The 175,951-nt window shown below is 62.1% G+C and carries 154 protein-coding genes and 3 pseudogenes (1 of these 157 cut by a window edge); 93 read left to right on the top strand and 64 right to left on the bottom strand.

Features of this window, described 5'->3' with window-relative positions:
• The 3 genes from FJ423_RS09900 to FJ423_RS09910 all read left to right on the top strand — a co-directional run.
• Positions 1 to 914 carry the 3' portion of a DNA alkylation response protein gene (locus FJ423_RS09900; protein WP_140545768.1) on the top strand. 715 nt of this gene lie to the left of the window's left edge, so only the last 914 of its 1,629 coding nucleotides appear in the window; its start codon lies off the left edge, out of view; its stop codon occupies positions 912 to 914.
• Between the two features lie 329 nt (positions 915 to 1,243).
• Entirely contained in the window at positions 1,244 to 1,801 is a 558-nt protein-coding gene (locus FJ423_RS09905; protein WP_140628217.1) for a hypothetical protein, read from the top strand.
• Positions 1,801 to 2,142 (top strand): DUF6105 family protein, encoded by a 342-nt coding sequence (locus FJ423_RS09910; protein WP_140841241.1) that lies wholly within the window; start codon positions 1,801 to 1,803, stop codon positions 2,140 to 2,142. Before FJ423_RS09905 ends, FJ423_RS09910 begins: the two co-directional genes overlap by 1 nt.
• On the opposite strand, the gene ruvX is transcribed toward FJ423_RS09910, so the two are convergent.
• A complete protein-coding gene (ruvX, locus tag FJ423_RS09915; protein WP_140841243.1) occupies positions 2,084 to 2,566 on the bottom strand; it encodes a Holliday junction resolvase RuvX in 483 nt (160 codons plus the stop codon). The two genes, FJ423_RS09910 and ruvX, sit on opposite strands and share 59 nt — an antisense overlap.
• A 116-nt stretch (positions 2,567 to 2,682) precedes the next feature.
• On the opposite strand from ruvX, the gene FJ423_RS09920 reads away from it, so the two are divergent.
• From FJ423_RS09920 to FJ423_RS09940, 5 genes are all read left to right on the top strand, one after another.
• Positions 2,683 to 3,390: a metal-dependent hydrolase gene (locus tag FJ423_RS09920; RefSeq protein WP_140841245.1), complete on the top strand. Its 708-nt coding sequence runs from the start codon at positions 2,683 to 2,685 to the stop codon at positions 3,388 to 3,390.
• A gap of 216 nt (positions 3,391 to 3,606) precedes the next feature.
• Positions 3,607 to 3,894: an Asp-tRNA(Asn)/Glu-tRNA(Gln) amidotransferase subunit GatC gene (gene gatC, locus FJ423_RS09925; RefSeq protein ID WP_140841247.1), complete on the top strand. Its 288-nt coding sequence runs from the start codon at positions 3,607 to 3,609 to the stop codon at positions 3,892 to 3,894.
• A gap of 3 nt (positions 3,895 to 3,897) precedes the next feature.
• Complete coding sequence (locus FJ423_RS09930; RefSeq protein ID WP_140841249.1) at positions 3,898 to 4,356, top strand: GNAT family N-acetyltransferase; 459 nt, start codon at positions 3,898 to 3,900, stop codon at positions 4,354 to 4,356.
• On the top strand, positions 4,356 to 5,921 hold the full coding sequence (locus FJ423_RS09935; protein ID WP_140841251.1) for an amidase family protein: 1,566 nt from the start codon (positions 4,356 to 4,358) through the stop codon (positions 5,919 to 5,921). Before FJ423_RS09930 ends, FJ423_RS09935 begins: the two co-directional genes overlap by 1 nt.
• A gap of 30 nt (positions 5,922 to 5,951) precedes the next feature.
• The gene (locus tag FJ423_RS09940; RefSeq protein WP_140841253.1) at positions 5,952 to 6,749 is read left to right on the top strand and encodes a YdcF family protein; all 798 of its coding nucleotides are present in this window, start codon (positions 5,952 to 5,954) and stop codon (positions 6,747 to 6,749) included.
• On the opposite strand, the gene FJ423_RS09945 is transcribed toward FJ423_RS09940, so the two are convergent.
• The gene (locus FJ423_RS09945; protein WP_140841255.1) at positions 6,722 to 7,441 is read right to left on the bottom strand and encodes a DUF599 domain-containing protein; all 720 of its coding nucleotides are present in this window, start codon (positions 7,439 to 7,441) and stop codon (positions 6,722 to 6,724) included. The two genes, FJ423_RS09940 and FJ423_RS09945, sit on opposite strands and share 28 nt — an antisense overlap.
• 168 nt (positions 7,442 to 7,609) lie before the next feature.
• Here FJ423_RS09945 and FJ423_RS09950 point away from each other — a divergent pair, with 168 nt between their 5' ends.
• From FJ423_RS09950 to FJ423_RS09960, 3 genes are all read left to right on the top strand, one after another.
• Positions 7,610 to 9,013, top strand: coding sequence for an L-serine ammonia-lyase (locus tag FJ423_RS09950; protein ID WP_140841257.1), 1,404 nt, complete (start codon positions 7,610 to 7,612; stop codon positions 9,011 to 9,013).
• Positions 9,014 to 9,097: 84 nt separating this feature from the next.
• Positions 9,098 to 9,535, top strand: a complete 438-nt coding sequence (locus FJ423_RS09955) for a DUF1489 family protein (protein ID WP_095765343.1) — start codon at positions 9,098 to 9,100, stop codon at positions 9,533 to 9,535.
• Between the two features lie 123 nt (positions 9,536 to 9,658).
• A complete protein-coding gene (locus tag FJ423_RS09960; RefSeq protein WP_140841259.1) occupies positions 9,659 to 10,357 on the top strand; it encodes a molecular chaperone DnaJ in 699 nt (232 codons plus the stop codon).
• 43 nt (positions 10,358 to 10,400) lie between these two features.
• Here FJ423_RS09960 and FJ423_RS09965 read toward each other — a convergent pair whose 3' ends face one another.
• Complete coding sequence (locus tag FJ423_RS09965) at positions 10,401 to 11,825, bottom strand: D-alanyl-D-alanine carboxypeptidase (protein WP_095765345.1); 1,425 nt, start codon at positions 11,823 to 11,825, stop codon at positions 10,401 to 10,403.
• 288 nt (positions 11,826 to 12,113) lie between these two features.
• Here FJ423_RS09965 and FJ423_RS09970 point away from each other — a divergent pair, with 288 nt between their 5' ends.
• The 5 genes from FJ423_RS09970 to FJ423_RS09990 all read left to right on the top strand — a co-directional run bounded on the left by FJ423_RS09970 (position 12,114) and on the right by FJ423_RS09990 (position 16,810).
• Positions 12,114 to 12,443, top strand: a complete 330-nt coding sequence (locus FJ423_RS09970) for a phasin family protein (RefSeq protein WP_140841261.1) — start codon at positions 12,114 to 12,116, stop codon at positions 12,441 to 12,443.
• Between the two features lie 277 nt (positions 12,444 to 12,720).
• Complete coding sequence (clpS, locus tag FJ423_RS09975) at positions 12,721 to 13,047, top strand: ATP-dependent Clp protease adapter ClpS (RefSeq protein WP_036258315.1); 327 nt, start codon at positions 12,721 to 12,723, stop codon at positions 13,045 to 13,047.
• A 6-nt stretch (positions 13,048 to 13,053) separates the two neighbouring features.
• Entirely contained in the window at positions 13,054 to 15,519 is a 2,466-nt protein-coding gene (gene clpA, locus FJ423_RS09980; protein WP_140841263.1) for an ATP-dependent Clp protease ATP-binding subunit ClpA, read from the top strand.
• A gap of 206 nt (positions 15,520 to 15,725) precedes the next feature.
• Complete coding sequence (locus FJ423_RS09985) at positions 15,726 to 16,463, top strand: AzlC family ABC transporter permease (RefSeq protein ID WP_140841265.1); 738 nt, start codon at positions 15,726 to 15,728, stop codon at positions 16,461 to 16,463.
• Positions 16,460 to 16,810, top strand: coding sequence for an AzlD domain-containing protein (locus FJ423_RS09990; protein WP_140841267.1), 351 nt, complete (start codon positions 16,460 to 16,462; stop codon positions 16,808 to 16,810). The genes FJ423_RS09985 and FJ423_RS09990 overlap by 4 nt, the downstream gene beginning before the upstream one ends.
• Before the next feature lie 12 nt (positions 16,811 to 16,822).
• On the opposite strand, the gene FJ423_RS09995 is transcribed toward FJ423_RS09990, so the two are convergent.
• The 4 genes from FJ423_RS09995 to FJ423_RS10010 form a co-directional block, all read right to left on the bottom strand.
• Positions 16,823 to 17,251: an HIT family protein gene (locus tag FJ423_RS09995; protein WP_140841269.1), complete on the bottom strand. Its 429-nt coding sequence runs from the start codon at positions 17,249 to 17,251 to the stop codon at positions 16,823 to 16,825.
• Between the two features lie 106 nt (positions 17,252 to 17,357).
• A complete protein-coding gene (locus FJ423_RS10000; protein ID WP_140841271.1) occupies positions 17,358 to 18,572 on the bottom strand; it encodes a GNAT family N-acetyltransferase in 1,215 nt (404 codons plus the stop codon).
• A gap of 55 nt (positions 18,573 to 18,627) precedes the next feature.
• Entirely contained in the window at positions 18,628 to 19,356 is a 729-nt protein-coding gene (locus FJ423_RS10005; protein WP_140841273.1) for a glycerophosphodiester phosphodiesterase, read from the bottom strand.
• Positions 19,357 to 19,364: 8 nt separating this feature from the next.
• A complete protein-coding gene (locus FJ423_RS10010; protein ID WP_140841275.1) occupies positions 19,365 to 19,829 on the bottom strand; it encodes a RidA family protein in 465 nt (154 codons plus the stop codon).
• 139 nt (positions 19,830 to 19,968) lie between these two features.
• Here FJ423_RS10010 and FJ423_RS10015 point away from each other — a divergent pair, with 139 nt between their 5' ends.
• The 5 genes from FJ423_RS10015 to tsf all read left to right on the top strand — a co-directional run bounded on the left by FJ423_RS10015 (position 19,969) and on the right by tsf (position 23,765).
• Positions 19,969 to 20,799, top strand: coding sequence for a cell envelope integrity EipB family protein (locus FJ423_RS10015; protein ID WP_095765616.1), 831 nt, complete (start codon positions 19,969 to 19,971; stop codon positions 20,797 to 20,799).
• Between the two features lie 82 nt (positions 20,800 to 20,881).
• Complete coding sequence (locus FJ423_RS10020; protein ID WP_140841277.1) at positions 20,882 to 21,160, top strand: DUF4031 domain-containing protein; 279 nt, start codon at positions 20,882 to 20,884, stop codon at positions 21,158 to 21,160.
• Positions 21,157 to 21,768 carry a LysE family translocator gene (locus FJ423_RS10025; protein WP_140841279.1) on the top strand — a complete coding sequence of 204 codons (612 nt, stop codon included), beginning with the start codon at positions 21,157 to 21,159 and terminating at the stop codon, positions 21,766 to 21,768. Before FJ423_RS10020 ends, FJ423_RS10025 begins: the two co-directional genes overlap by 4 nt.
• A gap of 175 nt (positions 21,769 to 21,943) precedes the next feature.
• On the top strand, positions 21,944 to 22,723 hold the full coding sequence (gene rpsB, locus FJ423_RS10030; RefSeq protein WP_095765354.1) for a 30S ribosomal protein S2: 780 nt from the start codon (positions 21,944 to 21,946) through the stop codon (positions 22,721 to 22,723).
• Between the two features lie 121 nt (positions 22,724 to 22,844).
• Complete coding sequence (gene tsf / locus FJ423_RS10035) at positions 22,845 to 23,765, top strand: translation elongation factor Ts (RefSeq protein ID WP_140841281.1); 921 nt, start codon at positions 22,845 to 22,847, stop codon at positions 23,763 to 23,765.
• Between the two features lie 53 nt (positions 23,766 to 23,818).
• Here tsf and FJ423_RS10040 read toward each other — a convergent pair whose 3' ends face one another.
• Positions 23,819 to 24,745 carry a LysR family transcriptional regulator gene (locus FJ423_RS10040; RefSeq protein ID WP_140841283.1) on the bottom strand — a complete coding sequence of 309 codons (927 nt, stop codon included), beginning with the start codon at positions 24,743 to 24,745 and terminating at the stop codon, positions 23,819 to 23,821.
• 114 nt (positions 24,746 to 24,859) lie between these two features.
• On the opposite strand from FJ423_RS10040, the gene FJ423_RS10045 reads away from it, so the two are divergent.
• The 13 genes from FJ423_RS10045 to lpxB all read left to right on the top strand — a co-directional run bounded on the left by FJ423_RS10045 (position 24,860) and on the right by lpxB (position 37,984).
• Positions 24,860 to 25,387, top strand: coding sequence for a nuclear transport factor 2 family protein (locus FJ423_RS10045; RefSeq protein ID WP_140627843.1), 528 nt, complete (start codon positions 24,860 to 24,862; stop codon positions 25,385 to 25,387).
• A 38-nt stretch (positions 25,388 to 25,425) separates the two neighbouring features.
• Positions 25,426 to 26,535 (top strand): aldo/keto reductase, encoded by a 1,110-nt coding sequence (locus tag FJ423_RS10050; RefSeq protein WP_140841285.1) that lies wholly within the window; start codon positions 25,426 to 25,428, stop codon positions 26,533 to 26,535.
• 168 nt (positions 26,536 to 26,703) lie between these two features.
• Positions 26,704 to 27,426, top strand: coding sequence for a UMP kinase (pyrH, locus tag FJ423_RS10055; protein ID WP_095765617.1), 723 nt, complete (start codon positions 26,704 to 26,706; stop codon positions 27,424 to 27,426).
• Positions 27,427 to 27,510: 84 nt separating this feature from the next.
• A complete protein-coding gene (gene frr, locus FJ423_RS10060; RefSeq protein WP_095765618.1) occupies positions 27,511 to 28,065 on the top strand; it encodes a ribosome recycling factor in 555 nt (184 codons plus the stop codon).
• 31 nt (positions 28,066 to 28,096) lie between these two features.
• A complete protein-coding gene (locus FJ423_RS10065) occupies positions 28,097 to 28,816 on the top strand; it encodes an isoprenyl transferase (RefSeq protein ID WP_140841287.1) in 720 nt (239 codons plus the stop codon).
• Between the two features lie 11 nt (positions 28,817 to 28,827).
• Positions 28,828 to 29,643: a phosphatidate cytidylyltransferase gene (locus FJ423_RS10070; protein ID WP_140841289.1), complete on the top strand. Its 816-nt coding sequence runs from the start codon at positions 28,828 to 28,830 to the stop codon at positions 29,641 to 29,643.
• Between the two features lie 104 nt (positions 29,644 to 29,747).
• Positions 29,748 to 30,890: an RIP metalloprotease RseP gene (rseP, locus tag FJ423_RS10075; protein ID WP_140841291.1), complete on the top strand. Its 1,143-nt coding sequence runs from the start codon at positions 29,748 to 29,750 to the stop codon at positions 30,888 to 30,890.
• 218 nt (positions 30,891 to 31,108) lie between these two features.
• A complete protein-coding gene (gene bamA / locus FJ423_RS10080) occupies positions 31,109 to 33,472 on the top strand; it encodes an outer membrane protein assembly factor BamA (RefSeq protein WP_140841293.1) in 2,364 nt (787 codons plus the stop codon).
• Positions 33,473 to 33,550: 78 nt separating this feature from the next.
• The gene (gene lpxD, locus FJ423_RS10085) at positions 33,551 to 34,606 is read left to right on the top strand and encodes a UDP-3-O-(3-hydroxymyristoyl)glucosamine N-acyltransferase (protein ID WP_140545926.1); all 1,056 of its coding nucleotides are present in this window, start codon (positions 33,551 to 33,553) and stop codon (positions 34,604 to 34,606) included.
• Entirely contained in the window at positions 34,599 to 35,060 is a 462-nt protein-coding gene (fabZ, locus tag FJ423_RS10090; RefSeq protein ID WP_095765364.1) for a 3-hydroxyacyl-ACP dehydratase FabZ, read from the top strand. The genes lpxD and fabZ overlap by 8 nt, the downstream gene beginning before the upstream one ends.
• A 15-nt stretch (positions 35,061 to 35,075) precedes the next feature.
• Complete coding sequence (gene lpxA, locus FJ423_RS10095; RefSeq protein ID WP_140841295.1) at positions 35,076 to 35,912, top strand: acyl-ACP--UDP-N-acetylglucosamine O-acyltransferase; 837 nt, start codon at positions 35,076 to 35,078, stop codon at positions 35,910 to 35,912.
• Positions 35,899 to 36,816: a UDP-2,3-diacylglucosamine diphosphatase LpxI gene (lpxI, locus tag FJ423_RS10100; RefSeq protein ID WP_140841297.1), complete on the top strand. Its 918-nt coding sequence runs from the start codon at positions 35,899 to 35,901 to the stop codon at positions 36,814 to 36,816. Before lpxA ends, lpxI begins: the two co-directional genes overlap by 14 nt.
• Positions 36,806 to 37,984 carry a lipid-A-disaccharide synthase gene (gene lpxB / locus FJ423_RS10105; RefSeq protein WP_140841299.1) on the top strand — a complete coding sequence of 393 codons (1,179 nt, stop codon included), beginning with the start codon at positions 36,806 to 36,808 and terminating at the stop codon, positions 37,982 to 37,984. The genes lpxI and lpxB overlap by 11 nt, the downstream gene beginning before the upstream one ends.
• 74 nt (positions 37,985 to 38,058) lie before the next feature.
• Here the strand turns inward: lpxB and gltA are convergent, their stop codons facing one another.
• Together gltA and gltX are read right to left on the bottom strand one after the other, a co-directional pair.
• Positions 38,059 to 39,387 (bottom strand): citrate synthase, encoded by a 1,329-nt coding sequence (gltA, locus tag FJ423_RS10110; protein ID WP_095765367.1) that lies wholly within the window; start codon positions 39,385 to 39,387, stop codon positions 38,059 to 38,061.
• Between the two features lie 178 nt (positions 39,388 to 39,565).
• Complete coding sequence (gene gltX, locus FJ423_RS10115; RefSeq protein ID WP_140841301.1) at positions 39,566 to 40,990, bottom strand: glutamate--tRNA ligase; 1,425 nt, start codon at positions 40,988 to 40,990, stop codon at positions 39,566 to 39,568.
• Between the two features lie 102 nt (positions 40,991 to 41,092).
• Here gltX and FJ423_RS10120 point away from each other — a divergent pair, with 102 nt between their 5' ends.
• On the top strand, positions 41,093 to 43,558 hold the full coding sequence (locus FJ423_RS10120; RefSeq protein ID WP_140841303.1) for a ComEC/Rec2 family competence protein: 2,466 nt from the start codon (positions 41,093 to 41,095) through the stop codon (positions 43,556 to 43,558).
• Positions 43,559 to 43,595: 37 nt separating this feature from the next.
• Here the strand turns inward: FJ423_RS10120 and lexA are convergent, their stop codons facing one another.
• Positions 43,596 to 44,330 (bottom strand): transcriptional repressor LexA, encoded by a 735-nt coding sequence (lexA, locus tag FJ423_RS10125; protein WP_095765370.1) that lies wholly within the window; start codon positions 44,328 to 44,330, stop codon positions 43,596 to 43,598.
• Positions 44,331 to 44,762: 432 nt separating this feature from the next.
• Here lexA and kynU point away from each other — a divergent pair, with 432 nt between their 5' ends.
• Positions 44,763 to 46,010: a kynureninase gene (kynU, locus tag FJ423_RS10130; protein WP_140841305.1), complete on the top strand. Its 1,248-nt coding sequence runs from the start codon at positions 44,763 to 44,765 to the stop codon at positions 46,008 to 46,010.
• Positions 46,011 to 46,057: 47 nt separating this feature from the next.
• Positions 46,058 to 46,888, top strand: a complete 831-nt coding sequence (locus FJ423_RS10135; RefSeq protein WP_140841307.1) for an alpha/beta hydrolase — start codon at positions 46,058 to 46,060, stop codon at positions 46,886 to 46,888.
• 47 nt (positions 46,889 to 46,935) lie between these two features.
• On the opposite strand, the gene glp is transcribed toward FJ423_RS10135, so the two are convergent.
• The 5 genes from glp to FJ423_RS10160 are packed head-to-tail and all read right to left on the bottom strand — an operon-like array spanning position 46,936 to position 52,343.
• A complete protein-coding gene (glp, locus tag FJ423_RS10140) occupies positions 46,936 to 48,141 on the bottom strand; it encodes a gephyrin-like molybdotransferase Glp (RefSeq protein WP_140841309.1) in 1,206 nt (401 codons plus the stop codon).
• Complete coding sequence (moaC, locus tag FJ423_RS10145) at positions 48,141 to 48,620, bottom strand: cyclic pyranopterin monophosphate synthase MoaC (RefSeq protein WP_095765374.1); 480 nt, start codon at positions 48,618 to 48,620, stop codon at positions 48,141 to 48,143. The genes glp and moaC overlap by 1 nt, the downstream gene beginning before the upstream one ends.
• A 2-nt stretch (positions 48,621 to 48,622) precedes the next feature.
• Positions 48,623 to 49,435: an indole-3-glycerol phosphate synthase TrpC gene (trpC, locus tag FJ423_RS10150; protein WP_140841311.1), complete on the bottom strand. Its 813-nt coding sequence runs from the start codon at positions 49,433 to 49,435 to the stop codon at positions 48,623 to 48,625.
• 5 nt (positions 49,436 to 49,440) lie between these two features.
• Positions 49,441 to 50,451 carry an anthranilate phosphoribosyltransferase gene (gene trpD / locus FJ423_RS10155; protein WP_140841313.1) on the bottom strand — a complete coding sequence of 337 codons (1,011 nt, stop codon included), beginning with the start codon at positions 50,449 to 50,451 and terminating at the stop codon, positions 49,441 to 49,443.
• On the bottom strand, positions 50,448 to 52,343 hold the full coding sequence (locus tag FJ423_RS10160) for a peptidylprolyl isomerase (protein WP_140841315.1): 1,896 nt from the start codon (positions 52,341 to 52,343) through the stop codon (positions 50,448 to 50,450). The genes trpD and FJ423_RS10160 overlap by 4 nt, the downstream gene beginning before the upstream one ends.
• Positions 52,344 to 52,486: 143 nt before the next feature.
• Here FJ423_RS10160 and tpiA point away from each other — a divergent pair, with 143 nt between their 5' ends.
• The 5 genes from tpiA to FJ423_RS10185 all read left to right on the top strand — a co-directional run bounded on the left by tpiA (position 52,487) and on the right by FJ423_RS10185 (position 57,752).
• A complete protein-coding gene (gene tpiA / locus FJ423_RS10165) occupies positions 52,487 to 53,254 on the top strand; it encodes a triose-phosphate isomerase (protein WP_095765378.1) in 768 nt (255 codons plus the stop codon).
• A gap of 300 nt (positions 53,255 to 53,554) precedes the next feature.
• Positions 53,555 to 54,067: a preprotein translocase subunit SecG gene (gene secG, locus FJ423_RS10170; protein ID WP_140841317.1), complete on the top strand. Its 513-nt coding sequence runs from the start codon at positions 53,555 to 53,557 to the stop codon at positions 54,065 to 54,067.
• A 210-nt stretch (positions 54,068 to 54,277) separates the two neighbouring features.
• Positions 54,278 to 55,405, top strand: coding sequence for a L,D-transpeptidase (locus FJ423_RS10175; protein ID WP_140841319.1), 1,128 nt, complete (start codon positions 54,278 to 54,280; stop codon positions 55,403 to 55,405).
• Positions 55,406 to 55,553: 148 nt separating this feature from the next.
• Positions 55,554 to 57,191: a CTP synthase gene (locus tag FJ423_RS10180; protein WP_140542386.1), complete on the top strand. Its 1,638-nt coding sequence runs from the start codon at positions 55,554 to 55,556 to the stop codon at positions 57,189 to 57,191.
• Positions 57,192 to 57,206: 15 nt separating this feature from the next.
• On the top strand, positions 57,207 to 57,752 hold the full coding sequence (locus FJ423_RS10185) for a DUF1697 domain-containing protein (protein ID WP_140841321.1): 546 nt from the start codon (positions 57,207 to 57,209) through the stop codon (positions 57,750 to 57,752).
• A 52-nt stretch (positions 57,753 to 57,804) separates the two neighbouring features.
• On the opposite strand, the gene FJ423_RS10190 is transcribed toward FJ423_RS10185, so the two are convergent.
• Complete coding sequence (locus tag FJ423_RS10190; protein ID WP_140841323.1) at positions 57,805 to 59,262, bottom strand: NCS1 family nucleobase:cation symporter-1; 1,458 nt, start codon at positions 59,260 to 59,262, stop codon at positions 57,805 to 57,807.
• 304 nt (positions 59,263 to 59,566) lie between these two features.
• Between FJ423_RS10190 and FJ423_RS10195 the strand changes: the two genes are divergently transcribed.
• Positions 59,567 to 59,869, top strand: coding sequence for a DUF982 domain-containing protein (locus FJ423_RS10195; protein ID WP_095765383.1), 303 nt, complete (start codon positions 59,567 to 59,569; stop codon positions 59,867 to 59,869).
• 83 nt (positions 59,870 to 59,952) lie between these two features.
• On the opposite strand, the gene FJ423_RS10200 is transcribed toward FJ423_RS10195, so the two are convergent.
• The 6 genes from FJ423_RS10200 to xth form a co-directional block, all read right to left on the bottom strand.
• Entirely contained in the window at positions 59,953 to 61,434 is a 1,482-nt protein-coding gene (locus FJ423_RS10200) for an HlyD family type I secretion periplasmic adaptor subunit (protein WP_140841325.1), read from the bottom strand.
• Positions 61,435 to 61,475: 41 nt separating this feature from the next.
• Positions 61,476 to 63,221 (bottom strand): type I secretion system permease/ATPase, encoded by a 1,746-nt coding sequence (locus tag FJ423_RS10205; RefSeq protein ID WP_246680134.1) that lies wholly within the window; start codon positions 63,219 to 63,221, stop codon positions 61,476 to 61,478.
• Positions 63,222 to 63,335: 114 nt separating this feature from the next.
• Entirely contained in the window at positions 63,336 to 66,890 is a 3,555-nt protein-coding gene (locus tag FJ423_RS10210) for a DUF5801 repeats-in-toxin domain-containing protein (RefSeq protein ID WP_140841327.1), read from the bottom strand.
• Between the two features lie 954 nt (positions 66,891 to 67,844).
• Complete coding sequence (locus tag FJ423_RS10215) at positions 67,845 to 68,168, bottom strand: calcium-binding protein (protein ID WP_246680122.1); 324 nt, start codon at positions 68,166 to 68,168, stop codon at positions 67,845 to 67,847.
• Positions 68,169 to 68,269: 101 nt separating this feature from the next.
• A complete protein-coding gene (locus tag FJ423_RS33495) occupies positions 68,270 to 68,500 on the bottom strand; it encodes a hypothetical protein (RefSeq protein WP_181174770.1) in 231 nt (76 codons plus the stop codon).
• 775 nt (positions 68,501 to 69,275) lie between these two features.
• Positions 69,276 to 70,049 carry an exodeoxyribonuclease III gene (gene xth / locus FJ423_RS10220; RefSeq protein WP_140841331.1) on the bottom strand — a complete coding sequence of 258 codons (774 nt, stop codon included), beginning with the start codon at positions 70,047 to 70,049 and terminating at the stop codon, positions 69,276 to 69,278.
• A 130-nt stretch (positions 70,050 to 70,179) separates the two neighbouring features.
• Between xth and FJ423_RS10225 the strand changes: the two genes are divergently transcribed.
• Positions 70,180 to 70,812, top strand: a complete 633-nt coding sequence (locus FJ423_RS10225) for a hypothetical protein (protein ID WP_140841482.1) — start codon at positions 70,180 to 70,182, stop codon at positions 70,810 to 70,812.
• A 403-nt stretch (positions 70,813 to 71,215) separates the two neighbouring features.
• Here the strand turns inward: FJ423_RS10225 and FJ423_RS10230 are convergent, their stop codons facing one another.
• Positions 71,216 to 71,635 carry a hypothetical protein gene (locus FJ423_RS10230; RefSeq protein WP_246680123.1) on the bottom strand — a complete coding sequence of 140 codons (420 nt, stop codon included), beginning with the start codon at positions 71,633 to 71,635 and terminating at the stop codon, positions 71,216 to 71,218.
• Between the two features lie 20 nt (positions 71,636 to 71,655).
• Between FJ423_RS10230 and FJ423_RS34780 the strand changes: the two are divergent.
• A pseudogene (locus FJ423_RS34780) lies at positions 71,656 to 71,874 on the top strand (hypothetical protein); the annotation flags it as partial.
• 675 nt (positions 71,875 to 72,549) lie between these two features.
• Here FJ423_RS34780 and FJ423_RS10235 read toward each other — a convergent pair.
• The 3 genes from FJ423_RS10235 to FJ423_RS10245 form a co-directional block, all read right to left on the bottom strand.
• Positions 72,550 to 73,269, bottom strand: coding sequence for a Crp/Fnr family transcriptional regulator (locus FJ423_RS10235; RefSeq protein ID WP_140841333.1), 720 nt, complete (start codon positions 73,267 to 73,269; stop codon positions 72,550 to 72,552).
• Positions 73,270 to 74,003: 734 nt separating this feature from the next.
• On the bottom strand, positions 74,004 to 76,304 hold the full coding sequence (locus FJ423_RS10240; protein ID WP_140841335.1) for a mannose-1-phosphate guanylyltransferase/mannose-6-phosphate isomerase: 2,301 nt from the start codon (positions 76,302 to 76,304) through the stop codon (positions 74,004 to 74,006).
• A 13-nt stretch (positions 76,305 to 76,317) separates the two neighbouring features.
• The gene (locus FJ423_RS10245) at positions 76,318 to 77,838 is read right to left on the bottom strand and encodes a phosphomannomutase/phosphoglucomutase (RefSeq protein WP_140841337.1); all 1,521 of its coding nucleotides are present in this window, start codon (positions 77,836 to 77,838) and stop codon (positions 76,318 to 76,320) included.
• Between the two features lie 210 nt (positions 77,839 to 78,048).
• On the opposite strand from FJ423_RS10245, the gene FJ423_RS10250 reads away from it, so the two are divergent.
• From FJ423_RS10250 to FJ423_RS10260, 3 genes are all read left to right on the top strand, one after another.
• A complete protein-coding gene (locus tag FJ423_RS10250) occupies positions 78,049 to 78,384 on the top strand; it encodes a hypothetical protein (protein ID WP_140841339.1) in 336 nt (111 codons plus the stop codon).
• 174 nt (positions 78,385 to 78,558) lie between these two features.
• Positions 78,559 to 80,439, top strand: a complete 1,881-nt coding sequence (locus FJ423_RS10255) for a GNVR domain-containing protein (protein ID WP_140841341.1) — start codon at positions 78,559 to 78,561, stop codon at positions 80,437 to 80,439.
• Positions 80,440 to 80,568: 129 nt separating this feature from the next.
• Positions 80,569 to 81,366, top strand: coding sequence for a sugar transferase (locus FJ423_RS10260; protein WP_348642887.1), 798 nt, complete (start codon positions 80,569 to 80,571; stop codon positions 81,364 to 81,366).
• A gap of 12 nt (positions 81,367 to 81,378) precedes the next feature.
• Here FJ423_RS10260 and FJ423_RS10265 read toward each other — a convergent pair whose 3' ends face one another.
• The 3 genes from FJ423_RS10265 to FJ423_RS10275 all read right to left on the bottom strand — a co-directional run bounded on the left by FJ423_RS10265 (position 81,379) and on the right by FJ423_RS10275 (position 84,111).
• Positions 81,379 to 81,789: a hypothetical protein gene (locus FJ423_RS10265; protein ID WP_140841343.1), complete on the bottom strand. Its 411-nt coding sequence runs from the start codon at positions 81,787 to 81,789 to the stop codon at positions 81,379 to 81,381.
• A gap of 121 nt (positions 81,790 to 81,910) precedes the next feature.
• A complete protein-coding gene (locus FJ423_RS10270) occupies positions 81,911 to 83,224 on the bottom strand; it encodes a polysaccharide biosynthesis/export family protein (RefSeq protein ID WP_140841345.1) in 1,314 nt (437 codons plus the stop codon).
• A 14-nt stretch (positions 83,225 to 83,238) separates the two neighbouring features.
• The gene (locus FJ423_RS10275) at positions 83,239 to 84,111 is read right to left on the bottom strand and encodes a glycosyltransferase (protein ID WP_140841347.1); all 873 of its coding nucleotides are present in this window, start codon (positions 84,109 to 84,111) and stop codon (positions 83,239 to 83,241) included.
• 294 nt (positions 84,112 to 84,405) lie between these two features.
• On the opposite strand from FJ423_RS10275, the gene FJ423_RS10280 reads away from it, so the two are divergent.
• Positions 84,406 to 85,590, top strand: a complete 1,185-nt coding sequence (locus tag FJ423_RS10280; protein ID WP_246680136.1) for a glycosyltransferase — start codon at positions 84,406 to 84,408, stop codon at positions 85,588 to 85,590.
• Here FJ423_RS10280 and FJ423_RS10285 read toward each other — a convergent pair.
• Positions 85,583 to 86,713: a glycosyltransferase family 1 protein gene (locus tag FJ423_RS10285; RefSeq protein WP_140841351.1), complete on the bottom strand. Its 1,131-nt coding sequence runs from the start codon at positions 86,711 to 86,713 to the stop codon at positions 85,583 to 85,585. The genes FJ423_RS10280 and FJ423_RS10285 overlap by 8 nt on opposite strands.
• A gap of 189 nt (positions 86,714 to 86,902) precedes the next feature.
• On the opposite strand from FJ423_RS10285, the gene FJ423_RS10290 reads away from it, so the two are divergent.
• From FJ423_RS10290 to FJ423_RS10305, 4 genes are all read left to right on the top strand, one after another.
• The gene (locus tag FJ423_RS10290) at positions 86,903 to 88,165 is read left to right on the top strand and encodes a glycosyltransferase family 1 protein (protein ID WP_246680124.1); all 1,263 of its coding nucleotides are present in this window, start codon (positions 86,903 to 86,905) and stop codon (positions 88,163 to 88,165) included.
• A gap of 257 nt (positions 88,166 to 88,422) precedes the next feature.
• The gene (locus tag FJ423_RS10295) at positions 88,423 to 89,853 is read left to right on the top strand and encodes a DUF4214 domain-containing protein (RefSeq protein WP_140841488.1); all 1,431 of its coding nucleotides are present in this window, start codon (positions 88,423 to 88,425) and stop codon (positions 89,851 to 89,853) included.
• A 233-nt stretch (positions 89,854 to 90,086) separates the two neighbouring features.
• Positions 90,087 to 91,148, top strand: coding sequence for an SDR family oxidoreductase (locus tag FJ423_RS10300; protein ID WP_140841353.1), 1,062 nt, complete (start codon positions 90,087 to 90,089; stop codon positions 91,146 to 91,148).
• 4 nt (positions 91,149 to 91,152) lie between these two features.
• Entirely contained in the window at positions 91,153 to 92,472 is a 1,320-nt protein-coding gene (locus FJ423_RS10305; RefSeq protein ID WP_140841355.1) for a DUF4910 domain-containing protein, read from the top strand.
• Here FJ423_RS10305 and rfbC read toward each other — a convergent pair.
• Positions 92,467 to 93,015, bottom strand: coding sequence for a dTDP-4-dehydrorhamnose 3,5-epimerase (rfbC, locus tag FJ423_RS10310; protein WP_140841357.1), 549 nt, complete (start codon positions 93,013 to 93,015; stop codon positions 92,467 to 92,469). The two genes, FJ423_RS10305 and rfbC, sit on opposite strands and share 6 nt — an antisense overlap.
• Positions 93,016 to 93,345: 330 nt before the next feature.
• On the opposite strand from rfbC, the gene FJ423_RS10315 reads away from it, so the two are divergent.
• From FJ423_RS10315 to FJ423_RS10325, 3 genes are read left to right on the top strand one after another with little or no spacing between them, the layout of a single operon-like run.
• Entirely contained in the window at positions 93,346 to 94,641 is a 1,296-nt protein-coding gene (locus FJ423_RS10315) for a class I SAM-dependent methyltransferase (RefSeq protein ID WP_140841359.1), read from the top strand.
• Complete coding sequence (locus FJ423_RS10320; protein ID WP_140841361.1) at positions 94,638 to 95,453, top strand: sugar phosphate nucleotidyltransferase; 816 nt, start codon at positions 94,638 to 94,640, stop codon at positions 95,451 to 95,453. Before FJ423_RS10315 ends, FJ423_RS10320 begins: the two co-directional genes overlap by 4 nt.
• Positions 95,450 to 96,103, top strand: coding sequence for a PIG-L deacetylase family protein (locus FJ423_RS10325; RefSeq protein WP_140841363.1), 654 nt, complete (start codon positions 95,450 to 95,452; stop codon positions 96,101 to 96,103). Before FJ423_RS10320 ends, FJ423_RS10325 begins: the two co-directional genes overlap by 4 nt.
• 172 nt (positions 96,104 to 96,275) lie before the next feature.
• Here the strand turns inward: FJ423_RS10325 and FJ423_RS10330 are convergent, their stop codons facing one another.
• The 3 genes from FJ423_RS10330 to FJ423_RS10340 all read right to left on the bottom strand — a co-directional run bounded on the left by FJ423_RS10330 (position 96,276) and on the right by FJ423_RS10340 (position 99,457).
• Complete coding sequence (locus FJ423_RS10330; protein ID WP_140841365.1) at positions 96,276 to 97,634, bottom strand: glutamate-1-semialdehyde 2,1-aminomutase; 1,359 nt, start codon at positions 97,632 to 97,634, stop codon at positions 96,276 to 96,278.
• Positions 97,635 to 97,862: 228 nt separating this feature from the next.
• Positions 97,863 to 98,621, bottom strand: coding sequence for a response regulator transcription factor (locus FJ423_RS10335; protein ID WP_140841367.1), 759 nt, complete (start codon positions 98,619 to 98,621; stop codon positions 97,863 to 97,865).
• 617 nt (positions 98,622 to 99,238) lie between these two features.
• A complete protein-coding gene (locus FJ423_RS10340) occupies positions 99,239 to 99,457 on the bottom strand; it encodes a hypothetical protein (protein ID WP_140841369.1) in 219 nt (72 codons plus the stop codon).
• Positions 99,458 to 99,958: 501 nt separating this feature from the next.
• On the opposite strand from FJ423_RS10340, the gene FJ423_RS10345 reads away from it, so the two are divergent.
• The 5 genes from FJ423_RS10345 (at position 99,959) to FJ423_RS10365 (ending at position 106,181) form a co-directional block, all read left to right on the top strand.
• Complete coding sequence (locus FJ423_RS10345) at positions 99,959 to 101,401, top strand: hypothetical protein (protein WP_140841371.1); 1,443 nt, start codon at positions 99,959 to 99,961, stop codon at positions 101,399 to 101,401.
• A gap of 191 nt (positions 101,402 to 101,592) precedes the next feature.
• Positions 101,593 to 102,621, top strand: a complete 1,029-nt coding sequence (locus FJ423_RS10350) for a GNAT family N-acetyltransferase (protein ID WP_140841373.1) — start codon at positions 101,593 to 101,595, stop codon at positions 102,619 to 102,621.
• A 132-nt stretch (positions 102,622 to 102,753) separates the two neighbouring features.
• Positions 102,754 to 104,268: an oligosaccharide flippase family protein gene (locus FJ423_RS10355; protein ID WP_140841375.1), complete on the top strand. Its 1,515-nt coding sequence runs from the start codon at positions 102,754 to 102,756 to the stop codon at positions 104,266 to 104,268.
• Between the two features lie 83 nt (positions 104,269 to 104,351).
• Positions 104,352 to 105,038: a class I SAM-dependent methyltransferase gene (locus tag FJ423_RS10360; protein ID WP_246680125.1), complete on the top strand. Its 687-nt coding sequence runs from the start codon at positions 104,352 to 104,354 to the stop codon at positions 105,036 to 105,038.
• Between the two features lie 6 nt (positions 105,039 to 105,044).
• The gene (locus FJ423_RS10365; RefSeq protein WP_140841379.1) at positions 105,045 to 106,181 is read left to right on the top strand and encodes a glycosyltransferase family 2 protein; all 1,137 of its coding nucleotides are present in this window, start codon (positions 105,045 to 105,047) and stop codon (positions 106,179 to 106,181) included.
• A gap of 49 nt (positions 106,182 to 106,230) precedes the next feature.
• Here the strand turns inward: FJ423_RS10365 and FJ423_RS10370 are convergent, their stop codons facing one another.
• The 3 genes from FJ423_RS10370 to FJ423_RS10380 form a co-directional block, all read right to left on the bottom strand.
• Positions 106,231 to 107,214 (bottom strand): glycosyltransferase family A protein, encoded by a 984-nt coding sequence (locus FJ423_RS10370; RefSeq protein WP_140841381.1) that lies wholly within the window; start codon positions 107,212 to 107,214, stop codon positions 106,231 to 106,233.
• Positions 107,215 to 107,257: 43 nt separating this feature from the next.
• Positions 107,258 to 108,568 carry a polysaccharide pyruvyl transferase family protein gene (locus tag FJ423_RS10375; RefSeq protein WP_140841383.1) on the bottom strand — a complete coding sequence of 437 codons (1,311 nt, stop codon included), beginning with the start codon at positions 108,566 to 108,568 and terminating at the stop codon, positions 107,258 to 107,260.
• A 357-nt stretch (positions 108,569 to 108,925) separates the two neighbouring features.
• Complete coding sequence (locus FJ423_RS10380) at positions 108,926 to 110,083, bottom strand: glycosyltransferase (RefSeq protein ID WP_246680126.1); 1,158 nt, start codon at positions 110,081 to 110,083, stop codon at positions 108,926 to 108,928.
• A gap of 817 nt (positions 110,084 to 110,900) precedes the next feature.
• On the opposite strand from FJ423_RS10380, the gene FJ423_RS10385 reads away from it, so the two are divergent.
• The 3 genes and pseudogenes from FJ423_RS10385 to FJ423_RS10400 all read left to right on the top strand — a co-directional run bounded on the left by FJ423_RS10385 (position 110,901) and on the right by FJ423_RS10400 (position 114,001).
• On the top strand, positions 110,901 to 111,443 hold the full coding sequence (locus tag FJ423_RS10385) for a tetratricopeptide repeat protein (RefSeq protein ID WP_246680127.1): 543 nt from the start codon (positions 110,901 to 110,903) through the stop codon (positions 111,441 to 111,443).
• A 691-nt stretch (positions 111,444 to 112,134) separates the two neighbouring features.
• Positions 112,135 to 112,335, top strand: a complete 201-nt coding sequence (locus FJ423_RS34100; protein WP_246680128.1) for a hypothetical protein — start codon at positions 112,135 to 112,137, stop codon at positions 112,333 to 112,335.
• 223 nt (positions 112,336 to 112,558) lie between these two features.
• Positions 112,559 to 114,001 (top strand): annotated as a pseudogene (locus FJ423_RS10400) (winged helix-turn-helix domain-containing protein).
• A gap of 123 nt (positions 114,002 to 114,124) precedes the next feature.
• Here the strand turns inward: FJ423_RS10400 and FJ423_RS10405 are convergent.
• Positions 114,125 to 115,090, bottom strand: coding sequence for an AraC family transcriptional regulator (locus FJ423_RS10405; RefSeq protein WP_348642888.1), 966 nt, complete (start codon positions 115,088 to 115,090; stop codon positions 114,125 to 114,127).
• A 24-nt stretch (positions 115,091 to 115,114) separates the two neighbouring features.
• Here FJ423_RS10405 and FJ423_RS10410 point away from each other — a divergent pair, with 24 nt between their 5' ends.
• Positions 115,115 to 115,864: an SDR family oxidoreductase gene (locus FJ423_RS10410; protein WP_140841387.1), complete on the top strand. Its 750-nt coding sequence runs from the start codon at positions 115,115 to 115,117 to the stop codon at positions 115,862 to 115,864.
• A 606-nt stretch (positions 115,865 to 116,470) separates the two neighbouring features.
• Here the strand turns inward: FJ423_RS10410 and FJ423_RS10415 are convergent.
• Positions 116,471 to 116,950, bottom strand: coding sequence for a hypothetical protein (locus tag FJ423_RS10415; protein WP_140841389.1), 480 nt, complete (start codon positions 116,948 to 116,950; stop codon positions 116,471 to 116,473).
• Between the two features lie 866 nt (positions 116,951 to 117,816).
• A complete protein-coding gene (locus tag FJ423_RS10420) occupies positions 117,817 to 118,935 on the bottom strand; it encodes an FAD-binding oxidoreductase (protein WP_140841391.1) in 1,119 nt (372 codons plus the stop codon).
• A gap of 118 nt (positions 118,936 to 119,053) precedes the next feature.
• Between FJ423_RS10420 and FJ423_RS10425 the strand changes: the two genes are divergently transcribed.
• From FJ423_RS10425 to FJ423_RS10445, 5 genes are all read left to right on the top strand, one after another.
• On the top strand, positions 119,054 to 119,959 hold the full coding sequence (locus FJ423_RS10425; protein WP_140841393.1) for a LysR family transcriptional regulator: 906 nt from the start codon (positions 119,054 to 119,056) through the stop codon (positions 119,957 to 119,959).
• Between the two features lie 89 nt (positions 119,960 to 120,048).
• On the top strand, positions 120,049 to 122,127 hold the full coding sequence (locus FJ423_RS10430; protein WP_140841395.1) for a hydantoinase/oxoprolinase family protein: 2,079 nt from the start codon (positions 120,049 to 120,051) through the stop codon (positions 122,125 to 122,127).
• A 4-nt stretch (positions 122,128 to 122,131) separates the two neighbouring features.
• The gene (locus tag FJ423_RS10435; RefSeq protein WP_140841397.1) at positions 122,132 to 124,117 is read left to right on the top strand and encodes a hydantoinase B/oxoprolinase family protein; all 1,986 of its coding nucleotides are present in this window, start codon (positions 122,132 to 122,134) and stop codon (positions 124,115 to 124,117) included.
• On the top strand, positions 124,114 to 124,416 hold the full coding sequence (locus FJ423_RS10440; protein ID WP_140841399.1) for a (2Fe-2S)-binding protein: 303 nt from the start codon (positions 124,114 to 124,116) through the stop codon (positions 124,414 to 124,416). Before FJ423_RS10435 ends, FJ423_RS10440 begins: the two co-directional genes overlap by 4 nt.
• Positions 124,413 to 125,780 (top strand): FAD/NAD(P)-binding oxidoreductase, encoded by a 1,368-nt coding sequence (locus FJ423_RS10445; RefSeq protein WP_140841401.1) that lies wholly within the window; start codon positions 124,413 to 124,415, stop codon positions 125,778 to 125,780. The genes FJ423_RS10440 and FJ423_RS10445 overlap by 4 nt, the downstream gene beginning before the upstream one ends.
• A gap of 26 nt (positions 125,781 to 125,806) precedes the next feature.
• Here the strand turns inward: FJ423_RS10445 and FJ423_RS10450 are convergent, their stop codons facing one another.
• The gene (locus FJ423_RS10450; RefSeq protein WP_140841403.1) at positions 125,807 to 127,132 is read right to left on the bottom strand and encodes an FAD-binding oxidoreductase; all 1,326 of its coding nucleotides are present in this window, start codon (positions 127,130 to 127,132) and stop codon (positions 125,807 to 125,809) included.
• Positions 127,133 to 127,356: 224 nt separating this feature from the next.
• Between FJ423_RS10450 and FJ423_RS10455 the strand changes: the two genes are divergently transcribed.
• On the top strand, positions 127,357 to 127,833 hold the full coding sequence (locus FJ423_RS10455) for an Lrp/AsnC family transcriptional regulator (RefSeq protein WP_140841405.1): 477 nt from the start codon (positions 127,357 to 127,359) through the stop codon (positions 127,831 to 127,833).
• Positions 127,834 to 127,936: 103 nt separating this feature from the next.
• On the opposite strand, the gene FJ423_RS10460 is transcribed toward FJ423_RS10455, so the two are convergent.
• Positions 127,937 to 128,797 (bottom strand): LysR substrate-binding domain-containing protein, encoded by an 861-nt coding sequence (locus FJ423_RS10460; RefSeq protein WP_246680129.1) that lies wholly within the window; start codon positions 128,795 to 128,797, stop codon positions 127,937 to 127,939.
• A 92-nt stretch (positions 128,798 to 128,889) separates the two neighbouring features.
• On the opposite strand from FJ423_RS10460, the gene FJ423_RS10465 reads away from it, so the two are divergent.
• Positions 128,890 to 130,944 carry an NADH:flavin oxidoreductase gene (locus tag FJ423_RS10465; protein WP_140841407.1) on the top strand — a complete coding sequence of 685 codons (2,055 nt, stop codon included), beginning with the start codon at positions 128,890 to 128,892 and terminating at the stop codon, positions 130,942 to 130,944.
• 146 nt (positions 130,945 to 131,090) lie between these two features.
• Here FJ423_RS10465 and FJ423_RS10470 read toward each other — a convergent pair whose 3' ends face one another.
• From FJ423_RS10470 to FJ423_RS33500, 8 genes are all read right to left on the bottom strand, one after another.
• Positions 131,091 to 132,746, bottom strand: a complete 1,656-nt coding sequence (locus FJ423_RS10470; RefSeq protein WP_140841409.1) for an ABC transporter ATP-binding protein — start codon at positions 132,744 to 132,746, stop codon at positions 131,091 to 131,093.
• Positions 132,743 to 133,594 (bottom strand): ABC transporter permease, encoded by an 852-nt coding sequence (locus FJ423_RS10475; protein WP_140841411.1) that lies wholly within the window; start codon positions 133,592 to 133,594, stop codon positions 132,743 to 132,745. The genes FJ423_RS10470 and FJ423_RS10475 overlap by 4 nt, the downstream gene beginning before the upstream one ends.
• Entirely contained in the window at positions 133,591 to 134,541 is a 951-nt protein-coding gene (locus FJ423_RS10480; RefSeq protein WP_140841413.1) for an ABC transporter permease, read from the bottom strand. Before FJ423_RS10480 ends, FJ423_RS10475 begins: the two co-directional genes overlap by 4 nt.
• A gap of 85 nt (positions 134,542 to 134,626) precedes the next feature.
• Positions 134,627 to 136,237, bottom strand: a complete 1,611-nt coding sequence (locus FJ423_RS10485; RefSeq protein ID WP_140841415.1) for an ABC transporter substrate-binding protein — start codon at positions 136,235 to 136,237, stop codon at positions 134,627 to 134,629.
• A 64-nt stretch (positions 136,238 to 136,301) separates the two neighbouring features.
• Positions 136,302 to 137,024 (bottom strand): HAD-IA family hydrolase, encoded by a 723-nt coding sequence (locus FJ423_RS10490; protein ID WP_181174771.1) that lies wholly within the window; start codon positions 137,022 to 137,024, stop codon positions 136,302 to 136,304.
• A gap of 237 nt (positions 137,025 to 137,261) precedes the next feature.
• Positions 137,262 to 138,635 (bottom strand): aspartate aminotransferase family protein, encoded by a 1,374-nt coding sequence (locus FJ423_RS10495; protein ID WP_140841419.1) that lies wholly within the window; start codon positions 138,633 to 138,635, stop codon positions 137,262 to 137,264.
• A 14-nt stretch (positions 138,636 to 138,649) separates the two neighbouring features.
• Positions 138,650 to 139,489 carry a GNAT family N-acetyltransferase gene (locus FJ423_RS10500; RefSeq protein ID WP_140841421.1) on the bottom strand — a complete coding sequence of 280 codons (840 nt, stop codon included), beginning with the start codon at positions 139,487 to 139,489 and terminating at the stop codon, positions 138,650 to 138,652.
• 180 nt (positions 139,490 to 139,669) lie between these two features.
• Positions 139,670 to 139,810 carry a hypothetical protein gene (locus FJ423_RS33500; protein ID WP_181174773.1) on the bottom strand — a complete coding sequence of 47 codons (141 nt, stop codon included), beginning with the start codon at positions 139,808 to 139,810 and terminating at the stop codon, positions 139,670 to 139,672.
• On the opposite strand from FJ423_RS33500, the gene FJ423_RS10505 reads away from it, so the two are divergent.
• A complete protein-coding gene (locus FJ423_RS10505; RefSeq protein ID WP_140841423.1) occupies positions 139,809 to 140,477 on the top strand; it encodes a haloacid dehalogenase type II in 669 nt (222 codons plus the stop codon). The two genes, FJ423_RS33500 and FJ423_RS10505, sit on opposite strands and share 2 nt — an antisense overlap.
• A gap of 16 nt (positions 140,478 to 140,493) precedes the next feature.
• A complete protein-coding gene (locus tag FJ423_RS10510; protein WP_140841425.1) occupies positions 140,494 to 141,768 on the top strand; it encodes an FAD-binding oxidoreductase in 1,275 nt (424 codons plus the stop codon).
• 12 nt (positions 141,769 to 141,780) lie between these two features.
• On the opposite strand, the gene FJ423_RS10515 is transcribed toward FJ423_RS10510, so the two are convergent.
• The 6 genes from FJ423_RS10515 to argE all read right to left on the bottom strand — a co-directional run bounded on the left by FJ423_RS10515 (position 141,781) and on the right by argE (position 148,363).
• Positions 141,781 to 143,238 (bottom strand): NAD-dependent succinate-semialdehyde dehydrogenase, encoded by a 1,458-nt coding sequence (locus FJ423_RS10515; protein ID WP_140841427.1) that lies wholly within the window; start codon positions 143,236 to 143,238, stop codon positions 141,781 to 141,783.
• A gap of 17 nt (positions 143,239 to 143,255) precedes the next feature.
• On the bottom strand, positions 143,256 to 144,299 hold the full coding sequence (locus FJ423_RS10520; RefSeq protein ID WP_140841429.1) for a tartrate dehydrogenase: 1,044 nt from the start codon (positions 144,297 to 144,299) through the stop codon (positions 143,256 to 143,258).
• Between the two features lie 10 nt (positions 144,300 to 144,309).
• Positions 144,310 to 145,773, bottom strand: coding sequence for an aldehyde dehydrogenase family protein (locus FJ423_RS10525; protein WP_140841431.1), 1,464 nt, complete (start codon positions 145,771 to 145,773; stop codon positions 144,310 to 144,312).
• Between the two features lie 150 nt (positions 145,774 to 145,923).
• Complete coding sequence (locus tag FJ423_RS10530; protein ID WP_140841433.1) at positions 145,924 to 146,277, bottom strand: cupin domain-containing protein; 354 nt, start codon at positions 146,275 to 146,277, stop codon at positions 145,924 to 145,926.
• 24 nt (positions 146,278 to 146,301) lie between these two features.
• Positions 146,302 to 147,225, bottom strand: coding sequence for a glyoxylate/hydroxypyruvate reductase A (locus FJ423_RS10535; protein WP_140841435.1), 924 nt, complete (start codon positions 147,223 to 147,225; stop codon positions 146,302 to 146,304).
• A gap of 13 nt (positions 147,226 to 147,238) precedes the next feature.
• Positions 147,239 to 148,363 (bottom strand): acetylornithine deacetylase, encoded by a 1,125-nt coding sequence (argE, locus tag FJ423_RS10540; RefSeq protein WP_140841437.1) that lies wholly within the window; start codon positions 148,361 to 148,363, stop codon positions 147,239 to 147,241.
• A gap of 196 nt (positions 148,364 to 148,559) precedes the next feature.
• Between argE and FJ423_RS10545 the strand changes: the two genes are divergently transcribed.
• Positions 148,560 to 149,492: a GNAT family N-acetyltransferase gene (locus FJ423_RS10545; RefSeq protein WP_140841494.1), complete on the top strand. Its 933-nt coding sequence runs from the start codon at positions 148,560 to 148,562 to the stop codon at positions 149,490 to 149,492.
• 275 nt (positions 149,493 to 149,767) lie between these two features.
• Here FJ423_RS10545 and FJ423_RS34105 read toward each other — a convergent pair whose 3' ends face one another.
• Positions 149,768 to 150,025 (bottom strand): DUF6074 family protein, encoded by a 258-nt coding sequence (locus FJ423_RS34105; RefSeq protein WP_348642889.1) that lies wholly within the window; start codon positions 150,023 to 150,025, stop codon positions 149,768 to 149,770.
• A 426-nt stretch (positions 150,026 to 150,451) separates the two neighbouring features.
• Between FJ423_RS34105 and FJ423_RS10555 the strand changes: the two genes are divergently transcribed.
• The 3 genes from FJ423_RS10555 to FJ423_RS10565 all read left to right on the top strand — a co-directional run bounded on the left by FJ423_RS10555 (position 150,452) and on the right by FJ423_RS10565 (position 154,432).
• Complete coding sequence (locus FJ423_RS10555; RefSeq protein ID WP_140841439.1) at positions 150,452 to 151,558, top strand: glycosyltransferase family 4 protein; 1,107 nt, start codon at positions 150,452 to 150,454, stop codon at positions 151,556 to 151,558.
• A gap of 209 nt (positions 151,559 to 151,767) precedes the next feature.
• Positions 151,768 to 153,936: an amylo-alpha-1,6-glucosidase gene (locus FJ423_RS10560; protein WP_140841441.1), complete on the top strand. Its 2,169-nt coding sequence runs from the start codon at positions 151,768 to 151,770 to the stop codon at positions 153,934 to 153,936.
• 199 nt (positions 153,937 to 154,135) lie between these two features.
• Complete coding sequence (locus FJ423_RS10565) at positions 154,136 to 154,432, top strand: DUF982 domain-containing protein (RefSeq protein WP_140841443.1); 297 nt, start codon at positions 154,136 to 154,138, stop codon at positions 154,430 to 154,432.
• A 185-nt stretch (positions 154,433 to 154,617) separates the two neighbouring features.
• Here the strand turns inward: FJ423_RS10565 and FJ423_RS10570 are convergent, their stop codons facing one another.
• Positions 154,618 to 154,809: a DUF6494 family protein gene (locus FJ423_RS10570; protein ID WP_140541140.1), complete on the bottom strand. Its 192-nt coding sequence runs from the start codon at positions 154,807 to 154,809 to the stop codon at positions 154,618 to 154,620.
• A 1,112-nt stretch (positions 154,810 to 155,921) separates the two neighbouring features.
• Here FJ423_RS10570 and FJ423_RS10575 point away from each other — a divergent pair.
• The 8 genes from FJ423_RS10575 to FJ423_RS10610 all read left to right on the top strand — a co-directional run bounded on the left by FJ423_RS10575 (position 155,922) and on the right by FJ423_RS10610 (position 168,275).
• On the top strand, positions 155,922 to 156,968 hold the full coding sequence (locus FJ423_RS10575; protein ID WP_140841445.1) for a DUF3991 and toprim domain-containing protein: 1,047 nt from the start codon (positions 155,922 to 155,924) through the stop codon (positions 156,966 to 156,968).
• Positions 156,969 to 157,012: 44 nt separating this feature from the next.
• Positions 157,013 to 157,612: a DUF1419 domain-containing protein gene (locus FJ423_RS10580; protein WP_140841447.1), complete on the top strand. Its 600-nt coding sequence runs from the start codon at positions 157,013 to 157,015 to the stop codon at positions 157,610 to 157,612.
• 11 nt (positions 157,613 to 157,623) lie between these two features.
• The gene (locus tag FJ423_RS10585) at positions 157,624 to 158,022 is read left to right on the top strand and encodes a DUF3085 domain-containing protein (protein WP_140841449.1); all 399 of its coding nucleotides are present in this window, start codon (positions 157,624 to 157,626) and stop codon (positions 158,020 to 158,022) included.
• Positions 158,023 to 158,105: 83 nt separating this feature from the next.
• A complete protein-coding gene (locus FJ423_RS10590) occupies positions 158,106 to 163,214 on the top strand; it encodes an N-6 DNA methylase (RefSeq protein WP_140841451.1) in 5,109 nt (1,702 codons plus the stop codon).
• 316 nt (positions 163,215 to 163,530) lie between these two features.
• The gene (locus FJ423_RS10595) at positions 163,531 to 165,201 is read left to right on the top strand and encodes a ParB N-terminal domain-containing protein (RefSeq protein ID WP_140841453.1); all 1,671 of its coding nucleotides are present in this window, start codon (positions 163,531 to 163,533) and stop codon (positions 165,199 to 165,201) included.
• A gap of 509 nt (positions 165,202 to 165,710) precedes the next feature.
• On the top strand, positions 165,711 to 166,298 hold the full coding sequence (locus FJ423_RS10600; RefSeq protein ID WP_140841455.1) for a hypothetical protein: 588 nt from the start codon (positions 165,711 to 165,713) through the stop codon (positions 166,296 to 166,298).
• Positions 166,299 to 166,889: 591 nt separating this feature from the next.
• Positions 166,890 to 167,075, top strand: a complete 186-nt coding sequence (locus tag FJ423_RS10605; protein ID WP_140841457.1) for a hypothetical protein — start codon at positions 166,890 to 166,892, stop codon at positions 167,073 to 167,075.
• A 270-nt stretch (positions 167,076 to 167,345) separates the two neighbouring features.
• Entirely contained in the window at positions 167,346 to 168,275 is a 930-nt protein-coding gene (locus FJ423_RS10610) for a zincin-like metallopeptidase domain-containing protein (RefSeq protein WP_140841459.1), read from the top strand.
• Between the two features lie 232 nt (positions 168,276 to 168,507).
• Here the strand turns inward: FJ423_RS10610 and FJ423_RS34110 are convergent, their stop codons facing one another.
• Entirely contained in the window at positions 168,508 to 168,711 is a 204-nt protein-coding gene (locus FJ423_RS34110; protein WP_246680138.1) for a hypothetical protein, read from the bottom strand.
• On the opposite strand from FJ423_RS34110, the pseudogene FJ423_RS10615 reads away from it, so the two are divergent.
• Positions 168,647 to 168,980, top strand: a pseudogene (locus tag FJ423_RS10615) (DUF736 family protein). The gene FJ423_RS34110 and the pseudogene FJ423_RS10615 overlap by 65 nt on opposite strands.
• Before the next feature lie 60 nt (positions 168,981 to 169,040).
• Here FJ423_RS10615 and FJ423_RS10620 read toward each other — a convergent pair.
• Positions 169,041 to 169,301, bottom strand: a complete 261-nt coding sequence (locus tag FJ423_RS10620) for a helix-turn-helix transcriptional regulator (RefSeq protein ID WP_246680130.1) — start codon at positions 169,299 to 169,301, stop codon at positions 169,041 to 169,043.
• Positions 169,302 to 169,396: 95 nt separating this feature from the next.
• Here FJ423_RS10620 and FJ423_RS10625 point away from each other — a divergent pair, with 95 nt between their 5' ends.
• The 3 genes from FJ423_RS10625 (at position 169,397) to FJ423_RS10635 (ending at position 170,938) form a co-directional block, all read left to right on the top strand.
• Positions 169,397 to 170,059, top strand: coding sequence for a hypothetical protein (locus FJ423_RS10625; RefSeq protein WP_246680131.1), 663 nt, complete (start codon positions 169,397 to 169,399; stop codon positions 170,057 to 170,059).
• A gap of 128 nt (positions 170,060 to 170,187) precedes the next feature.
• Positions 170,188 to 170,382: a DUF6499 domain-containing protein gene (locus FJ423_RS10630; protein ID WP_140841461.1), complete on the top strand. Its 195-nt coding sequence runs from the start codon at positions 170,188 to 170,190 to the stop codon at positions 170,380 to 170,382.
• Positions 170,383 to 170,557: 175 nt separating this feature from the next.
• Positions 170,558 to 170,938: a DUF2285 domain-containing protein gene (locus FJ423_RS10635; RefSeq protein ID WP_246680132.1), complete on the top strand. Its 381-nt coding sequence runs from the start codon at positions 170,558 to 170,560 to the stop codon at positions 170,936 to 170,938.
• A 200-nt stretch (positions 170,939 to 171,138) separates the two neighbouring features.
• Here FJ423_RS10635 and FJ423_RS10640 read toward each other — a convergent pair whose 3' ends face one another.
• Both FJ423_RS10640 and FJ423_RS33505 read right to left on the bottom strand, forming a co-directional pair.
• Complete coding sequence (locus tag FJ423_RS10640) at positions 171,139 to 172,050, bottom strand: methyltransferase domain-containing protein (RefSeq protein WP_140841463.1); 912 nt, start codon at positions 172,048 to 172,050, stop codon at positions 171,139 to 171,141.
• Positions 172,051 to 172,096: 46 nt separating this feature from the next.
• Positions 172,097 to 172,546: a cupin domain-containing protein gene (locus FJ423_RS33505; RefSeq protein ID WP_181174772.1), complete on the bottom strand. Its 450-nt coding sequence runs from the start codon at positions 172,544 to 172,546 to the stop codon at positions 172,097 to 172,099.
• Positions 172,547 to 172,720: 174 nt separating this feature from the next.
• Here FJ423_RS33505 and FJ423_RS10650 point away from each other — a divergent pair, with 174 nt between their 5' ends.
• From FJ423_RS10650 to FJ423_RS34115, 3 genes are all read left to right on the top strand, one after another.
• Positions 172,721 to 173,824: a LuxR C-terminal-related transcriptional regulator gene (locus tag FJ423_RS10650; RefSeq protein WP_140841466.1), complete on the top strand. Its 1,104-nt coding sequence runs from the start codon at positions 172,721 to 172,723 to the stop codon at positions 173,822 to 173,824.
• Between the two features lie 505 nt (positions 173,825 to 174,329).
• Positions 174,330 to 174,656 (top strand): DUF736 domain-containing protein, encoded by a 327-nt coding sequence (locus FJ423_RS10655; RefSeq protein ID WP_140841468.1) that lies wholly within the window; start codon positions 174,330 to 174,332, stop codon positions 174,654 to 174,656.
• A 213-nt stretch (positions 174,657 to 174,869) separates the two neighbouring features.
• The gene (locus FJ423_RS34115) at positions 174,870 to 175,016 is read left to right on the top strand and encodes a DUF2285 domain-containing protein (RefSeq protein WP_246680137.1); all 147 of its coding nucleotides are present in this window, start codon (positions 174,870 to 174,872) and stop codon (positions 175,014 to 175,016) included.
• A gap of 305 nt (positions 175,017 to 175,321) precedes the next feature.
• On the opposite strand, the gene FJ423_RS10665 is transcribed toward FJ423_RS34115, so the two are convergent.
• Positions 175,322 to 175,627: a hypothetical protein gene (locus FJ423_RS10665; protein WP_140841470.1), complete on the bottom strand. Its 306-nt coding sequence runs from the start codon at positions 175,625 to 175,627 to the stop codon at positions 175,322 to 175,324.
• Positions 175,628 to 175,951 lie beyond the last annotated feature (324 nt).

The raw sequence follows: 175,951 nt of genomic DNA on the forward strand, positions 1-175,951 counted from the left end.
GCATCCTGGGCGACGGTTCCGGCAACGGTTTCCGCTTCCAGCGGCTGAAGGACAAGCTCGGCAACCGCTCGAACGCCTCGTCGGAGGTGGAGTTTGTCAACGCGATCGGCGAGATGGTCGGCGACCCGGGCGCAGGCGTGAAGACGATCATGGACATGGTGACGCTGACCAGGCTCGACTGCGCGGTCGCTTCGTCGGCGCTGATGCGGGCGGGCCTGGCTGAGGCTGTTCATCACACGCGCCATCGCCAGGTGTTCGGCTCCAACCTGATTGACCAGCCGCTGATGCAGCGGGTTCTGGCCGACATGGCGCTCGACGTCGCCGCGGCCACGGCGCTGTCGTTCCGCCTGGCGCGCTCTTTCGACGAGGCGGCAAGCGATCGCGGCGAGGCGGCCTTTGCCCGAGCCATGACGCCGGTCGTCAAATACTGGGTCTGCAAGATCGCGCCGCAGCTGCTTTACGAGGCGATGGAATGCCTTGGTGGCAACGGCTATGTCGAGGAAGCGCCGCTTGCCCGCTATTACCGGGAGGCGCCGGTCAATGCGATCTGGGAGGGCTCTGGCAATGTCATGGCGCTCGACGTGCTGCGCGTGCTCGGCCGCGCGCCCGGCCTGTTCGAGGAGGTGCTGACCGGCATCGACCGCGATCTCGGCACCGGCGGGCGCGGCACCATCGGCGTGCTGAAGGCCGCCATGCAGGTCGCCGCGACCGACCAGGGCTCGGCGCGGCTGCTCACCGAACAGCTGGCGCTTTCGGCCGCCGCGGCGGAGCTGCGCAGGCTGGGGGCAGGGCGGATCGCCGACGCTTTCGTCGAAACGCGGCTCGGCGGCCAGTGGCGCACCACCTACGGCATGCTCGACTCGCGCCACGACGCGCGCATGATCATCGACACGCTCTATCCGCCGGTGACCTGATCCGCCTCTAAATCTCTAAATTAAGAGATTGAGCATCACGTCATCCGAAAACCGCTTCACGCCTTTTCGGCATCATGCCGTAGAGCGCATCGCGCCGAAACGGATTCGGGCGACGCGCTGTAAGTCGTTGTTGTGATGATGTCGTTGTCCCAGAACCGCTGCGCACTTCTTGGGCGACATGCATTAACGGCACATTGCCGGTCTGTGGACAGCTGTTAACCTTAACAAATGGTTTCCGTTGCGGCGAACCGTTGCAAAGCCCACTCTCAACTTTGCTGGAGTAGGGAAAGGTTAACCATGACCTCCCGAACTCCGCCAGCGGGAAACGTATGCGGCACGTGTTGAGCTCAGTTCTGGCCTTACATTGGGCGGTGGTTTTCGCCCTGCTAGCCTATGTCTGCATGGACGGCAGCCGCGGCATAGCGACGGCTCTCGGCGTGCTTGGCCTCTCCGTCCGGGGCAACCGGTTTCCGCAGTTTGAAAATGCGGCCGTGGTCGCGCCGCTTTCGATCGCGTTGTTGATCGTCGCGGTGTTGTTCTGCTGGGCCTTCGTCGAAACGCTGCTGAACGCGGCGGCAAGGCCGGACGCGGGCGAGAGCGTGGCGCGGATCGCCTTCATCTCGGCATCTTTCCTGCTTTCGCTGATCCTCATCGGCGGCGTGGCGCAAGGCATAGACGGCCTGTTCATGATCGTCGCCATCCAGATGACGGCGCTGCTTGCCTCCTATATCGCCGTGCTGGCTGAACGCCGCTCCACCTTTGCAGCAATGCACTTGCCCGAGGGTGATATCCGCGCCGCCTCGCGCATGGCGATGGGAGCCGCGCACAGTTCGCTTCTTTCCCGCATATCCGGCCGCCCGGAAAACAAGCCTGGAGGCAGGCGCTGATGCGCACGATATTCACGCTCTGGGCTGCTCCGATGGCCATTTTTTGGGGATGGTTCTTCCTGTCGGCCAACGACATGAATTTCGGCTATGCGATGCTGAGCCGACAGGTGCACGATTTCGCTTTCCAGCTCTACGGCCAGATGCTCGGCGTCGATCCGGCGATCATTCCGGGCATGGTGGCGCGGACCTGCATTTTCGACTTTTTTCTGCTCATGGGACTTTGGGCCTTCCGCCGCCGGCGCAACATCGCCGAATGGATCAGGCAGCGCCGGCACGGCGATATCAGCCCCGATCGGCTCGGCCAAGCGACTGAAGCCGGTCCAACGCTCCCTGCAGAATAAAGGCGGCGGCCGCCGAATCGATCTTGCCGGCGCGCTTCTTGCGCGAGAAATCCATCTCGATCAGTGTCCGTTCCGCAGCGACGGTCGACAGCCTCTCGTCCCAAAGCACGAAGGGCAGGTCGGAAAGCGGCGCCATGTTGCGGACGAAGGCGCGGGATTTTTGCGCACGAGGCCCTTCCGTGCCGTCCATGTTGACCGGGAGGCCGAGCACGACGGCGCCGACATTGTCCTTGTCGAGCTGAGCGAGCAGTTGGGCGGCATCCAGCGAAAATTTCTTGCGCAGGATCACCGGGCGCGGATGGGCGAAGGACAGCCCGCGATCGGAGACCGCCATGCCGATCGTCTTGTCACCGAGATCGAGCCCAGCGAGCGTCTTGCCGCCGGCAAGCCGCGCCGGCAGTTCCTCGATTGAAATAATGCCCAACGGCTTCCTCTGATATCCAGGCGTCACATCCTTTTGACGTGTAGGAGGAGGGCGCCACTTTCAATTTGCGACTAGCGTTCTATCTTCCGGCAACGGAGAAATCGAGGAAAGCGTTCATGAAACTGACCTGGTACGGACATTCGGCATTCCGCGTCGAGACCAAGGCCGCCACCATTCTCATCGACCCCTATCTGGTCGGCAATCCGTCCTGGACGGGCGGCTGGGAAGGGCCGGCGGAAGGCGTGACCCATGTTCTCCTGACTCATGGCCACAACGACCATGTCAGCGGCGCGGTCGAAGTGCTGAAGAAAACCGGCGCCATGCTGGTCGCCAATTTCGAGATCTGCATGTACCTCGTCGGCCAGGGCGTCAGCGGCGACAAGATCAATCCGGGCAATATCGGCGGCACCGTCGATTGCGGCCCTTTCACCACGACCTTCGTCCAGGCGCTGCACTCGTCCTCCTTCGGCGGCGAAGCCGGCACGAACACCTATCTCGGCAATCCGGGCGGGCTTGTCCTGCACTTCCCTGAGGACAAGACGCTCTACCACATGGGCGACACCGACATCTTCTCCGACATGGGGCTGATCAACGAATTGCACGAACCGAAGATCGGCATCGTGCCGATCGGCGACCGCTTCACCATGGGCGGCGCTGTGGCGGCCCTTGCCTGCCGCCGCTTCTTCGGCTTCGATACGGTCGTTCCCTGCCATTTCGGCACCTTCTCGATGATCGACCAGACCGCCGACAAGTTCGTCGCCGGCATGGAAGGCTCGGGCGTAAACGTGACGCTGCCGGACATCGGCAAGGCGATCACGATCTAGGTTTCTCTGCGTCGGAAGAGATCTGCTCGCAAGCCAGAAAAAGATACGCTGCAGACAGGCCGGCAAACCGTGGCAGCCACTATCACTGCGAGGGCGTGGCATTGCCGCGTAAGCGCCCGGGGAGCGACCGCGTGGCGATCGAACCGGCATGATCCGTGTTGCACGCTGAGCGCCGCGCCGCTATAGCCCGAACTGGTTTTCCCGAGGCGATAGAACATGTCCGTTGATCTTCAGACCGTGAAGCGCGTCGCGCACCTTGCCCGTATAGCGGTGAGCGAGGAGGACGCCGAGCGCATGACCGGCGAATTGAACGCCATCCTCGGCTTCGTCGAGCAATTGAACGAGGTCGATGTTTCGGGCGTCGAGCCGATGACCTCGGTCACGCCGATGGAGATGAAGAAGCGCCTGGATGCCGTCACCGACGGCAACAAGGCCGCCGACATCGTCGCCAACGCGCCGGCGACGGACGAGAATTTCTTCCTCGTTCCGAAGGTGGTGGAGTAGAGCGTGGCTGTCGAGATCGCCGTCGAGACGCCTTTGCAGGACGACGTGCGCGCGTTGGTCGCCGAACTCAACGCCGCGCTGCTCGAACTGACGCCGCCCGAGCACTGCTATCATCTCACCGTCGAGCAGATGGCCGACGAGGATACGACGGTGTTCATCGCTCGCGACAACGGCCTTGCTGTCGGCTGCGGCGCGCTCAAGCGCCATGACGATACGGTCGGCGAGGTCAAGCGTATGTACACGCGGCCTTCGCATCGCGGCCGCAAGATCGGCGCCGAGATTGTCGCACGTGTCGAGGCGCTTGCCCGGCAGGAAGGGCTGAAGCGCCTGGTCCTTGAAACCGGCGATCGGCACCCCGCCGCCTGGACCGTCTATGAGCGCGCCGGATTCTCGCGTTGCGGACCGGTGCTGGATTATCCCGATTCCGAGTGGTCGGTGTTTTACGAAAAGAGCCTTGCCTGATGAGCGATCTCACACATCTCACCATTTCCGAGGCCCGCGCCAAGCTGCGCGGCAAGGAGATCACCGCGGCCGAGATCACCGAGGCCTATCTCGCGGCGATCGATCGCGCCAATCCGGTGCTCAATGCCTATGTGACTGTGACCGCCGACAAGGCGCGCGACATGGCCAAGGCTTCCGATGCCAGGTTGGCCATGGGCGAGGGCGGCGCGCTGGAAGGCATTCCGCTCGGCATCAAGGACCTGTTCGCCACCGAAGGCATCCACACCCAGGCCTGCAGCCACGTGCTGGACGGCTTCAAGCCGCGCTACGAGTCGACCGTGACCAGCAATCTGTGGGCCGACGGCGCCGTCATGCTCGGCAAGCTCAACATGGACGAGTTCGCCATGGGCTCGTCCAACGAGACCTCCTATTACGGCCCGGTGATCAATCCGTGGCGTCGCTCGCGTATCGATACGGTCGTCATGCCGACGACCCATCAGGGCGATGGCGGCTTTGTGTCCGCCGGCGGCACGAAGACGGCGCGGACCTTGGACAACGCCCAGCTGGTGCCGGGCGGCTCGTCGGGCGGGTCGGCTTCGTCGGTGGCCGCCTTCCTTTGCGCCGGCGCCACCGCAACCGATACCGGCGGCTCGATCCGCCAGCCAGCCGCCTTGACCGGCACGGTCGGCATCAAGCCGACTTACGGGCGCTGCTCGCGCTGGGGCATCGTCGCCTTCGCTTCCTCGCTCGACCAGGCCGGGCCGATCGCGCGCGATGTGCGCGACGCCGCGATCCTGCTGAAGTCGATGGCCTCCGTCGACCCGAAGGACACGACCTCGGTCGACCGTCCGGTGCCGGACTATGAGGCGGCGATCGGCAAGCCGATCAAGGGCATGAAGGTCGGCATTCCGAAGGAGTATCGTGTCGACGGCATGCCGGAAGACATCGAGGCGCTCTGGCAGAAAGGCATCGCATGGCTGAAGGACGCCGGCGCGGAAATCGTCGACATCTCGCTACCGCACACCAAATACGCCTTGCCGGCCTACTATATCGTGGCTCCTGCCGAAGCTTCGTCAAACCTCGCCCGCTATGACGGCGTGCGCTACGGCCTGCGCGTGCCCGGCAAGGACATCGTCGACATGTATGAGAAGACCCGCGCCGCCGGTTTCGGCCGCGAGGTCAAGCGCCGCATCATGATCGGCACCTATGTGCTGTCGGCGGGCTATTACGACGCCTACTATCTGCAGGCGCAGAAGGTGCGCACGCTGATCAAGCGCGACTTCGAGAACGTCTTTGCCGCCGGCGTCGATGTGATCCTGACGCCAGCGACGCCGTCGGCCGCCTTCGGCATCGCCGACGAGGACATGGCCTCCGATCCGGTCAAGATGTATCTCAATGACATCTTCACCGTGACGGTGAACATGGCCGGCCTTCCCGGCATTTCGGTGCCGGCCGGCCTCGACGGCAAGGGCCTGCCGCTCGGCCTGCAGCTGATCGGCCGCCCGTTCGACGAGGAAACGCTGTTCCAGACGGCCAACATCATCGAGCAGGCCGCGGGCAGGTTCCAGCCGGGGAAGTGGTGGTAGCGTTGCCCCTCATCTGACAAGGGGCGATGCATGTTCTACTATCTTTCCAAGATTCTCTGGTTCTTCATCCAACCGATCAACCTGGCGATCTTCCTGCTGTTCGCCGGCCTTTTGGCCGCGCTGTTTGGGCGCCGGCGGCTGGCGGCGACGGGCAGCGTGCTCGGCATCGCGATCCTGGTCCTTTCGGCCTGGACGTCGGTCGGCGCGATGATGCTCACTCCGCTCGAAGAGCGCTTTCCCAAGCCGCCATTGCCCGAGAAGGTCGACGGCATCGTCGTGCTAGGCGGCGGCTTCGAGGGCGCCATCAATCTGGCGCGCGGCGGTTACGAGCTGAACAGCAGCGGCGACCGCATGGTGGAGACAGCGATCCTTGCGAGGCGCTTTCCGCAAGCGAAGGTCGTCGTATCGGGCGGCAACGGCTCGCTTTTTCTCGACGGCGAGGGCGACGCCGATACGGCGCCGCGGCTGCTCGGCGCCTTAGGCGTTTCCGCCGATCGCCTGATCCTAGAGGATAAATCCCGCAACACTTACGAGAATGCGGTGTTCTCGCGAAAACTGGTCGAGCCGAAGCCGGGCGAGACCTGGCTGCTGGTAACCTCGGCTTTCCACATGCCGCGCGCCAAGGCGCTGTTCGACAAGGCGGGTTTTACGACCGTTCCGTGGCCGGTCGACTATCGCACCTCGGGCAGGGAAGGCGTCGGCCTCTACCGCGACAATCCGGTCGATTCGATGCAGGCAACCACCATCGCAGTGCGCGAGTGGATCGGGCTTTTCGCCTACCGGCTGTCCGGCAAGATCGATCAGTTCTTTCCCGGGCCGGGCGGCTGACCGAGCACGGCTTGCCGCGCCGCCGAGAAGAACTGGCGGCGCACCAGCACGGCCAGAAGCACCAGCGTCGATATCACGAAGACCACCGGGTCGACGAACCAGCCGAGATAGCCGATCGAGAAGAAGACGGCGCGCAGTCCGGAGTTGAAGTGCTTGCCGGCAAGCACATTCATGCGCGTCGCCCGCCACACCGCCGTTTCGCTGACCGGGTTGCGCGAAGCCGGGCCATGCGGAGTCGGCACCGCGCCGATCAGGATCGAGCAATAGTTGAACAGGCGGTAAGCCCAGCCGAATTTGAAGAAGGCGAAGGCCAGGACAAGCACCAGGCCGAACACCTTGGTCTGGAAGGCTTCGCGTGACGAGGCCGCGCCGAAGGGCAGGTCGGCCAGAACCTCAAGCACCCGGTCAGAGGCGCCGAGCAGGGCAAAGCAGCCGCCGAGCGCGATCAGAGAAGAAGAAGCGAAGAAGGCGGTGCCTTGCTGCAGGCCGCCCATGATGGCGGTGTCAACGATGCGGATTTCACGCTCGGCCATATTGCGCATCCAGGCCTCGCGCTGGGCATTCATCGCCGTGGTCAGCGACATGCGACGGACCAGCTTGCCGTCCGAGGCGAGCGTGTGCGCAACCCAGACGACCAGGAAGAAAGCCAGCGCCGCCAGATCGGCCGCCGAAAGATGAAGTGAATCGCCCATCCAGTGCTTTTAACACAAGGGGTGCCGGCACTTCGACAGGCGGCAAGCGATGTCGCTGGCGGAGCAAACAAGGTCGGCAGCCGCCGCGCCGCGCCATGCAAAACAGCGGAAACATCCTGGGAATTCCTATATGTAAGCTTTGAGCGGTCCTCAGGAGACGACGCCCCAGTGTTCCTTTCGGTTTTCGACCTGTTCAAGATCGGCATTGGCCCATCGAGCTCGCACACGATGGGGCCGATGACGGCCGCGCGTCGCTTTCTCGACGAGATCCTGGCCGGCGACTGGCCCCGGCCCGCCGGCGTCAAGGTTGACCGCATCGGCGCCAGCCTGCACGGCTCGCTTGCCTATACCGGCATCGGCCACGGCTCCGACCGCGCCGTCATCCTCGGCCTGGCCGGCCAGACACCGCAGACGGTCGATCCCGACGAAGCCGACGGCATCGTCGCCCGCATAAGCGCGGAGAAGCGGATTTCGCCGCCTGGGCATCCGACATACCACTTCGATCCCGCCAAGGACCTCGTGCTCGACCGCAAGACGCCGCTGGCCGGCCATGCCAACGGCATGGCCTTCTATGCCTATGATGCGTCCGACCGGCTGCTGCTCAAGCGCATCTATTATTCGATCGGCGGCGGCTTCGTCGTCTCCGAGGAAGAGCTGCAGCGCATGAAGACCAAGGGCTCGGTGACGACCGAAGGCAAGAAAGTACCGTACCCCTTCAAGAACGCCGCCGAAATGCTGGCGATGGCGGCCAAGAGCGGGCTTTCGATCGCCGAGATGAAGCGCGCCAACGAGGAAAAGCATATGCCGCGCGAGGAGCTCGACGAAGGCCTCGACGCGATCTGGGGCGCGATGAAGGGCTGCATCGATCGCGGCTTGTCGCAAGACGGCATAATGCCGGGTGGGTTGAAGGTGCGCCGCCGCGCGCGGCAGCTGCACGACAAATTGCAGGAACAGTGGCAGCAGAACCGGCCAAATCCGTTGCTCGCCAATGATTGGCTGTCGATCTACGCCATGGCTGTCAACGAGGAGAACGCCGCCGGCGGTCGCGTGGTGACCGCCCCGACCAATGGCGCTGCCGGCACGCTGCCTGCGGTGCTGCGCTACTGGCTGCATTTCCATCCCGAAGCCGACCAGCCGAGCATCCGCGATTTCCTGCTGACGGCCGCCGCCGTCGGCGGCATCATCAAGTCCAATGCCTCGATCTCGGGCGCCGAAGTCGGTTGCCAGGGCGAGGTGGGTTCCGCTTCGGCGATGGCCGCCGCCGGGCTGTGCGCCGTCATGGGCGGCACGCCCGAGCAGGTGGAGAACGCCGCCGAGATCGCGCTCGAGCATCATCTCGGCATGACATGCGATCCTGTCGGAGGCCTGGTGCAGGTGCCCTGCATCGAGCGCAATGCGCTGGGGGCGGTGAAGGCAGTGACGGCGGCCTCCTTGGCCATCAAGGGCGACGGCACGCATTTCGTGCCGCTCGATGCCGCGATCGAGACCATGCGCCAGACCGGCCTCGACATGAACGAGAAATACAAGGAAACCAGCCTCGGCGGCCTCGCGGTCAATGTGGTGGAGTGCTGAGGTCTTATCGAGACCCCAGGCTGGCCCTGTGGAGAAGTCGCTCAAGGCGTTGACGCGTCAATCCTTGCGGCTAAATCTTGGGGCATGTCACTCAATCTCATCAAACTGTGCGTCGGTTGCGACAGCGTCGAGGACCTCGAAGAGTGGATCGCCTTCCGCCTCGACGAGCGGCGCCGTGCGGGCGAGCCGGCCGAGCACTGGCACACCACCCGCATGGTGCCGACGCGCGGCGATGAGATCACCGACGGCGGCTCGCTCTATTGGGTGATCAAGGGCAGCGTGCAGTGCCGGCAACTGATCACCGAGATCCGGCCCTTCGTCGACGGCGAGGGCATCGGCCGTTGTCATCTGGTGCTCGACCCTGAGGTGGTGCGCACCGACTGGCAGCCGCGCCGCGCCTTCCAGGGCTGGCGTTATCTGAAGCCCGCCGATGCGCCGGCCGATCTCGGCAAGGGCAGGGCGGCACTCGCCGAAATGCCGCCGAAGCTCAGGCTCGAACTCGCCGAGCTCGGCCTGCTGTAGCGCCGCGCCGGCCGGCAAACCCGCCGCTGGCCCTTCGGCTCGTCCGATGTGGGACTTGCAAGCGCCGGACCTTGGTCCCATCCTATTTGTTATGCTCGGTCATCCGTATGGCGGTGCTAATCGATGGGTGTGATCCTCGCTTTGGCAGCGGTGCTTGTGGTGCTTTTCGGCGCCGCCATGCTCTTTGTGCGCGCTGATCCCGCAAGGATGGCCGATAGTCTGAGATCGCTTGGACCGGCTTTTCTGGGACTGGTCGGGGCGCCCATGCTGGTCTTCGGCCGCAGCCTTATCGGCGGACTGCTTTTGCTCGCGGCGCTGGCCTGGATCGGCTGGATACGCACGAGGCGGCCTCCGGCGCGCGCCGCCGCTTCCAAACATTCGACGGTGCGCACTGCCGCGCTCGAAATGGACCTCGACCACGACAGCGGAAAGCTCGAAGGGCTTGTCCTGGCCGGGCGTTATGAAGGCAAGATGCTGGGCGCAATGGGGCTGACGGACCTGCGCCAGCTTCACGGCGAGCTCAGCCCGGACATGGAGAGCCGCCAGCTCCTAGAGACGTATCTTGACGGCCGTTTTCCCGTCTGGCGCAAGGACGCGCAGCCGCACGGTGGCGAAGGGCTGGGTGTTGCGCCAGGTGCGGGCTCCATGACTAAGGAGGAGGCCTACAAGGTCCTTGGTCTTGAAGCGGGGGCTGCCGCGGCGGATATCCGCAAGGCGCACCGCCGCCTGATGCAGCGCCTGAACGCCGATGTCGGCGGCACGTCTGTCCTGGCGGCGCGGATCAATGAAGCCAAGGACGTCCTGCTCTCCAATCACGATTAGTCTCCTTCGACGCGGGTACTTTCCCGGAGATTTCAACAGCCGCCTATTGCTCGACGGCGTAGCACGAGATTTTCTTGCGCTTCAGGGCGTCGCAGGCCTTCCAGGCGGCGTCCTTCGAGCCGAAGCCGCCGAAACGGGCGCGGTAGTAGGTGGTGCCGTCCTTGTCGAAAGCGACCGTGAAGCCCGATGCGTCCGCCAGGACCCTCGGCGCCTGCTTGCTCGTCTTTTCGAGCAGCGCCTGGGCTCCGGTTTTCGTCGGCGACGATGCAACCTGAACGACCCAGCCGGAGGGCACTGACGACGTCTTGACCGGATCGATCGCCGGTGCTGCGGGCGATGGGTCGGCATAAGCGGTGACGACCTGGGCCGAGGCTTCCTCGGTTTTGGCGGGCGGCGCCATCGCGGCCACGGCAACCGTCTTCACCTTCTTGATCTGGATCACCGGTTTCGTCTCTTCGGCGACCTGCTGGCTGTCGTCCTGGACGTCATCGTCGGCTGAGGCGACGACAGCGTCATCCGTAGCCGGCTTGGCGTCCGGAGTCGGCGCGTCATGCTTGGGCAAAAAGACCTTGGCCAAGGTCTTGATCGGATTGTCGTTGCCCTTGGCGATGAGATCGCCGCCGCCGCGCGTCGAGGCGCGCGGCAGATAGGTGTTGATCAGCGCGGCCATCTGGTTGTCGCGGCTGCGGCCGGAAGCGCCGCCCATCACCACGGCGACGAGGCGACGGTCGCCATCGGCAACGGAGGAGACGAGGTTGTAGCCTGACGCGCGGGTGTAGCCGGTCTTGATGCCGTCGACGCCCTTGATGCGGCCGAGCAGACGGTTATGGCCGTTGATGCGCTGACGGCCATATAGAAACGAGCGCTGCGAGAAATAACCGTAATATTGCGGATAATGCTCGCGGAGCGCGATGCCCAGCATCGCCATGTCGCGAGCCGTGGTGAACTGGCCGGGGTCGGGTAGGCCGTTGGCGTTGCGGAAGACGGTGCCGTTCATGCCTAGCTGGCGCGCCTTGGCCGTCATCATGCGGGCGAAATTGTCTTCGCTGCCGCCAAGCATCTCGCCAAGCGCGGTCGCCGAGTCGTTGGCTGATTTCGTCACGATCGACAGGATCGCGGTCTCGACCGGAACCGAGCCGCCGGCGCGCACTCCGAGCTTGGTCGGCGCCTCGGCGGCGGCATGAGCGGAAAACGGAACCGGGGTGTTCTTGCTGATCCTGCCCTTCGCCAGCGCTTCGAAGGTGAGGTAGAGCGTCATCATCTTGGTAAGCGAGGCGGGATAGCGCCGGCCATTGGCGTCAGCGGAGTAGAGCACCTTGCCGGTCTTGGCGTCCACGACGATGGCCGAGGCTCTTGCTGCCATTGCTGACGCTACGTCGGCGACGACAACCGTCATCGCGAGCGCGGCGATCATAATTGCCCTGAGGGAGAAAGATTTGGAGACTAGCCCCGACAACGCCTGACGCACCGTTACTTACCCTGAATTTTCGTTGCCCCGGAGGCGGCAAAGGGAGTGCCGGCCTCACTTCCAGTCAAGCTATCGCGCCCAGCGTTACCAATCCGTTTATGGTAACCGCCGCGTTCACCATTTTTCGGCAAATCGAGCTTCTCTTTAATCGAATTTTACCGGCTGCCGGCGCTGGACCCCCTGCATATCAAGGGATTCTTGACTTTTGTGCATCGCACAATATATTGAGGTGCATTGCACAAGGGCGCCCGGGGCAAAAAGGGCGTTTCAACCAAAGGGAAGTATGAAATGACCCAGACCTATGAGGACTTCACGAAATACGGCAAGGAATTTGCCGACACCGGGCTGAAGAGCTTCGCCTCGCTCACCAAGGGCGCGCAGGCGATCGCCACTGAAGCCGGCGAATACACCAAGAAGAGCTTCGAAGCCGGCACCGCCGCCTTCGAGAAGCTGTTCGCGGCCAAGTCGATCGAGAAGGCCGTCGAGATCCAGGCCGATTACGCCAAGCAGAGCTATGAGAGCTTCGTGGCCGAGGCCAGCAAGATCGGCAATCTCTATGCCGAGCTCGCCAAGGAAGCGTACAAGCCCTTCGAATCGGTGGTCGCCAAGGCGAAGTAATTTCGCCCGATCACGCCGGACACGGCCAGCGGGCCAATCAAAAGGACCCGGTCGCGGAAACGCGGCCGGGTTTTTTCATGCGTGATCGCAACCTGACGCACCTTGCCGCATTCACGATTGAGAAATTCGCTGCAGTTTGCCCACCTAGCCATATTGTCAGCTAAACAGAAGGGCTTAAAATCGTCCATCGAGAACCTACATGTTGAACTCGCATGAGGATTCGAAAAGGCTGGACTACGTGACGATCGGTTTGACTGCCACGGCAGGCGTGGTGCGAATGCAAAGTGACGGAGACCGCAACGATCCCGGTCGCGGCACCGCTGTCATCACGCGCACCAAAACCAAGACCAAGAAGCCCAGTCTCTACCGGGTCCTCATTCTGAACGACGACTACACCCCGATGGAGTTCGTCGTTCACGTCCTGGAACGATTTTTCCAAAAGGACCGCGAAGCCGCCACACGCATCATGCTTCATGTTCACAATCATGGAGTGGGCGAGTGCGGCATCTACACATTCGAGGTGGCCGAGACCAAAGTGTCCCAGGTCATGGATTTCGCCCGACAGAATCAGCATCCGCTGCAATGCGTGATGGAGAAGAAGTGAGGTAACATGCCGGCTTTCTCCCAAGGCCTGGAAAAGGCGCTACATCAGGCGCTGACATTCGCCAACGAGCGGCATCATGAGTATGCGACGCTCGAACATTTGCTGCTCGCGTTGATCGACGATACCGAGGCCGCCGCCGTCATGCGCGCCTGCAACGTCGATCTCGACGAGCTCAAGCACACCGTTCTCACCTATATCGACACCGAGCTCGACAACCTCGTCACCGGTTATGACGAGGATTCGAAGCCGACGGCAGGTTTCCAGCGCGTCATTCAGCGCGCCGTGATCCATGTGCAATCGTCCGGCCGCGAGGAAGTGTCCGGCGCCAACGTGCTCGTCGCCATCTTCGCCGAGCGCGAGAGCCATGCCGCCTATTTCCTGCAGGAACAGCAGATGACCCGCTACGACGCGGTCAATTACATCTCGCATGGCATTGCCAAGCGCCCGGGCGCTTCGGAATCGCGCACGCCGCGCGGCGCCGAGGACGAGCAGGGCGGCCAGAACGGTGCCGAGCCGCAGGAAGAGGGTGGCAAGAAGAAGCAGCAGGACGCGCTGACGGCCTACTGCGTCAATCTCAACAACAAGGCGCGCGCCGGCAAGATCGATCCGCTGATCGGTCGCGACAGCGAGATCAACCGCACCATCCAGGTGCTGTGCCGCCGTTCCAAGAACAACCCGCTCTATGTCGGCGATCCGGGGGTCGGCAAGACGGCGATCGCCGAAGGTCTCGCCAAGCGCATCGTCGAAGGCGATGTGCCGGAAGTGCTGCAGGACGCCACCATCTTCGCGCTCGACATGGGCACGCTGTTGGCCGGCACCCGCTATCGCGGCGACTTCGAGGAGCGACTGAAGCAAGTCGTCAAGGAGCTCGAGGACTATCCGGGCGCGGTGCTGTTCATCGACGAGATCCACACGGTGATCGGGGCCGGCGCCACCTCGGGCGGCGCCATGGATGCATCGAACCTTCTGAAACCGGCGCTGTCGTCCGGCGCCATCCGCTGCATCGGCTCGACCACCTACAAGGAGTTCCGCCAGTTCTTCGAGAAGGACCGCGCGCTGGTGCGGCGCTTCCAGAAGATCGATGTCAACGAGCCGACCATCGAGGACGCCATCGAGATCATGAAGGGCCTGAAGCCCTATTTCGAGGAGTTCCACAAGGTCCGCTACACGAGCGAAGCGATCAAGGCCTCGGTCGAGCTGTCGGCGCGCTACATCAACGACCGCAAGCTGCCGGACAAGGCGATTGACGTGATCGACGAAACCGGCGCCTCGCAGATGCTGGTGCCGGAAGCCAAGCGCAAGAAGACGATCGGCATCAAGGAGATCGAGGCGACGATCGCCACTATGGCGCGCATCCCGCCGAAGACGGTATCGGCGGATGATGAGAAGGTGCTGCAGGGGCTCGATATCGAGCTGAAGCGCGTCGTATACGGCCAGGATACGGCCATCACGGCGCTGACCTCGGCGATCAAGCTGGCGCGCGCCGGCCTGCGCGAACCGGAGAAGCCGATCGGCTCCTACCTGTTCTCAGGCCCGACCGGCGTCGGCAAGACGGAAGTCGCCAAGCAACTTGCCGCCTCGCTCGGCGTCGAGCTGATCCGGTTCGACATGTCGGAATACATGGAACGCCACACCGTCTCGCGGCTGATCGGCGCGCCTCCCGGCTATGTCGGCTTCGACCAGGGCGGCCTGCTCACCGACGGCGTCGACCAGCATCCGCATTGCGTGCTGTTGCTCGATGAGGTCGAAAAGGCGCATCCGGACCTGTTCAACATCCTGTTGCAGGTGATGGACCACGGCAAACTGACGGATCACAACGGCAAGCAGATCGACTTCCGCAACGTGATCTTGATCATGACCACCAATGCGGGCGCCTCGGACGCGCAGCGTGCGGCGATCGGCTTCGGCTCGACCAAGCGCGAGGGCGACGACGTCGAGGCGATCAACCGGCTCTTCACGCCGGAGTTCCGCAACCGCCTGGACGCGATCATCCCGTTCGGTTCGCTGCCGGTGCCGGTTATCCATCAGGTGGTGCAGAAGTTCGTCATGCAGCTCGAGGCGCAGCTCTCCGAGCGGGGCGTCACCTTCGACCTGTCGCCGGATGCGATCGCCTGGCTGGCCGACAAGGGCTATGACGAGCGCATGGGCGCGCGTCCGCTCGGCCGAGTCATCCAGGAGCACATCAAGAAGCCCCTGGCCGACGAGGTGCTGTTCGGCAAGCTCAAGAAGGGCGGCACGGTGCGCGTGACCGTCGAGAAGAAGGAAACCGGCGAGTCCGGCCTGAAACTCGAATCGCTCGCCGACGAGTCGCCCGTGCAGCCGAAGAAGGAAGAGCCGGAAGACGCGCCGAAGCCGAAAAAGGCGGTGGCCAAGAAGCCGGCGCCCAAGAAGGCCGTAGCGCAGAAGCCGGAGCCGAAAGGCAAGGACGGCAACAAGCGCAGCCTTGTGCCGCAACTGCCGCGCAAGGGCTGATAGGCCCTCATCCTCAATTGCAGAAAAGCCCCGGCGACGGGGCTTTTTTGTTGCGAGGAAAAACGGGGAAATCGACCGGATTGCCCTCAACGGTGTGCGTGGCCGATATTCGCCAACCGCCAACAGATTTTCCTGGATCAATGAAAAGGCGATGCACCGCTTTCGGTGCGGTCGCATCCTATGGCCGCGCATGCTATGGCCGGCACATGTCGACTTGGACCTCGGACGCCACAGCGCCTCGTTCCACCTGGTTTCTGCGTGGTGTCCGCGCGGCCTTTTCTCTGCCTGGCCTGATCCTCGTCAGCTCGTTCATTGGCTTTGCCGCCTTGGCTAAAGACGCCGGGGTCACGGCGGTACAGGCCGCTTTCATGACCGGCACGGTGTGGGCGCTGCCATCCATGGTCGTGCTGGTGGGCGCGATTGCGTCGGGAGCGGCGCTGCCGGCGGCGATGTTCGCCGTCACGTTGTCCGCCATACGTCTGATGCCGATGGTGATGGCGCTAGCACCCGAGATGCGCACCGGGAAAACCCGGCAATGGGTGCTCTATCTCCTGGCGCATTTCGTGGCCGTGACCTCCTGGGTGCTGGCCATGGAGCGCCTCAAGCGCGTCCCGCCTCATATGCGTACGACTTACTATGCCGGCCTCGGCGGCACGCTGGTGACGACGAATATCACCGTCGTGACCGTCGTCTATGCAGTGGCGGATGCGCTGCCGTCCGCCATTTCGGCGGCGTTGCTGATGTTGACGCCGATGTATTTCCTGACCTCTTTGTGGGGGTCCGCACGCGAACGGGCAGGGCATGTGGCAATGGTCCTGGGCCTCGTCCTCGGACCGGTCTTCCACATGGTGTTGCCGCAGATCGATTTGCTGGTTGCGGGACTGATCGGCGGCACGGCCGCCTATGGCTTGCGATTGTGGCGGCTCAAGGCGCGCGCGGCGTGAGTTACTTTTCCAGCGGCGCCTGGTGGTGGCCATACATGTTCATTCTCGTCGCCGGTTTCGCCGCGACGGATATCTGGCGCTTCCTCGGTGTCTATCTTGGCGGCAAGCTTTCCGATGATTCAGACCTGTTGGTACTGGTTCGCACCATGGCGACGGCGCTCGTTGCCGCCGTCATCGGCAACCTGATTGTCTTTCCAGGCGGCGCGCTTGCGCACACTTCGTTTGGCTTGAGGATAGCGGCGGCGGCCCTGGGTTTCGTCGCCTATCTGGCGTCGGGAAAGCGCATGGTCGTCGGCATCGCCACAGCCGAGTTTCTGCTGCTGGCGGGACTTTATCTGAACTTTTGATTTCGTCCCATCTCAGCCCCCCAGCGCCGCCCGGATCTTGTCGGCGTTCTCGGCCAGCACCTCCGGCTTCTCCATCTGCCCGGAATGCGGCTTCAGCGGCACGCCTTCGAAACGCGGCACGACGTGGACATGGAGATGATAGACGGTCTGCCCGGAAGCCGGCTCGTTGAACTGCATGATGGTGACGCCGTCGGCGTTGAAGGCTTTCTTCACCGCGACCGCAACTTGCTGCACGACGCCGAACAATGGCCCGAACGTCGCCGGATCGGCGTCGAGGATGTTGCGCGACGGCGCCTTGGGCACCACCAGCGTGTGGCCCGTGCCTTGCGGCATCACATCCATGAAGGCGACGACAGCATCGTCCTCGTAGACGCGATGCGAGGGAATTTCACCGCGCAGGATTTTGGCGAAGATGTTGCCGGGATCATAGGCTTCGGCCATGGGGGACACTCCCGATTGCATTCGCGTCCGGTGTAGCGAAGCCGCCGACGGGCGGCAAGGCGCTCAGGCGAGATCGACCGCCAAGCCGCCTTTTCGCTGCCCAGGATTATTCGCCGAGGTCCTTGCGGAAGGGCGTGTGCTCTTCGAGATATTCGCCCATGCGCTCGACCTCGCGCCGCTCGCGCCTGAGATAGTCGGCGACGGCGTTGCGCAAGCCGGGATGCGAAATGTAGTGCGCGGAATGCATGGTTACCGGTCGATAGCCGCGTGCCAGCTTGTGCTCGCCCTGCGCGCCGGCCTCCACCACCTTGAGCTTGCGCTCGATGGCGAAATCGATCGCCTGATGGTAGCAGACCTCGAAATGCAGGAAGGGATGGTCCTCGATGCAGCCCCAGTTGCGGCCATAGAGCGCGTCGGACCCGATGAAGTTGATGGCGCCGGCAACGTAGCGGCCGTTGCGCTTGGCCATCACCAGAAGAATGTCGTCGGCCATGCGCTCGCCGATCAGCGAGAAGAACTGCCGGTTGAGGTAGGGCCGGCCCCATTTGCGGCCGCCGGTATCCATGTAGAAGGCGAAGAAATCGTCCCAGGCGCTTTCGGTGATGTCCTTGCCGGTCAGCCAGTCGATCGAGATGCCGTCGACCAGCGCCTCGCGGCGCTCCTTCTTCATCGCCTTGCGTTTGCGCGAGGCAAGCGTGGCGAGGAAGTCGTCATAGGTCGAAAAGCCGTCGTTGAAGAAATGGAACTGCTGGTCGGTGCGATGCAGGAAGCCCGCAGCTTCCAGCGTCGCGACGTCGGTCTCGGTGGCGAAGGTAACATGCGCGGAAGAGACGCCGAGCTTGTCGGTGACGAGCTTCAGGCCTTCCGCCAATCCGGCCTTCACGGCGCCCGCGTTCTCGCCTTTGCCGACCAGCAGGCGAGGGCCGGTGACCGGCGTGAACGGCACCGAGCATTGCAGCTTGGGATAATAGCGGCCGCCGGCGCGCTCGAAGGCGTCGGACCAGCCATGGTCGAAGATATATTCACCCTGGCTGTGCGACTTGAGATAACAAGGGACGGCGCCGAGAAGCCTGCCTTGCGCGGTTTCCAGCCGCAGGTGATGGCCCTGCCAGCCGGTGCGCCGGACAGCGCAGCCCGAGTCTTCCAAAGCGCTTAGAAAAGCGAATGAAACCAGCGGGTTGTAGCCGTTTTCTTGATCGCCGCGCGTGGTTCCGGCAAAGCCGTTCCATTCCTCGCAGGTGAAGGCGCCGATACCCGCCGCGATGCGGATCGCATAATCCGCGTTCGCTGCCCGTCCATCGTCTTCGTCGCCCTGATCCATGGGGCTTATTTAAGCTTCGCAGGGGCAGCTACAAGTCACGTTTGAGGCACTCGGCTCAGCCAACTCTCACCAGGCCGGGCTCGAAACCCTCGAAGGTCATCTGGTCGGCATATTTGAAGGTGAGGTCGACCGCCGGCTGGTCATGCACGGTCCAGGTAATGACCGGCATCTTCAGCTTTTCGCGCACGAAGCTGACGAAGGGGTTGGGCAGGTCGCCCGCAGCGTAGGAGGTGAAGGCGAGGTCGTGCGCGAGCATGGCGAAATGCGCCTCGATCAGCTGGTTGTCCCTGCCATAGGCGGTCAGCCCGCCGGGGATGCCGGGGGCGTCCTTGGCGAAGTCGCGGATCAGCCAGTGATCGAACGACATGATCGCCACCTTGCCGTTGTAGCGCTTGAGCAGCCGGCCGACGCTTGCCACCAGCCCGGCATCATGGCCGGGAACGCCTTTCAACTCGACCACCAGCGGCACACGGCCGTCGATCAGGTCGAGCGCCTCCTCGAGCGTCGGCACGTGGTCCTTGGTGCCGCCGACCTTGAGCGCCGCCAGTTCGGCCGCGGTGCGTTGCCACACGAAGCCATCCTGGCCGGTGAGGCGTTTCAGATCGCCGTCATGGATGATGACCGGGACGCCGTCGGACGAGAGATGCACGTCGCATTCGATGGCATAGCCGCGCTCGGCCGCCGCGGCGAAAGCCGACAGCGTGTTTTCCCAGCGCGTCTTGTTCATATCGTGGAAGCCGCGATGCGCGACGGGCTGCGCGATCAGCCAGGACAGATCCGTCATGTTGAGCCTCACTCGACTTCGAAGATCGCTTCGATCTCGACCGCGGCGTTGAGCGGCAGCGAGGCGGTGCCGACGGCGGAGCGGGCATGCTTGCCGCGCTCGCCGAGTGCGGCGACCAGGAAGTCGGAGGCGCCGTTGGCGACAAGATGCTGCTCGACGAAATCCGGCGCGGAGGCGACGAAGACGGTGATCTTGACCAGGCGCCGGACCTTTTCGAGATCGCCCAGCGCGGCCTTGGCCTGCGCCAGGAGGTTGATGGCGCAGAATTTCGCGCCTTCCTTGCCTGTAGCGGTGTCGATGTCGCGGCCGAGCAACCCGCTTGCCTGCAGCTTGCCGTCCTTCAGCGGCAACTGGCCGGCGGTGAACAGCGTGTTGCCGGTGCGGCAATAGGGCACGTAGTTGGCGGCGGGAGCGGCGGCGGCCGGGAGGATGACGCCAAGATCGCTTAGCCGCTTTTCGATTGTTTCGCTCATTGGTTTTCCCTATTGCTGGAAGACGCCGCGTTGGCCGGGCCGAAATTGCTATTTTTGCCTCGCTTCCGCCACGACTTTTTTTAAGCTGGACCATCTTTCCCTGCGGTCTGCCTCGCAGCCGCGACGATCGGAGCAACGCATGCGCGCAACGCGCCTTTTTCTCGCCGCCGCCTGTTTCTCGGCGATGCTCCCGATGGCGCCGGCCCTTGCGGTGCCCGCGCTGCAGGCGCATCGCGCCGTCTACGATCTCACGCTCAACAAGGCCTCCGATCGCTCAGGCATTACCGGCATCACCGGCCGCATGGTCTATGAGTTCAATGGTTCCGCCTGCGAAGGCTATACGGTGAAATTTCGCTTCGTCACCCAGATTGCCACCGCCGACGGCACGAAGCTGACGGACCAGCAGACGACCACGTTCGAGGATGCCGAAGGCAAAACTTTTTCGTTCGTGACGAAATCCTTCACCGACCAGAACCTCGACAAGGAAGTGAAAGGCACCGCGACCCGGGAGCAGAAGGGCCTGAAAGTCGAGATCGACAAGCCTGAGAAGAACAGCCTCGAGCTTGCAGCGACGCAGTTCCCGACCCAGCATCTGGTCGAGCTGATCGGCAAGGCCGAAAAGGGCGAGAATTTCTACCAGACCAATCTGTTCGACGGCTCTGAGGACGCCAACAAGGTGATGACCACCACCGTCATCGTCGGCAAGAAGACCGATGTCCAGAAATCCGACCCGGAGGCGCCGGCGCTGGCCAAGCTCGCGACCGACAAATACTGGCCGGTCGACATCGCCTATTTCGACGATACCGACAACAAAGGCGAAGAGGTGCCCGAATACCGGATCAGCTTCAAGCTGCACGAGAACGGCATCACCCGCGACCTCGTCATGGACTATGGCGAATTCTCGATGACCGGCAAGCTGGTGAACCTGTCGCTGTTCGATCAGACCAAGCCTTGCCCGGCGTCGAAATAGCAATTGCTGACGGCAGCCGGCCCGGCTTGCAGGCTTGGCCTCCGAATACCATGCGTGAGGCTCACCGAATGCGGTGGGCTTGATGGCAGTCTATGTCGATGCGGCGATCTGGAAATGGGCCGGCCACCGCTGGTGCCATCTGCTCGCCGACAATACCGACGAACTCCATCGCTTTGCAGCCGAGCTGGGCCTTAAGCGTTCGTCCTATCAGGGGCCGCCCAAGACATCGGCGCCGCATTACGATATCACTGGCTTCGAGCGTGATCGCGCGGTCAGGCTTGGGGCGATCGAATGCAGCCGCGAGGACATCGTGGCGATCTTCCGCCGCGTGCGGGTTCCGAACGGGAAGGTAAGACGATGACGGTGACGGCGTTCCTGGCTTATTGCGTCGCGATCTCGTTGGCCGCCGCCACGCCTGGACCGGCGATGTTCGCGGTCATCACCAATGGTCTGTCGCGTGGGTTCTTGCGGGCTTTCATAGCCGGTATGGGGGTCGCCGCGGGCGACGCCGTCCTGGTCACCCTGGCGTTGCTCGGGTTGGTGGCGTTGGCCCAGACCTTCGAGTGGATTTTTCTTTTGCTGAAATACGCCGGCGCCGCTTACCTGGTCTTTCTCGGTATCAGGATGTGGCGGGCGGCCGCCCAGAAGCCGGACGACTCTCGTCAGACACAGGCGCGGCTGTCGCGGTCCTTCTTTCTCGGCGCGTCCATTGCGCTCGGCAATCCGAAGGCCATTCTGTTCCACGCCTCCATCATGCCGCTGATCCTCAACCTTGACACCATGACCTTCGCCGATGGCCTGCTCGTGGTCCTTGTCGTGGTCAGCGTCAATATCATCACCATGGGCCTCTATGCCGCGATGGCGGGGCGGGCAGCCGGATGGTTCAAGACCCCGAAGCGCATGCGCCTCATGAACAGGCTCGCTGGCGGGGCGATGATCGGTACCGGTGCGCTGATTGCCGCACGTTGATGCGCGAAGTGACGCCCGGCTTGCGTTTGTGACGCTTCCCCTCTATATGCGCGCTCATTCCACACACGGACTTTGGTGTCTGCCCGGGAGAAATCCGGCTGAGACCTCCGGTGGCATCAGGACATAAGTCCGAAATGCCTGTGTCCGTGGAGGCCAACCGGAAAGGAACTCAAGAATGGCTCTGCCAGATTTCAGCATGCGCCAGCTTTTGGAAGCTGGTGTTCACTTCGGCCACCAGACCCACCGCTGGAACCCGAAGATGGCGCCCTACATCTACGGCGCCCGCAACAACATCCACATCATCGACCTGTCGCAGACGGTGCCGCTGCTGCACCAGGCCCTGAAGCAGGTGTCCGACACCGTCGCCAAGGGCGGCCGCGTGCTATTCGTCGGCACCAAGCGCCAGGCGTCCGACATCGTCGCCGACGCGGCGCAGCGTTCGGCCCAGTATTATGTCAACTCGCGTTGGCTGGGCGGCATGCTCACCAACTGGAAGACGATTTCGAACTCGATCCAGCGTCTGCGCAAGCTCGACGAGACGCTCTCCGGCGAGGCCCAGGGCCTCACCAAGAAGGAGCGCCTGAACCTCGACCGCGAGCGCGAGAAGCTCAACAAGGCTCTCGGCGGCATCAAGGACATGGGCTCGACGCCGGACCTGATGTTCGTCATCGACACTAACAAGGAAGCGATCGCCATCCTCGAGGCCAAGCGCCTCGGCATCCCGGTCGTGGCCATCATCGATTCGAACTGCGACCCGGACAAGATCGACTTCCCGATCCCCGGCAATGACGACGCGGCCCGCGCCATCCAGCTCTATTGCGATCTGATCGCCAAGGCCGCCATCGACGGCATCGCCCGTCAGCAGGGCGCGCTCGGCGTCGACATCGGCGCTTCGGCCGAGGCTCCGGTCGAGCCGGCGCTCGACGCTCCGGCCGCAGAAGCTCCGGAAGCTTGATAAGGAAGGCCGGATCCCGGCCTTCATCTTTCCAATAAGTTGGCGCGCTAAAGCGCTTTTGCCGAGCGCATCACCCGAGTCCCGGTTGGTGCGTCGGCGCATTTGAGACAAAGAGGCGACAATGAGCATTTCGGCTGCACAGGTCAAAGAACTCCGCGACTTGACCGGCGCGGGCATGATGGACTGCAAGGCGGCGTTGAACGAGACCAACGGCGACATGGAAGCGGCCGTCGACTGGCTGCGCAAGAAGGGTATCTCCAAGGCCGACAAGAAGGCCGGGCGCACTGCCGCCGAGGGCCTGATCGGCGTCGACGCCGGCGTGCGTGAAGCCGCCATCGTCGAGGTCAATTCCGAGACCGACTTCGTCGCCCGCAACGAGCAGTTCCAGCAACTGGTCCGCAATGTCGCGAAGGTCGCGCTCGCCTATGGCGCAACCGAAGCGGTTGCCGCCGCCAAGTATCCAGGCTCCGACAAGACGGTCACCGAGACCGTCAAGGACGCGGTCGGCACCATCGGCGAGAACATCAATTTCCGCCGTTCGGCCAAGCTCACCGTGCCGCATGGCGTGGTGGCGACCTATGTCCACAACGCGGTTGCCGATGGGCTGGGCAAGCTCGGCGTGCTGGTCGCGATCGAGACCACCGGCAACGAGCATGCCGCGAACGCCTTTGCCCGCCAGGTTGCCATGCACGTCGCCGCCACCAACCCGGTGGCGCTGACAGCCGAAGAGGTCGACCCGGCGCTGATCGAGCGCGAGAAGGCGATCTTCTCCGACCAGGCGCGCCAGTCGGGCAAGCCGGAAGCCATCATCGAGAAGATGGTCGAGGGCCGCCTGCGCAAGTTCTACGAAGAGGTGGTGCTTCTGAAGCAGGCCTTCGTGCTCAATCCCGACATCACCGTCGAGAAGGCGCTGAAGGATGCCGAGAAGGAGATCGGCGCTCCGGCGAAGATCACCTCCTATCTGCGCTTCGCGCTGGGCGAAGGCATCGAGAAGGAAACGACCGATTTCGCGGCGGAAGTCGCGGCCGCGGTCAAGAAATAGCTCCGATCCGAGGGGAGCGCGCGGCGTTTCCTTAAGGTGACGAGCTCACGAGCTCAGGCGACTCGGCCGGGTGTCCGCATGGACGCCCGGCCGATTTCTTGTGCGGTATCGATAAAGGCCCTGAGCTTCGGCGCCATCGACGCGCGGCGCGGGAAATAAAGGAAGAGCCCGGGCTCTTCGATCGCTGTCTTCGGCAGGATCTGGACGAGGCGCCCGGCGGCAAGGTCGGCGCGCACCAGCGGCTCGAAGACGTAGGCGAGCCCGACGCCGGCCAGCGCCAGATCGACGGCGCCAAGCGAATCTGTGACGACGGTCGTGCCGCGCGTCTCGACAACGACATCCTTGCCGTTGTCGTTCAGGTCCCAGCGGTAAAGCGCGCCTGACCGAACCATCCGGTAGCCGATGCAGTTGTGATTGGCGAGATCGGCCACGTCGCGCGGACGCCCGCGCTTTGCGACATAGGCGGGAGAAGCAACGATCACGGCTTTGAACGGTGGCGTCATCCTGACGGTGACCATGTCCTGCGCGATCATTTCACCCAGCCGGATGCCGGCGTCAAACCCTTCCCCGACGATATCGATGAGTCCCTGATCGGCAACGATCTCGACCGTCACGTCGGGAAAGCGTTCCGCCATCGCCGCGACCATCGGCGTCACCGCCACGGGGATCGCTATGTTGGAGGCGTTGATCCTGAGCAGGCCGGCGGGCCTTCCCTTCACGCCTCGAATGCGGTCCATCCGCTCGGCGATGTCCTGCAGGGCAGGGCCCGCAGTCTCCACCAGCGCTTTGCCTGCCTCGGTCAGCGAGACGCTGCGCGTCGTGCGCGCAAAGAGCGGCTGGCCGATGCGCTCCTCCACCAGCCGCACCGCATGGCTGACGGCAGACGGGCTCATGCCGAGTTCAGCCGCGGCAAGCGCGAAGCCGCCGCGCCGGGCCACGGCGACAATGACCGGAAGGTGTGTGAGCAGATCGCGATCCATTCATGAGTGATATCGCACAGTCTTTGCGAACAATGCAATCTTATCGATGCCCCTGAGCCGGCTCATATTGGCGTCAACACATCGGCGGCGGGCTGATGGCCAAGGAGAGACGAAATGAACGCGTTGAGACATGTAACTTTTGCCGCAGGAATAGTGCTGGCGCCGGTCGATGCCGGCGGTGCCGAACCGGCCGGCTGGCAGGCCCTTGCCGACGAGCGCGCCGTCATCCGCATCGCCGACGCCATCGACCGCGCGGTGGATGCACAGGACTGGAAGCTGGCGCGCAGCTATTTCGCCGAGCGTGTCACCGCCGATTTCAGCAGCCTGTCCGGCCAGCCCGCAGCCAACATCGCGTCCGACGACCTGATCGGCGCCTGGGCGGGCAACCTCAAGGGCAGCAAGACCAGCCTGCATCTGCGCACCAACCATCAGGTCGTGCTCGAAGCCGATGCCGCGACTGTCCGCTCCAATGGCTATGCCTGGAACCGGATGGAAGGCAATGGCGATCCGCTCTGGGAAGTCTGGGGCACCTATGAGCACCACCTGACACGCTCGGCCTCCGGCTGGAAGGTCGACGGCTTCACCTTCCGCATGACGCATGAGCGCGGCAATCCCTGGGTCAAGGCGACCCCCGGCCAGTGACCGGCAGGAATTCAGTTCAGAATCGGGAGACCACCACCATGACCATGACCTATTACACGCTTGGCAACAGCGGCCTGCGCGTCAGCCGGCTGGCGCTCGGCACCATGACCTTCGGCACCGAATGGGGCTGGGGCGCGGACAGGGACACAGCCCGCGCGATCTTCGACGCCTATGTCGAAGCGGGCGGCAACTTCTTAGACACGGCCGACCTCTATACCGGCGGTACCGCCGAGACCTGGCTTGGCGAGTTCGTCGCCGAGCGCGGCCTGCGCGACAAGGCTGTGATCGCCACAAAATTCACCATGAATTCCGAGGCCGGCAATCCGAATGCCGGCGGCAACGGCCGCAAGAACATCATGCGGGCCCTGGACGCCTCGCTGAAACGGCTCGGCACCGACTACATCGACCTTTATCTTCTGCATGTCTGGGACAGGATTACCCCGGCCGAGGAGGTGCTGCGCACGCTGGACGACCTCGTTCGCGCCGGCAAGGTGCGCCATATCGGCCTCTCCGACGTGCCGGCCTGGTATGCCGGCCGCGCCCAGGCGATCGCCGAACTGCGCGGCTACGAGCCGGTCTCGGCGCTGCAGCTCGAATATTCGCTCGCCGAGCGCGCCATCGAACATGAATATGTGCCTTTCGGCACCCGTCATGGCGCCGGCATCATGGTGTGGAGCCCGCTGGCCAGCGGGCTGCTCAGCGGCAAATACAAGCCGACGCAAGCCGGAAGGGCCGGGCGGCTCGACGGTTTCCGCAACACCACGCATCCCGGCTTCCAGAAGTTCAGCGACCGCAACTGGGCGATCGTGGCGGAACTCGAGAAGGTGGCGGCCGAGCTCGGCCGCAGCATGGCCCAGGTTGCGCTCAACTGGGTGGCGACGCAGCCAGGCATCGCTTCCGTCATCCTTGGAGCGACGAAGCTCACTCAGCTGCAGGACAATCTCGGCGCGCTCGATTTTTCGATTCCCGCCGAGCTTCGGGCGCGGCTGGAAAAGGTCAGCGCCATGCCGGCGCCGTTCCCGCATTCCTATTTCGGCTCCGAGATCCAGGTCCGGGTGACCGGCGGCGCCGTGACCGGCGACAAGCCGGCCGGTTATTCGCCCGCGGTCATGATCGAAGGCGAGGCGGTCAGCGTCTCCAGCCGTTGATCAAAGAGGCGGCAACTGACCGAAAAAGCCTGGAATTTTGCACGAGGGCGCGGCGTGACATCGCCGCGCCCTTCGTGTATCGGGTCAACCCGTCATGACAGCATCGCCGGATGAAGCGGGGGCGGTTTTGCCTCCAAAATTGTCGCGCCGAGATATTCGAGGAATGAGATGACGGTGAAGCCCCTCTATCGACGTGTCGTGCTGAAGGCTTCCGGCGAAGCGTTGATGGGCGAGCAGCATTTCGGCATCGATGTCTCCGTTGTCGACCGCATCGCCGCCGACATTGCCGAGGCGCGCGCGCTGGGCGTCGAAGTGGGTGTCGTCATCGGCGGCGGCAACATTTTTCGGGGCGTGGCTGTGGCCTCGAAAGGCGGCGACCGGGTCACCGGCGATCACATGGGCATGCTCGCCACCGTCATCAACTCGCTGGCGCTGCGCACCTCGCTCAACAAGATCGGCGTCGATGCCGTTGTGCTTTCGGCGATCGCAATGCCGGAACTTTGCGAGAGCTTTTCCCAACGCCAGGCGACAGCCTATATGAACCAGGGCAAGGTGGTCATTTTCGCCGGCGGCACCGGCAATCCGTTCTTCACCACCGATTCGGCCGCGGCCCTGCGCGCCGCCGAGATCGGCGCCGATGCGCTGTTCAAAGGCACGCAAGTCGACGGGGTCTATTCGGCCGACCCCAAGAAGGACCCGAACGCGGTCCGTTTCGACCGCATCAGCCACGCCGAAGTCATCAAACGCGGGCTTGCGATCATGGACACAGCCGCGATTGCACTTGCGCGTGAAAACAACATTCCGATAATCGTCTATTCGATCCACGAAAAAGGTGGTTTCGGCGATATTCTAAGGGGCGGCGGCCATTGCACGGTCGTCGCGGACAAATAAGCGAGGCCGGCATCCGTTGAACGGTACCGCGGACGGCACGACGGCATAAGCAGTGAACCCGGCGAACGGGTCGAGGAGATGATCATGAGTGGCGAGTTCGAAGACCTGAAGCGACGCATGGACGGGGCGATCGCCGCCTTCAAGCACGACCTGGCGTCGCTGCGCACCGGCCGAGCCTCCAGCAACCTGCTCGACGCCGTCCAGGTCCAGGCCTACGGCACGACGATGCCGATCAACCAGGTGGCCAACGTGACGGTGCCGGAGCCGCGCATGATTTCGGTCTCGGTCTGGGACAAGTCGATGGTCAGCGCGGTCGACCGCGCTATCCGCGAAGCCAATCTGGGCTTCAATCCGATCGTCGACGGCACCAATCTCAGGATCCCGCTGCCGGAACTCAACGAGCAGCGCCGCAAGGAACTGGTCAAGATCTCGCATGGCTATGCCGAGAACGCACGCGTCGCGGTGCGCCATGTCCGCCGCGACGGCATGGATTTCCTCAAGAAGGCTGAGAAGGACGGCACCATCAGCGAGGACGATCAGCGCAAGCGGTCCGACCAGGTCCAGAAGCTGACCGACGAGATGATCAGCACCATCGATCACCTGCTTTCCGATAAGGAAGCTGAAATCATGCAGGTTTAGGGTCGGGACTTTCCGGCTCGAAAGCGAGACTATGGCAACGCCCGCGCATGTCGCGATCATCATGGATGGAAACGGACGCTGGGCCAAGGCGCGCGGCTTGCCGCGCCTTGCGGGACACCGCGCCGGCGTTGAGGCCCTGCGCAAGACGGTCCGCGCCGCACCCGAGCTCGGCATCTCCTATCTAACGGTCTACGCATTTTCATCGGAGAACTGGTCGCGGCCGAAATCCGAGGTCAGCGACCTCATGGGACTTTTGAAGCTGTTCATCCGCCGCGATCTCGCCGAACTGCATCAGAACGGCGTGCGGGTGAGGGTGATCGGCGACAAAGAGGGGTTGCAGCCCGATATCAGGGGGCTGCTGCACGAGGCCGAATCGCTGACCGCCGGCAATGAGGCGCTGACACTGGTCATCGCCTTCAATTACGGCGGCCGCGACGAGATCGTGCGCACAGCGCGCAAGCTGGCGGAGGCCGTCGCGCGCGGCGACATGGCGAGCGAGGCGATCACGGCCGAAAGTTTTGCCGCATCGCTCGACACACAGGGCATTCCCGATCCCGAGCTGGTGATCAGGACCAGCGGCGAGCTCAGGCTGTCGAACTTCCTTCTCTGGCAGGCTGCCTATAGCGAGCTCGTCTTCCTGCCTTGCTATTGGCCGGACTTCAGCCGCGAGCACCTGGCCGACGCCTTGCGCGACTTTGCCGGCCGTGAAAGACGCTTTGGCGGGCTGGCCGCCCGCGATGTCGCGCTTTAGGCGCCGCACCCATGAGCAACCTCCAGCAGCGCGTCATCTCGGCAATCGTGATGGCGGCTCTGACGCTTGCGCTCACCTGGCTCGGCGGATTGCCGTTCCGGCTGTTCTGCGCCGCAATAGCGGCGCTGATCTTCTATGAATGGACGCGCATGGCGCGCGCCGGGAACGGCGCGGCGCTCGGCTTCCTGCCCGAAGCACTGATTCTGATCTTCGTCGGCGCCCTGATCGCCGGCCTGCCGGCCTTGTGGCTGCTGCTCCTCGTCGCGATCCTGGTGGCGGTCGCGGCCATTGTCGCTCGGACCAAGGGGGCCGCGCCGTGGGAAGCCTCGGGGGTGGCCTACGCAGCACTATCCGGCTTTTCGCTCGCCTATCTCCGTGACGACAATCATTCCGGGCTGATTGCGATTCTCTTCCTGTTCGCCGTGGTCTGGGCAACCGACATAGCTGCCTATTTCGTCGGCCGCGCGGTCGGCGGCCCGAAGCTCGCGCCGTCAATCTCGCCCGGCAAGACGCAGAGCGGCGCGCTGGGCGGCGCCGTCGGCGGCGTTATCGCCGGAGTTTTGCTCGCAATCGCGGCCGGCGCCGGCAATCTCGTTCAGCTTGGCCTGGTGGCGCTTGCTCTGTCGATCGTTTCGCAAGCCGGCGACCTGTTCGAATCATGGGTCAAGCGCCGGCACGGCGCCAAGGATTCGAGCAATCTCATTCCCGGCCATGGCGGCGTCATGGACAGGGTGGACGGGCTTGTCGCGGCCGCGTTCGCACTGTACGTCATGGGCTGGGTCGCGGCGGGCGCCGAGCATCCGGCATTGGGGCTTTTTCCAAACTGAACGACACAGCAGTAAGGCGAAAAATGGCGCGCGCCACCGATTCGCCCGGATTGATGCCACAGTCGCGGTGGAATGTCGCTCGCGGGCGAATTTGAGGGCATGACTTGAACGACATCTTTCACGCGGTTTTCAGTACACAAGGCTTCGTCCTTGGCACGCTCGTGCCGTTTTTGTTCGTGCTGACCGTCGTCGTGTTCGTCCACGAGATGGGCCACTATCTGATCGGCCGCTGGTGCGGCATCGGCGTGAAGGCTTTTTCCATCGGCTTCGGCCCCGAGCTCTTCGGTTTTTACGACCGCCGCGGCACGCGCTGGAAGCTTTGCGCCATTCCGCTTGGCGGCTACGTCAAATTCGTCGGCGACATGAATGCGACGTCGAGCCAGCCGAGCACGGAGGAGATCGAATCGCTGACGGATGCCGAGCGCGAGGTCGCCTTCCACACGCAACCGATCTGGAAGCGCGCCGCTACCGTCGTTGCGGGGCCGCTGTTCAATTTCCTGCTGACGATCGCCGTATTCGCGGTGCTGTTTTCCCTCTATGGCCGTCCGGTCCTGGAGCCGATGGTGGCCGAGGTGACCGCCGGCAGCCCGGCGGAAAAAGCCGGAATCCGGCCGGGCGACCGATTCGTCAAAGTCGATGGCAGCAAGGTAGAGACCTTCGCCGACGTGCAGCGGCTGGTTTCAGGCCGGGCTGGCGACGCCATCACCTTCACCATGCTGCGCGACGGCAAGGAAATCGACGTTACGGCCGCGCCAGAGCCCATGGAGCAGCAGGATGCGCTGGGCAACAAGGTCAAGGTCGCGGTCATCGGCGTCGTCAACAACGCCGAGCTCGGCCAGCCGCGGCTGATCTCCTACACACCGGCCGGCGCCGTGGTGGCGGCGGTCGAGGAAACCGGGCACGTGATCGAGCGCACCGGCCAGTTCCTGCAGCGCTTTGCGCTTGGACGCGAGGACAAATGCCAGTTGGGCGGTCCGATCAAGATCGCGAAGATGTCGGGCCAGGCAGCCAAGCTCGGCTTCGAGTGGCTGGTGCAGCTTGTTGCATTTCTGTCAGTCGGAATAGGATTTCTCAATCTGCTGCCGATTCCCCCCCTCGACGGCGGCCACCTGTTGTTCTACGGCGTGGAGGCCGTCATCAGGCGGCCCGTTTCGGAGCGAACGATGGAGATGGCCTACCGGACCGGGTTGTTCCTGGTGCTCGGATTCATGGGCTTCGTATTTTGGAACGATCTGTTTGGATGCTGAAATCATGAAGAAATTTGGCTTCAGCCTCGGTCATATTGAGATGCCGTTTACCATGCGTGGGGATATGCGTGACGCGAAAGCCACGCGGTACGGTTAAGTAAATACAAATTAACCGGGAGCCTTGCGTGTAGGGAAAATCCGGTTAATACGGTAAGGGAAAATACCGCACGTCCGGTTTTCTCGCCGTGGGGACTACGAGAAAAAGGTACAAAAGCCCGATGAAGGCAGCATCCAAGTTTCTGAGCGCCGCTTCCGCGGCGGCTTTGTCCGCCGCTCTGGTCGTGCCAGGCGCGCTCGCAGTGCAGTTCGCCGCCACGTCGGTGGCCGAGGCCGCGGTCATCTCGCGTGTCGAGGTCAGCGGCAACCAGCGCGTCGATGCGGAAACCATCCGCAATTACATTTCGATCAAGCCGGGCAAGCCTTTCTCCAGCTCCGATATCGACGACGCCGTCAAGGCGCTGTTCGGCACGGGGCTGTTCTCGGACGTTCAGATCAACCAGGTCGGTTCGAGCCTGGTCGTCAAGGTTTCCGAATACAAGGTCGTCAACCAGGTCCTGTTCCAGGGCAACAAGAAGATCAAGGACAACGCGCTTCAGTTGGGTATCCAGCTGAAGCCGCGTGCAACCTTCTCGCAGCAGGCGCTGGACGCCGATGTCGAGGCGATCAAGACGGCTTACAAGCGCATTGGCCGCGACGACGCCGCGGTGACCACGCAGGTCATGGATCTCGGCGACAATCGCGTGAACGTTGTCTTCAACATCAACGAAGGCGGCCGCACCCAGATCGCGGCGATCAACTTCGTCGGCAACCACGCTTATTCCAGCCGCCGCCTGTCGGACGTCATCAACACCAAGCGCTCATCCTGGCTGTCCTTCGTGCTGCGCGACGACGTCTATGACGAGGACAAGCTGCGCGCCGACCAGGAGCTGCTGCGCCGCTTCTACTACAATCACGGCTATGCCGACTTCCAGGTCGTCTCGGCCGTCGGCGAGCTTGACGACGCCACCAACAAATACACGGTCACCATCACCGTGCAGGAAGGCGATCGCTATACGTTCGGCGACGTCAGCGTGGAAAGCACCATCCCGGAAGTCGATTCGAAGTCGCTGGAATCGGCGGTCGAAACCCACAAGGGCGACGTCTACAATGCCAAGGACGTCGAGGATTCGATCGTCGCGTTGACCGAGAAGGTCGCGGGTTCGGGCTACGCCTTCGCCCAGGTGACGCCGCGCGGCGACCGCAATTTCGAGAACCACACCATTTCGGTCGTCTACACCATCGACCAGGGCACCAAGGCCTATGTCGAGCGCATCGAAATCCGCGGCAACGACCGCACGCGCGACTATGTCATCCGTCGCGAATTCGATGTCAGCGAAGGCGATGCCTTCAACCAGGTTCTCATCCAGCGCGCGAAGAAGCGGCTGGAAGCCCTTGATTATTTCCAGTCTGTCGACATTTCGACCGTCCCCGGCTCGGCGCCGGACCAGGTCGTGCTGGTGGTCACCGTGGTCGAGAAGTCGACCGGCGAATTCTCGATCGGCGCTGGTTATTCGACTGGCGGCGACACGCCCGGCCCGTCGATCGAAGGCTCGATCACCGAGCGTAACTTCCTCGGGCGCGGCCAGTACATCAAGCTGTCGGCCGGCGGCGGCAGGCATTCGCGCGACTATGCCATTTCGTTCACCGAGCCTTACTTCCTCGGCCGGCGTATTGCGGCGGGCTTCGATATTTACAAGTCCACCCGCGAATACGATCACTACGACACAGACACAACCGGCGCGACGATCCGCTTCGGCCTGCCGATCACCGACAACGTTTCGACGCAGCTGGCGTACAATATCTCGCAAGAGAAGTATTCGATTGCTGATAACTGTCTGACAGGCGGCGTGTATGTTCCTGGCAGCCCATGCACGATCTCTCCGGCCATTATTGAGGGTGTCGGCGAGAGCCCTTGGCTAAAGTCATCGGTCAGTTTGGGCTTGGTCTACAACACCATCGATGACATGAAGAACCCGCATGAGGGTCTCTACGTTACTGGTGTAACCGAAGTTGCTGGTCTCGGCGGCGATGCTAAGTGGGTCAAAGTGACCGGGCGTGCAAGCGTGTATCAGACGTTGTCGGAGCAGCTCGACCTTGTCGGCCTCGTTTCTGGCGGCGCAGGCTACATTGCGGGCTATGGCGACAACGGTCTGCGTATCTTCGACCAGTTCCAAAGCAACGATCGCATGATCCGCGGCTTTGAGTATGGCGGCATCGGCCCTGTGGATCCGCTCACGGGCGATCATCTCGGCGGCACGACCTATTTCAATGCGTCGGCCGAAGCGCAGTTCCCGCTGCCTGTCATTCCAGAAAGCTTCGGCTTGCGTGGTGCCGTGTTTGCCGATGCGGCAACGCTTTACGGAACCAAGATTACTTCGGTTGCGCAGGAATCGACGGACATGAAGCTACGCGCCTCGGTCGGTGTCGGCCTGATGTGGGCTTCGCCGTTCGGCCCGATCCGCATCGACTATGCGATCCCGGTCAAGAAAGAGTCGACCGACGACGTGCAGGAATTCAACTTCGGTATCGCGACCCGCTTCTAACTTTGTGGTTGCGATGGTTCCGGGCCGGATGACGGCCCGGAGTGGACCGATCCAACCCAGCTGGATATTACTTCTGGAATGACCGATCCGGTGTTCTTCGCGCCTTCACGCCGGTACACGGCTGGCGAGGTCGCGAATCTGACCGGCGCCAGCCTGTTCGATTCCGATCAGGCCGAAATTGCCATCGAGGCGCTGGCTCCCGCCAACGAGGGTGGCAACGGCGCGCTCGTCTTTGTCGACGGCAAGCGCAATTTCGCCTTGATGCCGTCGCTCAGGGCGGCCGCGGTGCTATGCCCCGCCGATTTCGCCAGCAAGGCGCCGCCGGGCATCGCGGTGCTCATGCATCCGCGCCCGCAACAAGCTTTCGCGATGGTCGGGCGCCTGTTGTTTCCGCAGGCTGCGACTCCGGGGCCATTGACCGGAGAAACCGGCATATCGCCCCACGCGTTTATCGATCCATCCGCGCATATCGAGGACGGGGCGATCGTAGAGGCGGGCGCCGTGATCGGTCCCGGCGTATCCATCGGCAGCGGCACGGTCGTTGCGCCCCACGCCGTTGTCGGCCGTTCCTGCCAGATCGGCCGCGACGGCTTCATCGGCCCCGGCGTCAGCATTCAATATGCGCTTATCGGCAACCGCGTCATCATCCATGGCGGCGCCAGGATCGGCCAGGATGGTTTCGGCTTCGTCGGCGGCGCCAAAGGGCCTGAACGCGTGCCGCAGATCGGCCGCGTCATCATCCAGGACGATGTCGAGGTGGGCTCCAATTCGACCGTCGACCGCGGCGCGATGTCCGACACCGTCATCGGCCAGGGCACCAAGATCGACAATCTGGTGCAGATCGCCCACAATGTTCGCATCGGCCGCAATTGCATTATAGCCGGGCTTTCGGGTATTTCCGGTTCCGTCGTCGTCGGCGACAATGTCACCATGGGCGGCGGTGTCGGCCTCGCCGATCATCTGACCATCGGGCCAGGGGCCAAGCTTGCTGCGAGAAGTGGATTCATGAACAACGTGCCGGCAGGCGAGGTCTGGGGAGGTTACCCGGCGCAACCCATGGCGGAAGCCATGCGCGAGATAGCGATGCTGCGCAGGATGGCCAGGACGCGCAAGCAAGGCGACGGAAATGGCTGATACGGTGGCAACTTCACTCGACGCGGTCGACATCATGGGGCTTATGAAGCTCCTGCCGCACCGCTATCCGTTCCTGCTGATCGATCGCATCGTCGACATAGACGGAGACGAGTCCGCAGTCGGCATCAAGAACGTGACCATCAACGAGCCGCATTTCCAGGGCCACTTTCCCCAGCAGCCAGTCATGCCCGGCGTGCTCATCATCGAGGCGATGGCCCAGACCGCAGGCGCGATCTGCATTCGCAGCCTCAACACCGAGAAGCCGTCGCTGGTTTATTTCATGACCATCGACAACGCGAAATTCCGCAAGCCGGTCGTTCCAGGCGATCAGCTCAGGATCCACGTCAAGAAGATCAAAAAACGCGGCAACCTGCTGAAATTCGCCTGCGAGGCGATGGTTGACGGCGCGAAAGCCGCCGAAGCCGAGGTTTCGGCCATGATGGTTACCGGCTGACGGTTCGAAATGCTCATGAAAGTCGCGACATCCATCCATCCTTCCTCGGTCGTCGAAGAAGGAGCCAAGCTCGGCGAAGGCGTCCGTATCGGACCCTTCTGCCATGTCAGCGCCGATTCGATCCTCGGCGACCGCGTCGAACTGGTCAGCCATGTGTCGGTGATGGGCGCCACGTCCATCGGGGCGGGGACAAAGGTCTATCCGATGGCGACGCTCGGCGCGCCGCCGCAAAACACCAAGCACAAGGGCGGTCGCACTACTCTGGTCATCGGAGCGAACTGCACCATTCGTGAAGGCGTCACAATGCATGTCGGCACCGACACCAGCCGTGGCGAGACGACTGTCGGCGACAACGGCAACTTCCTCGCCTATGCCCACATCGCCCATGATTGCGTCGTCGGCAAGAACGCCACCTTCGCCAATGGCGCGACGCTGGGCGGACATTGCGAGATCGGCGACAACGTCTATATCGGCGGCCTGACCGCCGTTCATCAATTCGTGCGCCTCGGCGACAATGTGTTCATCGGCGGCTGCGCGGCGGTCGTTGGCGACGTCATTCCTTATGCCATCGCCGCCGGCAACCGCGCCAAGCTGCGTGGGCTGAACATCATAGGTCTCAAGCGCTCCGGCCTGCCGCGTTCCGAAATCTACCTGCTGCGCAAAGCTTATAGGACGATCTTCGATCGTTCCCGCACCGTCGGCGAGAATGTGGAACTCGCCAAGGCCGAGTTCGCCGGGTCGCCAACGGCCATGAAGATCATCGATTTCATCACAAGTCGCGGCAAACGGCACTTTGCCGTCCCATCGCTCAAGGGCGACGGCGACGACGACAGCGGCGATGACGAGGGCTGAGCCGGCCAAGGCAGGGCTCGTACTCGCGCCGGGCTCCAGGGTCGGCATCATCGCCGGTGGGGGCAGCCTGCCCGTCGAGGTTGCCGATGGTCTGCTCAAGCAAGGTTTTATGCCCTTCGTGATCATCGCCGAGGGTGAGGTCGACCGCGAGGCGGACTTTTCCGCCTACGAGCGGCAGACGCTGGCACTGGAAGATATCGGCCTGCTGCTTCCCTTGTTGAAGCGCAATGGGATCACGCATCTCGTTCTTGCCGGCGAAATCAAGCGCAGGCCGCGTTTGAGCAAGATTCGACCGACACTTGGCTTGCTGGCCATAATACGTTCCGTGATCAGAGCGCTGAGACGCGGCGACGACGGCTTGCTGAAAGTGTTGACCCGAAGCCTTGAAGATCGGGGCATTGCGGTGGTCGGCGCGCATGAGGTCGTTCCCGAACTGACGGCTGGCGAAGGCACGTTGACGGCGGCTCATCCAAACCAATCGGACTGGCGCGACATCAAAGCCGGACGCGCCGCCGCCAAAGCCATTGGCGCGCTCGATATCGGCCAGGCGGCGATTGCGATCGGAGGTCGAGCCATCGCGCTGGAAGGCATTGAGGGCACTGCCGGCCTGCTCGACAGAACGCGGGAATTGCGCGGCCACGGCAGGCTGGCCGGCAAGGCGCGCGGCGTGCTGGTCAAATGCGCCAAGCCTGGGCAGGAGCTGCGCGCCGACTTGCCCTCCATCGGCCCGCATACGATCGACGCCGCACATGCCGCCGGGCTGGCCGGCATTGCGCTGGAAGCCGGCCACTCCCTAATTCTCGAAGGTCCGGAAACGCTGGCGCGCGCCAATGCTCTCGGCCTGTTCATCGTCGGCCTGCCCGCCATGGAGGCGGCCAATAAGGAGCCGGCTAATGGTCGCTGACAAGCCGCTCAAGCTCGCGATCGTCGCCGGCGAGGAATCCGGCGATCTGCTTGGCGCCGACATCGTGCGGGCGCTCGAACGCACGACCGGCCGCAAGGTGCAGCTCGTCGGCATTGGCGGCCGCCACCTGCAGCAACTGGGGCTGACCCCACTCTTCGACGGCGGCGAGATCGCGCTGATGGGCTTCAGCGCGGTGCTACGCGACCTGCCGCGGCTGATGCGTCGCATCAGCCAGACGGCGGCGATGATCGCAGCCGAGCGGCCCGACTGCCTGGTTACCATCGATAGTCCGGATTTTTCTCTGCGTGTCGCAAAGAAGGTCCGCGCAGCGGCGCCGGCCATTCCGATCGTCCATTATGTCTGCCCGAGCGTATGGGCCTGGCGGCCGGGCAGGGCTGTGGCGATGAAGCCCTATGTCGATCACATCCTCTGCATCCTGCCGTTCGAGGTGAAGGCGCTCGCTCGTCTTGGCGGACCGCCGGGCACTTACGTCGGCCACCGGTTGACGCAGGATCCGGGCGTGCTTGGCGCCGCCAAGGCGCAGAGCCAGCCGCGCGATCTCGCCGACGACCGCGTCAAGACGGTGCTGGTGCTGCCCGGCTCGCGCCGCGGCGAGGTGCGGCTGATCGAGCCCTTCGGCAAGGCGATGTCGGCGCTGCGCCAGCGCGGCCACCGCCTGCGCTTGCTGTTGCCGACGGTGCCGCATGTCGCCGAGCTGGTGAAGGCCTCGGTCGCGAGCTGGGACGACAAGCCGGAAATCATCACCGAGCCGGAGCGCAAATGGCAGGCCTTCGGCAAGGCCGACGCGGCGTTGATCGCGTCTGGGACGGTTTCGCTGGAACTGGCGCTCGCGGGCGTTCCGATGGTTTCCTGCTACAAGCTCGACCCGATCGCGCGCCAGCTTCTGCAGCATTTGGTGACGACGTGGTCGGCGCTGCTGCCCAATTTGATATCCGACCGCGCGCTGGTGCCGGAATTCTACGATCAGTATGTCCGGCCGGAGAACCTGGCGCGGCAGCTGGAAGCCCTGTTTGCCGACACCGGCATGCGCGCCTGGCAAAAGGCGGGCTTTGCCGAGATTGCCCGGCGCATGGCGACCGATCGGCCCTCGGGCGAGATCGCCGCCGAGGTGGTGATGGGGTGCATAAAGAGAGTGAATAGGGAGTAGCGAATAGCGAATAGGGCTGTGTCGGCTTCGCCCGTTTCCCCTATTCGCTACTCGCTATTTCGATATTCGCTCAATTACCTTTTCGCAATCGGCACGTAATCGCGTTCCGTGGCGCCGGTGTAGAGCTGGCGCGGGCGGCCGATCTTCTGGTGCGGATCCTCGATCATTTCCTTCCACTGCGCGATCCAGCCGACGGTGCGGGCGACCGCGAACAGCACGGTGAACATGGTGGTGGGGAAGCCCAGCGCCTTCAGCGTGATGCCGGAATAGAAGTCGACATTCGGATAAAGCTTCTTTTCGATGAAGTACTCGTCGGTCAGCGCGATCTTTTCCAGCTCCATCGCGATGTCAAGCAGAGGATCGTCCTTGATGCCGAGCTCGCCCAGCACCTCATGCGCGGTCTTCTGCATGATCTTGGCGCGCGGATCATAGTTCTTGTAGACGCGGTGGCCGAAGCCCATCAGCCGGAACGGGTCGTTCTTGTCCTTGGCGCGGGCGATGAACTCGGGGATGTGATCGACATGGCCGATCTCGCCCAGCATGTTGAGGGCCGCTTCGTTGGCGCCGCCGTGCGCCGGACCCCACAGGCAGGCGATGCCGGCGGCGATGCAGGCGAACGGGTTGGCGCCCGAAGAGCCGGCCAGGCGCACGGTCGAGGTCGAAGCGTTCTGCTCGTGGTCGGCGTGCAGGATGAAAATGCGGTCCATCGCGCGCGCCAGCACCGGATTGATCTTGTATTCCTCGCATGGCACGGCAAAGCACATGTGCAGGAAGTTGGCCGCGAAGCCGAGATCGTTCTTCGGGTAAATGAAGGGTTGGCCAATATGGTACTTATAGGCCATCGCCGCGATCGTCGGCATCTTGGCGATCAGGCGCATCGAGGCGACCATGCGCTGATACGGGTCCGAGATGTCGGTCGAGTCGTGATAGAAGGCCGACAGCGCGCCGACCACGCCGCACATCACCGCCATCGGATGCGCGTCGCGGCGGAAGCCGGTGAAGAAGCGCGACATCTGCTCATGCACCATCGTGTGGCGCGTCACGCGATAATCGAAGTCGTCCTTCTGCGCCTTGGTCGGCAACTCGCCGTAGAGCAGCAGATAGCAGACCTCGAGGAAGTCGCCGTGCTCGGCGAGCTGATCGATCGGGAAGCCGCGATGCAGCAGGATGCCGGCATCGCCGTCGATGAAGGTGATCCCCGATTCGCAGCTCGCGGTGGAGGTGAAGCCGGGATCGTAAGTGAAGGCGCCGGTGGTGCTGTAGAGCGAACCGATGTCGATGACGTCCGGCCCGACCGTCCCGCTTCGCACCTTTAATTCGTGCGTCTTGCCGGCGAGCTCGAGCCTGGCGGCCGACTCGCGCTTTTTGCTGCCCGGTTCCGGTTTTGTCGCAGCTTCGCTCATTCTCAACTCCTTTTGTTCCTCATGCCGGCAAGGCAATTCCTGCAAACGACACGTCGAAGTCACCGGAATGCGCGAACTCGCCACCGCATTTTAGGAGGTGCGTGCCAGATTGGGCCAAGCCCAATGTTGCACTGCGAAACACACCTTTCAATGCCAATCTTCTTGGGCCAGCTCGCTCCTAATCGATTTGATCTCCAATGCGCGCAAGGCTTTCCTCGCGGCCCAGCACGGCAAGCACATCGAACACGCCTGGCGAGGTGGTGCGGCCGGTCAGCGCGGCTCTCAGGGGCTGCGCCACGGCGCCCAGCTTGTGCCCGCCGGCCTGCGCGAAGTCGCGGATCGAAGCCTCGGCCGAGGCGGCGTTCCAGTCGCCCTGAACAGAAGACAATGCGCCATGCGCGCCGCGCAGAATCGCGCGCGCATCCGCGTTGAGCAAGCCCGCCGCCTTCTCGTCCAGCGGCAACGGCCGCTCGACGAACAGGAACGCCGCGCCGTCGACCAGTTCCACAAGCGTCTTTGCCCGCTCCTTGAGGCCGGGCATGGCGGCAAGCAGTTGCGCCTTGCGCCGGTCATCGAGCTTTGCCGCGAGCGCCGGGCCGCCTTCGAGATAAGGCAAGGTGGCGACGAAGATGTCGAACAGCGCCCGGTCGTCCATCTTGCGCATATGGACGCCGTTCAGCGCCTCGAGCTTGGCGAAGTCGAAGCGGGCCGCGCCCTTGTTGACGTCGCCGATGTCGAACCAGGCGATCATGTCCTTAATCGACATCACCTCGTCGTCGCCATGGCTCCAGCCGAGCCTGGCCAGATAGTTGAGCAGAGCCTCGGGCAGGTAGCCCATGGCGCGATATGCCTCGACGCCGAGCGCGCCGTGCCGCTTCGACAGCTTGGCGCCGTCGGCGCCGTGGATCAGCGGGATGTGCGACATCGACGGCACGTCCCAGCCCATGGCGTTGTAGATCACCGTCTGGCGCGCGGCATTGGTCAGGTGATCGTCGCCGCGGATGATGTGGGTGACGCCCATGTCGTGATCGTCGACGACGACGGCATGCATGTAGGTCGGGACGCCATCGGAACGCAGGATGATGAAGTCGTCGAGATCCTTGTTGGGGAAGCGCACCTCGCCCTGCACGCGGTCGTTGACGATCGTCACGCCCTCGGTCGGCGCCTTGATGCGGATCGCGCCCTTGACGCCTGCCGGCGCCTCGGAGGGGCCGCGGTCGCGCCAATGGCCGTTGTAACGCGGCGGCAGGCCCTTGGCACGTGCGGCCTCGCGCATCGCCTCCAGCTCCGCCGGCGTCTCGTAGCTGTAATAGGCCTTGCCCATGCGCACGAGCTCCTCCGCCACCTCGCGGTGACGCGGCGCACGCTCGAACTGCGAGACGGCTTCGCCATCCCACGAGAGGCCAAGCCAGGTCAGCCCGTCGAGAATGGCAGCCGTGGCGGCTTCGGTGGAGCGCTCGCGATCGGTATCCTCGATGCGCAGCAGCATCGTGCCGCCGGTGTGCTTAGCATAGAGCCAGTTGAACAGCGCCGTGCGCGCTCCGCCGATATGCAGGTAGCCTGTAGGCGAGGGGGCAAAACGGGTGACGACCTTGTCGGACATGGAACTCTCGAGGAAGCGCTGAAAAATGCATGTTTCGCGCAGACTTCCACGCGACCGGCGTTCATGTAGCATAGGCGGTCTGGGGCGCAAGGGGCAGACCCGATGGCTGGACGTGGCCGGGGCGCGGAGGAGAGCGGGGAAACGACAGCAGGCGTCAGCGAACGCCTGATGTTCGCTCATGCCGTGCCCGAAGAGGGAACGCCGCTTTCGCTTCAGGCGCCGCGTCCGCCAGCCGGGCTTCTGCCAACTGGCGGCGGCACGTTACCGCCAGCATCGCCGACAGCCAATGTCGGCCGGATCCGCAGACAGCTTGGCCGCGTTTCGCTTCCTGCTCTGCGCCGAAGCGTTGCGGTCGCCGCCACCACCGAGCTCGACCGCGGCGTCGGCTTTCTGCTGGTGCCGGTGTTCCTGGCAGCCGGCGTGATCTGTTACTTCTCGCTGAGCGCCGAGCCGGACCTCTACAGGCCGCTCGCGGCGGTCGCCCTGATGGCGGTCTGCGCGGCGGTCTCGCGTTCCCGGCACAGAACGCACCTTGTCTTCATGGCGGCGTTTTTCTGCGCCTTGGGCTTTCTCGCGGCCAAGGTGGAGACCTGGCGGATGGCGACCCCGATGCTGGGTTCCGAAATCCAGACACGGCTGACGGGCCGCCTCGTCACCGCCGAGGCGATGGCCAACGGCCGTGTCCGGCTCACCATAGATCTGATATCCACGGAGCGTCCGAAGCTGCGCTACGCGCCGGACCGCATCAGGCTGTCGGCGCGCAGGATCCCGTCCGGCATGTCGGCCGGGTCGATGCTGACCGGCTATGCCAAGCTGCTGCCGCCGACAGGTCCTGTTCGGCCGGACAGCTACGACTTTTCCTTCGACAGCTATTTTGCCGGCATAGGCGCCAGCGGCTTTTTCCTGGGCGATCCGAAACTTGTCGCGCCGACCCCGAGTGCGCCAACGGAGGTGCCGTTTGGCGCGCGCGTGGCATCGGCCATAGAAAATGCTCGCGAGGGGATTGCCGACCACATCAGGAGCAGCATCGGCGGTTCCGAGGGCGAGATCGCGGCGGCGCTGATCGTCGGCGTTCGTGCTGGCATTCCGGAAGCCATCAATGAGTCGATGCGGCGGACCGGCATCTACCACATCATTTCGATCTCCGGCCTGCATATGGCGCTGGTCGCCGGCACGATCATGGTGCTTTTGCGCGGCGCCTTCGCGCTGTTTCCGGACTTCTCGTCGCGCCGGCCGGTGAAGAAATATGCCGCTGGCATCGCGCTGGCGTCGATCGCCGCCTATCTCGTGATCTCCGGCATCGTGGTGGCGGCCGAGCGAAGCTTCATCATGCTTGGCGTGATGCTGGTCGCCGTGCTTTTCGACCGCGCGGCGCTGACCATGCGCAACCTGGCGATCTCTGCCATCGCCGTCATCCTGGTCTCGCCGCATGAAGTGGTCGGCCCGAGCTTCCAGATGTCCTTCGCCGCCACCGCCGCCCTGGTCGGCGCCTATGCCGGCTTTGCCGACTATCGCGCCGGCAAAACGACCGCGCCGCCGGCAAAGCGTTCGTTTCTCGGGTTCTTATCGCGAAAACTGGCGATTGGAGCGGGTGGCGCCGCCGTGACGTCGCTCATCGCGGGCAGCGCAACATTGTTGTTTGCCATCTGGCACTTCCAGCGGGTGTCGCCGCTCAGCCTGCTGGCCAATCTGGCGGTCATGCCGATCGTCTCATTGGTCGTCATGCCGTTCGCCGTGCTGAGCGCGCTGGCCATGCCCTTCGGCTTAGACGGTCCCTTCCTCTTTGTCATGGGCAAAGGCCTGACGGCGATGATCGCCATTTCGGCATGGATTTCCGAGCGCTCACCGGTCGACGCCGTGGGGCTGATCTCGATCCAGTCGGTGCTGCTGGCGACGGTCGCGCTGGTCATCGCGACCATGGCTACCACTTGGCTGAGGCTTGCCGCCGTACCTTTCGCGCTCGCTGCGCTGCTGGCCATTCCGCACGTCCGCACACCGGACGTACTTATCTCGGAGGATGCGCATCTGGTGGCGATGCCGATCGGCGGCGGCGAGCTTGCCGTCAACCGCGAACGCTCCAACGAGTTCACCACCGACAACTGGAAACGGGCGCTGAAAGCCGAGGAGATCGTGCCGCCAGAAAGGTTCGCCAAAGATACGCTGGACATTGCCGATCCCGTCGAGCTGCCGCCCGGCTCGCCCTTCTATTGCAGCGGCGATCTCTGCATCGGTCGGCATCCTTCCGGCGCGATCGTCGCGCTCGCCGAGACCCGCGACACCGCCCGGCCGGCCTGCGGCTTCGCCGACCTCATCGTCATCAACGACGCCACGGCCTATAACCCGTGCCGCGATCCGCGTGTGCTCGTCGTCACCAAGCGGCAGCTGGCGCGCGACGGCAGCGCCGCCGTTTTCTTCGATCCGCAATCGGCAACCGCGCGGCCAACCGTCCGCTACGCGGTCGTAGAACCATACCGACCCTGGCACGAGCAGCGGAAATACACGCGCGAGGCGAGGGGACTGGCGCCCTATAAGCAGCCGGAGAAACCAGCCGCCGCACCGGGCCAATAGATTGTCGTTCGGGCGAAGAAGGCCGGGGCAGTTCTGCTCAGTAGCGGCGGATAAGTCCCACGAGCTTGCCCTGAACCTTGACCCGGTCCGGTCCAAAGATCCGGGTCTCATAGGCCGGGTTGGCGGCCTCGAGCGCGATCGAGGCACCCTTGCGGCGGAAACGCTTAAGCGTCGCCTCCTCATCGTCGACCAGCGCCACCACGATCTCGCCCGGGCTTGCGGTGTTGGCATTGCGGATGATGACGGTGTCGCCGTCGAAGATGCCGGCCTCGATCATCGAGTCGCCCTTGACCTCCAACGCGTAATGCTCGCCGCCCATGATCATGTCCGGCGGCACCGAGATCGAATGCGTCTGGTGCTGGATGGCGTCAATCGGCACGCCGGCGGCGATGCGGCCCATCACCGGAATGGATACGGCCGCCGCGGCCTCGTCGTCATTGCTTGGCGTCGGGGTGCGCGATGGCGTCGTCGGCTTGACCTGGCGACTGAGATTGCCTTGGCCGCCCTGGATGATGCTCGGCGAAAACTTCTTCGCGGCATTCAGGCCAGGCGCGATCGAGTCGGGTAGGCGCAGCACTTCCAGCGCGCGCGCCCGGTTCGGCAGCCGGCGAATGAAGCCACGTTCCTCCAGCGCAGTGATCAGCCGGTGGATGCCGGACTTGGAGGCAAGGTCGAGCGCCTCCTTCATCTCATCGAATGATGGAGGAATCCCGCTCTCCTTCAGGCGTTCATGGATGAACATCAGGAGTTCATGTTGTTTGCGCGTCAGCATCGGCGGCCCCCACGGGTTCTGAAACCAGAATCAGAAAAACAAACCCAGAACAAACACTATCTGTTCCAGTTGTGTTCCGCAACCGTTTAAAGTTTAGTGAATTTGTTAAGGCTGCCGAAACAATGTCGCATCCGGTGACGGCCGGCTGCCCCTCCTGGGGCAGCGGCATTGATTTCGCTCGATTTTGGAGTTCCCCTTACGCTGAAATACAACCCGCCACGATCACGAAGCCGTGGTTGGGATCACGTCGGCTCTACCGTAAGCGCGTGGCACCGTGAACGAAACGAACCCAAAATGCCAACCTTGGCGAAGTTCCGATCCGCAGTCTTCGCCGTCTATGGACCAGCTAACGTAGGACCAAAGGTTCTTGCCCTGTCGCCGACGGTGGTGAGACAACCCCCTTGGCCAGATCGAAATGGAGGCGGCAGCACAATGAGGGGAATTCCTGATCTCGCCGAAGTCGAGGCGATGGATGCCGCGGATCCGCTGCGCGCCATGCGCGATCGCTTCGTCTTGCCGGAAGACGTCATATACCTCGACGGCAATTCGCTGGGCGCTGCTTCGGTAGACGCCTTCAGCGAGATCGAGACTGCCGCGAGGCAGGAATGGGCGCGGGATCTCATCCGCGCCTGGAACACCGCCGGCTGGTTCGATATGCCCATCGAGCTGGGTGACCAGCTAGGACGGCTGATCGGCGCGAAACCCGGCCAGACGGTCGTTTGCGACACGACTTCGATCAACATCTACAAGGTCCTGCATGCGGCACTTGCAATGCGGCCCGAGCGTTCGGTGATCGTTGCCGAGGGCGACAGCTTTCCGACCGACCTCTACATGGCGGAAAGCGTCGCATCGACGCGGCTCGGCACGGTGCTGCGGCTCGAAGGCACCGATGCCCCGACGATTGAGGAACTGGTTGACGATCGCGTCGCGGTCATCTTGGTCAACCACGTCAACTACAAATCCGGCCGGCTGCGCGACATGGCGGCGCTCACCCGTAAGGCTCATGAAGCCGGCGCGCTGATCGCGTGGGACCTCTGCCACACGGCGGGTGCGCTGCCGGTGGATCTCGACGGCTCTAATGCCGATTTCGCCATTGGCTGCACCTACAAGTATCTCAATGGCGGGCCGGGCTCGCCAGCCTTCATCTACGCCGCGAGCCGCCATCACCGCGACATTCGCCAGCCGCTCAGCGGCTGGTGGGGCCATGCCCGGCCTTTCGCGTTCGAGCAGGGCTACGCCGCGGGCACGGGCATCCGGCGGTTCCTGTGCGGAACGCAACCGGTGCTGTCGATGCGCGCGCTGAAAGGGGCGCTGGATATGTGGAACGATGTCGACATCAGGGCCGTGCGGAGAAAAAGCGTCGCGCTGACGGACCTGTTCATCCGGCTTGTCGAAGCCAAATGCGGCGGCTTCGGTCTTGAGCTGGAGAGTCCACGCAACGGCGCCGAGCGCGGCAGCCAGGTGTCGTTCGCCCATCCGCATGGCTACCAGGTGATGCGTGCGTTGATCGAGCGCGGCGTGATCGGCGATTTCCGCGCGCCATCCACCATTCGTTTCGGCTTCACGCCGCTCTATGTCGGCTACCGCGATGTCTGGAATGCGGTCGAGGTGCTGCAGGAAATCCTGCGCACTGGCATCTGGCAAGACGCGCGCTTTGCCATCAAAACAACCGTTACCTGACTTTGAATCGGCGATGCCGAACAAATGACCTGATCGAGGAGACACCGTTGCTGGGACATCGTATTGCCGACTGGGATGACGCCTATGCAAATGGCGCCAATATCGCGGGCGGCGACCGCTGGCCGGCTGCGTGGGATCGGCCGGCGCGGGCGTTTCGCGAAAGGCTGCTGTCAGAGGGCAGGGCGCGGCTCGATGTTGTCTACGGCGAAGCGCCGCGCAATCGCTTCGACCTGTTTCTCCCGTCTGCGGCGCCAAGGGGGCTCGTCGTGTTCATCCACGGCGGCTACTGGATGGAGTCGGACAAGAGCTCCTGGTCGCATCTGGCTGGAGGCGCGCTCGGCCGCGGCTTTGCCGTCGCCATGCCCTCCTACACGCTGTGCCCGCAGACCAGGATCGGCGGCATAGTCGGCGAGGTCGCTGCAGCGATCGAGAAGACGGCGGCCATGGTCGATGGTCCGCTGATGCTGACCGGGCACTCGGCCGGCGGGCATCTCGCCAGCCGGATGGTGACCACGGCCTCACCGCTATCATCCGATGTGGCGCGGCGCATACGCCAAGTGGTTTCGATTTCAGGCCTGCACGACCTTCGGCCGCTGATGTTCACAGCGCTGAACGAGACCCTGAACATCGACGAGCCGGAAGCGCGGAGCGAAAGCCCGGCATTGTTGCGGCCTCGACAGGGAGCCTGCATCACCTGCTGGGCCGGCGGCGGCGAGCGTTCGGAATTCCTGCGTCAGAGCGCGTTGCTCGCCAACATCTGGACCGGGCTCGGCGCCTCCACCCGTTCAGTGGTCGAGCCGGACCGGCATCATTTCAACGTTGTCGATGGCCTCGCCGACCGGGATCATCCCCTGACCCGTACGTTGGTGGACGAATAAGGTTACGATCGACTTCGTCGACGTATCAGGATCGACTTCGTCGAAGCCTAGCGCAGCATGAGCACGCTGCATTCGGCGCCGGCTTCCGCCGCCGGCGCAAAGGGCTCGCGCACGATCAGGCCGTTGGCGTCGGCGAGCATCCGCAGCATCGAGGAGTCCTGGATTCCGAAAGGCGTCGCGACGAAGGTGCCGGCGTCCTCGCGCACGACCGCGCGCACGTAATCCTGCCTGAGATCGTTGGCCCGGATCGCAGTGCCAAGCCGAGCCGTTCGCACGTCCTGCCGATGATCGCGGCCGCCGAGCCGCGCAAGCAGCGGCTTCAGGAAGAGTTGCGAGCAGACAATGCTTGCCACCGGATTGCCGGGCAGGCCGATGCAGCGGATATTGCCAAGCCGGCCAAACATCAGCGGTTTGCCGGGGCGCATGGCGATTTTCCAGAAATCGAGCTGCATGCCTTCGCCGGTCAGCACGTTATGGACGAGGTCGTGGTCGCCGACCGAGGCGCCGCCGAGCGTGACGACGACATCGGCGTCCGCCTCGACCGCTTTCCGGACCAGCGCGGCAATCGCCTCCTGGCGGTCGGCGGCGATGCCGAGATCGAGCGCGAGCGCGCCGACCGACTGGGCGGCGGCGGCAACGCCGTAGGCATTCGACGAAATGATCTGGTCAGGGCCGAGCGCGCTGCCAGGCGGCAGCAATTCGTCGCCGGTGGCGATGATCGCGACCAGCGGCCGGCGCACGACGTTCAGGGCTGGGTGGTTGGCCGAGGCCGCCAGCGAAAGGGCCGCTGCATCGAGCACGCGGCCCTTTTCGAGCAGCACGTCGCCCTGGCCGAAGTCGAGCCCGCGGCGGCGCACATTACGTCCTTCCGCGGTCGGCTCGGTCAGCTCGATCCTGCCATTGCCGAGGTCGCGGACGTTTTCCTGGATGACGACCGTGTCGGCGCCCTCCGGCAACGGCGCCCCGGTGAAGATGCGCACGGCCTGGCCTTCCCCGACGGTTCCGGAGAAACCGCGCCCGGCAGGCGCCATGCCGATGACCTCGAGTAGCGCCGGCGCCGAGGCGACATCGCAGAAGCGCGCGGCATAGCCGTCCATCGCGGAGGCATCGAAAGGTGGCTGCGTGCGCAGCGCGACCACCGGCTCGGCCAGCACGCGGCCCGCCGCGTCAGCCAGCGGAACGCGCTCGCCCGGCAGAGCCGTCACGCCGTCCAGCAGGCGTTCGAGCGCCTCGGTGACCGGAAGCAAGGCCATTATGAACCTGCCTTGTAGTCGCCTGATTTGCCGCCGGTCTTCTCGACCAGCCGGACGCCGGAAATCACCATCCCGCGGTCCGCTGCCTTGGCCATGTCGTAGATGGTGAGGCAGGCGACTGAAGCGGCGGTCAGCGCCTCCATCTCCACGCCCGTCTTGCCGGTGACGCGGGCGAGCGCGGTGACCTTGAGACCTGGCAAGGAATGGTCCGGCTCGATCTCGACGCCAACTTTGGTCAGAAGCAGCGGATGGCAGAGCGGGATCAGTTCGTGCGTCTTCTTTGCGGCCATGATGCCGGCGATACGGGCAGTCCCCAATACGTCGCCTTTCTTGGCGTCGCCGGCCAGGATCATCTCCAGCGTTTCCGGCTGCATGGAGACGAACCCTTCAGCGACTGCCGTGCGCGTCGTCTCGGCCTTGTCGCCGACATCGACCATGTTGGCTTCGCCCTTGGCGCCAAGATGAGTAAGGGAGGCCATCCTCAAACGGCCTCGGCACGCGCCTTGCCGGTGAGCAGCAGTTGCGTGGCGGCGGCCACGTCGGCCTGCCGCATCAGGCTCTCGCCGACCAGGAAGGTGCCGATCTTGCTCTTCTCCAGCCGGCGGCAGTCCTGATGTGTGAAGATGCCGCTTTCGCTGACCAGCAGCCGATCCGCCGGCACCATGGCCGCCAGCCGCTCCGAAACGTCGAGGCTGGTTTCAAAGGTTCTGAGATCGCGGTTGTTGATGCCGATCAGCCTCGACGAAAGGCGAAGCGCGCGTTGCATTTCCTTTTCGTCATGCACCTCGACCAGAGCGTCCATGCCGAGCTCGAAGGCAGTCGCTTCAAGATCCCTGGCAAGCGCGTCGTCGACGCTCGCCATGATGATCAGGATCGCGTCGGCGCCCCAGGCGCGTGCTTCGTAGACCTGGTAGGGATCGAACAGGAAATCCTTGCGCAGAGCCGGCAGGCGCACCGCTGCCCGAGCGGCTGTCAGGAATTCGGGAGCGCCCTGGAAAGACGGGGCGTCGGTAAGCACCGAAAGGCAGGCGGCGCCACCTTTCTGGTAGGCCTGTGCCAATGACGGCGGATCGAAATCGGCCCGGATCAGGCCCCTGGAAGGGCTGGCCTTCTTGATCTCGGCGATCAAAGCGAAGCCGCCGTCTCGGCGCTTGGCTTCCAGCGCGGCAAGGAAGCCGCGCGGCGGCTCGGCGTCCCCGGCCTTCGTCTTGATCTCGGCGAACGACACGGCGAGCTTCGCCGCGGCGATCTCTTCACGCTTGTAGGCTTCGATCTTGCGCAGGATATCGGACAAGGGGTCTATCCGTTCGAAATCTCGATGAGCTTGTCGAGCACCGCAAGCGCGCGGCCGCTGTCGATCGCTTGCGCCGCCGCCGCGATGCCGTCGGCCAGCGTCGTCACCTTGCCGGCCACAACCAGCCCGGCGCCGGCATTCATCAGCACCGTATCGCGATAGGCGCCGGCGGCTCCGCCAAGCATATCCCGCAATTCCTTGGCGTTGTAGGCCGCGTCGCCGCCGCGCAGCTCTTCCTTTGTGTGCCGCTTCAAGCCAACGGCTTCCGGCGTCAAGGTGAAGCTGCGAATCTCGCCGCCGGCGAGCTCCGCCACCTGGGTCTCGCCGGTGGTGGTGATCTCGTCATAGCCGTCGCCATGGACGACCCAGGCGTGATCGGCGCCCAGCGCCTTGAGCGTCTCGGCCACGGGCATGATCCACTCCGGCAGGAAGACGCCGACCATCTGGCGGCTGACGCCGGCAGGGTTCGACAGCGGTCCGAGCAGGTTGAAGATGGTGCGCGTGCCGAGCTCGACGCGGGTCGGTCCGACATGCTTCATCGCCGGATGATGCGCCGGCGCGAACATGAAGCCGACGCCGACCTCATGGATGCAGCGTCCGATCGTCTCCGGCGGGATGTCTATTCTGACGCCCAGCGCCGTCAGCACATCGGCGGAGCCGGTCAGCGAGGACAGGCCGCGATTGCCATGCTTGGCGACCGGCACGCCGGCCGCGGCAATGACGAAGGCCGAAGCGGTCGAGATGTTGACCGAATGCGAATTGTCGCCGCCGGTGCCGACGATGTCGATGGCGCCTTGCGGCGCCTCGACGCGCAGCATCTTGGCGCGCATCGTGGCGACCGCGCCGGAAATCTCGCCCACCGTCTCGCCGCGCACGCGCAGCGCCATCAGGAAGCCGCCGATCTGGCCGGGCGTCGCGTCGCCCGACATGATGATGTCGAACGCCTCGCGCGCTTCCTCGAAGGAAAGCGCGGTGCCCGTGGCGACCTTGGCTATGTGTGTCTTGAGAGCGCTCATCGTGTCTGTGCTTGCGAAACCGCGTTCGGATCGATGCGAACGTCATATTGCGACTGCAACTGCGCCACGAGCTGGTCGAGCAGATCGTCGGACATGCCGGCACCGAAGGATTTCTGCGCGTCGTCCGGCACCGCGCTGCCATCGGCGCCCGCCGGCTCGAAGACCTCGGCGACCTTGAACAGGATCTGGCCGTCGCCGGTGGGCGAGGGGATCAAACCGGTACCGCCTTCGCCGACGCCGAACATGGCCGCGGCGCCTTCCTTGCCGAAATCGGCATCGTCGGCTTCGCGCTTCAGGCCGCGCTTGGTCTGCTTGTCGAGCTTGAGCTCGCCGGCGATGACGTCGAGCGCGGTGCCTGCCTTGAGGCGCTTCTCCAGCTCCTGAGCCTTGGCGTCGAGCCGCTTGTCGGTCTCGGCCTCCGTCCAGTCGGCGACGACCTTCTTGCGGACTTCATCCAGCGTGCGGTCGCGCGCCGGCGTGACCGACTGCACTTCGTAGAAGACGAAACCGTTGCCGGCAGTCGTCAGGCCTTCGTTCTCGGTATTGGGCTCCGCCGCGAACACCGACTTGATCAGCTCGGCCGATTCCGGCAGGTCGTTGACGATCGTGCCGTCCGGCCGCTGGCCGGTACGGTCGATGGCGTCGATGGTGACGACCTTGAGCTTCAACTTCTCGGCGGCCTGGGCCAACGAGGCGCCCGAGGCGCGGGTGTCCTCGTAGCTGTCATGCACATCGAGCAGGATGCGGCTTGCCTCGCCGAGCGCCAGGTCCTTGCGGATTTGGCCGGACACTTCCGACAGCGGCTTCACCACCTGCGGCTTGATCTCGGTGACGCGCAAGAGCACGGGACCGAAGGCGCCCTGGACGACCTGGCTCACCTCGTTGGCATTGAGCGAGAAGGCGGCATCGGCCACCGCCTTGTCGGCGATCTTGTCCTTGGCCAGCGTGCCGAGCAGCGTGTCGGCCTGCGTCTTGCCTTCGGCGGTGACGAGCTTGTCGAAGGTCGCGCCGGCCTTCAGCGAATCCAAAGCGGCCTTGGCCGCATCCGGCGTCTTGAACACCAGCTGCTCGATGGTGCGCATCTCGGGCGTCGTGTAGCGCGCGATGTTCTTGTTGTAGTCCTCGCTGATCTGCTGGTCTGTCACCGCGGACGGATCCATGATGTCCTGCGGCTCCAGCCGGACATAGGAGAACTTGCGGTATTCCGGCGCGGCATAGTTCTTCTTGTTGGCGTCGAAATAGGTTGTGAGGGCACTGTCGGACGGCGCCTCGATCGGCTGCACCAGCGTCTTCGGCAGCACGACATAGTCGATCGTGCGATCCTCGCCGCGATAGAGAGAGACCGCCTTCAGGAAGGTCTGCGGCACCTTGAGGCCGTCGGAGATCGCCTCGACGATCTGCTGGCGCACGGCCACCTGCGAGCGGTTTCTGAGATAGTCCTCGGGCCGCATGCCGAGCTGGCGCAGCAGATACTCGAAGGTGCGGCGATCGAACTGGCCGCCGGGGCCTTTGAAGGCCGGATCCTCGCGCGTCAGTTCGGCCAGCCGATCCTTGGAGAGGCCGAGCCCGAGCTTGCGCGCCTGTTCGTCGAGCACTGCGCCCGAAACGAGCTGCGCCAGCACCTGATTGTCGACACCGAGCAGCTTGGCCTGTTCATGGGTGACGCGCTGGCCATATTGCTGCGACAGAAGGCTGAGCTGGCGGTCGTAAGCGAGGCGGTACTCGTTGATCGAGACCTCCGTGCCGCCGGCCGTGATCACCGCGTGATGGCCGCCCAGCACGCCACCCACCATGCGCGTGGTCGCGCCCCAGGCGAGGAAACTCACCACCAGCAAGGACAGCAACGCCTTCGCGACCCAGGTGCCTGCCGCGCTTCTCAATATACCAAGCATGCATACTTCCGATTTTTGCGCATTTTCGCGTGCGCCGAGTCTGAAACAAGCGCAATAGCGCCCTTCCGGTCCACTGTCGATTGCTTTGTGACCTGATTTTGGTAGTGAGGGCGCTGCTTAATGTCGCTCGGAGAACGCGCCCCATGACCCCCGGAATCCGCCCACTTGTCGCCGGCAACTGGAAAATGAACGGCACCAGCGCCTCGCTCAACGAGCTGCGGTCGATAGGCAACGGGTTCATGAGCGGGCTCGACGCGGAGACCGAAGCGGTCGTGTGCGTGCCGGCGACCTTGCTGCAGCGCGCCGCCGAGATCCTGTCGCGCACGCCGGTGCGTGCCGGTGGAGAGGATTGCCATCCCAAGGAGAGCGGCGCCTTCACGGGCGAGATTTCGGCCGAGATGCTCAAGGATGCCGGCGCAAGCCACGTCATCGTCGGTCATTCCGAGCGCCGCGAGCTGTTCGGCGACGACGATGCAATAGTTCATGCCAAGGCGTCGGCGGCCTGGCGGGCAGGGCTGGTGGCCATCATCTGCATCGGCGAGACGCGCGCCGAGCGGGAGGCGGGCGCCACGCTTGATGTCCTGTCGCGCCAGCTTGACGGTTCCGTGCCGGCGAGCGCCACCGCCGCCAATACTATCATCGCCTACGAGCCGGTCTGGGCGATCGGCACCGGCCTGACGCCGACCGCCGCCGATGTCGCCGAGGCGCATGCGCATATCCGGGGTAAGCTGACCGCGCTGCTCGGCGATGCCGCGGCCAGGACGCGCATTCTTTACGGCGGCTCGGTCAAGCCTTCCAACGCGGTGGAACTGCTCGGCGTCGACAATGTCGACGGCGCGCTGGTCGGCGGCGCCAGCTTGAAGGCGGCCGACTTCCTGGCCATAGCGGAAGCTTATATGAACATGGCTTAGCCTGCGTTGATTTTCAGGTGATGCCGGCCTGCGAACGATGGTTTCCTGCGCTTCCGGTGCTCACGTACTTTAGTACGCTCCGCTCCGGTTCTCGGAAACCACCGTTCTCGGCTCGGCCTGACCTGAATCTCAACACACCCTAGCCGTCTCCCAGGCTCACGCGGCTAAATCGTTGTAATGGCCGCATTGGTTCCCATATTCCCGGCCACGGGCTTGGAAATGCCGCCAAAGCATTGTAAGGAGCCGCCTCCAAATCATCGGTCGTATGCGCGCTCGCGCAAGGCCTCGCCAGGATAAATTATGGAAACCGTACTGATCGTCGTTCACCTCATGGTCGTGCTCGCCCTCGTCGGCGTGGTGCTGCTGCAGCGCTCCGAAGGCGGCGGCCTGGGCATCGGCGGCGGTTCCGGTTTCATGACCGCTCGTGGCGCCGCCAACGCGTTGACGCGCGCCACCGCGATCCTGGCGGCAGCTTTCTTCGTGACGTCGCTGGCGCTGTCGATCCTTGCCCGCTATGGCGAAAAGCCGATCGACATCCTCGACCGCCCGGCAACGTCCAGCCAGGGCAACGGCGTGCTCAACCAACTGCCGGGATCGAACGGACCGGTGGGCAGCTCGCAGCCAGCAGCCCCGGCCGGCGGCTCTGCTCCCGCGGCTCCGGCTGGCGGTGCGACGAGCACCACGCCGCTTGCCAACGGCGCCACAGCGCCGGCTCCGGCCACAAGGCCTGCTCCGGCGCCCGCGAATCCGAGCACCGCGCCGGCGACCAACGGCGTCACCTTGCCGGTCACCCCTCAGGTTCCGAACCAGTAGCCGGACAAGCACTGCCGCGATCTGTTGTTCTTTGAACACAGTCGCGGCAAATGCGGGCCCGATCACGAAGATTCAACCGGGCGTGGCGCCTGCCTCAGCTTGAGGCGATGACAGCTAATCGATTATAGATTGCGCGCGGCACTTTTGGCGTCCTTGGGGGACGCCGGGCGACGCCGTGGGCAACACGCATTGAACGATCGGATCTTCGCCATGCAGCTTCGCAGCTTCATCATTTTGGGAGTCTGTGCCGTCCTCGGCATGGGTTCCGCGGCCCTTGCCGGACCGGCAAACATGGTCTCCTCCCCGTCGGTAGAGAGAACCGACGCCATTCCCGTTGCCGCCGCCAAGAGCGACGCATCGCAGCTGAGGCTTCTCAAGAAGAAGAAAAATCCGACCTCGGACGATATCGCGCAGATCGGCAAGCTCGAGGCCAAGATCGCTGCCGACAAGCAGGCGGCAAAAGATAAGGCGCTCGAGGCTCGCAAGATGGCGATGCGCGAGGCCGCCAAGGCCAAGGCTGACGCGGCGCGCCAGGAATGGCTCGCCAAGAAGGGCACTGCCGCGCCGGCTGAGGTCGCCGACGCCAAGCCGGCCAAGAAGACCACCAAGATCATCGCGCCGCTGGACCCGGTGGCGCAGATCATGCCGGTCAAAGCCGAGGAGCCTATCCCGGCTGAGGTCATGAACATCACCGCTACCGGCAACAATGGCGAGTTGCGCAGTGAGCAGCCCGGCCAGAAGCAGACGAGCAGCGGCGGGCTGTTTGCCGGCCTCTTCGGCGGCTCGTCGGTGAGCTCGATCAGTTACCTGCCCGAGACCCGTGCGCTTGATTCGGCGCTGGCCAAGAAGGCCGCCAAGCGGCCGTTCAAGGTGAAGCCGGAATTCGTGCCGCAGGACGTCACGTTCACCGGTTATGAGCCGGGCACCATCGTCATCGACACCAGCGCGCGCCGCCTCTACCTCGTCGAATCGTTTTCCACGGCACGCCGCTATGCCATCGCGGTCGGCCGCGAAGGCCTGCAGTTCAAGGGCACGGTAGCCGTCGGCGACAAGCAGGAATGGCCGCGCTGGATACCGACGCTCGACATGCAGAAGCGCGAGCCGAAGCATTACGGCCAGTACAAGGACGGCATGCCCGGCGGCGGCGAGAACCCGCTCGGCGCGCGCGCCATCTACCTCTATGACGGCAAGAAGGACACGCATCTGCGCATCCACGGCACAATCGCGCCGCAGTCGATCGGAACCAGCGCCTCCAATGGCTGCTTCCGCATGATCAACGAGCACGTCATGGACCTCTACAGCCGCGTCAAGATCGGCACGAAGGTTGTGATTATCTAAGGCTTTCCGTCAAACTGCCGAAAGGGCCGGCATCGCCGGCCCTTTTGTTTTGACTGAATCCAAGCCCGTGCGGGCCTAGGTGCCATTTTGGGAAAAAGCCTTCGCGGCGGTTTTTTCTCTGGCGGAATCAATCAGGCCGCGTTAAGCGATGACTCCCATGGCGCGATATGTATTCATCACAGGCGGCGTGGTTTCCTCACTCGGAAAAGGCATCGCCGCAGCAGCTCTTGGGGCTCTTCTGCAAGCGCGAGGCTATCGCGCGCGGATCAAAAAGCTCGATCCTTATCTCAATGTCGATCCCGGGACGATGTCGCCGTATCAGCACGGCGAAGTGTTCGTGACCGATGACGGCGCCGAGACCGACCTCGATCTCGGCCACTACGAGCGATTCACCGGGCGCTCGGCGAACCAGCAGGACAACATCACCACCGGCCGCATCTATAAGAACATCATCGAGCGCGAGCGGCGCGGCGACTATCTCGGCGCGACCGTGCAGGTGATCCCGCACGTCACCGACGAGATCAAGCATTTCGTGCTGGACGGCAATGACGACTACGATTTCGTGCTGTGCGAAATCGGCGGCACGGTCGGCGACATCGAGGCGATGCCGTTCCTGGAAGCGATCCGACAGCTCGGCAACGACCTGCCGCGCAACAACGCCGTCTATGTGCATCTGACCCTGATGCCCTACATCCCGACGGCCGGCGAACTGAAGACCAAGCCGACGCAGCATTCGGTCAAGGAACTGCGCGGCATCGGCATCGCGCCCGACATCCTTTTGGTGCGCGCCGACCGGCCGATCCCGAAGGAGGAGCGCCGGAAACTTTCGCTGTTCTGCAACGTGCGCGAAAGCGCCGTCATCCAGGCGCTGGACGTGCCGCACATCTATGACGTGCCTTTGGCCTATCACCAGGAGGGCCTCGATTCGGAAGTGCTGGCGGCCTTCGGTATCGACCCGGCGCCGAAGCCCCGCATGGAGCCGTGGCAGAAGCTTTCCAACCACATCCACAATCCGGAAGGCGAGGTGACGATCGCCATCGTCGGCAAATACACCGGCCTCAAGGATGCCTATAAATCGCTGATTGAGGCGCTGTCGCATGGCGGCCTCGCCAATCGCGTCAAGGTCAAGCTCGACTGGATCGAAAGCGAGATCTTCGAGAAGGAAGACCCGGCGCCGTGGCTGGAGAAGGTGCATGGCATACTCGTTCCCGGCGGCTTCGGCGAGCGCGGTTCGGAAGGCAAGATCCTGGCGGCAAAGTTCGCCCGCGAGCGCAAGGTGCCTTACTTCGGCATCTGCTTCGGCATGCAGATGGCCTGCATCGAGGCGGCCCGCTCGCTGGCGGGTGTGGACCATGCGTCGTCGACCGAGTTCGGCCCCACCGACGAGCCCGTCGTCGGTCTGATGACCGAGTGGCTGAAGGGCAATATGCTTGAGAAGCGCAGGGCCGCAGGCGATCTCGGCGGCACGATGCGGCTTGGCGCCTATCAGGCCGAGCTCGCCAAGGGCTCGAAGATAGCGGATATCTACGGCGACACGCAGATTTCCGAGCGCCACCGACATCGCTACGAAGTCAACATCGACTACAAGCAGCGGCTCGAGGATTGCGGCCTGGTGTTTGCCGGCATGTCGCCCGACGGCGTGCTGCCGGAGACGGTCGAATATCCTGACCACCCATGGTTCATCGGCGTGCAGTATCACCCCGAGCTGAAGAGCCGGCCGCTCGACCCGCATCCCCTGTTCGCGAGCTTTATCTCGGCGGCGGTGGATCAGTCGCGGCTCGTCTGAACCGACGAACAGGCCGTGCAGACCTACGTTGCTTTACTCTACAGCATCATCCTGGGCGAGGGGCGGCGGGTGGTCATGTCCGACCTGAAGGCCATGGCGGAAAGCCTCGGGCTGAAAAACGTCCGCACGCTGGTGGCGACGGGCAATCTGGTGTTCGAGGCGCGCACAGTCGAGCTTTCAAAGCTCGAGGACCGGCTGGAAAGGGCGTTCGAGAAAAGCTTCGGCCGGCATGTCGACATCATCGTGCGCGGTGCCGAGGATTGGCTGAAGCTTGCCGCCGCCAATCCGTTTCCGGGCGAATCAGCGGACGCGGCCGATCAGGTTGCGGTGCGCGTGATGCGCGAGCCGCTGCCGGCGGACACCGTAGAGGCACTCCAGGCCTATGCCGCCGCCGATGAAAAAGTATTCCTGGTAGACGGCGATATCTGGCTTGTCTTCTCGCGTGAGCGGCCGAGCTCGCGGCTGCTTGCCGCCGCCAATCACAAACGCCTCGGCATCGGCACATCGCGCAACTGGAACACGGTGCGCCGTCTGGCAGAGGCAGTAGGCAGTAGGCAGTAGGCAGTAGGGTGGCATTCTCTATTGCCTAAGCCCTACTGCCTACTGCCTTGTTTCAGGCCTTCGCCACCCTCGCGCCTGCACCAAGCGCCATGGTGCGCAGCACGTAGTAGACGACGCCGGCGATCGCCACGCCGAAGAACCAGCCATAGACGCCCCACCAGGACGGCAGCCAGTTGGTGAAGTTAGGCAGGATCGAGGAGAAGATGGCGCCGATGCCGGCAGCGATGAAGGCGTTGACATGCCACCCGCTCTGGAAACGGAACTCGCCGTCTTCGCGATAGAGTGCTTCGACGTCGACGTCGCTTTTGCGGATCAGGTAGTAGTCGACCATCATCACGCCGAAGATCGGTCCCATCGTCGCGCCGATGACGTTGACGAAGGAAGCCGCACTGCCTTCCCATGGCGCGAAGGGATAGAGCACCAGGGCGATCAGCGCCGCGATGTAGCCGCCCTTCTTGAAGTCGATCTGGCGCGGGAATACGTTGGAGAAATCGAAAGCCGGCGAGACGAAATTCGCCACGACGTTGATGCCCAGCGTCGCCACCGCGAAGGTCAGCGCGGCGAGAGCGGCCAGGAACCAGCTGTCGAACTTGGCCGAGATCTGGTCGGGATGCAGCAGCACCTCATGGTAGACGTCATAGGCGGCGATCGTGGTGACGCCGGCGACCAGCGAGAACAGGATGAGGTTGACCGGCAGGCCCCAGATGTTGCCCTTGCGCAGGGCCGCATTGTCCGGCGCATAACGGGCGAAATCGCAGAAGTTGAGGTAGAGAGCCGAGAAATAGGTCACCCAGATCGCCGCCACCGCGAACAGCGCGGTCCAGGATCCCGGCTCGCCCGGAACGCCGGCGTCCTTGGTCTTGTCCAGCAGCACATCCATCGGGATGTCGCTGGTGAAGGCGAAAGTGCCGGACTTCACGCAAAGATAGATGGCCAGGATCAGCATCATGATCCACACGGCCGGGCCGGCCCAATCCTGGAAGCGACGGACGGTTTCCATGCCCTTCTGGATGATCAGCAACTGCAGCGCCCAGATGATGACGAAGCAGATCACCTCCAGGGTCGAGTGTCCCAGAAGGTGCGAGCTCTTGTTGAACTCGTCGAACCATTGCAGGCGCGTCAGCAGCGCCACGATCGCGCCCGACGCCGCGGCCGTCTGGGCGCCGTACCAGAAGCAGGCGACGATCGCCCTCACCAGCGCCGGGACGTTGGCGCCCCAGATGCCGAAGGAGGCGCGGGCAAGCACGGGGTAGGGCACGCCGGTCTTCACGCCGGCATAGCCGACCATATTCATCAGCGCATAGATGATCAGCGAGCCGATGCCGATGGCGATGATGAAGTTGACGAAGCCGCCGCAGAACAGAAACAGGCTTGCCGCCAGGTAGTAGCCCCAGAGGCTATGGACGTCGGAGGTCCAGACGTTGAAGATCGAAAACGGTCCCCAGTTCCTGACCGTTGCGGGAGCCAGATCCTCATTGTAGAGGTCAGGCGATGCGCCTTGAATGGTCATTGCAAGTGTTCCCCTTTTTGCAAAACGCGCCCTCACGCGGTGACTGCGGAGGTTAAGCCTGACGCAGGGTAACCGGCAAGCAACCCATTTGCCGGCTTTCGCCTTAAAGATATTCAATGAGAATCGCCGTTATCCGACGGCTCCAGGCCTGCATTGGCTGAGTCGCCAATTGATTTTCGCGCATGTCAGGCGCGGGCCCGCGTTTCGAACTTTTTCCATCGGCAACCAAATTTGTTTGGAACCGATTCGCGGGACGTGCGTTTATTGCGGTTCGACTGCGCTGCGGTCGACCGGGAGGATAATTATGGATCGCTTGCATTTCTTTACCCCAGTGCGAATTGCGCGTGGGCAGGGATACCCTGTGGAGGAAGTCGATAGCGTCTCCGAGGCGATGGTGTTCCTGCGGAAATGGCCAACGGGACGGCGCGGACCGGTTTATCAGTGCGCCCTGAATTGCTGCGCGGCGGCACTGTCGGGCAAGATGTCGGCAGAGGAAGCGCGAAAAGCCTTTGTCGGCTTTGCCCGCATCACCCGGCTGCTCGACGATGACATGGCGCTGCCGCTGGGTGGCGCGTCGATGGACAATGTCCACGCCTTGAGGCGCTAGCGCCGTCACGCCCCCGCGGCTGCGCTGACAGATGCGACGATGAGGCGTCGGCTTATGGTCGACGTCGCTGTGCTGTCGTCGGCTCAGTTTTCCTTGAAAGAGCGTGTGAGCGAAGCCTGCACCGGGGCCAGCATATAGTCGAGCAAAGTGTGCTCTCCCGTCAGGATCATGACCTCCGCCGGCATGCCGGGCGACAAGTGCACGTCATGCAGCTCTGCGAGATCGGCGGTGTCGACTTTGACCTTGGCGAGGAAATAAGGCTCGCCGGTCTTTTCGTCCGTCAGCCGGTCGGCCGACACCGATGTGAGCAGGCCATGGATTTGCGGCAGATGCCGGCTCGGATAGGCCGACAACACCACGCGAGCCGGCATGTCAGGATGTACCACGTCGATATCCGCCGGTTTGATGCGTGAATCGATGACCAGATTGGGCTCGTTGGGAACGATATCAAGCAGCGCCTGGCCGCTTGCGATCACGCCCGATTCGGTCGTTATGCGCAGGTTCATCACCGTTCCGGCGATTGGTGCGACAATGTCGGTCCTGGCCAGCACATCCTGGCGCGAAGGTAATTGGCTGCGCAGTTCAGCCAGGTCCCCTCGCACTTTTGCGAGATCCTCATTGGCGCTCTCGCTGTCCTGTTGGCGCAGGTTGAGGAGCTGGAACTCGGTCTCGCCGATCTGCTGGTCGTTATGTGCCACTTGCGCGCGGTTCGACGCCTGATTGGCGCGGATCTCGGCCTGGGACCGCTGCAGCGCCAGTATCCGCGGCAGCCGCTCCAGTCCCTGTTTGTACATTTCCTGCGCTGAGGCGATCTCCTGGTCGATCAGCCTGAGCTGCTCGGCCTCGGCGGCAATCACCTCCCTCGATCCTGTACTTTGCTCCTGGATTTGCGCGATGCGCTTGTTGAGGATTTGCGTGCGCCCCGCACGGGTCGCCAGGCGGCTGTCGAGCAGCGTCTGTTCCTCGGCGACCACCTTTCGCGCCGTCTCGCTGTCGATCGATGTCAGCTCCTTGGGCAAGGTGATCCGGTCCTGCCCGGCAAGCTCCGCGACCAGGCGCGCTTCGGTCGCCAGCAGTCGGATATAGTGGCCTTGCAACTCGTCATAGCGACCTTGGGCGTCGGTCGTCTTCAGGCTGATCAGCACCTGGCCGGCGCTCACCTTGTCGCCGTCCTTTACGTGGATCGCGCCGATGATGCCGCCCTCCAGATGCTGGACGGTCTTGCGATAGCCCTCGGGGCTGACAACGCCGTTGGCGACGACGGCGCTTGCCAGAAGGGCGACGCTTGACCACGCGGCGGTGCCGCCCACGAAGACGATCACCGACACATAGCCCAGCATGCGCGCTGGCCGCGTCCGTTGGTTCAGGTCGCGGCCGCTGGCGCGGAGGGCAGGTGACCGCCGCCGGACCAAGCCTGAAACCAGCAGCAGGACGAGCACGCCGGCGGCCGCAATCATCGTGACGCGCGTCGGCTGGTTCAGGCCGCTGAACGAAATCGATGCCGCGGCGACCAGATCGCCTGCGGAAATGGACAGTCTGTCCGCCAACGCGCCCAAGCTATCCATCAGCCTGTCCAGAAGTCGCCAAATCGATCACCGCCCATGGCTCACTCCCCTGCCTTCCGGTTTGCTGGCGCATTGGCGGCGATCTTGTCCCGTATGGCCGCCGGCACCGGGATGTGCCTGGGCTGGCCTGCCAGCGCGCCGAGCACCTCGTCGCGCGTGCCGAACATCGAAAGGGATCCGTCGCGGATGAGGGCGATATGATCGGCAGTGCGCAGAAGATTGGTCTGATGGCTGATGATGACTACCGTGCGGCCCCGCTCCTTGAGCTGCTGGAGCACGTTGAACAGCGCCACTTCGCCTTCGCCGTCGAGGCCGGTGTTCGGCTCGTCGAGGACAATCAGCGGCGGGTCACCGAATAGCGCCCGGGCCAGCGCGATGCGCTGGCGCTGGCCGCGCGATATCCGGGCCCCATGCGGTCCGACTTCGGTGCGATAGCCGCTCGGCAGTCGCAGGATCATCTCGTGGATGCCGGCGAGTTGAGCCGCGGCTATGACCGCTTCGCTGTCGACGTCACGCAGGCGGGCGATGTTCTCGGCGATCGTTCCAGGGAACAGCTCGACCTGCTGCGGCAGATAGCCGATATGCTGACCGAGTTCCTCCGCAGGCCAGTTCCAGACCTCCGCGCCATCCAGCCGGACGTGGCCGAGCGAGGGCCGCAGCGTGCCGACAATGAGACGGCAGAGCGTGGTCTTGCCCGAGCCGGACGGGCCAATCACGCCGCAGGTCTGGCCGGGTTCGACGCCGAAGCCTATCGCGTTCAGCAGCGCCTGCGACGTCCCTGGCGCACAATAATGCAGGTTTTCGAGCTTCAGCCGGCCTTGCGGGCGGGGCAGGCTGACGCCGGCTGTTTGCATCGATCTGGTCTCGGCGAAAAGCTTCATCAGGTTGCGGCGCGCGGTCCGCGCGCTGACCAGACTGCGCCAGGCGCCTATCGAGCGCTCTATCGGCGCCAGCGCGCGGCTGAGCAGGATGGAAGCCGCGATCATCGAGCCGGGTGTCAGCTCGCGACGCAGGACGAGATAGGCGCCGAGCCCCAGCACGGCCACCTGAAGGGCGAGACGCAGCGAACGCGACAGGCTGCCGATGATGGTGGTGCGCTGTAAAATCCGGGTCTGGATGTCGATCAGCGATTGCTGGTTTTGCTCCCACCGCCGCAGCGCCGGCCCGGACATGCCGAGCGAGCGCAATGTCTCGGCGCCATCGATGAATTGACCGACGGCGGCCTGGCTGCGGCGAAGCCCCGCTGCCGCATCCTGGCCTTTGCGGCGGGTGAGGAAATCGTTGGCGAGCGCGGCGCAGAACAGAAGCACGGCGCCGGCAAGGCCGACTACACCCAATGCCGGATGCAGAAACCACATGAACGCCAGGAAGACCGGCGTCCAGGGCGCGTCGAGGAAAGTCAGTATGCCATCGCCGGCAATGAAGCCGCGCAGATCGCCCACGTCCTTCAGGCCGGTTTCGAGGTTGCTGCCGGCCAGGCGCGCCTCCATGGCGCGTTCGATCACCGGAACGCTGAGCTGGTCGTCCAGCCACTGGCTGATATGCCCGAGCATCATCCGGCGGGCGTGTTCCAGCAGGCCATAGACGGCGATGGCGCCGATGACGGCAAGGGTAAGCCATAGCAGCGTGTCGATCGACCCGCTCGACAGCACCCTGTCGTAGATCTGCAGCATGTAGACGGTGCTGGCGAGCAGGAGGAGATTGGTAAGCAGGCTGAAGAGAAGGAGGGCGGGCACCTGATGGCGGGCCAGATGCATCACTTCCCGGAATTGCGGCCTTGGCTGCATCACGGATACCCCCCGCTTCGATGCCGTTTGTCAGTGCCCGGCCCCGGCGTTGAATTGGCGCCTGGGCCGGTGTCGTTACGGGGGCAGCATCGGCTGCCCCCGTAAGGTCAGGCGTCAGGCGATGTCGACCAGAATGTGCTGCACCGCTGTCGTATCGCCGTCCGCGTCCGCTATCTGGACGCCGAAGTCGAGGTGCGCGTCCGGTGTCGTGGTCTGCGTCGAGGTGAAGCCGAGGTCCACGATCTTCAGCACGTCGTTGTCGGTCGCGTCCCAGTTCACCAGTGCGGTCTGAGAGCTACCGCCTGCTGAGCCCGTCGCCCGGTTCAGGTCGATCGCCGTCGGCGTCTCCTGAAAGCCGGCCAGGTTCGGGTTATCGGGACCGATGATCCCGTTACCGGACTGCATGATCTGTGCACCCTGGATCACCCAGTTCTCGCCGACACCATTGTAGTCGTTCCTCTCGATGATGATGAGGCCGTCGTTGTTATCGAGTGGGAAGTCGGCTGCGTATGCGGTAGGCACCTGCCCCATTTTGTAGATGTCGGCGTTCTCGATGTAGATCGCCTTGGTGGTATGCACGCTGCTGTCCGTGCTGCTGACGAGTTGAAGGATGACCATCAGGTCCTCACTGGTGCCGATCCCGTCGAACTTGATGGCCATGTCGGCGGCCGTCTGGCTCGGGGTGATGCTCTCGGTGCCGATGCCAGGGCTGGTGTCGAAGAACCGCAGCGTCAGCAATTCGCCTTTCTGGATGGTGTCGCCAGCGACCCCGTTCGTGCTCTGGGTAGCAGACACCCAGTCCTCGTGGTTGTTGGTGACCAGATCGCCAGGGTTCCACGCGGTGTCGGGGGGTGTCGCGTTGTCGCTGTCACCGGTAGAGTTAAGACCGAACTTGATGGTGTTGGTGACCGAGTTCGCCGTGAACTGCACGAAGAAGTCCCGGTCGGTCGTTTCGGGAGTGCTGTCCGCCTCGAAGAGCTTCTCCACCACAATGTTCGGGTGGCCGACATTGCTCGTGGGCTCCTTGGATAGAAGCTCATTGGTGTGCAGGATGTCTTTGGTGAAGCCCTCCACCGCGTCGTTCAAGGTGATGGTGTAGGTGTCAGCATCCTTGTTGAAGACTAGGGTACCGCCCGCCGTGGCCGTTTGGTCGCCAGCCGTATTCGGGTCGCTGTCGTACGAGATTTGCCAGTTGAACGTTGCCTGGGTGGCGTCTTCCGACTGGAGCGTCGCGGACGAGCTAATGAACGGCGTCTGCGTGTTGGGGACAAGACCTGTGAGGTTGCCACCAAGGCTGAGCTGGATGCCGGTAGCCACGACGTCCTGGTCGACAAAGTCCGAGTGCGTGGTGTCGTAGAACGCGGCTGGGTGGGCATCCGCCCCAACATCGTAGCCGAAGGCCCCGGTGGCCGACGCGTTGAGCGTGTTGGCCAGCGTCTCGTGCTGGATACCTGGGGTAACGGGGTCCCCGTCGAACGGCACCGTGATCGTCGGCCCGTCGTCCTTGAAGACGAGGTTCTGGCCGATGTTGAGTGTGGCCGCCTGTTGATCGCCGTCCTTGTCGATGATGGTCGCGGTGAGTTGAATCAGGTTGTCCGCGTCCAGCGTCTTGCTCTCGTCCGGGTCGCTGGTCGGATGGACCACTGCCCGGAGCTGATCCAGGGTGACGCTACCGGTACCGCTAACGGAGACTGTGAACACAAGGTCGTTGCTTGTGGCGGTGCGACCTTCGATGATGGCACCATTGAGCGAGAGGACGACCGCCTGACCGGTTAAGGTGTCGGTAAGTCCGGTCGAGCCCGCTGTAAAGCCGAGCGCATAGGTCACCGTGCCGGCTCCGTCTGCCCCGAAGGCCGAGCTGAAGTTCGCTGCAAAGCTCTTGGTGTCGTTGGTCGTAAGGACCGTGTCATCGACAGTCAGCGTCGGCTTGGTGCCGTCTGCCGTGATGCTCGGCCCGTCGTCCTTGAAGTTGAGGTTCTGGCCGATGTCGAGGGTGGCCGGTGCGTGGTCACCGTCCTTGTCGGTGACGGTCGCGGTGAGTTGGATCAAATTGTCGGCTGCCAGAGTCTTGCTCTCGTCCGGGTCGCTGGTGGGATGGACCACCGCGCGGATCTGATCGAGGGTGACGTTGCCCGAGGCGTCGACAGAGACCGTGAACACGAGGTCGTTGCTCGTGGCTGTGCGACCTTGGATGGCGCCGCCACTCAGCGAGAGAACGACAGGCTGCCCAGTCGCGGTGTCGACAAGTCCGGTCGAACCTGCCGTAAAGCTAAGCGCGTAGGTCACCGTGCCCGCCCCGTCTGCCCCGTAGAGAGGGCTGAAGTTGGCGGCAAAGCTCTTCGTGTCGTTGGTGCCAAGAATCGTCTCGTCAACGGTCAGCGTCGGCTCGGTGCCGGTCGTCGAAATGCTTGGTCCATCGTCGTTGAAGTTGATGAAAGAGCCGACTTGTTCGTTGTAGGCGTTGGCCACGTTCCCAGCAAAGTGCACTTCCTTGACGTCGAAATAGTCCTTCTCCATGTCGATATTCTTGATGGTGAATCGGTCGAACGTTCCGCCCGAGCCGCCCGCGGTCGTGAAATCGACGGTCACGCCCTCGCGGACGTTGTGCAGGACCATTCCGGTGCCGCTGAGATCAACTGTTATGCCCAGGGCGGCGGCCGTCGTCGCGACGCCGTTCAGCTTGAACGTCACTCCGGTGATATTGATCTCGGTATCGTTGTCGTCACCCGGCAACACGGAGCCTTTCGCGTTGTCGTTATTGTTGTAGGCGTGGACCTCAATATCGGCCACGGTGTTGGTGGGTGTGGACTGCGAGATCGAGAAACCTGCGCCGGAGACGTTCTCGATGTGGTCGGTGTAGTTGGGCGCGAGCGGCGTGTCGGTAAAGTTCTTGCCAGCGCTCTGGGTGCCGCCATTTATCAGATCGATCTGAAGCTCACGGCCGAAGCGTACATCCTGGGATGAGACGCCCAGGCCTTGCGTGCTGACGTTGACTTCAGCCTGCACCCCATTGTCGTGAGCGGTGACAAGGATCTTCTGTGAGCTCGCGACGTCGGCGTCGAGGATGTACCAATTGTTGTGTCCGGGAGGGGCGTCGCCGAGCTGGCTGAAATTGAGCACGGTCGTTCCCGTGACCGATGCGAACACCTTGTTGAGCAGATCGATCTGGTCGTTCGGGTTAGTTGCATCCGGATGGAACAACGGCACATACTGAACCAGGTACAGGTCTGCATTGGTGGCGCTGGTGCTGGCCAGCCCAAACGAGAAGGCGAGTGGGCCGGTCGGGGCGGGCATGGTGGCCGCGTTTGAGGTCCCAATGACGCCGATCACAACGTTTGGGTGAGTTTGATCTTGGAACAGCCAGACATAATTGCCATCGACCGTCCGGATGCCGCTGTTCACGCCGACGGTGGTTGAAAACGGAGTTCCGGAGGCATTCTGCGTGAGAATAACCGAGGTGATGGTTTCGCCCGCATTTGCCGTGGCGATCACGAAGTCGCTCTGGAAGGCGACCTCGGGTGAGGCCAGCCCTCCCGGACCGTCGAGGCCCAAGAGATAGGTAAGCGTGTCGTTGGTGCTGTGCGGCGGAAGGGCCGGGTTGATGTCGTCATCCTGCGGGCCGGTGGTCTCGTCGATGATGATGTCTTGAGCTGTGATATCGAGTGCCATTGGAAATTCTCCCTGGTTTCAATGCGGCAGCGCGATTTCAGCCCCAACGCTGGCAACCGGCCGCACGGACGCACATCCGCTGGCCAGGCCAGCGCTACGCGCCATCGTTAAAGAAAACTGGAGTGGTGAATTGACTCTCGGGAGGGGTAGAGGGGTTCGGAGGAGCCGCCGCTGATCCTCCGCTCCTTGCCCCGTCAGACATTGCTGGGGGGATGCGTCCTGTGCGCATCGGCAATCCGCCCACGGCGGGCGCCGAAGATAAATGATGAGGGCATACTAACCGCCCCTCCCCAACAGGCATGACTGCCTGCACGCCTCCACTGCTCATATTATGAGCAGCTAATGTTTACTCTTATTTGTGGAAAATTAAAACTGGACTATTGATTTTTTAATAACTATGTGACTTGGGAAAATGGTCCCTCTCGAAATGGGACTTATGTCCCTGTCGTCGAAGTATCTGAAAATAAAAGAGAATGCGGTATATTGCGCTGACAGATTTGATTATGACAGGGGCAAACAGCATTGAATAGGCTTATGCAGACGACGCTCGCCATAGCACCAATGATGGATTGGACGGATAGATAAGTAATATCAAAATAGTTGCGGTAGGTCATGTGCAAAAATCGCACACGAAAGTTCTACTTCCTTTCTTTTTTCGTTCGCACGACAGAGCTGCCAACAGCGCGATTTAGACGCTCGTTTGCCCACGATATTGACCACTGCATCGCGGACGTTCGATATCGTATCGTTTGCCATTTGTCCGGCGCCGTCCAATTTGCATGGCGAACGCACCACCGATCAGCCCGGCACCAATAAGGAGGCTCATCCACCAAGGCGCGCGTGGCCACCGGCGCCCTCGATTGTCCGGCGATGCGCGATAGCGGAGATGATTGTACCTCTTGTGGGCGACATCGATGTAGCGTCCGCCACGACGCGATCTATGCGGCCGCTGCGTCATTGCCGGTCGCAGGCGATGCCGCTGTGATTGCCATTGAGGCCATGCGTATCTGGACCCGTCAGCGGCGTGTTTGGAGGCACCACGGGGTTGTCGCCTTCGCCACCGGCGCAATCCAGATCGACGCTGCTATTCGGAAGGGCGCCGGCTGAGCGTGGCAATGGCACACGACGATATCTCTGGACGACACCGGTCATTCGCTGGCCCTCGCCCTCAATCTTGGTGTTGTTGCTCTGAGGATTGAAAGGGTCGACCGTTTGCAGAAGTTGGTTGGTGCGATTGGCGTCGCCCGCAGCCGAGGTCGTCGTGTCGTAGTTGTTCATGTGGTCAGCGGCGCAGCCGCTAAGGCCCAACGCCATGCTAAAAAATACCCAAGGGCGGTTCATGGGAGTCTAGACGGGCGAGGGGTTGACGCCCGCGGCCCTCAACTGGGCCCAAGTTTCGACCGGGTGGTGTACGCTGCTTTGTCGCCCGCCACGCACTTCTTGTTTGCATCGGACCAGTCCAGCAGAGCGGTGTTGATCCAACTCCCTGGCGCCCGTGCAATGCCATACGGCGTTGGCGATTTGCCGGCGGCTTCCGCAGCCGCAGCTGCGCGGGTTCCCTGACCTCGCGGCGCCCATTTCCATCCATTCAGGATGAGGTAGTTTTTCATGTATTGATCTTCAAGAGCCAGGTTGCCGAGCGCGTTTCCAATGCCTGCTCCTGCAACAAACCCTGGAGACCCTATAGCAATATAGCCTTAGTCAACCGATCCCTTTTGCATTTCGCACTGAGCATGGGCGACGTCGAATCTCAGCCCCTAACCTATCTGGACAAAATCGGCTTGATTGCTTGTTTGACAGCCGCAAAGTAACGACACTGGCACAGAGTGCCATCAAAGCTTGAACTCTCATACCCCAGTCCTCCCACGGCTTAAGGATAAGCGTCTATTAAAGTGAATTTTGTGCAAGCCGAGTTGCATCGCGAAGGTAAACAGCCGCCTTGGGCGATGGCCTTCAGGCGGCATTTCGCCCCGAGATGTGCTATGTTCGCCTCATGGGAAGAAGGCAAAACAGAAGGCCAAGCGCGTAGTTGAAGAGCCGATTGGAGAGGCGCTTGCCGCGGAGGCTGCCTACTATGCCCGCAAGTGCGGTATCACCATAGTGGCAGGTTTCAGTGAGCGGCGGCATTGAGCGGCACCTGGAATCTCGAGCTGATAGCCGCCGGGAGCTATATCCTCCAACTCATGGAGAGCGCAAAGATGGTAAGATAACTGGCCCGGTACTTTCCGCAGCGGCTCTCCAGAATTTCAAACGGTCTTGGACTTTTCAACGCACGTTGATCCATCCATGCGCCGGCGACGGCGCCCCAGACCGAAGCCAAATAAAGTGTCCCGCTAGGCGGCGATTGCTCTTAGGACTGCCCAGCACAGGTGACGGGGGCGCGGATTATCCTCTTACATCGATCCAAGCGGGTGCGTGATCGCTCGGCTTTTCCCACCCACGGGTCTCGACATCGACACCGGCGGCCACAATGCCCTCGGCAAGGGACGGACTCACAAGCAGATGATCCATGCGCAGGCCGGAGGTTCGATCGTAGCCGCCGCGATAGGAGAAGTTCCAGTAGGTGTAGATGCCCTTGCCAGGGTGGATCAGTCGCATGGCATCGACCCACCCTAGGCTCAGCATGCGGGCATAGGCCTCCCTGCTTTCCGGAAAGAAGACGGCATCGCCTAACCACCGCCGAGGCACTACGGCGTCGATTTCGGTAGGGACGACGTTGAAGTCGCCACAAAGCACCGTGCGCTCGCCCAGGAGCGATTTGCTGTAGTCGACGAGACGCTCGAACCAGCGCAGCTTGTAATCGAATTTGGGGCCCGGCGCCGGATTGCCGTTCGGGAGGTAGATGCAACCGACGACCAGGCCGTCGATTTCAGCCTCCAGGTATCGGCTGTGCGTGTCGTCGGGATCGCCAGGCAAGCAACGGCGACGTTCGACCGGATCCCTCCCTCGCGCCAACACCGCCACCCCATTGTAGGATTTCTGGCCGTGCCAGATCGCGCCGAAACCGGCGTTCCGAATTGCTTCGACGGGAAATTTCTCGTCGGATGTTTTCAGTTCCTGAAGACAGACCACGTCATAGTCGGTCTCGCCAAGCCACTTCAGGAGCACCGGCAGGCGACCGTTGACCCCGTTGACGTTGAAGGTCGAGATCAGGGTCACGATTTTCTCCTTGGCTTGCCTGAGCTTGCAACGCAATGGTAGCCCGTGGGTTCAACTGTCGTGGCAACCAAGCGGGATTGGTCGACGTTTTCACCTCGAAACGAACGCGACCGGAGTTCCATTCAAAGGCATGCCCGCCGGCCAAAAGAAGGACCCAGTAGGGAAGAAGCTGGCTGAGTGGCCGCTAACGCCGGCGGCGACGCTGGGATCATCCATGCGGGCGAGGGGCATTTTCCTCGAGATCCGCGCGCGCCTTCCCACGTCCCTGAGAAAGCTGCTTCACATCGAATCCCGCGTGCTCACCTTGCGCCTGCCGGAGGGCGTCGATGCCGATGTGCAAGCTGCAGCGGCGATCGTGTCCAAAGCCATGCGCGATATCGAGGACCTTCCGGTCATCCCCCGCGAAGTCGAGGATATCCTGACGATCTCGTCCGGCGAGCGGCACCGCTGGCTGAAGGGCGGCCGGCTGCAGAGCGCGGGAACCAGAACAGTCAAGCTTCGCGGTCGCGCCCGGAAAATCACGTTCCATGTTTTTGACCCGCGCCATATAGAGGATGTGCTTGACCGCGACCTAGTCAGCGTTTGGCGCGAGGAAGACGCCGCCACCCGCGCCGAGAACCGGCGACGAGCCGCCGGCAAGGCGGCCCTGAAGCGAGCCCAAAGGAAAGGCCGCGATGCCGAAGATCATCCTGACGAAAGCAGCTGCGAGGCATCCCGCCCTAGAGGCTGGGAAGATTTCGATATGGACGGGCTCCTGCGCTGACGGGGAGCTCGATTTTTAGGGCCAGGCTGGAACGGCTTCTGCGTTTTGCTGCCACCTCGTGCTGTCGCTGGAGCTGAAATCTATCGGAATGAAAACCTTGCAATTCCTGCTGGTGTAAGGCACCGCGTTTCTTGATGGAGATAAGGCCACGTTGGCAAGAGACATCGATCTTGGAAAAATCAGCAGAAACAACGGCTTTTGGATTATAGGGATGCCAGCCAGAGACGAGGACGCGTTGCTACCGTGTCTAAACTGCCGGTCGGGCGCCATCCTCGAAAGGCTTGGCTCAGCCCGGCGGTCCGTTGGGTCGCGAGCTCCCAGTCAGATGCCTGTGCCGCTGTGGCGGGCGAGGCGCACCAGCTCGGCATAGTCTTTGAGCTCGCGCTCGACCCCTGGCCGAAGATCAGCAGGTCGAGGCTTTGCGTGCCTTTGACATAATCTTCCAGCACCTCGACCAGGCGCGTCGCAGCGCCACGACCGCCGGCGCGGCGCAGGACCAGCTCGCGCCGTAACGCAGGAAGCGATAACAGAGCGTGGGCGCCGAGATGATGGTGAAGCAGACCAGGAAGAAGACGATGAACTGGCGCTCGTTGAGGCCGGCGACCGGCTGGAAGAAGAAGCGGAAGGCAAGCGAGGCCAGATAGAGCACCACCGTCAGGCTGCCGGAGCCCTTGAGGATGTTGAAGAAGTCGGGTGTGGAGGCAAAGCGCCAGACGGTGTTATAGAGGCCGCTGGATCGGAACAGCAGATGGGCGATGAGCACGACGAGCGCCCAGCAGGCCGCGTTGATCGGCGACTCGACTGGCGGTCGATCGCTCGGCAAGGCGTAGCGCTACAGTTCAACTCTTCTCGCAAGACAATACCCGCAAGCAGTAGCGGCGGATGGTTTGCAGGTCCGAAACCGCAAAGCGCTGCCGACGTTCCTCGACAGGAGCACAGCGCTGCAGCCTGCGAACGACTATGGCCGGAAACGCACTGGAGGCTCTCGATCAGAAAGTTGGATGGCACCGGCTGTTGTGGATCAAGCCTGAATTCCAATCAATGATCCAGGACAATGATGCGCGCTTAGTCTGGAGCCACACGCCACCGTATCCAGCCGGATTAGGACAATCGAGTGGAGCAAGTGATGCGCAATATGCCAGTATTGGCAGTGATTTTTGCAACCGGATGCCAGCATCAGGCCCAAAGAGCGGGGGAAAGCCGCTCTGGTGGGTTTTAATTGGGAGTAGCCAATATTAAGATTGGCTCCTAGCCGGCAATTCCACCTATGTTGCCGGCTAGGCCCGACGGTCAGACAAGTTGTACCCCAACGGGGCTGTCGGGCCGCCCGAACTCAATGATCGGTCGTCTGATCGCGAGGCCCGGCGCCGGTGGGGTAGGGTTAACGGCGCCGGGCCTGACCGGCAGAATCGAATTCTTCGCACCGGCGATGTAATATATATACCATTGAATATATAAGAAGAATTCAGCCAAACGAATGACTAGGGAGTAGAGGAAGGGCGCGATTTGCGTCTAGCTTAACCGATTGAATCAGCCGGCCGTACTGCAAGCGACAAAAAGGTCGACATCGCTTTGGGCCGTCCGCGGGATAACCAAAAAGCTAATGTAAGCTGAGCTGCAGGTTGCGCTGCAATGGTCGCAAAACGCGTCCTGCGACCCCCTCTCTAAGAAGCGAAATTGACAATTCCTGGGCTCCAATTCAGAACCTTAAGGACGCACTGGCGCTCGACGCGCCATTCAACTCTTGATGTATTCGCCGTCGAATCCAGCGAACTTCGTCAGGCCAGCAGAATCGAGCAGGCGGACATGGCCCTGGCGAAATTCAAGAAACTTGCGCTCGCGCAATTCACGCAGCATTCGGTTGAGGTGGATCGGGGTAAGGCCAAGCGCGTCAGCAAGATCGTATTGGGTGAGCGGGCATTCAAAACCGTTGCGATCAACGGCGCCAACTCGTTGCAGACGTGCGGTTAGTTCGAGCAACAAATGCGCCGTCCGCTCCAAGGCGCTTCGTCGCCCGACATTGGCGAGATGCTGGGCCATTACGGCACTGTTGCGTGCGAGGGCCTCAACAATGAACGAGAAAAGATGAGACGACTTCATGGCAGCGAGCGTAAATGTCTTGTTGGATGCGACCAGCAGTGAAAGCTCGGTTTGAGCTGCGAACGTCTCCACAGCGCCGCCTGGATATGAATGAGGCAGAACGACATCGCCAGTCAGGGCAAAATCGAGAACCTGTCGCTGCCCTCCCGGAAGCTCATGCGAAATGCAGCCCCAACCCGAGTCGACGATGTATATACGATCATTGTAGTCGCCCTGGCTGAAGATCACAGCGCCGGCCGGATATCTCTTCGCGGCGAATCCGAGAGTTTTGACGAGTGCGGCGTCCTCATCGCTAAGTCCAGCATATGACGGACGAGTCTCATCCCCTTTCGAAAAAGAACGTGAAGCATACGGCATCCGTACCCCCCGATCCCTACTCTACACACCTCTATTTATACCGTCCTTAAACCCACCGCGTACAAAAAATTTAACGTGTCGTCGACCCTTTTGGAAATGGACACAGAAAGGTGTCGCGACATCAATTTGTGAATGCCCATGGCTTAAAGTGGTCCAAGTGTGGTTCATACGGTCTACAGGACGGCTTCGACTATGACTTGCTTCTCTTAAAATTCTCCCTCATTGAATCAACTATCTCGCTAGCGACGAGGCAACTCCGGTTGTCCGCCTGGTCGGCAGCATTGCGCAATGTCAATGACGCATCCTTGAGCAATCCCCTGATCTCTGCTGGTGACAATAACTCCGAAGCCTCGAGTTCCAAGAGCACCGATTCACTCACGTGCAGCGCTGCAAGCGCTACCGCTCGGGGCCTTGTCGCCAGCAGCTTCAGGAGATCACCACTGCGCCTGTCCCGCGATCTGTTTTTTGCCATAGCCGTCTCAGCTGTCCAGACAAGGGTTTTCTAAGTTTCAACGTCTGACAAGTTTTGCTCGGTCCAAAACTGAAAAAGCCGGCGCCCTCATCAAGGCGCAGCTTACAGATGAGGCTATCTCAGTTTGCTGCGACGACACAGAGGCTAAGGGATACCGAATTAGCGGTAGCAGGCGTTGTGCGGATCGCGGTAGGGGAGGTGCAAGACGTCCACCTCGCAGAAGGATCTGCTGCCGTTTCGAAATAAGCGGCTGACACTTCCTTCAGCGGTAACTCTGCTTCGGAACGGGGCTGTCGTTTTTCTGAGATGGCAGCGGAAACTGTTCAACCTGTCCTTCGGTCTTGTCGAGATACTGCATCAACGCCGTCACCAGATGGTAGAAGATGCTCGCAGGAACGTCGGCCGCCAGCGACCGTCCGCGCTCGTCAATCCGGTCCACCCACAGGCCAAGCGGCGCGGGATCGATATGCCATCTGAAGAGGCGTGCCACGCGCGCCTCGATTTCGGGTTTCAAATCGGGCCCACCAATGTCGTCCAACGCGATCGCAGCCTTGATAGCCTCGCATTGCGGCCAGCTGCGCGACAGCGTGTCCAGGGGTATCCCTTGTCGCGACACCGCCGCGTACGCCAGCCCTGTCGCCCGATTCAATCCGCTTGCGACCGCCGATGAATAGAGTTTCCTGGCGTAAGCACCCAGGTCTTTTTGCCTGCTGGCACGCGCGAAGTCGACGAGTAGGGAGGCCCATTCGAAATGATGCCCCGGCTCGGTCCACTGTCCCTTGTCTCCCGGCAACGGCAGCCAGTCGGCATCGAAATATTCGCCGAGCGTCCAGCTTTCCTGGTCGAAGAAATGGCTGCGGAACAGATCGATCACGCGGGCCGCCCGGCGAAGATATGTGCGATCGCCGGTTGCGGCATGCCAGGCAAGGAAAGATTCAAGCATATGCATGTGCGGATTCGAGGATCGGATTCCGTTCCAGCCGGGCGCTTCGAGGAAGCCATTTAGGCTGCCATCCTCGAGGTGGGAATCGATGAAATGAAATGTCTCCTCGGCGAGCTGCAGCGCAGCCTGGTTACCGCATCGATATGCGTGCGCAAGTGCGAGGAGCACGCAGGAATGATCGTAGGCATCCTCCACCGGATCGACAACGCTGCCATTGGGGTTGAGCGTGCGCACCCAGCCGCCTTGGTCGGTGCGGCCGTATTTTGCGATGAAGTCGATACCGTGGTCGATCAACTTGTCGGCCGCGCCGGTCCAGCCGCGTTCCTTTGCCACCGCGAAAGCATAGATCTGGCGAGCCATCGTCCGCATCCGCTTGGGTTTGCCCAATGGCCTCGCATCGAAGCCGAGCGCCTCGTGGAAGCCGCCATGTACATGGTCGACCCCTTCGTTTGACCAAAGCGGAAGGGTCTCGTTGAAGAGCCAGTGCTCGACGCGCTTGCGCCATGACCCGCTGACAATGACCCGGTCTTCCGAGGCCGTGAACTTCGTCTCGAGACGCCCGCTTTTCTCCAGCTGTTCGACAACTTTCTTCACATTCTGACTGTGGCTGACCGGGGCCACGAATATTGCGTCCGGCGTTGCTACCACCGCCACATCCTTCATTCCGATCACGGTAAGCAGCCTGCCTTGGCTTCGGAGGTAGGAACTGTCGCAATCCATGGCCACGACATCGCCCATCATGACGTTGCCGTTGCCGTCCGCGGGGCTGGCCTCCAGCAATGATTGCCACGACCCAAGGTCGTTCCAGCGAAAGGATGCCGTCACCATCGCGATGCTATGCGCATGCTCCATGACGGCATAGTCGATCGACGTGGAGGGGACAGCCGAATAGAAGCCCTGGGGCAGGTAAAGACCGGAGACATCAGCCCTGGCAGTCCTGAAGGAGCGTTCCGCGGTGTCCCAGATCTCCGGCTGAAACTCGATCAAAGCTCTCTGCATGGTGTCGGCACGAAACAGGAAGATGCCTGCATTCCAGTAGAACCTTCCCGACGACAGGTATTTTTGCGCTGTCTCGATGTTCGGCTTTTCGACAAAGCGTGAGACCGCTGCCGCGCCGTCACCATTGGCGGCAACCTCAATGTATCCATATCCGGTCTCTGGATGAGTAGGCTTGATCCCAAACACGACAATGCTTCCTGAGTCTGCGGCCGGCACGCCCGCCTCGACGGTTTCCCAGAACTGCGTCTCGGTCGAAATGGCGTGGTCGGATGGGACCACGAGCACGAGCGCGTCTTCGCCGTGTTCAGAAATCGTCTGCAGTGTAGCGATGGCGACGGCTGCGGCGGTATTGCGGCCCAGCGGCTCGAAAATCGGCTTTCCGCCATTCAGGCCTAGTGGACTTATGTCCGAGATGACGCGTTCGGCATGGCGTTCGGACGCTATCAGATAGATGGGAGTTTCATTGTTCGGCCACGCCTTCAGGCGCCGAACCGTCTTCGCCAGCATGGAACCATCCCCGGAAAGATCGTGAAATTGCTTGGGATTGTCTTCGCGCGAAAGCGGCCATAGCCGGGATCCGACACCCCCGCTCATGACAAAACTTACGATCCGGTGTGCCATGCTTCCGTTCCTCTCAGAATGTCTGGTTGTAGGCTCCGACCTCTGGATTGCGGCGCAGGACGGCGTCGATTGCCTCAAACATCTGTCGGCGTCTCTCGGACGAGACGGGGCTTTCGACCACGACGACGATTTCAGGTTTGTTCGACGAAGCTCTGACCAGACCCCAGGTGCCGTCTTCGGCCACGACACGCACTCCATTGACCGTAACCAGAGCTGCCAGCGGCTGACCTGCAAACTCGGTTCCGTCCCCCTTCATCTTCTTAAAATCGCCGACAACCTTGTCGACGACATAGTATTTGACGTCGTCTGGACAGTGAGGCGACATTGTCGGTGTGCCAAACGTTATGGGCAGAGCGCGGTAGAGTTCGGCCAGCGTTTGTTCGGGATTCCTGTCGAGCATCTCGCAGACGGCGATCGCGGTGACGAGGCCGTCATCGTAGCCACGGCCGATCGGCGGGTTAAAGAAGAAATGTCCCGACTTCTCGAAGCCGGCTATCGCGTTGAGCTCGGCAACTCGTCGCTTGATGTAGGAATGCCCCGTTTTCCAATAGTCCGTGCGTGCGCCGTTTTGCGCGAGAACGGGATCCGTCATGAAAAGTCCGGTTGATTTCACGTCCACGACAAATGTGGATCGTGGGTGCCGGCTGGAGATTTCTCGCGCCAGCATGACGCCGACCTTGTCCGCGAAGATCTCGGTACCCTCATTGTCGACCACGCCGCAGCGGTCGCCGTCGCCGTCGAAGCCAAGCCCTAGGTCAGCACCGGTCTCCAGAACCTTGTCCCGAATGGCGTGTAGCATCTGCATGTCTTCAGGATTCGGATTGTAGTTCGGAAACGTGTGGTCGAGTTCTACGTCCAGGGGGATCACGCCACAGCCGATGCTTTCCAGCACCTGCGGCGCAAAAGCGCCGGCTGTTCCGTTGCCGCAAGCAACGACCACGCGCAGCTTTCGGCGAACGCTCTTCCCGGCAATCAAGTCTTCGATGTATTGTTCACCAAGCGCGGACACGAATTCATAGCTGCCGCCACCTACAAGGTCGAAGTCGCCGTTCAAGACGAGCGCCTTGAGCGCTGTCATTTCGTCAGGCCCGAAAGTGAGAGGCCTTTGGGCACCCATCTTCACTCCGGTCCAGCCGTTCTCATTGTGAGAGGCCGTTACCATGGCAACAGAAGGAGCGTTGAGTGCGAACTGGGCGAAATAGGCGGTGGGGGAAAGCGCCAGGCCGATGTCCTTGACACGTGCGCCTGCTGCCATCAGCCCCGAAACCAGCGCCATTTTTATGGCCATGGAATAGCTTCGAAAGTCGTGGCCGGTAATGATCTCCGGGCCTATGCCCATTCGACGGATCAGAGTGCCGAGACCCATGCCCAGCGCTTGCGCACCCATCAAGTTGAGCTCGGGCTCTTTCTCCGACTTCCCATCGCCGAGCCACCAGCGCGCATCATACTCCCGGAAGCCAGTGGCTTTGATGAGAGCGTTGTTCTCGAACGCGAACGTGTTCGGTTTGGCTTGGCCGACTATCTTTAACCTCACGGCTACCACTCCGAATTTCTGACAATATTCGTAGCATGCCTGAGAGCCTCCGCCTCTTCATGAATTCGGGTAGCCCTACGCCCCGGTTCTCACCTCCTCATCCAATAGGCGATACCGGTCGATGACCGAAAGGATGTCTCGCCCGGGGATCGCAATTCAGTATCGTGCAAAAGGGTCCGCACGGACGCCGATCTCAATTGTGGCTGCGTGATGCCGCTGACATCATTCGCGTTTCCATTTCGGAAGAACGTCGATCACAGGCGTTTCAGGAGCTTGGCACGTGCATTTGATGGCATTCAGCCTCAGATCGAAAAGGAATCTGAGCAACTTCGCCGGGCCCGGAAGCGTATGACCGACTGTGCTGCGTTTTCCCTCGAGGCGATAGAAAACGGGGAGAAGAGCGAATGCATGGCGGCGACGCTCGAGAGTCTGGAGCAGGCCCTTGCCGCCAACCGGGAACGACAGTTGGTGCTGGAACAACAGATGTCATTTCTGACCAGAACAAGGGCCGATTTGCCAAGCGTTCTTCGCTTCGACACGGAGTAGGTCTACGCCAATTGGTGACGTTTACCTTCCTCTGCACCGGCGTAGACTTTCTTGCAGGAAGCTTGGGATCGCGAGGGCTGGGCCCACATGAGAACATCGGTCGTGCGCCATGAAGCTCCCGTATCAGGGCGGCGGGCACGAAGGATTCCCCTTCATCCCCGTCGGAGGCGCTGAATGAACCGCTTTTTCGCCAGCCAATGGCCTTTGACAACCAATCAGCAGGCCAATGCCGGGCAGGAGTTCATCGGCCTCTCTGACATAACCGGATTTCTGAGACATTATGCCGGAACAATCTCAGCCTGCCTCGCGGCAGCGCTCCTAGTGGCATGGTTTTACAATTCGACCACCGATCCGGTTTTTACCGCCAGCGCGCAGATACTAATAGAGCCGAAATTGCCGCAACATTTGCAGGAAGGTGGGGAAGTAAACCTATCGTTGGATACAGCGCAAGTAGAAAGCCAGATTGCGGTAATGCAATCTGAAAAGATCGCGTCGATGGTCATCGATCAGTTGAAATTGATTGAAGACTCGAATTTCAACCGTCCTCAGGCCCCGATATTGCAGGAGAGGTTCAGGAAAATAAAAGACATAATGGTTCAGGCCTTGGGCGTTCAGAAAAGCCCTTGGCTGAACACATTATGGGGGCATTTGGGCCTAGGCGCTCCAGAGTCGTCCGCGAAGCTGACCGACTACCAGAGGTCTCGTCTCAGCATGCTGATTTTCCGCAATGGCCTCGATGTTCGAAGGGTTGGTGTGTCCTACGCCATAGACATTTCCTTTACCTCCGCCGATCCCGAGGGCGCCGCCAAGATTGCGAATGCAACCGCCGACGCCTTCGTGCACGAACAGATCGATACCAAGGCCGATGCAGCGAAGGAAGGTGGGGCGTGGCTGGAAAAACGCCTTCAGCAACTGCGCACCCAGATGAACGAGGCGACGGCGAGATCACAAGAATTCCGCTCTCGACACGATTACAGCGTGGGCAGCGGTGACAGCGGCGGTGACAGTGTAAATCCTGAGCCCACCCTTGAAGAACTCGAGGTGACCGCAGACACCTATCGGAAAATGTATGAGAGCTTCCTGCAGGCCTATACCAATTCGGTAAGCCAGCAATCTTACCCGGTTGCCGATGCACGAGTGATCACGGCCGCGACGGCCCCGCTTTCTCCGAGTGCTCCGAAGCCGAAATTGGTGCTGGCTTTCGCCGCCGTCGCAGGGCTCATTCTTGGAATCGGCGTTTCTTTCGCAAGACATTCGTTCGATTGGACGATCCGGTCGCCACGTCATATTCGCGAGAATCTAGGCATTGAATGCGTCGGAGAATTGCCGCCTACGAGCAAGCGGAGGGAATTCGGAAACGTCGACGAGGTGACCAGACGTCCGTGGTCGCGATACAGCCAGAGCCTGAGGAAAGCGCGAACCGAAATCAGCCTTGCGGAAACGACTCATCCGGTGAGGTTCCTTGGACTAACCGCGGTTTCGAACAACAGCCAGAAGAGTTCCGTGGTGAGCAATCTCGCTACGCTCTACTCAATGTCCGGTCTAAAGACGTTGGTGATCGATGCCGATGTTCGGAGATCGACGATCACTACACGGCTGCTTGGTCGCTCTGACATCCTGGGCAAAGATTGTCAGGATCCTGTCCGATACAACATCATCCGCGCTTTGGGGCGGCGGTTCGACGTGCTTTCAAGCTCCGTGGTGGATGCAAAAAACCTGCTCGTGCCAGGGAACATGCAGGCTTTCCTCTCCGACCTTAGGGTAGACAATCCGGCGGCCTGTGAACTTGGTGCTTACGACGTAGTCATCGTTGACCTGCCAACACTTGAATCTGGGCCAGATGACCTCATCGTTGGATCCGTCCTCGACGGCGTCGTGGTCGTTGCAGAGTGGGGAAAAACGCACGTCGACACGCTGCGAGAGCTCGTCAGAGCGCTGCAAGCCTCCAGGACACAGGTACTTGGCGTGCTTCTCACGAAAGCGCGGGCGATGACGTCCAAGCACCGTAGAGTAGTGGCAAGGCACGGCTCCTTTGGAGGTCGACAAAGCGTATGACGCGGTCATACCTGAGGGCTAGGGGGGTAGCTTCGGGAGTATCACGCTACTTCCTTTGCATTTCTTGCCGGCAGGTGCCGTCCTTGGAAGAGTGTCCAAGCGGACCAACCAAGAAATAGCGACCGTGTCATGACAAACGCTTTCGAAAAGCAGTCGCATCAGGGAGTACCGGTCTGGGGTCGGCCAACCGTGCCGGCGGTTGTCGACAGCGGAGCTGTGATCCTGCATGTTGTCTCCGCGCCAGACTTTGCGGGTGCTAGAACGGTGATGAACGGTCTGTCGGATGTTCTCGAAGCGGGAACGACAGACCCTCCCGTTGGAGGTCTGCTGAAACGGATCATGGATCTCATCATAGCGGCCACGGCGCTCGTTTTGGCCGCGCCCATCATGATTGTAGTTGGTTTGTTGATCAGGATTACGGCTGGAGGTCCGGCAATATTCTCGCACGACCGCGTCGGTTTCGGCGGAAAGCCGTTCAAGTGCTACAAGTTCCGCTCGATGGTCGCCAACTCAGAGGAAGTTCTGAAAGCATATCTCCATGCCAATCCTCGTGCCCGCAAAGAGTGGGAGGAGTCCCGCAAGATCAGGAATGACCCCCGCGTTACGTTCTTCGGGCGACTGCTGCGTAAGTCCAGCCTCGATGAGCTTCCCCAGCTCATCAACATTCTGCGCGGCGATATGAGCTGCGTGGGCCCGAGGCCGATCGTCCAGGACGAACTCAAGCGCTACGGAGACCACCAAGCAGAGTATCTCGGAACGAGGCCGGGACTCACGGGGCTTTGGCAGGTGAGTGGAAGAAGCAGTATGGACTACGACAACCGCGTCGCACTGGACAGCCAGTATGTGCGGAACTGGTCGATCTGGCTCGACGTGGTCATCTTGCTCAGGACCATTGTCGCGGTCATGCGGGTCGACCGGGCTTCCTGAAACGCCGACTGGTCAGCCTTCGTTTCGATTCCGGTAGGCCGATAGAGACAGGCCCACGAGATAGGCGCATGCCAGGACAAAGACGAGGATAAAGAATTCGCCCACGCTCACATGGCCTGGCAATTCCAGACGATTCCAGGCAAATCTCCCAACGGAAAGCAGGGCAGTCGCCGCTAGCAGCGCGGGTGCCTTGAACCGCAATCCAAGTAGAACCCCTGCCACCGATACGGCCAATATGCTCGTGAGCACCGATATCTCCAGTGGCACCCGCAGAACCAATTGGCTTACCGCGGCAGGGAGTTCCTTAGGGGTCAAGAACCCAGCGTGCGCCCACTGATATGCGGCCCAGGAATGCAAGGCAAGTGCCAGCGGCAGTGCATGGCGAGGTTGTCCAAAATATTGAATTGGCTCGTGACGTGCCATTTCCTGATGATTGCCAGCGGCATCAAAATGCGGTGATCGCTGCAGATACCGGCGGCGACTCCACTGCTCCTCGATCTAAAGCGAATACGGCGCCTCCCGGCTGGCGCCAATGCCGATCCGGTCAGTTGGTGCTGCGGACAGCGGTTGTTTCCGCCTGAATGCCTGCATCCGCCGCGGGCAAGCCATCCAAGCCCGACTGCGGCAGCGGGATTTCAACCTTCACGGTGTCGCCCGGCTCGACAAGGGTTGTCTCCTGGGCGGCAAGCTCTTCCGTGCCACCTTCCTTCGGCCGCACGATCGTTAAGATCGGCTTGGCCAGTCCGGCGCGTTGCCGGAGGGCCAGCAGGGCCGGAGCTGTAACCTGGGTTTCGTGCAGCAGCTGGAGGGCGGTGTCGGATTTGTTGCTAACCTCGTTCAGTTGCAGCTGTGTCTCGCGCAAGCTCTCGGCGACTTCGCTGGAATGCTGGTTGCTGAGGTTGAGGATTTCGATGTCGGTCTTGCTCATCTCCTGCCTGACACGCAACATCGAGGTTTCGGCCGCCAATCTGTCGCTCTGCATCTGGGCCACCGTTCCTTCCAGAGCGAGTTCCCGCGGAGCAACCGCGAGGCCTTTCTGCACAAGATTCGAGACACCCGCCAGTTCCTTTTGAATGAGCTCGATCTGCTTGTCATGAAAGGTCAGCTGTTGCTCGAGCGAGGCAAGCTCCTGTTGCAGGAACTCCTTGAGTTCGCGCAATGAACGAAGTTGGGTTGACAGCGCATCCTTGCGGATAGCGAAAATCTTGCGCTCCTGGTCCATCGCGAGCGCAACGGTCTCGTTCGAAGCCCTGTCCTTCAGTTCGGAGGGGAAAGCGATCTCGTCACTGCCGGCCACCTCCGACTGCAACCGCGCCTTGCGCGCGAGCAGGCTGACATTGTTCAGAGCCAGCAGCCCAACATCGCCTTGGCCCGAGATAACCTCTCGTTCAAGGCGAGACATATCATCTTGGCGTATCGGCAACCCTCCGGCGATTCCGAGCGCCTGCAGCACAGTCAGTCCCGGACGGTAAGGAAATTCGCCGGGCTGCTTGACGTTGCCGACGATATAGAATGGCCTGTACTGGGCGATCTCCACCGACACGTCCGGCTGGCGGCCGAGACCCATGCGCTGCATCAGCCGATCGCCTATGCCGCGAGCGAGGTCCCCCGGGGCGGTGCCCTCGGCGCGGATCTGCCCGACAAATGGCAGGAAAAGCGTGCCGTCGGCACCGACGACGAAACTGTCGTTGAGAGCTGTCCACTCGAAGATCACATCACGAGATGCACGCCATTCGTAGACTTTAAGCCTGACCTTGTCCTGCGGCCCAAGCAAGTACTCTGCCGCCGATGCCGGCAAGGCGTTGGCAGCAATTGTCGTCAATGAAATCCCTGCCACTGTCGAAAGCCATTTCCGCATTGTCTTTCCTGCCGTTAGATCTTCAGGATATATTCGGGTTCAATCCGACCCATGGCGATGTGCAGGATCGCAAGCGCGTTGCCGCTGAGGCGGCCCCTTCGGTCGACATACGGTTCGGGCCAGAGGCTCTTTGCGAGATTGGCTGCTATATTCCTGAACATTAGGGGAAGCGCAAAAGAGGCCGGAACCGTCCCCTTCCTTACCAGGTAGATCGCATTGACGACCTGGGAGTAACCGAACCGTTTTCCGCTGACGCGTCCCGCCTTGATCCCGAGATGAACGCCCGTGATTGACGTCACGCATACGACGCGACCTCTGGATCTCATTTGACAGGTGAAGTCGATGTCTTCCTGCCAGCCATAGAGGACGAGACGCTCGTCGAAACGCAAATCGCCAACCAGCGAAGAGCGGAACGACATGTTGCATCCGTATGCGCCGATATGATCGACCACTGACGGTCGAAACGGCTTTTGGCCTTCTGCATCCCTTAGCGCGGCGTTCGCATCGTCCCAGGTAAGACCGGCATTGGTGGCCCCGTCCCTGACGACCCTGCCCATCACGACCGCCCATCGGTCATTTTCCATAAAAGCCTGTTCGACCTTCTCCAGATATCGGGCGGACGGAACGAAATCGTCATCGAAGAAAGTTATGATGTCGAAGCGCTCTAGAGAGGGCGCAAGAGCGCTGTTGCGTTGTGCCGCGAGCCCTTTGGGCCCGAATACAGTCGATACTGGAAAGGGACAGCTTTGCGGAAGTTCCACATGCGTGACGTCGGGCGCCGACAATATGACCTCGTCAGGAACTCTTGTCTGGTCACCCAAATGCCTCAGCAGGCGGGCAACCTGCTCGCTGCGGCCGAGGGTCGGGATGATCACTGCAAGTCTCATTTCTGATCCAGGTGTCGCTTCCTCTGACCCTATGCCGACGCGAGCGCTCAAACAGCCTGCATAAAAGTGGGCCCGCCGAACTCGGTCTACACCCGGCCTCCTGCTTTTTAAGTATTTCCGCAAGCGCCTCACAACCATAAGCGGTAGGCAGACGTTCGCCCGAACCGCCCCGTGACCGATCGGACAACTTGCGGCAGTCGTTGGACGAAACGGAAACTGGGTCCCTCAAGGAGGAAGGGGAGAACCATGCTCCACGAACGCTCTTCCGACCTGGCCATCGCTGCTAAGGTCGAAATGCCCATAGAGGAGTTTCCGGTTGCCCCGGCGAGCGATGTCGACAGATATGCCAGGATAGCGGTCGTTCATGACTGGTGCCCGAACTTCCGGGGCGGCGAGCGGGTTCTGGCGCAAATCTGCAAGCAGTTTCCTAATGCTGAAGTGTTCACACTTTTCGATTTCCTCCCGCTCGAGGTGAAGGAGCAGTACTTCCGCGATGTGGAATTCCATACCTCCGCAGCCAACCGCATACCGATGGTACATAAATTCTACCGGTCCCTCTTTTTCTTTTGTCCCTTCCTGATCGAGCAGTTCGACGTGACCGGCTATGATGCGGTAATCTCGTCTTCGGCCGCCTTTTCGCGGGGCGTGATCACAAGACCTGATCAACCGCATCTCTGCTATGTGCACAGTCCAGTCCGCTATGCTTGGGACGAGCAGTTCTCCTATCTTCAGCAGGGCAAGCTCGGCTTCGGCCCGAAGGGAATGCTCTACCGTTACATGCTGCACCGTCTAAGGACGTGGGATACGAGAACCGCTCATGGTCCAGATTTGATGCTGGCGAATTCGAACTATGTCCGTTCCCGAATCAAGCACATCTATGGCCGTGACGCGCGGGTTGTTTTCCCGCCAGTTTCGTTAGGGGAACTGTCCTGTGTCGAGGATAAGGACGATTACTATGTCTCGGCCTCCTTTCTCGCTCCCTACAAGCGCACCGACCTGGTGATAAAGGCGTTCAACGAAATGCCGTCGCGACGACTGGTCATAGTCGGCGAAGGACAGCAATCCGCCAGCCTGCGATCGCTGGCAGGTCCGAACGTCACATTTTCGGGGTTCCTTCCTCGCAAGGAATACGTGGCCACGCTTGCGCGGGCAAAGGCGATGGTCTTTGCGGGTTGCGAGGACTTCGGTATAGCGCTGGCCGAGGCGCAAGCCTGCGGGACACCGCTGATCGCGTTCGGTCGCGGCGGCGCGGTCGATATCGCGCAACGCCTGGGGGCAGCCTCCGAACCGACGGGGGTGCTGTTCAGGGCACAGACCGTCGAGCACCTCAAAGAGGCGGTCAAACGGTTCGAAGAAAACAGCCACGTCATCACGTCACAAGCCTGCGCCAGGAATGCGCAACGTTTCTCGGAAGAGAATTTTGACAGGGCCATGCTGGAATCGATAGGAGCCGTCCAGGCACTTCACCGGGTCATGTGAGTTCGCGTATCCTGACGACGTTGGTTTCTGTATCGATGCCGTCAGCGACGGCCATCGCCTGCAGGTAGCGCAAGGCGCTTGCTTTCCAGCTATAAGCCGAGGCTCTGGTTTTTCCCTTCCGTGTCAACTGCAACCGCAGGGCCTCGGAATTGCGCAGCGCGATGAACCGGTCGAACCATGCATCGCGGTTGTCGGCGGCAGCATAAAGAGCTGCGTTGCCGCAAACCTCCGGCAGGCTGGCGCGTTCGGAAACCACAACCGGACAGCCAAGTGCCATCGCCTCGACAACCGGGAGACCAAAGCCTTCCGTCAGCGACGGGAAGGCCAGGCAAAGCGAGTCCATCAGCAACGCAGCCAGCTCGCTGTCGCAAATGCGTCCAAGCCAATGGATGTTCCGAGCCTCGGCCCTGACCGATCGCGATTTGAAAACATGCGAGTCCGACATGCCGACCACCGCGATCTTCAGTCCAGCTTTGCCAAGACGGTCTGCCATGCCGAGAATGAGATCCATGTTCTTGTGAGGCGCGGCGCTGCCGATCATAACAATAGTATCCCGCGAGGCCGCCATCCGAGTTGGTGCCGAGTGTTCGGGCTTCCACAGCAAGACATGTTCATGGCCGTTCACAGCAACGAAGGCCTTTCGCCCCGGGACGATGCCTCGGCGGACCAGTTCGCCCAGCGAGAAATTGGAGACGGTGGAAATACTGCATGCCGTCTTGCCGAGGCATGGTAACAGGGCTTTGTAAGCCGTCCTGAAGGCAAGTGAATAGCTCTGCGGGGCGTTCCAGACGTTCGCATCATGAATGCAGACGATGTGTTTGCGGTATAGAAGCGGTCCGGTGTTGCAAAGGCTGAGCAGCCCGCTGCCGTGGAGGGAAGTGGCAAGTTCGGTCTGCTCCCAAAGATGCCCACCCGTGCTGCCGATCTCGTGACGGTCAATGGAATTGAGCGGGATTTCCGAGCTGCCGGGCTGGCAGTGAAGACTGAGTTCCAGCCCGCGGGTGAGGGGCGCTCGTTCCGCTATCAAAGTATCCAGTGAACGGACGATCTCGCGCGCGTAGCGCTGAACACCTGTCGTCGGTTGGGAAAGGAAACGCCCATTGATCGTCCAGCGCCGTGCCATGTGACCCTCTTGCGGTATGCAGTTTGAAGCCGCGGTCGCGTGAGGTCACTACGGCCGTTGGGTCATCCGGTCGCGCCGAGGATCATCCAGCCAGGCGAGGGCAGGCGCTGGAACTACCTCAAACGTTTGAGGGCCGTTGCGCTTACGACAGTGTTAGTCTCGCTGCGGTGCGGTTAAGCGGGGAAGGTGATGGGCAAATCTGAGTTCGACGCGATGCCGGCGGCCCGGTCCAGGCAGTTGAATGGACGCAGCGTTGCCGCAGTGACGGTACAATCGTTTGCCGAAGGCTCACTACCTGGTCGACCCGATCGGACATTGTCGGATTTCGAGCCGCCAAGACGTCGCTGGACGATAAACGGGGACTTCACCACGCTTCGGCGCAATGGAATAGCGCGTTACGCTTTTGAGGTGACGTCAGCCCTCGACGCCCTCATTTCAGAAGGGCATCCCCTCGGTCGGGACCTGGAAATCGATCTCGTTGTGCCCCGCCCGCTTGCCGAGCCTCTTCATCTGAAATGTATCTCTGTCCGCGTCGTTCCCGAGTTCAACAGGCCCCGACTTCCGCAATTTTGGGTGCAGGCGCAGTTGCCCTGGCATGTGCCTGGAGGACTGCTGAGCTTTTGCAACCTCGCACCAGTCGTACTGAGACGTCACATTGCATGTATCCACGACATGCACACAAGGCTGATGCCGTCGAGTTATGCGCGCGGGTTCCGTTGGGCGCACCGCCTGATCCTGCCGCTGCTTGGCAGGCGGGCTGCACGGATCACCACCGTTTCGCAACTCTCACGCGGTCATCTGGTCGAGTTCGGCATCGCACGGGAGGAAAACATTGTTGTTACCTACAACGGTAGTGATCATGCGAGGAAGTGGGACGCCACACGATCGTCCCTGGTCGTCAATCGGGGGAGGCCGTATGTCGTTTGCCTCGGCCGGGGGGACCAGGAATACAAGAACATGGGGCTCCTTGCTAAGCTTGCTCCGTTTCTGGATGCGATGGGTCTCGACCTCTGGATGCCAGGCGATGTCGACGAGACCACGATCTTGCGGCATGTCCAGGACATGCCCGCGAACATCGTCCTTCTTGGGCGCATAAGCGATCACGACTTCAAAAAGGCGCTGGAAGGCGCCCTTTGCTTCCTGTTTCCGTCACGGATCGAAGGTTTTGGGCTGCCCGCCGTCGAGGCGATGGCGTCGGGTTGCCCAGTCGTAGCCTCGACTTCCCCCTGCCTGCCTGAAATCTGCGGAGATTCGGCACTCTATGCGGATCCGGACGACATTTGGTCATGGGTTGAAAACGTTCGCCAACTGGCCGTTGACGCGGATTTGCGCAAACGAATGGTCGGCAAGGGACTTACCCGGGCGAGCAGCTATTCCTGGCGCTGGATCGCATGGAAATATCTCGAACTAATGATCCAGGTCGATGCGGACTTCGGGGAATTGTGCGGGTAACCAACCGCGAGTCGCAGGTACCCAGTCGGCACGTACAAAGTACATCAGTTCGATTCCTCCCTGGCAGTCACCCACCAGTCATCCGGGTGCTAAATTATCGCAGCGGTCATCAAATAGTCATGCCGCCTGATGGCTAGGTTACGGCCTCCAAAAGACGTAAGGCGAAGCTTGCCATACCCGTATAGGCAAATTGCTTCCGCCTCTCGCAGTTTCGACTATCCCAATATTGAAAGTCGTGCAGGGAGGCATGATTGGCCATGTCGTTTCGTCTCGCAGCCGCCGCGGCATTTTTGCTGACAACAGCGGCGCCCGCATCCGCAGATTTGCTCTGGGGTGTGAACGGCCATCCTGTAGTTTCCTACCCGGGTATTCCGATCGGGAAACAACTCGAATTCATCAAGGACCTCGGACTCAAATCATATCGGGTCAACGTCACCGCCGAAGACGAAGCGGATACTCTTGCTGAAGTCGTAAAGGCTGGGAAGGCAAGAGGGATTGAAATCCTCCCCGTGATCACACCCGGGCTAGACTTGGATAAGAGTAAACCGGAAGAACTCTATAGTGATGCCCGGAAACTGGCACTCACCCTTGGCACCAGGTTCAAGAACGATATCCGTGTTTGGGAGCTCGGCAACGAGATGGAGATCTATGCCATCATAAAGCCGTGCGAGAAACGTGATGACGGATCGCAATATCCATGCGGGTGGGGGCCTGCGGGCGGAACCGGAGTGCTCGACTACTACGGTCCGCGCTGGATGAAGGTGAGCGCGGTCCTCAAAGGCCTGTCCGATGGCATGACGGCAGTCGACCCGAGCATCAGAAAGGCGATGGGGACAGCTGGATGGGGCCATACTGGCGCCTTCGCGCGGATGAAGCAGGATGGGATCGCCTGGGATATCTCGGTCTGGCACATGTACGGGGAGGATCCGGAATGGGCTTTCCGCGAGATTTCTTCCTACGGCAAGCCGATCTGGGTCACCGAATTTAACAATCCTTACGGAAGTCAGCGCAGCGAGCGGCAGCAGGCTGATGGCGTCAGGCAAACAATGACGCGGCTCCGCGAACTTCAGGACAAATACAAAGTCGAAGCAGCGCACATCTACGAGCTGCTGGATGAGGCCTATTGGGCTCCGAGTTTCGAAGCCAATATGGGGTTGGTTAGACTTACCGCAAGCAACAACGGCAAATGGATAACGGGTGAACCGAAACCTGCCTACAAGGCGGTTCGTGACATAACCCGGGGGCCGCAGCCGGTGCCCAGGCCGAATCGGGAGTGCGATCCCGACGCCAAGTTTGCCGATGGATTCAGCTATGTCCGTCAGGCAAGTTTTGCCTATTGCCTCGTCCTTGGCCATGACGGCGATACCGCTGGCTTGGGTCGTTGGTCGACAGCGCTCGAGAACGGAGACGCCAGGCTGATCGATGTGGTCATGGAAATGATCCGCTCCGAAGAATTCGAGGCCAAGTATGCCACAATCGGCCTGACGGACCGTGCCTATATCGCGTTCCTTTACATGCTGTTGTTGGATCGGCCTGCGGACAGTTACGGGATGGAGACCTATGCCCGCCAGTTGCGTGGAGGGTCAATGACGCGCGACACCATCGCCTTGGGTATCGTCAGTTCGAGCGAGTTCAAATCCCGGCATGGAGCCATGCGCGACGCCTCGGGTGAGCCGGCGCCCGGCTGAGCAAGGCATAGCGCCGGTTGTGTCAGGTAGCATTGTCACAGGTCTAACTTGGGAAGCCCGTGACCGTCGCCAGCAGGTCGTGTCCGAAAGGCCTAGCCTGGACCTCCACGAAAGGGGTAGCCGACGATTACGCCTCGCCCAAGAGGGCATTGAGACCGTCTATTGGCGTTCTCGCCCAGCCCTTTCCGCCCAAGTAGCGTTGGGGCAATTCAATCCGCTTTGAGAGGTGCACGATGAAAGTCATGGTAACCGGCCATCAAGGCTATATCGGTTCGGTGATGGTGCCGATGCTGCTTCGCGCTGGCCATTCGGTGACCGGCTACGACAGCGATCTCTACCGGCGCTGCACCTTTGTCGCGGGAGGGCAGCGGGCGTCCGTTCCGTCGATCCAAAAGGACGTGAGGGACGTGCAGCCGCGCGACCTCGAGGGCTTCGACGCCGTCATCCATCTGGCTGCTCTGTCGAATGATCCACTTTCCAATCTCGATCCGGACATCACTTACGAAATCAACCACAAGGGCAGCGTTCGTTTCGCCAAGGCGGCCAAGGAGGCCGGCGTGTCACGCTTTCTCTTCGCCTCGTCATGCAGCAACTACGGACAGGCGGGCGATGACATGGTGGATGAGACGGGAGAACTCAACCCGGTCACACCATATGGCTGGTCAAAGGTACTTTCGGAACGGGATATTTCCGAACTGGCTGACAACACCTTCTCACCGGTCTATTTCCGGCCTGCCACGGCCTACGGCCTGTCACCCCGGCTTCGCTTTGACATCGTGTTGAACAATCTCGTCGCCTGGGCGGTGACCAAAGGCGTGATCCTGCTCAAGTCCGATGGGACGCCATGGCGGCCGATCGTTCATATCGAGGATATTTCCCGGGCGTTTATCGCCGGCCTCGGAGCCCCGCGGGATGCAGTCCACAACGAGGCCTTCAACGTCGGGCAGACGGATCACAATTATAAGATCCGCGACATAGCCGAGATCGTCGCCGACGTGGTGCCTGGCTGCCGCCTGGAGTTCGCGTCGGATGCCGGGCCTGACAAACGTTCCTATCGCGTAAGCTTCGAGAAAATCGCGCGCGTCCTTCCGAGCTTCAAGCCGGAATGGGACGCCCGCAAAGGCGCCGAACAGCTCCACCGGGCGTATCAGCAATCGAATGTTACACTGGAGGAGTTCGAAGGTCCGCGCTTCCAGCGTATCGGCCACATCAAGTATCTGTTGGCGAACGGGCTTCTGGACCAGCGTATGCGCGTTGCGGAAGCCGCAAGGACACTGGAGTTTACGGCCGGCTAGTGCAATGGAACATGTGGATGCTGCCGGGACAGACTCAACGCCCCTGGACGCCAGCATCGGCCAGGAAGTCTATGACCTGGCCGAACGTCTTTTTCCGATTTGCAGAAGCATCACGGGGGATGGTGTTCGACAGACTTTAGATGTCCTGTCCGGGCACGTTAATTTGCAACGACACGAGGTCCCGACCGGCACACAGGTATTCGACTGGACTGTTCCGAAGGAGTGGAACATCCAGTCAGCCAGGATCACTGCCGCCGACGGGCGGACGGTCGTGGACTTCGCCGACTCCAACCTGCACGTTGTCAACTACAGCGTACCCTTCAAAGGTATCCTGCCGCTCAGCGAGTTGAGGCCGCATATCCATACCTTGCCGGACCAGCCGAAAGCGATTCCCTACCGCACCAGCTACTACGCCCCGGCATGGGGATTCTGCATGGCGCACGATCGTCTGATGGAGATGCCCGACGGCCTTTACCAGGTGGAGATCGACGCTGAGCTCAAGGACGGCAGCTTGACCTACGGCGAATACCTGCACCGCGGAAAGACGGAGCGGGAGTTTCTTCTTTCGGCCCACATATGCCATCCGTCACTTGCCAACGATAACTGTTCGGGCCTCGCTCTGCTCGCGACGCTCGCGAAGGCCCTCATGACCAGGACGACAAAATACAGCTACCGCTTCCTTTTTGCCCCGGGCACGATCGGTGCGCTGACATGGCTGTCTCGCAACGAGGATCGCGTACACCTTATCGACCATGGTCTGGTGCTGTCATGCGTGGGCGACGCCGGATGCCCGGCATACAAGCGCAGTCGCCGAGGCGATGCCTTTATCGACCGGGCCATGGCAAATGTGCTCGGCCACGAGGACGGTGCGAAATTGATCGATTTCTCCCCCTACGGCTATGATGAGAGACAATATTGCTCGCCGGGCTTCAACCTTCCCGTCGGCATGTTCCAGCGGAGCGTTCACGGAACTTTCCCTGAGTACCATACGTCCGCAGACAACCTTGATTTCATAAAACCGGATTGCTTGGAGAGTTCGTTTCGTATCCTCAATGACGTGATCGACGTCGTCGAGGAGGACTGGACGCCGTTGAATCTTTGCCCCAAGGGCGAACCACAGCTCGGCCGGCGCGGCCTTTACGCCGCCCTGGGAGGGTACAAGTCGTTCGGCATAACCTCGATGTCCCTGCTCTGGGTGCTCAACCTCGCCGACGGGCAGCACTCGCTCTTGTCGATGGCCGAGCGCTCAGGCCTGCCTTTCAAGGAGTTGGCAGCCGCCGCGAGATTGCTGTCGGAGCATGGGCTCTTGGCCGGGAGCCTATAAGACCTCGCCGGCGGTGCGCTTGATCAGCGGCCACGTCATGTCCCTTTCCGACATCGCTGTCGGCATCAAGGGCCAGTTTACTGAAAAAGCTGGATCGTTGTAGCGAACGCCCGTCGATGCATGCGGCGTGTAGAACTGCGATATCAGATACGAGACCTCGGTATCATCGGTAAGCGTCTGGAGCCCATGCGCGAATCCGGCGGGAATATACACCTGCCTCATGTTTGCGGGCGTCAGCTCGAAGCCCAACCACTGGTGACGAGTCGGCGAGTTCGCGCGCATGTCCACCACGACATCGAAAATTGCGCCGCGGACACAGGAGACGAGTTTTACCTCGGCATAGGGGTCTTCCTGAAAATGTAACCCCCGCAGCGTTCCTCTTTTGACCGAATGCGCCCGACTGTGTTGGACAAAGCGGGTCGCCAATCCGCAATCGGCCATCTCCTTTTCGCAAAACAGGCGAGTAAACGATCCACGGTCGTCGACTACGGGTGTCGGCTCGATCAACCAGACACCTTTCAATACCGTCTCGGTAAACTGCATGTCGCACCACCCCCTTTTGGTGGGCAAGAACTGACGTGAATTCTTGGCATCCCAAGCAATGGCTGAAAGAGCTACCTAAGCCTTAGGTGGCCTCGTCGATAGCGGTATACCGGATACGCGATCCTACCCGTTCGGCTTGCGTGATGGCGCCATTGCATCACCCGCTTGCCCTTTAAGGATTAAGGCAGCCGACACATTGGCAAATCGAACTCGAAAGCGCACCGCCTTAGCCTTTCGGTACATTCTCGGTGAGGCGCGGCGGGGCAGCAGGTTCATAGTCAGACCCACCGCGTCTCCGTTTTTTCCGGACAGGCGGACAAGGAGCAGGTAATGAACATTCAGGCCGTCGAAGTCGTCCGCGATCACAACGCCGTGCGCCGAAATGTCGGCTGCAGGTTTTGCGCATCGCGCTTGCGGCACACGCTGGTCGATCTCGGCATGTCGCCGCCCTGCGAGAGCTTCCTGCGGGCTGACCAGCTGGACCAGATGGAACCGTACTATCCCTTGAACGTCCTGGTTTGCGACACCTGCTATCTGGCGCAGCTCAAGGAGTACATGAGCCCTGAGACCATCTTCAGCGAATATGCATATTTTTCGTCATTCTCAACAAGCTGGGTGGCCCATGCGAAAGCCTATTGCGAGGCGATCACAAAACGCCTTGGCCTTGGCTCCGACAGCCTGGCGGTAGAGCTCGCCAGCAACGACGGCTATCTGCTCCAGCATTTCCTGCCGATCGGCGTCCCTGTTCTTGGTGTCGAGCCGGCCGCCAATGTTGCACGCGCCGCGCTTGAAAAGGGTGTGCCAACCAGGGTTGATTTCTTCGGGGCTCGCTTGGCCCGCCAGATGGTGGCCGAAGGCCTGCGCGCCGACCTCATCATCGGCAACAACGTTCTGGCCCAGGTACCGGACCTCAATGACTTTGTCGCCGGAATGAAGATCCTTCTCAAGCCGGAAGGTGTTGTCACCCTCGAGTTCCCGCACATTGAGCGATTGATGGCCGAAAACCAATTCGACACCATCTATCATGAGCATTTTTCATACTTCTCATTGCTGACCATCGATCTGATGGCTACCCGACACGGACTGCGACTGATCGACGTCGAGGAACTGCCTACACATGGCGGCTCGCTTCGGGTCTATCTCGCCAACCAGGACAGCGCTTGGACCGTCGATGACCGCGTTGGCCAAATCCTCGATCGCGAAAAGCGGCATGGGCTGACCGAAATGGCGACCTACGGATCTTTCGGCGAAAAGGCACAGCGCGCGAAACGGGACCTCCTGGCCTTCCTCATCTCGGCCAAGAACGAAGGCAAGAAGATTTGCGGTTACGGCGCGCCTGGCAAAGGCAACACACTACTCAACTACTGCGCAATCGGCCCCGATTTCCTTGACTTCACGGTCGACAGGAATCCCTACAAGCACGGTCGCTTCACGCCAGGCATGCACATCCCGATCAAACCCATCGAGGCGATCGATCATGCAAAGCCGGACTACATCTTGATCCTTCCATGGAACTTGAAGGATGAGATCATCAAGCAAATGCATCACGTTGCCGGCTGGGGCGCGAAATTCGTAGTGCCAATTCCTTTCGTGACAGTTATCGATCCATCGGAGTTGCCGAGATGAAAGTCGTGCTCTTCTGTGGTGGCCGCGGCACGCGCATACGTGACTATTCCGACAGCATACCGAAACCGATGATACCACTTGGCCATCAGCCGATCCTGCGCCACGTGATGCAGTGGTACAGCGAATACGGACATGACGAATTCGTCCTTTGTCTCGGCTACAAGGCCAACGTCATCAAGGATTTCTTCCTGAACACCAGACCGCAGACCTTTTCTGATTGCGTGGTCACGCATGGCGGCCAGGACGTCAAGCTGCTTGGCGGCACTCCAAAGGACTGGAGCATCACTCTGCTCGACACTGGCATCTGGCGCAACATTGGAGAGCGCCTCTGGGCCGCCAAGGAACATGTCCACAATGAGAACATGTTCCTGGCCAACTACTCTGACGGCCTGACCAATGTCGACCTCGACGATATGATCGCGAAATTCGAGGCAAGCGGCAAAATCGGCTGCTTCCTCGCCGTGCGGGCACCGTTGACATATCATCTGGCCGATATTGCCGAGGATGGCCGTGTGCGCGAGTTCCGCACGACTGAGACGTCTGAGATATGGATCAATGGTGGGTACTTCGTGTTCCGGCCGGAGATCTTCGACTACATGCGCGACGGTGAGGAACTCGTGCTGGAGCCGTTTAAGCGATTGATCGACGACAACATGCTGATGGCTTACAAGCACGAAGGGTTCTGGCGCTCGATGGATACTTTGCGCGATTGGCAATCGCTCGAAGACATGGTCGAAAAAGGCGATATGCCCTGGAATCGCAAGATCGCTTCCGAGAGGATCAAACGCAGCACGGTGATGGCTGCATCATGAAGGGGCTTGGCCTCGCGCGGAGAGGGGAGGAGCTCTCAATCCTTTGCCTGGGAGCCCATTCGGACGACATCGAGATAGGCGCCGGCGGCACGATACTCACCCTGATCGCTACAGGCGTGAAATTACACGTCCATTGGTGCGTGCTGAGTGGAGGCCGTCAGCGATCGGACGAAGCCAGGGCATCGGCCGAGGCTTTTCTTGATGGATCGAGCTCGTACAAGGTCGACGTAGCGGATTTTGAAGACAGCTACTTCCCAGCTCACAGCCGTTCGATAAAACATTGGTTGATCGATGTGAGGTCAAGGATCGATCCAGACGTCGTGCTCACGCATGCCAGGTTCGATGCCCACCAGGACCATCGGGAAATCAATCAACTGACCTGGAATGTCTTTCGCGACCATCTCGTGCTCGAATACGAGATCCCGAAGTGGGATGGCGACCTTGGCCAGCCGAATGCATACGTTCCCCTTGCGGCAGACGTGCTTGAACGCAAAATAGAGCTTCTCCATCAGCACTTCGGGACCCAGCGCTCGAAGGACTGGTTCGACCGCGACACCTTTGTTGGGCTTGCCAGATTGCGCGGAATGGAATGCCGCGCTCCCGAGCATTTCGCCGAGGCATTCACGGTCAGAAAAGCCAAAATTCTTTAGCCGTCACGGCTCCTATCAGTGAGGTGGGTAGCGGCCCAGGCCAGCTGCCGCGAAGGCGAGGCTGTACATTACGGCGTAACGGGGTCCGGTCGAAACGGAATCAGGCGCGTTTGAAGCCCTTTGTTTATGCTGCGTGTCGTTCGCCCAAATCGTGGCGCACTCGTGGCACTCGTTAGCTCGCCGCTGCAGAAATCCGCACGTCGTTCCCTTCGTTAAATCGACGGAAGACCACCTGGGACGGGCGCCCGACCAAAAACCGGTCTGTCCCCGATTCCAGGGCTTGCGCATACACCGCCAATGCGCCGTCAACCGCCTCGACGGTCTTCATGATCGCCGCGTTGTCGTGAGTATAGCTGACGACCAGTGACGGCATCAGTACCCCACGTTTGATCATCTCCTGAAGGAACAGCGAGCGATATGCCTGCGATGGCTTGCCCTGGGGGTCGAGCGTGGCAAATGCCAGGCAGCAGGGGCGGCCGACGACCTTGAAGTGACCATCCACGCCATGGCGTCTGGCAACCTCCGTGATCCCGTCTTTAAGCTTTGAGCCTTGAAGATGCAGATGCTCTATGACGGGCTCGGTCTGGTAAGTTCGCATTGTCGCGATGGCGGCCGCAAGCGCATGGGTCTCCGCACCGTGCGTGGTTGACAATAGGAATACCCTCGGCCGGTCCGTATGCTCCAAACCACCAAGCCGCATGTATTCGCGCTTGCCTGCCAGAGCAGAAACCGAAAAGCCATTGCCAAGCGCTTTGCCGAACGTGGTCAAGTCGGGTTCGATGCCATAGAGTTTCTGAGCTCCGGCTGCGTGCCACCGGAATCCAGTAATCATCTCGTCGAGAATAAGCAGCGCGCCATTCTCCCGGCAAAGGCGCTGGACTTTATGCAGGAACCCGTCTGCGGGATCATCTCCGCGGGATGGCTCGAGGATCAAGGCTGCCAATTTCCCCGGGTATCTATCGAACAGATCCTTTACACTGGTGATATCATTGTAGCGGAAGGTGACGGTGAGGTTTCGAACCGCTTCCGGAATGCCTGCATTCATCGGTGTTGTTCCGATGAACCAATCATCGGTCGAAAAGAATGGATGGTCGGCGCAGCAGGCGACCAGGTCTCGCTCCGTATAGGCGCGAGCAAGGCGCACGGCGCCAGAGGTCGCATCCGAGCCATCCTTGCAGAACTTTACCATCTGCGTCCCGGTCAGCTCCAGAAACGTCTCGGCGCAGTCGACTTCGATCCTTGCCGGCCGCGTGAAATTGGAGCCGCCGCACAGCGCTGTCTCAACTGCTCTCAGAACGGTCGGGAAGGCATGTCCCAACCCCACAGAACGGTTGCCCATGCCATATTCGATGTATTCATTGCCGTCGACGTCCCAGACGTGGCACCCAAGACCTCGCTCGATGAACCCTGGCGCGAGAATGGGATACTGGTCGTCGCCCTTCGCATAGGTATGGCAGCCGCCCGGGATCAGTTGGCGCGCGCGATCCTGCAAACGAACCGATTTGCGAAAACGAAGGCCCTGCTCAGACATCTATGACACTCCAGCCACGCGGAAAGCCTACATGTCTGGGTCAGAATTTCGCGATCACCAAAAGGCTGCCCATTTAGCACTTATGGTGGATGCCGGAGGGGCATGCCGGCTTTTTATGAATGGACAAGAACTCATTTCCAGCGGCGACGGAACAGCCAATTGCAGGCGAGGGCCAACAAAAACGGCCCGCCCGGGATGAATTCCGGGCGGGCCGTTCGATAACCGTTATCATACTTCCGCGGAAGCGGCTTCCCCGAAAAGATCATTAACCTTGTAAGCAACCTCAGTTCTGTTGGTCGCCTTCAGTTTCTTCATGATGTTTCGGATGTGGACCTTAACAGTGCTTTCGCGCAAGTTCAGTTCGTAGGCTATGATCTTATTCGCCTTGCCACGCCGAAGCGCCTGAGCCACTTCAGCTTGCCGGTGCGTGAACATAGTCGTCAACGGACGCGTATCGCGGCTGCCTGAATCGATCAGATGTCGCATAGACAGCACGCTGCTGGCCGGAACGAAGATGCCGCCGGCCGCTGCAAGGTTGACCGCTTCGACGCAAACATCAATACCAACCGAGGTCGGAATGTATCCGCGCGCACCGCATTCAAGAGCGGTCAGTATCTGCGCCAGGTCTTCCGTATCCGCAAGAAGTATCACTGGTATTGAATTGAACTCTGACGAGATAAGTCGGACTTCCTCCGCTATGCTGTGATCCGTGACTTTCCGTCCGCCAAGATTGAATAGAATTGCTGATAAGGGCGGGTATGCAGCCTTCTTCATCCGCCATTCTTCGATCGTGCCCATGGCAGCGACGGCCATGCCAAGATCATGGTCTTCAAGAGCCGATGCGAGACATTCTCGATCCAGAGCCCTTCCGTCCAGAATGAGGAGGCATTCTCTGTCTGCTTGTTCGTTGCCTCGCCCCGTGCTGCTCGACGGACCTTCCGGTTGACTTGTCGAAACGAAATTATGCAGTCCGATTGTGGAAACCATACTAATACCCCAACCCTTTCCCGCGTAAGACCGCTCACGGCGGCCGACATAACCCCCTCAAATTCGAAGATTTTGTTGAAAGTTTTCTGCCCACTCATCCCCAAAACCCGGGCAGGATTACTCCCGCTCCGAGCACTTCATCATTTTCTCCCCAACGCCACCAATGATTGAGTATGCTTTACAAGCTCGCGCTAATCCAAGTTAACTTTTTGGTATTTTTTTTATAGAGCGTTAAACAAGGTTTCGCTGGCAACCCGCGATTGCGAAGCCTGCAGGGGCTGTTCAATTGGCAGGGTCGCGCGTCCGGTTCTTAGCTTCTTCAGAGCCGTCATGCTCAACCAATAGGCGGAAGCTCGACCGGCAACCCTCGCGCGCATCCTTCTCCCAAAGGCTTCGTTGACGAGATAGATGGCCGAAGACGAAGATCGATTTGCCGGCGTCTGCCCGGGCTTACGCGGCCTGTCTGCGGATAAAGCGAGACAGGGTAGGGGAGTCACCCGCCCGCCCTGGTGGCTCCCCTATCGCTTCGCGGTGAGGCGCGCCACCAGTATACACAGAAAACCTTCTGCAGCATGGCCGTCAGACGGATAGACACCGATGGAAATGACGTTCGGACGTTAGGCGTTTCCCTGGGGATCGGTTTCGCTCAGCCACCGCCCGCCCGTTTCATCGCTGCGGGTGCCGGTTTCGAAAGCATCGATCAACTTCTTGGCGGCTCTGTTGGCAACATGGGACTCCGGGTACTGGGCGGTGACAGCCCGCGCCCGCTCGTAAATTTCCTTGAGTTGCCTCACCTGCTTAGGGCCAAATGCGTCATGCGCAACGCGGGTGGTCATACCAGCTATCCTCCTCACGCCAGAACTCAAGAGAACCCACCCGTTGCCCAGAGTTCCACTGGTTTTTAATTAACATGACATTTCACGATTGAAAGCAGAAACGTGCCCGCAGGCTGTGTATAACCATGACATTTGTCGCCGTCGAGGCGTTCTTTCGTGTGCGCTCGCCAAACGAAGGCTTAGCCGTTTGCAGGAAGAGGTAGGTCGGAATTCGAAAGCAACACCTCAAAGCAGCTGGATGGCTGGGCCATGCTAATTCGCGTGCCACTCTTGGCGCAGTCAGATGCTTTGAGCATTCCAGCTTGCCCATCTCCCCGTCACGTGGAGTGCTGCGTGGTTGAATCTGCCGTCGCTCAGTAAGCACCTGCAACTTCATGCGGAACGTAGCACTACGCCGTTTGGCTCTCTTGTCGCAGATATGAGCATATCGAAAAATGCATCAGCGAGTGGCGCCTTTCGTCAATATCAGCGCGACCAACCGAGCGAGAGGCTCGATCAGCGATGCAGGTGTCTTTGCCGGGTCTCCTGGTGTGCGTGGCTATCCTGGCCATTGCTTACTATTCCCGGGGGATGCTGATAGTCGGACTGGTCGCTTCCCAGGCGTTCGGAGCGACAGCCGTTGTGACCCTCACCTTTTTGGGCGGGTCATCTCCGCTGATCTACACAATATTCGAGGTTCTGCTGGTCGCGGCCGTGGCCGCGAGGCGGCGCATCTGGTTCGATCTTGGAAGCGTGTTCGGGAGCATCCGCCCAGTCTGGATTCTCGCAAGCCTCATGGTTTACGCGATCATTGGAGCATGGCTGTTTCCAAGATTTTTCGCGGGGCAGACCGCCGTCTTCGTTCAATCGAAAATCCGCGGCACAGTGGTCGAAGCTTCGCTAGCCCCGGTTTCGGCCAATATTTCCCAGACTGGCTACTTCATTCTTGGTGGGCTAACCACAATCGCGCTTTGCACTCTGCTTTTGCATGCCTCCAGAATCGACCAGATTCGGCGGGGATTTTTCTTGTGGTGCGGCTTGCACGCCGGGATGGGAGTGGTCGATTTTGTCGGCAAGAATGCAGGCGTAGGCGATGTGCTCGCCCCTATCAGAACCGCCAACTATGCGATCATTAGTGACGCCTATGAGGCGGGTTTCGCGCGCATTACGGGACCTTTTTCCGAGGCCTCTTCGTTCGCCGGTGCCTCTCTGGCCTGCCTTGCATTCTCCTATACCTATTGGAGATGGACCAGGTCACGCCTAGCCCAATGCCTGTCGGCTATTCTGCTTTTTCTGACCTTTCTATCGACGTCTTCGACCGCCTATGTTGGCCTCACGTTGCTGTGCATTCCGGTCGCCCTCTCGATGTCGGCTTCGGTCCTTAGGGGAAAGGTCGAGCGAGAGGAGATATTGATTGCGGTCCTCATGGTGGTGGGCGTTGTCGCCGTTATGGGCATTAGTCTATATCGCGCCGACGCCCTGGACCCTTTCGTCAGGCTTTTCAGCAGTACCATCATCAACAAAGCCGATTCCGCCTCGGGACACGAGCGCGCCTATTGGAACTTCAAGAGCCTGCAGTCCTTCATCGACACCACCGGACTTGGGGTTGGCTTCGGCAGCTCGAGGGCATCGAGCTGGCCGATTGCGGTTCTGTCCCAGCTTGGCTTCTTCGGGTCGCTGATGATGGCGATGCTGCTCGTTACCCTAGCCAGGGGGTTGAGCGGGGTGCGGCAGTGGGTGGCGCCTGAAACAGATGCCGTCGTTGCGAGCATCAGGAATGCCTCTTTCGCGGGCATCATTGCCAACTCGGTGTCAGGTGGCAGCGCTGACCCTGGCATACTCTTCTTTATCGCACTCGCCGTTGTTTCCGCGACGAGGGTCGGTGCCTTGCGCACCGCGGCGGGCTTCGACCCGGGCAGTCGTTACCAGGCGGCACAGCCTGTGCCTGCTGTCGACGCCGCCTAGGCGGCCCGCACGCGCTGGACGACGTCTAGCCGCCGATGCTCGATGGCTGTCGTTGCGCCAACGATCAGGAAAATTGAACTACCGCTTTCGTAGGCGATCTGCAGGCAATCGCAGCCTTTTAGGGAGGTTTGCACACAATCTGCGCACTCATACTGTGAGCGTGGGATTGAATGCGAATGCGGAGCAATTGGATGTGGCAGGCGCAATCCGAGGCAAAGGGGATCAGTTTGACGGCCCAGCCGATCAGCCCGGAACGTCATGCATCGAATGCAGTTCGGCAAAAGCCGCGAGTAACCTGGTTCCGGCAATGGAACACGGACCTGGACGATGCGCTGTCACGCCTGCCTGAGTCGGATGCCTGCCCGCACAAACTGTTCCAGTTGCTGGCCACTGGCTCCACTGGCAACAGGAAGTTGATCGCGCTTGTCCACGACAAAGGCGCGCCTGTCGCTATAGCGGCGCTGCGTCGGACGCAAGACGCACGTTGGGTGCCGGTAACTCACTATGTCGTTCCTGGATTTGTCCTGCCTTCACAGCCCGGCCGGCTTCTGGACGCTGTCGCGAGCTTGGGCGTTACTGTCGACCTTGGATTTTGGCGGTCAGAAAGAGAGCCACCAAGCCATGAGGCAATTCGTCTGCTTTGGTCCGAGCCAAGCTTTGGAATGGAAACGTCGGACGATTTCGAAGCCTATTGGCGCAAGACCGGCAAGTTATACGCGATCCGGGGCGCTCGAAAAAAATGCAGCGGATTTTCACTCGCGATGAACCAGCCGGGCGCAGCCAGAACCATCATCATGGAATGGGGCAAGGCGTGGGGGGTCGACAAGGGTGAGCTTGCCGATCGCATTACGGCGGCCGAATACCTGGAACGCGAGGGTCGCCATATCTCCCTCATGTTGAGGGATGGCGACCGTCAAGTTGGTGGGGCAAATTGCTTTATACATAACAATGCACTTGTTGCCGGGGTGTACTTTCGAAGCCGCGAGTATGAAAAGCAAGATATTGGCACATATATACTCTACCTGACCTTCGAAGTGGCGCAAAAGCTGAACCTGGAAAGCGTCGATTTGGGTGGTGGCCACGCCTATAAACAGCGCTTTGCTCCGGCTAGGGGAGTGAAGTACGAGACACGGGTCTGCGGCAACGTGGTGAGATACCAATTCGATCGGGCACTGGGAAAGTTGCGCAGGACCGCACTAGCCCGTCGCACAGCCGAGTAGCCAGGCAGGCCAACCAGTCGCGGTACAGCAGATGAGCACGACCTATGACTACCGTCGCAGCACATCAAACGGTCGCCTCATTCTCTGGGCCCGCCTCGCCGCGGCCTTCGTCAGTCATGTGAAATTGGTCAAATGAACTCGGTCAGAAAAGCTCTCGTGTATACCGCGGCCGACCGATACTTCGGTCTAGCCGTCAACTTTGGCCTGATGATCGCCGTCTCGAGGCTTCTGACGCCGCGCGAGATCGGCATCTCGGTAACGGGATCCGCCGTTGTCGGGCTTGTGCTATCCTTGCGGGAATTCTCAAGCACCTCTTTTATCGTTCAGCGGCCCAACCTATCAAAGGATGATCTCCGCGCTGTATTTACGGTGATGCTGGCGCTGACATTGCAGATCTCAATTTTTCTATTCGTTTCCGCCCCGTTGATTGCTCGCATGTACGGAGAGAGCGGCCTCGTCCCGTACCTGCGTCTGATATCGGCGGCAATACTTGTCGAGGTCGTTGCAGCTCCGATAACGGCGCTCATGCGACGCGAGATGGCATTTGGACAAGCCGCTCTTGTAAACATGGCAATGGCGGGTTCCGGCGCGCTCACCGCGATCACGCTCGCAGCGTTCGGTTTCAGCTATATGAGCTTCTCCGTCGCGTGGTTCGTCTCGGCTGTCGTTGGCGGCGTTCTTGCACTCTCGCTTCGTAGGCAGTTCTGGATTCTTAGACCCTTGTTCAGAAACTGGAAGGGGGTGCTTGTTTTCGGCTCGTATAACGGCCTGATAGCGATGCTTGCGCGAATGTATGATCAGGTTCCGTATCTGGTTCTTGGCCGCGTGCTTTCGTTCAGTGCCGCAGGCCTGTTCAATCGGGCCCTGACGGTCGCCCAATTGCCCGACAAAATCTTCCTCGCCAGCTCGATTGCCGTCGTCTTTTCCAAATTTTCGTCCGAGGCCAGAGACGGGGGTAACCTCAAGGCCAGCTACCTGGCGGCGTTGAGCTATACCACGGTCGTACACTGGCCTGCCCTTTGTGTGCTGGCGATCCTTGCCCATCCCATCGTCGTGTTTCTCTACGGGGAACAGTGGCTCGAGATCGTGCCGCTGATACAGATTGCTGCCGTGGCCGGCCTGTTCTCCTTCAGTTTCGGATTGAACTATTGTGTTCTCATGGCAGTCGGCGCCATCCGCGAAGCCTTCCTGCGCTCGCTTATTGTGTGGCCGATTTCCGCCCTTATGCTGTTGGCAGCAGCTCCGTTCGGCATGCACCGCATGGCGCTCAGCCTGCTTGTGGCCGTTCCGTTCCAGGCCTTCGTGTCACTGGTTATCCTTCGACGCCACATACGAATGACCTGGTTGGAGTTCACACTATCTCTCTGGAAGAGTGCAGCGGTGACGGTGGGCAGTGCCGTCGGACCGGCAGTGGTCGCCCTCACTTGCTACCCCTTGCAGATCAACATGGTCGCCGCGACGATAGCCGCCGCCCTCTCAGGCATTGGCTGGGTGCTGTCGGTCTGGCTTTTCAAGCACTCGGCGATCGCCGAGCTCAATCACGCCGTCAAATTCGTTGCGCTCACGATAGCCAGGCGCCGTCAAACCAGTTCGAGTCTTCTGGCGGTCATCGAAGGCAATCAGCCCGCCGCGGGTCAAGCGAAATGAAATCGAACCAGTATATCGATGGCACCTATTCACAGAAGGCTACGGGGTGGCACGCGAGTGAGTCCCCGTGGAAGGCTGCGAACGTGCTGAAGTTGATCAGCAGAAATTCTCTTGTTTTTGAAACGGCATGCGACGTCGGGTGTGGAGTAGGAGAGGTGCTTGCAGAATTACAAAACGCCCTCGACCCCGATATTGAATTTAGCGGCTTCGATATCTCGCCGCAAGCAATCGCGGTTGCAAAGGCAAAAGAGAATGAACGACTTAAGTTTTATGAGGACGACTTCGTGAAGTCGAGTTCGAAAGAATTTGACTTGATTCTTTTGTTGGATGTGTTCGAACATGTCAGTGACTACATAGGATTTCTGGAATCAGTTCGCGATAGAGCCAGCTGGTTTATTTTTCATATCCCCCTCGATATCACGGCAAAAGGAGTGTTGTTTAAGTCAAACTGGATGCTGTATATGCGAGAACGGTACGGGCATTTGCATTATTTTTCCGCCGAAACGGCAATGGCTACTCTTTCTGACGCAGGATACGAGGTGGTCGATTTCTCCTACACAGATGATTTCGACGTTACCAAGAAGATGATCCCCAAGCATTTTCGATCACGGCTCGTCTATGAGGCAAGGCGGTATCTGTCCCGCACCAGGCCGCGACTAGCCGCCTCGATTTTCGAGCAATTCAATCTTCTTGCATTGGCGCGCGGGGGGCGCCCAGTTGCCGGCCAGCGGGATCATTCCCGACAATCTGCCGGCGATACTCTGGGATGAGGTCAGATGGCTTCGCCGCTTCCAGAAGTGTCGATCATCCTGCCCACATACAATCGCGCTGACACGCTCACTCGTGCCGTTGACAGCATAACAGGCCAGACGTTCCAAGATTGGGAACTGGTGATTGTCGATGACGGCTCGACGGATTCAACCGCGCAACTTGACTTCGGTAAAGACCCGCGCATCCAGGTGATCCGCCAGCACAATCTGGGCGTGGCCGCCGCACGCAACACGGGTATCGCCGCAAGTAGGGGGCGCCTGATAGCGTTCCTGGACTCGGATGACGAATGGCTACCCTATTTTCTCGACCTGTCCGTCGGGTTCCTGAGAGCGTTTCCGGAAGATCACTACGTCACCCTGGAATTCTTCGAAGAAGACACGAGCAGACGAGTGCTGAAGGATCGCATTGTCAACGCGTATCTTCCAGAAGCTCGTGCGATTGGCTCGCATGCCTTGGATCTTGGACCTGGCGAGACGGACGATTACCTGCGCGTTTTTCAGTCGAGACAGCAAATCGGACGATGGGGAACAAAACATTTGCAGGCCTGCGAAGCCCAAGGTGCCTTTCTGTACCAAGGACATATCTTTCATCACACGCGTTGGGGTTATTTCGCATGGCTTCCGACGACTGTTGTGACGCGTCACGCTCTACAAGTCGTCGGAAGCTTTGACACGTCCCGGCGCAGCGCGGAAGACTATCCTTTCCAGGCGTTGCTTGCTCACCATTTTCGGACAAATTTCATATCGGTCCCGTCTGCGCGGAAGCATGAGCGCAGCCTGAATGCGGGCCCTATGAAAGAGGATCATCTCGCCGGCGGCTCGAATGCCTATTCCTTTCGCATGAACCGTCTGCACTATTTCGATCAGCTGCATTGGAGCCAGAACCGCAACGATCCTGAACTGTCACTGGTGCGCAGGCACTATGTCTATGAAACCGCATGCATCGCACTAAATTCGGGCTTTAGAAGTAAGGCGGTTGCCCTCTTCAAAGAGGCTGCCTGTTTCCACAACCGCCTCTGGCAAGCCTACTTGCTGATAGCTTTGATTGTTTGCTGTCCCTCCGACAAAGCAGCCTCGACTGCATATGGGGGGGTGCGCCTTGTCTCGCGGATTCTACGGCATTTGCCCTTCGAAACGACGTGATCGGCGAGGCCTCGGCCGCTGCTGCCTGAAAGCTGTGTGGAAACCAAGTTTATCGCAACGTGTGGGCAATGACGGCTGCCACACGCTTGAATGCGCCCGGCTTGCGAAACAGGTAGCTCACGGGGGGGAAGACAATCGCCGACCTGTCCAAACCACGACAATAGTTGAACAGGTCCCTTGCCTGTGCCCGTTTGCCTTTGAACAAATGCGACGCTGCTGACCAGTACGCCACCTCGGCCAGCTTTCGACGAACAATCCTGTGGAGACGCTTGGCGTCAGGAACTTCAGATCCTTCATTGCTGAAGAAGGATCCGAAGGTGGCCTCGCTCTCCTTCAAAAGGCCCAACTTTTGATCCCAAAGCGATTCCGAGAGGCTGTTGGAAGAATGTATCCGACGAAAGGCCAGCGGGCTGTCCATTTCGACAACCGCTCCCGTCGTCGCCAGTCGAAGCACCATCTCCAGGTCGTCCATATAGGGCAATGAAACGCGGTAGTGCCCTATCTTCTTCTGTGTCAGCGTTCGAACCAATATTGCGTGGGCGGGCACCGGCTCGAAACCAGCGCAGCATCTCTCAATAAAGCTGTCCCCATTGGACAGACAGTAGCCGGAAGGCTGTGGCTGAGCTTCCGGTGGTGTCTTGTCTGAAAAAAACTCGACGTAGGTTCCCAGTACGAACGAGGCGTTTGGAAAGCGCTCCAGCAGTTGAATGCCTGATGAAATGGCGTGTGCCGCGGCAAGATCATCTGCGCAAAGAATCATAAAGTAGTCCGCTTGCGCGAGATCGATCGCTTCATTGAAGGAGGCGTGAGGGCCTAGGTTCTTCTCGTGGCAGATGAGCTGGATTCTCGGATTGCTTTCGGCGAGCGTTCTCGCGACCTCGACACTGTTGTCGCTCGAGGCATTGTCGATGATGACAATCCTGAGTTTGTCCAGGCTACGAGTTAGAATATCGTGCGCGAGTATGCTGGCAACGCATTGCGGTAGAAGAGCCGCATAATTGTAACACGGGATGATGACGTCCAGGCTAGGCATAGTGACCTCTACCGGCGAGCTCCGTTAGCCAAGGGACGTTGCATCAGCGGCGCCGCGGAAGCATTTCGGATAGCAGGCGTTCTTGTTGCAGGTCCAACAGTTTACCAAACGCGAGATTGCGCGCGCGAATGACCCCCCTTATTTCCGGGCCGGCGCCGGCCGCGCGCTCAAAGTGAGCAATCAGCGTGTCAACGTCAAAACAGTCTGCCTGTTGGCAATATTCGCCCAAGCCCATTTCCGCCAATAGCGCATCGTTCTTTGCCGAATAGCCAAGTGAAATGACCGGCTTTTCCATCTTGAGCGCGCATACAACGTTGTGAAAGCGCGTGGCAACGACGATGTCGGTTTCGGAAATCTGTTCCATCAGGCTATGGAGCGTGTCTGACAATCCGGTGGTAACGCGTTCCTGCAAGCGGCTTGCGGCACACAAGCGCAGCCTTGCAAGGAGCGCATCTACTGCCTCCATGTCAGTGGCTTCTCCCGTGAGCAGCTTGATCCGATGCCCTCTTTCCAGGAGATAGATGACAAACCGCGCCAATTTATCGAGATAGCTATCGAATATGGCTTGGCCGCCCTTGGCGAAGCCGTACCAACCCTTGTACCGCATTACCCCGACGCCAACGGTGAGGGCCGTGGCATCGGAGACGGTGCGAGCAGACACCACCGGAGTGGCGAGTTTGAAGACGATGTCGGGATACACGGCGTCATTCACCGTGTTCACGCCGGCGTTTTCCATAAACACCCTCGACTGGATATCGCGGTACGAACGATAGTGCGCCAGCTTGGCGGCAGAGACCATCAGCCAACGGCTGACCGGATGGTCGATCGGACCGGCTCCCACGCTCGCGAAAGCCACCTTTGTTCCCGACAATCGGGCGGCCAGACACCAAATTAGGACATCCAGCGGCATGCCCTGAGGTGGATCGCCGAAGTCGTCAAGAATTCCGGTGCCGGGAACGATCATCACGTCAGCTTGGCGTATCTCGCGAAATGCCCTTGCAAGGTCTCTAAGCTTTCCGATCAACCGGACAGGAACCCTGACAGCTTTGTTCGAAATTTCCGAGTAGTGGCTGGCGCGCCGGATTGAGATGGCCGGTATTCCAAGCGTGCGCTGCACCACGGAGGGATGGGCGCATACACAGAAAAGTCGCGCCTCAGGCCGCGCGCGGCGGAGGAAGTCCACCATTGTCAGAAGCGACCCTTCGTTGCCGGTGTTGTTGCTTCCAAAATTGCCAAAAAGGGCAACCGTCGGCGCCTTCGCTGACGAAGTTATGTGCCGGGTCTTGGCGCTTTCAGATGGAGTGAAGGGCGACGCGGTCACGTCGTTGCTGCGGATGTCGAAGCTCGTTTTCATCTATCGTTCCGCTGGTAAGAAAGGCGTTGAAGGCTTCGGTTCTTCGTAGCTCCGACCATTCGCAAGCCAAGGATCGAGAATGCTGGGATCGACCGCCAAATTCATGCTGTAGACGACCGCGCAATCCGCTCTTGAAGAGCCAGCCTGACAATTTACCAGGTGCAGAATAGCGCGCTTGCCCGATGGAAAATATGTGCTCCCTGACTATGTGGCTCTTGCCGAAAGCCGACTCATAATGGAAGCTTCGCCAGCTAGCGGGCAATTTGCCCATTCTGATATCGCGCGGCCTACCTCTTTTGGCCGCTGCTCTCCAGCCGACGTATGCCAGTGCGGCAACCAAGGGTCGCTACGTCACGTCTATTCTCCGAGCAACAGGCCTCTCCAGCCCTGCAGAAAGCGTTGCTTCGAGGCGCGCAGAGCAACTTCGCGCAGCTCGCGGCTGGTGCGCGCCTTTTCGGCTGAACTCCGCGAGAGAGCGAGCCGCATCGCTTGTCCGATTGCAGAAGGGTCCTTTGGCGCTACCTGCGCGCAGACACCCTCGACGGCTTCCACCAACGCGCTTTCTTCGGACACGATTGGTAGCAGGCCCATGTAGGCGGCTTCCAAGGCGGGCATCCCGAACCCCTCCAGAAGGCTCGGCAGAACGAATGCCTCCGCATGTGCGTAAAGCCAGCGCAACTGGCTGTCCGGCACATATCCCGGCATCAACACCCCGGCTACCGATTTCGCGAAATCAATGATCTTGTCGCGCCCCTGGCCTTTCGGACCGCAGAGCACGTATTTTATACCCTGTTCACAGAACCCGCCGTCCCGATATGCCTTGAGCGCGGCGATCTGGTTCTTGCGCGTTTCGAAGGCACCGACCGTCAGGAAAAACCTCCCGCCGATACCGGGAAGGATTTCCTGGGGGCCGTCGAACAGGCCCGTTCGCACATATAGTGGAATCGTTGTCAGGAAGCGGAAGTCCAGCCCATAGATGGAAATGAAGTTATCCTTCGACCAATCGCTGACGAAAACAATGCCAGGCCTATGCCGGCGGATCTTTTCATACGCAATACGATAATTCGCAACGGTCACAGCATCATAGAGGAAGCTATGACTCAGAGGACCGACATCGTGGCAAAGGACAATATCCTTCTCAGCCAACTCCGATCTCAGCACAAAGAGCGGATCAAGAAAGACCCGCGAGTTACTGCCCGCGGCTTTGCCGCCGATCAGCAAGTGTCGGCTATCCTTGAGCCAGCTGATTTCCAGCATCATCAGCCGGGCCGCGATCTTGCGGGCCAGGCCTTCGGGAGCGATCGAGCCGAGTCGCCAATACCGAACCTGTGCGTGCTCTGGCACGAACTCCTGGCAAAGATCCTTGGCGATGTGCCACGCACCAGTCCTGTTCAATATCGATAAGGAATTTTCAAACAGTGGACGATCGACGACTGCGGCCGCGAGCGGCTCTGTACGAGTCGATCCTCCACTTGCCGACCCCCCGGGGGCTTGCCGCTTCTCGATATGCAGCAAAACCCGTCCCTCCAATCCTAGTTGTCCAAACCGTCGACGGCTCCTATCCAGGATGCGCGCAGGACCGAAAAATCACCGTTGCAAACGTATCGCCAAGGTGCCTCTTGTCAACAGAACCCGTGGGGGTAGAGGGATCGCCAAAAAGAGAAGGATGGTTGTAAGCTTATCGGATGGCTTGTACCGGAGCTACCAGAGACGAAGTCCGAATCTAGCCATCGTTGTTTGCAACCCCGCGCTGCAGCGAAACGGCCGCTTCGGTCCGATTTCATGCCCCGGTTCGCGCATAATGGCCGCAGCGTGGAGTTTCGTCGTCGCCTCTGCAACCGTTCACCGTCCTGTCCGCACAAATTGCTACTATTGAGCATCATATGCCCACGACGGGACAATTCCCCCGGGTGCCGACTGGGAAGCATTCAATCGATCGTCGTGCCAACTACAGGATATTGTCTTTCAGTTCGGCGTCCTTGGCACAGATGACACCTGCGGCGGCGCAGTGACCGCTGTATCCCTTGCGCGATTGATTTCAAAACGGCAAGACGGGGAGGGGCTGTGTCAGGTTATCGATAGCTCCACCGAAGAGATAGCGATCCTTGGTGGCACATTGCTGCTCTCGAGCCTTGATTGCGAGGAGGCCACGGGCGCCGTTGACATGTTGGAAAAATTGCCAAGATTGGCACCGGCCCTTCGCCAACCTTGTCCTCGAAGGTGCCGGAAATCTCGACGACAGTAACGATCTTGCCGGCTGGTTTGAGGCGGCGGCCTGGTCCGGTGATTTGATAGCGGCCTTCAGCCTCGGCCTCTGCTTCAACGAAGGGAGGTGGGCAAGGACCAGGAACGGGCGGCGCAATGGATGAGGCGAGCGGCCGAAGGCGTCACCCAGGCGCAGTATATGTACGCACGCATGCTTCAGGACGGGCGGGGTGTGCCCAGCGATCTCGCCCATGCCCGCTTGTGGTTCAAGCGAGTGGGCGACCTCGGCATGGCGGACGCACAGGCGGCTCCGGCGGAAATGCTGCTGAACGGGCGCGGCGGCGAAAGTTCTCCGTTAGCCGCGGCGCATCTCTTCAAGCAGGCCGCGGCCGCCAGTCACGTCTCTGCCATGTTCGCATGCGATGCATTGTTCGAGGCCAGCCATGACCTGTCGCTCGATCACAAGGCCGCGCAGAAATGGTTCGCCGCCGAGCGGGGACACGCGCCGGCCCAACTCATGCTCGGCCGATATCTCGTCAAGGGTGTCGCCGGGGAGCACGAGCCAGTCGCCGGCCGTGCTTGGCTTGAGCTAGCGGCAGCGCAAGATATCAATAGGTACCGACGAACTCGCCGATTTCGTGCTGAGTTAAGCCCGCCAACGCGACCATAAGCTACCTCGCATTGGGTTCGTCATTCCCAATCAGTCGACTCGCGGCGAGAATTCTGACCAGAATAAACTCGACATCATAGTCCAGCAATTGCTAAATTAAGATTTCCTTAACTCTCTGCTCCCGGTATTCAACCCGATGTATTTTCCGCAGTTTCTGATTGGGATGCTCACGACGTCGGGCATCGTTGCGTTCTGGAGCTATGAGGCCACAGGGTCGATCTGGCAGGCTTTGGGCTGGACCATCGTAACCGCGGTTTTGTTCCAGGTCACATACTTCGCGTTGGCAACATGGATTGTTTCCAAACGGAAGACAGGTGCAGACAAGGATACGGCCCGAGTTTCCCCCGGTCCGACTCGGCCGACACGTGACAGGGATGGTCTCTTGCACTAGGCGCCATACTCTGGAATTGAAATGCGATCCCCTACCTAATTCCGCGAGATTACGCCGTGCTATGACTAGCAAATTGGACCAGTGCTCTTTCCTGTATAGCGGAGTGGCCCAACCCGCGAACACGCCTTGTCATCGGACGTCGGTCTTGGATGAAAGATCGGCGACTGCAGGTCATGGCCTATGCAGCCCGACCAAGCGTCAGCAGAATTGGGCAACGGCTCGCCTTCTGGCGAAAAGGAGATAAGCAGCACGGGGTCGAGCTCGCCGCTCATCGCGATGCTTGCATCATGACGTTGCGCCGTGCTTGTGGTCGAGGACGAATCAGTCATCCTTCTCGATATTGAACACTCTCTTGAAGAAGCGGGGTTTGAGGTGGTCACCTCCTATAGGGGGGAGGATGCGATTTCAGTCTTTGATGACGATCCCGAGCGTGTCCTCGCGCTCATAACCGATATCAGGCTTGGCGACGGCACTGACGGGTGGCAGTGGCCAGGCACCTGAGAAACGTGAATCCAACGGTTCCGGTGATCTACATGAGCGCCAATGGGGCCGTAGACTGGCCCTCTTTGGGCGTCCCGAATAGCCTCATGATCGAGAAGCCGTTCGTCATGCAGCAGAAGAGCCACGCAGCCGCGAGGGGAGGCGCGAGCTCTCATCGGGGGCTGCCAGACCCGACGCGACGCTTACAACATCGGGCGAAGGAGGCGTCGCGTTATCCAAACATATGCCTGCTCTTCCCGGCCATCAACCCGTATCGAAGGACGCGCTGATCGACGCCGGCTGGGGTGGATCGGCGGTTGCCGACAACAATCTGACGGTTCAGATCGCAGCCTTGCGCCGGACTCTGGCCGACGCGGCGAATGTCGCGAGTTGGATCGAGACGCTGCCGCGCCGCGGCTATCGCTATGTCGGACCGGCTGTCGCCACCAATCTTCCCGACACCTCGGCCACCACCCGCGCCGCGTCGGCACCGAGCTTGCCTGAGAAGCCCTCGATCGCGGTCCTGCCGTTCTCGAATTTGAGCGGCGACCCGCAGCAGGAGTATTTTGCCGATGGGATGGTGGACGACATCATCACAGGCCTGGCGCGCATCAAATGGCTGTTCGTCATCGCGCGAAACTCGACCTTCAGCTACAAGGGTCGCGCCATCGACGTGAAGCAGGTCGGCCGCGAGCTTGGCGTTCGCTATGTCCTCGAAGGCAGCGTGCGCAAGGCCGGCGGCAGCGTTCGTGTTACCGCGCAGATGATCGATGCGTCGACCGGCGCTCATGTCTGGGCCGAGCGCTACGATCGCAGCTCCGAAGACATCTTTGCGCTCCAAGACGAGATCGCACTGGCAGCAGTAGGAGCGATTGCGCCAAGCGTGCGGAAAGCCGAAATCGAACGAGTCAAGCGCAAGCGCCCCGACAGTCTCGATGCCTATGATCTCGTGCTGCAGGCCCAGCCTGACGTGGATTCAGGCATGCCGGATCAGGTGACCAGGGCGCTGGTGCTGCTCGAGCGTGCGCTCGCGCTCGAACCGGCCTATGCGCTGGCGCATGGCAATGCCGCGATGTGCCATCATTGCCTGTTCCTTCGCGCCGGCCTGCAGGAGATCAACCGTGCGTCTTCGATCCGCCACGCGCGTTCGGCCATCGTCCACGGGCAGGATGATGCGCTTGCCCTCACATGGGCGGGCTTTTCCATCGGAATGGATGCGCATGATCGCGCCGGTGCTTTCGCGGCATTGGAAGCTGCGCTTGCCATCAGCCCGTCATCGGCGCTGACCTACATCCTCGGCAGCGTCATGCTCGAATGGAGCGGTGAAGCAGAGCGCGCGATAGAGTGGAGCGAGCAGGGCATGCGGCTGAGCCCGTTCGATTCATGGGCCTGGGCCGCATTTGACGCGCAGGCGATGAGCCACTTGCTGCGCGGCCGTTACGAAGAGGCTTGCCGTGCTGCCTACAAGTCCGTCCAAGCCAATCCGGCGCACAGCATCACCTATGTGCAATTGGCCGCCGCGCTGGCCAAGCTTGGCTGATTGGACGAAGCGAGGGCGGCCGCCGCCCGCGTGATCGAGCTTCAGCCTGGCTTTCGCTACAGCCGCCAGTTTGCAGGCGTGAATTGCGCGCCCGCGCTCGCGCAGGCTCTTGGCAGCGCATTACGGGCAGCCGGATTACCTGAATAGACTCATAAACTGCATGAGTTCGCTGGGCGGTCCGCAGGCGATGCCTTAGCGCCAACTGCCGAAAGCAGACCGTCAGATTACGGCCGCCCACTGGCACAGCTATAAATAACTGATTTCGCCGCTTCACGCACCGCGGCCGTATTGCGCTGGCGGCGCCCCCACGCACCGCGAGAAGGCTGAGCTGAAGGCACTCGTCGAGCCATATCCGGTCTTCGCCGCAATCTGCGCGATGCTGTGCTGCCGCGCTCTAAGCATGTGCTTGGCCAGCGTCATCCTCCAGCTTTGCAGGTATTCCATCGGCGCCATGCCCACCACTCGGTTGAATCGCGTGAAGAAGGCCGAGCGGGACAGCCCCGCCTCACGTGCCATCTCGGCGACGCTCCATGCGCGATCTGGCGCCGCGTGGATGGCGCGCAGCGGGCCGGCCAACCGGTCGTCCGCCAGCCCGCGCAGCAGGCCTGGCGTGGCACTCGTCTCGGTCGCAGAACGCAGAGCTTCGATCAGTAGCACCTGCAGCAGATGTTCCAGAACCACGTCGCGTGCCGGGCGATCCGCTCTTGCCTCGTCCCGCACCAGTCGCGCCAGGTCGCCAAGACGCTGCTCCCCCCGCACCATGGCCATATCGGGAAGCAGCGACACCAGCAGTTCCGCATCCGGGGCGCCGAAGCTGCAATACCCGATGAGCTGCTGCACCTCGACAGCGGCATTCTCTGGCCCGATCCGCACTGTTCCGTCCGGACGGATCAAAGGGCGGCTTTCCAGCCCAGGCGGCGGTTCGGGATCGGCGCTCGACATGGAAAAGCTCTGCACCGCCGGCACCAGCACGAAATCGCCTTGGCAAAGGTTCATCGGCGGCTTGCCGTCCACCTCGATACGCGCCTGACCGGCAAGGAGCAGACAATAGTAGACCTGTCCAACCTCGGTCCGCCGTACGCGCCAGGGGCCGGAAGCGTCCACCAGCTTCGAAAAGGGCGCGCGCGGACGCAAAAGGGCGATCACTTCGGAAAGCGGATCTGACATTTCGGACTTTCGATAAACAATAACGGATATGCGATTATAGAAAGTTTGCTCCGCAAGGTCGATATCCAAAGCATCCAATAAAGGAGACACCCCATGAATACCGTGATGATCACCGGATGCTCCTCTGGCTTCGGGCTGCAGACCGCGCGCCACTTCATCGACAAGGGCTGGTCGGTCGTCGCCACGATGCGCAGCCCGCGCGAGGATGTCTTGCCCGCCTCCGATCGACTGCGCATCCTGCAACTCGATGTGACCGAGCGCGATGCGATCGGCCGCGCGATCGAGGCAGCAGGTCCGATCGATGCGCTCGTAAACAATGCGGGCATCGGCTGGATGGGACCGCTGGAGGGCACGCCGGAAGAGATAATTCGCGAAATTTTTGAGACCAACACTTTCGGCACGATCGAGATGGTCCGCGCCGTGTTGCCGCAGTTCCGGCAACGCGGAGCGGGGACGATCGTCAATGTTTCCTCCAGCACAACGCTGAAGGCGCTGCCGCTGCTACCGATCTACACGGCCAGCAAGGCTGCGGTGAATGCCTTTACCGAATGCCTCGCGCTGGAGCTCGAGCCCTTCGGCATCCGCACGCGGCTGGTCCTGCCCGGCCAAGCTCCAGGGACCCGTTTCGGGGCCAACGCACGCGGCAAGATGGCAGAAGCGGGGGGCATTCCCGAAGCTTATGGCCCCATTGCCAAGCAGGTCTTTGCCGCTCACGCGGCGGCGGCGAACGCGAAAATCACCGAGCCGGCGGACGTGATTGCGGCCATTTGGCGGGCAGTGACCAAGCCGGACTGTCCGTTGCGCCAGGCCGCAGGCGCCGATGCCATGGCTCTTGCCGCATGACGGCAGGAATGCTGGGGCTCCGGCACTTCGGGTCAGACGGAGGAACACTTTGCCGGTTTCGCGAATTTTCCGCTTCGCCGGCAGAACCTGTCTGAATGGTGGGGTCTGCCCACATGCGGCAAAGGGCTGGATCGAGCCGTTTATCGTGTCCGATTCCAATGACAGCAAGGCGTCGTGAGCTGAATGGCTGATTTACCAATTGGACGCCAGAAAGCTGCCGATCTGCTCACGGCCCCAAAGCAGTCGAAAGAACGCGCTAAAATCGCTAGTGACTAAGATTCGCGTGGGGTTCCTGGAAGCTTTTCGAACTTTCTGGTCGCGGCTCAACCCGAATTGCGCGTGCTCATGGACAAGGTAGGACACCAGATTCGGTTTTCAGATAATTCGGGAGGCACCGACCCTTTTGCGCGTGTGCATTCCTGATAGCGCGCGTCAGCATGCCTCCAAGTGTGCACAGCACCCTTGCGCCTCCAACCGGACGCTCAGGCAAATTTAAGCACGCATGCCGAATCTTTCGGATGCGCTTGGCGCCTAGGGCTAGAACCTGACCCATCATGCAGCCCAGCAATCGCGGCCTGCCGACCGCGGCTGGGTGCTTCAGCGATTCTAGAGGGATTCTCCGGATTCCTTTTGGAATGTTGCGTTGATATTGCTGAGCTTGCCATCTGGACCGAGCACGGTCATGAGCATCAAGAGCCTATTATTGACTATCCCGAGATTGAGATAAAATTCCTTCCCTCCATAGGAGCCTCCCGAATTCGGCTCCCAACTCCCTTTCCCGGCCGCGTAGGGCTTTCCTTGAAAACTTGGACGTACAACAGCCGCCCAGCCATTACTGGCCTTAACTGAAAAATTTTCACCGGCCATTCTAACTATGATGCGGCAATTGGCACATCTGCCGGCATTGGAAGCGATTTGGTGCCACTCACCCGACAAGGATTGCAACGCGTCGGGTTCAGCCCACGTCGGAAAAATCCAGGTTAATGCGACAACGGAAAGGAAAAAAGAAACTAGGCAACGCACAGGAGCACCCCATCGATTCAGCATGCCTGCCGAGTAGGCCAAAGAGAAGACTTTCGCATTCACCTGATTCTACGAAAGCTTCCGACTATGAACGGTTAAGCCTATCCGTAGCCTTGTCACTAATGGGTCGATTTCTGCCATTTGCCTGCCACAAGCATCCCGAGACCTGCGGTTTTGTCCCCTGGATTAATTCCGGTTGCAGCAAGGTGTCGAAGATGCAGTGACGGCCTCAGAAGAGGGCGGGTGCCGAACGACAGCTGTTGTTTCATAAGCAAATCGAACCTGACAGTTGAGACTCGATCCGAACGACCGAGCAGCGCCCTTTTGCGCCTCGGTTTCCGTTGGATGGACCAACCAAGTGTGCGGCGTAAGAGCGCGAATTATCCCGCCTTTAAGGGTAAGTGCTTGTTTTTGTTGCAGGCCGTTATCGGTCGTTTGCATTCATGAGTGGTGGCCAAGGCAGGCGTGCGGTCTCTCGCATCGCCATTCAATGGCGGTGCCGAACTCTGCGAGGTCGCAGCTTCAAAGCCGGTCCTTGCTTTCAGCTGGAGCTTCGATCTAACTCGACATCGACTATTTACGCCGTGGTAGCGTCGGGCCCGGAGGCAGCACTCGCAAATTTTCTAGGTCTGGGTTGCTTCAATGCGTTTGCGCGCTGGCATCAACGGGCTTCTCATAAACGCTCACAGCAAGAAAGGCGGATGTCCGCGAACCGTTCAGCAACGTCGCGGCGTCGGTCGTCATTGCGCTTGAACTGGACCACGCCGAGATCCTGGCGCTCGCAGGCGAGATGGTTGCTAAGAACCTGCCAGCTACGCGCCCCTCGCAAGCAACGGTGGATCGGACCTGGGTAGGCACTACCGTTCGTTTCCTTTTTCGGAGAGGGCGCGTGAGTGCGTCGCTCGTTTGCTGCGACCTCAGTGGCTTGGTTAGGTTGCGCCGGCGAAGCGATCGATCCTGAAATCGTCGAGTGGCGTTTCGCAGCGGCCGGTCGTGATCAGTTCGGCCATGGCCTCGCCGACGCCCGGGCCGAGCTGAAAACCGTGCCCGCAGAAACCGAAGGCATGGAACAAGCCCGGCGCCGTTGCCGACTGCCCCATGACCGGCAGCATGTCGCTCGTATAGCCCTCGCATCCGGACCATGTGCGGATGACCGCGACCTTTGCGATCGCCGGAAGCAGCCGCGCGACGGCGCGCAACTGTAACGGCAGGCGCCTGGGGTCGGCTCTTGCGTGGCCGGGTTCGAGATCCACCGGCACCCTTTCGGCCGCGCCGCCGAAGACGATGTTGCCCCGCTCGACCTGACGCAGGTAGGCCCCATAATCCTTGTCGCGTGTCCATATGCCGACCACCGGCAGGATCCGGTGCGGCAGCGGCTCGGTCACGCCCATCTGCGGGCCGCGGGCGTCGAGCGGGACCTCTTCGCCGAACCGCGCTGCGATGCCTGCGCCCCAAGCGCCCGCGGCGTTGAGTAGGCATTCGGCGGCAAATGAACCTTTGGAGGTAGCGACAAGAAAACCGGACACGGTCCGCTCGACCTTTTCGACCAGGGCTCCCTCGATAATTTCCGCGCCCAGCTTACGGGCGGCTTCGGCGAAGGCCGGCGCGATCAGCCGCGGATTGCCGCTGCCATCCTGCGGTGAGAACGAGGCCGCGATCGCGTCGGGACCGAGGCCGGGAAAACGCGCGCGAATCTCGCGCGAGCCAAGTTCTTCCAGCTCGAGCCCCCAAGGCCGCGCTGCCTCGGCATAGGCCTGCATGTCGGCGAGACCGCCTTCATCGAAGATCAGCCGGATATGGCCGGTGGCGCGGAATTCCACGTCTTGGCCAAGCATCTTTTCGGCCTCACCCCATAGGCTGAGCGAGCGATGGGCCAGCGGAAGCTGAGTGAGATGACGCCCCGTACGCCGGATGTTGCCGAAAGAGGCGACCGTCGCCCCGGTGCCGACCTGGTTGCGCTCGATCAGCGTCACGCGCGCGCCGCGCCTGGCGAGAAAATAGGCCGAAGCCGTCCCCATCAGCCCGCCGCCCAGCACGATCACATCCATAGTCATTCCTTAGCGAAGAGCAGCTGATCCTTGGATGCATCCATCTTGTCGGCGCCGCGACATTGCGTCAAAGATGGGTTTGGACGGAAGTCATAAGCTCGACCTATGGAGTTGGGATTTGCGGGCCCGGCAGCTCGAAGTGTTCATCGCCGTCATGCGCGCAAGCACCGTGACCGCCGCGGCGCGGATGCTGAACATCTCGCAGCCCGCGCTCAGCCAGATACTGCTTCACACCGAGGACGAGCTTGGCTTCACCCTGTTCGAACGGGTCAAAGGCCGGCTGCGGCCGACGCCTGAGGCGATCGAGATCTTCGCCGATGCCGAGCGGCTGTCGGCGGGACTGGAAGGTTTGCGCCGCAAGACTACCGACCTGCGTCTCGGGCGGACCGGGCTGGTGCGGGTCGCGGCTTCGCCGCCGCCGGCCATGGCGATATTGCCGCGCGCCTTCACCGCATTCCGGACGCAGCATCCGGACATTTTGCTGCGTTCCAACAGCGCGCCGATCGCCGCGATCGTCGACATGCTGCGCGCCGGCGATGCCAGCCTCGGCGTAGCCATGGACGACCGGCTGCCTCCCGATATCGAGACGGAGGTGATCGGCAGCGTCGGCTTCGCCTGCCTGCTGCCTGCCGGGCATTCACTGCAGAAGAAAACAGAGCTGACGCTCGCCGACCTGGCCGGGGAGGAGCTGATATCATATCGCGGCAATACCCGCCCCGCTGACGAACTGGCCCACGCTGCCCGCTCGCAAGGCGTGGCGCTTTCACCATCGCTAGAGATCGACGTCTCTATTTCCGCGATCGGTTTCGTCCAGGCCGGCCTGGGTATCGGCCTGGTCGACGCGCTGCTGCCCTGGCACCAATTCGCCGGCCTTGCTGTCAGGCCATTGGCGGCCGGACCGGAATTTCCGATCGCGCTGCTCACGTCGCGCGCCCGAGCGCTTTCGCGGGCCGACGAGATGATGCGCGACGAAATCCGTACGGCCTGTTCCGCCGTTCTCGGTGAGCATCGCGCCAAGGCATAAGCAGGACTTATATCCTTCCCCCTCATCCATCTTGGACGTTGATCGTCCGCTCGTGCGAGTTTTGGTCGGCAGACAGGAAGGGACGCATCATGGACGGTGCCATCGCGGCGGACGCGGCGCAGAACGAAGCCGACTGGAAGGTCGGCGTCGATATCGGCGGAACGTTCATTGACTTCTGCGCGCTGGAGACCCGTTCCGGCCGGGTCGCCTCGCTGAAGGTGCTGACGACGCCGGACGATCCGGGCGCCGAGCTGATGGCGGGCCTCGCTCTCCTGGCGGAACGTGAAGGCTTCGATCCCACCCATATGACGCGCTTCGTGCACGGCACGACCGTCGGCATCAATACCATCATCCAGCGCAAGGGCGCCCCGCTCGCGTTGTTCACCAATGCCGGCTTCGAGGACGTGATCGAGCTCGCGCGGCTGCGAATGCCGGACATGTATTCGCTGTTCTGCGCGCGGCCGGACCCGCTGATCTCGCGCGACATGGTGTTCGGCATTCCGGCCCGCATGCGTGCCGACGGCAGTGAAACTCAGGCACCCGACATGGCCGTCGTCGAACGGGCGGTTGCGGCTGCGAAAGCAGGCGGAGCGCAAGGGATTATCGTGTCCTTCCTCCATGCCTGGCGCAACGCCGCGCAGGAAGCCTCGGTCAAGGCCGCGATCGCCCGTCTGGCACCGGACCTCTTCGTCTTCACCTCTGCCGAAGTGTGGCCGGTCATCCGCGAGTATGAACGCAGCTCGACTGCCATTCTCAATGGCTATGTCCATCCGCGCGTCTCGGGCTATCTGACAGCGCTGGAAGAGCGGCTGAGGAGCTGCGGTGTGCCGGCGCGCCCGATGCTGACGAAATCGAATGGCGGGCTGATGAACGCCGCCGAAGGCAAGCGCGCATGCGTGAACATGCTTTTGTCGGGAACGGCTTCCGGCGTCATCGGCGCCTCGTGGCTGGCGCGTCAGGCCGGCGAAGACAAGATCCTTACCCTCGACATCGGTGGGACGTCGGCCGACTTCGCGCTGATCATAGACGGCGAGGCGCAGTTCGGCACCGGCGAGCTGATCGGCGAATTCCCGCTCCACATTCCATCCGTGTCGGTGAGCTCGATCGGCGTGGGCGGCGGCTCGATCGCCAGCGTCGATGCGCAAGGCGTGCTGCGAGTCGGGCCGGAATCGGCTGGCTCGGCACCGGGACCGGCATGCTACGGCCGCGGCGGCGAACGGGCGACGGTGACTGACGCCATGGTGGTGTGCGGATGGCTCGGCCACAGCGAGATGGCCTATGGCCAGCTCCGGATCGATACTGGATTGGCGCATCGCGCGGTCGGCGAGCTTGCCGCCCGGCTCGGCCGCACGATCGAGCAGACCGCGCAGGCAATCCTCGATATCGCGGTGTCGGAAATGTTCGTCGAGGTCGAGAAACTCGCCTCGCGCGCTGGTGTCGACCTGCGCGATTTCACGCTGATGCCATTCGGCGGCGGCGGCCCGATGCTCGGCTCTTTCCTTGCCCGCGAACTCGGCATCAAACGAGTGATGGCGCCGCGCCGCCCCGGCGTGGTCTCGGCACTCGGCGGGTTGGTGGCGGATCTGCGCGGCGATTTTATCCGCACGATCTTCAGCCCGCTGTCCTCAGCGTCGCTTCCCGTCATCCGCGAGGCCTTCGAAGCGCTTGCGGGTGAGGGGCGTCATTGGCTCGCAGAGCAGGGGCATGACGCGGCCGCGGAACTCAACCTCTTCTGCGACATGCGCTATGTCGGGCAGAGCTATGAGATCGAAGTGGTCCTTTCGCCGCAATGGCTGGCGGATGGCGATATGGCCGCCATCGTACGGGCTTTTCACCTCACCCATCAGCAGCTCTACGATTTTCACGATCCAGATGGCGATATCGAGCTTGTGAACATCCGGCTGTCCGCCATAGGCGCAGGGCCGAAGCTTTCCTCCCTGCAAATCGATGAGGTTGATGCCCCTGCCAATCCGGCGCGCCGGCTCCCGGTCTATACGGGCCTCGGCGTCGAGACCGTCGACCTTCACGACCGGCAGACCCTCATGCCTGGCAGCACGTTCCATGGGCCTGCCGTGCTCGTTCAGGAAGACACCACGTTTGCGATCCCCGCGGGGACGCAGGCACGGGTCGACCGCCATCTCAACCTTCTGCTGACCTTCCCGGAGTGACGCCATGTTTGACCGGACAAACCTGCAGGTTCTGGCGAACCATGCCCGCGCGGCGGCCGAGAATATGGCCCACACGCTGCACCGCACCGCGCACTCCGCCTTCGTCAAGGAGACGCAGGATTTCACGGTGATGCTGATGGATAGTGGGGGCGCGACTTTCGCCGTGCCGATGGAACTCGGCGCCACCTGGTATCCGGGGCTTTCGTATCATCGGGCTATCGCGATGGTCAGCGACTACCGACCGGGCGATGTTGCGTTCACCAACGATCCCTATTCCGGCCACGTCGCCACGCATGCGCCCGACACGCATCTGTGGAAGCCGGTTTTCGTCGACGACGAGATCGTCGCCTGGACCGGCGGCCACATCCACAACACCGACATGGGCGGGGCGGTGCCTGCTTCGCTCAGCCGGGCGCTGACCGAAATCCATCAGGAAGGCATCCGCTTCCCGCCAATGAAGCTGGTGAGGGAGGGCGTCTTCGACGAGACCATCCTGCGCATCATGAGCACCAATGTGCGCAAGCCAGACCTCAACATCGGCGACATCAAAGCGCTGGTCGGCGCACTCAAAACCGGCGAGCGCAAGATCCAGGCGATGGTGAGGAAGTTCGGCAAAGCCGGTTTCATCGAAGGCGTTGCCGCTCTTCTCGATCACGCGGAGGCGCAGGCGCGCGACGTGCTGCGCGCCATGCCCGACGGCACATGGGAATTCGCCGACTATGCCGACGAGGATTCGGTCGAAGCCAATCCCTGCCGGCTGAAGCTGAGGCTGACGATCAAGGGCGACGAGGCGGTGCTCGACTTCACCGGCTCCGACCCGCAGCTCGGCTCATCTCTCAACGTACCCTCGGGCGGCGACCCGCGTCACACCATGCTGCTGGTGGGCGCCTATTACGTGCTCTATACGCTCAACCCGAAGCTCCTGCTCAACACGGGTCTCACGCGGCCCTTCACCTGCATCACGCCGCAGGGTTCGGTGCTGAACCCGGTCCATCCCGCGGCCGTCGGCATGCGCTCGCTCACCTGCGCCCGGCTGCGCTCTGTCATTTTCGGCGCCTTCTCGCAGGCGGTGCCGGAGCGCCTGCCCGCGGCGCCGGCCGGCAACAATTGCATCGTCAACGTCATGACCGTCGATGAGCGCACCAGCCGCAGCGTGATCGCTGCGGTGAACCCCGTGGTGGGCGGCGGCGGGGCGATGCCGCATCGCGATGGGACAAATGGATCGGGCGCGGATGCCGCCTATCTGAAGAACACGCCGATCGAGATCACCGAGACCGAGACGCCGGTCGAGTTCGTCAGATATGGCCTCGCCAAGGACAGCGGCGGCGCCGGGCGGTGGCGGGGCGGGCTGGCGACGGAGATGGCCTTCCGGGTCTTCGCCCCCGATTCCAGGATCACTGCGCGCAACCGCGACCGCAGCTTCTTCCGACCCTGGGGCGTGCTGGGCGGCAAGGCAGCCGGTCTCTCGGACATGGTCGTCAATCCAGGGACCGAGCACGAGCGGCGGCTGGGCAACATCGACACGGCGGTTCTGCAGCCCGGTGACGTGCTGGAAATCCGCTCGGCCGGGGGCGGCGGGCGCGGCGATCCCTATCAGCGCGAGCCGTGGAAGGTCGCGCAGGACGTGCGGCGCGGCTATGTATCGGCGGCTGCGGCCGAGCGCGACTACGGTGTCGTCCTGCGCGCTGGCGAGGTCGACGAGGAGGCGACGGAGCAGCAGCGCGCGCGGCGCAAGCCCCCTGTCGGCCATTTCCATTTCGGCCCCGAGCGCGACGGCTACGAAGCGCAGTGGACACCGGCGGCCTATGACCGCCTCCAGGCCTTCCTGGACGCCTTGCCGATCCACTGGCGGTTCTTCGCCAAGACCGAGGTCTTCCGTCGCATGAAGGGACGCGCTGGGCCGGAAGGCGTTCAGGCGGCCTTCGATGCGGTCTGCGAGCGTTTCCCCGAACTGCCGCGTCCTCGTCCGGTACAGGAGGCTGCGGAATGATCACGGCCGGCCGCATCGTCCGGCTGGCGGAGCGCGACCGGGCAGAGGTGCATTTCCTTCTCGACGCTGAGAGGCGCGGCGCGCTCACCGGCGACACCGTGCTGACCGCCATGCTGGCGTCAGGACACGCCTTGCGGAACTCCGAGTTCGGATCGGAGCCGCGTGCCGGGTTCTGTCTGATGGGAGCCTGCCAGGATTGCTGGGTTTGGCAAGAGGAGGGACCGCGCCTGCGCGCGTGCACAACCCTGATCGCCGAGGGGATGCGACTGCGCACGACGCCGCCGGAGAACTGGCTGTGAGCGATGTTGCCTCGCCGCGCATCGTGATCGTGGGTGCCGGCCCTGCCGGGATCAGGGCTGCGGCGACGCTAGTCGATGCTGGCTTCCATCCGATTGTGATCGACGAGGGGCAGCGCGCAGGCGGCCAGATCTATCGCCGCCCGCCGGCCGGGTTTACCCGCACGCCGGAAGAGCTCTATGGATCGGAGGCGACCAAGGCCCACGCGCTGCATTCGCTCTTCGACCGACTGGCCGAAGAGCGGCGGCTCACCCATTGCGCCGGCACCTCGGTCATCGCCGCGCATGAGGGGCGGCTGCATGTGCTGGGGGAGGGCGGCGTGCAGATGATCGTCTATGACCGCCTGATCCTTGCCACTGGCGCGTCCGACCGCGTCGCCCCCGTTCCAGGCTGGCAGAACGCCGGCGTGTACAGCCTGGGTGCTGCGCAGATCGCGCTCAAGGCGCAGGGCTTGGCGCTCGGGCGACGGATCGTCCTTATGGGATCGGGGCCTTTGCTGACCCTGGTTGGTGCCCAACTCGTCAAGGCTGGCGCAGATGTGGTGGCGGTGCTCGACACCTCCCCCTGGCGCCAGCAACTGCGAGGCCTGTGGGATATTGCCGCTCGGCCAGCCGTCGCGTTGCGCGGTTTGGTTATGCGGGCGCGGCTTGGTGGCTGTTACCATGCGGGCGTGTCGCTCGAACAGATCGAGGCCAACGGGTCGGGGGTGGTGGCGGTGCGCTGGCGCGACGCTGGCGAAAGGCAGCACCTCACGTCATGCGACATGGTGGGCATGGGCTGGCACTTACGGGCCGAGACGCATCTCGCCGATCTGGCGGGATGCACCTTCGCCTATGACGAACAGTGGCGGCAATGGCTGCCGAAGGCCGACCAGGTGGGGCGGGCCGGCAACGGCGTTTATCTTGCAGGCGACGGCGTTCGCCTGGTCGGGGCTGATGGGGCCGAGATCGCGGGGCGCCTCGCGGCGGCAGCCTGCCTTGCCGATCTGGGACATCCGATGCCTTCCGTCGGCGCCGACCTGCGCAAGCTTAAGCAGCTCGAGCGCTTTGCGCGCGGTCTGGCCATCGCCTTTCCGTGGCCGGGGGCGATGGCCCGGGCACTCCCCGACGATGCGATCGTCTGCCGCTGCGAGAACGTGACAGCAGGAAGCATACGTGAGAGCGTGGAGCATGGCGGCGGCGAGGCCAACCGAGTGAAATCGCTGTCGCGCGTCGGCATGGGCCGCTGCCAGGGACGCTATTGCCTGCCGGCCGCCGTCGAAGTCATCACGGCGCAGGCCGGATGCGCGCTAAAGGATGTCGGCCGGTTTCGCGGACAGGCGCCTGTGCGGCCCGCGCCTGTCGGCGCTTTTCTCCAGGAGGGCTGATGCGAGCGCGAAAGTCGTGGCGAGCCTTAGAAATCGGCGACCTTACCCCAGGACGAAGCATCGAAACGCCGCGGATCGTAGGATTTCGGGTCGACAATCGGCTCCGAGCCGGTGACGAGATCGGCCACCAGGTGTCCGGCGCCGGATCCTATGCCGAAGCCGTGTCCCGAAAATCCGGCAGCCAGGAAGAAGCCTGGAACGGCATCAATCTCGCCGATCGCGGGCACGCCGTCCGGCGTGCTGTCGATATAGCCGGCCCAGGCCGCGCTGATCCTTGTCTGGCGCAGCGCCGGCAACAGCTCGAGCGCGCGGGCGTGGGTCAGGCGGATGGTCGCCTGGTCCGGGACCGGATCGAGAATGCGCATGCGCTCCATCGGCGTCGGTTGGTCGAGCCGCCAAAGCTTGAGCGTTTCGTGCCCAGAACGCACACCCTGCAGGCCGCCGGGCGCAAGGCTGCGCCACCGCTTCAGGAACATCGGCACGAAGTGCGACGAGAAGCGCAGATGCTGCGGCGTGACATCAACGCGTCCCCGACCGCTTATTGCGAGGGTATAGCCGCCGTCGCCGCGGTGCGTGACCGAGATGCGCGCCGTGTGCAGCGCGTCCGGCAGGCCCTCCGCCCCGGGCGAGACGGACAGGATCGAGGAGCGGATCGATGCCTGCGGAAAGCGGAAGCCGAGCTGACGGCAAAAGGAGGAGGCCCAGGCGCCGCCGGCCAGGACCGCCACCTTCGTGCGGATCGTCCCGCTTTCCGTGACGATCCCGCTCAATCGCCCGCCTTCGGTCTCGATGCCGCGCGCTGCGCAATTCTGGTGCACCGTGCTTCCGAGCTTCAGGATGGCGCGGGCGACCGCTGGCGCGGCGCGCGATGGATCAGCGGTGCCGTCGCTCGGCGAGAAGACGCCGCCCTTCCATGGTCGGCCTGTTGCGCGGCCCCGCTCACTGGCCTCGGCGCCGTCGAGCATAAGCGTGGTGACGCCGGCCGTTCTGGCGAAGTCGCGCCAGCGCGCCCACCTGGCCAGTTCCGCCTCCTCATTGCTGAGGTAGAGCAGGCCGCAGCGGCGAAAGCCGGTGTCCTCCCCGCTGTCCGCCACGAAACGCTCCCACAGATCGAGGCTGCGTGTCGCCATCGGCAGTTCACGGGCGTCGCGGTTCTGCTGGCGGCACCAGCCCCAGTTGCGGCAGGACTGCTCGGCGCCGATGCGCCCCTTTTCGACGAGCACGACCTTCATGCCGCGCCGCGCCAGGTAATAGGCCGCAAAGACGCCGACGATGCCGCCGCCGATGACCACCGCGTCCGCGGATTGCGGCAGTTCGCTCGAAGTCTGAATTTGCTGCAGCGGCGCGCGCATGATTATCTCCGCCATGGGGCTTCAATCTATCGCGCTGCGCAGGCAGGCGCTGCTGCAGTTGAGAGCGAGGCAGAATTTTATTCCGGCAGTCCGGTTGAATTCGGAAGCCGATGCGCTTCAAAGCGGTGTCCGATCCGATGGACAGGCCGTTGGGCTGTGCTAGTGTCGCTGGGTATTGGCAGCACGGCATTTTGTGCTGTGGCATGCGTTCCGTGGAGACGGCCATGAAGCTGGATCGGATCGACATCAAGATCCTGCACGAACTGCAGAAGAACGGGCGCATCACCAATGTCGAACTGGCCGAGCTGGTGCATCTGTCGCCGAGCCCATGCCTGATGCGGGTGAAAAAACTCCAGTCGGAAGGCTACATCGAGGGCTATTCCGCACAGGTCAATATCGGCAAGCTCGGCCAGACGCTGACGGTGTTCACTGAGGTCACATTGAAGAACCATCGCCAGGTCGACTTCGCCCGCTTTCTCGCCGTGGTGGAGAAGATCGACCAGGTCATAGAATGCCACCTTGTCTCGGGCGGCTACGATTACCTGATGAAATTCATGACCGCCGGCATCAGCGAGTATCAGACGATCATGGAACGGCTGACCGACATGGATATCGGCATCGACAAGTATTTCAGCTTCGTGGTCCTGAAGTCGCCGATCGTCAAGGCACACATGCCGCTGCCCAGCCTGTTTCCGATGTAGTCGGCTATGGCCGCGCCCTGACTGCGGTTGTCGCAGGTCCCTTACAGTGTGTCCGGCCCCAACAGAGGATGCAGCCTCTCCAGTTCGGCCTGCATCTCGGCAATCATCCAGGTAGCGATGTCGGACACGATCGGTCGCAGCGGTCGTGAGGGTGGCGGCCCGTGTTGATCTGCCTGTCGGATGCCCGAACCAGCGTCCCCTGAAGCAACGCCGTTGAAACATTGCTGAGCCAGCCGAGCGCCACGCCTTGACCGTTCATGGCCCCCTGAAGGACGACCGCATAGTCCGAGAACTCCAGCCACTTTGCCCGGCTTGTCTTGCGGTCCGCCACGCTGCCCCAGGCATCCTGCCGCTGCTGCTTAGCATCGGTCAGATGAAGCAGGACATGACCTTCCCCGTTTCCTGCATGCACTAACTGGCCGTGGGTCGACAGATAGGACGGGCTGCACACCGGCACGATGATTTCCGGACAGAATGGCCAGTGGTGATAATTCGTATCGTCGTCGGCCAGGATTCGCGTGGCAAGGTCGACATTATCGGCCGGGCCTCGCAGGACGCCCGCGATCAGTTCGAACCTCAGGTCGACGTTGGGGAACCTCGTGTTGAACGCCCCCAACCTCGGAACGAACCAATGGGTTGCGAGAGAGCTCGAAAGCGAAAGCGTGACGACCGGCCTCGCGTCGCTGTTCTTCCTGATCGTGCCGATCACGCCCTCGATCCCGTCAAATGCCTCGCTTACGGCCGCATAGAGGGTGCGCGCCTCCGCGGTCGGGGCCAAACCCGCTGGACCTCGTGCGAAAAGACCGACGCCAAGATGGGCCTCCAGCTGGGCGATGCTGCGGCTGATCGACGGCTGCGTGACGTTGAACTCGCGCGCGGCCGCCGTGAAGCTGCCCGTCCGGACGGCAGCTTCGAAGACAAGCAGTCCGCGCGCGGACGGAACGAGTTTTGCAAAACCGGCCATGCGTGCAGCGTATAGCTGCCCAAAGTATTTTCAAGCTTACCGCCGCGCTGCAAATGGCGAACTATAACCCTCGCGAATGGGCGGGAGCAGACATGAGCGTAGCGGCACCTCGAGCAGGCACGGCATCCAGCGATCCCCTGCTTCAGCCCTTTCGGCTGAAGGGCCTGATGCTGCGCAACCGCATCGTCAGCACCAGCCATGCCTCGATGCTCGACGAAGGCGGCCTGCCGCTCGAAGGCTATCAGCGTTACCATGAGGAGAAAGCGCGGGGCGGCCTTGCGATGACGATGGTGGGCGGCTCGGCGATGACGTCGCCCGATTCGAGCTGGGGCGGCGGTCAGCTGGATCTTTCGAGCGATCGCATCGTATCCCATCTTCAGTCGCTGTCGCACCGCATTCATCGCCACGGCGCGGCCGTGATGTGCCAGGTCTCGCATCTGGGCCGGCGCGCCACTGCCTATGCCGGAAACTGGCTGCCGCCGGTGGCGCCCTCGCGCGTTCGAGAGATACGAAACCGTAATTTTCCGAAAGAGATGGATGGCGCCGACATCGACAGGATCGTCAAGGATTACGCGAGTGCCGCCAGGCGCTGCGTCGAGGGCGGTCTGGATGGCGTCGAAACCGTCACCGGGGGCCATCTGATTGGCCAATTCCTGTCCCGCCGAACCAACAGGCGTACCGATGCCTTTGGCGGCTCCCTGGAGAACCGGGCGCGCTTCGGCCTGATGGTCCACGAGGCGATCCGTCATGCGGTGGGTAACGACTTCGCCGTCGGCATCCGTTTCGTTATCGACGAGGCGGCGGACGACGGATCAAATTTCGAGGAGTGTCTTGCCTTCGCCAAGCTGTTCGAGCGGGAAGGCCATATCGATTTCTTCAACTGCATCGTCGGCCGCATGGACACCGATCTGGCGTTGGCCGAACAGAACATGCCTGGCATGTTCACCAGGAGCGCGCCGTTTCTGCCCTTGGTCGGACAGTTCAAACGGGAGACCAGACTGCCCGTCATCCATGCAGCCGGCATCAGGGATGTCGCCACGGCCAGGCATGCGATCCGCGAGAACCTGATCGATCTGGTTGGCATGACGCGGGCGCACATCGCGGACCCAAATATCGTCAACAAGGTGATGCGGGGAGAGGAAGAGCGCATTCGCCCGTGCGTCGGCGCATCCTACTGCCTGTACAAGAAGGTGCAGTGTATCCATAACCCGGCCAGCGGCCACGAAACGATCGTCGGGCATGTTATTGACCGGGCCGACACATTGAAGCGAGTCGTCGTGGTCGGCGGCGGTCCTGGCGGGATGGAGGCGGCAAGGATTGCAGCCGAGCGCGGGCACAAGGTGACCCTGCTCGAGGCCGGAGCGCGGCTTGGCGGGCAGGTGCTCGTTGCCGCCTCTGCCCATCACCGCAAGGACCTCATCGGCATCGTCGACTGGCGTGTCGACGAGCTGGCTCGCCTTGGGGTCGCAGTCCGTCTCAACACCTATGCGGATGCCGAGCTCGTCCTTGCCGAAAAGCCGGACGCCGTCATCGTTGCCACCGGAGGCATTCCTGACATGCAATGGCTGGATGGCGCTGAACACTGCGACAGCGTCTGGGACGTTCTGACCGGAGTCGTGCCAGCCAAGGAGGATGTGCTGATCTACGACGAGACCGGACGTCAGGCCGCCATCTCCTGTGCCCTCCACTTGGCGCGTCTGGGGCGCGTGGTCAGCTTGGCCATGGCGGATGACACCCTGGCGATCGAGACGCCTTATCCGGACAGAGTGAGTTTTCGCAAACTTGCCTCGGAGCTCGGCGTCCGCGTTGCCGGCGATCTGCGCCTGGTCAAGGTCGCGCGCCAAGGCGACGCGATCGCCGCCATGTTCCGGCATGAACTCACCGGCGCAGAAACGGAAATGACCGCGGCGCAACTCATCATCGAGCGCGGCACGGTGCCCGTCGAAGAGACCTTCCAGGAATTGCGCGGCCGCGCCGCCAACGACGGCGTCACCGATCCTGCCCTCATGATGGGAGCAAGCACAGAGCAAGCTGATGGCACGCAGGCCGCTGGATCGTTCGTCCTGCACCGCATTGGCGACGCCGTTGCCAGCCGGGATGTCTACTCGTCGATCTATGAGGCCTACCGGCTCTGCTCGCGATTGTAGCGTCGCGAGAGGCGCTCATGAAGCGCGTGACCGAGATGGATGCCGGCACCGGCAAGCGTTTCAGCTTCGTGGTGCTGAAGCGCTTGCGTCGTCAAGAAGCATATGCCTTCCTCAGCCTGTTTGCGATGTGAGGCGCGATCCTTTGCCTAGCGGTGGCCGTACTGGCTGATCAGTTCGGGGTCGCGGACGAGCCCGTCGAGCCACGTCGGATCGAGCTTCGGCACCGAGGAGAACAGAAGCTTGGAATAGGGGTGGGCGGGCGCTTTCAGCCCGTCGGGTGAGATCTGCTCCACCCGCTCGCCATTGTACATGACCATGATCTCGTCGCAGATCGCCTCGACGACCGAGAGGTCGTGGCTGATGAAGATATAGGAAAGCCCAAGCTCGCGCTGCAGCTCCTTGAGCAGCTCGATGACCGCGGCTGCCACCACCGTGTCGAGCGCAGAGGTGATTTCATCGCAGATGATGAGCTTGGGATCGGCTGCCAGCGCGCGTGCAAAGTTCACCCGCTGCTTCTGGCCGCCCGAGAGCTCCGACGGACGACGATAGCGCAGCGCTCTCGGCAGCCGCACCATGTCGAGCAGTTCATCGACGCGCTTCGAGCGTGCCTGCCTGTTCATCGCGTGGTAGAAGGCCAGCGGGCGGGAGATGATGTCTTCGATCGGCTTGGCCGGATTGAGCGCGGTATCGGCATACTGGAACACGATCTGCATCTCGCGCAGTTGGTCCTGGCTGCGTTTGCTTGCGGCGCGCTCCAGTTGCTTGCCGTCGAAGACGATATCGCCGGCCGCTGCCGGATGGATGCCGGCGATGACGCGCGCGAGCGTCGATTTTCCGCAACCGGATTCGCCGATGACGCCGAGGTTGCGGCCTTTCTCGACGACCAGGCTGACGGCATTGACAGCCCGGATAAGTGGCAGTCCATCGTCTCGCACCGCGCCATAGCCGGCCGTCACATTGTCGATGCGCAGCAACGGCTTCGCGCCGGCATCTGCGTCCGCGTGCGCTTGCCGCCGCTTCGGCTCGAAGGCCGCGAGCAATTCGCGCGTGTAGGGGTGGCGGGCCGCAGAAAGGATTTCGGTGGTGCTGCCGGCCTCCTGCACTTCGCCGCCCTTGAGCACTACGATGTGATCGGCGATCTGGACGACGACGGCGAGGTCGTGTGAAACATACACACCTGCTATCCCGCCAGCCCGCATCACCGACTTGAACGCCTTCAGCACGTCTATCTGCGTCGTCACATCGAGGGCCGTCGTCGGCTCGTCGAAGATGACCAGCTTGGGATCGCCGATAAGCGCCATGGCCGCCGATAGCCGCTGCAACTGGCCGCCGGAAACCTGGTGCGGATAACGGGCGCCGATCCCTTCCGGATCCGGCAACGACAAAGCCCTGAACAGCTCGACAGCGCGCTTTCGCGCCTTCTCGGGGGGCATCAGCCTGTGGATGCGCGTGACCTCGATCACCTGCTCCATGATGGTCGCCGAGGGATTGAACGAGGCGGCGGCACTTTGTGGAACATAGGCAATGTCGGTGCCCCGCAGCTTGGCTCGCTGCTTTTCGGAAAGTGCGGCCATGTTCTTGCCGTTCACATTGATCTCGCCGGCGGTTATCCGGCAGCCGGGGCGTGTGTGCCCCATGAGCGAGAGCGCCACCGTCGTCTTGCCGGAGCCGCTCTCGCCGATCAGCGCGACGATCTCGCCGTCGGCGATGTCGAGGCTGACGCCCTTGATGATTTCGACGATCCGTCCGGAATCGGTCTTCGCCTCGATCCTCAGGTTCCTCATCTCGACGAGATTGGTCATGCGTCCCTGTCCCTGATCTTCTGCGGCAGGTTGTCGATCAGCAGGTTGACGCTGATGGTGAGGCTGGCGATCGCCAGCGAAGGTACGATGACTGCCGGCGCCGCGAACGGCAGGCCGCCGATATTCTCGCGCACCAGCGCGCCCCAGTCGGCCAGAGGCGGTTGCAGCCCGAGCCCGAGAAAGGACAGGCCGGAAAGCAGGAGCACGATGAAGACGAAGCGCAGGCCGAAATCGGCGAGCACCGGGCGGATAATGTTGGGAAGGACCTCCGAGCCGATGAGGTAGGCGGTGCTTTCGCCGCGCACGCGGGCGACGGTCATGAAGTCCATGGTGTTGATGTTGACGGCAAGCGCGCGGGCAAAACGGTAGGCGCCAGGGATATAGATCACCGCGAGCGTCAGGATCAGCACCGGGATCGACGAGCCGACCGCGGCAACGACGACGAGCCCGAATAGCTTGCTGGGGATGGAGTTCATGGCGTCGAGGAAGCGGCTTAGGCAGGTGTCGAACCACCCGCCGGTGACGGCCGCGACCATGCCGAGCACGACACCTGAAAAACAGGCGATGAAGACGGCGGCAAGCGATATGCCCACGGTGTAGCGCGCGCCCATCAGCACCCGCGAGAGCATGTCGCGGCCGAGATAGTCCGAGCCCAGCCACAGGCCTTGGCGCATCGGGCCGAAATAGTCGTCATCGACGATGTCGCCGATCGGATGCGGGATGATGTAGGGCGCGAAGATGGCGATCAGCGTCCACGCCAGGATAACCAGCGAAGCCACGACGCCGACAAGATTGTAGCTGTGGCCGAGCAGAGATCGTCGGGAGGCTGCAGCGCGGGCCATCGTCATCTCAGCCTCGGGTTGGACATGATGGCCACGATGTCCGCGGCCGTGATGAGCAGCAGATAGCCGAGGCAGAAGATCATCGCGCAGCTCTGGATCAGCGGCAGGTCGCGCGTCGCGACGGCATCGACCATCAGCTTGGCGATGCCGGGATAGTTGAAGATTGTCTCAACGATGATGACGCCGCCAACCAGATAGGACAGCGACAACGCAACCGCGTTGACGATCGGGCCGAGCGCATTGGGAAGCGCGTGCCTCAGCACCATGCGGCCGCGCGAAGCGCCCTTGAGAAGCGCCATCTCGGCGTAGGGCGTGGAGAGCGTTTCGATCACCGCGGCCCGCGTCATGCGTACCATCTGGGCGGAGATGACGAAGGTGAGCGTGATCACCGGCATCGCATAGATGCGCACCAAGTCGGTCAGCGAATGCGCCTCGTTGACGGAAGACAACGCCGGCAGCCATTTGAGATAGACCGCGAAGAGCAGGACCGCCAGCGTCGCGACCATGAACTCCGGCACCGAGATCACGCCGATCGAAAGCACGGTAACGGCGCGGTCATAGAGCGAGCCGCGCAGCATCGCGGCGGTGATGCCGAGCGTCAGCGCCAGCGGCACGGACAAGAGCGTTGTGATGGCGGCGAGCTTCATGGTGTTGACCAGACGGCCGCCGATCAGCACTGCCACCGGCATGTTGTTGGCATAGGACGTGCCGAGGTCGCCATGCAGCAGGCCGAGAAGCCAGCGCAGGAAGCGCAGGATCGCCGGATCGTTGAGGTGCATGGCCTCGCGCAGGCCGGCGACCGCTTCCGGTGTCGCCGCCTGGCCGAGCAGCATGGACGCGGTGTCGCCAGGCAGCATGCTGGTGGCGAAAAACACGGCGAAGAGCACGATCAGAAGCGTGACGAGCGCGATCCCAAGCCGCTTCACCACGAGGTTCAAAACCCCAGACGTCATGGAAGCGCTCCTGCGGTTGCGTTCGGCCGATAATCTTGCCCTGGCAGTGCCGGGAGCCGGCTGACCGGCCCCCGGCAGGCGCCTCTCAGGCTTCGAGCCAGAGATACTCGGCCATTGCGTAGCCCATCATGCCACCAAGCGGGTTCGCTTCCAAACCCTTCACCTTGCTGGAGAGGGCATCGACGTTCGAGATATAGGCCGGGATGATGGTTCCCGCCTCCTCGGACACCATGGTCTGCATCTGGTCGTAGATCTCCTTGCGCTTGGCCTGGTCGAGGGAGCCGCGCGCCTCGACAAGCATCTTGTCGAACTTCTCCGACTTGTACTGGCTTTCGTTCCAGGGCGCATTCGATGCGTATAGCAGCGAAAACAGGATGTCCGGGGTCGGGCGCGGATTGATATTGCCGAAATGGACCGGCGCCTTGAGCCAGTAATTGTCCCAGTACCCGTCGGAGGGGACGCGCTGGACATCGAGCTTCATGCCGATATCCGCCCCGGCCGCCTGGATGATCACGGCCATGTCGATCGAGGAGGTGGCAGCGTCGGAGGCAATCACCGGGATGGACTGGCCGAGCACGCCTGCCTTCTGGAAGTGGAACTTCGCCTTGTCCGGATCGAAAGCCTTCGGCTTGAGGTCGGCGTTGTGGAAGATGTTGGCCGGCGAGACCGGCTGGTCGTTGCCGATCTCTCCAAGGCCGCGCAATGCCGATTTGACGATCTGCTCGCGGTTGACGAGATATTTCATGCCGGCCACGAAGTCGGCCTTGCTGCCAGGGTCCATATCGAGCCGAATGTTGAGGTCGGTGTAGTTGCCCGAGGTCGTCTTCGACAATTCGAAACCCTGCTGGCCGCTGATGAGCTTCATCGCGCGCGGATTGATCGAGGCGGCGAAGCCGATATCGCCCGACAGAAGCGCGTTGACGCGCGCGCTGTCGTCGCTGATGGCGATGAACTCGAAGGAATCGAGATAAGGCTTGCCCGACTTCCAGTAGTTCTTGTTCTTGGTGACCACCGAGCGCACGCCCGGCTCGAAGGTCTCCAGCACGAAAGCGCCCGTGCCGTTGCCTTTGGAAAAGTCGGTGGTGCCGTCCCTTACGATCATGAAGTGATGGAGCGCCAGGATGGTCGGGAGGTCGGCGTTCGGGTCGGCGAGCGTGATTTCGACGGTCGACTTGTCGACAGATTTGAAGCCCGTCATCTGCGCGGCGATCTTGGCGACCTTGGAGCCGACTGCCTTGTCGAGGTGACGCTTCAGCGAGAAGACGACGTCGTCGGCGGTGAGGTCCTTGCCGTCATGGAACGTGACGCCCTTGCGCAGCTTCACCGTCCAGGTCTTGGCGTCCTTGCTGTCGATGCTTTCGGCCAGCTCCATCTGCGTCTTGCCATCCTTGTCGAGGAAGGTCAGGCGGTTATAGAGCGAGCAGCAGCGGACATAGTCGGTGGAGAGCGACGCCTTGGCCGGATCGAGCGTATCGGCCGTCGAGGACGACCAGCCGGCAGCCTTGAGGTGGCCGCCTGAGACTGGCGTGGCGGCGACGGCATTGGTGGCTCGGCCGAGCACAGCGCTTCCCGCGGCAAAGGCGGCGCCGCCTGCCAGCAGCATTTTGAGGAGTTGGCGGCGGCTCGCGCCTCGCCGGATGGCGTTTTCGACCATCGCATCGTCTGCTCCGGTCCAGTTGGTGATCTTGTCGCTCATGTCATTCCCCTTTCTGTTGTTTGGCCGGGATGCGCGTCTTGATGCGGCTTTCCGGGTCTTGAGCTCAGGTTCGTTCCTTCAGGCTTTCCCGCACGGCCGCCGCAAAGTCGGCCATTGAGGTGAAGTGGTAGTCGGGCACGGTGAAGTGCTTGGGCTCTATCGTGCCGCCATAGCCCTTCTGGGCGTGGCGGCGCTCGATCCAGCAGTTGGTCATGCCGAGCGTCCGGGATATGCCGATGTCGTGATACTGGCTTTGCGCAACGTGCAGGATGTCGTCCTTGCTGTCGCCGCGGGACGCCACGAAGTCGAAGACCTTCTGGAAGAAGGCAGGGTCCGGCTTCTCGGTGCCGGTATCGTCGGCGGTGAAGGTAGCGAAGAAGGGCGATCCAAGCTGCTTCTCGAAATGGTCGAGAGCCCAGCGCCGGGCATTGGTCATGGCAATCAGCTTATGGGACTTCGCAAGGTCGGCCAGTGCCGCCCTGCTGTCGGAAAAGCCTTGCCAGCCGCTCGCCGAATCCCGGAGGCGGGCGCCGTATTTCTCCTCGGCCGGCAGGCCGAGCCGCGGTGCGACGACCATGTAGACACGCGCGAGATCGTCGGGGAAAAGCTTCGCATCGGGCATGTAGCGGGCCTGCCGGTAGAGGGCGAGCGCTTCTTCGCCGTCGACGGAAGCACCGGCCTCCGCGGCGATCTCGGCCAGGCAGGTCGTGATGCCGCCTTCGAAGTCGATCAGCGTACCGACCACGTCGAAGGTCATGTACTTGAACTCGTTAAAGCCCCTGGCCAAGACTGGCTCTCCTCTGCGCGCGGCCGAATTACTCATGCTGAACAGAACAATATTCCGTGCTGTCCGGGGCGTCGGCCTTGTTCGAAAGCCCAGAAATTCGGGCTTTCTGGCCTTGTCTTAAAAAGCAGTCTGGCACTTCCCCCGCGCTGGATTCGCCGAAAAGGCGCGAGGTAGCGGCACAAAATTGCGAAATCGTCCACCCCAGCGATATTTCGAGATGCGAAAAATGCGTCGCCTTCATGCAAGGGCTCGGCGGACATCGACATCATCCAGCGTCTGGTCCAGCGTTCGCCGCGTGCGCTCGATAATGGCATCGATGTCGCTGTCCGTGCAGCAGAGCGGAGGGGCATAGCCGAGAACACCGTGCGCGAAGGCGCGGATGATCAGGCCATTGTCCCAGGCCCTGTCGAAGACGCGCCGCGCCGGCATGGCCGAGGTTGGAAGCGCCGTTTTCTTCTTTTTGTCGACCACCAACTCGATCGCGGCAAGCATGCCGCGACCGCGCACGTCGCCGACCAATGGATGGTCGCTCAACCCTGATAGCCCCGCCATCAGGCGGGCGCCGGCCTTGACGCCGTTCTCCAGAAGGCCTTCCTCATAGAGCTTCAACACCTCGAGCGCGACGGCGGCGCTGACCGGATGGGCGGAATAGGTGTAGCCATGGCCGACCGCAGAAGCGCCCGCGCCATCGGCGATGACGTTGTAGACATGGTCAGCCATGAACACGGCGCCCATCGGCACATAGCCCGAGGTCAAGCCTTTCGCCGTCGTCATGAAGTCGGGAACGATATCCTCGTGGATGCAGGCAAACAGGGGGCCTGTGCGCCCGAAGCCGGTAATCACCTCGTCGGCGATGAACAGGATGCCGTATTCCCGGCAGAGCTCGCGGATCGCCTTGATCCAGCCTTTCGGCGGCACGATGACGCCGCCGGAGCCCTGGATCGGCTCGGCATAAAAGGCGGCGACGCGCTGCGGGCCGAGATCCTCGATCTTGGCCTTCAGCGCCGCAAGCGATGCGGCGGTGATGGCGTTCGGGTCATCGCCAACCGGATTGCGATAAGGATAGGGCGAGGGGATCTTGTGCTGCCATTCGAAGGGAATGCCGAAGCCGGCATGAAAGGCGGGCAGGGCGGTCAGGCCAGCGCCGACCACCGACGATCCGTGATAACCTTGCTCGATGGAAATGAACTGGTCGCGCTGCGGCTCGCCCCTGGCATTCCAGTAATAGCGGACGAAACGGATCGTGCTGTCGACCGCATCCGAGCCGCCAAGCGTGAAATAGACGTGGTTGAGGTCGCCGGGCGCGCGTTCGGCCAATTCCGAGGCGAGCCGGATGGCGGGCTCCGAGCCGAGATCGAAATAGGCAGTGGCGTAGGGCAGCTCGCGCATCTGCCGGGCCGCCGCCTCGACGATGCTGTCGTGACCATAGCCGGCATTCACGCACCACAGGCCGGCGAAACCGTCGAGAAGCTGCCGGCCGGACGCGTCGGTCACTGTAGCGCCCTTCGCCGATTTCAGCACGCGCACGCCGAGCGCCTCGTGCCCGCGATAGGAGGTGACCGGATGGATGAGATGGGCGCGGTCGAGTTCTAGCAGGGAATTGGCGAGCATTTTTGTCCTCCGGACTATCCGAGCGCCTGGTTGGCGAGGGCGTAAACTCTTGGTCTGGCCTGTTCCGGCCCATTCCTGGCGGGGCGGTCCATGGCGACGCCGCCGCCGACATGGGCGAGGCCGATTTCGGTCAGCCAGCCCGCGAGGCCGGTGCGGCTGTCGGTGTCCACGCGCAGGAAGGCGCCGGGGCGCGACGCGGCGAAGTAGCTGATCAGCATTTTGGCGTCCGCGGCGCTGCCCGCAATGACCGGGCCGATCACTTCACCGCGTCCGAACGGGCGGATCGCGGCATAAGCCCTGATAGCCCCATCGCGGCGGATGACGGCGAATTGGCCGCGTTCGGCGAGCGCGTCGATCAAAGCTTCGCGATCGGCTCCATAGGCGTCACGGTCAATCGCCTTGATCTCAGGCTGGTCATTGGCGCTTGCTGCTTCCACGCCATCGGGTGCGCCAAGCCTGGCGATGTTGCCCTGATGCTGCAGGATCGTGCCCGAGGGCGCGAAGCCGAGCTTCCGATAGAGCAGCATGCCGTCGGTTGTCGCGACAAGTCGCAGTGGACGGTCGCCCGCAAGGGCAAAGGCCTGTTCCATGAGCCGGCGCCCGAGTCCTTTGCCCCGCGCGTTCCTGTCGACGATCACCATGTTGATCATCGCGCAATTCGCGCCGTATGGCGTTACCAGGATTGTCCCGGTGACCCGGCCTTGGCCGTCGAGCGCGACCGCGCCGCTGGAGAGCTGCAGCGCCATCTGCCAGTCCTGCGGGCGATGCGGCCAGTTCTCCTGGCGAGAAAGCGCGACTGCGCCCTCGATATGATCCGGCCCAAAGTCCTGGAGTTCGATCTCGCCTTGCTGCATGAGGCACCTTTCCGTCTGGCTCAAGTCTCGGCCATCGGTGCCCCGCAGATCGTCTGAAGGTTTCGACTTCGGCAGTATCATTCGCCTTTGCGCAGGGGGTGCGCCGCATCTTGTGCTGGCGCAGGCCGCAGCGGATGCGCCCCCCGGCCGCCGACCAACCCTTGGATCGGCTGCAGGGTGCTACAGCGTGCCAAACAGGCCAGCGGATACGGAACTTTCTGCTTTCGGAAGGCGGATTTCGGTCAGGTGGCTCGCTCCCGGCCAGCCTATGATGAAAAACATCCGAACGCGGATGTGCTTCCACTGGAGATCGACGAACATGGCTTCCTTCAGGCCCAAATACATCACCTTCGACTGCTACGGCACGTTGACTTTTTTCCAGATGGCGGAGGCGGCGCGCGACCTCTATGGCAGCCGGCTTGACGAGCCGCGAATGCAGGAGTTCATCAAGAACTTCGCGGCGTACCGGCTGGATGAGATCCTGGGCGACTGGAAGCCCTATGCCGAGGTCATCCACAATGCGCTGGAACGCGCCTGCAAACGCAATGGCGTCGGCTTCAGCCCCGATGACGCCAAAATGGTCTATGAGCGCGTGCCGACCTGGGGGCCGCACGCAGACGTTCCGGCCGGCCTTGCCAAGGTCGTCAAGGAAATTCCGCTGGTCATCCTCTCCAACGCCATGAACGCGCAGATCATGTCAAACGTCGAAAAGCTCGGCGCACCGTTCCATGCCGTCTACACGGCCGAGCAGGCACAGGCCTATAAGCCTCGCTTCAAGGCCTTCGAATATATGCTCGACAGGCTTGGCTGCGGTCCGGAAGACATCCTTCACTGTTCGTCTTCCTTCCGCTACGACCTGATGTCGGCCCATGACCTCGGCATCAAGAACAAGGTTTGGGTCAACCGCGGCCACGAGCCGGCCAATCCCTATTACGGCTATGTGGAGATATCCGATATTTCCGGGCTGCCGGGTGTGGTCGGGCTCTGAAACAGGCGGGTTACCGATGAAGTTCGTCTCCTACTGGCACGACACCGCCCCCGTCTTTTCCGGCGGGGCGCAAGGCCCGGTCGAGGGGCACTACGACGCCGCCATCGTTGGCGGCGGCTTCACCGGTCTCGCCGCCGCGCGCCAGCTGGCGAAGGCCGGCGCCAAGGTCGTGGTGCTGGAAGCGGAGCGGGTTGGCTGGGGCGCCTCCGGGCGCAATGGCGGGCATCTGAACAACGGCCTCGCGCACAGCTATCTTTCGGCCAAGGCGGAGCTTGGCAAGGAACGCGCGATCGCGCTCTACCGCGCGCTGGACGATTCCGTCGACACCATCGCGGCGCTGATCGCCGAGGAAGGCATCGACTGCAACTTCCGTCGCGCCGGCAAGCTGAAGCTCGCCTCCAAGCCGAAGCATTTCGAAGCGATCGCCCGCAACTTCGAAGCCGTCCATGCGGAAGTGGACTCGGATACGGCGCTGCTGTCGTCGACCGACCTTAAATCCGAGATCGGCTCGCCCTTTCATGGCGCAATGCTCTCGAAGAAAAGCGCCATGATGCATATGGGCCGCTATGTGGCTGGGCTGGCGACAGCGGCGGTCCGCCATGGCGCCATTATCCATGAGAATGCAACCGTGACGGATCACAGGCAGTCCGGCGCACTGCATCAGCTGACCACTTCGCGCGGCCGCATCAGCGCAGACAATTTGCTCGTGGCGACCGGCGCCTACACCACGCCGAATTTCGACTATTTCCGCCGCAGACTCATCTCCGTTGGTAGCTTCATCATCGCCACGCGGCCGCTGAGCGATGCCGAGATCGCCGCGACGATGCCGGGCAACCGGACATGCGTGACCTCGATGAATATCGGCAACTACTTCCGGCTTTCGCCGGACAAGCGCCTGATCTTTGGCGGCCGTGCCCGCTTCTCGGCAACATCGGACCAGCGCTCCGATGCCAGCAGCGGCCAGATATTGCGGGCAAGTCTCGCTGCGATCTTCCCGCAGCTCGCCAAGGTCGAGATAGACTATTGCTGGGGCGGGCTGGTCGACATGACCAAGGACCGCTTCCCGCGGGCCGGCTACCATGATGGGGTCTGGTACGCGATGGGCTATTCAGGGCACGGCGCGCAGCTTTCCACGCAGCTCGGCATGATCATCGCGGACGCCATGCTCGGCCGCGAGGATCGCAATCCGCTGAAGGGCCTCCAATGGCCGTCCATCCCCGGCTATTCCGGCAAGCCCTGGTTCCTGCCGATGGTCGGCCTCTACTACAAGGCGCTCGACCGGATCCAGTGATCGGGGCTGGGGTTAGCCCAGCCCGCCCATATGGAAGCTCTTCGTCTCAAGATATTCCTCGATACCGGCCTGGGCGCCCTCGCGCCCGAGGCCGGACTGCTTGACGCCGCCGAAGGGAGCGACCTCCATCGAGACGGAGCCGGTGTTGAGCCCCACCATGCCGAATTCCAGCGCCTCGCCGACGCGCCAGGCGCGCTTCAGGTTCTCGGTGTAGAAGTAGGAGGCCAGTCCGTATGGCGTGCCGTTGGCGAGCGCGATCGCCTCCTCTTCGGTCTCGAAACGGAAGAGCGGCGCTACCGGACCAAAGGTTTCCTCGCCGGCGAGCTGCATCTCAGCCGTTGCGCCGGTCAGCACCAGCGGCGCAACATATTGCGGGCCCTGCGGTAACGCCGGCTTCTCGGTTGCGATCGCAGCACCCTTGGCGAGCGCGTCCTCGACATGCCGCTCGATCTTCTCGACCGCCGCCATGTTGATCATCGGTCCGATCGCGACGCCGGGCTGCGTGCCTGGCCCAACTATCATGGCGTTCACGCGGGCGCTGAGCTTGGCGGCGAAGTCTTCATAGACTGCGGCCTGAACGAGGATGCGGTTGGCGCAGACACAGGTCTGGCCGCCATTGCGGAATTTTGACGCGAGCGCGCCTTCGACGGCGAGGTCGAGATCGGCGTCATCGAAGACGATGAAGGGCGCGTTGCCGCCGAGCTCAAGGCTGAGCCGCTTCACGCTGTCGGCCGCGCCGCGCATCAGCAGTGAGCCGACCCTGGTCGAACCGGTGAAGGAAATCTTGCGCACGGTCTCGTTCGCCATGATTTCGTTGCCGATCTCGGCCGGCATGCCCGTGACGATGTTGATGACGCCGGCCGGAATGCCCGCCCGTTCGGCGAGCACGCCCAGCGCCAGTGCCGAATAGGGCGTGAACTCGGACGGCTTGATGACCACGGTGCAGCCGGCGGCCAACGCCGGCGCGACTTTGCGGGTGATCATTGCATTGGGAAAATTCCACGGCGTGATGATGCCGCAAACGCCGACCGGTTCTCTCAGCACGATGATGCGGCGGTCGGCCGTGGGCGCGGGGATAGTGTGGCCGTTGATGCGGCGCGCCTCCTCGGCGAACCATTTGACGAAGGAGGCGCCGTAGCGGATCTCGCCTTTGGCCTCGTCCAGCGGCTTGCCCTGTTCGGTCGTCAGGATCAATGCGAGATCGTCCAGATGCTTGAGCATCAGGCCATGCCAGGCCTCCAGCAGGGCGGCGCGTTCGGCATGGGTCTTCTTTTTCCAATCCTGATAGGCGGAAGCCGCGGCCTGTATGGCCGTGCGGGTCTCCGGACCAGCCATGTCGGGCACTGTGCCGACCGATAGCTGTGTTGCAGGATCAATCACATCGACCGTCCTGCCGGAACCTGCCGCGACCCATCTCCCGCCGATGAGGCCGGCCTCGCGGAAGAGACTTTTGTCATTCAGGTTTTTCATCAATACGACCTCGCAAATCAGGTGAGCGCCGCGACCACGGCGGCGGTGATGGCTTCCGTGCTGTCCTTGCCAGGGGCGGTGCCAATGCCTTGCGCTGTCGTCGCCTCGATCGCCTTCATGACGCGGCCGGCCGCATCCTTCTCGCCAAGGTGATCGAGCATCATGGCGCCGGACCAGATGGTGGCGATCGGATTGGCGATGCCGAGATGGGCGATGTCGGGCGCGGAGCCGTGCACTGGCTCGAACATCGACGGCGCCGAGCGGTCGGGGTTGATGTTGGCGGAAGCTGCGTAGCCGAGCCCGCCCTGGATCGCCGCGCCGATGTCCGTCAGGATGTCGCCGAAGAGATTGGAAGCGACGACCACGTCGAGACTTTCCGGCGCCATGATCATCCGCGCGGCGAGCCCGTCGACATGATAGCTGGTGACGGCGACATCAGGATATTCCGCCGCCAGCTTGCGCGTGATCTCGTCCCAGAACACCATTGAGTATTTCTGCGCGTTGGACTTTGTGACTGAGGCCAATTTGCCGCGGCGTGCCCGCGCCTGCTCGAAGCCGAAGCGCAGGATGCGCTCGACGCCGGCGCGGGTGAAGATCGAGGTTTCCACGGCGACTTCGTCCAGCGTGCCCTGGTGCACGCGACCGCCGGCGCCCGAATATTCGCCTTCGGTGTTCTCGCGGATGCAAAGGATGTCGAAACTTTCCGCCCGCAGCGGTCCCTTGACGCCCGGCAACAGGCGGTGCGGCCGGATATTGGCATATTGCACGAAGGCCTTGCGGATCGGCAGCAGAAGGCCGTGCAGCGACACGGAATCCGGCACTTCGGCCGGCCAGCCCACGGCGCCGAGAAGAATGGCGTCGAAGCGGCGCAAGGTCTCGATGCCGTCCTCGGGCATCATGCGGCCGGTCTCCTTGACGAAGCGGCAGGACCAGGGGAATTCGGTTCCCCTGAGAGTAAAACCGGAGTGCTTGGCCACCGTTTCCAGCACCGTCCAGGCCGCGGCCGTCACGTTGGGGCCGATGCCATCACCGGGGATCAGGGCGATAGAGTAGGTTTTCATCGACATCTCTTCACAGGCTGATCAGGACGCTCTTGGTCCTGCGGTTGGCGAGATAGGCTTCGCGGCCAAGGTCCTTGCCGATGCCGGAGCGCTTGTAGCCGCCAGTGGGCAGGATGTGGTCGCGCGAGCGGCTGTAGCGGTTGACCCAGACGGTGCCCGCCTCGAGCCTGCGCGCGAAACGGATCGTACGCGACAGGTCGGCGGTGAACAGGCCGGAGGCCAGCCCGTAGGTCGGATGGCTGGATAGCGCCAGCGCCTCCTCCTCGCTGTCGAAGGTCTGGACGGTCAGGACCGGGCCGAAGATCTCCTCGACGATCGCCGGATTGTCCTGACTGACATTGGCAATCAGCGTCGGCTCGTAAAAATAGCCGGGAGCTTCCATGGCCCCGCCACCGATCAGGCATTCGCCGCCTGCGGCGACAGCGGCCCGCACGATGCCGTCAACGTGCGCCCGCTGCCGTTCCGAGATGATTGGCGAATACTGCGTCGTCTCGTCCCAGGTTGCGCCGGACCGCACTGCCTTCATCCGGTCCAGGATGGCGGCCGTTAACTGGTCGATCACGCTCTTCTCGACGATCAGACGCGTGCCGGCCACGCAGGCCTGGCCTGCATTGAAGGTGACGCTGCCGGCGATTGCCGTCGCCGCCTTGTCGAGATCGGCATCGGCAAAGACGAGCTGCGGGCTCTTGCCGCCGAGCTCCAGCGTCATCGGCTTGACGCCGGTGCGGGCGACGTTCTCCATGATGGCTGAACCGGCGCGGGTGGAACCGGTGAAGCTGACCTTGGCGATCTCGGGATGACCGGTAAGCGCCGTGCCGGTCGTCGGGCCGTCGCCGAGCACCACGTTAATCAGCCCCGCCGGCAGGCCGGCCCTGACCGCAAGCTCTGCCATGTAGATAGCCGAGAAGGGCGTCATTTCCGACGGCTTCAGCACGACTGCATTGCCCGCGGCCAGCGCCGGCCCGAGTTTCCATCCGGCCATCGAGATCGGAAAATTCCACGGCGTGATCGCACCGACCACGCCATAGGGCTCGCTCATGATCATGCCGAGACTGGCGTCGTCGGTCGGCACCAGCTCGCTGCCTTCCTTGTCGGCGAACTCGGCAAAGAAGCGGATCTGCTCGGCGGTGACGGCGATGTCGCCGGCGACGAGCTGGCCCACGGGCCGGGTCGAGCTCAGGGCCTCGATCCGGGCGAGCGTTTGGCCCTCCGCCTCCATCAGATCGGCCCAGGCGTGGAGCGCCTTGGTGCGCTCGCGCGGCCGGACGCCGCCCCAGTTGCTGGCTTTCAGCGCCACTTTGGCGCTTTCCACCGCCCGATCGACCAAATCCAGACCGGCCACGGGGCAGGCGGCGTAGGATTTGCCATCGGACGGACGGCGCATCTCCATCACGCCCTCGGCCGAAACCAGCTCCCCATCGATGAAGTGGCCGACGGCAAGGGCGATTGTATCGGGATTGAAGCTCAGGCTCATGGGCAAACCATTTGGCAGCATCGGCCTGAGCTTAGCCCGTGCCGGCACGCAGCATGCGCTGTTCGGTGATCCGCCGCCGACGAATGTTGCGTGCTTGGAACAAGAGACGGCAAAATCTTCCGCGGAGGTCGCTGCCTGCGCGGACGCTCCCTAGCCCACCGTGACGTAGATCTTGCGCACGGTCTCGATGGTCCTCCAAACACCGGTGAAGCCCGGCTTCATCACGAAGCTATCGCCGGCCCGATAGGTGACCGCATCGCCGCCGTCAGGCGTGATTTCGACCATGCCGGCGAGGATGTGGCAGAACTCGAAGGTGTCGCCCTTGATCGAGCGCGTCTCGCCCGGTGTCGCCTCCCACACGCCGGTGTGGACGAGGTCGTCCTTGGCGACGTCCTGGGCCCAGGTCTTGAAGGCTGGGTCGCCGGCAATCAGGCGGTCGGGCAGCGCCTTGGATTCGCGCGGCCGGAAAACCGGGTTGGTATCGACGGTCTTGAGCAGAGACAAGGTATGATCCTTCCAGTTGACGTTTCAATAGCCGCGCGAGCGGTCGACGAGCCCGATCGGATCGAGACCGGCGCGATGGCGCCTTATGTTGTCGATCACGGCGCGCGCGGCGGTCGCGGGCTGGGTGACGCTGGCGACATGCGGGGTCAGGATGATCTTCGGATGCGACCAGAACGGATGGCCAGCGGGAAGCGGCTCGGGATCCGTTACGTCGATCATCGCCGACGACAGATGACCGCTGTCCAGCATGGCGACAAGCCCTTCATGGTCGAGCTGCGGTCCGCGCCCGGTGTGGACGAGAGCCGCGCCCGCGGGCAACTTCGCGAAGAGATCGGCATTGAGGAAACCTCGCGTCTCGTCGGTCAGCGGCAGGAGGCAGACCAGTATATCGCTGGCCGCCAGCATCTGCTTAAGCCCGAGGTCGCCATGATAACAGGTCACGTCATGGATCAGCCGCTGCGAGCGACTCCAGCCGGCAAGTGGAAAGCCAAAGGGCTTCAGCCGGTCGAGGACGGCTTGGCCGAGCTGTCCGAGACCGAGCACACCGATCCGACGCGATCCTGCTTGAAGCTGAGGGACGTCGCGCCATTCTCCGGCTCGCTGCTGCGCCAGATAGATTGGCAGGTTGCGGTGGAGAGCGAGCACGGCGAGCGTCACATATTCCTGCATCATGCGCACGATGCCTTCTTCGATCATGCGAACGATCTTGACCTTCGCCGGGACCGCATCGAAGCGGAACTGATCAACGCCGGCGCCGAGGGAAAACAGGATTTCGAGGTTGCGGTAACGGCCGAGGTCCTGAGGAACGGTCCAGGTGATCAGATAGCGAACCGCGTCGGGATCGACCGACGCCTGGTCCATCGCGAAGGGCAGTTCGGGTAATTCGCTCGCGAATGCCTCGGCAAATACCGCGCCGCGCCGCGCATCGGAGTTGAACAGGAAGGTCATTCCGGCTGCTCCTTCACGCCGCGCATCGTGCACCCAGCGCCTCGATCATCTGCTGGCAGGCAGCGAGCTCGCTCTCGAGGATATATTCATCCGGCTTGTGGGCGCGGCCGATATCACCCGGGCCGCAGATGATCGCGTCTAGCCCCGCGGCCTGGTAGAGCCCGGCCTCTGTGCCGTAGCTGACGGCGGCCAAGGGTGCTGCGCCGGTCAGTTCCCCCATTAGAACCGACAGTGCCGAGTCTTGCGGCAGAGACAGCGCCGGATAGGCGCTTACCGGCGTCCACTCGACAGCATAGCCTCGAGCGGCAAGTGCTTCAGCCTGCGCCTTGACCGGGGCGAGCAAGCCAGCCGGGTCGATCTCCGGTATTGCGCGCGCCTCCAAGTCGAGCGTGCAGCAGTCGGGGATGATGTTCACGGACTGGCCGCCCGCGATCACACCCGCTTGCAGCGAGGAATAGGCCGGCTCGAAGCTTGCGTCGGACGGGCCGTGCCTCAGCCGCTCCGCTTCTCTTACCGCGGCGCCCAGCACATCGGACATCGCATGAATGGCGTTGAGCCCAAGATCCGGTCGCGAGGAATGGCCGGACCGCCCACCTACCGTCACGCGGGCAGCCGCCTTGCCCTTGTGGCCGCGCACGGCGCGCATGCCGCTCGGCTCCCCGACGATGACGCCGAGCGGCTTGGCGCAAAACTCGCAAAGGCAGGCGATCAGGTGCGGCACGCCGCGACATCCGATCTCCTCATCATAGGAGAAAGCGATATGGATCGGCGTGGCGAGGCGCAGTTTCGCGAGCGCTGGGACCGCCGCGAGCACCGCCGCAAGAAACCCTTTCATGTCAGTGGTGCCGCGTCCGTAGAGCCGCTCGGTCTCGCGGCGCAAGGCGAAAGGGTTGGAACTCCATTGCGGCTCGCAAGCGGGGACGACATCCATGTGGCCGGAAAGAATATAGCCCGGTACATCGGCGGGACCGATCGTGGCGAATAGATTTGAGCGGTCGCCCTCAGGTCCGGGAACCAGCCTGACCTTTGCTCCGTATTCTCTAAGATAGGTCTCGATCCAACTGGCGATGTCATTGTTTGGCTTGCCGGCGACGGAGGGAAAGGCGACGAGACGGTCGAGGATGTCGCAGACGTGCATTCCTGCCCTCAAGTCAGTTCGGTTCGCCGGACTCGGCGCCGGTCATAACTGCAGAATTGCCGCAGACGATGGGCGCTTTCTTTCGCGATTGCGTGCCGAAAGCGGAAATGTTTCAGTTGAATCTTGCGTTGGCACGCGTCATTCGAGCAAATCGTATCGGTCTGGTTGTTTAGCGTTGGCAGGGCAGGGACGTTGTATGTCACCCGTTACGCAATCTTTCAGAGGCAAGGAATTGAAGCCGTCCGAAAGCTTGAAAATCGATGCCTTCTCGGTGCGCATCGCCGACCTCGAAGGTGTTGAACTGGACCGATTGCATGCGCTCTCGCTGTCTGTAGGCTGGCCGCATCGTGCGGAAGACTGGCACTTCCTGCGCGAAACGGGACAAGGCTTGGTGGCTCTCGATGAGATCGGCCGGGTTCTGGGCTCCGCGATGTGGTTCGGGCATGGCGACAGCTTCGCGACCGTCGGCATGGTCATCACCTCGCCACGGCTTCAGACGCTTGGGGCCGCGCAGTGGCTGATGAAGCGGGTTTTCGATAACCTTCCCGGGCACGACCTTCGCCTCAATGCAACCCGCGCCGCCCGGCGACTCTATCTCTCGCTCGACTTCCAGCCTGAGAAGACCGTCTATCAATGCCAGGGCATCGCCCGCGTCCCAACGGCAGGCAGCCCCACGGAGGCGGGCAGCGACGTCCGGACTTTGGACGCAGGCGATATTCCGGCAGCGGTCGCCCTCGACGCGGCGGGGTTTGGAGTGAGGCGGACAGCGCTCATCGAAAGGCTCTTCGCACACTCGAACGGCTATGGTCTTTTCAAGAATGACAAGCTGAACGCTTTCGCGCTCTGCCGGCCATTCGGGCGAGGCCATGTCATAGGACCGGTCGTGGCCGAAAGCGATGCTGATGCGGTTGCGATCGTCCGGCCGCATGTAGCCGATCATTCTGGGTCTTTCCTCAGGGTTGACACTCACATGCACAACGGCGAGTTCGCTGCCTTCCTGTCGCACGCCGGAATGCCGGTTTTCGACACGGTGCTGACCATGTCGCTGGGCAAACGCCTCGCCGATTTTTACGAAGGCCGCTCGGCTGGGCCGAAGACCTATGCTCTGGCAAGCCAAACCCTGGGGTAGTTGGTGCTCGATACATCCCATCTTTGAAACCGAGAGGCGTCGCGTCATTCCGGGTTTCGCCGAAGTTCGTGAACGATCTGATGAAGCTGCGCGCCGAGAGCGGTTCGCTTGACCCGCTCCGGCAATCACTGGCGGCGGCAAGCTGGCCGCTCACGCCGACTTCGTGCGCCAGTGGACGGCCAATAACGGCAATCTGATGCTCGACGAGCTGTGCGGTGCGATCGCGTAAGTCAGGCCCGTTGTCGGGTCGCCGGCCCGGCGAGGCTGCAACTAGACTAGGCGGGCGCGCTGCAGAGCAAGGCCTCCTGAACAGCCTCGAAGAAGCGACGGACCTCAGCGCGCGCATCGTTGGCGTCCTGGCCGCGTTCGGTCGCGACCGAAAGCAGATGCGTAGCAGTTTCCCGCCAGAGCGTAGCCGCCTCGTCACTCGGAAGGCGAGCAATTGCGTTCGCCACGATTCGAATGGCGGGAAGTTCTCGACTAATTGGGAAAGCATACACCGACATGGACCGGATGACCCGCAAACGTTCCATGCCGAACCTATCGATCGAAAGGAAACAGAAGCTTAAGAAGCGGGGCTTAAGCCCTTCGCCAAGACCTTGTCGCCAGATGACGAAAGATCTCCCGTAGGGCCATTCTCGAGTTCGCGGGAAGTTGCGCGGCTCCTGGGATTTGGCCCGGAACAATCACGCGCCTGAAAGCAGGGCGCTTAGAGCTTCGAACTGAAGCCGCACTGCATCACCATCGCCTCGATTGCCGCCATGCTCGCTAACGGGCTTGCCCGTCCGGCAGTTTATGGCCATGTGGCGCGCCCTTTCCCAATTTGTGTAATGCCACGGCGAAGTAATTGATCCTGGGAACAAATTAGCAGTTCGAAAGTTCGCGACAACGCGGGAGAAGGACTAACCGCTCCCGAGCCGGTTGGTCGAAGGCCTGCTTTCGTTACAGGGTCCCCGCGCATGAAGATTGCCCAGATCGCACCCCTGACTGAGTCCGTGCCACCGAAGCTCTATGGCGGGACCGAGCGCATCGTTTCATATTTAACGGAAGAGCTGGTTCGAAGGGGCCATGACGTGACGCTGTTCGCCAGCGGCGATTCACGTACTTCGGCCGAACTGGTGGCATGTTGCGACGTTGCGCTTCGCTTCAATCCGAAAGCAAGGAATCCGATTCCTTACCACGTGATGATGCTTGAACAGGTCCGCAGACGGGCGGACGAATTCGACGTGCTGCATTTCCACGTCGATGTTCTCCATTTTCCGATAATTAGACAGTTCGCGCAGCGAACCGTTACCACGCTTCATGGTCGGCTCGACCTTCCGGACCTGGCGCAGCTATACGCAATGTTCAACGATATTCCACTGGTCTCGATTTCAGATGACCAGCGCCGGCCCATGCCGCCGGTCAATTGGCTTGGAACGGTCTATCACGGCCTGCCGAACGACATCCTGCCATTCCGGCCGAAAGCCTCTGGATACCTCGCGTTCCTCGGCCGCATCTCACCCGAAAAGGGGCCGGAAGCCGCGATGGAAATCGCCGCGCGCGCTGGAATGCCGCTGAAGATCGCGGCGAAAATCGACGCAGTAGACCGGTCATTTTGGAGCGACAGGGTCGAACCTCAGGTGCTTCGGCATTCGAATGTCAAGTTCATTGGCGAGATTGATGAGTGTGAGAAGGCGGAGTTTTTGGGCAACGCGACAGCGCTGCTGTTTCCGATCGATTGGCCGGAGCCGTTCGGCCTCGTGATGATCGAGGCGATGGCCTGCGGCACCCCGGTGGTTGCCTTCAACCGGGGAGCCGTTCCGGAGGTCATCGATCACGGCGTATCCGGACTGATAGTGGAAGGCATTGACGAAGCCGTTGACGCTGTGCGGCGGATAGGCAGTCTCGATCGCGCACGAGTGCGGAATACTTTTGAAAAGCGGTTCACCGTCGGGCGCATGTGCAGCGACTATCTGAGGATCTACCGCTTGCCGGCATGCGACGAGCAATTTCCGCTCGGCTCGCGAAACGGGTTTGCCGAAAACGCGGCTGGCAAGCCAGCACTTTTTAACAGCATCGCTTGAGACGAGTTGGCAATTAGAATCGCCGGGTTCCCGCCGCATTGATCAGGTCGAGCAGCGGAAGCTTCGTCGAATATCCGCCAAGATTTCAATGACGCTCTTCGAGATCATGGGCATCGCAGCATTGATGCGAGATACTGTTGATAGGAGATGGTCGGGCGCAGGCATATGGGATGGCGCCAGCATCGGCCGTCTGAACCGGGAGGGTTGAGATGAGCATCGAAGTCGAAGAACGCAAGCTTAATCCAGCGGTCGCTCTCCCCGCACTCGATGAATCGGCCCCGCGCGAGCCGCATAGGCAATTTGCGCTGAAGCATGAGGACTGCTTCGTCGTCGCGGACAGCTATGGCGACATACGCGGCAGCGGCGACGGGCTTTTCCGCGATGATACGCGAGTGCTGTCGCGTTTCCGGCTGTTCATAGGCGGCCGCATGCCGTCGCTGCTCGGAGCGTCGCTGTCGCAGGACAACATCCTATTCACCGCCAATCTCACGAATTTGGCCACCATCGGGCCCGACGGCAGTGAAACGCTGCCTGGGGTCGTGCACATCGAGCGGACCAGATTCATCTGGCACGACCGCATGTACGAGCGAGTCACTTTCACGAACTACTCCGCGCGTGAGGTGATGCTGCCGGTCCGGTTCGATTTCGATGCCGATTTCCGTGACATGTTCGAGGTGCGCGGCACCACGCGCAGCCGGCGCGGTCGCGCACATGACGCCCTGGTCGGCGAGTCAGGCGTGACATTTTGCTACGAGGGCCTCGATAATGTGGCGCGCCAATCCGTCATCGCGTTTTCGATGAGGCCCGACCAGATCCATCCGCATCATGCAGAGTTTCTCATTCTGGTGGGGAGGCACGACAGAAAGGCGCTGTATCTGGAAGTCGGTCAGAACGAAGAAATCCCGTCCAGTGATCGGTTCCGCGCCGCCGCGGCGCGAGCGCGATTTGCAATGCGCTCAAAGCGTCGACAGGGCGCGACTGTTTTCAGCTCCGGCCGCGTGTTCAATGACTGGCTCACGCGCACACGTGCCGACATCGCCCTGCTGACCACCGATCTGGAGACCGGGCCATATCCGTACGCCGGTATTCCCTGGTTTTCGACTGCCTTCGGCCGCGACGGCGTCATTTCCGCCTTACAAATGCTGTGGCTCAACCCCGGGCTTGCCCGCGGCGTGCTGGCGTTCCTTGGCCGCTATCAATCGACGGAGACCTCTGTGTTCGACGATGCCGAGCCCGGCAAGATCATGCATGAAACGCGCAAAGGGGAAATGGCTATACTGCGCGAGCTGCCGTTCGGCCGCTATTATGGCGGCGTCGACACCACTCCGCTCTATGTCTACCTGGCTTGGTCCTACGCCGATCGTACGGGCGATGACGAGTTCGTCGATCGCATGTGGGATTCGCTGTGCGCAGCAATCGCGTGGATGGAGGAAGTCGGTGCCCGCAACAGCGACGGTTTCGTGACCTATAATAGGGCAGCGGACACGGGTCTCTTCAACCAGGGCTGGAAGGACAGCGCCGACGCTATCTTCCATGCCGACGGCAAAATACCTCGCGGTCCGATCGCACTCGTCGAGGTGCAAGGCTACGTCTTCGCAGCCTATCAAGGCATGGCTGCCTTGGCAGCCAAGCGCGGAGACGCCGCCAAGGCGGCGCACTGGAGCGCCATGGCGGAAAAGACACGCAGCGCAGTGGAGGCTCGGTTCTGGATGCCGGATCGCGATTTCTACGCTTTGGCGATCGATGGAGAAGGCAGGCAATGCGCGGTGCGCGCCTCCAACGCGGGTCACCTGCTCTATGTTGGGCTGCCCTCGGCAGAACGGGCGAAATCAATCGCCGAGCAGTTGCTGTCGGGGCATCTGCACAGCGGTTGGGGCGTTCGCACCTTGGCCGACGACGAGATTCCGTTCAATCCGATGTCTTATCATAACGGCTCGATCTGGCCGCATGACACGGCGATCTGTGCCGCCGGGCTAGCCCGTTACCAGGAGCGCACCAGCGTCGTGAAGCTTATGAGCAGCATGTTCGAGGCGGCGGTCCGGTTCAATATGCGGCTTCCGGAGCTGTTCTGCGGCTTTACGCGGGCGATCGGTGATGCGCCGATTGCCTATCCCGTCGCTTGTCTGCCGCAGGCATGGTCGGCCGGTTCCGCGTTTATGATGCTGCAGGCCTGCCTGGGGATCCGCATCGACGGTTGGAAGCGCGAGATCAATGTCGATCGCCCGCGGTTGCCAATAGGCATCGACAACATCGTCATCCGGCACTTAGCCGTGGGCGAGGCGAAGGTCGACCTGAATTTCCAGCGCGTCGGCGACCGCGTCGTCTGCTATCTAGGCGAACGGCACGAGGGCCTGGTTCCCCTGGTCGTTCGCTCTTAGCAACCGCCACAGTAGGGCCTGCCATCGATGCTCGCTGTGGCATTCAGGTGCTGCTGGTGAGGCTCGCGGCTCCTCTTGAACCGAAAAGAACTCCTTCCAATCTTTTCTCTTGGTCTCCAGCCGAGGGTGCAGGTGTTCGAATATTACCGTTGCATCTGCGGAAACGACCAATGGGGTCAGTTGTTGACGGGAGGTCACTATGGACGGTGGTGTTTTCAAGCAGCCGGTTTTCGTAGGGGAGAATGGCTATATCCAAAAGATCGACTGCGTGATGGATGCCATTGAGTTTTTGGAAGAATGGCCTGTGGAGAGACGTGGCCTGCTTCACGCGGCGGCCTGCGAAGCGTGCTACTCGGCTTATGACGGTCGCAAACCAGTCGAGGCCGCACACAAGGCCTTTACGACTTGGGCCCGCAAGGTTGGCGTGATCGAGGACGTGCCCACAGCGCCGTCATGGATGACTGGGCCAAAGATCAGCAACGCCAACCTCTTGTGACGCGTGCGAAAGGACTCCTCGTCAGGCGCGGCTTGCGATGAATACGTGCCGGAGCGAAACGCCGCGTCAGGGGCGCGTATATGGGACCTCGGCCGCCCCTCTTCCTATCCCATAGAACCGGCATTGACTGATGGAGGCCGCGCCGCTGCAAACGCTGTCTGTTCGGCCGGACGACTTCGCCGCTCTCATGGAAGTTCGATCTCGCCGTCCACCACGTGGGTGAGGCCAGTGCCTTCCGCCGTCAGAGTCATGCGGACCTTCAACTTCTTGCCGCCGATTTGCCCTTCGCGCACCGTCTCCTCGATCTTGCGCTGGGAGGTGACGCCGACTTCCTTCAGGAACTTGCGGATCGACATGTTGAAGGCATCTTCGCTCACGGCGGAACTCCTCTCTTGTCCGATAGGGATTTTAAGGGAAGGCAAAGCATCAAGGAAGCAGGACGGTGCCGTGTCCCCATAGGACTGGATGCCGAGCCCGAAGGAGCGTCGGGCTCGGCGATTGGAAGGTATGGAACGGTGATTGGCCTCTGCTGTCGCTAGTTGCGAAGGCAGAACGGTTTTCTAGAACCAACAATGGGGCTCGGCGACGTTGGGGTCTGTCCAATGGGCGAGAGCCCATGACCAGGTTCTGTTTTCCACATCGATAACCATGCCTTCACTCCTGATCCCGATCGGGTGGGTCTCCCGGATTTGGGTGCGGCCACTGGAAGCGGTGCGTCCTGCTGGCGAGACGATAAACGACAAAAAGCAGTCGTTCTGGCAGGATCCAAGCCAAATACGCCAGCCTCAACCACTCACCCCTTGCAGCGAAGTCGGAAGTGTCAGCCCCCGCTAGCATGCCATGGACACCTGGCGCCCTGCCGGCGCCCTCAGCATCCAGAAATTGGCTTATTGACGCACGAGTCCGCGGCACTTCTCGCGTGATTTCATTTGGTATCAATCACATCGAGCCCAGTGTTGCAGAACCGGACTGGTCGTCTCATATGGCGCCCTTCGCCGGGGGCTGTCGGTCCCGCATCCCGCCTTACGGCGGCGCTATGCTGATGCTCCTTCGGCCGCCCTGTTGAACCGGTCTCAGGGCCACGAACCTGCTCCGGCACCGAACTGACCTGTTTGCGCTTACGGACGTTTCGGTGCCTCCACTTTGTACGCCCTTTTCACATTGGTCGGGCGAGCAGTGGGCTCTCCCGATGGAGAGGCCGAGAAGGGCGGAGTTTTGAGCGACGGATTGATGAGGGAAAGAGAGGAGCAAAGGCCCGGTGCGTGCAGAAGTCGCGGAAGCAGAGTGTCACCGAGAGCGGCGGCGGCGCACCGTGCCGCTTGCGCGCCAAGGCCGGCAAGGGAAGCTGCGCCGCGGCGCAACCCGCCACAATCACTGCCTTGCATGCCGCGCCCTTGCCCGCCTTGCTCTTCGCGGCCTCCTGTTCCTGCCCAATTGCTTGGGCGAGAACCGAATAGAAGGGAGGCGCTGCACAGGTGCGCGGGCGAAAATGGAAAAAGCAGAAATTGAAGGGCTGAAGGACAAGGTACCCTGCGCTGCGGTGCTGGAGCGCGCGGGATTCGCCCTCGACGTCAAGCAGAGCACGTGCAAGGCGATGAAATATCGCCGTGAGGCGTCGATCATCATCGTCATCCATGACGGCAAGGGCTGGTTCGACCCGCTTGGCGACGAAAAAGGCGATGTCTTTCGCCTGGTCGAACATCTTGAGAAGGTGCCGTTCGTCGAAGCCATGAATGACGTCGCCAGCCTCGTCGGGTTCGTGCCGTCCGAGCCTGTCTGGCAGCGGGTGTCCCGCCAGCGGGAGCCTGTCCTGTCGATACCGGAGCGCTGGCACGCACGGCGCAGGCCATGGCGCGGATCGGCGACCTGGCGCTATCTCACCGAGGGCCGGCATCTTCCCGATCGCATCGTCCGTGCCTCAATCAGCGCCGGCGTTCTGCGGGAAGGCCCGCACGGCTCGATGTGGGCTGCCCATGTCGACACCAACGGCACCGTTGCCGGCTGGGAAGAACGCGGACCGGACTGGCGCGGCTTTGCCACCGGCGGCGCCAAGGTGCTGTTCCGCCTCGGAAGTCCCGATGCGTTGCGCCTTTGCGTGACCGAAGCCGCGATCGACGCCATGAGCCTTGCCGCGCTTGAGGGTTTCAGCGCCGACACGCTCTATCTCAGCACCGGTGGCGGCTGGTCGCCGGCAACCGATGCGGCGCTCCGCGCGCTTGCCGCCAAGCCGGGTATTGAGCTCGTCGCGGCTACCGACAACAACAAACAGGGCGACATCTATGCCGACCGCCTGCTCGGGCTGGGGGAGGAAGCTGGGTGCGGCAGTGATCGCCTTCGACCTATAGCGGATGATTGGAACGCCGATCTGAGAATGAAAGCGGAAGCAGGAGAGGAGGAAGGAGGAAGCTGCCGCATGCCCGCCGGTCGCCTCAAGGGTGAAGCTTCGCCCGGCTCGCGCCGGCCCTTGACCCGCCCGGGCGGAGAGGCGGCCGCGGGGGGATGGTCCGGAAGAGCCGAAGAAGATGGTGATCCATAGGGGATGAACCGCACTCCGGCTCCGCACAAGGCCAGGAGCCTCCCATGACCCAATCCTTCATCCGCAAGATCTACTTCGGCGTCGCCGATCGCCGGCAGATGTTCCGCCTCTTCGACCGCCACGCCCAGCGGCCCGATCGCTGGGAGGATGACGACGGCGGCCTGTTTGCCGGCGAGTGGTTCGAAATCGCGCGAGCCGAGCACGATTACATGCTCGACCTGCTGCCGCCGCTCTGGATGCGCGGCGAGATGTTCGCCCTGCGCGAGTTCCTCACCGAGAGCCTGACCAGCGTCTTCTACACACTGCGCATCAACGGCAAGACGCGCTACTTCCATGCCTATTGCGACCTCGCGCGGCCCCGCTCGCCGGTCGAGATGCGCGACGCCATCGTCGAACGCGAATCCTGGCCAGTGAAGGCGATGACGCGTGCGGAGCGCCTTGAGCATGTCTGGAGCGCGACCCATGACGAGTACCGCAGCTACGCCGGGGAGCGCCTCGGAGCCGAGCATCGCGGCAAACGCACCATCCTCGTCTATGGCCTGGGGAGGCCCGAGCAGAAATTGCTCGATGACCTGACCGACGACGAGATCGCGGCCAAGCTGCCGGTGCATCTCAGGCACCTTCCCGTCCGCGCAGCGGCGTGAGGGAGGCGGCGATGTTTACCTTCCCGATCGCAGCGGTGCGCAAGGCCATAGAGCGCGGCATCGAGGATGCCGCGGCCAATGGCGGCTTCCGCGATCCTTACTACGGCACCCGCCCCGGCGAGGGCGAGAGGGCGGGCGTGTGGCTGGTCGGCGACGAGGGCGTCTATATCATGTCCAACGGCAGGCTCGCCGAAGGGGCACGCGCGCTCGTCATCTATTCCGAGCAATGCCACCCCAGGGGCTATGTTGACTGGTGGGACTACAAACGCCGCCAGTTCGGCGCCGATGACGGCATCGAGTTCATCGAGGCCGAGCGTCTGCTTCCGCCGTTCGACCGCAACCTGCGGGCTACTCACCTCAACGTCGAACTCACTGAGACCGAAATCGCGCTCTCGCTGATCACCCGCTGACTTCCCAAGCCGCGACATCGATCGCCTGGCCGACCCGCTCGGCCGGGGGTTTGCGCGCGCCTTCAAGACGAGGATTTCTCCAGATGTCCAACGACGATCCATTCACGCTCGATCTGTTCAACACCACCACGCTCTCGTCCAGTCTCGGCTTCGGCATCACCGCCTTCGGCAGCGACTTCGGCGCCGACAAGGCCGAAGCCGAAGAGACTACGACGCCCGCCGTGCCGGAGTCGCAGCCGGCCTTCCAAACCGTCCACTCGCTGTGCCGCGCGGCCGAGGCCGGCCTGGATGGCAATAACTTCTTCCTCGAGACCGATCGCGGTCTTGCCCGGAGCTGGAAGCAGCGAGCCCGCGATAATCTCGATGCGATACGGCTCGCCGCCGAAATCGAGAGCGCCGATCGGCCGGCGACGCGCGAGGAACAGGCGCGGCTGATCCGCTTCACCGGCTTTGGTGCGTCCGAGCTCGCCAATGCGCTGTTTCGCCGTCCCGGAGACGATGATTTCCGCGCCGGCTGGCACGCAATGGGCGCCGAGCTCGAGGAGATGGTGTCGAGCACCGACTACGCTTCGCTCGCGCGCTGCACGCAGTATGCGCACTTCACGCCAGAGTTCATCGTCCGCGCAATGTGGGCAGGCCTGGTGCGTCTGGGCTGGCGTGGGGGCAGGGTGCTCGAGCCCGGTATCGGCACGGGATTGTTTGTGGCCCTGACGCCGGCAGAGCTGCGCGACGAAGTGCACGTCACCGGCGTCGAGCTCGATCCGGTGACCGCGCGAATTGCCAGGCTGCTTCAGCCCCGGGCACGCATACTCAATACCGACTTCGCCCGCACCCACTTGCGGGCTGACTTCGATCTCGCCATCGGCAACCCACCCTTCTCGGATCGTATCGTCCACTCGGATCGCGTCTATCGGTCGATGGGGCTGCGCCTGCACGATTACTTCATCGCCCGCTCGATCGATCTGTTGAAGCCCGGTGGTCTCGCGGCGTTCGTCACCAGCTCGGGCACCATGGACAAGACGGATCGTTCGGTGCGCGAGCACATCGGCAAGACCGCCGATCTGGTCGCCGCCATCCGCCTTCCCGAGGGCAGTTTCCGGGCCGACGCCGGCACCGATGTGGTGGTGGACCTTCTCTTCTTCCGCAAGTGTGGGCACGGCGAGGCCGAAGGCGATCTGTCGTGGCTCGATACGGACGAGGTCCGTCCTGCCGACGGCGGCGATGGCGCGATCCGCATCAACCGCTGGCTTGCCCGGCAACCGGATTCCGTGCTCGGCACGCACGCGACGACGTCGGGACGGTTTGGCGAGACGTATACCTGCCTCCCGTGTCAGGGCGTCGACCTTGCAGAGGCGCTGTCGGATGCCATCTCGCTTCTTCCGGAAGCCATCTATGACGGCGAGCCCGAGAGGATCGATCTCGAAGGCGGGCACACCGAGCACCTCGGTGAAGACCTCCCCGCAGGTCCCTCTATCCGCGAGGGCAGCTTCTTCGTCGCCTCGAACACCGCGCTGATGCAGATGGTCGACGGCGCGCCAGTGACCCTCACCGTTCGCAAGGGCCGGTCGAGCGATGGGATGCTCGACAAGCACGCCCGCATCATCCGCAAGCTGATCCCGATCCGCGACGCGGTGCGCGAGGTCCTCAAGGCGCAGGAGCTGGATCGGCCGTGGAAGGCGGCGCAGGTCAAGCTGCGCATCGCCTGGTCAAACTTCGTCCGTGCCTTCGGTCCGATCAACACTACCGTCGTGTCGACCAGCGAGGACCCGGAGACCGGCGAGGTGCGCGAGACGCATCGCCGCCCGAACCTCGCGCCGTTCCTCGATGATCCTGATTGCTGGCTCATGGCCTCGATCGAGGACTACGACCTCGAGACGGACACGGCGCGGCCTGGTCCGATCTTCACCGAGCGGGTGATCGCACCGCCCGCGGCCCCGATCATCAATTCGCCAGCAGACGCTCTCGCGGTCGTGCTGAACGAGCGCGGCCTAGTCGATATCGATCAGATCGCCGAGCTGTCGCATGTCGATCCCGACCTGGTCATCGCCGATCTGGGCGACGCCATCTACCGCGATCCGGAGAGCGGCGCCTGGCGGACCGCCGACGACTATCTCTCCGGCCAGGTCCGCGGCAAGCTCAAGGCCGCTGAAGCCGCCGCGGCTCTCGATCCCGCCTTCGAGCGCAACGTCCGCGCCCTCCTAGCTGTCCAGCCCGCCGATCTCGGCCCATCCGACATCACTGCGCGTCTCGGCGCACCCTGGATTCCGGCCGCCGATGTGGTCGCCTTCGTCAAGGAGACGATGGGCGCCGAGATCCGCATTCACCACATGCCCGAGCTCGGTTCTTGGACGGTCGATGCCCGCCAGCTCGGTTACATGGCGTCCGGCACGTCCGAGTGGGGCACCGAGCGCCGGCATGCCGGCGAGCTCGTCACCGACGCGCTCAACAGCCGCATGCCGCAGATCTTTGACACCATCAAGGATGGCGACAGCGAGCGGCGCGTGCTCAATGTCGTCGACACCGAGGCGGCCAAGGAGAAACTCACCAAGATCAAAAGGGCCTTCCAAAACTGGATCTGGTCCGATCCCGACCGCACCGACCGGCTGGCGCGGGTCTATAATGACCGGTTCAACAACATCGCCCCGCGAAGGTTCAACGGGGACCATCTGCAACTTGCGGGCGCCTCAGGCGCGGTTTCTCTTTATGGACACCAGAAGCGCGGCATCTGGCGCATCATCTCGGCCGGTTCGACATATCTCGCGCACGCCGTAGGCGCCGGCAAGACCATGACCATGGCGGCCGCCGTCATGGAGCAGAAACGGCTCGGTCTCGTCGCCAACGCCATGATGGTCGTCCCAGGACATTGCTTGGCGCAGGCCGCGCGCGAGTTCCTGGCGCTCTATCCGATGGCCCGCATCCTCGTCGCCGACGAGACCAATTTCACCAAGGACAAGCGGCGCCGCTTCCTCAGCCGCGCGGCCATGGCGAATTGGGACGCCATCATCATCACTCATTCGGCCTTCCGCTTCATCGGCGTTGCGTCCTCCTTCGAACAGCAGATGATTCAGGACGAGCTCGCGCTCTATGAGGTCCTGCTCACCAAGGTCGAAAGCGGCGATCGCGTGTCGCGCAAGCGCCTCGAGCGGCTGAAGGAAGGCCTCAAGGAACGCCTGGAGGCCCTCGCAACCCGCAAGGACGACCTGCTCACCATCTCCGAGATCGGCGTCGACCAGATCATCGTGGACGAGGCGCAGGAGTTCAGGAAGCTCAGCTTCGCGACCAACATGTCGAGCTTGAAGGGGATCGATCCGAACGGCTCGCAGCGCGCCTGGGACCTCTATGTAAAATCCCGCTTCATCGAGACCAGGAACCCGGGCAGGGCGCTCGTCCTCGCCTCCGGTACACCGATCACCAATACGTTGGGCGAGATGTTCTCGGTGCAGCGCTACCTCGGCTACGCGGCTTTGTCCGAGCGTGGCCTCCACGAGTTCGATGCCTGGGCTTCGACCTTCGGCGACGTCACTACCGAACTCGAGCTGCAGCCCAACGGCAAATACAAACCGGTCACCCGCTTCGCCACCTTCGTCAATGTCCCTGAGCTGATCGCCATGTTCCGCACCTTTGCGGATGTGATCACGCCCGAGGATCTGCGCGACTACGTCAAGGTGCCGGCGCTCTCGACCGGCACGCGGCAGATCAGGACCTGCAAACCATCTGTCGCGTTCAAGCGCTACCAGGCTCTCCTCGACGCCCGGATCAAGGCGATCGAAGGGCGCGAAGCGCCACCGGAGCCCGGCGACGATATCCTGCTCTCGGTCATCACCGATGGCCGCCATGCCGCGATCGACCTCCGCCTCGTCGATCCGGACAATGACAATGAGCCGGGCAATAAGCTCAACGACCTCATCGCCAATGCTTACCGCATCTGGCGCGACACCGCAGACGCAGCCTACGTCCGGCCGGACGGCACGCCGTTCGAACTGACTGGCGCCGCGCAGATGATCTTTTCCGATCTCGGCACGCTCAATGTTGAGCGGACGCGGGGCTTCTCGGCCTATCGTTGGATCCGCGACGAGCTGGTGCGCATGGGCGTGCCGGCGGCCGAAATCGCCTTCATGCAGGACTTCAAGAAGTCGGAGGCCAAGCAGCGGCTGTTCGGCGACGTCCGCGCGGGCAAAGTCCGCTTTCTCATCGGCTCGTCCGACACCATGGGCACCGGCGTCAATGCCCAGCTCCGGCTCAAGGCGCTGCATCATCTCGACGTGCCATGGCTCCCCTCGCAAATCGAGCAGCGCGAGGGACGCATCTTGCGGCAGGGCAACCAGCACCACATCGTCGACATCTTCGCCTATGCCACCGAAGGCTCGATGGACGCCCAGATGTGGCAGAACAACGAGCGCAAGGCTCGCTTCATCGCCGCTGCACTCTCGGGCGACACCTCGGTGCGCCGCCTCGACGACCTCGGCGAAGGGCAGGTCAACCAGTTCGCCATGGCCAAGGCGATTGCCTCGGGCGACCCGCGCCTGATGCAGAAGGCCGGGCTCGAGGCCGACATCGCCCGGCTCGAACGCCTGAGGGCGGCGCATCAGGATGATCAGTTCGCCATCCGCCGGCAGATCCGCGATGCCGAGCGCGACATCGAACACTCGACACGTCGCATTGGCGAGATCGGCCAGAACCTCGCGCGGCTGGTTCCGACGACGGGCGAGGCGTTCCGCATGAGCGTGGGCAACGCGACATATGTGGAGCGCAAGCTCGCCGGCCGCGCGCTGATGACCGAGATCCTGACCTTGATCCAGCTCCAGCATGCCGGTACCCGCACCATCGCCGCGATCGGTGGGTTCGAACTCCAATATTGCGGCGAGCGCTTTGGCCAGGACAGCTATGGCTACATCACCACGTTGCTGCGCGCCGGCGCGACGACGCAAGTCGAGTTGCCTGTGACCACCACGCCGCTTCGCGCGATTGCAAAGCTCGAACATGTGCTTGGCAATCTCGAGGAAGAGCAGGAGCGCGCACGCCACCGGCTCGCGGAGGCCGAGCGGCGGCTCGCGTGCTATCGCTCACGCGCGGGCAGTACCTTCGCCTTCTCGGACGAACTGGCCGACAAGCGCCGCCAGCTCTCCGAAATCGAAAGATCGCTGTCGCAGGAGATCGATGGTGTACGCCCCGCTGAGGTGCAGGCGGCGTAACCCGCCCCCACGTTCTGAGCGGCCCTCGCCGGCTCGGTGGAGGGGCCTTCCCGAACGAAGTAGGGAAGCGAAAAAGCAAGGAGGACTGCTCGCAGATCGGGTGGTCCGCCGACGCTGACGCTCAATCGCGCCCGTCGCCATCCCGGCCCGTCATCCTGCGCAGGGCTGAAGAAGCCCCGCTTGGCCAGCCGGGCAGGGATGCTCCAGCGCAATTGCCCCGTCCCGCCCGCTCCCGCGGGCCGGGGGATGTCTTCGGAAAGAAGACGAGAAAGGACCGGCGACGGGGCCTGTCCATAACCCACCAAGGAGCATTCCAATGGAACTGAAGTTTGTCGATCCGCGCTCGCTCAAGGACAATCCTGACAAGGCGCGGCGCTCCAAGTCCAGCCCTCAGGCCGACGCCTTGCTGCTGGCAACGATCAAGGCCATCGGTGTTGTCGAGCCGCTGATCGTCTTCGCTGAGGCCGATGGCGGCAATGGCTTCGTCATCGATCAGGGTCATCGCCGGGCGAAGCAGGCGATCGCTGCAGGTCTCGAAGAGATCGCCGTTCTGGTCGTGCCTCGAGCCGAGGACGGCGGCGCGATGCGCTCGCTGGCCACCTCGATCACGCACGAGCAGCTTAACCCGGTCGATCTGTGGCGTGCGATCGAGCGTCTCGTTGCGCTGAACTGGACCGAAGAGGCCATTGCGATCGCCCTCGCGCAGTCGGTGCGCCAGATCAAGAAGCTGCGCCTGCTCGCCAATGTGCTGCCGGCGATGCTCGACGCCATGGCCAAGGGCGATATGCCGAACGAGCAGCAGCTCCGCACTATCGCGGCCGCTTCGCTTGAGGAGCAGAAGGAGGTCTGGAAGGCCAAAAAGCCGAACAAGGGCGATCCGCAGGTGTCGTGGTGGAGCATCGCCAACGGTCTCACCAAGCGCCGGATGTACGCGCGCGACGCAAGCTTTGGCGACGAGCTGCGCGAGGCCTATGGCATCGCCTGGGTGGAGGATTTGTTCGCACCGGCCGACCAGGACAGCCGGTACACCACCGACGTCGAGGCCTTCCTCGGCGCCCAGCAGGAATGGATGACTCAGAATCTGCCCAAGAAAGGCATCATCACCGAACCGAACACCTATGGAGAGGTGAAGCTGCCGCCAAAGGCGGAACGCGTTTATGGCACGCCGAAGAAGTCGGATCACGCCGCGATGTATCTCGACCGCGAGGGAAAGGTGAAGACCGTTCACTTCCGTCTGCCCGAGGCCAAGAAGAAGGCCAACGCGACGGAAGCCGCCGAGGCGGTCGTCATGCCGAAATCGCGTCCCGATGTGACCCGTAAGGGCATCGAGATGATCGGCGACCTGCGCACCGATGCTCTCCATGAGGCGCTGTCACGGGCGCCGATCGAGGACGACACGCTGTTGGCGTTGCTCGTTCTCGCCTTCGCTGGCCAGAACGTGCGCGTTGATTCCGGTGCCGGCGGCGATCATTGGTTCGGTCGCCGCATGCCTCGGCACGCCGCCACCCTCTTCGATGCCGAGGGCAAGTTCGCTTTCGACGCCGAGACTTTGCGCATCGCGGCCCGGGGCGTCCTCATCGATGCGCTCTCCTGCCGCGAGGGCATGAGCAAGTCGGGCGTGGTGGCGCTCGTCGCAGGGGGCGCGATCGGGGCAGACAGCTTCCTCGCCAATATGGGCACCGAGGACTTCCTGTCCTGTCTGTCGCGTCCGGCGCTCGGGGGCTTGTGCGACGACACGCCGGTTCTGCCGCGGGCGCGCGTAAAGGACACGCGGGCCGCGCTCGTCGAGTACTTCAAGGAGGGGCACTTCGTCCACCCGGCTGCGCTGTTCGCTGCCGATGCGGCAAGCCTGACCGAGTGGCTGTCCAAGAGCACCGTCCCCGAGGCCGAGGACGACGTTGGGCCTGAGGTCGACGGTCTGAGTGGAGAGGACCAACGTTCCGAGAAAGGCGAGCTCGAGGAAGGCTACCGCGAGGCCGCCGAATAGACCTCGCCTCCTTTTGATCGCTCTGCCGCCGCCAGGTTCGCTTGGCGGCTGCAGGTGTACGGCCGCGGCAGCGAGCGCTGGCGATACAATAGAACTCCGGCGTAGGCCCAGGGCCATGATGGTGTGACCGTGTGGTGCGTGCCGAGACACCTTCGGTCGATGAATAGGCAGGTGGCCATGATCACCCGTCCTTCGGTTCCAATGTCGAAGTCGAGGCACGTGCCGGTCCTCACTCGGGCTTTGTGCGGTCCTGAACCTGCGGCCGTCCGCTTCAAGGCCGCGCTCCGCGCCGCGAGGCGGCCGGATCGGTCCGGTCTCGGCATGGCAGGCCCGCGCCCCGCGCGAGGGCTGAAGAAAAGCCCTGCTTGGCCGCAACCCTTCCATGCTCGTCTCGGTCCGCCCGGACCCTGAAGCGCCCGTCATTCCGCCGGTTCTTTTTGGTCCGCGCCCGAGGGAGGGCCGGCACGGAGCCGGTCCTGGCCTTGAGAACCAGAAGAAAGGATATGCCAATGACCAGGAAAGCCGCCAATCCCCGTGCAACCGCCCGCGTCGCTCCGTTGCGCAAGGGCACTACCTTCCAAATGGTCCGACTCGTGTGTCCCGACGCCGCACAGTGCGCGCTCGTCTCGGAGAGCTTTGGCCTCCCGGTGCTCGACAGCGACGGCATTCGCGACTTGCACGAAAAGCTCGTCGTGGACACGGCCACGGCGCTCGACGAGGGGCTTGGGGAACGCGCCATGCAGATACACCTGCAACGCGTCGTCGGTGCCTTTGTCGGGTCCGCCTACGGGGCCGGCCAGTTCTACAGCCGGTCGGTATCCGAAGCTCGGGACGCGACGGCCAAGTCGGCCTGCGACGATCGGAACGAAGACGTCGCAGGTCCGGTCGGCTTCGACAGCGCTGCCCAGCGCAAGCGTGAGTTCGCCGCCGATATGGCACTACAGGCCCATGCGCTGCGCATGGCCGCCGAGGGGGCTATCGCGGCCTACGAGCAGGTTGTAGGCGAGGTCTGGAAGCCCTTCGAGCGTCCAGTCGAAAACCCCGGCCAATCCGTCGACCGCAAGGCGGCCGAATTGCAGATGGCGGCTCTCGGATGAACGTCGAGGGCGGGGCTCCGGTCCCGCCCTCCTTCCATATCGAGCACGTCCGGTTCGTTCGTCCGTCGCATCGACTGCGCGGGGCCCAGCCGATTTTCAAAGGCCGAACACGCGGCTTTCGATCGTGGCCAAGTGAACCTTTCGTTGCGAGCGCCGTCTCCTGGGAACGAAGAGAGACAACCTGCTGCCGTGCGGTGCGCCCGAGCAATATGGCCGCATCGTCTCCCAATTTCCCGCCCGTGGCGACCACTTCGACACGGCATGTTCTTGTTCCAGCGATTTCATGTGCGCGACTTTGCATCGGGGTTCTAGCGTTGCTTCCGGCGCACGACGCTCCGGGGCGGCCGCCGATGCCAGTTCCTTTCGTCAGCCTCGGCCCGATCGGCATATTGGGCTCCCTTCACCGCCCAATCCCGCTCTCTGGTGATGGCTTTCCTAGTGCGGCTGCGGATCTTCCACGATCAACCCGCAAGAGGTCCGCTAGCATGCTGCGGCCGCTCGGCTGGCGCCTTCGGGTGATCGCGCCCGCCTCTCCGCACACTGACGGAGCCATCGAGCGGGAATTGGCCCGCTCCAAGATGGAGCAATCAGATGTCCCACGATCTCATACTCGCCCAAAAAGCCGCATGGTCTCTCGCTCGCACTCTCATGGTCCCGGTTATCCTCTTCCAGGTCGACGACGAATTTGGCGTCGTGCCCGCCGCTGAGCTCGACGACGCCGATGTCGAAATCCTTTTCGAATACGATCCCTATAGCGGTGGCCGGTCGGTTCATTGAACCGACCTTCTCTCGACTGCATTCAGGCGGCGCCCAGCGCCGCCTTCCTATTTTCTGACGGCCGCTCGCGCCCCGTCCTTCTCGAGGTCCTGGCGGAACCAGGCAGTCAGCGCAACGGCTTCGCCGTCCTCCGCTGTCGCTGCGGCCCACCCCATCGTGCAAGCACGATGGGGCCCGATAGGGTGTGCGGCCCGCCTTCCTGCTCCGCCCGAGCGGACCCCCCTTGACGGGGCCGCGATCGGCGCGGCCAGCAACTGGAGGTTCATGAAAATGACCAGGAAACAAAATGCAGAGCGCATGGACGTCTATGCGCGGATCACCGACCGCATCGTAGCCGAGCTGGAGAAGGGTATCCGTCCTTGGATGCAGCCATGGCAATCGAGCAATGCCTCCGGCCGCGTCACCCGGCCCCTCAGACACAATGGTCTGCCCTATAACGGCATTAACGTGCTGCTGCTTTGGTCGGAGGCTGTCGCACGCGGGTTTTCCAGCCCGATGTGGATGACATTCAAGCAGGCGCTCGACCTTGGCGGCGGGGTTCGCAAGGGCGAGACCGGCTCTATGGTGGTCTTCGCCAGCCGCTTCACCAGGACGGAGACGGACATCAGGGGCGAGGAAATCGACCGCGAGATCCCGTTCCTCACGGCATATTCCGTTTTCAACATTGCGCAAATCGATGGCCTGCCGGACCAGTTTTGTCGATCGCAGGCAGAGCCGGTGCGCGATCCGATCGCCCGAATCGGGCATGCCGACCAGTTCTTTGCCAATACCGGTGCGCTAATCCGGCACGGGGGGGATCGCGCCTACTATGCCCCGGTGACGGACCATATCCAGATGCCGCCGTTCCAGACGTTCCAGGACGCCGCGTCATACGTTGCCACGCTCAGTCACGAGGTCACCCATTGGACTTCGGCGCCGCATCGCGTGAATCGCGACCTTAGCCGCTACGCCAAGGATCGCAGCGAGCGAGCGCGCGAGGAACTGACCGCCGAGCTCGGAAGCTGCTTCCTCTGCGCCGATCTTGGTATCGCGCCCGAACTCGAGCCCCGGCCGGACCATGCGAGCTACCTCGGCTCGTGGTTGAAAGTCCTCGCCGACGACAAGCGCGCGATCTTCTCGGCCGCAGCCCATGCGCAGCGCGCCGTCGCTTTCCTGCATGGCCTTCAGCCGGAGACCGCAGAAGAACGCGATGCTGCCTAATGTTTCACGCATCAACTTTGGAAGGGGAGGTCATGTGCCTCCCCTCTGTTTCGCTCGGACGTGCCGGCAGATGACCTCGCCTACAGCTAAACTGCACGGCAAGGGCGCATCGGATCGTAAGCGCTGGTGCGTCTTTGCTCGCGCAAGTTCCGCAGTGAGTCGGTCTTTCCGGTTCGCATCCGTCGAAAGCAGATGCTGGCTTGAGGTCGGCTAGGCGGAACCGACATTAATCTCAGCTGTCTTTCTGGCTCAGCGCGTTCATCACTCGTGCTGCGAGGTCTTTACGTGCGAGCGTCCCTTGCAGGCGAATGACTGGGACATTTTGCTTGGAAAGCCAGGTTTCACGCCCAACAAACCTTTGGAGGACATTGATCTGCCGGACGAGATTAAAGAGCGGATTCGTCAGCGCCTCATTCTGCCGGGCTACCGATATCATCACCCTCAACGTTCAGGCCAAGGGCGTGCGCATCGTCCCTCGACACCCGGGCCAGCGGCGAGAACGCACCAAGCCACCGTGTCGTGGTCGGCAAGGCCGAGATCGGCACCGCCTGGTCCAAGCGCTCTAACAAGGGCCGCGGTTATCTCGGGCTCAAGCTCGACGAGCCGAGCTTCGCCGCTCCGAACTACGAGAACCTCTTCGCCAACGAGGAAGGCGAGGGCCACAGCCTCATCTGGTCCCGCCCCAACCGCCGCAACGGCGAGTAACAGGTAGCCAGCCCGTTCGGCTTCGGCGCCTGACACCGAGCTTCAGCGGTGAAGCCGCGATCAACTGCTCTTTCGCAACAGAATTCCATTGTCGGGCAGTACTTCAATTCCAGCCTTCTCGAGCGCATTCACAATCGCTAATATATTGTTTGCGATCGGAATCCGCGCCCCGCGTTCGAAATCAGCGATTGTCTGCCGTGCGACGTTTGCCACACGGGCCAAATCATCTTGGCTCCATCCCAACATTGCACGCGCGCCGCGACACTGTTCGGGGCTGAAATTCGCAGCCCTGTCGCCAATATTATGATTGACGTCAATCAATTTGTACACTATCCCTGCCTGAACTAGCGGTCGAAGAGGGTGCGCGAACACCCTTTTCGACCTGACCAAAGCCAAGCTGTGTGGGAGCTCGGATCATGGCTGATTCCGACAATACCACGACTTTGCCTTCCGTCACGCTTGGACGGGAGATGCGGTCTCCGTTGACCAAAGAGCGTGCCGGCCCTTCAGCCGAAGCCCTGTTGTCACCCGATCCCGCACTTCTCCTGTCCCTTGCCTGGATCGACGCCCATGTTGCGATGCTGGCTTCCTGCGTCCGGCAGCAGCAGGAGGAGGAGACACTCTTGGAGCGGCGCGCGCTTGCCACCGGCGCAGTTATTAGGCGCGGGGAGGGGGCTAGCGCCGATTGCGACGATCTCGATCCCCGGGAACAGGATGATGCCGAGAAGGCCGACGCCTTGCTGGCTGAGCTTGCGTCGACGCCTGCTCAATCGTTGAAAGGCGTGATCGCCAAACTCGCGGTCATCCTTCGGGAGGCGACTGACAACACCGACCTTTGCGAATTTCCGCTTCCGCAGATCCGCTCTGCCTTGGCCGATTTGCGGCGTCTCACGCACGCGGCGGTCAGCGACCAGCCTGCCGGCTGGCCCGCCGGCGACCAATCGATCGGCTCGCTGTTCGAGCAGTCCGCATCATCCTTCGCGGCCTGGCGCGCCTTCGGTGCGTGGAGCCAAGGTGATGACGAGGCCTATCGCAGCTGGACGAACACATTCAAAATACTGCAGGGCGCAAGCCAATAAGCCTCGCTAGGCCCCTGCCTGATCGCTCGTCGCCAAGGTCTCTCCTCGTCCATTCGTCAATGACGGAATCCAAGGATTTCGCTTAACGCCGCGTCCCCCTATCAAATCCACGAGAAGGGAAGGTGCGGATGAAGCCGGATACATCGCAGTGGCGTGACCCACAGGCATATGCATTCGTCAAAGGCGCAACCGCCGATCAGATTGCCTGGGAATTCCTGCGACGCAATCCGCAATATCAGCAGGACTTCGCGACCTCACGCTCGGCTAAGGCGATGCGCGCATTACGCAAGCGCTGGGGTTTGCAGTTTCGCCGCCCGGCCTGACCAGTCCGCGGTAGAGCAGCCCGTCTGTTGGGCGCCTCAGATCAACCCTGGGGTCGTCAACCTTGTCGCGCTTCCGCGGGGCCTGCGCACGGGTCAGGGCAGCGCCTCCGACGTCCAACTGGCCGCGGGCCGGCATGACGAGGTCGGCCTTCACGTGCGTTCGTCGCCGGGCGGTATGCAACTGGCGCTTCTTGGCGACACCAAGCCAGACGAACCGCTCGCCGCCATCATACCGCTGGACGAAATGGCGCACGACCGCCTGCAAGCCGTCGAGCGGTTCATCCGCTCGATCTACAGGCAGCACCTTCCCGACGCCCGTTTGACCGCGGGCCAGCGCCGGCGCCTTGGGCACATGCTGCGATGCTTGGATGGCCGGGAAGAGCAGGCATCCCATTTTGAAGTCGCGACCGCCTTGTTCGGTCGGCGACTGGTCAGCGCCGCCGACTGGCACGACTCGGCTTTTCGATATCAGACGCATCGCTTAGTGCGCGATGGCTTGAAGATGGCCGAGCGCGGCTATCGCCAACTGCTTCGCACGCGACGGCGTCATTCCTGAAAAGGTTTCGACGCCGCCTGGTTCACTTAATGCGTTGCATGCAAGCCCAGGGTTACCACACTGAACTGAATGGCGTTTTGCGCCGCCTTGCGGCCGTTGAGGTCAGCTCTGCTGCTCAGCTAAGCGGACGACGCCAGGGCAGGGCTCGTTCGTTGAAAGTCTGACCCGAAGCAGCGTGAACCAACGATCGAACTCAGGCATCACCGTCTTCGGGCAATAATCTCGACCGGTGCAATCTGGCCCGCTGAAATACTTTCGACCATATTTCGGACCATCTGCGGCCGCCGCGCTCCCATGAGTGTCTGGATCCCCAGTACTGCCTGCTCAGTGGCCGCCTGGGCGCGCTGCCTCGCGAAATGGTCAAGCGCAACATCGCGCCGCTCGCGTTCCGACAATATCTCGAACCCTGCCGCGGAAAGCGCGGCGCGGTACTGCTCCGGCGCGGCGAGCGCGTTGGTGTCTGCCGTACTCGCCCATGGCAGCGGATAAGACAGCTCGCCGGTTCCGGTACGCATGACGTCGAAGACACCGAAATGCGCCCCCGCCCGCAGGACGCGCGCAACCTCCGAAAATAGTGCGCCCTTGTCGGCAATGTTCATTCCGACGTGCAACATGTAAGCGGCGGTGAACGATCCATCTGCGAAGGGCAGCGCTAAAGCATCGCCCTGCTGCAATGAGACGCGCTCATCGAGATGCAGCCAAGTGGAGAGCACATTGCCGGCTTCGACGTAGTCGCGAGTGAGATCCACGCCGTTCACCTGGCAGTCGTAGCGCGCAGCGATCTGTCGCGCCGGTCCGCCCAGGCCGCAGCCGATGTCGAGCACTCGATCCTGGGTAATAAGCGCAAGTTGCCCTGCCAACTCTTCCGTGACGGCGCGGCCGCCAATGTGAAACTCGTCCACCGGCGAGAGGTCCTCGGCCGTGACTGTGCTTTCGGTCTTCCCCATGGCGGCAAGACCATCACGGATATCTGCGAGCAGGGTGCCTCGCGCGTAGTGGTCAGCAACCTGTGAACCCGGCGCCGCTTCCATGATCATCGCCCCTTGGTGACAGCTCGCGGATAATCTCAACCAACTATCGACATTCTCGAATTCGGTCGGCTCGACGATCATACCATCCGACCCGATGAAGCCAAATGCGGTGACACGCCCAGTGCGGTTATAGCCCAGCGATCGTGAGGGGTGGCCCGGTAATCTCCATATCGAACTGGGCCGCGACGTCCTTGATTGCCGCAAGGTCGCGCGGAATTTCCAGTCCCTGCGCGGCAACCGCCGGGAAAAAGTTCTCGAGACCACCCGGGGACAGGATGGCGATCCATCGCGCACGCTCAATGACGACGAAGGTGTGCTCGACGCCAGCGGGAATGTAGAACACTGCCCCGGTGGTAAGCTCGGAAATTTCCCCGGCGCGCCAGAAGCGCAGCCGCCCTTGGAGAATGACGAAGACTTCGTCGGACTTGGGATGGCGATGACGCGGCGGTCCGTCTCCCGGGCCAGCATTGGATGCGAATGCCCCGAGCTTGCCGCCAGTCTCGCGCCCAGTCAGCAGCGTTTCGTAATGCGTACCATTCCAGTCGGTTTGAGTACCAGGTGCTGCCCGCGTTTGCATCTTTCGCCACGTGTGGTTGATGTGAAGCTTGATGGTGTCACGATAGCTACACGCTGGCCTCAGGCGGTCGCCTCGTATGAACATACGAGATGCGCCGGGAACGGTTGTCAGTGAAGCCGGCTTCCGGCAAACTGCAAGTCCCTTCAGGCGAGGGAGCGGTGAAATCCGGCACACATGCACGATTTCGACGGCATGGTGGGGCAGATCTACGATGCGGCGGTCGAACCCGGCCGCTGGCCGCAGGTTCTCGAGACGCTGTCCGATTTCCTCGAAGGCGCCGCCACCAAGCTGACATTCCAGAACACAAGAACGTTGCGCAGCGAAGCGAATTCGGTGCGCATGCCGCCCGAGGCGGACATCACCTATGCGCGGTACTACTACAAGACAAATGTGTTCCTGCCGCGCATTGCGCGGCTGCACGCCGGTACGCTGATCCCAATCTGGGAGCTCCTGCCTCGCGAGGTCTACCGGCGCTCCGAGTTCTACAACGACTTCTGCCGGCCTGGCGACATGTGCCACTCGATCGGACTGGTGCTGGCCAACGAGCCGGACACGCGCGTCGTGTTCACCTGCGGACGCGCCGAGACGACAGGAGAGTTCGAGCCCGAGCACCTCGACCGGTTGCGTCGTATCGGGCCGCATCTGGTCCGCGCGGCGAGCCTGGGATTGCGCCTCTCGCGTTCGGAGATCGCCAGGAGTGCCAATGTCGAGGCGCTCGACCGCGTCGCCCAAGGCGTGTTGATCGTGGCGGCAAGCGGCGAGATCCTGTTCGCCAACCGAACGGCCGAAGCGCTGCTCAATGAAGCCGACGGAATCAGGACAGAGAAATCGGCGCTGCGCGCAGCCAGGCGCGCGGATGCCGCGCAATTTCAAAGGTTGATCGTCGCGGCTGCGGAGCGGTCGGACACCGCGGGCGGCGTGATGGCGCTCGCGCGGCCGGCACCGCGGCGACCGCTGAGCGTGCTGGTGGCACCGCTGAAGATCGAGTCGACCTGGTTCGTGACCGGCCGCCCCGCCGCAATCGTGTTCGTGGCCGATCCGGACAGCGCGCCGGGGACCACGCAGGCCCAGGTGCGCAATCTCTATCGGCTGACCCCGGCCGAGGCCGCCGTGGCCATTGCAGTCGCCCGCGGCGAAGGACTTCAGGCGGCCGCAGACGAGCTCGGCATCAGCCTGACCACGGCGCGCACCCACCTGCAGCACGTGTTCGAAAAGACGGAGACGCGGCGGCAGGCGGAGCTGGTGCGCCTCATTGCGGCGAGTGGCGTTTACGAGTGACAATCTGGAGCGCAGCAAGGCTCGCCCAAGCTGGTACAAGAGCTTTCGCGTGTCTCGACCGGCTCCGACAGCAGCCAGCAACGGCATTACCAGTCAGCACGCGGGACGAGGCCGATCCCATCCGCGATCGCCAGATGGATCCAGGCTCTGATGCAGCACATGTCAGGCCGCGGCAACATCAGCAGCGGCGAAACGGTCCACACCATCTTTGATCGCAAATGATCCCATCGTCTCCGTCTTCCATTTCACAGAGCGCACCAACGACCTCTCGAACGGGCTGATCTGGCCGAAGGACGGCTGAAGCCTCGACCGCCTATGCCGCAATGGCGCGTCGCGCGTTTCTTCCCCTGGGCGAAGCCCATTCCTCGCGCAACCAATAAACCCGCGCCTGCGCCATCCTGCGCTTTGCTGCGGTCGCAAGCGATGCGGCAGCGGTCGCCTCCGGCCTCACGATCGCCATCGAGGCCGCATGGTGCGGGCTCGCAAACGAGAACGGAGACTGAAAATGGCTACCATCGGCAGCTTCAAGAAGACCAATGCGAACGAGTTCACCGGCGAGATCGTCACCCTCAGCGTCCAGGCCAAGGGCGTGCGCATCGTCCCCGACATCCGGGCCAGCGGCGAGAACGCTCCAAGCCACCGCGTGGTGGTCGGCAAGGCCGAGATCGGCGCCGCCTGGTCCAAGCGCTCCAACGAGGGCCGCGACTATCTCGGGCTCAAGCTGGACGATCCGAGCTTCACCGCTCCGATCTACGCCAACCTCTTCGCCGACGAGGAAGGCGAGGGCCACAGCCTCATCTGGTCCCGCCCCAACCGCCGCAGCGGCGAGTAACAGTAGCAAGCCCGTTCAGCTTCGGCCGGACGGGCTTCGGCGTCTAAAACAGGGCTTCAGCGGTGAAGCCGCGATCAACAGCTCTTTCGCAACAGAATTCCATTATCGGGCAGTACTTCAATTCCAGCCTTCTCGAGCGCATTCACAATTGCTCACAGGCAGCACCTTCCCGACGCCCGCTTGACCGCGGCCCAGCGCCGACGCCTTGGCCACATGCTGCGATGCCTCGATGGCCGGGAAGAGCAGGCATCCCATTTTGAAGTCGCGATCGCCTTGTTCGGTCGGCGACTGCTCAGCGCCGCCGACTGGCACGACTCGGCTTTTCGGTATCAGACGCTTCGCTTGTGCGCGACGGCTTGAAGATGGTCGAGCGCGGCTATCGCCAACTGCTACGTGCGCGACGGCATCATTCGTGAGACCGTTCCGGCGCCGCCTGGTCCACGCGTTGCCTGCAGGCCCAGGCATACGATTCTGAAGTGAACGGGAGCTTTGCGCCTTCATCTCGGCCATTGAGACAAACTTAGCTTCTGCCCAAACGTGGACATCCCGGGTGACATGCTGGAGGTCGTCATGCGCCTGAAGCACCCGATGCGAAGTGGATCCCCATCCGCATTGCCAGGGTTCGGCGTCCAGTCAGTCCCCACGCCTGGTTCGCCGCCGACCAACTATTGAGCGCCGGGCGTCCATTCGGGCAGCGGCGCTAGGCTGCGGTTGAACTGCTTCCACCACATGGTCTCATCGATCTCGCAGCAGGCGCGAAGCATGGCGTGCGCCTTCTCGAAAGCCTGGGTGGCGAGTTCATCGAATGTCATCCGCGTATCATATGGCACCGATACCACCAGCTCCTGACCGGTCTGTGTGCCGCCTTCGTCAACCTGAAGATAAAGCCAAACGACGAAATGCGCGCCTTGGCCGCTTGCGTCCGCATTGCCGATCTTGATGCGGTCGATGCCTGCTGCGGTGACTTTCATGCAGGGGCCCCTCCATTCGAATTCATAATGAAGCGGAGAAGTCCGCTGCGGTCATGAAGGTTCCGAAGCCGTTGTCATTATGGTGAAGAGCTGGTTAGGCCCCCTTGAGCTTTCTTATGAACTTCACACAGGTTGGTGAAAATCAGGAATTGCTGAAAATCAAGCCGACTGATCGCACCTAGTGCTGGACCTCGGTGGACACCGTTGGTCGGTTTACCTTTGAGGAGAGTGATCGCGGCCACCGGATGCAAAGAGAATACGGGCGACGCTCGCCCGTATTCTCATAATTAGCGATGTTAGGCCCAAATGCATCTGCCTGGACTT

It is taken from the genome of Mesorhizobium sp. B2-8-9 (assembly GCF_006439475.1).
Lineage (GTDB): Bacteria > Pseudomonadota > Alphaproteobacteria > Rhizobiales > Rhizobiaceae > Mesorhizobium.

Coding starts and splice junctions, on each gene's coding strand:
- FJ423_RS09905 (WP_140628217.1), top strand. CDS start 1,244: ATGCGGCACGTGTTGAGCTCAGTTCTGGCCTTACATTGGGCGGTGGTT.
- FJ423_RS09910 (WP_140841241.1), top strand. CDS start 1,801: ATGCGCACGATATTCACGCTCTGGGCTGCTCCGATGGCCATTTTTTGG.
- FJ423_RS09920 (WP_140841245.1), top strand. CDS start 2,683: ATGAAACTGACCTGGTACGGACATTCGGCATTCCGCGTCGAGACCAAG.
- gatC (WP_140841247.1), top strand. CDS start 3,607: ATGTCCGTTGATCTTCAGACCGTGAAGCGCGTCGCGCACCTTGCCCGT.
- FJ423_RS09935 (WP_140841251.1), top strand. CDS start 4,356: ATGAGCGATCTCACACATCTCACCATTTCCGAGGCCCGCGCCAAGCTG.
- FJ423_RS09940 (WP_140841253.1), top strand. CDS start 5,952: ATGTTCTACTATCTTTCCAAGATTCTCTGGTTCTTCATCCAACCGATC.
- FJ423_RS09945 (WP_140841255.1), bottom strand. CDS start 7,441: ATGGGCGATTCACTTCATCTTTCGGCGGCCGATCTGGCGGCGCTGGCT.
- FJ423_RS09955 (WP_095765343.1), top strand. CDS start 9,098: ATGTCACTCAATCTCATCAAACTGTGCGTCGGTTGCGACAGCGTCGAG.
- FJ423_RS09960 (WP_140841259.1), top strand. CDS start 9,659: ATGGGTGTGATCCTCGCTTTGGCAGCGGTGCTTGTGGTGCTTTTCGGC.
- FJ423_RS09970 (WP_140841261.1), top strand. CDS start 12,114: ATGACCCAGACCTATGAGGACTTCACGAAATACGGCAAGGAATTTGCC.
- clpS (WP_036258315.1), top strand. CDS start 12,721: ATGCAAAGTGACGGAGACCGCAACGATCCCGGTCGCGGCACCGCTGTC.
- clpA (WP_140841263.1), top strand. CDS start 13,054: ATGCCGGCTTTCTCCCAAGGCCTGGAAAAGGCGCTACATCAGGCGCTG.
- FJ423_RS09985 (WP_140841265.1), top strand. CDS start 15,726: ATGTCGACTTGGACCTCGGACGCCACAGCGCCTCGTTCCACCTGGTTT.
- FJ423_RS09995 (WP_140841269.1), bottom strand. CDS start 17,251: ATGGCCGAAGCCTATGATCCCGGCAACATCTTCGCCAAAATCCTGCGC.
- FJ423_RS10000 (WP_140841271.1), bottom strand. CDS start 18,572: ATGGATCAGGGCGACGAAGACGATGGACGGGCAGCGAACGCGGATTAT.
- FJ423_RS10005 (WP_140841273.1), bottom strand. CDS start 19,356: ATGACGGATCTGTCCTGGCTGATCGCGCAGCCCGTCGCGCATCGCGGC.
- FJ423_RS10010 (WP_140841275.1), bottom strand. CDS start 19,829: ATGAGCGAAACAATCGAAAAGCGGCTAAGCGATCTTGGCGTCATCCTC.
- FJ423_RS10015 (WP_095765616.1), top strand. CDS start 19,969: ATGCGCGCAACGCGCCTTTTTCTCGCCGCCGCCTGTTTCTCGGCGATG.
- FJ423_RS10020 (WP_140841277.1), top strand. CDS start 20,882: ATGGCAGTCTATGTCGATGCGGCGATCTGGAAATGGGCCGGCCACCGC.
- FJ423_RS10025 (WP_140841279.1), top strand. CDS start 21,157: ATGACGGTGACGGCGTTCCTGGCTTATTGCGTCGCGATCTCGTTGGCC.
- rpsB (WP_095765354.1), top strand. CDS start 21,944: ATGGCTCTGCCAGATTTCAGCATGCGCCAGCTTTTGGAAGCTGGTGTT.
- tsf (WP_140841281.1), top strand. CDS start 22,845: ATGAGCATTTCGGCTGCACAGGTCAAAGAACTCCGCGACTTGACCGGC.
- FJ423_RS10040 (WP_140841283.1), bottom strand. CDS start 24,745: ATGGATCGCGATCTGCTCACACACCTTCCGGTCATTGTCGCCGTGGCC.
- FJ423_RS10045 (WP_140627843.1), top strand. CDS start 24,860: ATGAACGCGTTGAGACATGTAACTTTTGCCGCAGGAATAGTGCTGGCG.
- FJ423_RS10050 (WP_140841285.1), top strand. CDS start 25,426: ATGACCATGACCTATTACACGCTTGGCAACAGCGGCCTGCGCGTCAGC.
- pyrH (WP_095765617.1), top strand. CDS start 26,704: ATGACGGTGAAGCCCCTCTATCGACGTGTCGTGCTGAAGGCTTCCGGC.
- frr (WP_095765618.1), top strand. CDS start 27,511: ATGAGTGGCGAGTTCGAAGACCTGAAGCGACGCATGGACGGGGCGATC.
- FJ423_RS10065 (WP_140841287.1), top strand. CDS start 28,097: ATGGCAACGCCCGCGCATGTCGCGATCATCATGGATGGAAACGGACGC.
- FJ423_RS10070 (WP_140841289.1), top strand. CDS start 28,828: ATGAGCAACCTCCAGCAGCGCGTCATCTCGGCAATCGTGATGGCGGCT.
- bamA (WP_140841293.1), top strand. CDS start 31,109: ATGAAGGCAGCATCCAAGTTTCTGAGCGCCGCTTCCGCGGCGGCTTTG.
- lpxD (WP_140545926.1), top strand. CDS start 33,551: ATGACCGATCCGGTGTTCTTCGCGCCTTCACGCCGGTACACGGCTGGC.
- fabZ (WP_095765364.1), top strand. CDS start 34,599: ATGGCTGATACGGTGGCAACTTCACTCGACGCGGTCGACATCATGGGG.
- lpxA (WP_140841295.1), top strand. CDS start 35,076: ATGAAAGTCGCGACATCCATCCATCCTTCCTCGGTCGTCGAAGAAGGA.
- lpxI (WP_140841297.1), top strand. CDS start 35,899: ATGACGAGGGCTGAGCCGGCCAAGGCAGGGCTCGTACTCGCGCCGGGC.
- lpxB (WP_140841299.1), top strand. CDS start 36,806: ATGGTCGCTGACAAGCCGCTCAAGCTCGCGATCGTCGCCGGCGAGGAA.
- gltA (WP_095765367.1), bottom strand. CDS start 39,387: ATGAGCGAAGCTGCGACAAAACCGGAACCGGGCAGCAAAAAGCGCGAG.
- gltX (WP_140841301.1), bottom strand. CDS start 40,990: ATGTCCGACAAGGTCGTCACCCGTTTTGCCCCCTCGCCTACAGGCTAC.
- FJ423_RS10120 (WP_140841303.1), top strand. CDS start 41,093: ATGGCTGGACGTGGCCGGGGCGCGGAGGAGAGCGGGGAAACGACAGCA.
- lexA (WP_095765370.1), bottom strand. CDS start 44,330: ATGCTGACGCGCAAACAACATGAACTCCTGATGTTCATCCATGAACGC.
- kynU (WP_140841305.1), top strand. CDS start 44,763: ATGAGGGGAATTCCTGATCTCGCCGAAGTCGAGGCGATGGATGCCGCG.
- glp (WP_140841309.1), bottom strand. CDS start 48,141: ATGGCCTTGCTTCCGGTCACCGAGGCGCTCGAACGCCTGCTGGACGGC.
- moaC (WP_095765374.1), bottom strand. CDS start 48,620: ATGGCCTCCCTTACTCATCTTGGCGCCAAGGGCGAAGCCAACATGGTC.
- trpD (WP_140841313.1), bottom strand. CDS start 50,451: ATGAGCGCTCTCAAGACACACATAGCCAAGGTCGCCACGGGCACCGCG.
- FJ423_RS10160 (WP_140841315.1), bottom strand. CDS start 52,343: ATGCTTGGTATATTGAGAAGCGCGGCAGGCACCTGGGTCGCGAAGGCG.
- tpiA (WP_095765378.1), top strand. CDS start 52,487: ATGACCCCCGGAATCCGCCCACTTGTCGCCGGCAACTGGAAAATGAAC.
- secG (WP_140841317.1), top strand. CDS start 53,555: ATGGAAACCGTACTGATCGTCGTTCACCTCATGGTCGTGCTCGCCCTC.
- FJ423_RS10175 (WP_140841319.1), top strand. CDS start 54,278: ATGCAGCTTCGCAGCTTCATCATTTTGGGAGTCTGTGCCGTCCTCGGC.
- FJ423_RS10180 (WP_140542386.1), top strand. CDS start 55,554: ATGACTCCCATGGCGCGATATGTATTCATCACAGGCGGCGTGGTTTCC.
- FJ423_RS10190 (WP_140841323.1), bottom strand. CDS start 59,262: ATGACCATTCAAGGCGCATCGCCTGACCTCTACAATGAGGATCTGGCT.
- FJ423_RS10195 (WP_095765383.1), top strand. CDS start 59,567: ATGGATCGCTTGCATTTCTTTACCCCAGTGCGAATTGCGCGTGGGCAG.
- FJ423_RS10200 (WP_140841325.1), bottom strand. CDS start 61,434: ATGGATAGCTTGGGCGCGTTGGCGGACAGACTGTCCATTTCCGCAGGC.
- FJ423_RS10205 (WP_246680134.1), bottom strand. CDS start 63,221: ATGCAGCCAAGGCCGCAATTCCGGGAAGTGATGCATCTGGCCCGCCAT.
- FJ423_RS10210 (WP_140841327.1), bottom strand. CDS start 66,890: ATGGCACTCGATATCACAGCTCAAGACATCATCATCGACGAGACCACC.
- FJ423_RS10215 (WP_246680122.1), bottom strand. CDS start 68,168: ATGAACAACTACGACACGACGACCTCGGCTGCGGGCGACGCCAATCGC.
- FJ423_RS33495 (WP_181174770.1), bottom strand. CDS start 68,500: ATGAAAAACTACCTCATCCTGAATGGATGGAAATGGGCGCCGCGAGGT.
- FJ423_RS10225 (WP_140841482.1), top strand. CDS start 70,180: ATGCCCGCCGGCCAAAAGAAGGACCCAGTAGGGAAGAAGCTGGCTGAG.
- FJ423_RS10235 (WP_140841333.1), bottom strand. CDS start 73,269: ATGCCGTATGCTTCACGTTCTTTTTCGAAAGGGGATGAGACTCGTCCG.
- FJ423_RS10240 (WP_140841335.1), bottom strand. CDS start 76,304: ATGGCACACCGGATCGTAAGTTTTGTCATGAGCGGGGGTGTCGGATCC.
- FJ423_RS10250 (WP_140841339.1), top strand. CDS start 78,049: ATGCCGCTGACATCATTCGCGTTTCCATTTCGGAAGAACGTCGATCAC.
- FJ423_RS10255 (WP_140841341.1), top strand. CDS start 78,559: ATGAACCGCTTTTTCGCCAGCCAATGGCCTTTGACAACCAATCAGCAG.
- FJ423_RS10260 (WP_348642887.1), top strand. CDS start 80,569: ATGACAAACGCTTTCGAAAAGCAGTCGCATCAGGGAGTACCGGTCTGG.
- FJ423_RS10265 (WP_140841343.1), bottom strand. CDS start 81,789: ATGGCACGTCACGAGCCAATTCAATATTTTGGACAACCTCGCCATGCA.
- FJ423_RS10270 (WP_140841345.1), bottom strand. CDS start 83,224: ATGCGGAAATGGCTTTCGACAGTGGCAGGGATTTCATTGACGACAATT.
- FJ423_RS10275 (WP_140841347.1), bottom strand. CDS start 84,111: ATGAGACTTGCAGTGATCATCCCGACCCTCGGCCGCAGCGAGCAGGTT.
- FJ423_RS10280 (WP_246680136.1), top strand. CDS start 84,406: ATGCCCATAGAGGAGTTTCCGGTTGCCCCGGCGAGCGATGTCGACAGA.
- FJ423_RS10285 (WP_140841351.1), bottom strand. CDS start 86,713: ATGGCACGGCGCTGGACGATCAATGGGCGTTTCCTTTCCCAACCGACG.
- FJ423_RS10290 (WP_246680124.1), top strand. CDS start 86,903: ATGGGCAAATCTGAGTTCGACGCGATGCCGGCGGCCCGGTCCAGGCAG.
- FJ423_RS10295 (WP_140841488.1), top strand. CDS start 88,423: ATGTCGTTTCGTCTCGCAGCCGCCGCGGCATTTTTGCTGACAACAGCG.
- FJ423_RS10300 (WP_140841353.1), top strand. CDS start 90,087: ATGAAAGTCATGGTAACCGGCCATCAAGGCTATATCGGTTCGGTGATG.
- FJ423_RS10305 (WP_140841355.1), top strand. CDS start 91,153: ATGGAACATGTGGATGCTGCCGGGACAGACTCAACGCCCCTGGACGCC.
- rfbC (WP_140841357.1), bottom strand. CDS start 93,015: ATGCAGTTTACCGAGACGGTATTGAAAGGTGTCTGGTTGATCGAGCCG.
- FJ423_RS10315 (WP_140841359.1), top strand. CDS start 93,346: ATGAACATTCAGGCCGTCGAAGTCGTCCGCGATCACAACGCCGTGCGC.
- FJ423_RS10320 (WP_140841361.1), top strand. CDS start 94,638: ATGAAAGTCGTGCTCTTCTGTGGTGGCCGCGGCACGCGCATACGTGAC.
- FJ423_RS10325 (WP_140841363.1), top strand. CDS start 95,450: ATGAAGGGGCTTGGCCTCGCGCGGAGAGGGGAGGAGCTCTCAATCCTT.
- FJ423_RS10330 (WP_140841365.1), bottom strand. CDS start 97,634: ATGTCTGAGCAGGGCCTTCGTTTTCGCAAATCGGTTCGTTTGCAGGAT.
- FJ423_RS10335 (WP_140841367.1), bottom strand. CDS start 98,621: ATGGTTTCCACAATCGGACTGCATAATTTCGTTTCGACAAGTCAACCG.
- FJ423_RS10340 (WP_140841369.1), bottom strand. CDS start 99,457: ATGACCACCCGCGTTGCGCATGACGCATTTGGCCCTAAGCAGGTGAGG.
- FJ423_RS10345 (WP_140841371.1), top strand. CDS start 99,959: ATGCAGGTGTCTTTGCCGGGTCTCCTGGTGTGCGTGGCTATCCTGGCC.
- FJ423_RS10350 (WP_140841373.1), top strand. CDS start 101,593: ATGTGGCAGGCGCAATCCGAGGCAAAGGGGATCAGTTTGACGGCCCAG.
- FJ423_RS10355 (WP_140841375.1), top strand. CDS start 102,754: ATGAACTCGGTCAGAAAAGCTCTCGTGTATACCGCGGCCGACCGATAC.
- FJ423_RS10365 (WP_140841379.1), top strand. CDS start 105,045: ATGGCTTCGCCGCTTCCAGAAGTGTCGATCATCCTGCCCACATACAAT.
- FJ423_RS10370 (WP_140841381.1), bottom strand. CDS start 107,214: ATGCCTAGCCTGGACGTCATCATCCCGTGTTACAATTATGCGGCTCTT.
- FJ423_RS10375 (WP_140841383.1), bottom strand. CDS start 108,568: ATGAAAACGAGCTTCGACATCCGCAGCAACGACGTGACCGCGTCGCCC.
- FJ423_RS10410 (WP_140841387.1), top strand. CDS start 115,115: ATGAATACCGTGATGATCACCGGATGCTCCTCTGGCTTCGGGCTGCAG.
- FJ423_RS10420 (WP_140841391.1), bottom strand. CDS start 118,935: ATGGATGTGATCGTGCTGGGCGGCGGGCTGATGGGGACGGCTTCGGCC.
- FJ423_RS10430 (WP_140841395.1), top strand. CDS start 120,049: ATGGACGGTGCCATCGCGGCGGACGCGGCGCAGAACGAAGCCGACTGG.
- FJ423_RS10435 (WP_140841397.1), top strand. CDS start 122,132: ATGTTTGACCGGACAAACCTGCAGGTTCTGGCGAACCATGCCCGCGCG.
- FJ423_RS10440 (WP_140841399.1), top strand. CDS start 124,114: ATGATCACGGCCGGCCGCATCGTCCGGCTGGCGGAGCGCGACCGGGCA.
- FJ423_RS10450 (WP_140841403.1), bottom strand. CDS start 127,132: ATGCGCGCGCCGCTGCAGCAAATTCAGACTTCGAGCGAACTGCCGCAA.
- FJ423_RS10455 (WP_140841405.1), top strand. CDS start 127,357: ATGAAGCTGGATCGGATCGACATCAAGATCCTGCACGAACTGCAGAAG.
- FJ423_RS10460 (WP_246680129.1), bottom strand. CDS start 128,797: ATGGCCGGTTTTGCAAAACTCGTTCCGTCCGCGCGCGGACTGCTTGTC.
- FJ423_RS10465 (WP_140841407.1), top strand. CDS start 128,890: ATGAGCGTAGCGGCACCTCGAGCAGGCACGGCATCCAGCGATCCCCTG.
- FJ423_RS10470 (WP_140841409.1), bottom strand. CDS start 132,746: ATGACCAATCTCGTCGAGATGAGGAACCTGAGGATCGAGGCGAAGACC.
- FJ423_RS10475 (WP_140841411.1), bottom strand. CDS start 133,594: ATGACGATGGCCCGCGCTGCAGCCTCCCGACGATCTCTGCTCGGCCAC.
- FJ423_RS10480 (WP_140841413.1), bottom strand. CDS start 134,541: ATGACGTCTGGGGTTTTGAACCTCGTGGTGAAGCGGCTTGGGATCGCG.
- FJ423_RS10485 (WP_140841415.1), bottom strand. CDS start 136,237: ATGAGCGACAAGATCACCAACTGGACCGGAGCAGACGATGCGATGGTC.
- FJ423_RS10495 (WP_140841419.1), bottom strand. CDS start 138,635: ATGCTCGCCAATTCCCTGCTAGAACTCGACCGCGCCCATCTCATCCAT.
- FJ423_RS10500 (WP_140841421.1), bottom strand. CDS start 139,489: ATGCAGCAAGGCGAGATCGAACTCCAGGACTTTGGGCCGGATCATATC.
- FJ423_RS10505 (WP_140841423.1), top strand. CDS start 139,809: ATGGCTTCCTTCAGGCCCAAATACATCACCTTCGACTGCTACGGCACG.
- FJ423_RS33500 (WP_181174773.1), bottom strand. CDS start 139,810: ATGTTCGTCGATCTCCAGTGGAAGCACATCCGCGTTCGGATGTTTTTC.
- FJ423_RS10510 (WP_140841425.1), top strand. CDS start 140,494: ATGAAGTTCGTCTCCTACTGGCACGACACCGCCCCCGTCTTTTCCGGC.
- FJ423_RS10515 (WP_140841427.1), bottom strand. CDS start 143,238: ATGAAAAACCTGAATGACAAAAGTCTCTTCCGCGAGGCCGGCCTCATC.
- FJ423_RS10520 (WP_140841429.1), bottom strand. CDS start 144,299: ATGAAAACCTACTCTATCGCCCTGATCCCCGGTGATGGCATCGGCCCC.
- FJ423_RS10525 (WP_140841431.1), bottom strand. CDS start 145,773: ATGAGCCTGAGCTTCAATCCCGATACAATCGCCCTTGCCGTCGGCCAC.
- FJ423_RS10535 (WP_140841435.1), bottom strand. CDS start 147,225: ATGACCTTCCTGTTCAACTCCGATGCGCGGCGCGGCGCGGTATTTGCC.
- argE (WP_140841437.1), bottom strand. CDS start 148,363: ATGCACGTCTGCGACATCCTCGACCGTCTCGTCGCCTTTCCCTCCGTC.
- FJ423_RS10545 (WP_140841494.1), top strand. CDS start 148,560: ATGTCACCCGTTACGCAATCTTTCAGAGGCAAGGAATTGAAGCCGTCC.
- FJ423_RS34105 (WP_348642889.1), bottom strand. CDS start 150,025: ATGGAACGTTTGCGGGTCATCCGGTCCATGTCGGTGTATGCTTTCCCA.
- FJ423_RS10555 (WP_140841439.1), top strand. CDS start 150,452: ATGAAGATTGCCCAGATCGCACCCCTGACTGAGTCCGTGCCACCGAAG.
- FJ423_RS10560 (WP_140841441.1), top strand. CDS start 151,768: ATGAGCATCGAAGTCGAAGAACGCAAGCTTAATCCAGCGGTCGCTCTC.
- FJ423_RS10565 (WP_140841443.1), top strand. CDS start 154,136: ATGGACGGTGGTGTTTTCAAGCAGCCGGTTTTCGTAGGGGAGAATGGC.
- FJ423_RS10575 (WP_140841445.1), top strand. CDS start 155,922: ATGGAAAAAGCAGAAATTGAAGGGCTGAAGGACAAGGTACCCTGCGCT.
- FJ423_RS10580 (WP_140841447.1), top strand. CDS start 157,013: ATGACCCAATCCTTCATCCGCAAGATCTACTTCGGCGTCGCCGATCGC.
- FJ423_RS10585 (WP_140841449.1), top strand. CDS start 157,624: ATGTTTACCTTCCCGATCGCAGCGGTGCGCAAGGCCATAGAGCGCGGC.
- FJ423_RS10590 (WP_140841451.1), top strand. CDS start 158,106: ATGTCCAACGACGATCCATTCACGCTCGATCTGTTCAACACCACCACG.
- FJ423_RS10595 (WP_140841453.1), top strand. CDS start 163,531: ATGGAACTGAAGTTTGTCGATCCGCGCTCGCTCAAGGACAATCCTGAC.
- FJ423_RS10600 (WP_140841455.1), top strand. CDS start 165,711: ATGACCAGGAAAGCCGCCAATCCCCGTGCAACCGCCCGCGTCGCTCCG.
- FJ423_RS10605 (WP_140841457.1), top strand. CDS start 166,890: ATGTCCCACGATCTCATACTCGCCCAAAAAGCCGCATGGTCTCTCGCT.
- FJ423_RS10610 (WP_140841459.1), top strand. CDS start 167,346: ATGACCAGGAAACAAAATGCAGAGCGCATGGACGTCTATGCGCGGATC.
- FJ423_RS34110 (WP_246680138.1), bottom strand. CDS start 168,711: ATGATATCGGTAGCCCGGCAGAATGAGGCGCTGACGAATCCGCTCTTT.
- FJ423_RS10625 (WP_246680131.1), top strand. CDS start 169,397: ATGGCTGATTCCGACAATACCACGACTTTGCCTTCCGTCACGCTTGGA.
- FJ423_RS10630 (WP_140841461.1), top strand. CDS start 170,188: ATGAAGCCGGATACATCGCAGTGGCGTGACCCACAGGCATATGCATTC.
- FJ423_RS10635 (WP_246680132.1), top strand. CDS start 170,558: ATGCAACTGGCGCTTCTTGGCGACACCAAGCCAGACGAACCGCTCGCC.
- FJ423_RS10640 (WP_140841463.1), bottom strand. CDS start 172,050: ATGATCGTCGAGCCGACCGAATTCGAGAATGTCGATAGTTGGTTGAGA.
- FJ423_RS33505 (WP_181174772.1), bottom strand. CDS start 172,546: ATGCAAACGCGGGCAGCACCTGGTACTCAAACCGACTGGAATGGTACG.
- FJ423_RS10650 (WP_140841466.1), top strand. CDS start 172,721: ATGCACGATTTCGACGGCATGGTGGGGCAGATCTACGATGCGGCGGTC.
- FJ423_RS10655 (WP_140841468.1), top strand. CDS start 174,330: ATGGCTACCATCGGCAGCTTCAAGAAGACCAATGCGAACGAGTTCACC.
- FJ423_RS34115 (WP_246680137.1), top strand. CDS start 174,870: ATGCTGCGATGCCTCGATGGCCGGGAAGAGCAGGCATCCCATTTTGAA.
- FJ423_RS10665 (WP_140841470.1), bottom strand. CDS start 175,627: ATGAAAGTCACCGCAGCAGGCATCGACCGCATCAAGATCGGCAATGCG.